Raw genomic sequence first — 224,718 nt, forward strand, 5'->3', positions numbered from 1 at the left:
GCTGATCACGGCCCCCGCGCCGGGGGCGAAAGCCATACCGGCCGAGCACATCACCGTCGCGGCCGCCGCGAGCGCACCATATCGGCGCTGCCGGGCCCGGCGGTCGTGGCCCGACACCGCAGGGCCAGCGGACATGGCGCTCATCGAGTCGTCGGCCGGCAGTACATCGGCGGTCGTGGCTCGCGAGGTCTCTCGCATGGTGTCCGCTGCGCGGCCGGCAGCCGCGACGGGCGCGGTGGAACGGGTCGAGATCCGGCGGGAAGTCGGGAACGCTCTCATGGGTCTCGACGCTAGGAATCGGGCGCCGACCGGGGCCTCAGCCTGCGGGGCGGTTCCGCGGTGGGCGAGGCGGGGGAGGCGTGCCGACGTCTCGTACCCGGGTAGGGGGTGGGAGATCACTCAGGGGTATGAGGTCGGGGCGGCGCGGAGTCTCTACGGTCGAGGGCATGGTCGGAAATATGTCTGGGCAGGCCCGTGTCGCACGGGCACGGCAGGTGTTCGACGGGTTCACCGTCCTGCTCGCGATCGTCTTCATCGCGGTGGCCTGGCCGACGCTGCATCTGACGCACAAGGTTCCGGCGGCGGCCGCGCCGTTCATCGCGGGCTTCGCCGCGTTCCCGATTCTGCTGCTGCGGGTGAATCCGCCACTGGGATGGGCGGTTTCGGCCGGTTCGGCGCTGATGATCGCGCTCGCGGTGCCGCATCAGCCGGGCAATTCGATCCCGTTCCAGGTGGTGCACATCCTGGTGCTGTTCGCCCTGGTGTTCGCGGTGGCCGTGCGCGCCCCCATCCGGATCGTGGCCGTGGTGTGGGTGGCGACCTCGCTGCTGTTCGCCACCGCCATGGCCCAGACCGGAGACAGCTTTGCCGAATCCGGGTTCGGCTGGCCGCTGGCCATCACCGGCCTGGTGGTGTTCGGCCTGCTCATCCGGTGGGTGGTGCTGTCGCGGCAGGCGCTGCTCAAGTCGGAGGAGGAGACCGAGCTGGAGCGGGCCCGCCGCGCCATCCTGGAGGAGAAGGCGCGCATCGCCCGCGACCTGCACGATGTGGTGGCGCACCACATGTCGATGGTGGTGGTGCAGGCGCAGACCGCGCCGTATCGGATCAGCGGGCTGTCGGCCGATGCCCGAGCCGAATTCGAGTCCATCGGCGCCGGCGCGCGGGCGGCGCTCAACGAGATCCGCGGCATGCTCGGCGTCCTGCGCAGTGACGGGCAGCTGCCCGAGCACGCGCCGCAGCCCTCGGCCGCCGACGTCCCGGGTCTGCTCGAGGGCGCGCAGCGCGCCGGGGTGCCGCTCACCTGGACCGTCGACGGCAGTCTCGACGCCGTGCCCGAGACTACTGGCCTGGCGCTCTACCGGATCGTGCAGGAGTCGCTGGCCAATGCGTCCCGGCACGCGCCCGGGGCGGCGGTGCGCGTGGACCTCGTCTGCGCGGGCGAGCTGACCCTGATCGTCGCCAATGATCGGCCGATCGCGGTGCGGCCGGGTGATCATTCGGGTACGTCCGGCAGCGGTATCGCCGGCATGCAGACCCGTGCGGCCGCGGTCGGCGGCGTGCTCACCGCCGGGCCCCGGCCGGACGGCGGGTTCGAGGTGCAGGCCCGGCTGCCGCTGGCGCCCGCGCTGAGTGCCGCGGGTCTCGCGGAGGCGCAGGGCTCCGGCCACTGAGTCCCGGGTTCGGGTCACCGAGCGGGGTCCGGCCGGGCCGTGCGATGGCCGGGGTGCGAAGTCGTCGTCACGCGGGCCGTTCCGGTCGGGGCATGGCAAACTCGGTGTCGTGCGTGAGGTGGGACTGTGGCGATAACCGTGTTGATCGCCGACGATCAGGCGATGGTGCGGCAGGGGTTCGGGGCGTTGCTCGCGGCGCAGCCCGACATCAGCGTGGTCGGGGACGCGGCGGACGGGAAAATCGCTGTGGCCGAGGCGAAACGGCTGCGCCCCGACGTGGTGCTGATGGATGTGCGCATGCCGGAGATGAACGGGCTCGACGCCGCCCGCTCGATTCTCTCCGCCGGGTTCGAACCGCCGGTGCGGGTGCTCATGCTCACCACCTTCGATATCGACGACTATGTGTACGAGGCCCTGGGCATCGGGGCCAGCGGGTTCCTGCTCAAGGACGCGCCCGCCGAGGAACTGGTGCGCGCGGTACGGGTGGTGGCCGCCGGCGACGCGCTGCTCGCGCCGACCGTGACGCGTCGGCTCATCGCCGATGTCACGCGTCGCCGGGCCCGGCGCGCGCCCGCGCCGCAGCTGTCGGTGCTCACCCCGCGGGAACGTGAGGTGCTGGAGCTGGTGGCGCGCGGCATGTCCAATGCCGAGATCGCCGAAAGCCTTTTTGTCGCAGAACAAACGGTGAAGACGCACGTGTCGAAGGTCTTCACCAAACTGAATCTGCGCGATCGGGCGCAGGCGGTGGTGCTGGCCTACGAATCCGGACTGGTGACCCCGGGCTGACCTGCCCGGACAGGGTCTCGACGGGTAGGCTCACGGACTTGTACGTCACCGGAAGGGGGTCGTAGCCAGTGCTGAATAGCGGTGACGTGTTCGCCGGGTTCACCATCGAACGACTGCTCGGACAGGGCGGGATGGGCTCGGTCTATCTCGCCCGGCATCCCCGCCTGGGCAAGTTGACGGCACTGAAGCTGCTGAACCGGGAACTGTACGCGGACAGGGAGATTCGCGCCCGGTTCGAGCGCGAGGCGGATCTGGTCGCGCGGCTGGACCACCCCAATATCGTCGAGGTGTACGACCGCGGCACCGAGGACGAGATGCTGTGGATCTCCATGCAGTACGTGGACGGGGTGGACGCCGCCGGCATCAATGTCGCCACGTTGCCGCCCGAGCGGGCCGTACAGGTGATCGAAGGGGTGGCCAGCGCCCTCGACTACGCGCACGGCATGGGGGTGCTGCACCGGGATGTGAAGCCCGCCAACATCATTCTGGCCCGAGCCGTCGCCGGTCACGGTGAGCGCGTCTTCCTCACCGACTTCGGCATCGCCCGCCTGCGCGAGGACTCCACCCACCTCACCCAGGCCGGCATGTTCACCGCCACCCTCGCCTACGCCTCGCCCGAGCAGATGACCGGCGCCCACCTGGACCCCACCACCGACCAGTACTCCCTGGCCTGCGCCCTCTACTGGCTCCTGATCGGCGCCGGCCCCTACGACTCACCCCACCCCGCCGAACTCATCCGCGGCCACCTCCAGCTCCTCCCGCCTCCCGTCTCCCTGCGCCGCCCCGGCCTCTCGCCCGCCATGGACGCCGTCCTCACCAAGGCCATGGCCAAACGCCCCGCCGACCGCTTCCCCACCTGCACCGATTTCGCCAAGGCCGCCCGCCGCGCCCTGTCCGGCCCCCCGGCCCAGCACCCCGTCCACCAGCACCCCACCTACTCCAATCTCCCCGCCCCCCAACCCAACTACGCCGCCCCCCAGCCCTACCCCGCCCCGGCGTACCCCGTTCCACCCCCGGCCTACCCGGCCACCGTCATCCCGCCCGGGTCCTACCCTCCACCCCCACCCGCGCCCAATTACCCCGCGCCGCAACCACAGTCCGGGCCCTCAGGCAGCCAGCAGCCCGCCGCCCCTGCCTACCCGGCGCTCCCGCAGCAGCCCGCCGCACCGTCCGGCTATCCCGCGCCGCCGCAACCCCGGCCCGCCGACGGCTCCGGTTACCCGAATCCGCAACCAGGCGCCGCCATGCCGCCGTCACCACAGGACACTGATCGGGTCGGCTCCGGACCAACCGCGCGCCCCTATGCCCCGACCCAGGAATCCGCGCCTGCGGGTTACTCCGCACCACCGCAGCAGCCGAACCCGATGGGGCATGTCGGCTCCGGACCGGTCGTTCGCGAGTTTCCGCAGGCAGGCCAATCCGTGGCGGGCGCCGGCTACCCTGCGCCGCAAGGGCAGCCGACGGCGCCGGACGATGTGTCGCAGCGGCCGACGGATATCGTGCCGCAGCCTGTGGTTTCGGCGCCGCAGCCGGATGAATCCTCGACCGAGGACACCGATGGGCGCGAGTCCGGGCACGAGGTATCGGGTCCAGACCTGCCGGAGTCTGCGGGATCGTCAGTGGCGGCGGAGGATTCGTCGAACTCGGCCGGACTCGTTTCGCCAGGGGAGCCGGATTCCGGCGAGGCGGACATCGCGAAGCCGGGTGCCGGCGGGACTTCCGGGGCGCTCGGCGTCGAGGAGATCATCGCCGAGCCGGTGACGGCGCTTGCGCGTCCGGTCGCGGCGCCGCCGGCTACGCCCGGTGGGTCGGCAGCCGAGTCGACAGCGGTTGTGGCGGAAGAGGAGTCGGGCTCGGCGCGAGCGGAACCCGGTGCTGATGAGAGCCTGCGGTCGGATGCCACTGCTGCGGTGGAGTCCAGCGCCTCCGGCGCAGAGGCGGAGTCCGGTGCTGCCCCCGCGGTGGCGGATTCTGGTGGTGCCGAGGATGAATCGGGTGGGGTGTCGCGGCATCCGGATTCGGGGGCGTTCGTGCCCGGTGGGACCGAGCTCGCCGGTGGGCCGGATGGCCTTGGCGGGCTGACATTCGAGTCGGCTGCGCCGGATTTCGCTGTGTCCGAGCCGGTTTCGGGAGGAATGGCTGAAATGCCTGGTTCCGGGGCGCCAATGACCGGGATGCCGGGGTATGCGAGTTATGGGGGCGTGGCGCCGGGCGGGCCTGGGTATGGTGGACCGCCCTATCCGGGGAATCCGGTGCAGCCCGGGCTGATTCCGGCGTCGCAGCGAGCGGAGTCATCGCAGCTCACCGCAATGGTGGTGCTGGGGCTGGCGGTGGTGGCGCTGGTGCTGCTGGTGGTTGTCGCGGTACTGGTGGTATCGGGCTAGGCGCCGGGGTACGGGTTGGCTCGGGGGCCGAGGACCATTTGGCCCTTGTCGACCAGGATTTGGCGGGCGCGGCGGCGCACAAGGCAGTTGTCCACGGTGCAGAACTTGTGGATCTGCATGGCTTGATGGGCCTGGGTCAGGGCCAGGTCGCCGGGGTCCATCGTGCAGTCGAACAGATACATCATGGTGTCCACCGGAGGGCAGCGCAGGGGACTGGACAGTTCACGGTCCGGCGCTGGTGCTCGGCATGCGGCGCATCCGCGCCGGGCCCCGTCAAGCCTATCGAGATTCATGGGGCGCCACGCCGCATTCGATCGCTTGTCACGCATGGTCATGCCGAGCGACCGCGGAGCGGTCGGGGAGGGATCGGGTGCGCCCGGCTCGGGGACGAGTGGGTCCAGAGATATCAGGGCTCCGGTTTCTCACCGGGCGCGACTCCAGTCCAGCACCGTTTCGGCGAACCGACAATCGCGGCCCCGGCGTGATGGGAAACTTTCCTGAAGCGCCAGGTCAGCATTCATATCGCGTGGGAGCATCATTCGCAGTGACCGAAAACCGTCTTCGTGGGGGAGGACTCGATGTCGGAGCATGGTTCGACTCTGCCGCGTCGTCAACTGGGGCGATACCTGCGGGAGGGCCGGATGCAGTGCAATATGACGATCGCCGAGGCGGCGGCGCTGATGGAGTGGAGCGAATCGAAGCTGCAGCGGCTGGAAACCGGTAATGCCGAGAAGATTCGGGTCCTCGATGTCCGGGAACTGTGCCGAATCTACGACTTCGACGACGAGTTCGGCTCGGCTCTCACCGGCCTCGCGCAACAGGCCGGCGTCAAGTCCTGGTGGCACGAATACGACGATCTGATTCCTGAGGGTTTCAATATGTATGTGGGCCTGGAGGCTTCGGCCCGCGCCCTCATCTGCTATCAGCCGGAGATCATCCCGGGACTGTTCCAGACCGCCGAGTACGCACGGGTTCTCATCAATGATTACTGGCCGGATGCTGCACACGCCGAACTGGACCGTCGCGTGCAGTTGAAGACGCGCCGTCAAAGCCTTTTGACGCGCAAGCGAAGTCCGGCCTCCTTCGATGTCGTGGTGCACGAAACCGCATTACGTCGCGTTGTCGGCGGCCCGCACGTGATGGCCGCTCAACTGCGGCGCGTCGCGGACATGTCGACATTGCCGACGATCGCGGTTCGTGTACTACCTTTCTCGGCGGGCGTACCGATCGGCCATACCGTCGGCCCGTTCGTGATCCTGGATTTCGGCCGGGACGCGGGCAACAGGCCTGTCGAACCTACGGTCGTCTATCTGGAGAACTTCCTCGGCGACCTCTACCTGGAGAAGCAGGCCGCGGTCGACCGATACCGCGAGGCATACCAAGCGATCCAGCGCGCCGCGTTGGACGAGACGACCAGCAGAGACCTGCTACGGAGGGCAGCGAAGGAGTATGTGGCGTGAGCGTGGAACCCGGCGTCCGGTGGTTCAAGAGCGCCCGCAGCACCAGCGCGAAGGAATGCGTGGAAGTCGCCTTCCTCTCCGGTGGCGTCGGGGTCCGGGACAGTAAGAACCCCGGTGGTCCGGCGTTGATCTTCCCGCCGGCGGACTGGGATCGATTCACCGCCGCCCTGGCCGCCGGGCGGTTCGACGACTGAACCTCGGCCCGGCGGAATCCGGTGGCGGCACCTGGAATCAGGCCGTGTGGGCGGTGGCGGCACGGGCGGAGTTGAGGGTGATCGCGGCGGCGTTCCAGATGGCGTAGGCGCTCACCGAGTAGGGCACCCAGGTCGGGTGGTGGATGACGAGCAGCACGATGGTGGCGACGGCCAGCGCCACCGCGCGGATGACGATGCCGTTGTGGAGCAGGCTGCGCAGCACCTGCGCGTCGACGAGGCTGGTGGTCTTGACGGCGTTCATGATTCCGACCTTAAGGATTCGCGCGGGGTCCCCGAGGGGGCCGATCGCGCCAGGAATGGGACAGATTACGCGGCGGGCCAGTCGTTTTCGGTCTCGCCGACCTTGTTGACGTAGTTGGTCAGGGTCTGCAGGGCGACCAGGGCGACGATTTCGAGCACCTGCTCCTGCGTCCACCCCGCGGCCAGTGCGGCGGCCGGATCGGCCTTGCCCCGGCTCTCGGTCAGTTCGCGGGCGAAGGCAACGGCCGCAGCCTCTTTCGGGTCCGCGGAGGTGCCGCCCTTGGCCGCCTCCACCTCGGCGTCGCTCAGCTTGGCGACCCGCTTGCCGGTGAAGGTGTGCGCCGCGACGCAGTAACCGCAGTCGTTGGCCGCGCCGACGGTGAGCGCGATGCGCTCGGAGGTCGGGGCCGGCAGCGCGCCCTTCTTCAGCGCGCCGGACAGCCCGAGGTAACCCTCCAGTACCACGGGCGCGTTGGCCATCACCTTGGTCATGTTCGGCACCCGGCCCATCCGCTTCTTGACCTCGTCCAGCAGGGGTGCGTTGTCGATCGGGGAGATCATGGCGTCCTCATCTTTCTAACGGAAGATCGTGCTTTCACACGTTAGAACATCATGGAATGAAAGCGCAATACCCGTTAGAATGTGGACATGGTCGATCCCTTGGCACTCCGTTTGGCGAACACCATCCGCGCCACCAGCCGTGGCCTCACGGACGCCTTCGGTACCCCCGAATCCACCCGTGAGTGGCTGGTCGCCAATGCCGCGAATGTCGGTGTGTACCTGGACCTCGAGGCGTACCTGCCCACCGAGGACGAGCGCGCCGCCCTGGTGGACCTGCGGCAGAACGTGCGCGCGCTGTTCGCGGAATACGTTGCGCCGCAGCCGCCCAGCTCCGCCGACGCCGCGGTGCTGCCGGCCTTCCCGGACGCGCTGGCCGCCATCAATCGCGCGGCCGCCCCCGCGCTACAGCTGCTGGCGTGGGACGACACGGGACCGCACACCGAGCACCGGCTGCTGACCTCGGACGACCTGGCCACCGTCATGGCCGGACTGGCCGACGCCACCATCGAGTTCTTCTCCGGCGCCCAGGCCGCCCAGATCCGCGCCTGCCCGGCCCCGCGCTGCGTGCGCTATTTCCTGAAATCGCATCCGCGCCAGGAGTGGTGCTCGGTGGCATGCGGCAACCGCGCCCGCGCCGCCCGCCACTACGCCCAGCACCGCGATTGAGCCGAGCGTCGCGACCGAGCCGAGCGCCACGGCCGAGTTCAGCGCCGCGACCGAGGCCAGCGCCGCTGCTGGGTCGAGTGCCGCGACCGAGTCCGGGGCCGCGGTTGATCCGTCTCCCGCAACGTGAAACGGCCCTCGCGCCGACAGGTGCGAGGGCCGTATGCCGCAGTGTGTTTCGACTCGGAGCGAGTCGGCTCAGCCGAAGAAGGCGGCCGCCTCCCGGTACCGTTCCTGCGGCACCAGCTTGAGCTGCTTGGTGGCCTCCGACAGCGGCACCAGTTCGACTTCGGTGCCGCGCAGGGCCACCATCTGCCCGAATTGCCCGGCGTGCACGGCTTCCGCGGCGTGCACGCCGAAACGTGTTGCCAGCACGCGGTCGTACGCGGTCGGGGTGCCGCCGCGCTGCACGTGCCCGAGCACCGTCACCCGGACCTCCTTGCCGATGCGCCGCTCGATCTCCGGCGCCAGCTGCTGGGCCACGCCGGTGAACCGCACATGCCCGAATTCGTCGATGCCGCCGTCGCGCAGGGTCATGGACGTGGGGTCGGGGTGCGCGCCCTCGGCCACCACGCAGATGAAGTGCGAATCCCCGCGCTGGAAGCGGCGTTTCACCATGGCGCAGACCTCGTCCACATCGAACGGCACCTCGGGCACCAGCGTCAGGTGCGCGCCGGAGGCGATGCCGGAGTTGATGGCGATCCAGCCGGCGTGCCGCCCCATCACCTCGACCAGCATGACGCGCTGGTGGGATTCGGCGGTGGTGTGGATCCGGTCGATGGCTTCGGTGGCGATGGAGACGGCGGTGTCGTGGCCGAAGGTGGTGTCGGTGCAGTCGATGTCGTTGTCGATGGTCTTGGGGACGCCCACCACGGGCACGCCCTCGTCGGCCAGCCAGGAGGCGGCGGTCAGCGTGCCCTCGCCGCCGATCGGGATGAGCGCGTCGATCCCGTTGTCGTCGAGGGTCTGCTTGATGCGGGGGAGTCCGGCGTGCAGTACGTCCGGATTGGTGCGCGCGGTGCCCAGAATGGTGCCGCCCTTGGTGAGCAGCCGATCGGTGCGGTCATTGTTGAGGATCTGGATCTTGCGATCCTCGAGTAGGCCACGCCAGCCGTCCTGGAAGCCGACGATCGCATCCCCCCAGCGGCCATTCGCGGTACGAACGACAGCACGGATCACGGCATTCAGGCCTGGGCAGTCTCCGCCTCCGGTCAAGACTCCGATGCGCATGGTCCCCATCTTGCCCTGAGATCGGCGGTCTGTGATCCCCGCCCCCGTGAACCGCGGGTTACGGTTTCCGCTACCCGGCGGTGCAGGTACCGCCCTTGAGTTCGTCGAGGTGCTTGCCGATCAGGGTGGCGACCTTGGTGAGGATGGCGGTGCCCTCCTCGAAGGAGCCGGAATTGGGCTGGGTGGCAACCGCGATGGCGATCTGGCCGCCGTCCACGGGGATCAGCCCGAATTGCCGGACCAGGTAGTTACCGCTGGGATCGGGTCCCCAGCCGCCCTTGAAGATCGCGCCGTCCAGATTGCCCAGTCCCCAGCGCTGGGTGGAGCTGATCTTGCCCATCAGCGAGGTGACATCGTCGGATTGCGCCAGGCAGGGGAGTTTGGCGGCGAATTTCAGCTGATTCGCCAGCGACCATTCGGCCTGGCCGAAGGCGGAGTAGTCGGCCCGGGCGCGGGCGGCGGGCACCGTGGTCTCGGTGTCACCACCCTCGCGTAGCACGTCCTGGACGGTCTGGGCCGCGACCTCGGGGGTCCCCAGCGCCTGCCAGAGGGTGTCGGCGGCGCTGTTGTCGGAGTATTCGATGGCGTTGACCGCCGCCACCTGATTGCCCGAACTCTTGCGCAGCGCCGCCAGGGTCAGCGGGACCTTCATGGTCGACCAGCCGGGCCCGGAGCTCCAATCGCCCAGAGCCAGCACACGATCGGTGCCCACCGGCATCACGGCCAGCCCTACCTTACCGGCCAGCGACGGCTTCAGGTCATTGGTGAAATCCCAGGCCAACGAGCCCGGCATCGCCATGACGGTGGTGGAGCCCGCGGCGCTGGGCGCGGCCGCTGCCACGGTGGTCTTGTCCGGGACCAGCACCGGCTTGCTGCTGCACGCGGTCAGGGCCCCGACCAGCACGGCCAGCGCTCCGCATCCCCGCGCGAGCCGCCGTCCGCGCCAACGGGATCCGTACCCCGTATCGCGTGTGCTGTCCAGTGCGTCGCGCTGGTCAGCGTTCCGCGAATACGGTGCGTGCACCCCGTAACCTCCATCTGCCCCGGTGTCCGGTGCGTTCCCTGTTCCTAGCGGACGCACCTGGACCCGTCAATCGCAAGGATTGTTGTGGTTCGGGACACCGGCGGTCAAACGCGGTGGGTATGGACGTTTTTCACCGGCTCACGCCCGATTCGGGGTGCACGCTGGGCATTTTGAAACGGATACGCACCGAATGTGTTAGCGCGAGCAGAGTCCGCCGTGCAGGTCGGGCAGATGGTCGCCGACCAGCAGCGCGAGCTTGTCCATCATGTCCGTGGCGTCGTCGAAACTGCCCGAGGTGGGCTCGGCCGCCAGCGCCACCGCCACCGGCCCGTTCAGCGTCGGGACCAGCCCGAACTGGCGGACGGTGTACTTGCCGGTGTCGTCGTCGGGACCCCAGCCGCCCTTGAACTCCGCGCCGATGAGCCGGCCCAGGCCCCAGCTCTGGCTGGGGGTGATCTCACTCATGAGCGAGACCACGGAATTGGCGCGCGGCAGGCAGGGCAGCCGGGAGGCGAAGTGCACCTGATCGGCCAGCGACCAGTCGGTGGCGCCGAAGGCGAGCAGATCGTCGGACTCCAGCGCGGCCAGCTTGGTGTGGCGCGCGGCGACGTCGGTGGTGGCGTCGCCGGCTTCGCGCAGCACCGCCTCGACCGCGTCCGCCGCCTCGCTGCCGGTGCCCAGGGAGTTCCAGAGGGTCTGTGCCGCATCGTTGTCGGAGAAGGTGATGGCGGCCTCGGCGGTGGAGCGCATGCCCACCGGATCGTGGCGCAGCGCGGCGAGCGCCAGCGGCACCTTGATGGTGGACCAGGCGATGCCGGTGCTCCACTCACCCAGCTGGATCATGTCGCCGCCGCCGACGGGCATGACCGCCACGCCGACCCGGCCGTCCAGGGTGGCCTTCAGGTCATTGAAATCCGCTGCCAAGGCGACGGATTTCGGCAGCCCGAACAGCTCCGGCAAATCCGGTCCGATCATGCTCGGGACCGGTAACGCGGAACTGTCGCCGACCGGTTTGATCTCATCCGACTGCGCCGAATGACGCTGTACAGCACCGAGACTCGGGCTACAAGCGGAGACGGCCAGGGCAGCCGCCAGTGCCAGCCCGCGCACAAACCCCTTGCGACAGGCCGGAATTGGATCAATAGACATACACCACCGCGTTCTCACCACCGACGCAGGTCACCAATTTGCCTGCGGCCGTGCAGTTCATCGTGTAAGACCGGCCGGTCACCGGGCTCACTGCCACCACACTAACTGCCGAAGCCGGCCGACCAGAAGCGGCGTCGGCATAGGCTCGCCGCACCTCCTCCGCGAAAGGGCAGGTCGTGACCGTGTTTCCGATCGCGGAAGTGGCGTAACCGCCGAGCGCCGCATACACCGGTGGACACGACGTCGCTCCCGCCGGCAGTTGCACAGTGGTGGGAGCCGAGGTCGTCGCCGCCGGGCCCGGCTGCTGCGAGCGCGGGGCGGTGGTGCCCGGAACACCCTGTGCTGCCGTCGTTATGGGTGCTTCGTTGCCGGGGCGGTCCAGGACTTGCCAGCCCACCGCACCGGCAACGGCGGCCACCGCGACCACCAGCACACCGATCGACAGCGGCGCCGCGATCGACTTGCCCTTGCTCCGTTTTCCGGGCTCGCGGGGCGGCGGCTGGACGATGGGGTGATCCGCGGTGGGGTACAGCGAGGGATCGGGCGCCGGCGCGTACGGGAAGTCCCGCTGCTGCGCCTGGGCATGGCCCCAGATCGCCTGCTGCTGGGCGTCGGCCGGCAGCGGCGTGTAGTGGAAATCGCTGACCCGCACCCGGGTCGGATCCGACGGCAGGACGACCGGCAGATCCCCTGTGGGCGAAGGTTCCTCGGCGGCCGGGAAGGATCCGGTGATGTAGGCCGGGATCGCCCCGGTATTCAGCCCGAGTCCGGAACCGGGTTGCCGCACAGTGGGATCGGATTGCCGCACAGTGGGATCGGCATTCCGGCCTGTCGGCCGGCCCGCGGCGGGCGTCCCGCCCGGCATGACCGTGGTCGGCGGTCCGGCGGGAGCGCCGGTCGGCAGCACCGTCGTCGGTGGTGGGCCGACCGGCGGACCCGGCGGCACGGTCCGGCCCGGCGCCGGCTGCCCGGCGGGCGCGGGCACCGGCTGACCACCGGCCAGCGCCGCCCGCGCGGCCCGGGCGAATTCGCCCGCGGTGAAGAACCGGTCGTTCGGGTCCTTGGCCAGCGCCTTGGCCACCACGGCATCCAGCGCGGGCGGAATCCCGCTGCGCAGCATGCTCGTCAGCGGTGGCGGCTCAGACAGATGCGCGCGGATCAGCACGCTCATGTTGTGCGCCGGGAAGGGCTTGTCGCCGGTGAGGCACTCGTGCAGCACACAGCCCAGCGAGTAGATGTCGGCGCGCCCGGAGTCCGGCCCGGCGTCGAAGCGCTCGGGGGCCATGTAGGCGTAGGAGCCCACGGCCGTGCCGGTCATGGTGATGGTGGAATCGCCCTCGGCGCGCGCGATGCCGAAATCCGCGAGATATGCGAAATCTGCATCAGTCACAAGGATGTTCGCGGGTTTGACGTCCCGGTGCACCAGCCCCGAGTAGTGCGCGGCGTCCAGCGCCGCCGCGATCTGCTCGATGATCCCGATGACCCGCAGCGGCGGCAGCGCGCCGTACTGGTCCAGCAGCGATCGCAGGTCCTGTCCGCGCACCAGCCGCATATCGATGTAGAGCACACCGTCGATCTCGCCCCAGTCGTGGATGGGGATGATGTGCGGCTCCGCCAGCCGTGCCGCCGCCTGGGATTCCCGGCGGAAACGCTCCTGGTACGAGGGGTCCTTCGCGAGTTCTTCCGGTAGCAGCTTGAGGGCGACGACCCGATCCTTCGAGGTGTCGTAGGCCTCGTAGACCTCTCCCATACCGCCCCTGCCCAGCAGCGAGCGCAACTCGTACGGCCCGAATCTGCTTCCGGCCCGCGATGGCGGTGTATCCACCCCGTCCAACCTCCAACTCTCGGGAGGGAAGCAGACGAGGACCCGCGACCCACCCCTCTAGGAGGTGGATTCTCCAGGTGCCACTACGCCGTGGTCAAACGCAAAGACGATGGCCGCCGCCCGGTCGCGTAACCCGAGCTTCCCGAAGATATGTCCCACGTGGCTCTTCACCGTTACCTCCGAGATACCGAGTGTGCGCGCGATCTCAGCATTGAGGCGGCCGCGGCCGATGAGCTCGAGCACCTCGAGTTCGCGAACGGTCAGCTCGGACAGGCGATCGCCGCCGGGTGCCGGCGTGGGACGGGCCGAGCGATAGGTGGTCAGCACTCGCGGCGTGACCGTCGGGTCCAGCCAGGAGCCGCCGGTGGCGACGGTCCGCACCGCGCGGATCAGATCCTCGGCGGGGGAGTCCTTGAGGATGAACCCGGCCGCGCCCGCCCGTAGCGCGCCCGACAGCAGCTGGTCGTCGTCGAAGGTGGTGAGCACCAGCACCGGCGGCGCGTCCACGACCATCCGCAGCGTCCGGGTGGCCTCGATGCCGCCGATCCGCTTCATGCGCAGATCCATCAGCACCACGTCCGGGCGGTGCGCGGTGACGGCCGCGGGCACCTCGTCCCCGTCCGCGCACTCGCTCACCGTGAAACCGTCGCGGCGGCGCAGGATTCGGCGCAGCCCGCCGCGCACCAGCTCCTGATCGTCGACGACGAGCACGCCGATCGGCTCGTCGTCGGATCGGTCGATCACATGCCCTCCTGCGGGGTCCTCTGGGTCATGGACAGTAGTACGGACCGCAGGTTCTGCTCCGCCGCGGCGATACAGGGCATGTGCCCGGTCGTCGGGATCCGCGCGGACACCTGCCAGCCGTCGTCGTGGGGTCCCGCGGTCAGGGTGCCGCCGAGGACGGCCAGGCGCTGGCGCATGCCCGAGATGCCCATGCCGCGACCGGGCCGCAGCAGTGCCCCAGGGGGCAGGGTATTCGTGATGGTGACATCAATATGTCTGGCGCAGACCATGATTCGAACCTGAGCCTGTGCGCCCGGGGCGTGCTTGGCGATATTGGCGAGGGATTCCTGGCAGATCCGGTACAGCGCCAGCCCCAGGGCGGCCGAGACCTGCCCGCGATCGCCTTCCGAGCGGAAGTCGATCGCCATGCCCGCGCGGAGGAAGTCCGACACCAGATCCTCGATGTCATCGAGGCCGGGTTCGGGTGTCTGGGGCGCATGGTGCCCGTCCAGCAGCCCGACCGTCCGGCGGATGTCGGCCATCGCCTGCCTGCCCAGCCGCTCGGCGTCGGCGAGCGCGTCGATCGCCTCGTCCACATCGCGATCGGTCTGCAGCGCGTGCCGGGCGGCGGTCACGTGTAGCAGCGTGACGCTCAGTGAGTGCGCGATGACATCGTGCACCTCACGGGCGATGCGCCGGCGCTCCTCGCCGGCGGCCTGCAGAGCGCGGACCTCCTGATAATCGCGTTCCTGGTACAGGTAGCGACGCTGGTAGTTCAGCAGCTGTCCGGTGAACCAGCCGAAGAGGATGCCGAGCGTGAACCAGGTCAGTCCGTCGATGTGCCCCACGTATCCGAAGAACATGATCTCCGCGATCATGCCCAGGCCGATGACCGCGCTCACGGACGTCCGGGTGATGGCCGCGACCTCGCCGGTCACGACGATCAGGATGAGCGGTGCGACATCCAGCGGCACCGGCTGCATCAGGAACAGGGCTACCCCGGCCATGGTCAGCGAAGCGAGCAGGACCGGGCGCGGCGGGAGGTTGAGTACCACGCACGGCGGCCCGGTCAGATAGATGATGAGCAGCGCGGCCAGGGCGAGGAAGCCGGGGAAATAGCCCGCTGCCACTCGCTGGGCGAAGGCGATCGTGCTGAACGTGTACAGCATCACGTCCACCAGCACGACCATCGAGACCGGGTAGTCGAAACCGGTCTCCTCCACCCAGCGCCGGTATTCGCGGACCGGGTTGCGCACGAACCGCCGGGACCGGACACCGGCTTCGTGCAGCCACTCCCGTAACTGCTGCAACGCCTGCCCGACCGCCTCGGGGGTGGCGCTGGTCACGTTCATTCTGCAAGGCTATCCGTCTGAGCAGACCGCGTACATCGTCCGGCGGCAGGGGCACGTCTCCTACCGGAGTAGGAGGTCAAGTCGCGTCCGCGGCACGAAGACAGGGGTATCGGAGCGATCGTAGTTTTGGGGCAACGGCACACGCGCCCGCCCACAGAAGCCCGGGTGCACACAACGCTGTAACCCAGTTCAACGAAAGGTTGGCGCCATGTCCTGGGCAGACGTCCACGCTCGTACCGACATTCTGCACACCGTTCTCGATCGGGCGGCGCGAAATCCCGCTGATCCCAAGCTGTTCGACAATCTCCCGGAGCTGAAGCGCCTGTTCGGCGACCCTGACGGAGTGCTGCTCGCGCTGCGCAATCGCTGGGAGAACCATATGACCGTGAAGATGGAAAACGCAATGGAGAAGGGCGTTTTGGCGATCGAGGTGTACGCGGAGCTGTGCGCCGAACAGCCGGCCCTGCGCGCGATCCTCGACACCTACGACACCGATCGGCTGTATTTCGGCCGTCCGCGTGCGCGAGCGCTGGCCAGCTGATAGACACCGGCTGGTATTGATCTGCAGAGGGGAACGACCAATGCTGGAATTGACCGACGTCACCAAGGAATACCGGGTGGGCGAGCAGACCGTGCGCGCGCTGGACGGGATCAGCCTGCGGATCGATGCGGGGGAGTTCACCGCCATCGTCGGTCCCTCCGGTTCGGGCAAGAGCACCCTGCTGCACCTGCTCGGCGCGCTGGACTCCCCGGACACCGGGTCGATTCGATTCCAGGACAAGGAGATCGGCGACCTGGACGACGACCGTCAGTCCGAATTCCGCAGGCACCGCGTCGGTTTCGTCTTCCAGTTCTTCAACCTGCTGCCCACGCTGACCGCCTGGGAGAACGTCGCCATCCCGAAGCTGCTGGACGGCACCGGATTGCGCAAGGCCAAGCCGCGCGCGCTGGAGTTGCTCGACCTGGTCGGGCTCAGCGAGCGCGCCGAGCACCGGCCGGCCGAACTGTCCGGCGGCCAGATGCAGCGGGTCGCGGTGGCGCGGGCGCTCATCATGGATCCGCCGCTGATCCTGGCCGACGAACCGACCGGCAACCTGGACTCCAAGACCGGCGCCTCGATCCTGCAGCTGCTCGCCGACATCACCAAGGAGGGCAACTCCGTGGTCATGGTGACCCACGACATGGGTGCGGTGCGCTACTGCGACCGGGTGATCAACCTGCGCGACGGGCAGATCGGGTCCATCGACCGGGTCGAGCGCGGCGATGACGGCGAGGTGCGGAACGTTCCCGAGCCGGGCCGCAACGGTTCGGCGCCCGCCGCCGGCGGTGACGTCCCCGCCGACGACGCCGGGGCGGTGCACGCATGATCCGCGCCGCGCTGGATCGGCTACGTCTGTTCAATATCGGTGAGCTCTTCGCCCACCGCGGCCGCACCACCATGGCCATGGTGGTGATGGGAGTGTCCGCGGGACTACTGGTTTCGGTGTTCAGCATCTCCGGCTCCATCACCGGCTCGGTGGACAAGCTCACCCACAGCCTGGGCGGCAAGGCGGTGCTGGAGGTCAGCGGCATCACCGACGCGGGCTTCGATCAGCAACTGCTGCAACAGATCCGGTCCGTGCCCGGGGTCGGCACGGCGGTGCCGATGGTGCGGCAGTCCATCGGGGCCGACGACAAACGGGCCCTGCTGGTCGGCGCGGACCCCTCCGCCGCCCAGCTGGGCAGCGACCTCGGCGGCACGGTGACCGCTCAGGCGAGCAAACTGCTCACGGTCGGCAACGGTGTCCTGGTCGGCTCGGCCATGGGCTATCAGGAGGGCGACAAGTTCCAGCTCGGCGCCGTGACGGCCACCGTCGCGGGCGTCATCGACGACTCCACCGCTGCCAAGATCAATGGCGGCCACATCGCGATCGCGCTGCTGCCGGTGGCGCAGAAGATCACCGGGCGGGAGGGCCGGCTGGACTCGGTCCAGATCATCGCCGCACCGAATACCGATGTGGGCCAACTGCGTTCGGACCTCACCGAGGCGATCGCCGGCCGGGCCGTGGTCGCCGATCCGGATCTGCGGACCGCGCAGGCCGGCGGCGCGGTGATGCTGGTGCGCTACTCGACGCTGGCCTCCTCGGCCTCGGCGCTCATCGTGTCCTCGTTCCTCATCTACAACGCCATGAGTATGGCCGTGGCGCAACGCCGCCCGACTCTCTCGCTGCTGCGTGCCATGGGCGGCAAGCGCGGCCCCGTGGTGCGCGATCTGCTCGTCGAGGCCGCGATCCTCGGCCTGTTCGGCGCCATCAGCGGATCCATCATCGGAATCTTCATGGGCCGCACCGCCATCCGGCAGCTGCCCGCCGCCATCGTGAACTCCGTCGAGTCCCGCACCGAGTACGAGGTGCCCGGTTACGCGGTGCCGGTGGCGATTCTGGCCTGCGTGCTGGCCAGCGTCGCGGCGGCGGCGATCGCCGCGCGCCAGGTGTACAAGGTGGCGCCGATCGAGGCGCTGGCCCCCGTCGGCGTCGGCGCGGCCGACGCCGTGAAGCCGGTGATCCGCTGGGCCGCAGCGATTCTCGGTCTGATCATCGTGTCGGGCGCCGTGGTCGTGGCCGAGGCGGACCTGGGCCGGCTCTCGATCGGGGCGATCTCGCTGTCCATCGCCGGTGCGGTCGTGCTGTGCTTCGCCGCCACCGAGCCCATCGTGCGCGCGGTCGCCGCGGTGGCCCGGCTCTTCGGCGCGCCCGGCGCCCTGGGCGCGACCACCATCGAACGCGCGCCGCGCCGGGTCTGGGCCACCGTCATGACCGTCATGATCGGCGTGACCGCCATCGTCGCCATCGGCAATGCCAGCCGGAACATGGTCAGCGCCGCGACCGACAGTTTCGAGGGCCTGGCCCGCACCGACGTGTTCGTCAGCCCGACCGCCATGGAGCAGTTCCCCACCGGCCCGCTGCTGCCGTCGGACCTGAAACAGAAACTGAGCGCCATCCCCGGCGTCGGCGGAGTCGGTTCCGCCCAAATGGCTTTCGCGACCCTGGGCCGCGGCCGTGTCATGCTGCAGGCCTTCGAGGGCGGCGTGGCCCGGAGCTCCGTGCTGGACAGCGTGAGTGAGGCCGACCAGGCGCGCATGGCCGCCGGTGCGGGCGTCGTCATCTCCCGGGATGTGGCCCGCTCGCTCGGCGTGCACGAGGGGTCCGACCTGACCCTGCCCACCCCGACCGGTGAGCACCGGGTGCAGGTGCTGAAGGTGGTGCCCTACTTCTCCGCCATCGCGGGCGTGGTGGCGCTGGACCTGAACATCATGCGCGAGTGGTATCAGCGGCCGGGCGAGACCATCATCGGCATCGAGTTCGCGCCCGGCGCGGACCATGCCGCGGTGATGGCGGCCGTGCGCGCCGCCGTCCCGGCCGATATCCACGTCAGCACCGGACGCGATGCGGTGACCGCGATTTCGTCCAGTGTCCGGCAGGGCACCTCGATCAGCGCGGCCATCCTCTGGATCGTGGTCGTGGTCTCGGCGGTCGCGCTGCTCAATACGTTGATGCTGTCGGTGCTGGACCGCCGCCGTGAACTCGGGGTGCTGCGGGCCATGGGCACCAGCCGCCGCTTTCTGCTGCGCACCGTGCTCACCGAGGCCGCCGGTATCGGAGTGACGGGCGCGGCACTCGGATTGGCGGTGGGCTCGGCCGTGCACTACCTGGCCACCATCGCGCTCGGGCACGCCATCGCCATGGACATCCGCTATCAGGCCAGCCCACTGCTGGTGGCCTACGCCGTCATCGCGCTCGGACTGTCCCTGCTCGGGGCCATCCCGCCCGCCCTGCGCGCGGCGCGGCTGCCCATCGTGGAGGCCATCGCCGTGGACTGATCGGCGAGTAAATAGGATGGAGCGCATGAGCGCAGCGACCGTGGACTTGATGGACTACTCCGATGTCATCGACCGGTACGAACCGGTGCTCGGCATGGAGGTACACGTCGAGCTGGGCACCGCGACCAAGATGTTCTGCGGCTGCCCGACCGAATTCGGCGCCGAGCCCAACACCCAGGTGTGCCCCGTGTGCCTGGGCCTGCCGGGCTCGCTGCCGGTGGTGAACGAGAAGGCCGTCGAGTCCGCCATTCGCATCGGGCTGGCGCTGAACTGCTCCATCACCCCGTGGGGCCGGTTCGCGCGGAAGAACTACTTCTACCCGGACCAGCCCAAGAACTACCAGATCAGCCAGTACGACGAGCCGATCGCCACCAACGGCCACCTGGATGTGGTGCTCGATGACGGCTCGATCTTCCGGGTCGAGATCGAGCGGGCCCACATGGAGGAGGACACCGGCAAGTCGCTGCACGTCGGTGGCGCGACCGGCCGCATCCACGGCGCCTCGCACTCGCTGCTGGACTACAACCGCGCCGGTGTGCCGCTCATCGAGATCGTCACCAAGCCCATCGAGGGCGCGGGTGAACGTGCCCCCGAGGTGGCCCGCGCGTACGTGACGGCGCTGCGCGAGGTGCTCAAGTCCCTGGCCGTCTCGGACGTGAAGATGGAGCAGGGCTCGCTGCGCTGCGACGCCAACGTCTCTCTGATGCCCAAGGGCGCCAAGGAATTCGGCACCCGCACCGAGACCAAGAACGTGAACTCGCTCAAGAGCGTCGAGGTCGCGGTGCGCTTCGAGATGCGCCGCCAGGGCGCGGTGCTGGCCTCCGGCGCCTCGGTGCTGATGGAGACCCGCCACTTCCACGAGACCGACGGCACCACCTCGCCCGGCCGCATCAAGGAGACCGCCGAGGACTACCGCTACTTCCCGGAGCCGGACCTCGAGCCCATCGCACCCGACGCCGCCTGGGTCGAGGAGCTGCGCGGCACCATCCCGGAGTACCCGTGGCTGCGCCGCGCCCGCATCCAGTCCGACTGGGGCCTGTCCGCCGAGGTGTTCCGCGACCTGGTCAATGCCGGTGCGCTGGACCTGATCATCGCGACCGTCGACGCGGGCTCGTCCGTGGATGCCGCCCGTTCCTGGTGGGTCGCCTACCTCACCGAGAAGGCCAAGGAGCGCGAGGTCGCGCTCGAGGACCTGCCCATCACCCCGAAGCAGGTCGCCGAGGTGGCCGGGCTGGTCGAGGCCAAGACCATCAACAACAAGGTGGCCAAGCAGGTCGTCGACTTCGTCCTCGCCGGTGAGGGCGAGCCGGGTCAGATCGTCGAGGCCAAGGGCCTGGGCATGGTCTCCGACGACTCCGCGCTGCAGGCCGAGGTCGAGAAGGCCCTCGCCGCCAGCCCGGACATCGCGGAGAAGATCCGCTCCGGCAAGGTGCAGGCCGCGGGCAAGGTCGTCGGTGACGTCATGAAGGCCACCCGTGGTCAGGCCGACGCCGCCCGCGTCCGCGAACTGGTCCTCGCGGCCTGCGGCGTCGAAGGCTGACACACCCGAAACGCCCTGTGGCGCACGACCGATCTCGTGCACCACAGTTCTGACTCCCACCCACCACCTTCTCGAATCGGGGCGCGCGGCACCAGCCGCGCGCCCCGATCTCTCGAGTGATCATGGGCTTGACCCTCACACCGTGTGAGGTCCTAAACCTGGAGGGGTCATGTTCAGTATCGGAGACTTCGCCAGGTTCGGATCGGTGTCGGTGCGAATGCTGCGCCACTACGACGAGATCGGACTGCTGCCGCCGTCCGAGGTGGATCCGTGCAGCGGCTATCGGTTCTATTCGGCCGAACAGCTCGCACGGCTCAACCGGATCGTCGCGTTGAAGGAACTCGGCTTCACCCTGAACCAGGTGGCCGAGCTCCTCGACGGGCAGCTGTCCGCGGAGCGGTTGCACGGCATGCTGCAACTGCGTCGCGCACAGCTGGCCAATCAGGTGGCCGCGGACACCGCACGGCTCGCGAGCGTCGAGGCGAGGCTCCTGCGTATCGAGAAGGAGGGTGTCATGCCCGAGCAGGAAATCATCGTGAAACCGCTGTCCGCCACGCTCGTCGCCGAAATGAGCGAGGTTGCCGCCGAATCCGGGGAGGCCGCGGTCGGGCCCATCATCGAGCGGATCTACGCCCGGCTCGGGAAACTGATTCCGGAGGCCGGGCTCACCATCACCGGCGCGCCCGTCGTGTACTACGAAGAACTCGAAGAAGGTCTGCGCGTGCACGTCGCGCATCAGGTCGCGGGGACCGCCGCGCCGGGCAGCAGCCTCGACCTGCACCTGCTGCCGGAGATTCCACAGGCCGCGACCCTGGTTCATCGCGGGAAGCTGGCCGAACTGTGCGTGTCCTTCGAGGCCATGGGGCGCTGGGCCGACGAGAACCGTTACGCCCCCAATGCTCCCATCCGCGAGGTCTACCTCAACGCGCCCGAGGATCCGACCTCGGACGGGTGGGTCGTGGAACTGCAAATGCCGGTCACCCCTGCCGTGTGAACGGCTCGGCCCCGACCGGCATCCGGTGTCCTGTCGACTACGCTCTCCCCGAAAAACACTGCGGCGCACAACTGTTGCTGTGCGCCGCAGTGAAAGCCGGTGGCTAGTCCGGTCCGTTGCCCTGGCCCGCGGACGGCGGCGGGATCCGCACCACGCGGTCGTCGTACTGGTTGGGATTGCCGTCGGGCTTGTTCACGGTGCCGACCCAGATATTGCCGTCGCCGCCCAGCGTGGCGCCGTCGAGGCGGCCGTACTTGTCCTGGGCCAGCAGCGAGGGCGCCGCGGTGACGGCGTGCGTGTTCTTGTCGGCCGTGGCGAGAGCCAGGGCCCGCTGGTTGGTCAGCGAGATCGCGACCCCGTCCGAGGCGGCGGCACAGCCCGCCACGCCGGGGTGATCGGGCCAGGTCCAGGCCTTCACCGCGACACCGTCGGGGCCGACCCGCTGCAACCGGTCCTCGGTGGCGGTGCGGTCGGTGATCCAGATGGAATCCTTACCGTCCGAACACACCCCGCCCGCCACGCCGATACCGGTCACCACCACATCGGCGGAGGCGCCGGGTGCGGGGGAGCTGATGCTGAGCAGCTTGCCGGCCATCGAGTTGGTGTCGGCCGCCAGCGACGGGTTGCCGGCGTCACCGGTGAGCACCAGCATGCGGTTCTGCGAGGCGAAATCGATGGACCCGCGATTGCCGTTGACCCCCTTCGGAATTCCGGTCAGGATCGGCTTGGGCGCGCCGCCGTCGGTGGAGATGCGCACCACTCGGTTGTCGCCCCCGGTGGTCACGTACGCGTAGATCAGACCGTCCTCGGTGAAGGTGGGCGACAGCGCCAGGCCGGTGAGACCGCCGTCCCCGGCCGGATCCACATCCAGCCGGGCGATCTCGATGGGCGCGGGCGGTTCGCCCTCGTCGGTGGCGACCACCTTCAGAACGCGCCCCGTGGTCCGTTCGGCCACCAGCGCGCTCCCGCCGTCCGGCAGCGCGACCAGGCCGGCGGTGGTGTCCAGGCACGAGACCACCACGGCCAGATCAGGATCCACGCACGGTAGATCGGGGCGCTTGGCATTGGTCGGCGGCACCTTCGGCGTGGTGGTGCTGGGCTCGGCGTCCTGCCAGGTCGGCTCCGTGGTGAACGGGCTCGAGGCACGATCATCGAAGCGGGCGCAGCCGGACAGCAGCACGGCGCCGAGCGTCACGCCCAGCACAACTCTCCGCGCACCCACCCCGGCACGGCCAGCGGCAACCAAACTCATGGTTGAGACGTTACGGAAAACCTGCCGCCCACGCTCGGACGGGGTGTCCCATTCCCCGGCGTGGCGCGAATCGGACGGTGGACACGCCCGTGTTCTGCTGTGTGCCGAGCGGGTCCGGCTAATACTCTGACCCGGGTGACAGACAAGCCGAACGAGCCGTCCGCCGTGGCGGGCGACCTGCCGCCCGCTGCTCCGCGACCGGCCGGTGGACCGGTCCGCAGCCCCTTCGATTCGCCGACCGAACAGTTCCCCGCAATGTCCGGCGTCCAGACCACCGAGAAACTGCCCCGCACCGACGAGGAACTAGGTCTCGACCCCGAGGTCCCGCTCTACAACCAGGTCAAGAACGCCATCCCCGGCGCGGCCGACACCACCACCGAGCCGTCCCCGACCTACTCGTTCGCCAGCATCCCGCCGGCGCCGCCCAGCCCCGCCGACAGCAACGGCCGCGTCCGCCGCCGCGACGACCGCCGCGGCACCGTAGACCTCGGACTCCTGTTGCTGCGCTTGGTAATCGGCGGCACCTTCATCTACCACGGCCTGCAGAAGGCCGCGGGCTGGTTCCACGGCCCCGGATACGACGGCATCAAGACCTCCATGGAGAGCGGCGGCTGGAAACACGTCGACATCGCCGCCCCGCTCCTCATCACCGGCGAACTCGGCGGTGGCATCCTGGTCGTCCTCGGCGTTGCCACCCCCCTCGCCGCCGGAGCCCTGCTCGCCGTCATCCTCGACGCCTGGATGTGGAAACAGGGCATGGTCCCCGGCTTCCAATACTCCGCCAAGGGCAACTCGGTAGAACTCGATTCCGTACTGGTAGGAATCACCACAGCCCTCATCCTCACCGGCCCCGGCCGCCTCTCCTTCGACCGCGACCGCGGCTGGGCAACCAGACCCGCCTGGGGCTCTCTCGCCGCCTTCGCTGCCGCCATAGCCGCCGCCCTCCTCACCTACATCTATCTCCATGGCGGCAACCCCCTCACCGGCGTAGCCGGCTTCGCCTGACCCGCCCCACCCCGAACACAGAGCGGCCGGAGCGATCCCAACGGATCGATCCGGCCGCTTCGATATTCAGAATGTCCAGGGCCCTCGGAATCGGGCTGCACGGAAATTCCGCATGCATTCCTTCCGCGCGTGGTCGATGTTCTGCGGGACCTTCGGACGTGGGAATGGCCCGCGAGACCTTCAGGCGTGCGGGATGTCGTCCCGCGAGACCTTCGGATGTGCGGGATGTCCCGCGAGTCGCTTCGGGGGTGTGGGGCTTGCCCCCCACAAATCCTCTCCGGGGGTGGTGGGGGGTTTGCCCCCACCACCTTTCACCACTGACGCGTGGTCCAGGATTCCCATTCCTGGAAGGTCTCCTGGTGGAGCTGGAGGACCCGGCCGGACTTGATGTCGATCTCCTGGTGCAGCATCGCCCGGTGCTGGTTGATCCGCACCTGCTCGTCCGGCGTCGCCATGAACTCGGCGTGGTCGAGTTCCCGGACCTCGGCGGCCAGCTCCTCGGCCTCGGCGAGCAGCGCTTTGGCTTCGGCATTGCGGGCGTCCGAGCGCTGGAGCATGGCCGTGTAGTCGGCAAGCATGGAGTCGGCCTTGCCGATGTATTCGATTGTCATTCCCTTGCTTTCTTGATTACGGCACGCGCCGGACGGCACCCTTGTCGGCGGAGGTGGCGAGCGCGGCGTAGGCACGCAGTGCGGTCGTCACCGGGCGCTCGCGGTTCACGGGCTGCCAAGGCCGTTCGGACGCTTCCATTTTCACGCGGCGGTCCGCGAGGACGTCTTCGGGGACCAGCAATTCGAGCGCGCGGGTGTGCACGTCGATGCGGATGCGGTCACCGTTCTCGATGAGGCCGATGGACCCGCCGCTGGCCGCCTCCGGGGAGATGTGGCCGATGGACAGGCCCGAGGTGCCGCCGGAGAAGCGGCCGTCGGTGATGAGCGCGCAGACCTTGCCCAGGCCGACGCCCTTCAGGAACGAGGTGGGGTGCAGCATCTCCTGCATGCCCGGGCCGCCGGAGGGACCCTCGTAGCGGACCACGACCACGTCGCCGGGCTGGATCTCCTTGCCCAGGATCTTCGAGACCGCCTCCTCCTGGGATTCGACCACCACGGCCGGGCCTTCGAAGGTGAACAGGTCCTCGTCGATACCGGCGGTCTTCAGGATCGCGCCGTCCGGGGCGATATTGCCGCGCAGCACGCACAGCCCGCCCTCGACGGTGTAGGCGTGCTCCTTGTCGCGGATGCAGCCGCCCTCGGCGTCGGTGTCGAGCGAGGACCAGCGGTTCTCGGTGGAGAACGGCACGGTGGTGCGCACCCCGCCGGGCGCGGCGTGGAACAGTTCGACGGCTTCCTCGGAAGCCTTGCCGGAGCGGATGTCCCAGGTGTCGAGCCACTCGTCGAAGGACACGGTGTGCACCGTGGTCACGTCGGTCTCGAGCAGGTCGGCGCGGCGCAGCTCGCCCAGGATGGCGGGGATGCCACCGGCGCGGTGGACGTCCTCCATGTGGTAGTCGGAGTTCGGCGACACCTTCGACAGGCAGGGCACGCGACGCGAGATCTCGTCGATGGTCTGCAGATCGAACTCGATCTCACCCTCCTGCGCGGCGGCGAGGGTGTGCAGCACGGTGTTGGTGGAACCGCCCATGGCCACATCGAGCGCCATGGCATTGCGGAAGGCCTTGGCATTGGCCACGTTCCGCGGCAGCACCGAGGCGTCATCGTCGCGGTACCAGCGGGTGGCGATATCGACGATGACCCGCCCGGCCTTCTCGAACAACGCCCGGCGCGCGGCGTGGGTGGCCAGCGTGGAGCCGTTGCCCGGCAGCGCCAGGCCCAGCGCCTCGGTGAGGCAGTTCATGGAGTTGGCGGTGAACATGCCCGAGCAGGAGCCGCAGGTCGGGCAGGCGGAGCGCTCGACCTCGGTGAGCCCGTCCTCGGTGACGTTCGGCGAGGCGCTGGCGGAGATGGCGGTGATCAGGTCGGTCGGGGCCTGGGCCACGCCGCCGACGACCACGGCCTTACCGGCCTCCATCGGACCGCCGGAGACGAACACGGCCGGGATGTTGAGCCGCATGGCGGCGTTCAGCATGCCGGGAGTGATCTTGTCGCAGTTGGAGATACACACGAGCGCGTCCGCGGTGTGCGCGTTGGCCATGTATTCCACGGAGTCCGCGATGATCTCGCGCGAGGGCAGCGAGTACAGCATGCCGCCGTGACCCATGGCGATGCCGTCGTCCACGGCAATGGTGTGGAATTCGCGCGGCACGCCGCCGGCCGCCCGGACCGCCTCGGCCACGATCTCGCCGACGTCCTTCAGGTGCACGTGGCCGGGGACGAACTGGGTGTAGGAGTTCGCGATGGCGACGATCGGCTTCCCGAAGTCGGAGTCGGTGAGACCGGTCGCGCGCCAGAGGGCGCGAGCGCCCGCGGCATTGCGGCCGGCGGTGGTGGTGCGTGAGCGAAGCGGTGGCATTGGTCAGGTCCTCGGGTCGTGTCGCAGTGGGCTGTTGAGCGACTCTCCAGAAGTACGTCTCGCGACGTTCTCCGGCGGGCCTCAACGTTACTCCCGCGCCATGACCTCGATCACCGCCGGTAAGAACTCTGCAACCCCGAAACGCCTACGACTTGCCGGAATCGGCCTCGTGCTCGGTGGATTCGGCCGCCGGCTCGTTGGGTTCGGCCTCGCGCGCCGTGGTTTCGGACACAGCCTCGCTGGATTCGGACCCAGCCTCGGTGGTTTCGGCCGCAGCTTCACCGGCTTTGTCCTCTTCCTCCTCTTCCTCGGGCTCCACGAATTCCTCGGGCTCCACGAACGGATCCGGGATGCGTCCACCCGAGGCGGCGACGAGATCCGCCAGCCGGTTGTACCCCACCGCGGGCAGCGTCACATCGGAGTCGTCGGCCAGATGCAGCTGTAGATACCCCCGCTTGGGGATGCGCAGCCCGCGCACGTCGGCCCAGTCGATGTGCCGCCCGCCGAACAGGGTGCGCGTGTCGACGCCATTGTCCGAGACGGTCGTTCGGGTCCGCTCGATCCACACCACCACGGCGGCCGGGATGGCGAACAGGATCCACAGCACCTGCGGCCACCCGAAGAACGCGAAGGCCACGCAGAACAGCAGGATGAACACCCCGAGGTGAGCGAGCCGGGGGATGCGGATCACGCGACCCGCATCCGATTCGGACTCGGGCGTGTGGGACGATCGAGCAGGTGGCACGGACTGATGCTGTGAGGACACACCCCCATCCTTGCATCACGGAGAACGGACCCGATCAACCGCACTGTCTCACATAATGAGACCCAATAGGTCAGCTGTTTGACCGGACGACTCACGCGCGCATACCGTCGAGCGCGTGAATCGAACCGAGTTGCTCGTAATCGGCCGGCGCGTCCAGCGCTGAGCCGACGACTGTAGGTCATTTACGTCAGCTCGCAGCTGCGACGCGCCACCCTCGAACAGCCACTGGCTGTCGGGGGCTTTTTTGTGTTCAGGCAAGTCCCACGGACTGGAACTACAAGTAAGGAACCAAGACGGTGAGCGCACCTACCGCCCGGCCCGGGCCCTCGGCCCGCAGGCCCGCGCCTTCGGCCACTCAGCCGACCGCGGCTCCGGCCGCAACCCCGAACCGCCGCCAGGTCCCGCCCGAGCGGGTCACCGGCGCGCAGTCGGTCGTCCGTTCCCTCGAGGAGCTCGGCGTCGACACGGTATTCGGAATTCCGGGCGGTGCGATTCTTCCTGTCTACGACCCGCTGTTCGATTCCACCAAGGTCCGCCACGTGCTGGTCCGCCACGAGCAGGGCGCGGGTCACGCCGCGACCGGCTACGCGCAGGCGACCGGCAAGGTGGGTGTGTGCATGGCCACGTCCGGTCCGGGCGCGACCAACCTGGTCACCCCGATCGCGGACGCGCAGATGGACTCGGTGCCGCTGGTGGCCATCACCGGTCAGGTCGGCCGCTCGCTGATCGGCACCGATGCCTTCCAGGAAGCCGACATCTCCGGCATCACCATGGCGTGCACCAAGCACAACTTCCTGGTCACCGACCCGATCGACATCCCGCGGATGATCGCCGAGGCGTTCCACCTGGCCTCCACCGGCCGCCCGGGCGCGGTGCTGGTCGACATCCCGAAGGATGTGCTGCAGGCGCAGACCACCTTCTCCTGGCCGCCGGAGATGAAGCTGCCCGGCTACCGTCCGGTCACCAAGCCGCACGGCAAGCAGGTGCGCGAGGCCGCCCGGATGATCATGGATGCCAAGGCTCCGGTGCTGTACGTCGGCGGCGGCGTCATCAAGGCCGACGCCAACGAGGAACTGCTGGAACTGGCCGAGCTGACCGGCATTCCGGTGGTCACCACCCTGATGGCGCGCGGCGCGTTCCCCGACACCCACACCCTGAACATGGGCATGCCGGGTATGCACGGCACCGTGGGAGCCGTTGCGGCACTGCAGCGTTCGGATCTGCTGATCACCCTGGGCGCGCGTTTCGACGACCGCGTCACCGGCCAGCTGGACTCGTTCGCGCCGAACGCCAAGGTGATCCACGCCGACATCGACCCGGCCGAGATCGGTAAGAACCGCCACGCCGACGTGCCGATCGTGGGCGACTGCCGCGAGGTCATCACCGAGCTGATCGAGACCCTCAAGGCCGACCCGGCCGCCGCGGGCAAGGCTCCGCTGCTGGATCTGACCGAGTGGTGGAACTACCTGAGCGGTGTCCGCGACAGCTACCCGCTGGGCTGGAAGACCCCGTCCGACGGTTCGCTGTCGCCGGAGTTCGTGATCGAGAAGCTGGGCCAGATGGCCGGTCCCGACGCCATCTACTGTGCCGGCGTCGGCCAGCACCAGATGTGGGCCGCGCAGTTCATCAAGTACGAGAAGCCGCGCACCTGGCTGAACTCCGGTGGTCTGGGCACCATGGGTTACGCCGTGCCGGCCGCCATGGGCGCCAAGATGGGCATGCCGGACCGCGAGGTCTGGGCCATCGACGGTGACGGCTGCTTCCAGATGACCAATCAGGAGCTGGCCACCTGTGCCGTCGAGGGCGTGCCGATCAAGGTAGCGCTGATCAACAACGGCAACCTGGGCATGGTCCGGCAGTGGCAGACCCTGTTCTACGAGCAGCGCTACTCCAACACCGACCTGGGCACCCACACCCTGCGCATCCCCGACTTCGTGAAGCTGGCGGAAGCCCTGGGCTGCCACGGCATTCGCGTGGAGAAGGAAGAGGACGTGGAGGCCGCGATCCGCGAGGCGCAGTCGATCAACGACCGGCCCGTGGTGATCGACTTCATCGTCGGCAAGGACGCGCAGGTGTGGCCGATGGTCGCCGCCGGCACCTCCAACGACGAAATCATGGCCGCGCGCGGTATCCGCCCGCTGTTCGACGACGACGAGTCGGCGTCCGAGCCCGCCGTGATCCACGAGGCGATGTCACACGAGAAGGCTTCGCTGGCCGCCCATGAGCGTGCCTCCCAGAAGGGGACCGAGGAATGACCACCACCCACACCCTGTCCGTGCTGGTGGAGGACAAGCCGGGCGTGCTGGCCCGTGTGGCCAGCCTGTTCTCCCGGCGTGGCTTCAATATCCAGTCGCTCGCGGTGGGCGGCACCGAGATCCCGGAGATCTCGCGCATGACCATCGTCGTCACGGTCGAGGATCTGCCGCTGGAGCAGGTCACCAAGCAGCTGAACAAGCTGGTCAATGTCATCAAGATCGTCGAGCAGGACACGGACAGCTCCGTGGCCCGCGAGCTGATCCTGGTGAAGGTGCGCGCCGACGCCAGCGTGCGCACCCAGGTGATCGAGGCCGTCAACCTGTTCCGCGCGAAGGTGATCGACGTGTCGCCCGACGCGCTGACCATCGAGGCCACCGGCACCCGCTCCAAGCTCGACGCGCTGCTGCGCATGATGGAGCCCTACGGGATCCGTGAGATCGTGCAGTCCGGAGTTGTCGCGGTGGGTCGAGGACCCAAGTCCATCACCGCGACTCGCTAGTAACCGGCCGCCGCGGCGGCCATCCGCCCGCCATCCCGGCATGCTTTCGGCCGGGATCCACCACGCTTAATCACAGAATCCAAGAAGGAGCACCCAAAGTGGCAGTCGAGATGTTCTACGACGACGATGCCGATCTGTCGATCATCCAGGGCAAGAAGGTCGCGGTCATCGGCTACGGCAGCCAGGGCCACGCCCACTCGCTGAGCCTGCGCGACTCCGGCGTCGACGTGCGCATCGGCCTCAAGGAGGGCTCGAAGTCCCGTGCCAAGGCCGAAGAGGCCGGCCTGACCGTCGGCACCCCGGCCGAGGTCGCCGAGTGGGCCGACGTGATCATGGTTCTCGCGCCCGACACCGCGCAGGCCTCGATCTTCACCAACGACATCGAGCCGCACCTGAAGGATGGCGACGCGCTGTTCTTCGGCCACGGCCTGAACATCCACTTCGGTCTGATCAAGGCTCCGGCCAACGTCACCGTCGGCATGGTCGCCCCGAAGGGCCCGGGCCACCTGGTGCGTCGTCAGTTCGTCGACGGCAAGGGCGTTCCGGCCCTGATCGCCATCGACCAGGACCCGACCGGCACCGGCCAGGCGCTGGCGCTGTCCTACGCCAAGGGCATCGGCGGCACCCGCGCGGGCGTCATCAAGACCACCTTCAAGGAAGAGACCGAGACCGACCTCTTCGGTGAGCAGGCCGTGCTCTGCGGTGGCACCGAGGAACTGGTCAAGACCGGTTTCGAGGTCATGGTCGAGGCCGGCTACGCGCCGGAGATGGCCTACTTCGAGGTCCTGCACGAGCTCAAGCTGATCGTCGACCTGATGTACGAGGGCGGCATCGCCCGCATGAACTACTCGGTCTCCGACACCGCCGAGTTCGGTGGCTACCTGTCGGGTCCACGCGTCATCGACGCCGGCACCAAGGAGCGCATGAAGGCGATCCTGACCGACATCCAGGACGGCACCTTCGTCAAGCGCCTGGTCGCCAACGTCGAGGGCGGCAACAAGGAGCTCGAGGCCCTGCGCAAGGCCAACGCCGAGCACCCCATCGAGGTCACCGGCGCCAAGCTCCGCGGCCTGATGAGCTGGGTCGACCGCCCGATCACCGAAACCGCCTAAGGGTTTCGCGACTTCGGACGACCCGCCGGACCCCGTGTCCGGCGGGTCGTTTCATGTCACCAGGTCGTTGGCGTGCAGCGGACTACGACGGCGATGTCCTCGGTATTCATTGGCTTGATCTGAGAGGTGCCGGTGACCGTATCGCCCGCAGATGAGAGCCGGTATCTGACGGCCGAGGAGTTTCTCGCCGCCGAACCGGATGCGTTCGGCGAGACCGCCGGTGACATCGAGATCGTGGACGGTCGGCTCGTCAGACCGATGTCCCAGAGTGGCGCGCACAGCCGAGTGGTGCGTCGACTGGCATCTACGATCGAAGCCGCGCGACACCCGTCCGGACCGTGCCTCGTGGTGGATTCCGATGTCGCGGTTCGACTTCCGGACTCCGAAGATCAGCGTGCCGAACGTCGGCTGAATGTCCGGTACCCCGACATGATGGTCTGTGACTGCGAGCCATACGACGTCAACACCGTGCGAGAACACATCCAGCTCGTGATCGAGGTGGCCTCGAAGGACACCGTCGATACGGATATCGGCATCAAACGAAGGCCCGCCAGGATTCCTTCTGGCGGGCCTTCGCTGTTCGCGCGTGAGGGGGGACCGCGCGAGGTGTCGTCGTGTCTCGGGTTTACCAGCTGCCGAAGCTGTCCGGCAGCGCATTGCGCCACCACCAGCCATCGTTGTCGTGACGCCAGCCCCGGTTCCAGTCGTCGCGGTCGTGGTCCCAGTCGTCACGGTCGTGGCGGTGGCGCCAATCGTCGCGATCCCACCAGCCGTCCTGGTGGTGCGGCCACGCCACATCGCTGGGCGCGTTGTCCAGGGGAACGTCCGCCGAGGCCGGAATGGTCACTGCTGCAAGGGGAACCAAGGCGATTGCACCGGCGACAGCCACGCGGGCTGCGATCCGGTGCAGAGATGTCGACTTCATGGTCAGCAACTGTGCCCGAATCGTGCCTGTTTGTGAATCCGAATCCCTGTGAATTCAGGGCCGAATGGTCCTCATGTATGACACGAGACCCTGAGCGACCCCGAAACCCGGTGCACGGCAACGGCCCCGCAGGAATTCTCCCGCAGGGCCGTTCGCAACTGCGATTCGATTCGATTCTGTGGGTGTCGAACCGAGTGCTGAAAGGTCAGTAGTGCGTGCCGCCGTCGATCCGAATTTCGGTGCCGGTAATGAACGCGCCGTCATCCGACGCCAGCATCGCGACCACGCCCGCCACGGTATCCGGCGAGGCGAAGCCCTGCCCGATACCCGGCGCAAGCTTCATGAACAGGCTCAGATCGGCATCCGCCGGCAGACCCGGGCCACGCCCGGAGGTCATATCACTCGAAATCGACCCCGGCGCAACGGCAACCACGCGCAGACCCTGCTTGGAGTACTCCGCGGCGAGCGCGTGCGTCATGGACATGATGCCGCCCTTGGACGCGGCATACGCGGACATGTACGGGTGCGCGAAGAACGCGGAAGTCGAAGTGAAGTTGACGATCACGCCCTTGTCCGAGGCAAGCAGCTGCGGCAGCGCCTCCCGAATCATCAGGAACGTACCGGTCAGGTTGATAGCAATGATCTTGTTGAAATCAGCCAGCGGCATCTCATGCGTATGCGCCGACCGCAGAATCCCCGCCGCATTGATCAGCGCATCGATCCCACCCAGCGCCTCGACCGCGTTCGCAACCCCAGCCTTCACCGACGCCTCATCGGCGATATCCACCACCAGCGTGGTCAGCCGATCCCCATTCCCGTTCTCCGCCGCCTGCTTGGCAGTCTCCGCCAGCCCGGCCTCGTTCACATCAGCCCCGACAACCTGCCCACCCTCGGCCAGGATCCGATGCACAGTAGCCCGCCCAATCCCCGACCCCGCCCCGGTGATCACTACTCGACGGCCGTCAAAACGCTCCATTGCGGTTCTCCTTACGTAGGTTCTCAGCCTCCACTGACACGCTACGCCTGTGTGGCACGTCATGCCATCGTGGCATCCCGTCAACTAGGATTGTCCCAACGAGCCCGCCCGAAGGAGGTGAAAATGTCCGCCCAACCCCTCCCGCGCCCCACCCTCGCGGAACGCCGCAAACAAGAAACCCGCATGGACATAGCCCGAACCGCAGCCCGCTTGTTCGCAGCTCACGGCACCTCCGAGGTAACCGCCGACCAAATAGCCTCCGAATCCGGCGTAGCCCTCCGCACCTTCTACCGCTACTCGCGGACCAAGGAAGAAGCAGTCGAGCCGATGCTCGCGGCGGGCGCCCAACGGTGGTTGGAGATCGTCGCCTCGGGCCCGCGACGTCTGCCCACCCTGCCGGAACTCGAGGCGGCGGCCCGATCGTCCCTGACGTTCGAAGGTGCTCCCGAAGACCTCGAAATCACGCGCGGACTCATCCACGCAATGGATGACGACCCGACTCTCCGCACGGTTTGGCACCGCATCAACCTCGAAGGCGAACGCGAATTGCTCCGTGTGCTGACCGATCTGGCAGACGGTGAAGCAGATCCTTTGCGCCTCCGCCTTCTTGCCGCGGCCGCCGCCGGTGCGATCCGAATCGCGATCGAGCAGTGGGCATCCGATAATGGACCGACCAGTGGGGATGGATCCCCCGCCGACCTCGCCGTCCATGCGCTCCACGCCCTCGCCGGCGGAATCGGTCACTGAATCGGTCACTCTCGGTCGATCCGTAACGCTCCCGGGCCCTCCGCGAATCTCTGGCTAGAGTTCTCGTCGGCGTTCTCGAGCAGGGGTGATCATGGCGGAAGAGTGGAAGTTCGATGTCCCCACCGCTGGGACGAAGCATCTTCCGCCGGACCCCCGCTACATGGAGGCCCTCACCAGCCAGGGTTACGGATTCGAGGCTGCCGTAGCCGATTTGGTCGACAACTCGATCGACGCCGGTGCCAGTGATGTTGTCATCCACTTCCTGCGAGACGGCGATCGCCTGACCAGTCTGCTGATCATCGACAACGGCAGCGGGATGACCGAGAGCGAGCTCGATGTCGCAATGACGGTGGGCGGCCGCCGAAACTATCGCCAGGGCGCGCTCGGCATGTTCGGGACCGGCTTGAAGTCGGCCTCGCTCAGCCACGCTGCCGCGGTGACGGTGGTCAGTCGCACCAAGACGAGCCGTCCGGCCGGTCGACGCTGGATGATGGAGCATGCGAAAGACGGCTTTCAATGCGACATTGTGGAACCCGGGTACGCCCAGTCGCTCATCGACCGTTATTCCGGTGGTCAGCCGATCGAATGGAATGGCACCGTAGTTCGCTGGGACGGGGTCAAGGATTTCCCACGCAACGGCGGACCTGAACAGACCGAACGCTACCTCGCTCGCACCGTCAGCAAGCTGGGTATGCATCTGGGTTTGCAGTTGCACCGGTTCCTGGCGCGCGGTGATTTCAACATCACCATCGCAGTCGAGGACATCGCCACCGGCATGGTGGTGATGAATTATGGTGTGCTGCCGGTGGACCCGTTCGGTTACCCGGTGACGGGCAACCCCGAGTACCCGCGCACCTTCAAGGTCGAGGTGCCGTCGGTAGGCGTCGTGCCGCTCCAGACGCATATCTGGCCACCCAAGTCCACCGTGGCCCAGTTCCGCGGAATCGGATCATTGCTGGATACCCAGGGTTTCTACCTGTATCGCAACGATCGCCTCGTGCAGGCGGGCGGCTGGAACAATTTCCGTCAGCCCGAACAGCATCTGGCCTTGGCGCGTGTGGCGGTGGAACTGCCCCCGGTGTCCAGTGACGTATTCCGACTCACCGTCAAGAAGGACGGCGTCGATATCTCGCCGGAGTTCATTGCGGCACTGGAGAATACGACCGACGACACTGGTCGCACCTTCGCCGGCTACCTGACTGCCGCGGACAACACCTACCGGGAGGCGCGGCGCCGCACGGGCGTCGAGCGCAAGCCTGTGATTCCGGCGGGGAAGGGTCTCGATCCCACTGTGCGGGAGGTACTTTCGGAGGAACTACCGACCTTGCCGGGGGAGGACCCCATCAGCATCCGCTGGGACGTGGTCGAGGGTGACACCTTTTTCGAACTGGATCGCGAAGGTCGCCGAATCCTGTTGAACCAGCGCTATCGCCCGGCTGTTCTGGGCGGGCGCCGCGGCGGGGTGAACGACGCCCCGATGATCAAATCGATGCTCTACCTGATGGTCAACGAGGTGTTCCAACGGGAACGAATCGGCCCTCGGGACAGGGACAAACTGCAGCTGTGGCAGTCGGTATTGGTGGTCGCTGCGCGGGCGGAAATGGATAGCCTCAGCGATCGGGATGGGGAATGACCGTGCATACACCGGATGCCGCGCCGCGTATCGCCCTACACCATGCAGTGCTCGCCGACCTTTCAGGCAGTAAGCCGAAGCGGCTGGTGCGTGCGATGGAATATCAAGCTGAAGACCTTTCGGGCACCGCACAGTATGCCTTCGAGGCGGACTTCCAGCAGGCGCTGCGTGCCGCGGAGGCCGGTGATCAGCTGGTTGAAATGTGGCGAAAGCAGTTGGTGCAGTGGGATTTCACGGAGAACCCACTGTGGTCGGCTGCTTCGCCCCGGACAGAAGAACGACGCGCCGACATCTACCGTGAGCTTGCCGTCGAGGAAGAGACGGCAAAGCTGCTGGACACCGTCTGCCCGGTGCCCCTGGTCCCCGGGCCGGTCGTGATCAGCAAAGACTTCAAGGCTTGGCGCACAGTCGAATCCAAGCACGGGCGGGAATGGTATTGGCCGCGGTACAGCGCACTGTTGTCGAAGAAGGGCTGGTCGGAGGAAGCAGTCGCCGGCGTCGATCTCGCCGCCGATAGTGTGGTCGAGCGACTTGCCGATCCCACCCGCCCGGACGCCTATCAGTCGAAGGGGTTGGTTGTCGGCTACGTCCAATCCGGCAAGACCGCCAACTTCACCGGCGTTATCGCAAAAGCGATGGATGCTGGTTACCGCCTGATCATCGTGCTCGGCGGAACGCTGAACCTCTTGCGCGACCAGACCCAACGTCGCCTCGACAAGGAGTTGGTGGGGCGCGAGAACATCATGGGCGGCGGCAGCGAATACGACTCCGACTACTACGACGACCCAGAGTGGCTGCAGCGCAAGTTCGTCGAATTCGGCGACCGTCCATCGGCTCTGGGCGGCTTCGACATCGTGCGCCTGACCACCCGTCACGATGACTACAAGGCGTTGTTGCAAGGCATCACTGCGCTGGAGTTCGAGAAGCAGGAACCGGCGGTCCCGCTCTACGACGCCCGCAACCTGCACCGGTCCGCCGCACGGTTGATGGTGGTGAAGAAGAACAAGTCCGTGCTCGGCAAACTGGTCAAGGATCTCAAGAAGATTCGCACGCCATTGTCGGAGATCCCGGTCCTCATCATCGATGACGAATCCGACGAAGCCTCGGTCAATACCTCCCGCCCGAAGCCCGACGCCGACCGCACAGCGATCAATCAAAAGATCTCCGAACTTCTCACCCTGCTCCCGCGGGCCCAGTACGTCGGCTACACGGCCACCCCGTACGCCAACGTCTTCATCGACCCCAGCGACACCGCCGATATCTTCCCCAAAGACTTCATCATCTCCCTACCCCGACCCGAGGGGTACATGGGCGCCAGCGACTTCCACGACTTCGATTCCGACGACCCGGATGAGCAGCGCACCTATGCGACCTCCAACGAGATGGCCCATGTCCGGGACGTCGTGGTCAGCGATGAGGACGACACCGAGCCACTCGAGCGCGCGATCGACATGTACGTCCTGACCGCGGCGATGAAACTCTTCCGCCGGGACCGAGATGTATTGGGCGAAGACTACTTCCGCCACCACACCATGCTCATCCACGAATCCAACTGGGTCGAGTCCCATCGCGAACTCCTCAGCCGTATCACCAAATTGTGGTGGCAGGCAGGCTATTCCAGCTCCCCGGGGCACGCTCGCCTCCGCACACTCTTCGAATCGGACATCGCTCCGGTCTCCGCGGTTCGCGCCGCCGGCTATGGAATACCCGACACTTATGACCAGCTGATGCCCTACGTGGGCCCCGCTGTCATGAACATCAGCGCGGATCAGAAGCCCATCATCGTTGTGAACGGCGACAAGGACATCGAAACCGGCGAAGCCGACTTCGACCGCCGTCCGATCTGGAAGATCCTGATCGGCGGCCAGAAACTCTCCCGCGGCTTCACCGTCGAGGGCCTGACGGTCTCCTACTTCCGCCGCCGTTCGACCAATGCCTCGGCATTGATGCAGATGGGCCGCTGGTTCGGCTTCCGCGAGGGCTATCGAGATCTGGTACGGCTGTATATCGGCCGCGAAGAGGAGCACGGCAAGCAGGACATCGACCTGTACAAAGCCTTCGAGTCCGTATGCATGGATGAGGAATCGTTCCGCCGCGAGCTCGAGCAGTACGCGGTCATGGTCGACGGCGTTCCACAGGTCACCCCTGCCCAGGTGCCGCCTTTGGTCTCTCAACACCTACCTCTGCTGAAACCGACCAGCGCGAACAAGATGTACAACGCCCGACTCGTTGAAATCCGCTCTCCCGGACTATGGCGTGAACCGTTCGGCTACCCGAGCCGATCCGTTGATCTCCGACACAACACCAACCTCTGGAGCCCAATCTTCGATCGACTATCCACTGCCACAACCGATTACGCATACCACTTTCCAGAGAAGGGCATCGTCCACCGAGTCACCGCCCTGACCGGCCGGCTCGAACCCGCGGAGTTTCTCGACATCATCCGAGAGATGCGCTGGCTCACCCTGGGACAATTCGACCCTCACATCGAGTACCTCACTGCCATCACCCGCGGCCCCGCAGCCGCTGTCGACGAGTGGATCGTCCTGGCCCCGCAAACAATGCGCGGCGCAACTAGAGAGGTTGCCCTCGGCGCCACCGGCCGCAGCTTCACCCGCTGGGAACGAGTCCGCCGCCGCGACCCTCTCTTCGGCGCCATCAGTACCAGCCGCCATCGCAGCATCGCGATGCGTGTAGCAGGCGGTCTCCCGGACTCCGGCGACCTCAACACTGAATCCCTGGCAGCCGACGGCCGCGGCACTGTCATGCTCTACCCGGTAGTCGAACCACGCTACAGCGCAGACATTTCCCCCGAGGGCCACATCGACCCGGGCAAGCTGGTCATTGGCTTCGGCTTCGTCGCGCCCGCATCAGCCCGCGGCTACGACGATCGCATAATTCGGTTCAGGACCATCGACTCCACGGACGCGGTCATTGTCGATGTTCCTCACGACGAGAATGATTGAACACGGATTAGTCGCCCCGTCGTCACCGCGTGAGTGCGGAGGCCGCTCGAACTGTCCATGGACACGATCGGCGCTGCCTTCCGGGTCATAGCTCCGTACTCTCAACGCTAGCGAACCGCGGCTAGCTTGCGGCCTCGAATTCTGCGAACCTGACAGCCAGGCGGTCGGAACTGGGTTTGTCCTTGCCTCTCGCTGGCGTAAACAGCTGTCGGCCGTTCATTTCTTGTAGGCCATGACGGAGCATCGGACCGTCGATCTCGTCCATGAGAGATTGGTTGATACGTATCTGGTAACCAGGTGTAATCCCGAGGAAGTTCTCGTCATATGCCGCGTGGTGGATCTTGCACAGACTCAATCCGTTGTCGACGGTCGGGGTGCCGTTCGGCTTGCCGTCGGCGATGATGTGGGCGGCATCGAGGAGCTTGGCGTGCTTGAGATGGCAGACGGCGCAGCGGCATTCGTAGGCGCGGAGGACTCGGCCTCGGAACTCGGGTTGGTGCAGTCGCTGTTTGGTCACCCGTTCGACGTATTCGCGTTCCAGGGGCTGGAGTTCGAGAGGGTTCTCGACCAAGCGGAGGCTGTCATGAAGGGCGATCAGAAACTGTCGGTTCTCCTGGTCGTCGGCGACGACGTATACACGCGGCACGGGGACGAAGACGCCGTCGGCGATCTTCCGGAGTAGTAGGAGCGGTAGGTCGAGGTCTAGAGCAGCCCGGAGTTTCTTGTTGTCGCCGTTCACGCTGCCCTCGCGGTAGGCGTAGGCGAAGAGTGAGTCTTGTAGTTCTTCGTCGGCATACTTGCCCTTGGGATCGGACAGGATCGACAAAGTGGCCAGCATGTCCTTTGGGTTGCGGATGCCGCGGTTGCGGTCGATGAGGCGGTGAGTCGCACCGTTCAGAGTGAAGTCCCACAGTTGTTCGCGGGTAACGACTCCGGTGTCACCGACCAACTCCTCCAGGTGTAGGAAGATCTCCTCGCGGAGGATGGCCTCGGCATCCCTGTCCATGGAGAAAGTCTGTCATGGACTGAACCCGAAGAGATGATCTTCAACGGATGCGTTTCAGTGCGCCGTGTCTGCTGTGCTGGCTGAGATCCTGGCCAGGGCTTGCGTGCCGTGGTGAAGGATCGTGGCGAGAGTCGCTGCGTCCAGGCAGATCTCGAACTCTCGGTGGGTGTCGCCGAGGATGAGGGTGACGCGGTGGTCTTGGGGGTTGAGGACGAAACGGACTGGGCAGTCGGCGGTGGTGATTACCCAGGCTCCGATGGTGAGTTGGTCGAACATGGTGGGCTCCTTGGTGTTGGGATGGGTTATGTAGAAAGTGCATCACTCGAGTGGGTGGGTGGTTACCCTGAACTGGGTAAACCAGTGACTTCTTGTCGAAAGCCCTGGACCGCTGGCAGTTTGGGCGTCCGCGTCACCCAGTACGGGTGCATGTTTATGAGGAAGCACGGCATGTCGGAGACTGGCTCGACCTTGCCCAGGCGGCAGCTCGGGCGGTTTTTGCGGGAGGCGCGGAGCGCGCTGGGGATGTCGCAGGATCGGGTGGCGAAGGCTGCGGATGTCAGTACCTCGGTGTTGCAGCGACTGGAGAGCGGGATACCTACCAGGCTGAAAGTTCGTGATCTGCAAGCAATTTGCGAAGTTCTGGAGATAGCCGGCGACACCGCAGAGGCCATGGTCGGGTTGCTTCGTCAGGCGGCGGAGACCAGTTGGTGGCATGAGTACGGCAGCGTGATACCGGCCAACTTCGACGTGTATGTCGGACTCGAGACCGCGGCTCGGAAGTTGACGACCTACCAGCCGGCGCTTGTTCCTGGGCTGCTGCAGATCCCCGAGTACGCTCGCGCGCTCATTCGAGCTGTGAAGCCCGATGAGACGGCTGTGGAGCATGAGCGTCGAGTCGAGCTACGGATGCGGCGGCAGGCGACGGTATCTCGGAGGTATCAGCCCTTATCGCTCGACGTCGTTCTCCACGAGGCAGCGCTGCGGTGCAACGTGGGCGGTCCGGTGGTGATGGCTGCTCAATTGAGGCGTCTCGCCGAGATTGGCAAGTTGCCGAGCGTTTCGGTCCGAGTGCTGTCGTTCAAGGCAGGAGCGCCGGTCGGTGATCCCGTGGGGCAGTTCGCGATTCTCGAGTTCGAAGAAGATGGCGGAGGCGAACGCGTATGGCCTCCCGTGGTGTATCTGGAGACCTTCATCGGGTGTATGTACCTGGAGAAGGACGGCGATGTGCGGCGGTACTATCGGGTTCTCGATAGCCTGCAACAGGCAGCGCTGGACGAGGCGGCCAGTCGTAACCTGCTGCGGCAGGTGGCAAAGGAGTTTTCAGCGTGACTGACGACCTTTCCGGGGCCGAATGGATCAAGAGCAGCTATAGCGGCGACAAGGCTGACTGTGTCGAGACAGCACATCTGCGAGACGGTTCGGTCGGGGTTCGTGATTCGAAGAACGCCAGCGGTCCCGCGCTGATCTTCACACCGGGGCAGTGGGACGCGTTTGTTGCAGGTGTCGTGCGCGGAAAGCTGACTTTGAAGCAGGCTTAGGTCGACTTCCACGATTTGGCGCGCCGGGCGCGTTAGCGTGGGCTATGGCTGCTGATCAGGATCCGCCCGTTATCCCTGGTGTTCGTCGGAGCTTTGTCGAGGCTCGGGGGGTTCGATTCCATGTGACGGAGGCGGGGGAGGGGGTGCCTGTGCTGGCGTTGCATGGGTGGCCGCAGCATCACTACACGTATCGGGATCTGCTGGCCGATCCGCCGGAGGGCTTGCGGATCATTGCGCCGGATCTGCCGGGGTATGGGTGGTCGGGGGCGGCGCCGCATCGGTGGGCCAAGGATGATGTTGCCTCTGATCTCCTTGCGCTGATGGACGCGATGGGCCTCGACAAGGACGTGCTGTTGGTAGGGCATGACTGGGGTGGGTTTGTCGGGTATCGGATGGTGCTTCGGGAGCCTGAGAGGTTCAGGGGATTTCTGGTGCTGAACATGGCGCATCCTTGGGCGCCGAAACGGGATGTGGCTCGGCAGGCTTGGCGGTTGTTGGCTTATCAGCCGTTGATGGCGAGTGTGGGGGTGCCGTTGCAGCGGCGGACTCGGTTCCTGGAGTGGCTGTTCGGGGCTGCCACCTCGGAGGGGCATGCGATGGATGCGGGCACCATCAAGGTCTTCGCGGACAGGTACCGGGATCCGGTGGTGGCTCGGACTGCTACTGACACCTATCGGACGTTCCTGCTGAAGGAGGTGCCGGCGTCGGTGCGGAATCCGGAGACTCGGCGGGCCACTGTGCCGGTTCGGGCGCTGTTCGGGAAGGACGACTCGGCGGTGCACTACTCGCTCGCCGCGGCGGAGACGGCTCGGGCGGATGACTACACGCTGGAGTTGGTCGAGGGGTGTGGGCATTTCATCGTTGATGAGCGGCCTGAATTGGTGCGGGCGCGGTTGATCGGGTTGGCGGGGGAGACCGGGTAGGTGCGGGGACTGGCATGAGCTCGCACAAGTGGGTGGAATTCGATCGGAATGATGGTGTGTGGTGGGGAAAGTGCGGGGTTATGCCGGATCAGTGTCTGCGTCGTTTGATCACGGCTGCCGCCTCGTTCGCACAGCTGTCGACGGATTGATACACATCCGCGGCCGCGTACCTCAGCACCAGCCATCCTCCGAGCAGCAGTTCGTTCTGGCGACGGCGGTCTCTGCGGAATGCGCTCGACTCGCTGTGGAACTCGCGACCGTCGATCTCGATGACGGTATGCGAGCGTTCGTCGACGAAGTCGCAGCGGTAGGGGCCGATCGGGTGGTTGCAGAGTAGGCGGATGCCTCGGCGGTTCATGGCTCGCGCGAACAGGCGTTCCGGTTCCGAAGCCGCGTGGATCGCGGCTTCGCGCAGTTGTTTACGGATGGTCGCGGAACCGCGGAGGTGGGATTCGCACAGGTCGAGCAAGGCCTGTCCGGCCACCCGGCGTCCCACCTACAGGTCGATCAGCGCATCGGCCTCCGGCTCGGGAAGGACAGAGGCGCAGTCGAACACGGTCAAGGCCGCGGTTGTGAGTGGGAGGTCGTAGCGTTCGTCGATCCAGTCGGGGCGGAGTTGCCGGCGGTAGAGCCGCAGCCATGCGGGGGTGGTGCGGTCGGCGCCTCTCGGGATGGTCGCCTCGACGCTGGCCGGCTCATCAGGGAGGAATCCGTGCAGCCAGGCCGCGGTTCGGTGGCTGAGGACCGCGCGGGGCTGCCACCTGACCACGGCATGGCATCGGTCGAGAGTCGTTGGAGTGCCGAGGGAATACACGCCCGGGAGCAGTCGCGTGTAGACGCCGCGTCGGGATCGGTCGTTGATCGTGCTGGCGGGGACGCCTTCCGCGAGGAGTTCAGCGTGCGAACGAATCATCCAGTAAGGATGCCGAGTAGCCGGGACCGCGCCGTGTGGTCGAGCTGGGGATATGCCGAGTCTGTGGATGCCTGCCAGGCTGTGGAGAATCAGCACGTCCCTGCGGCGGTGGTCGGGAACGCTGCGGCAGGCGACCGCGAGAACACAGTGGAGTGGGTGGAAGGGGCTGTGTTGGTTCGGGAGCGGTGATCGCGCCGGATCGGGGAGACCCGCCGAGGTTTCAACCGCGCAAACTCTTTGGGCGGGCCCGCTGACGCCGCGGGTTGCTGGGGGTGAAGAAAACGAGGGTGACCTGGGGATATCGGTGTGTGCGGCAAGCGAGATGCCACAGGTGGCGATAGGGTGGCGGGCGCGGGTCGGCCCCAATGGCTAGAAATTGGTCAAGTGACCGACTAGTCTGCGGGAAACCTGAAATGGAACAGGTTCACTCTTTGGCGGGTGCGGGCTGGTTCGCATTGTCGCGGGTGTGGAAGTGAGGATGCGATGACTCTGTCCCGGCGGGCTGTGCTGGTGGGTGCTGCGGTGGGCGGCGTGGGGGCCAGTGCGGCTTTTGGTGCGAATATGGTTGGGGCGCAACCTGTTCGGCATCGGGATGCGGGGCAGGGTTATCTTGTCGGCGTTGGGATCGCGGACATCACCGGGGCCCCGGCGGGGCAGGGGATGATGGGGTACTCCGAGGCTGATCAGGTTACGACGGGGCTGCTGTCGCGGTGCTATGCGCGGGCCTACATCGTGGTGGATCAGGCTACGGGGGATCGGGTTGCGTTCGTGAATACGGACAACGCCTGCTTGTTCCAGTCGGTGCATCTGGTGGTGATGCAGCAACTCCAGCAGCGGTTCGGAGATCTGTATACCGAGCGGAACGTCAATCTCAATGCGACGCACAACCACAACTCGTGTGGTGGGACCGCGCGGGAGTATGCGTATTCGCTTGCGGCCATGGGGTTTCAGCAGAACTCGCATGATGCCGAGGTGAACGGGATCGTGAAGGCGATCGTCGCGGCGCACGCGAATCTCGGGCCGGGGTCGATCATGCTCGGGCGGGGGGAGTTGCACGACGCCAGTGTGAATCGATCGCGGGTGGCGTTCGAGGCCAATCCGGACGAGGACAAGGCGGCGTTCCCGGACGCCATCGATCCGCAGGTCACGGTGCTGCGATTCCGGCAGGGCGGCAAGGACGTCGGGGCGATCACCTGGTTCGCCACGCACGGCACCTCGCTGACCGACCGCAACACCCTCATCTCTGCGGACAACAAGGGCTACGCCAGCTACCGCTGGGAGCACGACGAGATGGGGGTGCGGCACCTGGACGGCGCGCCGTCGTTCGTGGCCGCCTTCCCGCAGACCAATGCGGGCGACATGACGCCCAACCTGTGGATCCGGCCCATGCATCCGTCGGGGCCCACCGAGGACAATCGCACCAACTGCGCCATCATCGGCGAGCGCCAATATCAGGCGGGCCGAAAGGCTTTCGACGCCGCGGCGGCCATGGGCAGCACGGGCGTGGACTCGGTGCTGCACTACGTGAACCTGTCCGATGTCGCCATCGACGGCGACTACACGCCGGACGGCAAGCCGGCCCGCACCTCTCCCGCCATGATGGGCGCCGCGGCCATGGCGACCAGCACCGAGGACAACTGGAACTCGCAGCTGTCGTTCCTGCAGGAGGGTGACTCCAACCCGATGGTGGCCGCGCTCGGCGGCATCAATTCGCCGATCGAGCAGTGGATGCGAGATGTGCAGGCGCCCAAGATGATTCTGGCACCGCTCGGGATTCTGCCGCCCCGGCCGTGGTGTCCGCAGATCGTGCCGCTGCAGCTGATGCGGATCGGCGATCTGGTGCTGGCCTCGGGGCCGTCGGAGTACACGGTGGTGTCGGGGCTGCGGATTCGGAGACTGGTGGCGCGGGCGCTGAACGTGCCGATGGAGAACGTGCTGCTGCAGGGTTATGCCAATGGCTACTGCGGATATGTCACCACTCCCGAGGAGTACGTCACTCAGCAGTACGAAGGTGGTGAAACCCTGTACGGACGTTGGACGCTCTCCGCCCACATGCAGGAATTCGACCGGCTGGCAAAGGCTTTGGCGGCGCGCATCGACCTCGGTCGCGGCCCCGCCCCGCTCGACTGGGCCTTCGGATTTCAGCCGAATCTGCTGCCGCCGGTCCCGGCCGACCTGCCGCACGCCGGTCGCGCCTACGGTGATGTCCTCACCCAGCCGGACGCGAACTACGGTGCGGGACAGACTGTCTCGGTGGAGTTCGTCGGAGCCCACCCCAACAACAACTTCCGCCTGGACGGCACCTACTTCGAGGTCCAGCAGGGCTCCGGCGCCGACTGGCAGCGCGTCTACGACGACAACGACTGGTGCACCGAACTGCACTGGGCTCGTCCGGACGGGCAGCCCGCCGCCTCCACCATCACCATCCAGTGGACGGTGCCGGACAGTGCGCCCTCGGGCCGGTATCGAATCCAGTACACCGGCGACAGTCGCGACGGCGCCGGAACGATCAACGAATTCACTGGAACATCAGCGGAATTCGTGATCGGCTGAGGCCATGGTGTTTGTCCGGCCGGCCGACCTGTCCGACGAGAAGTTCCTGTGGGCCATGCTGTTCGAGGCGTCGCACGCCCGTGACCGTGGCCTGACCTCGCCCGAACAGCTGATGGATCAGTCGAACGTGGCGCGCTACGTCCAAGGCTGGGGCGTTGCAGGCGATCTCGGTATGGTCGGCGGGACCGACGGGGTGCTGTTGGGCGCGGCCTGGCTGCGCAGGTTCGCCGCCGAGAACGCCGCCTTCGGCTATGTCGATGACGACACTCCGGAGCTGGCAATCGGTGTCGCGCCCGAGAGCCGTGGCACAGGACTCGGGACGAAGCTGATGACCGCGCTCCTCGATGCGGCCCGTGAGCAGTACGACGCCGTGAGTCTGAGTGTCCGCTTGGAGAATCCGGCCCGGCGGCTCTACGAACGCCTCGGGTTCGTCGACGTTCCGGGATCGGGGCAGACCAATCCGGCCGGAACCACCAGCATCACAATGCTCCTCCGCTTCCGCTGATTCCCCCGCTCCTCACGCGGTGTGCCAGGTGACCACCTGATCGAGCGCGGCGCGAGTTGTCCGGAAACTGTTGGCGGCGTGCTCGGTATCCGGGTACCCGAACGACACCCCGGCGATCACTTGGCGATTCGCCGGCAGGTCGAAGTACTCCCGCAGGAACGGCGAGTAGGTCGCGAGCGCGGCCTGCGGCGCCGTCGCCACTCCGAGGCTCTGCGCCGCCAGCAGGAACGACGTCAGATACAGCCCGCAGTCGACCGCGCCGTAGGTGCCGAGATCCGCCTCGGTGGTCAGGATCGCGACGTGCGGTGCGTCGAAAAGTTCGTAATTGCGGAGCATTTGGCGCATGCTGCCCGTGTGGTCGCCGCGTGCGACGCCGACCGCGGTGTAGAGCGCCCCGCCGCACTCCCGGCGGCGGTCGCGGTAGACACCGTGATAGCCCGCCGGGAACGGGATGTCGGTCGCGATCGGCGCGCCGTCGATGTGATCGACCAGCGCCTTGCGGAATCGGTCGGTGGCGGCTGGATCGTCGGTGATGACCAGCTGCCAGGGCTGGGTATTGCACCAGGACGGTGTGCGCTGGGCCAGGCGCAGGATCGATTCGATATCGGCGCGCGGGACCGGGTCGGGGCGGAAGGCCCGGCAGGTATGGCGGTCGGCCAGCAGTGATTCCAGAGCGGAGTAGCGATCGGGCATGGGTCACCTTTCGTATTTGGTTCCATTTCGAGACCAGTTCAAGGCAGTCTCATATTAGGACCAGATAGGTAGGATTGGAAGATGCGGTACGAGGAACTGGCCGAAGAGCCCTGCTCGATCACGCGGTCGCTGGTCGTCTTCGGCGACCGGTGGACGCTGCTGATCCTCAAGGCGGCCTTCTCCGGGGTACGCCGGTTCAATGGCTTCCAGGCATACCTGGGCATCTCCCGGGGACGGCTGCAGGATCGGCTGGACCGCCTGGTGGAACACGGGATCCTGGAGAAGCAGCCGACGGAGACCGGAACCTACGAGGAATACCGGCTCACCACCAAGGGGCACGACGTGTACCCGATCCTCATGGCATTCCGCGACTGGGGCGACACGCACATGGCTCCCGCCGGTCCGCCGGTGTACTACCGGCATGGCGACTGCTCGGGGGAGGCCCACGTGCATCTCGAATGTGATTCGTGCGGAAAGGAACTCACCGCGCGCGATGTCGCTCCCGAAGCCGGACCGGGAATGACGGCCTGACCCGGTTCGGCGGTCGGCCGCCGAATCCGATTGCGGCGATCAGGATTTCGCGAGGTCGAAGGCGAGCCGCCCCGGCGCGAGGTAATCGTCGCGGTCCAGCAGCATCCGCACCTCCGGCCGCTCGCCCTCGGGGATGCGGGCCAGCTCCTCGTGCAGCGGCGTCCGGAACGCCTCGCCCCGGGCGGTGATCAACGGCAGCCAGTTGTCGTGATGGTTGGGCACGAACACCTTCGGCCGCAGCGCCTCGATATAGCTGCGCGGGTCACGCAGGCCGTTGGTGAACTGGTTGTAGCCCTGCACCGCGCCGATATGCACGTCCGAGGCGGGCAGCGTGCGCAGCACATCCAGGACATGCGGTGCCTTGTCCAGCAGCGGGCCGGAGGAATCGTGCCAGGTGAGCACGAAATCGCCCAGCCTGAACTGATACAGCAGCACGCCACCTTCCGGCGCGAGCAGATTGCGCGCCAGATGGCCGGCATCGGCCAGTCCCGGTGGGTAGGTGCGGATATCGCACAGACAGGGCTTGGGCCGCACCGGCTCGGACGCATCCGGCCCTTCGTGCCGCGGAGTCCGCGCCGAATGCAGGTGGCGCACCGCGGTCACCGAAAGCCCCGGCGCGAGCTCGAAGTCGTAGCGGTCGCCCGGCGCCGACCTGCTGGAACCCAGTTCCTGGCAGGCCAATTCGGCCCCGCCGACCTGCTTGCGCGCCGTCGCGCAATGCTCGGCGGTCCCGTGCACCACCGCCCCGCTCGACCGCGCGATGGCCCCCGCATCGGCCGCGTGATCGAAATGCCCGTGCCCGATGAAGATCGCCGCCGGATCCAGCGCCGCGACCTCCGCCGGCCCGGTCGGCACATATCCGGAGGTCGCCCCGCGCGGTACCCACGCGTCCAGCAGAAACACCACGCCGCCCATGGCCACCGCGAAACTGGCGCACCCGAACCAGGACACCAGCACCTGATCCTCCCGCACCGACCCGCTGACCGGATCCACCGCCTCGATGCCGAAGAACCGCTGACGTGCGGCAATGGTCTTACTATTCGGCACCCGGAACCCCTTTGTCTCGCGTCGCGGCGGCATCGCCCGCCCGCATTCTGCCCGGATCCGCCCGCACTGTCACCCGCCGGCGAGCGATGCCCGGCCCGCCGGCCACACGTGACCGGTCACGCTGCCGACTGTCGGCCCGGCCTCGCGGTGGCCCGATCGCAGAGCCAGGACACGCCACGCTCCAGGGGACCACGGCCGGCAGCGAGCACCCACAGCACCGACATCGCCACGGTGATCGCGAGGAACACCGCCAGCAGGGTATTACCGGGCGTCTCGGTGACATGGTTGTCGAGCAGCCATATCGCCACGATGTGTGCCGAATACACCGTCAGCGGCAAGGCGCCAACGGCGGCGAGCGGGAAAAGTAAGGGGTGGAATCGATCTGCGATCAGCAGGAAGAGTGCGATCACCGTCACCGCGAATCCCAGCGATCCGGCGATCTCGAATGTGCTGCCGGAGTGCGGTTCCGCCGTGCGGAGCTGGGTCCAATCCGACACGGCCGAGCCGCCCATCCGGCTCAGCAACCACGCGCCGCCGTATCCGAGCACCATCAGCGGCACTCCCGCGGTCAGCATCCGCGTCCGGGTCGCGGCGGCCCCCAGATCGCAGCGCCCCAGCGCGAGTCCGGTGAGCGCGAAGGTGATCCAGACCAGGCCCGGATAGGTGCCGGTCACCGCCAGATCGGTGAGCTGCGCCCCCGAACAGTCGTCGGCCGCGCAGCTCGGCGCAATCAGGTGCGAGAGCCACACCGTCAGCGGCGGGGCGGCCACCGCCCACCCGGTGGCCGATATCAGCAGCCGACGTGGTGACCAGCTGAGGAAGGGCAGGCAGCACGCGAACAGCAGTGCATAGGTTTGCAGGATTACCGGGATCCCGGTGTCCAGCATGGTCAGCACGCTGCCGAGCGCGAACAACACCAAGGCCCGCACCAGGATTCGCAGGCGCACGGCCACCAGCTCCGGACCGCTCGGCGGTCGCTGCCGTCCACTGAGCAGCGCGATGGACAGCCCGGCGAGCGTCGCGAACAGAATCGAGGAGCGGCCCGACGCGACTGCCGGCCAGGTCCCCGGGTCGTGCCATGCGGGCGAGCGCAGCACGCCGACGTGCGCGGTGATCATGCCCAGCACCGCGATGCCGCGCGCGGCGTCGATCGCCTGAATTCGGGAACCGGGCGCGCGCGGGATCGCCGGCGCCGCGGTAGGTGCGGTCGTCATGGTCGTATGGTGCCGACGCGATCATGAGGACATCGTGAGGCTGTGCGAGAAGGCGCCCCGCGGCGGGATACCAAACGGCGCTTGCACACTCGCGGAGGTAACCGAGACCTTGCCGTTGCCGTGGGCTATCGGTTGGTGAATCCTGGAATCACACCGTGACTAAGCGGTCGGTAAATGTTCAGCCTGCTGTTAATCAATCGGCGTTGCATCGAATTCAGAGGTAGCTGAACGAAGGCTGCCGATAGGGCAATGGGGGCCTTGACATGTATCCGGAAGTGCGTGTGGGTGCGCATGATCGCGACGACCACAAGTACACGATGCGCATCAGCCGGCTGGCGATCGACAAACTCGGTATCCGGCTCTACGACAGGGTCTCGGCGGTTCTGGCCGAACTCATCGCCAATTCCTACGATGCCGACGCCACCGAGGTCGAGGTCGTGCTGCCGTGGGGTGCGATGCTGGCCGGAACCATCAGGGCCGCAGACGAACCGGCATACGAGATCGTGGTCTCGGACAACGGGCACGGGATGACCGCCGAGGAGATCAACGAGCACTACCTGATGGTCGGGTCCGACCGGCGCGTGCGGACCGGGTCCGATCTGTCCCGGGAGCGACGGCGACCGGTCATGGGGCGCAAGGGAATCGGCAAGCTGGCCGCCTTCGGCATCTGCCGCACCATCGAGGTGATCACGGCCGGCAGCCAGGACGAGGACCGAACACCTCTGGGCTGGATCGTCTCCCACATCGTGATGGACCTCGACGACATGCTCTCCGACACCGAGAGCGATTACTTCCCCCGCCCGGGCCGCCTGGACGGCACCTTCACCTCCCAACGGGGCACCACCATCATCCTGCGGAATTTCTTTCGCAAGCGCGTGAATTCGGGGACGGAGCTGAACCGGCAGCTGGCGGCCCGTTTCGGCATCGAGCGCACGGACTGGCGCGTGGAGGTGCGCAATGCCATCGGCCCGGAGAGCTTCATTCTCAGCCAGCTGCCGATAGACGTCATGGAGGAGACCCGGATCGACGCCGGCCGGGTGCCGGTGCGATTCGGGCGGCACTTCCTGCCGGTGACGGGCTGGATCGCCTACTCGAAACAGCCGTACCGCGACGAGGCGATGGCCGGGGTCCGCATTTACGCGCGCGGCAAAATCGTCGCGCAGACACGAGATTTCGGTATCTCCTCCGGATTCACCGGCGAATTCAAACTGCGCTCCTATCTGGTCGGCGCCATCCACGTCGACTGGCTCGACGATGACGACGATCTCGTCCGCTCCGACCGCCAGGACATCATGTGGAACTCCCCGCGCGGCGAGGCGCTCGCGCAGTGGGGCCGGGCGCTGATCAAGGAGATCGGCAGGCTCGGCGAGAAATCCATCCGCCGCCGGGTCTGGGAGGAGTTCGTCGAGCGCTCCCGCATCCACGAGACCCTCGACGCCATCGCGCCCGGCGACCGCGTGTTCCGCGACTCCATCCTCGATGCGGCGCGAATCCTGGTGGCGCACAAGGATCGTGCCTCGATGGACGATCCCGCGCACATCGAGAACATGCTGCGGCTGGCGCTGTCGCTGGGCCCGCAGCGCAGCCTGCTCGACACCCTCAAGGAGATCGCCGAGGACGCCGACCCCGCACTGGACGTGGTGGTCGCGCTGTTCGAGCGGGCCCGGGTGGCCGAGATCTACTCGCTGGGCCAGATCGCCAGTGAGCGTGTCGCCGTGGTGAACCGGCTGCGCTCGCTCATCGACGACCGCCGCTCCCTGGAACGACCCTTCCAGGAGCTCATCGAATCCGCCCCCTGGCTGCTCGCCCCCGAGTGGACCCCGCTGGGCATGAACGAATCCCTCAAACGCGTGCGCGCCAGCTTCGAACGCTGGTACGCACAGAAATTCGGCACCCCGCTGGTGACCACGTCCATCGGCAGCGAGAAGCGCGAGCCCGACTTCGTCCTGCTGCACGACTCCGGCGAACTCTGGATCGTCGAGATCAAGCGCATGGACTACCACCTCACCGACGAGGAGTACAACCGCGCCGTCAACTATCTCTACGAGCTCGACCACTTCCTCGACGAGAACCCCCGCATCGGCGCCCAATTCCCGCGCCGACGACTCACTTTCATCGTCGACCACATCGACAGGCTCGGCCCCGCGTCCCTCTCCTCCCTGGTCAGCGACCAGCGAGTGGACCGCCGCACCTGGCGCGAACTCCTCGACGCCACCCTCCGAGCCCACCGCGACTTCCTCGAACGCGTCTACGCCATGCGAGATCCCGAAGCCGACGAGGACACCCCACCCCGAAACATGCGCGCCGGCTGAGGAAACCAAGATCAGGGAGCCCTCCTCGAGGAGATTCGCCCGGATCACCTCCAGCAGAGGTCCCTGATCTCCAGCGACCCCGGGGTGGGGCCACCCGCGCCGCATCGTCAGCGCCGGGCCGGAGGGGCACGGCCCGCGTGACGCGGCAATGCGTGACGCGGGGGCGCGGTGCCCGGGCCGAAGAAGGGCCGGCCCGGGCACCTGCGGCGAGTCCTGGTTGGGAAGTGGCTGCGGTGGTGTGCGGATTCGAGGTGAAACGGGATGCGCGGGAACGTTGTTGGCCAGGGGGCTCGGCGCAGAGAGAAGCGGCGGGTGAGTGATACATGGGGGCAGGGAAATTCGATGGGGGAGGTAGGGCCGTGCGGGCTGGTCGTGGCTGCGGCGGGCGTGGCGGCCGACCGTGTGGGCCGCAGGCGTGACACCATGGACGCGGCACGCGCGGGGGCGTGGGAGTCCGGTCGGATCGAGAAGGTTTGGTAATGGTGCACGGCACGGTGAAGTGGTTCGACAGCGAAAAGGGGTTCGGGTTCCTGAGCCCGGACGGTGGCGGGCCGGACGTGTTCGTGGAGTACACCGCGGTGGAGGGCGAGGGCTTCCGGTCGCTCGTGGAGGGGCAGCGGGTCGAGTTCGAGGTGCGGCGCACCAAGCCGGGGCCCGAGGCGCTGGTCGTGCGGGTCATCGCGGGAGCCGACTACTGAGACGCGGCCTCACGCCGAACACGTATCGCGGCGGCCGTCCCGAGGTGATCGGGGCGGCCGCCGCTGTGTGATGCTCGGGATTCCTTCAGCCGTGCAGCCGACGCCGGAAGAATTCCGCGGACAGAGCCTGTGCATGTTTCCGGTGGGCCGGGTCGTCCCCGGCGAATTCCGCGGCGGCTCGCTCGAACTCGGCGGAGATGAACGTCGTGATCGGTTCGGGCACGCTACCGGTGCCCATTTCCCGGGTGCGGGATTTCAATTCCGTCAGTTCTTTCACCGCTGTAGTGAAATCGTCGGGTAGATCGCATTCGTCGAGCAGGGTCGGCAAATGCATCGGCGCCACCGCTCTATCCGGATATTCGTGCAGCCAGCGCAATGCCATGGCCGGACGAAGCGAATAGAACACCTTTTTCAACGAACGATTCGTGTCGAAGAGACGCCATTGCCTGCGGCCGAGATGCAGGTAGTGCCGGGCCACCCGGTTGCGGTCGGCGACTTCGTCGGCCAGTGCGCGCAATTCGTCCCGGAATTGCGTATCACCGCGGTAGGCGATCGGCGACATCAGCCATTCGATGAGGACCGCGTTCCCGTTCACCAGCAGCCGCAGCGCCTTCACGAGATCCCAGCCGTTGACATCGAGTAAGCCCACCAAAGGGGTCTCGATGACGTCGCGACCGGGCCAGGGGGTGAGGTAGTCGTCCAGCGGCCGGAGGTAGACGAAGCGGCAGTCGTAGTCCGAGTCGGGCGACGGGAAGCCCCAGGCGCGGCTGCCACTCTCGATGGCGAGCAGCACGTCGACGCGGTGTTCGCGCACGATTCGGTCCAGTTCGCCGTCGATCGTGGCGACCACCGCCGGGTCCATGGAAGCGGGGATCGAGCGCAGGGTCATGGCGGTCGACGTTAGCGCTCCGGGATCCCGCTGGTCCACGCGTTTTCCGTGCGCCGATGCCCCCGGAAATAGGGGCGTGATATCCACGTTATATGGCGGGAATTCGACACTCATATGAATGGGGCCACAGAATACGGATTGCGTGACGCCGGTCACACAACGTAAATCCCCCGTAACGGGCCGTGAAACCGCCCCGATAGGCTCCACGTCAGAAAGTTCGTACGGAATTCAGAAGAGGTATTTTCATGATCCCCGTTATCATCGACACCGGTTCCGCTGCTCTCAATGGCCTGCTCGACACCGGTTCGGCCGCGCTGCACGGCATCCTTTCCACCCTGTGGACCGGCTCCTTCGGCCGCTAGGAACTGCTGACGTCGATTACTCGACTTTCGAAAGCCCGGCCTTGGACTCCGTAGCTCCGAAGCCGGGCTTTCGGCTATCCGTGAAGGGTGTCTCGACGCCCTGAATTGTGCCTCCAGAGCGCGCGAGTCCGTCGAAGTCAGCCGAAAGTCGAGGTCGCACTTTCGCTGAGACGCCTTCCCGGCAATGCCCTACCTTCGGCTATGCCGTGGCCGACATCACGATCGCCGCCGCGGACCGGGCCGCCGACACTCCGGCCTGCTGGGACGCCGACCTACCGGCCGCCGGGGGAACCCGCAGGCGAGAACCGACGCACCGGAAAGATCCACGCGAGAAGCGGTATCGGGGCTGCCACTGTGAATATCGAAGCGCTGCAGTCACTGGCGCAGATCTGGACCGCGGCCGACGGCGCGGTGGCGGATCCGATGCTGACGGCCGAAGTTGCCGCCCGAGTCGTGCTCCCGGAGGCCGGTTCCGGGCTCTCCGACACGCACTTCGGGTAAACCTGCAGTTCACAGCTTTGATGGCAGTTGCCTACCAGGCGGTAAAACCCCCCGGATCCCAGCCGATTAAGCTGACGCCCGTAAATCCCGGAACCCTTCCTCAGGAGTACCCCACCGTGAGCCAAGCAGGCCGTCCTGTTGTTCTGATCGCCGACAAGCTCGCCCAGTCGACCGTCGACGCGCTCGGCGACGGTGTCGAGGTGCGCTGGGTCGATGGCCCCAACCGCCCCGAGCTGCTCGCGGCCGTGCCGGAAGCCGATGCGCTGCTGGTCCGTTCGGCCACCACCGTCGATGCCGAGGTGCTCGAGGCCGGCAAGAACCTCAAGATCGTCGCCCGCGCCGGCGTCGGCCTCGACAATGTCGACGTGCCCGCGGCCACCGAGCGCGGCGTCATGGTCGTCAACGCGCCGACCTCCAACATCCACACCGCCGCCGAGCACGCCGTCACCCTGCTGCTCTCGGCCGCCCGCCAGATCCCGGCCGCCGACGCCACCCTGCGCGAGCACACCTGGCAGCGCAGCAAGTTCAACGGTGTCGAGATCTTCGGCAAGACCGTCGGCGTCATCGGCCTGGGCCGCATCGGCCAGCTGTTCGCGCAGCGTCTCGCCGCCTTCGAGACCAAGGTCGTCGCGTACGACCCCTACACCTCCCCGGCCCGCGCCGCCCAGCTGGGCATCGAGCTGCTGACCCTGGACGAGGTGCTCGAGCGCGCCGACTTCATCTCCATTCACCTGCCCAAGACTCCTGAGACCAAGGGCATGCTGAACAAGGAGACGCTCGCCAAGACCAAGAAGGGCGTCATCATCGTGAACGCCGCCCGCGGTGGTCTGATCGACGAGCAGGCCCTGGCCGACGCCATCACCTCCGGCCACGTGCGCGCCGCCGGTATCGACGTCTTCGAGACCGAGCCGTCCACCGACAGCCCGCTGTTCAATCTGCCGCAGGTCGTGGTGACCCCGCACCTGGGCGCCTCCACCGCCGAGGCCCAGGACCGCGCCGGCACCGATGTCGCCAAGTCCGTGCAGCTCGCCCTCGCCGGCGAGTTCGTGCCCGGCGCGGTGAACGTCACCGGTGGCGCGGTCAACGAGATCGTCGCCCCGTGGCTGGACATCGTCCGCAAGCAGGGCGCGCTGCTGGGCGCCCTTGCCGACGAGCTGCCGGTCTCCATCGAGGTCCAGGTGCGCGGCGAGCTGTCCTCGGAAGACGTTGCGGTGTTCGAGCTCTCGGCTCTGCGCGGCGTGTTCTCGGCCCTCATCGAGGACTCGGTGACCTTCGTCAACGCCCCGTCGCTGGCCAAGGAGCGCGGCCTCGAGGCCTCGGTCACCACCCACAGCGAGAGCCCGACCCACCGCAGCCTGGTCGACCTGCGCGCCGTGTTCGGCGACGGCCGCACCCTGAACGTGGCCGGCACCCTGACCGAGCCCGCCCAGGTCGAGAAGATCGTCAACATCAACGGCCGCAACTACGACATGCGCGCCGAGGGCCTGAACCTGGCCGTCCTCGCCTACGAGGACAAGCCCGGTCAGCTCGGCCGCCTGGCCACCAAGCTCGGCGACGCGGGCATCGACATCCTCGCCGCCCAGCTCACCCAGGACCTCGACCAGGAGGGCGCCACCGTCGTCCTCCGCGTCAACAAGGAGGTCCCGGCCGACGTTCAGACCGCGATCGCCGAGGCCGTCGGCGCGGCCAAGGTCGCCCTGGTCAGCCTGGACTGAGATAGCTCTCGCGCAACGCGACAAGGGCCCCTGCCACGGACAGTGGAAGGGGCCCGATGCGTTCGAGGGGAAGTATTCAGCGACCGGTCCGACGATCCCGGGCTTCGACCGCGTCCCGTGCCTCGGCCAGGTCGGCGGTCGGGTCCAGGTCCCGGTACAGCTTGATGGCCTGGATCTTCTTGCCGCGCTGCAGGAGATCGTCGATCGCGCTGTAGTCGACGATGCTGCCCGGATCGTCGATACCCAGGTGCTCGATGATGAGATCGATCTTGCGTTCCAAGCGATGAAGTTTGCGCTCGAGTCGGAGATTGTCGAACATCCACCGAACACTACCGACGCCGCCATGATTGACGAATGCGAGGAAAGACGCCGCCGACGGAGCCGTTGTCCGCGCGGGAACGGCGGAATCTGGTGATCGGGAGCATCGCCGTGGTCGCGCTGCTTGTGATCGGGGTGGTGGCGTGGGCGGTGTTCGATCATCGGCCGGATTACTCTCGCTCCGAGAATGGTTGTGTCGCAGTGCTTTCCGCCGGGACAATGGGTGGTCAGCAGCAGCGGGCGTGTGGCACGCAGGCGCAGGAGTGGTGCCGGACGGTGGCGGGGCAGCAGGACGATCTCTCCCTGCGCGTGCAGCAGGAGTGCCGCCGCGCGGGAATCGGGCCCTAGCCCGCGTGCCGCCGTAGCCTGCCGGCGTGACCCGGTGCGAGCGGCCGGTGATCCCACTGGTTGGGAGCGATTCGCCCTGGTGAAAGGGGTTGCGGGCGTACCCGCTATGGTGGCCGGTGACTCTCCTGCCAGCGCGGAGAGGATCACCCGCGCCTTATCGAACGGAGCATGGATTTCATGAAACTGGCTGTCATTCCGGGCGACGGTATCGGTCCCGAGGTCATCGCCGAAGCCCTCAAGGTGCTCGACGTGGTGGTGCCCGGTGTCGAGAAGACCGAATACGACCTGGGAGCCAAGCGGTTCCATGCCACTGGAGAGATCCTTCCGGACAATGTCATCCCGGAGCTCAAGCAGCACGACGCCATCCTGCTGGGCGCCATCGGCGACCCGTCGGTGCAGAGCGGCCTGCTCGAGCGCGGCCTGCTGCTGCGCACCCGGTTCGAGCTGGACCACCACGTGAACCTGCGCCCGTCCAAGCTGTACCCGGGCGTCACCAGTCCGCTTGCGGCCAACCCGGACATCGACTTCGTGGTCGTGCGCGAGGGCACCGAGGGCCCCTACACCGGCACCGGCGGCGCGATCCGCGTCAACACCCCGCACGAGGTGGCCACCGAGGTCTCCACCAACACCCGCTTCGGCGTCGAGCGCGTGGTCCGTTACGCCTTCGAGACCGCCCGCAAGCGCCGCAAGCACCTGACCCTGGTGCACAAGAACAATGTGCTGGCCTTCGCCGGTTCGCTGTGGTCGCGCACGGTCGCCGAGGTCGGCGCGGAGTACCCGGACATCGAAACCGCCTACCAGCACATCGATGCCGCCACCATCCACATGGTCACCGACCCGGGCCGCTTCGACGTGATCGTCACCGACAACCTGTTCGGCGACATCATCACCGACCTGGCCGCCGCCGTCTCCGGCGGCATCGGCCTGGCCGCCTCCGGCAATATCGACGCCTCGGGCACCAACCCGTCCATGTTCGAGCCGGTGCACGGTTCGGCCCCGGACATCGCGGGCCAGTCCAAGGCCGACCCGACCGCCGCGATCCTCTCGGTGTCCCTGCTGTTGAACCACCTCGGCAAGGCCGAGGAGGCCGCCCGCATCGAGGCCGCCGTCGCCAAGGATCTGGCGTCGCGCTCGGGTGCCGCCTCGACCGTCGAGGTCGGCGACCGGATCGCCGCCTCGCTCTAGCGTTCCACGGTCGAGCCCCCGTTCCCGCGACCGCGGGAACGGGGGCTTTTCCTTGTTCATGGCCGGATATCGAGCCCGGCAAGGTGATTCGCTGGTCCGTACCACCCGGCGAATCGTCGAAAGCCGACTACTTCACACTGTTCGCCCGTTCCCTCTCCGTCGCCGAAATGCAATCCTGAGAGGGGTTTGGTTGAAACCTCCTGGGCCAGTGAGGCATATCGCACATTTTTATTCGGATGCGAAAACTTAACGGGCACAGCTCTTCCTGATTTGCCGGCGATCAGCCGGTCACCGGGAACCCCTGGGCACCAACGGGACTGCCGCCAGCGCCACCACCGCCGCCAGCAGGTAGGTGATCGGAAAACCGGCCGCGGTGATCAATGCGCCGAAGGCCGGGGCGATCACGGCCGCCGCCAGATTCTGGCCCGTGTTCTGGATACCCAGCCCGCGACCCGACCAATAAGGACCGGCGATCTCGGCCACCGCCGTGAAGGCCAGGCCGTTGTCGGCCACCGTGATGACCGAGGCCGCGACCAGAATCGGGACGGCCGCCCACCACTGGTGCGTCCAGGCCGCTACGGCCAAGGCGGACATGGAGATTACGGCCGCGATCGCCACCGTGCGCAGCGGCCGCAACCGGCTGCCCACCCGGTCCGACCAGATCCCCGCGCCGATTCGCCCTCCCGCGCCCAGGATTTGGGTGGCCGTGACCAGCGCGCCCGCCGCCGGCAGCGACATGCCGACATCCCGGTGCAGCCACAGCAGGCCGAAGGTCCAGATGGTGGCCTGCGGAATCACCAAAAGAATCGACACCCCGTGAATGCGCCACAGCGTGGAGTCGCCGCGGTACGGGTTGGCGGGACGCCCTGCGCCCCCGGCGGATTCGGGCCGCGGCGGATCCACAATCCCGAACAGGCAGCCGACCGCCGCCGCGCCCGCCATCACCGCGGGCACCAGCACCGCCGCCGAGAACCCGTGTGCCGCAGCGACGGCCGGAATGGTCAGCGCGCCGACCGCCACGCCCAGCGGCTGCGCCGTCTGCCGGATCCCCATGGCCAGCCCGCGCTGATCCGGCGGGAACCAGCCCACGATGACGCGGCCGCTGGCTCCATTGGTACTGCCCGCCCCGGCCCCGGCCAGGAACAACAAGGCCCCCAGCGCACTGTAGTTGGAGACGGCCGCCGCGGCCGCGCCCGCCACGAACATCAGCGCGGGACCGGCCACCAGCGCCTTGCGCTCGCCCACATGATCGACGATCCAGCCCCACGCGATCAGCGTGCAGACCAGCCCCACCATGGGCATCGCTACCAGCAGACCGGCCGTGGCCAGCGACAATCCGCGCTGGGTCAGCGCCGGCAGCAAGAAGGCGGTGCCGTGCACCAGGACCGCGCTCGAGCTCTGCGCGAAGACGCCGAGGGCCAGCATGGTCCACCGCCGAGTCGTCCTCATCTCTGTCACGGTGGCCATGACCTCACCTCATTTCTCACTATGTGGAATAGATATCTTACTCTGTGAACATCGAGCCTTACGGTACACCTGATGCGCAAGACGATTTCCGGGGCGAGCTGTCTGTTTGCTCACACGTGCGAGGTGATCTTGTGAGCTCACCGGCCGGACCCGAGTTCGCTTGCGTATAAGGGCTTTCCACATTCGGATCGGGGTGATGCGGGCCGGGATGCCACCGGCTCCCGCGGCCCCGGCGGACACCCCGCCCGCCGCCGGCCCGCGCTCCCGTCCCGCGCCGCGGTCGGGCGCGTTCGGGCAGGTCGAGGCCGGTCGATAGGATGCCAACCATGCGCCTAGGTCGAGTTGCCAGCCCAGATGGAGTCGCTTTCGTCAGCATCGAAGGGGACGGTTCCGACGCCGTCGTCCGGGAGATCGCCGAACACCCGTTCGGTACCCCGACCTTCACCGGTCGCAGCTGGCCGCTGGCCGACGTGCGCCTGCTGGCCCCGATCCTCGCCAGCAAGGTGATCTGCATCGGCAAGAACTACGCCGCGCACGCCGAGGAAATGGGCGGCCCGGCCCCGGCCGACCCGGTCATCTTCATGAAGCCGAGCACCTCGATCCAGAGCCCCAACGCCCCGATCATCCTGCCGCCCAGCTCTTCTCAGGTCGACTACGAGGGCGAACTGGCGATCGTCATCGGCCGCCCCTGCAAGGACGTGCCCGCCGCCCGCGCCAACGAGGTGATCCTGGGCTACACCGTCGCCAATGACGTCACCGCCCGCGACCAGCAGCGTCACGACGGCCAGTGGACCCGCGCCAAGGGCTACGACACCTTCTGCCCGCTCGGCCCGTGGATCGAGACCGCGCTGGACCCTTCGGATCTGGAGATCGTCACCGAGGTCGACGGCCAGGTGAAGCAGCGCAGCCGCACTTCACTTCTGCTGCACGATATTCCGAAGCTGATCGAGTGGGTCACCGCCGTAATGACCTTGCTCCCGGGCGATGTCATCCTCACCGGCACCCCGGAGGGCGTCGGCCCGCTGCAGGCCGGCCAGACCGTGTCGGTGACCGTCTCCGGCATCGGCACCCTGTCCAATCCCGTTGCCGCCAAACGCTGAACGAAAGAGAGCCATGACTGACGTCCGGGTTCGTTTCTGCCCGTCACCCACCGGCACACCGCATGTGGGTCTGGTCCGTACCGCCCTGTTCAACTGGGCCTACGCGCGCCACCACGGCGGCACCTTCGTCTTCCGCATCGAAGACACCGACGCCGCACGCGATTCCGAGGAGTCTTACAACGCCATCCTCGACGCCCTGCGCTGGCTCGGCCTCACCTGGGACGAGGGCCCCGAGGTCGGCGGCCCGTACGGCCCGTACCGGCAGTCGCAGCGGCGTGACATTCATCTCGATGTGGTGCAGCGCCTGCTGGCGGCGGGGGAGGCCTACGAATCCTTCTCCGCCCCTGAGGAAGTCGAGGCCCGGCACAAGGCCGCCGGTCGCGATCCCAAGCTCGGCTACGACAACTTCGACCGTGACCTGACCGCCGAGCAGATCGCCGCCTACAAGGCCGAGGGCCGCCCGGCGGTGGTCCGCCTGCGCATGCCCGACCAGGACCTCACCTGGAACGACCTGGTGCGCGGCGAGACCACCTTCCGTGCGGGCGTGGTCCCCGATTTCGCGCTCACCCGCGGTAATGGCGATCCGCTCTATACGCTGGTCAACCCGGTCGACGACGCCATGATGAAGATCACCCACGTTTTGCGCGGCGAGGATCTGCTGTCCTCCACACCGCGGCAGCTCGCGCTCTACGAGTCGCTGAAACGAATCGGCGTCGCGGAGTTCACCCCGGAGTTCGGTCACCTGCCCTTCGTGATGGGCCAGGGCAACAAGAAGTTGTCCAAGCGTGATCCGGAGTCGAATCTCTTCCATCACCGCGACCGCGGGTTCATTCCCGAAGGTTTGCTGAATTATCTGGCACTGCTCGGCTGGAGCATCGCCGATGATCATGACGTGTTCTCCATGGCAGAGATGGTGGAAGCCTTCGATATCTCGAAGGTGAATTCGAATCCGGCTCGATTCGACCAGAAGAAGGCCGATGCGCTGAACGCCGAACATATTCGGAAGCTGACGCCCGGTGATTTTGCTCACCGGCTGCGCGAGTTCCTTACCGGACACGGCCATATCGGCGCCGAGATCGACGAGAAGCTGTTCGAAACCGCAGCCGATCTGGTGCAGACCCGGATCAAGGTGCTCGGCGAGGCCTGGGATCTGCTGAAGTTCCTCTTCATCAAGCCCGAAGAGTTCGCCATCGACCCTGCCGCGGAGAAAAAGAATCTGGGCCCCGAGGCCGCTCCGGTGCTGCAGGCGGCGGTGAAAGCCCTCGAAGGCGTTTCGGAATGGAGCGTCGCGCCCCTGGAAGAGGCGCTCAAAGCCGCGCTCATCGACGAGCTGGGCCTCAAGCCGAACAAGGCTTTCGCGCCCGTGCGTGTCGCGGTGACCGGATCCCACATCAGCCCGCCGCTGTTCGAGTCGCTGGAACTGCTGGGCCGCGAGCTCACCATGAACCGCATGCGGTCCGCGCTCGCCGGGATCGCCTGAGATCGGTTCCGGGAAGGCCCCGAGTAATCCGAAAAGATGCACAAACCGGCCTCTGACCAGCCGGTTTGTGTATCTACCGGGGGATGCTGCTAATCTTCTTCTCGGCCGGAAAGCGGTCGGGAGCTTCCCCCGGGAGGGACCCGAAAGCCCAGGTCATTGGGGTATGGTGTAATTGGCAACACAGCTGATTCTGGTTCAGCCATTCTAGGTTCGAGTCCTGGTACCCCAGCTGCGAGAGCTTCGGCTCTCGAATTCGAGAAGCTTCGGCGGACCGTAAAGTCTGCCGAAATCTCATCCTGGTCCCGTCGTCTAGCGGCCTAGGACGCCGCCCTCTCAAGGCGGTAGCGCGGGTTCAAATCCCGTCGGGACTACAAGGCGAAGGCCCCCAGCCAACCGGCTGGGGGCCTTCGCTTTTCTGTATGACTGCGGTGCGACCCGCGGCGTCCATGGTCGCTGACCGGCGGTACCTATGGTCGCTGACCAGCGGTGCTGCCGCCCAGCGGCATGGCGGGCAGGCCGAGTTTGCGGTGATCCCAGCTGCGGGTGCGCTCGGGCACCACGCGTACGGCCACCCGCTTGTTCAGCATGGCCTCCACGAACGGCTTGGCCTCGTCGCTGTACGGCCCGGTGTAGCGCTCCCAGACGCTGATTCCCACCTTGAACAGCGCTTCGGGGTCGTCGATGACCTCCGCGCGGCCCTCGATGGAAATGCCGCGCAGCTGGTCGTAGGTGTCGCCGGCCTCGAGCATCACGGTGATGCGCGGATCGCGGCGCAGGTTCACCGTCTTCTGGGCCTTGGCCTTGGTCTCGAACCAGATCTCGCCGTCGATCACCGCGTACCACATGGCGACCAGATGCGGTGCGCCCGTGGCGCCCAGCGTGGCCATGGTGGCGATGCGGCTGCGCTCGATGAATTCGGTGATCTCCTGGTCGGACATCACGATCTGCGCGCGTTGATTAACTCCCATGGGCCGACTGTAATTTACGGCGTATGAGCGCAGTCACAGTGGCCATTTCCTGTCACCTCGCTCACAGCCGGAGCGGCCGATCCGGCCCTGGGAAGGGCGCATCCGGGCCCGGAGGCCAGCGCAGCCCCCGCCGGAATCCGGCGAGGGCTGCGGTCGGGAAGTCGAGCAACTGCGGTCGGGTGGCTGAGCGACCCGTGGGGCTGTCGTGACGGCAGTGGCCACCCCGGGGGTTGCCCCGGGCCCGCAAAGTCCGTCAGAGGCGCTTGTGGAGGGCGTCGGCGGCGGCCACCAGATCGGCGGCCCAGCGTGCGCCCGGCCGGCGGCCCATGCGGTCGATGGGTCCGGATACCGAGACGGCCGCGACCACACCGCCCGCGGCGTCGCGCACGGGCGCGGACACGCTGGCCACGCCGGCCGCGCGCTCGGCCGCGCTCTGCGCCCAGCCGCGGCGGCGCACCTCGGCCAGGGCCCGCTCGCCGAAGACGGCCTCGGGCAGGACCGTGCGCTGCATCTCGGGATCGGCCCAGGCCAGTAGCACTTTGGCGGCCGAGCCCGCGGTGAGCGGCAGGCGTGCCCCGATCGGCACGGTGTCGCGCAGGCCCGCGGCGGGTTCCATGGCGGCCACGCAGATGCGGGCATTGCCGTCGCGCCGGTAGAGCTGCACGCTCTCGCCGGTGATCTCCCGCAGGCGCGGCAGGATGGTGGCGGCGGCGTCGAGGAGCGGGTCGCTGGCGGTTGTCGCCAGCTCCGACAGGGCCGGGCCGGGCCGCCACAGACCCTGGCTGTCACGGGCCAGCATGCGGTGGGTTTCCAGGCCCACGGCCAGGCGGTGCGCGGTGGCGCGGGGCAGGCCGGTGCGGGCGCAGAGCTCGTTGAGGCCGCAGGGTTGCTCGGCTACGGCGTGCAGGACGGCCATCGCTTTGTCCAGAACCCCGATACCGCTATGCTGTCTCATAGAACGATATTAGCGTCTCGCATGTTGGGAAATGCAAACCAGCCGCTCCCAGCTCGGACGCCAGCCCCCGCGTCCCCAGCCCGGGCGTGGGTATGTCAATCGAGAGGTGAGCAGTTATGGCCGACCGGCCACGCACTCTGGCGGAGAAGGTCTGGGACCAGCACGTCGTCGTCCGCGGCGCGGGCGAGGGCGCGAATCGCGAACCCGACCTCATCTACATCGACCTGCACCTGGTGCACGAGGTCACCAGCCCGCAGGCGTTCGACGGACTGCGCGCCGCGGGTCGCCCGGTGCGCCGCCCGGATCTCACCATCGCCACCGAGGACCACAACGTCCCGACCATCGACATCGACAAGCCGATCGCGGATCCGGTGTCGCGCCTGCAGGTCGAGACGCTGCGCAAGAACTGCGAGGAATTCGGTGTGCGCCTGCATCCGATGGGCGATCTCGATCAGGGCATCGTCCACGTGGTGGGCCCGCAGCTGGGCCTGACCCAGCCGGGAACCACGGTGGTGTGCGGTGATTCGCACACCTCCACCCACGGTGCGTTCGGCGCGCTGGCCATGGGCATCGGCACCTCGGAAGTGGAACACGTGCTGGCGACGCAGACTTTGTCGCTGCGCCCGTTCAAGACCATGGCCATCAATATCGACGGGCAGCTGCCCGCGGGCGTCACCTCCAAGGACGTGATCCTGGCGGTCATCGCGCAGATCGGCACCGGCGGCGGCCAGGGCTACGTGCTGGAGTACCGCGGCGAGGCGGTGCGCGGCATGTCCATGGAGGCCCGGATGACCATGTGCAACATGTCGATCGAGGCCGGCGCCCGCGCGGGCATGGTCGCGCCCGACGAGGTCACCTACGAGTTCCTGAAGGGCCGCCCGCACGCCCCCGAGGGCGCGGACTGGGAGGCCGCCGTGGCCGCCTGGGACGCCCTGAAGACCGATGAGGGCGCGGTTTTCGACGCGGAGGTCCACATCGACGCGTCCGCGCTGACCCCCTTCGTCACCTGGGGCACCAACCCGGGACAGGGTGCGCCGCTGGGCGACTCGGTACCGGATCCGGAGCAGATCTTCGACGAGAACGAGCGCGCGGCCGCCGAGAAGGCGCTGCAGTACATGGACCTGCGGCCGGGCACTCCGCTGCGGGATGTCGCCGTGGACACGGTTTTCGTGGGTTCGTGCACCAATGGCCGGATCGAGGATTTGCGCGCGGTCGCAGACATTCTGACGGGCCGAAAGGTCGCGGACGGTGTACGCATGTTGATCGTGCCGGGCTCGATGCGGGTGCGGCTGCAGGCGGAAAAAGAGGGTCTGGGCGAGATTTTCACCGCCGCGGGCGCGGAATGGCGCCAGCCCGGATGCTCGATGTGCCTGGGTATGAACCCGGATCAGCTTTCCCCCGGTCAGCGCTGCGCCGCCACCTCGAACCGGAACTTCGAAGGGCGACAGGGCAAGGGCGGTCGCACGCACCTGGTCTCGCCGCTGGTCGCCGCGGCCACCGCAGTGCGCGGAACCCTGTCCTCACCTGCGGATCTGAACTGATCACATTCCGGTAGCGGCCCAGATACCGCTGCCCCCACAGACTCAGGAGAATCACCGATGGAAGCCTTCAAGGTCCACAAAGGGATCGGCGTTCCGTTGCGCCGATCCAATGTCGACACCGACCAGATCATCCCGGCGGTGTATCTGAAGCGCGTTACCCGAACGGGTTTCGAGGACGGCCTGTTCGCGGCATGGCGGGCGGATCCGGACTTCATTCTGAACACTGAACCCTTCAACCGGGGTAGTGTGCTGGTCGCTGGTCCGGATTTTGGTACCGGATCCTCACGTGAGCACGCCGTTTGGGCCTTGAAGGACTACGGGTTCCGGGTGGTGATCTCGTCTCGCTTCGCCGACATCTTCCGCGGGAACGCGGGCAAGGACGGGCTTCTGACGGCCCGGATGGCGCAGAGCGATGTGGAATTGCTCTGGAAGTTGCTCGAGGAACAGCCGGGTTTGGAATTGGCGGTGGACCTCGAGGCGCGAACCGTGTCGGCCGGAACGGTCGTGTTGCCGTTCGATATTGACGACTACACCCGGTGGCGTCTGCTGGAAGGGCTGGACGACATCGGCCTCACTCTGCGGCACAGTGATGAGATCGACCGGTTCGAAAACGCAAGGCCGACTTGGAAACCCGCAACCATTCCGGCCCGTATTTCGCAGACGTAATCATTGATGGGCGTTAGCTGAACCCCCTCAAACCAGGTAGCTGAGCGTGTGCCATGCGTCATGTATTTCCGCGTGGCACATAGACTCTTGCCCGGAAAGGGTTTACCGTGGTACCTAGTCGGTCCGACGACGGGCCATTAGTCTGCGGAGGATTCAATGAACAAGGCGGAACTGATCGATGTTCTGACCGAGAAGTTGGGTACTGACAGGCGCACCGCTACCGCTGCAGTCGAGCAGATGGTCGACACGATCGTGCGTGCTGTGAACAAAGGTCAGAGCGTCACCATCACCGGATTCGGTGTCTTCGAACAGCGTAAGCGGGCCGCCCGGGTCGCTCGTAACCCGCGCACCGGCGAAACCGTCAAGGTGAAGCCGACTTCGGTGCCGGCGTTCCGCCCCGGCGCTCAGTTCAAGGCGATCATTGCCGGCAAGCAGAAGATCGCTTCGAGCGGCCCGGCCGTGAAGCGCGGTGTGGCCGCCCCGGTTTCGGGCAAGGCGACCGCCAAGAAGACCACCGCCAAGAAGACGGCCAAGAAGGCCGCCACCAAGGCGCCGGCGAAGACCACGGCCAAGAAGGCCGCCTCGAAGGCGCCCGCCAAGAAGGCCACGGCCAAGAAGGTGGCGGCGAAGAAGACGGTCGCGAAGAAGACTGCGGTCAAGGCCACTGTTGCCAAGAAGACCGCGGTCGCCAAGAAGGCCACCAAGGCCACCGCTGCGAAGGCCACTGCCAAGAAGACGGCCAAGAAGGCTCCCGCCAAGAAGACCGCGGCAAAGCGCACCGCTCGCCGGTAGCAGGGCCACAACCCGTCGCTGACGGGGGTTTTCGAGCAGGACGACACGTGAAACGGCCCGGCATCGCCGGGCCGTTTCGCATGTGTGGGGGCGGGTTGTGTGGGGGTGGGTCGAGGGTTCGATCGGGGGCTGGAATCGGCAGTACACCCGGCGGAAATCGGCAGGGCGCCGGATGGATTCGGCCGGACAGGGGCCGGTACGGCGGCGTTCCAAGGGTTCTCGCCGGGCCGGGCCGTCGGCCGGCGGGGAAAAACGCCCGCCGACGGGCCGGAAAGCCGTCAGCCCCGGGGGAGATCGGTCGGGGTGAGAGCGCGGTCGAGATGGTCGGCCGCGATCAGCCGGCCGTCGTGGAAGGACAGCACCCAGACGCTGCCCTTGCGGTTGCGGGCCGGTGGCAGGCTGATTCCGTCGGTGGTGGCCCACCACTCCAGCAGATCCGGAATCACCTTGCCCTGACTGGAGATCACCCGCACAGTGTCGGCGGAGACCAGGTCGCGGGCGCGTTTGCGGGCGGCATCGGGTGCTGCCGCATAACCGGATTCGGAGAACAGCGGCTCGAGTTCCACGTCCACGCCCAGCTTTTCCGCCAGCGGGGTCACGGTTTGGACACAGCGGGCCGGTGGGGCGGAGAGGATTTCGGCCGCGCCGAAGGCGAGCAGGTTCGCCACCAGGGCGCGAGCCTGTGCGCGACCGGCCTTTTCGAGCGGCCGCAGATCGTCGTCACCGGCGAAACGGTCGCTGCGACCGGCCTTGGCGTGCCGCACCAGCAGCAGGGTGGCGGTTTCGGCGGGCTGGCGCAGGAAGTTCCGGACGATGCTGCGGTCCATGGGATAGGACAGGGCGTCCATCACGGTGTCGAGACGGCGCCAGTCCAGGGCGTCGACCTCGAGATTGGATTCGAACTCCCCGTCCAGGACCCGGGCGGCCCAGTAGTCCACCCGCTTGAGCTTGCGATGCCCGGTCACCGGATACGTCACGTGGCCCAGATAGCGGCCCAGGCGCGAATTCAGGCCCGTTTCCTCGGCCACCTCGCGCAGGGCCGTGACCACCGGCGTCTCGCCGGGATCCAATTTCCCCTTGGGCAACGACCAGTCGTCGTATTTGGGCCGGTGCACCAGGGCGATTTCGAGGGCGCCATCCGCCGCCGGCCGCCACAGCACCGCGCCGGCCGCCAGAATATTGGCGGCTACGCGGGGATCGGCGAAATCGGTGACAGGGTCGAAGCGGGCGGGGCTCACTGGTGCACCGGACGTCGCAGCCGCATCAGGTGCTCCTGGTGATCGCGGATCTGGTCGCCGGGGACATCGGGGCCGGGCTGGGCGGCCCAGCTGCCGTCGGCCTGCAGCACCCAGCAGCGGGTGGCCGGGTGCAGCGCGGAGTCGAACACCTGGCCCAGTTGCTCGGTCAGCTTCGGATCCTTCACCTGCGCCAGCACTTCCACGCGCCGGTCCAGGTTGCGGTGCATCATGTCGGCGCTGCCGATCCAGTACTCGTTCTGCGCCTGGAAGTGCAGAACACGTGAATGTTCCAGGAAGCGGCCGAGAATCGAGCGCACCCGGATGTTCTCGCTCATACCCGCCACCCCGGGCCGCAGCCCGCAGATGCCGCGCACCACGATGTCGACCGACACCCCCGCCTGGGAGGCGCGGTAGAGGGCGTCGATGATCTGCTCGTCGACGATGGCGTTGGCCTTCAGTCGGATTCGCGCCTGTTCGCCCTGGGCGGCCAGCTCGACCTCGCGCTCGATGCGTTCGATGATGCCGGCGCGCACGCCGGTCGGGGCGACCAGCAGGTTGCGGTAGTTGGCTTTTCGCGAGTAGCCGGTCAGCGAGTTGAACAGGTCGGTGAGGTCCGCGCCGATCTCCGGTGCGGCCGTGAGCAATCCGACGTCCTCGTACAGGCGTGCGGTCTTGGGATTGTAATTACCGGTGCCGATGTGGCAGTAGCGACGGATGGTGGCACCCTCGCGTCGCACCACCAGACAGGTCTTGCAGTGGGTCTTGAGCCCGACCAGGCCGTAGACCACGTGCACGCCGGCCTGCTCCAGCGCCCGCGCCCATTTGATATTGGCCTGCTCGTCGAAACGGGCCTTGATCTCGACCAGCGCGACCACCTGCTTGCCCGCCTCGGCCGCGTCTATGAGCGCGTTGACGATGGGGGAGTCACCCGAGGTGCGGTACAGGGTCTGCTTGATGGCCAGCACCTGCGGGTCGGCGGCGGCCTGCTCGATGAACCGCTGCACGCTGGTGGAGAAGGAGTCGTAGGGGTGGTGCACCAGCACGTCACTCTCGCGCAGGGCGGCGAAAACGTTTCGGGGCGTTTCACGTTCGCCGAACGCCGGCGGGGTGGCCGGGACGTAGGGGGCGTCCTTGAGGTTGGGGCGGTCCACACCGTAGACCTGCCACAGGCAGGACAGGTCGAGCAGGCCGGGCACCTGGATGACGTCGGCCGGGTCCACGTCGAGTTCGCGCAGCAGCAGATCGAGCATGTGCTCGGTCATGTCGTCGGAGACTTCCAGCCGCACCGGGGATCCGAAGCGGCGGCGGGCGAGTTCGCGCTCCAGAGCCTGCAGCAGGTCCTCGTCGCGGTCTTCCTCGACCTCCAGGTCGGCATTGCGGGTGATCCGGAACGAATGCTGTTCCACCACTTCCATTCCCGGGAACAGCTGATCCAGGTGCGCCGCGATCAGCTCCTCCATGGGGAGGAAGGCGGCCGTGGAGGAGCCTTGTGCCGCAGCGGAATCACGGCCCGGGGCGGCATTGCCGGCCGCGACCCGGCGGACCCGGACGAAGCGATCCACATTGTCGGGCACCTTGACCCGGGCGAAGTGCTCACCGCCGGTGATCGAATCCTTCACCGTCACGGCGAGATTCAGGCTCAGGCCACTGATGTAGGGGAACGGGTGGGCCGGGTCGACCGCCAGTGGGGTCAGCACCGGGAAGACCTGATCCTGGAAATATCCGGACAGGCGCTGCCGTTCGGTGTCCTCCAGGTCGGCCCAGCGGATGATGGCGATGCCCTCGGCGGTCAGCGCGGGCAGCACCTGGTCCAGGAAGACGCGGGCGTGGCGCTCGCCGATCTCCTGGGTGCGCACGGCGATCATCTCGAGCTGCTCGGTGGGGGACAGGCCGTCGGCGGACCGCACCGACAGTCCGGTTTCCGCGCGGCGCTTCAGACCGGCCACCCGGACCATGTAGAACTCGTCCAGATTCGACGCGAAAATGGCGAGGAATTTGGCGCGCTCGAGCAGCGGCTGGGATTGGTCCTCGGCGAGGGCGAGGACGCGGGCGTTGAAATCGAGCCAGCTGAGTTCCCGATTGACATACCGGTCCGCCGGGAGCGGCGCTATGACAGTGGGCGGTGGGGTTGCCGCGGGCGGCGCCGCCGGTAGTAGCGGCGATTGCTTGACGGTATCCGTATCGCTCACTCTCACGATCATTCCTTATGTCGCGGGTGGGGTGCCGAACTGACACCGTCCATTGCAGCGCAGATCACGCCGCGTCAGCACAGTGAGGACCCGGCTCGGTAGATATCTTCGATTCCTCGACACGCCTGCGACACGCCGATTTCACGCAGCAGCGTGCGGGTGGCTCGCCCGACCCCGAGCGCGGCGGCGCGTTCGAGATCCGCGGCGGTGTCGACGTCCTGCCGTAGTCCGGGCCACTTGCCCAGCAACTCCACTGCGCCGTCGGCGATGTGACGGCGGGCGGAGTCCGGACCGAAAAGCGGGTTCAGCGCGGCGGATCCGCCGCGCACCAGCAGGGCGACGGTGCCACTGCCCTCGTGATCGGCGACCACCGAGCGCTGATGCCCGGTGCTCGCCAGCATGTCGCACAGTTCGGCCGGGCTCAGCGCGGGCAGATCCGCTTGCAGGGCAAGCAGATCGACCGGGCCGTGGGCCTTCCGCACCGCGGCCGCGCCCGCGGCCAGGGCGGCGTTCAGTCCGCTGGTGTTCGGCGGGATCGAGGCGGGTTCGGGATGGACCGTCGCGCCCAGGCCGCGAACCAGATCGGCGACCGTCGGATCCGGGGTCACCACCGTCACCGAGGCCACCCCGCGGGCGGCGGCCGCGGCGGTGACGGTGTCCGACAGCATGGCCAGCACCAGGCGCGGCCGCTGATGCGCGGGCAGCCCATCGGACAACCGACTCTTGGCGAGTCCGAGACTCTTGACCGCGATGACCGCGTGCACGGACGGACGCATGTCCGAATCCTCCCACTCCTGGATGACGGCCGTGTGGCCGACCACCGATCGAGACAAATCCCGAGGGTTCGCGGCCGTCTCGATTCTGTACCGCGGCTTGACAGACCTCCGCCTGGGAGCGACGGAGCGAAGCGGAGGAGCCGAGGAGGCGAAGAATCGAGACGGCGAATAATTGAGACCTCGGGGCCGCGAACCCTGCCGGGAGCGAAGCGAAGGGCGAATTATATTTGTCTGATGGTAAGGGCAGCGGTGTTGGGCGCGGGGTCGTGGGGGACCGCGTTCGCGAAGGTGTTGGCGGAGGCGGGAACCGAGACCACCATGTGGGCTCGACGGCCGGAGGTGGCCAAAGTGCTTGCCACCGAGCATCGCAATCCCTGGTATCTGCCGGATGTGGCGTTGCCGCCGATGGCCGCGACCGATGATCCCGCGCTCGCGCTGGACGGTGCCGACATCGTGGTGCTGGCGGTGCCCTCGCAGTCGCTGCGTGCCAATCTCACGGCCTGGAAGGACCTGATTCCGGCCGATGCCACGCTGCTGAGTCTGGCCAAGGGCATCGAGACCGGGACCCTGTTGCGGATGAGCCAGGTCGTGGCGGAGGTCAGCGGCGCGGATCCGAACCGGATCGCGGTGCTGTCGGGCCCGAACCTGTCGCACGAGATCGCCGCCGGCCAGCCCGCCGCGACCGTGGTGGCCTGCCCGGACGTGGCGCGGGCCGAGGCGGTCCAGCACGCCTGTGCCACCGGCTATTTCCGGCCGTACACCAATTCCGACGTGATCGGCTGCGAGATCGGCGGCGCCTGCAAGAACGTCATCGCGCTGGCCTGCGGCATCGCCTCGGGGATGGGGTTGGGTGACAACTCGATCGCCACCCTCATCACCCGCGGGCTGGCCGAGATCATCCGGCTCGGGGTGGCCGTGGGCGCGGAGCCGGTCACCTTCGCGGGGCTGGCGGGTGTCGGCGATCTGGTGGCCACCTGCACCTCGCCGTTGTCGCGCAATCGCTCCTTCGGGCACGCGCTGGGTGCGGGCGGCACCATGGAGACGGCGCTGGACGCCACTCATGGCCAGGTCGTGGAGGGTGTGAAGTCCTGCACATCGGTGCGGGCGCTGGCCGCGGCGCACGGGGTGGAAATGCCGCTCACCAATGCCGTGCACCAGGTGTGCCACGAGGGGCTGTCGGCGGCCGAGGCGGTCGGGCAGTTGCAGGGTCGCCGCCTGAAATCGGAGTGACCTGCCCCTGGTCGGGACGACCGTGTAACACTGCCGCCATATTCGACCGGGTACGGTTCGGGGCATGACCAACAGGACCAGGGTGGCGGTGGTGTTCGGTGGCCGCAGCAACGAGCACGGGGTGTCGTGTGTCTCGGCACGCACCGTGCTGGCGAGCCTCGATCCCGATCGGTACGAGGCGGTTCCGATCGGCATCACGCGCGACGGCACCTGGGTGCTCGGCGACGCGGATCCGCGGGCGCTGTCCGCGCAGGATCGGGCGCTACCCGCGGTCGACGAGCAGGGCACCGCGCTGGCGCTGACCGCCGATCCCTCGCGCGGTGGCGCGCTGGTGCCGCTGGACGGCGCCGACACCGTGCTGGGTGCCGTGGATGTGGTGTTCCCGGTGCTGCACGGCGCCTTCGGTGAGGACGGCACCGTGCAGGGTCTGCTGGAGCTGGCCGAGCTGCCCTATGTGGGTCCGGGCGTACTGGCCAGCGCGGCCGGGATGGACAAGGAGTTCACCAAGAAACTCCTTGCGGCCGAAGGTCTTCCGATCGGTGTGCAGGTGGTGCTGCGGCCCGGCGTGGCGACGGTCGCCGCCGCCGACCGGGCCCGCCTGGCGCTGCCGGTCTTCGTGAAGCCCGCCCGCGGCGGGTCGTCCATCGGCATCACCAAGGTGGACAGCTGGGACGAGCTCGACGCCGCCATCGAGATCGCGCGCCGCCACGACCCGAAGGTGATCGTGGAGGCCGGCATCGTCGGCCGCGAAGTCGAGTGCGGTGTCCTGGAATTCCCGGACGGCCGAGTGGAAGCCAGTGTGGTGGCCGAGATCCGGATGCCCGAGGACGACGCCGAGGCGCCCGACTTCTACGACTTCGACACCAAGTACCTCGACGACGTCTGCGAGTTCGACGTCCCCGCCAAGCTGGACGACGATGTGTCCCAGCAGATCCGGGAGCTGGCGGTACAGGCCTTCCGGGCGCTGGACTGCCAGGGCCTGGCCCGCGTCGACTTCTTCGTGACCGCCGACGGGCCGGTCATCAACGAGATCAACACCATGCCCGGGTTCACCGCCATCTCCATGTACCCGCGCATGTGGGAGGCCACCGGCATCGACAATCGGACGCTGGTGAGCACCCTCATCGAGACGGCTCGCGCGCGCGGCACCGGCCTGCGCTGACCGCATCTGCGGCGGCCCGGTTCATCAATTCGGATGAGGAGCCGGGCCGTTCGCATGCGACCTGCGGGCGACGGCAGCCGCCTCGGGCCGGGCGTAGCCTCGATCAGGTGATCGTGGCTCTGACGATTCCCGGCCTGGCACTGCTGATCATCGCGGTGGCCTTCGCCGATGTGGCCTACCGCAGGGTGACCGGGCGGACCGCGCTGCCGTGGATGCGGGCCGAGGACGGTGACCGCAGCGCGGCGGCCATCGGCCTGGAGCAGTTCGACGCGGCATTCAACTCTGCCAAGCGGCACGAGATGGAGCAGCGGCAGTCGGTGCTCATGCACCGGGAGAACCCGGGCGACGGGGACGAGGGCGTGGGGATCGACCTCACGGCCGGGAAGGCCACGCTCCGCAAGCTCTGACGAAGAGCGCAGGCACCGACAGATATATGTCTGTCGGACCGGCTGCCGTCAGTTCGGGATCGGGTTCGGGTCGATCGGCTTCTGCGGGATCGTCTGCTGGATGGCCGCCGAAATGTCCTGCAGCGGAGCGGGTCCGGCATTGTCGGGCATGGTCAGCGCGATATAGACGCCACGGTCCACCGCCCAGTAGGTGCCGGAGGTGACACCGCTGGTCTGGTCACGCACCTCGAACCAGTTGACGCCCGAGTCTCCATTGACCGCTTTGCTGGTCTGGATCTGGTTCATGCTCGAGGACTTGACGAATTCCAGCGGCCGATCCAGGCCGCAGCGCACCACGATGGGGTCGCCGCCGTCCGGCAGCTGCCAGGCGTGTGTGGCGGGCGGTGCGGGCTGCACCAGCTCGGAGGTGGTGTAGTCACCGATCTTGTCGGGCAGCGCGGGCATCAGGGCGGCGCACTCCGGGCCGGACGCGGTGGGCGCGGGCACGGCCCCCAGAATCAGCGGGTCGCGGCTGTGATGACGGTTGGCCAGCACACCCATGACGAGCAGCCCGACGACCAGCGCGACCGGGAGGGCGACGGCGGTGGCGATGAGAGCCGGCGAGCGGCGGACCTCGTAGTCCTCGTCCGAGTCCTGGCTCGCGGCAGCCTCTTCAACGGTGTCCGAGTCCTTCGACTCCGCGGCGTCCGAGTCCTTCGACTCGGCGGCGTCCGAGTCCTTCGACTCGGCGGCGTCCGAGTCCTTCGACTTCGGGTCCTTCGACTCCAAGCCCTCCGACTTCGCGGCGTCTGCGGCCTCCGCCGCCGTGGCGTCGGCGGCCTTCGCCGCGTCGGCTTCGGTCGCGTCGGTGCGCTCCGGTGTGGTGTCCGGTTCGGTGCCGCGGGTGTCGTTGCTCATCCGGTCGTCGGTCCCCGATCGTGGCGTGCCGGGCACGCGTCCCGGCTGCTGGTCGTCGATTGCGGGTTCGAGGGTACCGTCGAGCGATCAGGCGTCCGCATCACACTCGTCCCGAAGGAGACCGCCATCACCACCAGCAGCAGGCCGCAGTCCGTTCCGGCCGCCCGCACCGTGGGCGAGCTCGGGGAATTCGGGCTCATCGCGCTGGTGAACCAGGGGCGGACGCAGACGCCGGGGGTGCTGCTCGGCCCGGGTGACGACGCGGCGGTGATCGCCGCGCCCGAGGGCCGGTTCGTGGTGACCACCGACATGCTCGTCCAGGACCGGCACTTCCGCACCGACTGGTCGAGCGCGCACGATATCGGCCGCAAGGCCATTGCCCAGAACGCCGCGGACGTGGTCGCCATGGGCGCGGTGCCCAGCGCCTTCGTGGTGGGCCTGGGCTGCCCGTCGGACACCCCGGTCGAATTCGTGCGCGCGCTGGCGGACGGCCTGTGGGCCGAGGCCGGCCGGGCCGGTGCCTCGATCGCGGGCGGCGACATGGTGCGCAGCCCGCTGCTGATCATTTCGGTGACGGCGTTCGGGGATCCACGCCACGCGCCCATCAAGCTGTCGGGGGCGCGGCCGGGCGACGTGGTGGCGGTGGCCGGGCGGCTGGGCTGGTCGGCCGCGGGGCTGGCGGTGCTGACGGCCGCGGTCGACGCTGCCGAGTTCGCGGAAGCTGTTGCCGCGCACCGGGTTCCGCAGCCGCTCTACGAGGCGGTGCTGGAGTTGCCGGACACCGCGGAGATCACCGCGCTGACCGATGTGTCGGACGGGCTGCTCGCCAATCTCGGGCATATCGCCGAATCCTCCGGTGTGGCCATCGATCTGGCGGCGGCGGCGCTGGCCGATCCCGGGCTGGAGGCGGTGGGGAAGGCGCTGGGCGTCAACCCCCTCGACTGGATTCTGGCGGGCGGCGAAGACCACGCATTCGCAGCGACTTTCGCCGATTCGGGCGATTTGCCGGAGGGCTGGGTGCGCATCGGACAGGTCCGCGCAGGCGCGGGCGTCACTGTCGACGGCGCCCTCCGGTCCGGACCGGCCGGTTGGGAATCCTTCGCATAGCCGGGTCCGGTACCGAGATGAAACTCGACACGATAAGTTTTCCCGACATGGGTGCGAAACCACTGTCGGAAGTCATCGATACGGGCTGGGCCGAGGCCCTCGAGCCGGTGACCGACCGCATTGCCGCGATGGGTGAATTCCTGCGAACCGAAAATGCCGAGGGGCGTGGCTATCTCCCGAAGGGAGAGAACGTGCTGCGGGCCTTCCAGCGGCCGTTCGACAAGGTGCGGGTCCTCATCGTCGGCCAGGATCCGTATCCGACCCCGGGCCATCCGGTGGGGCTGAGTTTCTCGGTGGCCCCGGATGTTTCGCCCATCCCGCGCAGCCTGTCGAACATCTACTCGGAGTACTCCAAGGATCTCGGCTTCCCGACGCCGTCCAACGGTGATCTGTCGCCGTGGTGCGATCAGGGCGTGCTGATGCTGAACCGAGTGCTGACGGTGCAGCCGGGCCAGCCGGCCTCGCATCGCGGCAAGGGCTGGGAAGCGGTGACCGAGCAGGCAATTCGGGCGCTCGTGGCCCGGGACCAGCCGCTGGTGGCGATTCTGTGGGGCCGCGACGCCTCGACGTTGAAGCCGATGCTGGGCAGCACTCCGTACATCGAATCGGCCCATCCCTCACCGCTGTCGGCTTCGCGAGGATTCTTCGGTTCTCGGCCTTTCTCCCGAACCAACGAATTGCTGGGTACCCTAGGGGCCGCGCCGGTGGACTGGCGTCTGCCGTAGCGCTGATCCGTTACCTGATTCAGGAGCATGTGTATGCAGAAGAAGACTGCCCGTGGTGTTTTCGTCGCGCTGGCGGCGGGTGCGGCGCTGGCCGCGGCCCCGGCCGCCGCGAACGCCGAGCCGTTGACGCTGGACCCGTACGTTCCCGACGCGAAGACCACCACGGTCACCCCGGTCGGCAGCCTGCTCGACACCAATAGCGTGAGCGGCCTGTCGTCGAACGTGACCTCGCGCCTGGCGTGCGTGGTGCAGTCGATCAGCCAGCAGGTGGACTGCATCAACGGCGCGGCGTGATCCCGGGCGTCGGGCGCCGGTCCTCGTCGCGCGGCGCCCGACGCACCATCCGCACTTGCATTGCGGGACTGAAGGCTTCGACTCGGCGTTCCCCGTCGAGTTCGAAGCCGTACTTCTTGTAGAAGGCGTGCGCGCGCGGGTTCTCCTCGAACACCCAGAGTGAGGTGTCGGCGTCGTCCGACAGCACCGTGCGCATCAGATCGTCGGCGAGGCCGGTGCCGTAGTAGGCGGCACGCACGTACAGGGCATTGAGTTCCCGTGGCGTGGGCGAGTTCTCCTCGGCCGCGGGGCCGGCGGCCGCGAATCCGACGACGGTGTCGTCGACGACGGCGACCCACACGTGCCCCGGATACTTCACCCGGACCCGGTCCCAGGCCGCGGCGCGCTGATCCACATCGAAGGCGTCCAGCACGTGCTCGGGGATCAGGCCCCGATACGCCTCACGCCAGCAGGCGACATGGCAGGCGCCGAGACTGTGGGCATGCTCGGCCCCGAGCGGGACCACCCGCCATTCGCTCATGCGTCCTCCCATTGCAAACAAAAGCCCCGGATCACCCAATTCTGGGTGCCGGGGCTTCTGTGGAAAAGCTGATTCAGCCGCGAACGACCTTGCCCGCCTTCAGGCAGGAGGTGCAGACGTTCATGCGGCGGGTGTTGCCGGGGGCAACCTGGGCGCGAACGGTCTGGATGTTCGGGTTCCAGCGACGGTTGGTGCGCCGGTGCGAGTGCGAAACCGACTTACCGAAGCCGGGGCCCTTGGCGCAGACGTCACAGACGGCAGCCATAGTCGCGAGCTCCTTCATGTCATAGAGGGACGCGCTGCACGGTGCACAGCGTGTCCGAAAGCCTAATGTCTTGGACGTACCTACCAGCGAATCGCTGGTGAACGCGGGCCGATACCTGAGAGGGCAGGACCGTGCCTGCGTGAGGCAACCGCACAAGAGTAGCCAACCCCGCCCGGGCGTGTCCAATCAGCCCCCGGGCACGGTTCCGTATGCGGCGTACGAATGCCAGGTGGCGGCGTGGTGTCGGTTGCCCCGACTAGGCTGGCGGCCGGGATTCCACGACGTGAGAGGACGGTGACGGTGCCCGGGGTAGCGGACGCGCTCGACGGTCACGAGGGCCTGGATGGAACCGCCCTGCTGTGCTGGGGCCGGCTCACCCTCGCCGCCCTGGAACGCCACCGGGACGAGATCAACGCCCTCAATGTCTTCCCCGTCGCCGACTCCGATACCGGCACCAACCTCCTCAGCACCATGCGGGCAGCCGTTCGCGGCGCGGAGACCGCCGCGGGAGAAGGGTCCGTCGTCACGGGTTCGGGACTGCCCGTCGTGGCCGACCTCGGACCGCACACGGACAGCAGCCGCGACCAGGTCGCTGCGGCTGGAGAGCCGGAAGGTCTCGACGCATCGGGTGTGGTGTCGCCGGCCGCCGCGATGGAGGCCCCGGACCGGGGACTGAATCGTGCGAGTGGGCCGAGTGCTCGGGAGGTCGGCGCCGCGATGGCGCGTGCCGCGACCATCGGGGCACGCGGGAATTCGGGGATCATCCTGTCGCAGGTGCTACGCGGGATAGCGGATGCGGTGACCGAGGGGCCGTTGACGGAGCAGGCGCTGCGGGTTGCGTTGCGGCGGGCCGCGCGGCTGGTGCGCGAGGCGCTGAGTTCGCCGGTCGAGGGGACCATGCTCACGGTGCTGGACCGAGCCGCCGAACGGGCGGCCGACTGTCCGGAGCGGGATCTGGTCGCGGTGGCGCTGGCGGCGGCCGATGGAGCGGCCAAGGCGTTGGGGGAGACGCCCACCCAACTGGGTGTGCTGCGCGAGGCCGGGGTGGTGGACGCCGGGGCGCGCGGTCTGCTGGTACTGCTGGACGAATTGGTGGCGGCGGCCGGGGGGAGCGCGCCGCCGCGACCGGCTTACCGGCGCGGCGCACCGGAACTGCACGGGGTGAGCGCCACGGGCGAACGCGGCGCGGACGCTGCGGGCGCGGGGCCGGGGACAGCTGCCGGATTGGCATCGAATCCGGTTGTCGCGGTAGCGAATTCGGCTACGAACGGATCGTTCGGCCGGGCGGGGGTGGCCGCGCCGCACTACGAGGTCATGTTCCTGGTGCGCGCGACCGACGAGGAGCGGATCGCCGCCCTACGGGATCGGCTCGGTGCGCTGGGGGATTCGGTGGTCGTCGTGGGGGACGGGTCGCAGACCTGGTCCGCGCACGTGCACTGCGCCGATGCGGGGGCGGCGGTCGAGGCCGGGCTCGAGACGGGGGCGCTGAGTGGGATTCGCATCGAGACGCTGACCATGTCCACCCACACTCACGGCGGGACGGACCGGGCGATTCTGGCGGTGGCGGCCGGGGCGGGCGCGGTGCGGCTGTTCGAGGACGCGGGCGCCGTGGTGCTCGAGGGCGAGGTGACGGCGGACGTGCTGCTCGAAGCGATTCGCGTGGTCCGGCAGCGGGAGGTACTGGTGCTGCCGAACGGGGCACTGCCCGCGCACGAGCTGGTGGCCGTGAGTGTGGCGGCGCGGGACGGGCAGCGGGAGGTGCTGATGCTGCCGTGCGGGTCCATGGTGCAGGGGCTGGCGGCGCTGGCCATGCACGATACGGGGCGGGCCGCGGCCGACGACGCCTTCGCCATGTCGGAGGCGGCGGCCGGGACACGGTGGGGGGCTTTGCGAATGGCGCCGGAGCGGGCGCTGACCATGGTGGGGATGTGCGAGGCGGGGGACGGGCTCGGGCTGGTGGGCCACGATGTGGTGGTGATCGATTCGGATGTCCGGGCGGCTGGGCGCACGTTGCTGGACCGGATGCTCGGGCTGGGAGGGGAATTGGTGACCATGCTCATCGGATGTGATGCGCCGGAAGGGCTTTCCGCTGATCTGGCCGGGCATGTGGCGGCGGGTTTCCCGGGTGTGGAAGTGGTGGTGTACCCGGGCGGGCAGGCCGGTGACCTGGTGCAGATCGGGGTGGAATAGATGGCGACACTGGCGGATCGGCTCGACCACGTGCTCGGGGTGAAGGCGGCCGAGGGGCTGCAGGAGCACTTCGACATGCAGACGGTGGAGGACCTGCTGCGGCACTATCCGCTGCGCTACGCCACCCAGGGGCAGCCGCTCACCGAGGAGGCGCCCGAGGAGGGCCAGCACATCACGGTGATGGGCCGGGTCACCAAGACCGAGCTGCGGCCCATGAAGAACCGGCGCGGCAGCCTGCTCAAGGTGAACCTGGACACCGGCGGCGCGCGCCCGGTGGAGATCACCTTCTTCAATGGCGACAAGGTGCGCTATCTGGTGAAAGAGGGTGTGCGGGCGATGATGTCGGGCACCGTGCACTGGTGGCGGCCCGACCGCTGGAACCTCTCGCATCCGGACTATCTGATCCTGCCGGAAAAGGGTGACGGATCGATCGAGAGCCTCACCACCGTGCGCGGCGGCGGCGCGCTGCGCGGCCTGGCGCAGAGCGCGAAAGGCGCGGGGGGAGTGGATGTCTCGTTCTTCGAGCGCGAGTTCATCCCGGTGTACCCGTCGACCGCCAAGGTGCAGAGCTGGGATCTGCTGCGCTGCATCCGCCAGGTGCTCGACCAGCTCGACCCCATCGACGATCCGCTGCCGGAAGCGCTGCGGACCGAGCACGCGCTGCTGCCGGTCTCCGACGCGCTGCGCCTGATCCACCTGCCCGAGCACAAGGCCGATATCGAAGCCGCCCGCGGCCGTTTGCGTTTCGACGAGGCCATGGCCCTGCAGCTGGTGCTGGCCGAGCGCCGCCATCAGGTGGAGGGCCGGGCGGCCAAGTCGTGCCCGCCGCGCACCGACGGCATCGCGGCCGCCTTCGACAAGCGGCTGCCGTTCGAGCTGACCGAGGGTCAGCGCACGGTCATCGACGAGATCTCCGCCGACCTGTCGCGCAGCCATCCCATGCACCGGCTACTACAGGGTGAGGTGGGCTCGGGCAAGACCATCGTCGCTCTGCACGCCATGCTGCAGGTGGTGGACAACGGCCAGCAGTGCGCACTGCTCGCACCGACGGAAGTTCTTGCGGCGCAGCACTATCGCTCCTTGACGAAGATGCTCGGCGATCTCGGTAACGCGGGGGAGCTGGGTGCGGCCGACCAGGCCACCAAGGTGGTGCTGGTGACCGGCTCCATGTCGGCGGGCCAGAAGAAGGCGGCCCTGCTGGACGCGGTCACCGGCGAGGCGGGCCTGGTGATCGGCACGCACGCCCTGATCCAGGACAATGTGGAGTTCTTCGATCTGGGCATGGTGGTCGTCGACGAGCAGCACCGCTTCGGCGTGGAGCAGCGGGATGCGTTGCGCGCCAAGGCCAAGGACACTGCCAGCCCGCACCTGCTGGTCATGACGGCGACCCCGATTCCGCGCACCATCGCCATGACCACGCTGGGCGATCTGGAAACCTCTGTGCTGACCCAGCTTCCGCGCGGCCGCTCCCCCATCACTTCGAAAGTCGTTCCCGCCAAGGTGAAACCGGCGTGGGTGGATCGGGCCTGGGAGCGCATCGGCGAGGAGGTGGCGCAGGGGCGTCAGGCCTATGTGGTGTGCTCGCGCATCGGCGACGAAGAGGAGAACGGAAAGGCCAAGGGCCGCAAGGCGAAAGCCGAGGAGGAGAAGGAGGGGCCCACTACCCACTCGGCGGTCGACATGTACGAGATGCTCGGCTCCGGGGCCTTCAAGGATCTGCGGGTGGGCCTGCTGCACGGTCGGCTGCCGGCCGATGAGAAGGACCGCGTCATGCGGGCCTTCAATGATGCCGAGATCGATGTGCTGGTGTGCACCACGGTGGTCGAGGTGGGTGTCGACGTCCCGAATGCCACGGTCATGGTGATCGTGGACGCGGATCGTTTCGGCGTGAGCCAGCTGCATCAGCTGCGCGGCCGCGTCGGCCGGGGCAAGCATGCGGGCCTGTGCCTGCTCATCACCGAGACAAATCCGATGGGAACGGCCATGGCCCGGTTGGAGGCGGTCGCGGGCACCACCGACGGTTTCGAACTGGCGGTGCTGGATCTGCGGCAGCGCCGCGAGGGCGATGTGCTGGGCTCGGCGCAGTCGGGCACGGCCCGCAGCCTGCGCCTGCTGTCGCTGCTCGACGACCTCGAAGTCATCACGGCCGCACAGCAGCTGGCGCGCGAGATCGTCGAGTCCGACCCGGGTCTGCGGAACCATCCCGGCCTGGCGAGCATGATGCGCGCGGCCGTGGCCGCCGAACGCCTGGAGTATCTGGCCAAGTCCTGACGGCTCAGCCGTCCGTGGGCTACGGGGTCAGCTGCGCCAGTTCGTTCCACCGGGCGAGTTCTTCGTCGTGCGAACCCGTGAGCGTGGCCTCGGTGACGTCGACCGCGGCCGCGTCATCGCTGTCGCCGTCGCGGGTGAGCAGCAGCAGCGGCCAGGTGGGCCGACCGGGTTCGGCCCCGTCGAACGGCTGCCAGGTCCAGGGTCCGCCGAAGCGCCACGCGCGCCCGCCGGCGTCGGCGACCTCGTCGCCGATCTCCAGGAATGCGTAGGGGCGGAACCGTAATTCGACGCGCCGGGGGATGTCGTCCTCGGGGTCGAACGCGGCGCCCTGATCGTCGAGCTCCGGATCGAAGGACTGTCCCGCGCGCAGGTAGACGACCTCCCTCCGTGGCCGCGGCAGCCACCCTGTCACGCGCGGCGGATCGAAGTGCCGCACGGCGACGACGTGGACGACGGTCAGCGGAATCCCGATGCGGCAGCCGGCCTCGGCGGTGAGTTCTGCGGCCGCGGGCTGAATCCGGAACACTTCCCGTTCCCACCCGGGCGTGGCCGGTCCGGCCGCCACCGCCACCACACCGTTCCACCGCAGTCCGTCACTCGCCGGATCCACGGCCCACCACGGCCATTCGACGAGGACTTCGTCCGCCGTCACCTCGGATACCCGCGCCTCGGTGAACGGACAGGACAGCTCGAGGATGTCGCCAACCCGGTATTCGAACGCCACAGCCACCGAACCTAACCCGTCCCCACCCCCGCCGTCGCATTCCGCGGGACCGGCCGGTCTCGAGTACCGATGGCGGACAGGTGGGTGCGGCGCGTCCGGAAAGTCAGCCGGCGGCCGGGAATTCGTCGGCCTTCACGCCCTGGATGAAGGCTTCCCACTCCCGGACCGTGAAGAGCAGCACCGCGCCGTTGCTGCCTTCCTTGCTGTGGGCGACCACGATGCCGCGGCCGGGCCAGTAGCCGACCTGGACGCAGCTGCCGTGGGGGCCGCCGGCCGCGCTCGTCCGCAGTTGAAGTCCTGCGGGCAGATCTGCCTGGGTGATCATGGGGGCGGTTCCTTTCGTCCTTTCACAGGTCGGGTCGGACGCGAGGCGAGGAAGAGCAGCCGGGGTCCACGATGCGGGACAGCGCCGTCTGGCATCGGCTGAACGAATGCGAACACGGCTCCGGAGACGGCCGGATGACCGATTGTTCGACGCTGTTCACACTACCGGGTAGCCGCTGGGTGCGCGCCCGATCGATTGCAAATCGGTGACCCGTCATGGGGATTCAAGATCGAAGGCTCACTACGGGCACGGACACGTTCGCCCGCACGGAATTCGGCGATGCCGTCCGTACTGGCGAACAGGGATGCTGCCGGGCGGTTTCTCACACTTCGACGTCCTCCTCGATGCCCTCGAGGCGGTGGCGGGCCATGGCCGGGTTGGCGCGGCCGCGGTCCAGCGCGAGATAGAGGAACAGGCCCTTGGATTTACGGCCGGTCATCGGCCGGATGACGTGGTGCTGGCCGCTGAGGGTGATGAGGATGTCCTCGATGTCCTCGTTGATGCCCAGCTGATCGATAGTGCGCATCTTGGCTCTGACCACCTCGGTATTGCCGGCCGCTGGCGACCTGGAATCTCAGCGGGGCATACGGGGATACGGCAGATCCGAACTGGTGTGCTCGCTGATCGCCAGCGGCCGTCCGATCTGCGGAAAGGCGCGCTGGGCGCAGCCGGGGCGCTCGCACACCTTGCAGCCCGCGCCGATGGGCGCGGCCGCGGCCGGATCGTCCAGCTCCAGGCTGCGCGAATACACCAGCCGGTCGGCGTATTCGATGTCGCAACCCAGCCCGATGGCGAATTCCTTTCCGGCCGTGCCGAATCCGGTCGGAGTGGGCGCGGTGGTGCGGGCCACCCACAGATAGCGCCGCCCGTCGGGCATGGCGGCGATCTGGGACAGCATGCGGCCGGGATGGTTGAACGCCTCGTGCACCACCCACAGCGGGCAGCTGCCACCCACCCGGGAGAAGTGGAAGGCGGTGGCGGACTGGCGTTTCGAGATATTGCCCGCGCGATCGGTGCGGATCAGGAAGAACGGCACCCCGCGCTGGCCCTGCCGCTGCAGGGTGCTGAGCCGATGGCAGACGGTTTCGAAGCCGACCTCGAAGCGCAGGCTCAGCAGGTCGATGTCGTAGTGCAGCTCCTCGGCCGAGCGCAGGAACTTGCTGTACGGCAGGACGAGCGCGCCGGCGAAGTAGTTGGCCAGCCCGATCCGGGCCAGGGTGCGGGATTCGCCGGTGAGCGCGGGACTTTCGTCGAGAACCTCGTCGAGCAGGCCGCCGTGCAGCAGGAAGGCCAGGGTGGTGGCGATCTGGAAGGCGCGCTGCCCGGGCCGCAGCCGCCGGGCCAGGGTGAGGGTGCGGGTCTCGGGCTCGTAGTGGCGCTTGGGGATGTTCGGATCGGCGCCGTCGCCGCGGACCAGGACGGTGACCCCGGCGCGTTCCTCGGCGACCCGGGCCAGCTGCCGGTCGAGGGAGCCGATGGTGAGCCCGCTCTCCTCGAACAGCCGCTCGGCCGCGAGATCCAGCTGGGCGATGTGATTGTGGTGATCGTAGAAGAAGTCGCGCACGTCCTCGTAGGGCATGGGGACGCCGGGCGCGCCGGTGGGGGTGGCCACCTTGGAGGACAAGAGGTCCAACTGGTCGGTCGCGGCACGTAGTCGGCGGTGCATGGCCACAACGATTTTCGCGACCTCGGGCATGCGGGTGGCCAGGTCCTCGACCTCGGCCACCGGCGCGGCATTGCCGCCGGCGGCCTCCACCAGGATCTCGTGCAGGTCCGAGACCAGCCGCGCGTCGGAATCCGCGGCGAAGAACTGCACATCGAGGTCGAAGGTGGAGTTCAGTTTCAGCAGCACGGGAATGGTGAGCGGCCGCTGATCACGCTCGAGCTGGTTGAGGTAGCTGGGAGACAGGTCCAGGGATTTGGCCAAGGCCGCCTGGGTCATCCGCCGTTCCTCGCGCAACCGCCGTAGTCGGGCGCCCGCATACATCTTGCGCACGTGCAGGATGGTACCGATTCGGCTTCGCAAACATCGCAATTTGAGGAGACTCGCCGCAACTTCGCCGACTCTGCGTGGCACTTCGCCATGGCGGACGACCTGCGTAGCATGCGAATTCGGTGCTACGTGTGGTTTTGCGCGCGAGTCCCCATCGTACGACCAACCCGACGCCGCCGAGGGTGAACGAGGTCCGGAATGTATGCCGAAATCAGCGGGCTCACCCCAAAATCAGGTGAACCTGGAGTTCGCCGACCAGAAACCCGAGCACCGCGCCGATGGCCACCAGCTTCCATTCGTCTTGTTTGAACGCCGGTCGCAGCAGACCCTCGTACTCGTCGTCGGTGAGTTGCTTCGTCTTCTCGATGACGAGGTTGCGCACATCCAGGGCCTCCATGGCGTGCTGATCGAAACCGGAGTGCGCGGCGGCCTTGACGTGATCGAGCACGAAGGTGACCGCATCGCGTTCCAGGGCGGTGTAGCTGTCGCGCGCGACCATCATCATGAGCGGGCGGGCCGGGCCGGTCTGCAGTTCGAGGAACTCGCTGACGTGCCGGCTCAGTAGAGATGCCAACCGGTCGGCACGCTCGCCATTGAGGACGGCCTCGAGAATGCGTGCGGGGGTGAGGATCTCGGTGGCGATGAGATCGCCGTAGTCGGTGCAGACCTGCTCCCGGCGCTTGTGGAACAGGCCCTGCCACTTGAACGGTCCGATACCGACCGGACGGATCGGACGGAAGATCATCTGCAGCGCCAGCCAGTCGGTGATCAACCCGGTGAAGCCGCCGAAGGCGGGCATGAGCAGCGGGGAGTGGGTGAGCGCCCAGGTGATCATCTGCACGAAGCCCAGCACCGTGCCGAAGATCAGGCCCGAGCGCACGATGAAGCGCAGCTCGTTGCGGCCCACCCGGCGCACCATCTCCACCAGCAGCGACTTGTCGTCCACCAGCGCGCTGATGGCCATGCCGCGCAGATCCATCACCTGGTCGATATTGGTGCGCAGGTCGTAGACGATGTCCTCGATCAGCTGCGGCAGATCCCGTTGCGCGCGTTCGATGATGGCGCGCTGGGCGGCATCGGGCATGTTCACCCAGAGCCGGGGCTGATGCTTCATCATCATGGCGCGGACCATGTAATCGACACCGGCGTCGAGGGGTTCGCGCAGCCGCGTGGTCAGCTCGGCGACATCGATGCGGGCGATGATGTCCTGCGGATCGATGAGCTTGCCGAACATGAGGTCCACCGCGATGGTGGCCATGCGCGGCGCGGAGCGTGGAATGACGCCCTGCCAGCCCAGCCACGGTGGGATGCCCTTGAATTCGAGCGGATACATCAGCATCTGCACGGCGACGATCTTGGTCACCCAGCCGATGAGGGCGGCGACGAGCGGGATGGAGCAGTACAGCAGCCAGTGGTCGGCGAAATCCGCGATCACGACCCGATCGGCCCCTGTGTCCCAGTGGTTGCCATGCCCTGCTCCTCGGTGCAATTATTCGTATTCAGCCGTGCGGCTATTTGTGCCGCGGCTCAGGCTAGGAGACCCGCGTGCCCACTGGCAAGACCGAGAGCTCACCGCCCACCCAGCGCGTGATCTCCATCGTGGAATTGCTCGCCGCGCAACGTGACTCGCTCACCTCGGCCGAGATCGCCGACAGCCTGGACCTGAACCGCTCCACCACCGGAGCGATCCTGGCCGCACTGGCCGAACGCGGCTGGGTACGCCGGCTCCCCGATCTGAGCTATGAACTCGGCGTGCGGCTCGCCGCCGTCGGGGCGCGGGCCGCCGCGGGCCAGCAGGATCGCGCCTGGCTGGACCGGGAATTGGCGCGGCTGGCCGATCGCGTCGACTGCGGCGCGGCGCTGACCGCGCTCAGCGGGGGTCACCTGAAGTTCGTCGCCGTCACCCGCGACCGCCTCACCGTGGGAATGGAGTCGGGGGTGCGGATTCCACTGCTCGCGCCGGCCGGGGCCGCGATCATCGCCCACACCGGCGCGGCCCGCCAACGGGATTGGCTCGACACCCGAGGGACCGAGCGGCGTGACGAATATCGCGCCGTCCTCGACACCCTGCGGACCGCCGGCTACTGCGCCTGGCGGCTGGAAGCCGACAGCCTGCCCGGTGTCCGGGTGCTCTCCGAGGTCGCCGACCACCTCGCCGAACATCCGGGGAGCAAGGACCTGCGGGGAAAGGTGCTGGCGCAGCTGGCGACCTTCGGCGGAAGCGCCTACGACCAACAGACATTCGACAGCGACGTCACACTGCCGCTGAGCTATATGAGCGCCCCGGTCTTCGATACCCGTGGCCGGGCGGTCATGGAATTGCAGATCGGCCCCCTGCGCGAGGACGTCACCCGCGCCGAACGCCGCCACTACCTCACGGAGTTGTCCGCCGCCGCGCGCCGCATCGGCGACGGACTGGAGTCCGTCAGCTCTCGCCCCACACCACCGCCTGCGCGGCGATGACGGAAGTGCCGTCGAACGTCACCGCGGGCGAGCCGTGCAGCCGGTAACCCTCGTCCAGCAGTGCACTGATCCGCTCGCAGAAGGTCGCGTCGTCGGGCCCGGTGATCAGTCGGTAGCGCAGTCGCGATTGCTCGGTCATGGCGTCAGCCCAGGGCGGCCGGCGCGATGACCCGACGATCGGGCACTCACTGCATCTCGCGGGTGATCGCGATGAGGAACTGGATGGTGTCCTGCACCTTCTGATCCGTCATCCGCAGCGGCACCGAACTCGTCGTGGCGATCTTGTCGTCGATGGCGAGCATGCCCTCCCAGGTGCCGACCCGGGTCAGGTAGCTGTCGTCGGGGGTCCGCCAGACGTCCTCGCCGAAGCCGTCCAGGCGCTGGTAGCGGTCACCGGTCGGGTCGGTGTGGTCGGGCTTGCGCATATTGCGCACCGTCAACCAGGCCACGTAGGGGGCGCGTCGCTGCAGGTTCAGATAGCAGGATCCGGTCGTGGCGATCGTCGCGTCGATCGTGCCCTGGCTGAGTTCGGCCACCTGTGCCTCGGGAACACCGAGCGTGTTGTGGAAGAAGTCGGTCATCCGCGTGCACAGGTCCCGATTCGAGCGCGCGGAAGTCGTTGCGCTGGAGCTTGTTTGGGATGTGGGGGGCGACCCGCATCCCGTGAGCGCCAGCACGGCCACGATCAGCAGGCATCGGAGCCCCCACTGCTTTCCGATCACCTCGACCTCCTGTTCCGGCGGAGCCTAACAGGACCGAAGTGTCCGGCCAACCGCCGTGGCGCAACTGCGCCGGGCCGCCCTTTCACCCCTGTGGCAGAACCGGTTTCGGCGCGGGTCGGCTCAGAGCACCTTCACGATTGCGGGCACGACCTTCTGGACCAGAACGTCGGGGGAGCGGTCGGTCCAGGTCTGGAAGGACTGGACGGTGGCGGGATCGTCGACGATCACCAGCCTGGCGTGGGAGAGGCTGGAGGAGAGGAAGCTGCTGGGCAGGCCGCGCAGGCCGCCGTTGCCCGCCTGCCGGTCGGTGCGCACGACGATCACGATGTCGACGTCGGGGATCGAGACGTCGGAGGGCGACAGTGGGCGCGGCGACGCCTCGTCGGGCTGGGCGCGGTAGTCGGTGCTGTAGCGAAAGCCGATGTCCACCAGGAACTTCGCCTGATCGCTGGTGTCCAGGTCAGCGGAGAGGCTGCCGTCGCCGAAGTTGAACGCGGCGACGGTCTTGTTCTGGAAGGTGGGATGGGCGGAGCGAACCTGATCCAGCGCATCGGTGTGCACGGTGGGGGTCGCGCCGGTCGAGCCGCCGGACTCGTGGTCGGTGGCCACGAAGGCGGTGATGACCGAAATACCGAGTAGCACAACGATTGCCGCGATGGCCGAAGCGAGCCACCGCCGTCGGCGCGGCTCGGCGACGACCGATGCGGCGGACGGCATCCGGCCCTGCAGTGCCAGCGCCGCGTCACGGGTGAAGTCGTGGCAGGTGGCGTAGCGGTGGTCCGGATCCTTGGCCAGCACCTTGGCGATGACCGCGTCCAGCGCCGGCGGCAGATCCGGGCGCAGCGGGCTCAGCGCGGGCGGCGGCTCCTGGAGGTGACCCAGGGTGGCCTGGGCCAGCGAGGTCACCGGGAACGGGGTGCGGCCGGTGAGCAGTTTCACGAACGCGCAGCCCAGGCTGTAGATGTCGCCGCGATGGTCGAGCGGCCCGGCGACCAGGCGTTCGGGCGGCGCGTAGGCCAGCGTCGCCATCAGGCTGTCGGTGGCGGTGAGCTCGCGGCCGTCGGTGATCGATTTGGCCACACCGAAATCGGTGAGCAGCACCCGCTCCTCGCTGCCGGGCTCGTCGTCCGGTTCACCCGGCGAGAGCAGGAAGTTCGCGGGCTTCACATCCCGGTGCAGCAGCCCGCGCCGGTGCGCGTGGTCGAGGGCCTTGCCGACCTCGGTGATGATGCGCAGCGCCCGCTGCGGTGTCATGCCGGCGGGGTTCTTCTTCAATTCCACGGCGGCGTCGGTGCCGGGCACGTACTGCATGGCGATCCACAGCCGGCCGTCCTCCTCGCCGCGCGCATAGACCGTGACGATATTCGGATGATCCAGTTCCGCCGCGAGATTCGCCTCGCGCTCGAACCGCGCCCGGTAGTGCTCGTCGTGGGACAGATCGGCGCTGAGCACCTTCAACGCGTCGAGCCGCCGCGGGAACATCGGATCCTGCACCAGATACACGGTGCCCATCCCGCCACTGCCGAGCACTCGGATCACCCGGTGGCCGCCCACGATCGTGCCGGGCCGCAACGGCATGGACATCCTCCCTCAGCACTGCCGGGATCCCTACATGCAACGAATGTAGCAACGATCGTCACACCCGGCCCGGCATCAGATGTGCCCGTAGGCCAGTAGCTCGTACTGTGCCGAAAGTCGTTGGCGCAGATCCTGGGACTGGTCGGCGAACACCTCGGCGACAAAGTGGTCGTAGGGCAGATAGCACATGAATTTCGCTCCGGCGGCGTTCTTCTCGTCCTTCAGCTGCAGGCACCGGGCGGTCGCCAGGCCGGGCGGCGGGTCGATGGGCTTGTACCGGTCGCCCAGCTCGTCTACGAAGGCGCCGGTGAGCCGTTGCGCGCCGGCCGCGTCCCGGGCCCGGTAGACGCCGGAGAGCGCATGTGCCACCAGGTCCACCCCGGCCTCGTCGAAGGCGCGCCGGGTGGCCGCCGGCCGATCGTCGAGGGTCAGGGCGGCGTGGGGACCGTACAGTCCCTCGGTCGCCCAGATCTGGCCTTTGCCCGGCGGCAGGGTGCGGCCGAGCAGATCCTCGGGATCGGCGGCCAGTCCGGCGAGCTGATCCAGCGGGGTGGGCCGGTAGTCCCGCATGGCCTCGATCGTCTTGTCCAGCACCAGTTTCGCCGTGTCCAGCAGCGCCTCCGGACCGTCGGGCACCGTGAGGTCGTCCTCGATATAGAGCCAGTAGAGGTAGTCGTCCTGCACGTAGGTGGCCTTCACCCATTCGAGCGAGGTCAGCGCCGCCTTGGCGGTGGGGTACCCGGGAAGCTGTAGCGGCCCCTTGTCCGGATTATCCGGACTGGCCAGTCCGACAAGGAAATTCCCGGCCGCAGCCGCCTGCTCGGGCTTCGCGAACCGCAGCACCGTGATGTCCACGTTCAGCCCGAGCGTGGTGTCGGACCGATGCCGCCCGCCCGACTCCCAGCCCGAGATCAGGCCCGGCGCTTTGTCATTGAAATTGTCGACGCTGATCGGCGGGTAGTCCGCCGTGATCGCGTGTGCGGAATTGTTGAACACCAGGCGGTTGTCGATATCCAGCGCCAGCGGCACGTGCTCGGCCATCCGGATCGACTCCTGCAGCAGATCGCCCACCGTGATGTCGGGCTTCTGGCTGGTGATCGTGCGCGGTACGACCGGGTAGTTGCCCGGATCCAGTTGGGAAGCATCGACGATCGCGGCCTTCGAGGCGGGTGCCGCGGGATCACGATGGTCCGAGCCGCACGACGCCACGAGGACGGCCGCCAACGCCAGCAGGGCCAGGCGGCCGGGCAGAGTGCTGGTGCGCGCGGTGGTCATGACTGTCCGCTCTTGGCCAGCATCGAATACTGCGCCGACACCCGTTGCGGGAACGAGGCCGGTGCGCCGCCGCTGAACCGCGCCTCCGCCCCGATCACCGCGACATACCGGCCGTACACGACCGCGCAGATGTAGGTGTACTGGCGAATCGGCTCGGGTTCATCGAGCTGGATGCAGTGCGCGTCGGTGATGCCGGGCGGATTGGGGAATTCGTCGTCGTCGCGGCCCAGGGTGGTGAGCGCGGCCTGTAAACCGAAGGCGGCCGCCAGGTCCCGGGTGCGGTAGACGGTCGCGGCATTGCGGGCGACCAGATCCACCCCGGCCGCGGCGAATGCCTTGCGGGCGGCGGCGCCGTCGCGTTCGTAGTGCAGGGCGGCCGCCGGGGTGTAGACCCCGCCGTAATTCCATCCGAACTGGTCGGCGTCGGAGGTGTCGTACTTGTTCGGCAGCGTCAGTCCCAGGATGTTGCCGGGGTTGATCGGCAGATCGGGGAGGTCCTCCAGCGGCGTCGGCGTCAGATCGGACATCCGGGCGAGCTGGGCCTGCACCATGGCCCGCAGTCGCACCCCCAGCGCGGCCGGATCGGCCTGCGGGATCACGGCGTGGCCGACGATCGCGTACACGCCGTGCACCGCGAAGACCTGGCCCTTGGCATCGCTGATCGACGAGGCCCGCGCGTCGACGCCGTCGATCGGAATCGGGTGCAGCCCAGGGGCGGCCAGCGCATCGGCGAACCCGTCGATCGCGGCCCGGGCGGCCGGCTCGGTCGGAAACCGCATGACCGCCAGCGTGATGTGCTTGCGTGCCCGGACACTGGTGTTGTTGCGCCAGATGTACGCGCCCGCGATCATTCGATTGCTCTGGGCGACCGCCTGCCATGCCTTGGGGAAGGGGCCGTCGGCGTCGTCGAAGTTCGCGTCGGAAGTGTCCAGCACCCGGGCCCCGCCCAGATACGTGACGTCGGGATCGATTTCGTCCGGACCGACCAGATAGGTCATCATGCGGCGCGACTCGATCTGGTACGCGTCGGTGGCGACCGAGTACGCCGGGGCGTACTCGATCGGGGCCGAAGGATACGGTCCGACAATGAGTTTCGAGAAGTCCGCCGGTGTCATGCCGGGGATCGGGCGACCCGGAACCGTCGACGACGCCACCGCGATGCCGAACGCCAGGACGGCCGTCACCACCATCACGATCGTCAGAACCATTCGCGGCCTGCGGAATTCGCGGATTCGCCTCATGCCGTCACCTGCTCGTCACCAGCACGTACTCGGCCGAGGTCTTCTGATACAGCTCCGGCACGTTCATGGCACCGACCTGCACGGTGTACCGGTCCACATGGAAGTTGCACTGGTTGGCGACCGCATTTCCGTGGTCCAGCACCGCGAAACAGCCGATGTCGCCGGGGAAACCCGGTGGCGGGGCGATGCTCCGGCGATCGCCGGAGGTGTCCGTGGACGGATTCCACCGTTCCCACAGCGCGCGGGCCGCCGTCCCGGTCCGGCTGTGGAACACCAGCGCGTCGCCGTAGCCGACCAGGTCGATGTCGCCGACCGTCAGGAAATCGAGGTCGTTGTCGGTCAGGCTCTGCAGCGCGCCGCGGCCCGTGTACACCCCGTCCGGATCCGGCCGCATGGGCTCTTCGGGATTCGTCGGCAGGGTGCGGCCGAGAATGCCGTCCGGATCGAGCGGCAGGTGCTCGAACCGGTCCGCAGGTGTGGGCTGGAACCGGTCCAGCAGCGGTAGCGCCACGTCCAGCATCCGTTCGGTGCGGGCGGTCAGGTCGGCCAGATCGGGTGCTGCGGCCAGCTCGTCGACCACCTTGATGAACACCACGTAGCGGTCGTGCACGGTCCAGGAACCGATCGAGGCCACGTTCGGACGCCAATGCGCCTTGCTGTCAGGGTATTTCGGCAGGGCGACGGCCCGGTTGTCGACGTTGTAGGTGAAGTCGTCGTGTTCGAGCGCGGGGCCGGCCGCCGCGGCGCGCCCGGCGTCCGGCAGCTCCAGCACCGCGATGCTCAGCCTGCGGTGCTTGTCGTCGGAATCGGATCCGGTGCACCAGGTATCGACCCAGCCGCCGCGCAGATCGTGGGCGACCTCGTCGAAGGTGTCGTTGATGAGGATGTCGCCCAGACCCTTGTGATTGGTGACGATGTGCGGGCGGACGTCATTGGAGCACTCGTAGGCGTAGTCCCGGTCGGCCTCGAACGGCAGCGCCACGTAGTCCGACAGCCGCTGTGACTCGCGGATGCGGGATTGCTTGTCGGTCTTGGCATTTCCCACCACGCGCGGTGCGATCTGATAGTTGCCGACCTCGAGGCCGGCCGGATCGGTCTGCTGCCGTACCGGTTGCCCGGAAACGCTGGTCGTACAGCCGGTCGCGGCGGCGAGCACGACCGCGACACCGCACAGCAGCGGCGCGCGCGACGTGAACGATCTCACCGTCCCCTCCTCGCGCCGGATGTTACCGGCGCGCAAGTCTTCTCGCGCGGCTTTGGCGGTCGGCGGTGTGGTCTCGGACACGATCGCGCGGCAATCCGGGCACCGGGATGTCTCGGCGCGCGCCCGCGCCGCGGCGGGCCGCGGGGGCGCAATCCTTAGCATGACGGCGAATTCAGTGGTCGGAGCGTCGCAACCCTCACCGACAGGGATGTATCGCGGTGATTAACACAAATTCGCAAGCGGGAGGTGCGTCCTGTGAAGATTGCACCGAACGGGACTTCGATGCCCGATCCGTATCCCCGGGCAGGTACCTTCTACCCATGTTCTCCAAAGTCCTGGTCGCCAACCGCGGCGAGATCGCCATTCGCGCCTTCCGCGCGGCCTACGAACTCGGCATCGGTACCGTCGCGGTTTTTCCGTACGAGGACCGCAACTCCGTGCACCGGCTCAAGGCCGACGAGGCCTACCAGATCGGTGAGCCCGGCCACCCCGTGCGGGCGTACCTGTCGATCGAGGAGATCATCAAGGCCGCCAAGAGCGCCGGTGCGGACGCCATCTACCCGGGCTACGGCTTCCTGTCGGAGAACCCGGACCTGGCGGCCGCCTGCGCCCGCGAGGGCATCACCTTCATCGGCCCGTCCGCGCAGGTCCTCGAACTGACCGGTAACAAGGCCCGCGCCATCGCCGCCGCCAAGGCCGCCGGACTGCCGGTGCTGCGCTCGAGTGAACCGTCCGCCGATGTGGACGCGCTCATGAAGGCCGCGGAGTCCATGGAGTTCCCGCTGTTCGTCAAGGCCGTGGCCGGGGGCGGCGGGCGCGGCATGCGCCGGGTCACCGATCCGGCCCAGCTGCGCGAATCCATCGAGGCCGCCGCGCGCGAGGCCGAATCCGCCTTCGGCGACGCGACCGTGTTCCTCGAGCAGGCGGTGGTCAACCCCCGCCACATCGAGGTGCAGATCCTGGCCGACCAGCAGGGCAATGTCATCCACCTCTTCGAGCGCGACTGCTCGCTGCAGCGCCGCCACCAGAAGGTGATCGAGCTCGCCCCCGCCCCGAATCTGGATCCCGAACTCCGCGACCGCATTTGCGCCGACGCGGTGGCCTTCGCCCGCCAGATCGGCTACTCCTGCGCGGGCACCGTGGAGTTCCTGCTCGACGAGCGCGGCAATCACGTGTTCATCGAGATGAACCCGCGAATCCAGGTGGAGCACACGGTGACCGAGGAGATCACCGATGTCGACCTGGTCCAGTCGCAGCTGCGCATCGCCGCCGGGGAGACCCTGGCGGACCTGGGCCTGAACCAGGACGGCATCCAGATCCGGGGCGCGGCGCTGCAGTGCCGCATCACCACCGAGGACCCGGCCAACGGCTTCCGGCCCGACACCGGCCGCATCACCGGCTACCGCTCGCCCGGCGGTGCGGGCGTCCGCCTGGACGGCGGCGCGAATGTCGGCGCGGAGGTCGGGGCCTACTTCGACTCCATGCTGGTCAAGCTCACCTGCCGCGGGCGCGATTTCGCCACCGCGGTGGCGCGCGCCCGGCGCGCGGTCGCCGAATTCCGCATCCGCGGCGTGACGACGAACATCCCGTTCCTGCTCGCGGTGCTGGACGATCCGGACTTCCGCGCGGGCCGGGTGACCACCTCGTTCATCGACGAGCGGCCGCAGCTGCTCACCCTCAAGAGCTCCGCCGACCGCGGCACCAAGATCCTGCAGTACCTGGCCGACGTCACCGTGAACAAGCCGCACGGCTCGCGGCCGACCAAGGTGTACCCGCACGACAAGCTGCCCGCCCTCGACATGACCGTGCCGCCCCCGCCCGGCACCCGGCAGCGGCTGCTCGAGCTGGGACCCGAGGGCTTCGCGCAGTGGCTGCGCAACCGCGAGGGGGTGGCCGTCACCGACACCACCTTCCGCGACGCGCACCAATCGCTGCTGGCCACCCGGGTCCGCACCAACGGCCTGCTCGATGTGGCCGGGCACGTGGCGCGCATGACTCCCGAGCTGCTGTCCATCGAATGCTGGGGCGGCGCAACCTATGACGTGGCGTTGCGCTTCCTCTACGAGGACCCGTGGGAGCGGCTCGCGGCGCTGCGCGAGGCGGTGCCGAACATCAACCTGCAGATGCTGCTGCGCGGCCGCAACACCGTCGGCTACACGCCGTACCCCGAAAAGGTCACGCGCGCTTTCGTTTCCGAGGCCACCGCCACCGGCATCGACATCTTCCGCATCTTCGACGCGCTCAACAATGTCGACCAGATGCGCCCGGCCATCGACGCCGTCCGCGAAACCGGCACGGCCCTGGCCGAAGTCGCGCTCAGCTACACCGGCGACCTGTCGAACCCGAGCGAGGACCTCTACACCCTCGACTACTACCTCAAGCTCGCCGAGCAGATCGTCGAGGCCGGGGCGCACGTCATCGGCATCAAGGACATGGCCGGACTGCTGCGCGCGCCCGCCGCGCACACCCTGGTCACCGCGCTGCGCCGGGAATTCGACCTGCCCGTGCACGTGCACACCCACGACACCCCGGGCGGCCAGCTGGCCACCTACCTGGCGGCCTGGCAGGCCGGCGCGGACGCCGTCGACGGCGCGTCGGCGCCCATGGCGGGCACCACGTCTCAGCCCGCGCTCTCGGCCATCGTTGCGGCAGCGGCGAATTCGCCCCACGACACCGGACTCGACCTGCAGAACGTGTGCGACCTGGAGCCGTACTGGGAGGCGCTGCGAAAGGTATACGCGCCCTTCGAATCCGGGCTGCCGGGGCCGACCGGCCGCGTCTACCACCACGAGATTCCCGGCGGTCAGCTGTCGAACCTGCGCCAGCAGGCCATCGCGCTCGGCCTGGGCGACCAGTTCGAGCAGGTCGAGGCCAAATACGCTGCGGCCGACCGGATGCTGGGCCGGCTGGTCAAGGTCACCCCGTCCTCCAAGGTGGTCGGCGATCTGGCGCTGGCACTGGTCGGCACCGGCGTCGACGTCGAGGACTTCGCCGCCGACCCGGGCCGCTACGACATCCCGGACTCGGTCATCGGCTTCCTGCGCGGCGAACTCGGCACCCCGGCCGGCGGCTGGCCCGAGCCCTTCCGCAGCCGCGCCCTCGTCGGCCGCGGCCCCGCCAAGCCGGAAACCCAGCTGACCGCGGCCGACGAGGCCGGGCTGAACGGGACCTCGGACGAGCGCCGGGCCACCCTCAACCGCCTGCTGTTCCCCGGCCCCACCGCCGAATTCGTCGCCCACCGCGAGAAGTTCGGCGACACCACCGGGCTGTCGGCCAACCAGTTCTTCTACGGCCTGCGCCACGACGAAGAACATCACGTCCAGCTCGACAAGGGCGTCACCCTGCTCATCGGCCTGGAGGCCATCTCCGAGCCCGACGAGCGCGGCATGCGCACGGTCATGTGCATCCTCAACGGGCAGCTGCGCCCCATCACGGTGCGCGACCGCTCCATCGCCAGCGAGATCCCCGCCGCCGAGAAGGCCGACAAGACCAATGCCGGCCACATCGCCGCGCCCTTCGCCGGCGTGGTGACCCTGGCTGTCTCCGAAGGCGATTCGGTCGCGGCGGGCGACACCATCGGCACCATCGAGGCCATGAAGATGGAGGCCGCCATCACCGCCCCGCGCGCCGGCGTGGTCCGCCGCGTGGCCATCGCCAAGGTGCAGCAGGTGGAGGGCGGCGACCTGCTCGTCGACGTGAACCTCACCGAGGCCGCCGCCGAATGACCCGCATCGTGGCGGGCACCGCCGGGGGCCGACGCCTGCGCGTTCCCCCGGCGGGTACCCGCCCCACCTCCGACCGCGTGCGCGAGGCGCTGTTCAGCCTCCTGCACGCCCGCTTGGATTTCGACGGCCTGCACGTCCTCGACCTCTACGCGGGCTCGGGGGCGCTGGCCCTGGAGGCGCTGTCCCGCGGCGCCTCCCACGCGCTGCTCATCGAAGCGGACCGCAAGGCCGCCGCCGTCATTCGCGGCAATATCGGCGACCTCGGACTGCCGGGCGCGGAGCTGCGCCAGAACTCGGTCACCAGCGTCCTGTCGGGTGCGCCGCCGGAACGCTACGACCTGGTCTTCTCCGACCCGCCCTACGACCTCGACGTCGCCGACGTGCAGGCCGACCTCCGCGCGCTTGCCGCCAACGGCTGGCTCCACGACGACGCCCTCATCGTCGTGGAACGCTCCACCCGCTCGCCCGAGGTGTCCTGGCCCGACGGCTACGCACCCCTGAAATCGCGCACCTACGGCGAGACGCGCATCGATCTCGCCGAATTCGAGGGCTGACACCCGACGGATTTCCCGGCTCCCGCCGGTCTGAATACCGACAGGAACAGACCGGAGTAGGGAGTACGTGATGTCGGATTCGATACGGACAGCCGTGGTCACCGGCGCGAGCCGGGGATTCGGGCGGGCGATCGCCGCCTCACTCGTCGCGTCGGGCGCGCGGGTGATCGGCGTGGCGCGGGACGAGCGGGCATTGCAGGACGTCCGTGCGGAGCTCGGGGAGAGGTTCGTGCCGGTGGCGGCCGACGCTACCGAGGAAGCCGTGGCGCAGGAGGTGATTCGCGGGTACCGGCCGGAGTTGCTGGTGCTCAATGCCGGGGCCACTCCGCCCCTGGCCCCCGTGCACGAGCAGACCTGGGAAACCTTCAGCCGCAACTGGGAGACCGATACCAAGCAGGCATTCGTCTGGATCGGGGCCGCCCTGCGGGAGCCACTGCCCCCGGGGAGCGCGGTGATCGCCATGTCGAGCGGGGCCGCACTGGCCGGGTCACCGCTCAGCGGGGGATACGCGGGAGCCAAGTCCACCATCCGGTTCATTCGGACATATGCCGCCGAGGAATCGGAGCGTGCCGGGCTCGGCATTCGGTTCGTGGCGCTGCTGCCCAGGCTGACACCGGCCACCGGGCTCGGTCAGCAGGCGGTCGCGGGGTATGCCGCCCGGCAGGGCATCGACGTGGAGACCTATCTCGCCGGGATGGCGCCGGTACTCACGCCCGAACAGGTCGGCAAGGCGGTCGTCGAACTCGCCGATGATGCCGGCAGTGCGGCGGAATACTTGGTGAGCGGCGCCGGGCTGAAGCAGATCGGCTGAGGGGTCGCGACCATGACGACCAGCGCACCTCCGGGAGTAGCGGCCATGCCCTCCGACACCGAACGGCCCGCGGTCACCACACCGCCCACCGAGCGCGAATTCGCTGCTCTCACACAGCAATTCCGGCCGGAGCTGCTCGCGCACTGCTATCGCATGCTGGGGTCGGTGCACGATGCCGAGGACCTGGTGCAGGAGACCTACCTGCGGGCCTGGCGGGGGTTCGGCGGGTTCGAAGGCCGGTCGTCGCTGCGGCACTGGCTGTACAAGATCGCAACCATGGCCTGCCTGACCGCGCTGGAAGGGCGTTCGCGCCGGCCGCTGCCGTCGGGGCTGGGTGCGCCGGAGGACGATCACCGGGTGGCGATGGCGGCCCGGGAGCCCGAGGCGGTGTGGTTGCAGCCCGCGCCGGACTCGCTGTTCGGGTTCGATGATCCGGCTGCCATCGTGGCCGGGCGGACGGGGGTGCGGCTGGCTTTCATCGCGGCACTGCAGCTGCTGCCCGCCCGGCAGCGCGCGGTGCTCACGCTGCGCGACGTGCTGGCCTTCCGGACCGCGGAGGTCGCCGCCATGCTGGACACCACGCCGACCGCCGTGGACAGTGCGCTGCGGCGGGCGCGGAGCCGATTGGCGCAGGCCGGGCCGGTGGAGGCGGACCTGGCCGAGCCGGACGAACTCGCCCAGCGGCGGCTGCTCGACGGCTATGTCGACGCGTTCACCCGCGCCGACCACGCCGCCCTTCTCGAACTCCTGCGTGCCGACGTGGAGATGGAAATGCCCCCCACGCCAACGTGGTTCACCGGACGCGATGCGGTCCTCGGGTTCCTGCGCAGCCGCATCCTGCGGCCGGGCCTGTGGCGTTTCACGCCGACCCGCGCGAATGGCCAGCCCGCCTTCATCGTTCACAAACGCATCGACGACCATCACTACGAGGCCTACGGGATTCACGTCCTGACGCTGATCGGGGCCAGGATCGGGCGCATCACCGCGTTCAACGACCCGTCCCTGGTCCGCACCTTCGGCGCGCAGGCCGCGCTCGAACTCTGAGGCCCGGCCCGTCGCGAGATCGGAAGCGGGAGAGGCGGATACGGCGATGCCCGCCGTGTGCGACACGGCGGGCATCGTCAGGAGTGTCCGAGAACGTCAGTTCTGGAACAGGTCCCGCAGCGATTCGGGAGCCTTGTACTGGCAGGTGTTGGCCAGGCAGCCCAGGTCCCACATCTGCTCGATGGCGGACAGCACCGAGTAGTGGTCGGCGAGGTCGGTGGACGTCTTGTGGTGCGGCTGGGGCTTGCCCTTCTCGCCCTGCTCCTTGTGCACCTTGTCGGAGTTGATCACCAGCAGCGGGGCGTCGCCGCCACCGAGCACGGTGCCATTGGCGCCGACCGGGCTGCCCGGGCCGCCGGAGAAGCCGGAGTAGTCGTTCTCGTCCCAGGCGATCACGATGCTGGAGCGGGTCTTCTTCCAGACGTCCGAGTTCGTGATCTTGGTGATGGTGTCCTTCAGGTAGTCGTCACCCAGGTGGATCGGGCCGTGCGCCACGCCGGAGGCCGGCTCTTCACAGGTCGGCTTGTTGATCAGCGTCGCGGCGGCGTGGGAGAGGCCGTGCATGTCCGAGCACTGGTCGGGGCTGATCCAGGTGAAGGCCGGCACGTTGCCGCTCTTCAGGTCGGCGTCGAAGTTGTTCTCGAACGGCACGACCTTCTGCAGGCGGGAGTTGCCGGGGGAGTTGACGTCCGAGAAGTACATGAACGGATTGTGCTTCTGGGCGTACAACTTGACCGTGGTGCCGTTGACGTTGCCCGGCGCGTACTCGCCCTGGAAGCCGGCCGAGGGCATGCCGCCCATGTAGGCCTTCCAGGACTTGCCCTTGCCCTCGAGCTCGTCGACCAGGTTCTTGCCGGCGAACATGTGCGGCTTGGCGGTCGCGCTGGCGATCTGCGCCGGGGTCAGCGCGGCGCCGGAAGTGCCGTCACCGGAGTTGGGAACGAATTCCTCAGGGGCGCAGGTGGAGTCGGCACCGGCCTTGCAGTCGTCCCAGATGCCCTGGAAATCACCCGAGAACATGGAGAGGTAATTGGGCAGCGACGGGTGGGTCACGCCGTGGAAGCCGGTGGACACGCCGTTGTCGTTCGCCAGCTGGTTGATGAAGGGCGCGTCGGCGGTATTGCCGAGGATGTCGTCGTCGCCCTGGTTCTCCATCATGATGTAGAAGATGTGCTCCGGGGCCGCCCCCTGGCCGTTACCCGGATCGGCGGACGCGGTCGCGCCCACCAGGCCGCCGAACGCGCTCACTGTCGCAGCCACGGTGACTGCGATCTTCCGACCCAACGATGCCCTTGCCATATGCCTGTACTACTTCCTCATCGAGCGTAATTGCCGATGCAGCTTCGCAATTGGCCGAGCAAACGATCAACGCGAGCAAACCGAACAGTACGCAAACAGGGGAAGGCCAGATTCTGGGTTGTAAAACCATAGCTGACCAGGCATGACCGATTTGCGAAGTTCGGGGCGCCGCCGGTCGGCGCCCCGCCATGCGGTAGCGTTCGGCCATGGCTGGAGCACTGTGCCCCGGGTCGTTCGACCCCGTGACCAATGGACATCTCGATGTGATCGCGCGCGCCGCCGAGCAATTCGACGAGGTCGTCGTGACCGTCGTGGTGAACCCCAACAAACAGGGCATGTTCACCGTCGAGGAGCGGATGGACCTGATCCGCGAGGTCACCGCCCACCTGCCCAATGTGCGGGTGGAATCCTGGCGCGGCCTGCTGGTCGACTTCGCCAAGCAGCAGGGCATCACTGCCATCGTCAAGGGCCTGCGCGATGCCACCGACTTCGGCTACGAGCTCCAGATGGCCCAGATGAACCGCAAGCTCACCGGTGTCGACACCTACTTCATCGCCACCAACCCGGCCTACGGCTTCGTCTCCAGCTCCCTGGTCAAGGAGGTCGCCGCCTATGGCGGTGACGTCGCCGACCTGCTCCCGCCGATCGTCCACAAGCGCCTGCTCGCCCGCATCGCCGAACGCCGGGCCTGATCACCGCCGCAGGGGCGCAACCACTTCCGCCCCTGCGGAATCCGGCCCGGTTCGGAGTGCGCGGATCGCGGTATCACAGTGCGCGGACCGTCAGGCCGCGCGGTTCGGGCGCCGGGGCCGGCTCGATCCGGCCGTCCGGGCGGCGTCGGCGGGTGGCCAGGGCGGACCGCAGGTGCCGGGCCGGCCGCCCCCTGACCAGGTCGTCCCACGTCCAGCGGACCACGTCGAAACCGAGGGCGCGCAGATAGGTTTCGCGGGTCCGCTCGCGCTGCACGGCGGCCGCGAGGTCCTGACCCGGCCGCAACAGCCGGCCGTACTCGGTGGGCCCGTCGAATTCGCAGAGGACACCGGCGGATTCGTAATAGAAGTCGACCCGGCCGACGAACCGGCCGTCCGGAGTCAGCACATTGCCCTGCGATCGGGGCAGAGGTAGCGCGTGCTGATGGATCATGGTGCGGCTGAGGGACTCGCCGATGCTCCGACTGCGGCCGTCGAGCATCGCGATCACCTGCTTCGCCTGCCCGATCCCGTAGCGGCCCTTGGCCCGGGCGAGCTCCTCGCCCAGTTCGGCCGCTTCCAGCCCGAACAGGCCCGCCAGCGCGTCGCCCGCCACGACGGCCGCGTCGAACGGCAGGGTCAGGGCCAGATCCACCACCGTCCGCGCCGGGGTGGTGACCAGCAGCCCGTCGAGCTCCGCCGCCGAATCCACCGGCGAACCATGGACTTTCGTGCAGGGCCTGGTCCGGCCGCCGCCGCGGCGGTTGCGGGTGACGCACACGCGGTCCAGGGGAGTGCGCCACAGCGTGGTGCCATAGAGCACGGCCGCCGACTGGTGACTCACCACGGTGTCCGCCGCCATGTCCGGCAGCACGGCCCGGATCAACTGCCGATGCTGTTCCCGCCGGTCCAGGGTCGGCGCGAGCCCGTGCTGCCCAGGTCCTCGCTGCTGTCCCAGGCTCCACTGCTGCCTGTGCGCCCGCTGCTGTCCGAGGCTCCGCTGTGCGCCGCACCCCTCGAGCAGCGCCTGCCGGAATCCGCCTGTCCCGCACCGCCGTCCGCCGCTCCCGGCCGTCCCCTCGGCGCTGGTGGCGATCGTCTCGGCCGTGGTGCCCGTCGCCGCGGCGGCAGCCGTGGTCCGGGTGGTCATTCGCCCTCCCGGCGGGGCGGCTGCGGGCGCCGGTGCCGCACGCACGACCCACGGACCCGCCCCGTCGGCCGCTGTGGTCGCGGCCCGGCCGTATCCCGCCGTCCCCCAAGGCATCCGCGCCAACGGTCCATGTCGGAACCCCTTTCGTCGTCGATGCTGTCTTGGACGCGGACGGGCCGAAAAGGGTTCCCGCACATGCGGAGAACAAGGAGTGGCTGGGGCTCAGAACACCCAGAGCCGCAGGGTGAGGAAGCGCATGGTGCCGACCGCGGCGGTGATACCCAGCACCGCAATGGCTTCGGTGAGGCCGCCGATGCCCGGCTCGGTGACCTCGAGAATGGCCAGCCCGCCCGAGGTGATGGCCAGTCCGGCAAGCGCGAGCGCGCCGCCCTCCAATTGCGCTGTGTACCAGCGCACCCGGTCGGCAGCCTGGAAGGTGAGTCGCCGGTGCATCTCGTTGGCCAGCGCGGTGCTCACGATGGAGCCGGTCAGATTGGCCAGCTGCGGGCCGCCGCCGTAGAACGCGAGGAACAGCAGGATGTAGCCGACATTGCTGAGGCCGCCCACCAGGGCGAAGCGAATCAACTGCGCGAAGACCGCGTCGCCGCGGAGCCATACCCCGAGCCGGCCCAGCCAGCGCGAGCCCGTCGCGTGCAGGGCTTCGGTGCCGTAGGCCAGGGCCTCGGTGCCGTAGGTATAGGTGTTCACCAGCCCGGTCACGGGCATCGTCGCCCGTTCCGGAATCTCGTGGACAGCCATCGTCTTCCCCATCCGAACACATCGGTGTCGGCCGGGCGGTCCGGAGTTCTTCCGGGCCGCTGCCATTGGCCGACACGTTCTCGCCCTTCCACGGTAACACCAAGTGGAGTGGTTTCCTCCACTTGTTTTTGTGGTCTGTGAAACAGGCCATGTTCCGGAAAACCAGCGACACGCCGTGTCGGACCTTGTTGACAGCGCTGAGATTGGCAGACTGGCTGCAGCGGAGAGTCTCGCCGTGAGTCCTGGCAGGAGAGTGGGGTAGCACATGTACCGGGTATTCGAAGCGCTCGACGAACTGGTGGCCATCATCGAAGAGGCCCGTGGCATCCCGCCGACCCGCAACTGCATCGTGCCGCGCGGTGAGGTGCTGGAACTTCTGGATGATGTCCGCGAGGCCCTGCCCGGCGAACTCGACGACGCCCAGGACGTGCTCGATCACCGCGACAAGATCGTCACCGACGCACGTACCGGCGCCGAGACCACGGTCAAGACCGCCAATGAGCAAGCGCACCACACGGTTACCTCCGCGCGCGACGAGGCCGACCGCATTCTCGCCGACGCCAAGGCGCACGCCGATCGCATGGTCGCCGAGGCCCGCGCCCACGCCGAGCACCTGGTCGGCTCGGCGGAGGAGGAGGCCGAGCGCACCGTCGCCGACGGCCAGAAGGAATACGACACCCTCACCGCCCGCGCCCGCGCCGAGGCCGACCGCCTGGCCGTCGCCGGTCAGGCCTCCTACGACCGCTCGGTCGCCGAGGGCAAGGCCGAGCAGGACCGCCTGGTCTCGCAGACCGAGGTGGTTCGCGCCGCCCACGCCGAATCCGCCCGGCTCATCGACACTGCCCAGGCCGACTCCGACCGCCTCCGCCAGGAATGCGACGACTACGTCGACGGCAAGCTCGCCGACTTCGAGGAAACCCTGCACAACACGCTGCGCATCCTCGGCCGCGGCCGCCACCAGGTCCGCCCGGGCAGCTCCGTCCCCGACTACGCCTCCGAGTTCCGCCGCTGAGCAGAATGCCGAAAGGTTCGCGGCCCGGCTCGATCCTGGACCGACGGAGCGGGGGAGCGAAGCGGAGGAGCGGAAGGATCGAGCTTGCAGGGCCGTGAACCCTGCCCGGAGCGAGGCGGAGGGCCAAAGGCCCTGTATTGTTGGGTGGTTGCCCATCCCACACCTAGCGTGAGTGAGTTCAGAGATGCCCGCCGATTCCGGTCATGCTTCGCGTCATCGTCACAAGACGACCGACGCGGGCTTCGTGCTGGACGTACGCAGTCTCGGACGCGCCCCCGGATCCATGCGCGAGCTGCATCGCACCCTGACGACCGCCGAGAAGCTCGGCCTCGATCTGATCGGCATTCCGGCCGGTGCGCAGGTCGAGCTGGATCTCACGCTGCAGTCGGTCTCCGAGGGTGTGCTCGTCACCGGCACGGTGTCCGCTCCCATCGAGGGTGAATGCTCGCGTTGCCTCGAATCGTTCACCGACGAAATCGAATTGCAGCTCACCGAACTGTTCGCCTACCCGGACAGCGCCACCGAGCAGACCACCGAGGAAGACGAGATCCCGCGCCTGGTCGACGATTTCATCGACCTGGAACCGGTGATCATCGACGCCGTCGGCCTGGAGCTGCCGCTGCAGCCGCTGTGCGAGCCGGACTGCGCCGGATTGTGCCCGGAATGCGGCGTCAAGATGGCGATTGCGGGTTCCGGCCACGGTCATGAGATACTTGACCCTCGCTGGGCCGGACTCGCCAAGTTCTCTGACAAAGAACACAGCAACGCTGAGTCCACCGACGCGGAGACCGTGTCGGACCCATCAACCGATTCCACCCTTGCGGGACACAACGGTGCCGCAAGTAAGAAGACAGAGGAGAGCTAGTCGTGGCCGTTCCGAAGCGCCGGATGTCCCGTGCCAACACCCACGCGCGTCGCAGCCAGTGGAAGGCCGCCGCGCCGACCCTGATCACCTGCCCGAACCGCGCCTGCGGCCAGAAGACCCTGCCGCACATCGCGTGCCCGAGCTGCGGCACCTACAAGGGCCGTCAGGTCACCTCCGCGATCTGATTCGCGTTCAGCCGACCGTGACCGCCAGCAAGGATGCGGCGGATATTCCCGCCGTAGGTGATGCAGCCGACCATGCCAGTCTGCTCGAGGCACTCGGCGTGGACGTACAACCGGAGCTTCTGCGCCTAGCGCTGACGCACCGGTCGTACGCCTACGAGAACGGTGGCTTGCCGACCAACGAGCGCCTGGAGTTCCTGGGCGATTCGGTGCTCGGCCTGAGCATTACCGAGCGCCTCTATCTGGAGCACCCGGACAAGTCCGAGGGCGAGCTGGCGAAGCTGCGCGCGAGCGTGGTGAACATGCACGCGCTGGCCGAGGTGGCCCGCTGTCTCGGTGAGGGCGGTCTCGGCCGCCATCTCCTCCTCGGTAAGGGCGAGGAGCTGACCGGTGGCCGCGACAAGCCGAGCATTCTGGCCGACGGCATGGAGTCGCTGCTGGGTGCGGTGCACCTGCAGCACGGCATCGATGTGGCACGCACCGTCGTGCTGCGGCTGTTCGCCGAACTGCTCGAGCGCGGTCCCCGCATGGGGGCCGGACTCGACTGGAAGACCAGCCTGCAGGAGCTGACCGCGGAGCGCGGCATCGGTGTGCCCAGTTACGAGATCACCTCCACCGGGCCCGACCACGACAAGGAGTTCACCGCCACCGCGGTGATCGGTGGTCAGGGTTACGGCCAGGGGGTGGGCCGCTCCAAGAAGGAAGCGGAACAGAAGGCCGCGGGCGCGGCCTACAAGGCGTTGAACGCCGAGAACGCGCCCGAGGGTTCGGCCGACGGCTCGCAGAGCTAGATGCCCGAACTTCCCGAGGTCGAAGTCGTCCGGCGCGGGCTCACCGAGCATGTGGTGGGCCGCGTCCTGGACCGGGTGACGGTCAAGCATCCGCGTTCGGTGCGCCGGCACGAGCTGGGCGGGGACGATCTCGCAGCCCGACTGACAGGTCTGCGCGTCGAGAACGCGCAGCGGCGGGGCAAATTCCTGTGGCTCACCTTCGATGAGCCGGACACTTCTCTGGTCGTGCATCTCGGCATGTCCGGGCAGATGCTGGTGCAGCCCGCGACCGCGCCGCTGGAGAAGCACGCGCACATCATCGCCGCCCTCGACGACGGGAACGAACTGCGGTTCGTGGACCAGCGCACCTTCGGCGGCTGGATGCTCTCGGATCTGGTCGAGGTGGACGGGACCTGGGTGCCCGAGTCCGCCGCGCACATCGCGCGCGACCCGCTGGATCCGCTCTTCGACGCCGATGCCGTGGTGAAGACCCTGCGCGGCAAGCAGTCCGAGATCAAACGGCTGCTGCTGGATCAGACCGTGGTGTCCGGGGTCGGCAATATCTATGCCGACGAGGCGCTCTGGCGGGCCAAGATCCACGGTGAGCGCTCGGCGGCCAAACTGAGCGGGCCCGCGCTGCACACCCTGCTCGGCGAGACCCGGAACGTCATGGACGAGGCGCTGGGGGCCGGGGGCACCTCCTTCGACGCCCTCTACGTGAACGTCAACGGCCAGTCCGGGTACTTCGAGCGGTCGCTCAATGCCTATGGGCGCGAGGACGAGCCGTGCCGTCGCTGCGGTGCGATCATGCGCCGGGAGAAGTTCATGAACCGTTCGTCTTTCTCCTGCCCCCGCTGCCAACCCCGCCCGCGCGGCTGAGACCAGCGGGTATTCTTCGCTTCAAGGTCATTCCAGTGTGGCCGAGCCTCCCTGTCCCGTCTGTCGAGGCGCTACCTTTTTCACTAGCGGCATGCCTTGTGCCGGCTGGAGGAAACAAATGCGCAAACTGACCTATTACGTCGCGGCCACCATCGACGGATTCATCGCCACCGATGCGGGCTCGGTCGACTTCTTCCCGGTCGGGGGTGACCACGGCCCGGCGATCATCGCGCAGTATCCCGAGACCCTCCCGACCAAGGTTCGTCAGGTGCTGGGCGTCGACAAACCCTGCCAGAACTTCGACACCGTGATCATGGGCCGCAAGACGCACGATTTCGGCGTCCGGACCGGCACTTCCAGCCCGTACGCCCATCTGCGGCAGTTCGTGGTGTCCAGCACGCTGCCGGAGAATCCCGCCCCCGATGTGGAGTTGATCGCCGAGAACCCGATCGAGCGGGTGCGCGAACTCAAGCGCGAGAAGGGGCTCGGCATCTGGCTGTGCGGCGGCGGTGAGCTCGCCCAGACCCTGCTGCCCGAGATCGACCAGGTGTTCCTGAAGCTCTATCCGATGGTGCTGGGCCACGGCCGCCCGCTCTTCGGCACGGCCGGTCACCTGCCCGAACCCGCCCGGTTCCGGGTGCTCACCAGCCGCATCTTCGAGGACGGCGTGGCCTTCATCAAGTACAGCCGGGTGCGCTGACCGGCCGCTATGCCAGGTCGTGGTCGAGCGCGTAGATCGCGGCCTGGGTCCGATCCCGGACGCCCAGCCGGGTCAGGATGTTCGAGACGTGGTTCTTCACCGTGCCCTCGCTGACATACAGGGCGCGAGCGATCTCGCGGTTGGACGCGCCGGTCGCCAGCAGGCGCAGGATCTCCGACTCCCGTCTGGTCAGGTCGGCGGCGGGTCGCGGGCCGGTGCCGCGGCCCGGGTCGCGCAGCATGCCGAGCACGCGGGCGGACACGGTCGCCGAGTACTGATCGACACCGGCGTGCACGAGTCGCACCGCCGCGGCGAGATCGGCCGCCGGGAGATCCTTGAGCAGGTAGCCGCGCGCGCCCGCACGCAGGGCCCGGATGACGTACTCGTCGTCGTCGAAGGTGGTGAGCATGAGGACCTTCGTGCGGTCGCGCAGTGCCGCCGCCGCGGCCAGGCCGTCCAGCACCGGCATCCGGACGTCCATCAGCACCACGTCGGGTTCGCGTTCGAGGGCGAGATCGACCGCGGCCGAACCGTTCTCGGCGGTGCCGACCACCCGCACCCCGGCCTGGAGCGCCAGCAGGGAGGCGATGCCCTCGCGGACCAGCGGTTGATCGTCGGCGATGAGGACGGTGGTCGCGGTGGTCATCGCGAACCCCGGGGGAGTCGCGCCCGCAGTCGGGTACCGTGCGGCCCGGTATCCACCCGGAGTTCTCCGCCCAGGAGTGCGAGCCGTTCGCGCATGCCGGTCAGGCCGTGGCCCTCCACCGCGCCCGGATCGAAACCCCTTCCACCGTCGGAGATTTCGAGGAGGCTGTGCGCGGTCCGGTGCTCCACGCGAACCGTCGCGGTCGGCGCCCCGGAATGGCGGAACGCATTGGTGAGACCCTCCTGCGCGGCCAGATACAGGGCGAACGCCGTGGATTCGCCGGGCTCGTCGGCGCCGTCGATGTCGACCCGCACCGGAAATCCGCTGCCGTCCAAGCGGTTCGCCAGCGTCGTCAGTGCGGCGGCGAGCGTGAAGCCGCCGGTGTCGGCGCGCAGGGTTCCCACGGCGGTGCGGACCTGATCCAGTGCGGCACGTGCGGAATTGCGCGCGTCGGCGAGGGCCTGATCCGAGGCGGCGGCATCCCGGCTCCGGTACGCGGCCGCCTTTTCCAGCTGGATCGCGACCACCGCCAAGTGGTGTCCTGCGGTGTCGTGGATATCGCGCGCCACCCGCGCGCGCTCGGCGGCAGCGGCCAGCGACGCCGCCTGATCGGCGTACTCCCGCAGGCGCGCATGTGATTCCGACAACTCCGCCAGCAACCGCTCGGCCCGCCGCTGGCCGTTCTCGGCCCGCACCGCCAGCGCCCCGAGAGCCACGGCGAACACCACCCCGATCGAGAACATCACGAACTCGGCCGGCCGCGCGGTGCCGGTGTGGTTGTGAGCTCGCAGCGCGACGGCGGTGGCCACCACGCCGAGGATCGTCCCCGCCACCCCGATCGCGGCCCGGCGGCCCAGCGTCACAAAGGCTTCGAACGGCAACAGCACGAACAAGACCTTGGCATTGCCCGAAACGTCGGCCGCCGCTGCCACCGCGAACATCACAGCATGCCCGCTGACCCCCACCACGGCCATGATCCACCCGGCCCGCCACGGCTCCGGCGCTGCGGTCACACCCGGTGCCCCGGAAGGAACCGCTGCGCAGGCTGATTCGGCCGCGTCTGCGCTTTCGCGCCGGTTCGGCTCGTCCGGCGGGCACGAGGTGATCCTCGGGATCGAATCGGGAGTCCATCGGCGGCGTCGTGGCGCGGGCCACTCCGGGGCGGCCGCCAGGTGCCGGGAGGTGGCCGCGGTCCGGCTGGTGACCCGGGAGGACCGGTCGGAGCGCAGGTCCAGGGCCACGAGTGCGAGCAGGGTGAGGGTGAGGGTGGTGAGGCGGAGCGGAGTGGCGGGGGTGGTGGCGGAGAGGGCCGCGAACCAGGCGGCGCCCAGGACCGAGGCGTAGGTGAAGCACGTTACCCAGGTGAGTGCGCGCGGCCGGGACATGCGATCAAGCGTAGGGAGGCGGTACGAGCGGGGCGAGGGACCGGGGCGGAAATAGGTCGAAGGTCATGGTTTCGTCACCGGTCACCGTGCCACGGGTCATCGGCCGCGCGGCACTTATCCGCCGGAGTGCCGGTTCGTACCGTTCGGGAGGTACGACTTCGTCTGCCCCGGAAGGGAATTGCGTAATGAACGGTCGATTGTTGTTCCGGCTAGCCGCCGTCGCCGGTGTGGTGTGCGGTGCGGCCACCGCCCTCGCTGGTGTCCTGGAAACCATTGCCGGGCAGAAGTTTCCGGTGACCGAGGTGCTCAATGGCGGGGCGGTGCCGTTCGGGATCGCGTTCGCGGCGGGGCTCTATCTGGCGCAGTACGAGCGGATGGGGCGGTTCGGCGGATTGGCGTTCGCCGTGCACTTCCTGAGCTTCGGATACTTCGCGGGCATCGCGTACACCATGAACTTCGTTCTGGTGCACCTGGATCCGGCGGTGGTCGACCACTTGCTCGAGGGGCCCGCGCGCTGGGCGTTTCTCGCGACAGCGGCGCTCACCCTGCTCGGGACCTGGCTGTTCTCGGCGGCACTGTGGCGTGCGCGCGTGGTGCCGCCCGCGGCCGTCGGGTGCTACGTCGCCGGACTGACGGCGCTGTCGCTGACGTTCCTGCTGCCCGCGCCGATCGTGCGGGTGGGCCACGTGTTCGTGGGCGCCGGCATGATATGGCTGGCCACGTGGCTGTGGGCGGCGGCCGGGCGCGCCGCCGACCGGCTGCCGCAGTACAGCTAGCCGGGCCTCAGAGAATGGCGACCGCCACCACCAGGCCGATGGCGATGTGCGCGGCGGACACCACCACGGACTCGGTCCTGAACTCCGGATTCTTCAGCACCGCACCGATATCGATGCCGAGCACGTACTCCAGGCTGCGCATGGCGATCACCTGGGCCACGATGCCGACCAGTCCGTAGATCGTGGTGGCGATCAGGCCCTCGGCGAGCTTGCCCGCCTGCGCGTAGATGGCCAGCACCACGATGAACGCGGTGCTGAGCATGGCCGCGGAGCTGACGGTCACGGCGTTCGGCAACCCGCGCGCCACCATGGAGCGCAGGGGGCCCGGGGTGGTCCAGTCCACGGCCTGGAAGCCGATGAGCAGCAGTGCCAGGCCCAGCAGGGCGTAGCACAGGATCGCGCCGACGCCGCGGCCCAGGGAGTGCCAGTACCCGGCTTCGAGTGCGAGAGCGGTGGTCATCGGGATCCTCCGGGTCGGGGTGAATCGGGCGGTGGCTACTGCGGTGTGTGGTGGTTACTGCGGTATGCGGTGCGGGACGAAGGTGGAGCTGTCGTCGGTGATCAGGCCGACAGTCTCCCGGATACCCAGTCCCGCGGAGGTGTCGCCCACGATCCAAGCACCCAGCACCGGTCGCATGCCGTCGAATTCGGGGAGCGGGTCCAGCATTTGGTAGACGTACCCCTCGGCCCCGTAGACGCCGCCGGTGGCGGTTTCCAGGCCCGCTCCGACGATGGTCATGTTCGCGCCCTCGCGGCCCAGCTTCGGCTTGCGGATGTACTCGGTGAGTTCGTGCGGGTCGTCGAGGTAGGCGGGTAGCAGGTTGGGGTGGCCAGGGTACATCTCCCACAGCACCGCCAGGATCGCCTTGTTGGACAGCAGGGACTTCCAGAGCGGTTCGATCCACATGGTTTCCGGCAGGGACTCCACCACGCGGCGGCCGAAATCGTCGTCGAGGGCCCATTCCCACGGGTAGAGCTTGAAGATGGCCTCGATGGGGGCCTCGGCCAGATCCACGAAACGGTGCAGCTCCGTGTCGAATCCGACGTCCTCGATGGGCAGGGCGACGGTGTCGAATCCGGCCTCGGCGGCGGTCTCCTGCATGTAGGCGGTGGTGACATTGTCCTCGCCGGAGGAGTCCGCGCCCGACCAGCTGAAGTGCAGCTGCGAGCCCGGCAGGGTCTCGCGCATCTCACCCCAGCGCTCGACCAGCTTCTCGTGCAGCGAATTCCACTGGTCGTCGTCCGGGTGGGTGTCGGTGAGCCAGTGCCACTGCACGATTGCCGCCTCCAGCAGGGAGGTGGGCGTATCGGCGTTGTACTCCAGCAGTTTCGCCGGACCGCGGCCGTCGTAGCGCATGTCGAAGCGGCCGTAGATGTGCGGGTCGGAACGGTGCCAGGACTTGGTGATGGGTTCCCAACTCCATTGCGGCAGACCGAAATCGGCGAATCGGTCGGTCAGCACCACCTGTTCGACGGCATGCAGGCACATGGAGTGCAGCACCTCGACCTGCGCCTCCATGGCCAGGATCTCGTCCATGTCGAACTCGTAGTGCACCGACTCGTCCCAGTAGGGCCGGGGTTGCCCGTTCGGGTATTGCCCCGGAGAGCCGTAGACCAGACCCTGACCTTCGATGATCCGCTGCCAGCCCGGCCGCGGAGTGCTGCGTACCCGCCGCACTAGGAACCTCCACCGTGGATCTTCGCGCCGAGTCCGCCGCGTTGAATCGTGCTGCCGCTCTTGGTCTTCACCGTCGAACCCTTCGGGGCCGTCGTGCTGCCGCCCGAAGGCGCGTGCCCGATGGTGCCGCTGCCGCCGTAGTAGTAGCGGTAGGAGTGCCCCGCCAGGAAGAAGAAGCCGGGGTTGATCCCGCCGTTCCCATGATCCTGCGCATCGGAGCAGTAGTTGTCGGGAACGACGATCTCCTGATTGTCCTGTGTCGCAGTGACACTTTGCCCCTGCCCGATGGGCACGGTCTCGCCCTTGTTGGCCACCACCGTGCAATAGGCGGTCACCTCGGGTCCGTTCCACGCCGACGCCACCAGATACCCGCCGCCGACCAGTGCCGCGATCCCCACCACGGCCGCACCGCCGATGAGTAGTCGCTTCTTCTTGCGCTGCTTGGCTTCCGCGGCCTCTGCCTCGGCCCGCTCCTGCGCCTCGGCTCGCTTCCTGGCCTTCTCCCGCGCCCGCGCCTCCGCGACCGTGGGCGGCCGCGGCTGGGTGATCCCCGCCTCCTGGGTGGTGATGCTGCCACGTCGCGGCGCCGCGGCCGGCTCGTCGACCGTTGCCGGCAAGGCCGGCTCCTCCGGCTCCAGCACCGGCCCGGGCAGGACGAACCCGGCGTTGCCCAGCAGCGGCCCCGGCGCGGCGGTCGGGCCACCGGCCCCCGGCCGTCCGAAAGCTCCGGGCCCGCCATGGAATTCCCCCGCGAGGTGATGCGGCCCGTGCTGCTCGCCGCCGTGCTCCGCCCCGAAATCCGCCGGCATCGGCAGCGTCGGCTGATTCCCGGCCGGTCGATCAGCACCGGGCTCGCCGAAACCGCCCGAGCCGCTCCGAGATTCACCGAATCCGGATTCATTCGGCAGCGCGAGCGTCGGCTCGTAGCCGCCCGGGCGGCCCGGGCCCGGCTCGCCGGATTGTTCGGACTTGCCGCCCGCACCTTCTGCGCCGGATTCGGCGGGCAGCGCGAGAGTTGGCTCCTCGCCGCGTGGTCGACCCGGTGCGGGTACTCCGGGCGAACCAGGTGCGGAGTCCGAACCCCGCGCGGTCTCCGGTGTGAATCGGACGGTCGGGTCGGTGCGGCCGGTGGGCGCGCCCTGGTCGGCGTCCGGGTCGGCGGGGAGCGGGTAGTGCTCGTGGCCGGGGTGGGCGGGATCGGCTGGGGCGGTATGGGATTCGGCGGGGTGTGCGGGGTCGGGGGTGGGGCGGTCCGGGGTTTCCGGACTACCGGGACGGTCTGTGGACATTGGTCGACTCCGTGGGCTTGCCGCTCGCTAGCGTTCTTCGAATCCTGTCATGTCGCCCGCGGCGGCACTCCAGTCTTCCACCACCAGGTTTACCCGACCCGGTGTAGTACCGGAACGTAGCAGGTCGAGCAGGGTTTCGCAGCGATCGCGGGGCCCTTCGGCCACGACGTGCACGCGGCCGTCGCGGTGATTGCGGGCGTAGCCGGTCAGGCCCAGTTCCAGGGCGCGCGAGCGCGTCCACCAGCGGAAGCCGACTCCCTGGACCAGACCGTGTACCCAGGCGCTGAGGCGGACCGACTCACCGCTCATTCGTCGACGCGGAAGGTCAGGTTGACTGTGGTGCCCGCCTTGAGGGTGCGGCCGACCGTGCAGACCTTGTCGACGGCGCGCTGCGCGGCGACCAGCAGGCGCTCGCGGGTTTCGGCGTCGAGTTCGCTGAGGTCGAGCTCGAACTCCTCGTTGAGCTCCGGGTACACCTCGTTCTCGCGGTCGGCGTCGCCGGAGACGTGCACGGTGGCGTCGAACGTCTCGCCCAGCCGGCGCGCGAGGGTGAAGTCGGCGCTCAGGCCGGTGCAGCCCGCCAGCGCGATCTTCAGCAGCTCACCCGGGGTGAACGCGCCCGGCACGCCCGCGGACGCGATGAGCACCTCGCCACCGCGGTTGTTGCGGCCGGTGTAGGCGCGGGTGCCGGTGCGTTCGGCCCACAGCTTGACCGGCTCGGCGGCCGGGTCGGTGGTGGCGGTCTGCGGTGCGGCGGTCTGTTCGGACATAAGGAAGATCCTCCCATTGGGTCACCCGGGACAACCATCTGGTTGCCGCTCGTTCGGAACGCCGAGGTGGTCAGCGGAATTCCGCCATCAGCTCCGGGGTGAGCTCTTTCAAGCTGTCCGCGACGTATGCCGCCAGCGCGATGGCGTCCACGGCGGGCGGGTACTTGGGATGCGGAACGGCGATGACCGTCATGCCCGCGGCATGGGCGGCGCGCAGGCCGTTGCTGGAGTCCTCGATGGCCACACATGCGTCGGGGGCGATGCCCAGCCGCGCGGCGGCCTCCAGGTAGCCGTCGGGCGCGGGCTTGCCGCGCGCCACCTCCTCGGTCGACACGGTGGCGGCGAACAGGTCGGAGACGCCCATGTGATCGAGCACCACGTCGATCAGCCGGCGCGGGGACGAGCTGGCCAACCCGAGGGTGCAGATCTCGGCCAGCCGGCGCACGGTGTCGACCGCGTCCGGCATGAGCGGCAGGTGGTCGGCGTAGCGGGCGGCCATCCGGGCGATGACGTCCTCGGCGACCTCGTCGGGCGTGCGGCGGCCGTCGAACAGCTCCTCGCTCAGGTACCGCGACCATTCGGCCGTGCTCATTCCCATGAGCCGGTCCTGGGTGTCGGGCAGCCAGCGGCCGCGCATCTCCTCGACGTACGCGCGCCGCACTTCCTCCCAGATGGGTTCGGTGTCGATGAGCACACCGTCCATGTCGAACACGATCGCAACAGACATGTCCTCCATGGTGGTTCATCACTGTCCGGGTACCCGGCATCGGGGGCGCATGCGGCGCGTCCACTGACTGGGATCGCGGTGCGGAACCGCGCCGCCCGCTCGCACGCGGCGTTAGCGTCCGAAGCGAAAGACGCATACCCGCAAGCGAATACCGAGGTGGGCCGTGGGCACGGTCATGGACATCTACGATCCGGAGCTCTATGTGTCCGGGCCGATCCACGAGATCTTCGCCGATCTGCGGCGCACGGACCCGGTGCACTGGCAGGAGATGCCGGGCGAACCCGGCTACTGGGCGATCCTCAAGCACGCGGACGTGGCGCACGTGGCCCGTAATCCGGAACTGTTCTCCGCCGAGCGGGAGGGCGTGATCCTGGAGAACCAGCCGCCCGAACGCCTCGAGCAGACCCGCAACATGCTGCTCATGATGGATCCGCCGCGGCACACCGACTATCGCAGGCCGCTGGCCGAGCACTTCAAGGCGCGGGTCATCGGCGAGCTGGAGGACCGGGTCCGCGAGCTGACCCGGAACCTGCTCGAAAGCGTCGACGGCGATGTCGAATTCGTGCACGACGTGGCGGGCGTGCTGCCCAGCCAGGTGGTGGGCGGTCTGTTCGGGATTCCGGTCGCGGACTGGCCGAGCATCCGGCACTGGGCCGAACAGTCCACCAGCCAGCAGGATCCGGACCTGGTCGGTGATTTCGACGTGACGGCCGAGCTCACCAATATGGCCATCTACGCCATCCAGTTCTCCATGGCGCGGCGGGCCGAGCCGCCGCGGGCGGATCTGACCTCGCTCATCCTCGGCGGGTCCTACGGTGGAAACCCCATGTCGGACCTGGAGTTCGGCAGCTTCTTCACCCAGCTGGTGACCGCGGGCAACGACACCACCAAGACCATGCTGTCCTCGGGTCTGGAACTGCTGCTGCGGCATCCCGAGCAACTAGCGGCACTGCGCGCGGATCCGGCGCTGATTCCCGGTGCGGTGGAGGAGATCCTGCGATACGCCAACCCGCTGCACTACTTCCGGCGCACCGCCACCGCCGACACCGAGATCCGCGGGGTTCCCATCAAGGCCGGGGACAAGGTGGCCATGTGGTACACCTCGGCCAATCGGGACGAGGACGTCTTCGACGACGCGCAGGGCTTCGACATCCGCCGAAATCCCAACCCGCACCTGTCCTTCGGGCTGGCCCAGCACTTCTGCCTGGGCGTGCACCTGGCCCGGCTGGAGGGGCGGGTGTTCTTCGAGGAGCTGCTGACCCGCTTCCCGACAGTCGAGCAGATCGGCGAATCCCGGCGGATCCGTTCGAACCTGAACAACGGCCTCAAGTCGCTGCCGCTCCGCCTGACGCGGTAAGTTCGCGCGTCCCTCACCGCGGCGACGCCCGGCCGTTACCCGCACCCGCGACTCTGTCGGAATCTCGGCGCACCCGTTCGGGTGACCGGAGGTGAGGAGACGGAATTGAGTCAGGTGCGTGGACTGGGCTACCGGCTGGCGGCGGCCGGGGCGTGCGGGGTGCTGGGGCTGACGGTCGCCGGGTGCGGGAGCGACGGGGACTCGGCGCGGCACGATCAGCATGTGCTGCTGCTGTCGATCGACGGCATGCACCAGTCGGATCTCGCCGGGTATGTTGCGGCACATCAGGATTCGGCGCTGGCCAAGCTGGTCGCCCGCGGCGCGCAGTACACCGGCGCGCAGGTCCTGGCCCCGGCCGACTCCTTCCCGGGCACCTTGGCGATGATCACCGGCGGCAGCCCGAGGACCACGGGCGTCTACTACGACGACACCTGGGCCCGGGACCTGTTCCCCGCCGGCACCAAGGACTGCGCCACCGCCAAGAAGGGTGCGCAGGTCCCGCTGACCGAGGAGATCGACAAGAACACCGACGAGCTCGACGGCGGCCAGGGCCTGACCGGTCTGCCGGACGGCATCACGGCCATGACCGGCGACCCGGTCTCGGTGCTGGATCCGGCCAGGCTGCCGGTGGATCCGGCTACCTGCAAGCCGATTTCACCGTCGGACTATCTGAAGGTGAACACCGTCTTCTCGGTGGTGCACGATGCCGGGCGGCGCACCGCCTGGTCGGACAAGCACCCCGCGTACCAGATCATGAACGGCAAGGGTGGCCGCTCGATCGACGACCTGTTCACCCCGGAGATCGACAGCAAGTCCCCGAAAGGTGATCCCTGGACCAAGGACTCGGACCAGACCAGGCGTTACGACACCTACAAGGCCGACGCGGTCGTCAACGAGATCAATGGCAAGGACCACTCCGGTGCCCAGCAGGCCGGTGTGCCCGCGGTGTTCGGCATGAACTTCCAGGCGGTGTCGGTCACCCAGAAGCTGCCCGCGTCGAAGGGCTACTCCGCCGACGGGAAACCCGGTGCGCTGCTGTCGGCTTCGCTCGATTTCGTGGACCAGCAGATCGGCCGGTTCGTCGCCGCCCTGGACAAGGCGGGTCTGACCGGCAAGACCACCATCGTGCTGACCGCCAAGCACGGGCAGTCGCCGATCGATCCGAACGCGCTGACCCGGGTCGACGACAAGCCGATCATCGATGCGGTGAACAAGGAGTGGGCGGCCACCCACCCGGAGACCCCGAAGCTGATCGTGCACTCCATCGACGACGCCGCCATCCTCTGGTGGCTGGCCGACCGGTCACCCGAGGCCACCGCCTTCGCGAAGCGAAAGCTGCTGGAGGCCAACGGAACCGGCACCGACATCAACGGCAACCCGAAGCCGTTCACCGCGTCGGGCGTGGACACCGGCCAGGTGTACGCCGGAGCGGACGCCGTCAAGTACTTCGGCGCGGACGCCGATGACACCCGCGTGCCCGACCTCTTCGCCGGCACCAACGGCACGGTCTACACCGCCGGCAAGTCCAAGATCGCCGAGCACGGTGGCACCAGCCCCGACGACCGCCACGTCCCGCTGGTGGTCGTGGGCTCGGGCATCTCGAAACACGATGTCCCCGAACAGGTTTCCCTCACCCAGGTCGCTCCCACCATCCTGGCCCGCCTCGGCCTGGACCCCCGTGGACTCGACGCCGTGAAATCCGAACACACGGCGACCCTGCCGAGCTAGGGGGGTCCATACGAGATCAGGGAGCTCTCAGCGCGGAATTCTGTCCGATACCGCGCGGTGAGAGCTCCCTGATCGCTGTCCGGGGGGATTTACGACTGGAAGCGGTAGCCCATGCCCGCCTCGGTGAGGAGGTGTTTGGGCTGGGAGGGGTCGTCCTCGAGTTTGCGGCGCAGCTGGGCGAGATAGACACGCAGGTAATGGGTTTCGGTCGCGTAGGACGGGCCCCAAACCTCGCGCAGGAGCTCGCGACGGCCGACGAGCTTGCCGCGATTGCGGACCAGCATCTCCAGCACGCCCCACTCGGTGGGGGTCAGGTGCACGTCATGGCCGTGGCGGGTCACCTTCTTGGCCGCGAGATCGACGGTGAAGGAGGCAGTTTCGATGACCGGCTCGGCGGTGTCGGCGGTACTGGCCGAGCGGCGGACGGCGGCGCGCAGGCGCGCCAGCAGTTCGTCCATGCCGAAGGGCTTGGTGACGTAGTCGTCGGCGCCGGCGTCGAGGGCCTCCACCTTGTCGGAGGAGTCGGTGCGGGCGGAGAGCACGATGACCGGGGCGGTCGACCAGCCGCGCAGGCCGGCCAGCACCTCGATGCCGTCCATATCGGGCAGGCCGAGGTCGAGAATTATGACGTCAGGGTGCTTCTCGGCGGCCGCGCGCAGGGCCGCGGCCCCATTGGACGCGGTGGTCACCTCGTAGCCGCGGACCGACAGATTGATGCGCAGGGCACGCAGGATCTGTGGTTCGTCGTCGACCACGAGCACTTTGATCGGCGCTGCCGCCGCCGCGTTCGTCACCCGTTCTCCTCTTCGGTGTTCGCGGGGTCGTCCCCCGCGGGCAGATCGATCACCATGGTCAAACCGCCGCCCGGGGTGGGCTCCGCGTGCACGGTGCCGCCCATGGCGTCCACGAAACCGCGCACCACCGACAGGCCCAGGCCCACACCGGTGGAGGTGTCGCGGTCGCCGAGCCGCTGGAAGGGCTCGAACAGCTGGTCCTCCAGGCCGGTCGGGACACCCGGACCGGTATCGACCACCGTAACGGCCACCCGCTTCCCGACCTGCTCTGCCGCCACCCGCACCATCGAATCCCTAGGGGTGTAGCGGGCGGCATTGTCGATCAGATTGGCCAGGACCCGTTCCAGCAGACCGGGATCGGCGCGCACCGAGACGGTGTCGACGTCCACCTTCACCCGGTCCATGGTTGCGCGGCGCATGCCGCGGGTGCCCATGCCCATGAGCGCGTGATGCACCACCTCGTCGAGGTAGACCTTGCGCACCTGCGGCTTGATCACGCCGACCGCCAGACGCGAGGAGTCCAGCAGGTTGCCGACCAGTGCGGTCAGCTGATCCACGGATTCCTCGATGGTCTCCAGCAGTTCGGCGGTGTCCTCGGGGGAGAACTCCACATCGTCACTGCGCAGGCTCGACACCGCCGCCTTGGCCGCGGCCAGCGGGGTGCGCAGGTCGTGGCTGACCGCCGACAGCAGGGCGCGGCGCAGCTTGTCGGCCTCCATCACCGCCTGCGCGGCGCTGGCCTCCTCCTGCAGCTGCTTCTGTTGCACCAGTCCCGCCGCCTGATTCGCGACCGCGCCCAGCACCAGGCGGTCCCTGGAGGTCACGGGACGTCCTCGCAACAGCAGCCAGTGCATGTCATCGCCTGCCTCCAGAGCGGTTTCGGCATCGCTGACCTTCGTCGGCGGCTTCTCGCCCACCGACGCGATGACCTCGTCGTCGGTCACCAGGCTGACGGCGTCCTGGCCGTAGGTCTCGCGGGCGCGTTCGAGCAGATCCTGGAGATCCGCTCCGTGCAGCACCGAGCCCGCGAACAGCGTCAGCAGCTCGGCCTGGCGAGAGGCCTTGCGCGCCTCCAGGGTTCGCTTGGCGGCCACATCCACCAGCGCCGCGACCGCGACCGCCACGAACAGCAGCACCACGATGGTGAGGAAGTTGTCGAGCTGGTCGATGGTGAGGCTGTAGCGGGGTTCGGTGAAGAACCAGTTCAGCAGCACGCCCGACAGCAGCGCCGACAGCGCCGCCGGGGCCACACCGCCGAGCAGTGCGACCGCGATGACGCCGATGAAGAACAGGGCGCTCTCACCGCTGAGGTCCAGCAGCCGATCGAGCCAGAAGTAGATGACCGCGCAGATCACCGAGGGCACGATGAACGCGGCCGACCAGGAGCCGACCTTGCGCTCGCGCCGGGTCAGCGAGGACCAGCGGAAGCCGCCCTTGTTGGATTCCTCGTGGGTCACCATGTGTACGTCGATCTTGCCCGACTCCTGGACCACCGTGGCGCCGATACCCTCGTCGAGCATGCGCGCCCAGCGGGAGCGGCGGGAGGTGCCCAGCACCAGCTGCGTCGCGTTGACCTGACGCGCGAAATCCAGCAGCGCCGTGGGCACGTCCTCGCCGGTGACGGTGTGCAGGCTGGCGTCGAGACTCGTGGCCAGGTCGCGCAGGCGCTCGAGCCGCTTCGCCGACACGCCGGCCAGGCCGTCACCGCGCACGATGTGCACCACGATCAGCTCGGCGCTGGACTTGGCGGCGATGCGGCTGGCACGCCGCACGATGGTCTCCGATTCCGGGCCGCCGGTCACGGCCACCACGACGCGTTCGCGCGCCTCCCAGGTGGTGGTGATCTTGTGGTCGGCACGGTATTTGGCGAGCGCGGCATCGACCTGATCGGCCAGCCACAGCAGCGCCAGCTCGCGCAGCGCGGTCAGATTGCCCGGGCGGAAGTAGTTGCGCAGGGCCGCGTCGACCTTCTCGGCGGCGTAGACATTGCCGTGGGACATGCGGCGGCGCAGGGCTTCCGGCGTGATGTCCACCAGCTCCACCTGGTCGGCGGAGCGAACCACCCAGTCCGGCACGGTTTCCCGCTGCACCACGCCCGTGATCTGCTCGACCACGTCGTTGAGGCTCTCCAGGTGCTGCACGTTCACCGTGGACACCACGTCGATGCCCGCGTTCAGCAGGTCCTGTACGTCCTGCCAGCGCTTCTCGTGCTTGCTGCCCGGGACATTGGTGTGCGCCAGCTCGTCGACCAGCACCACCGCCGGGTGCCGGCGCAGCACGGCGTCCACATCCAGTTCGGGCATGGTGGTTCCCCGGTACTCGATCATCTTCGGTGGGATGCGCTCGATTCCGGCCAGCAACTCTGCGGTCTTGCTGCGGCCGTGGGTCTCGACGACGGCGGCCACCACATCGCGCCCACGCTCGAGCCGCCGATGCGCTTCGGCGAGCATCGAGAAGGTCTTGCCTACGCCGGGGGCCGCGCCCAGGTAGATACGTAGTTGGCCGCGTTTCAACGTAAAACAACCTTTCGTGTCGCTCGTGACGGTCCGCGCAGTGATCTACCTCCGAGTCAGTTTGGACACGTCCGGCGCAGGTCTGGCAGTCGAACGCCAGCTCGAGCACTGTAAGTGAATCGCTGCGGCTCGGGACTGGTCCATATGTGAAATTTATACGGAAAAGCCGGTCTCGGCCTTCGCCAAGGCTGAGAAACGCCCAGCGTATGACCGTATGGTCGAGGACTATCGCGTCGGCCGTTTTAACGCTCTCATTACGTGGGACCTCGACAGACTGACCCGTCGGCCCCGCCGGCTCGAGGACCGGATCGACGCCGCCGAGGTTGAAGGGCTGCGCCGTGCTCGGCCGTGCGCCACCGCTGCTCATCCCTCTGCTTGTGCCGCCCATGCGCTCGTTTCGGAGCGATACCCTTGAGCAGGAGGTCTGGTGGAGAGGAGATGATGTGGGGCAACTACGGTACGAGGTCGCATCGCGCGTAGCCGCCGTGTGATCGCCCGGGGCTGATCTCGAGCTGCCGATGCACGAGCCGATCGATCTGGTCGATTCAGCTGAACGAACCCGCACAGCGCTTGCCACTGTCGTGGCACTGTTTTCAGAGGCTTGGGCGACCGGGTTCCCACCCGACCTGTCGGCATACCTACCCTGTGAACCGGTTGATCGGCGGACGATATTGATCGAACTGATCAAGATCGACCTCGAATACCGCTGGCTTCGTCATCACTTTCCCAAACGACTGACCGAATATCGTGCGGAATTCGCAGAGCTGCAGAATGGTCCGCTGCCGGCCGAGCTGGTCTACGAGGAATACCACGCCATGCGCCGCGGTTGCCCCGCCGCCGATGCGGCTGCCACGTTTGCTGAGGCCGCTTCCACGGCCGGCCCTGAACCGGCATGGCTCAACAGTGATTACCGCAGCACGATGATTGCTCGTCCCCGTGCCCAAGTCGTTCTCGACGCCATCGATGTCGGCGACCATATCGACGATTTCGATCTCCTGATGAGGATCGGATCCGGTGCCTTCGCCCAGGTGTATCTCGCTCGGCAGCAATCGATGCAGCGACTGGTCGCGGTCAAGATTTCCCACAACCACGGCATCGAGCCGCAGACCCTCGCCCAGCTGGACCACGACTACATCGTGCGCATCTACGACCAGCGACTCATCGCCGATGGCGAGCTGAAGCTGCTCTACATGCAGTACCTACCCGGAGGAACACTGCTCGATGTGCTGCGCTCACAGCGCGCTACGCCCGCGGAACACCGCAGTGGGCAATTGCTGCTCGATGCCATCGACGAGGTACTCGCGGAGAAGGGCGAGGTTCGGCCCACCGAATCTGCGGTCCGGAGCCGGACCGCCGCGCTGACGTGGCCGGAGACCGTCGCCTGGCTGGGCCGCCGACTCGCGGACGCGCTTCAGCATGCGGCCGAACGAGGGGTGTTGCATCGAGACATCAAACCCGCGAACGTGCTGCTGAGCGCCGAGGGAATCCCCAAGTTGGCCGACTTCAACGTCAGCTCCAGCAACCGCATCAAGGGCACGAGCCCTCTGGCGTACTTCGGCGGTTCACTGGCGTACATGTCGCCCGAACAGCTCGAGGCCTGCCATCCGGACTTGCCGACGACCGCCGCCGACCTCGACACTCGAAGCGACATCTTCGCGCTGGGTGTCATGCTGTGGGAGCTTCTCACGGGCCGCCGCCCATTCGCGGACGAAGTGTCCGCCGGCGAGTCGGAGACGTCGCTGGCCCGCATGCTCGAGCTGCGGCGCAGACCGATCGAGCCGGAGTTCCTGTCGGAGCTTCCGCCGGATTGCCCGATGGCGCTGCGCCGAGTGCTGTTGAAGTGTCTGTCGCCCAACCGCGAAGACCGCTACTCGTGCGGCACGGAATTGGCTCAGCAGCTCGACTTGTGCCTCGAGGACAGGGCCCGTGACCTGGTCTACCCGCCGCCGAACAGTTGGCGGGCACGACTTTCACGACGGCCCACCCTCATCCTGTGGTCGTCTTCGCTGGTCGGTGTCGGCCTAGCTCATATCTACGGGGGCGTACACATGCGGGGACTGCTCGCCGACCGCCTGACCGATGCCACCATCCTGCAGCTCCTCAGGGGCGTCATCGTTTTCGAGCTCTGTGCCTTGCCCTTGTCCGTCCTCGTCTACGCATACATGTCGCGCGATTTGCTCGCGGTTCCGCGCGGCTTGCGCCATGGCAGACGCTACGACGAGGTAAAGCTCGCGCGGGTGCGGTCGCGAACACTATTTTGGGGCGACTTGTGTGCGATGAACACTCTTCTGTTCGCGGTTCTCGGGACCGTGACAGGGGTGATGCTGCTTGTCCGGTTTACCGACCTCCCGGCGCGGATGGTGGTCCATGCGGTAACGACCGTTCTGGTGATGGGCACCGTCTCGGTTGCCTACACCTTCTTCCTTTCGACGTTCTACGTCGTCCGCTGTGTCTATCCCATCTATTTGCGCCACGGCCGCACCACTGCGGACGACTCTGCCGATCTTCGCGCTCTGCGTCGCAGAACCACGGTCTTTCTCGCGGTAACGGCGTCAGTGCCGCTGGTCGGGGTGCTGGCCGGATTCACGACCCTCGAACCCGAGGAGCTTCCGCTCGTGCGCGATTCGGTTCTGGGGTTGTGCGCGGCCTCCGGGCTCGCATTCGTTGCCGTCTACTGGTTGTTCCGCAAGCTGGACGCAGACCTGCGCGCGCTCGAGCGGGTGGTCTAGCAAATCAGCCGCGGCCTGCCCGCTTCTACCTGCGCCGCCTCCTCCACACTCCATCGGCAGAAGCATCGCGCTATCCGGGACTCATCTCACAAGGAGGTGCTCGGCGTTGAAGCTACGCCGCGTTTCATTCGTCGCTCATCGCGCGGGGTGCGCGGAAGCCCGGCTGTGCCGTGCGGATGGATTCGCGAGTGCCTTCGGTGGCGGCCAGGACACGCAGTATCAGCGCGCAACCGAGGAACCCGAAGATCACCATCAGGGTGACGGCGATGTGCGGCACGGCTTCTCCTTTATGTCGGGGGTTTGCGCCCGGCGCGCGTGCGCGCGTACGGGTTCCCACTTCATACCTCCGATGCTGGTCAGGTCGCTGATCCTGACGGTTTCTTTACGGTGGTGTCTCGCGTCGTTGACAGGATCCGAGCGGGCTCGGAAAGGCCGACCGGTACGAGATCGAGCTGGATGCCGCGTCCGGGAGTCGCTCGGCGAAGCACCGCACCGATGGCAACAAGTTGGCAAACACTGTGCCGGCGTCGAAGTCGGAGCCTCTCCGCATGATGTGCGGTTTGCCGGTGGTGCGATGTGACCTATGGCCAAATGATGTGGTTTGCGACACACTTTTCTGCATCACGCAGTTACTGTGTAGCTATCATTCTTGACGTACGTGTCCGATAACCAGCGGTCAGGGGAGCTGTTCCAAGTCGAATCCAGCGAGAGGGCGGTCGCATGACACGTCGGTGTGGAGAATCCAAGACCAGCGCGTCGCGACGCGCCCTGCTGCCGATCGTCGGCGCGATACCACTGGCCGTCGCAGTGACCTGCTCCATCGCCACGGGCGATGCCGCGGCGCAGGCCGGCGTCCCGGCTCCCGCGGCTGTCGAGCAGCTCGGGACGAGTCCGGCACAGCCCGGTGCGTTCGGCATCCCGGCACTGCAGAGCGTCCCCGACTCCATGCTCGATCAAGCGAAAAACGCTGCAGCCGCTGCCAATGCCGCCATCGGCGGCGGGCTGCACTCGGTCGACAACAACTACCAGGACAGAGTCACCAACCTGAACGTGGGAAGCGGCGCCGCCGGGCTCGCCATCGGCGCGGTTGTGGGGGCTGTACCGACCGCAGTGATCGGAGCCGTGCCGGGAGCGGTTATCGGGGGTGCGGTCGGTGCGATTGCCGGCGGGATCGCGGGCGGCCTCGTCATGGCCATTCCGACTGTGGGGGTGGGCGCGCCCTTGGGAGCCGCAGGCGGCGCTCTCGCGGGGGCCGTGGTAGGTGCTGTGGTAGGTGCAGTGGTCTCCGGGGTGATAGCCGGTGTCACCGGTGGCATCGTGGGCGCAGCCGTCGGTTACGAGCTCGGCGCGGCCACCGGGACCGGCAACGGTTTGCAGGGCACTTAGCCTGAATTCGCCGGGCTCGAAAAGACTGACCGGCACTAGATCTCGCGTGGGCAGTGTGGGAACCCTAAGCTGTCGTCCGTGGATTCCGGGCGGGCAATGGTCGACGGGCGTTTCGAGTTGATCGAACCACTCGGCAGCGGTGGCATGGGCACGGTGTGGCGCGCATACGACATCGCGCTGCACCGTGAGGTGGCGTTGAAAGAGGTGCGGGCCGAAGGCGACGCGGGCTCGGCGGAGGTGCAGCGGGAACGGGTGCTGCGCGAGGCACGCGCGCTGGCGCGCATCACGCACCCGAATGTGGTTGCCATCCACCACATCGTGGACACACCGGCCGAGAAGCATCCGTGGATCGTGATGGAACTGGTCGCGTGCGGCTCGCTCGCGGACCGGCTGGACGAGGGGCCGATGTCGCCGGGCCAGGCCGCCTGGGTCGGTCGCGGCATTCTGGCCGGCCTCCGCGCCGCGCATGCGGTGGGCGTCCTGCACCGCGATGTGAAACCCCCGAATGTGTTGCTGCGCACCGACGGTTCGCCCGTCCTCACCGATTTCGGCATCGCCGCAGTGAACGACCTCACCGGTCTCACCTCCACCGGCAGCGTCGTCGGCTCCCTTCCGTACGTCGCCCCCGAACGCCTCCAGGGCCACGAGGGCAACCCCGCCTCCGACCTCTGGTCCCTCGGCCTGGTCCTGTTCGCCGCCGTCGAGGGCTACCAGCCCATGCGCCGCGACACCGACGTGGCCACCCTCGCCGCCGTCCTGATGGGCGCGGTCCCGCCCCCGCGCCAGGCGGGCCAGCTGACCCCGGTCCTGCAAGCCCTCCTGGTCCCCAACCCCGGCCACCGGCCGCCGGCCGACCAGGTCGACCAGATGCTCGCCCAGGTCACCCAGGACTTCACGCCGCCGTCGCAGAGTTTCGCGCCGTCGTCCCAGGGTGTCGCGCCGTCGTCCCAGGGTTTCGCGCCGCCGTCCGATGGCTTCACGCCGTCGCCCCAGGGCTTCTCGACGGCGTCCGGACCCCAGGACGCGCCGTTGTCACAGGGCTTCCCGGCAACGCCCCCGCCTCGAGGGTTTTCGACCGCACCGCAGCAGCAGGGCTTCCCGACCTCGCCACCGCCGACGGGATATCCGACAGTCCAGCAGCCTCACGGATTCACCGCATCCCACCCGTTCCCACCAGGCTCGCCGAACCCTGTCCACACTGCGCCGCAACGCAATTCGCGCCCTGTGATCCTCGCCGGCGTCGGTGTCGTCCTGGCTGTCGCCGCGGTGGCCGCCATCGCCCTGTGGCCCTCCTCCTCCGGCGGCGGCCAAGGCCAATCGGGTCAGCCGAACGTCCCCACCCAACCCACGGGCATCCCCCTGAGCGGCATCATCCCGCCCACCGTGATCGCCCCCACCACCGCCAAGGGCGACGCGACCACCGATCTGCTCACCCCGGACGGCGTCCGCAAGGCTGTCGCTGTCCTCGAAAAGGTCACGGGCGGTAAGCAATTCACCGAAACCACGATCTACCCGACCTACATCAGCACGGGCGCCCCGGTCCAGGGCCAGCCCAAGCTCTACGACCAGTTCTCCTACCGCAACGGCACCGCCAAACGCGACGGCCCCGGCAGTGAGCTGACCGAGCCCACCATCGACCTCGGCTCCATCAACTGGGACCTCCTCCCCACCCTCCTCACAGCCGCCGCCCAGCAACTCAACGTCCCCAAACCCACCAGTCGCTACATCATCGTCAATCCCGCCTGGACCTTCAACGACGACCAGCCCAGCCTGCTGGTCTACCTCTCGGACGACTACGGCGGCGCCTACCTGGCAGCCGGCCTCGACGGCACCATCGTCAAGACCTACCCCCGCAAGTAACCCCGCCGTTCAAGCCACGGTCGAGGACGGCACGGTCGGCTGGTGGGCATGGGTGTCGCCAATGCCTGTCGCTCGCGGCCACTGCCACCGATCGGCTGCCGATGCATCAGGCGGGGGTCGGCGCGGGCATCTACAACACCGCCCCGCAGGTGGGCCTGGTGCTCGGTCGTGCCGGGATCGGCGCGCTGATTCCGGCTCGGCTCGCCACGCACGGCATTCCGTCGGTCGGCGAGGGCTCCAGCGGACCACAGCGCAATCCGCGTTCAGCGTCGCGCCGGCGCGGTCGATGCAGGCCCGGAGAGCATCGCTCTCCGGGGCTTCTCCGCGTCCGGATTCGGCCGAAGTGCCAGGTCCTGACGGTTTCTTGATGGAAATGGGCGGTATGTCGACGACATCTCTGCGACACGCGGCGCGACCCTGTAAGCGGAGCGTCAATCCGACCCGCTGGGACGCTAAGAAGGCGTAAAGGACCTCGAAGTTGGGCTATCCGGGCGCTTGACTCACTCCGGCGCGTCTCAGGACGTGCCCGTAAGCAGAGAGGTTTCGAGACATGTCTGTCGTGGTGTTCACGGTGCTGACGGTGGCGATCTTCGCCCTGTTCGGCTTGATCCAACGCGGGGTGGAACGGCTGTGACGCAGAACATTATCGGTCTGGTCCTGGCCGTCGGTATCGCCATCTATCTGGTGGCGGCGCTGCTGTATCCGGAGAGGTTCTGAGTGAGCACGACAACAGCGGGGATCCTGTTCGCGGTATCCCTGGTCATCGCGCTGGCCGCGGTGCATGTGCCCCTGGGCGACTACATGTATCGGGTTTACAGCAGCGACAAGCATTCTCGGGCCGAGAAGGGCATCTATCGACTGATCGGCGTGCAGCCGGGCGTCGAGATGACCTGGGCCGTCTACGCGCGCAGCGTGCTGGCCTTCTCGGCCATCAGCGTGCTGCTCCTGTTCTTCCTGCAGCTGATTCAGGGCAAACTGCCGTTGCACCTGTGCGATCCGGGCACCAAGATGACCGCGGATCTGGCGTGGAACACCGCCATCAGCTTCGTCACGAACACGAACTGGCAGAACTATGCCGGTGAATCGACGATGGGTCACGTCGTTCAGGCCGTGGGCCTGAGCGTGCAGAACTTCGTCTCGGCGGCCGTCGGTATGGCCGTGGCGGTCGCGCTGGTGCGCGGCTTCGCCCGCCGGCGGACCGGCGACCTCGGCAACTTCTGGGTGGATCTGGTGAGGGGAACCACCCGTATTCTGTTGCCGCTGGCCGTGTTCTTCGCCATCGTGCTCGTCGCGGGCGGCGTCATCCAGAACCTGCACGTGTACGACCAGATCGCCCAGACGGTGGGCAACACCGGTTCGCAAACCCTGCCGGGCGGACCTGTTGCCGGCCAGGAGGCGATCAAGCTGCTCGGCACCAACGGTGGCGGCTTCTTCAACGTGAACTCGGCGCACCCGTTCGAGAACCCGACCGCGTGGACCAACTGGGTCGAGATCTTCATGCTGCTGGTGATCAGCTTCTCGCTGCCGCGGACCTTCGGACGCATGATCGGTTCCAAGAAGCAGGGTGTGGCCATCGCCGCCGTCATGGCGACCCTGGCCATCCTCAGCGTCACCGCGATGAATCTCTTCCAGCTGCAGCACCACGGCACGGTGCCGTCCGCCATCGGCGCGTCCATGGAGGGTGTGGAAACCCGTTTCGGCGTCTCGAATTCGGCGACCTTCGCCACCGCGACCACGCTCACCTCGACCGGTGCGGTGGACTCGGCGCACGACTCCTACACCAGCCTCGGCGGCATGATGACCATGTTCAATATGCAGCTCGGTGAGGTCGCGCCCGGTGGTACCGGTTCGGGTCTGTACGGCATGCTCATCCTCGCGGTGATCACCGTGTTCGTCGCCGGTCTGATGGTCGGCCGCACCCCGGAGTACCTGGGCAAGAAGATCACCCCGAAGGAGATCAAGCTCGCCGCTTCGTATTTCCTCGTCACCCCGCTGATCGTGCTGACCGGCACCGCCGTCGCCATGGCCCTGCCGGGCGAGCGCGCGGGCATGGCCAACTCGGGTCCGCACGGGCTCTCGGAGGTGTTGTACGCCTTCACATCCGCGGCCAACAACAATGGTTCGGCCTTCGCCGGTCTGTCCGGCAACACGGTGTGGTGGAACACCGCACTCGGTCTCGCCATGGTCTTCGGCCGCTTCATTCCCATGATCTTCGTGCTGGCACTGGCCGGTTCGCTGGCGGCGCAGGGTCACACCCCCGCCTCCGAGGGCACGCTGCCCACGCATCGGCCGCAGTTCGTCGGCATGGTCGCGGGCGTCACCGTCATCCTGGTCGCGCTCACCTTCCTGCCGATGCTGGCGCTCGGCCCGCTCGCTGAAGGAATCCACTCATGAGCACTCCCACCCTCGATTCCGCGCCGGCGGAACAGGCGCACGGCAAGCCGAAACGCGGTGTCTCGGCGGGGTTGTTCGACCCCAAGATGCTGGTGAAGTCCCTGCCGGACGCGGTCAAGAAGCTGGATCCGCGCATCATGTGGCGCAATCCGGTGATGCTGATCGTCGAGATCGGCGCGGTCTGGTCCACCATTCTCGCGCTGGTACATCCGACGTTCTTCGCCTGGGCGATCGTCGTATGGCTCTGGTTGACAGTGATTTTCGCCAACCTGGCCGAGGCCGTCGCCGAGGGCCGCGGCAAGGCACAGGCCGACACCCTGCGAAAGGCCAAGACCGACACCATCGCTCGCCGCCTGGTCGACTGGTCCCCGGGCGCGCGGGTGGTCGAGGAGAAGGTCGCGGCCCCCGAACTGCAGCGTGGCGACTATGTGGTCGTCGAGGCCGGCCAGGTCATTCCGGGTGACGGCGATGTCGTGGAAGGCATTGCCTCCGTGGACGAGTCGGCCATCACCGGTGAGTCCGCGCCGGTGATCCGCGAGTCCGGCGGTGACCGCTCCGCGGTCACCGGCGGCACCACGGTGCTGTCGGACCGGATCGTCGTCAAGATCACCCAGGAGCCGGGCGGCTCGTTCATCGACAAGATGATCGCGCTCGTCGAGGGCGCCTCGCGGCAGAAGACGCCGAACGAGATCGCGCTGAACATCCTGCTGGCCGCGCTGACCATCATCTTCGTGTTCGCGGTGGCGACCCTGCAGCCGCCGGCCATCTTCTCCAAGGCCAACAACCCTGGTGTGCCGGACAATCTGGCGCTGGACCTCAACGGTGTCACCGGCATCGTGATGGTCTCGCTGCTGGTGTGTCTCATCCCGACCACCATCGGCGCGCTGCTGTCGGCCATCGGCATCGCCGGCATGGACCGGCTGGTGCAGCGCAATGTGCTGGCCATGTCCGGGCGCGCCGTCGAGGCTGCCGGTGACGTGAACACGCTGCTGCTGGACAAGACCGGCACCATCACCCTGGGCAACCGCCAGGCTTCGGACTTCGTGCCGATGCCGGGCATCACCGCCGACGAATTGGCAGACGCCGCACAGCTTTCCAGCCTCGCGGACGAGACCCCGGAGGGCCGCTCGATCGTGGTGTACGCCAAGCAGGCGTACAACAAGCGCGAGCGCACCCCCGGTGAGCTGACCGGCGCCCACTGGGCGGAGTTCACCGCCCAGACCCGCATGTCGGGTGTGGACCTGGCCGACGGCCACCAGCTGCGCAAGGGCGCGGCCAGCGCCGTCACCGAATGGGTCCGCTCCCACGGCGGTCAGGTGCCGAACGAGGTCGGCGTGACCGTCGACGGCATCTCGGCGTCCGGCGGTACCCCGCTGGTGGTGGCCGAGATCAAGAAGGGCACCGCCACGCTGCTCGGCGTCATCCACCTCAAGGACGTGGTGAAGCAGGGCATGCGGGAGCGCTTCGACGAGATGCGCCGCATGGGCATCCGCACCGTCATGATCACCGGCGACAATCCGTTGACCGCCAAGGCCATTGCCGACGAGGCGGGCGTGGACGACTTCCTGGCGGAGGCGACTCCGGAGGACAAGCTCGCGCTCATCAAGAAGGAGCAGGCCGGTGGCCGCATGGTCGCCATGACCGGTGACGGCACCAATGACGCGCCCGCGCTCGCGCAGGCCGACGTGGGTGTCGCCATGAACACCGGAACGTCGGCGGCCAAGGAAGCCGGCAATATGGTCGACCTGGATTCCGACCCGACCAAGCTGATCGAGATCGTGGAGATCGGCAAGCAGTTGCTGATCACCCGTGGTGCGCTCACCACGTTCTCGATCGCCAACGACATCGCCAAGTACTTCGCGATCATTCCCGCGATGTTCGTGGTGCTGTTCCCGGGCCTGGACGTCCTGAACATCATGCGGCTGCACTCGCCGCAGTCGGCGATCCTGTCGGCGGTCATCTTCAACGCGCTCGTGATCGTGGGCCTGATCCCGCTGGCGCTGCGCGGTGTGAACTACCGGCCGTCGAGCGCGTCGAAACTGCTGAGCCGCAACCTGTACATCTACGGCCTCGGTGGCATCATCGCGCCGTTCATCGGGATCAAGCTCATCGACCTTGTCATTCAATTCTTCCCGGGGATGTCCTAATGCGTATGTCAGCCTGGATCCGGCAACACATCGCGGCGCTGCGCGCGCTGCTGGTGCTCACGGTGATCACCGGGATCATCTATCCCGCAGTGGTGCTGGGTATCTCGCAGATACCCGGCCTGAAGGACAAGGCGGACGGGTCGCTGATCACCAAGGACGGAAAGCTGGTGGGCTCCAGCCTGATCGGGCAGGCGTTCACCGACGGCAAGGGCAACGCGCTGGTGCAGTACTTCCAGACGCGGCCGTCCAACTCCGCCCCGACCGACGGCAGCATTCCCGACGGCTACGACCCGACCAACACCGCGTTCGGCAATATGGGTCCGGAGTCGGTGGTCGACACCCTCGACGCCGACCCGAAGAAGGACAAGCTGAGCCTGCTCAGCACCGTGTGCTCGCGTAGCGCGGCGGTCGGCCGGCTGGAGGGTGTGGATGGCAGCCGTCCGTACTGCACCTCCGGTGGCGTCGGCTCGGTGCTGGCGGTCATGGGTGACCGTGACTCGCACGGTCTGGTCACCCACCCGACCCAGGTGATCAGCGTCAACGAGGTCTGCTCGACCGATCCGAAGAACCCGACGACGCCGTTCATGCAGGCGTACGAGGGCGTCGAGGTGGAGTGCGCCAAGCGTGGCGAGGACTACTCGGCCGGTCGGATCGTGCCGATCCGCGGTGACGCGTCCTCCGACACCCCGGTGCCGACCGACGCGGTCACCGCCTCCGGCTCCGGCCTCGACCCGCAGATCTCCCCGGAATACGCCGCCATCCAGGTGGCAAGGGTTGCCAAGGCGCGCCACGTCTCCGAGGATCAGATCAAGGCCCTCGTCGATGCCCACAGGAGCGGCCGGGCCCTGGGCTTCATGGGTGAGCCCACGGTCAATGTCGTCGAGCTGAACTACGACCTGGACAGCAGGTACCCGTCCAAGGGCTGATCAGCCGACCCCTGGGGTCCGGTCGCTTCGCTCACGAAGGCGACCGGGCCCCTTCGCCATGTCGGCTAGCGGTCCGGTGAACACGTGGTGGGGTTGGGCAGCTCACCGCACGGCGTGTTGCCGTAGGACCGCAGCACATCCTTGCCGGTCCCGCCGGTGAGGAAGCGCAGGAACGCCGCGGCGAGTGAGTCGGCGGGGAGTTCGCCGTTGCTGTAGGCGTATTCGACGCTCCAGAACGGATAGGTGTGGTCGAGCACCTGGTCGCGGGTGGGGGAGTGACCGTCGATGGTCAGCATCTTCACGCCGGAAGTTTGTGCGGCGTCGGAGAATTCGCTGTAGCCGATCGAACCCGGCAGGTCGGCAATGGTTTTCAGCATGTCGGTGGTGACCGGGACCTCGCAGAAAGCGGGGCTCGGCGGGTTGGTGACCGCGACGGTGCGGCAGGACGTGGCGGCCGGCGTCGGCGCCTGGTCGTCGCCGAGCACATGCTTGCGGAACGCCTCCCGGCTGCCCGAGCCCAGCACCCGATTCACCACGCGCACCGGCAGATCCGGGCCGCCGACCTGCTGCCAGTTGTTCACGCGCCCGGCGTAGATGTCGCGGATCTGCTGTGTGGACAGATCGCGCACGCCGACCGGCGGGTTGACGATCATCGTGAACAGCGACATCACCAGCGAACGCGGGACCAGGCTCGGATAGCCGACCCCCTTCGGCCCGTCACTGATGGCGAGCAGCCCGGGATTGTTCCTGCCCTCCTCATCCACCCGGCTCAAACCCCGGTCGCTGCTGTCGAATTCGAAATCGAACTGCGCCGTCGAACAGTGCTCGGCGTAGGCGGTCGCGGCATTGCGCATGGCGGGCTCGAAGGCGGTGGAGCCGGCCAGCGTCAGTCTTCCCGAAATACAGTCCGCCGCATCGTTGTTCGGCTTGCTGTCACCCATGCCCATGACGAACTGCACGGCAATGACGGCGACCAGGAAACCGATGAGCGCCAGCAGTCTCGGCGACGCGCCTACGCGGCTGCGGGTCTCCGACACCCGCCCGCCCTTGAGCTTGGCTCGCACCACCGGCGGCGGATACTCGCCCGCCCCGGCCGTCCGCTGCAGGATGGCGAGGATCTTGTAGTGGTCGCCCCGGTCCATCGGCACCTTGGGCAGGTCGATGATGCCGACCCGATGCTGGGTGTCCTCGCGGCTGCCGATCCCGGTGTCCGGTTTCAGGCTGTCGCCCATGGCGTCATCGGACAATTCAGTCACGGCCATGCCGATCACGCGGCGGTGCGGAAAGTGGATGTGCAGCCCGACGCGATCGCTCTGCGGCGACGCGTAATCCGTGCTGTCCACATCGGTGATGCCGTTGTTCTCGATCCGGACCAGCACCACCGACAAATCCTGCAGATCCGGTGCGGCTCCATCACCCTCCGGCCGCAATTGGGGTAGCACTCCCGGAAAGACGGACTCGATCTCACCGGTGACGGGCGTGTCCATCTGCACCCGGTACCCCAGCCGCTTCCGCCCCACCAGCACGAATTCCCAGACGAAGGCCACGATCGGCACCGCGATACCGATGATGGCCAGCACGATGTCGAGCGGAAAACCGTTCACCGCAACCCCGAATTCTGTTGTCCTCCAGCCTTGCCGGTAGACAGTAGAGCTGTAAATGATCGATAAAGAAGCCGGGGCGTTGCGAACAGGTGCCGTCAAGATCGGCGGTCCAGTACGAACCGCGCTCTAACGTCGATCCCATGAACGACCGGGCGGATGAGCTGTCCGTATTGCGCCATGTGGTGAACCATCGGGGCGCGGTGGAACTATTGGATCTCCTCGCGCAGCAGCCGTGCACGGTGCGCGAGTTGCGCGCCGCGCTGGGCCTGCGCCGACCCGGGGTCTCCAGGGTGCTGCGCGTGGTCGTGGCCTACGGCCTGGTGACTGCCGAAGGAGTCGGCAGCTGGGATGACGCAATCACCGGCCTCATCGCGTTGACCGGACGCGGCTGGCGCACAGTCGAATTGCTGTCCAGCTTCGCGGTCTGGGAAGCCCTCTACGAGCACCCGGATTCAATACGTCACCACTGATCCCCACCGTGGGCCGACACGGCGACCGTGTGGCCCATGTGAAGTAGCGAATCGATGCATGTGCGGTGTTGGGGCCTACTGAACCGAGGCCGGTTCGACCGCCGGCGGATCGTGGGCTGGGGCTACCACCAGTCCAGGATGGGCTCGAGTTCGCGGGCGAGTTCGGAGGCCATGGACCGTGAATAGCTTGCGGTCAAATGGTGTTCGTCGTGGTAGATGAGGATGTTGCCCTCCACGACCGGGCAGATGTCGGGTTCGCAGAGCGCGTCGTTGGGGTCGATGAGGTGCATGTTCGGGAAGGCGGCGGCGGGCGCGGCGGCCGGGTTCTCCGTGCTGAGGGCCTCGGCGCGCGGGATGCCGCAGCTGAGGCGATCGCCGCCGCCGGCCAGGCAGTCGATGGCGCGGTAGCGAATGCCGTTGCGGCGCAGCCACGGAGTGTCACGGATGCCGATGAGCTGGAGGCCGCGGTCGGAGAGCGCCGACCAGACGTCGACGTAGTCCTGCGGGGTCTCGTCGCCGCCATTGTCGCTGGGGCGGGTGGCGGTGGTGAAGACGTAGTCGGGGCGCTCCACGCCGAGCCGGTCGATCACCTCGGACGACCAGTCGCGGCAGTCCGGATTCTGCTGGCCCTTGTACACGGGGTCCTCGGCGACCGTGAGCGGGCAGCCCATCTTCAGGTAGACGACGACCCGGAAACGATACTGCTCGCCCAGAATCTGCAAGGCCGGAATCCAGTGCTCGGCATGCGAATTGCCCACCACCGCCAGGGTGCGGTGCGCGTCGCGATCACCGTAGGTGCAGGTGGTGACCGCGCGGGTGTCGAAGTCGGAGATGCAGCCGTCGCGCGTGGGGTAGGGGATATCGGCGGGGGCTTCCTCGGTGGTGGGGCGCATCGGGGCGCGTGGCACCAGCGCGTGATCGGTGAGGGCCTCCGCGCCCGGATATTTGGCGGGATCCAGCTCGCCGACCGCGTGCGCCTTCGCACCCATGCTCCACTGCCAGGTGAGGGTCGAGCCGACCAGCAGCACCCCGACCGTGGAGACCGCCACCCCGGCGAGAACACGGCCGTACGCGGGGGTCGCGGCGGGCCGCGAGCGCAGCCGCAGCGGCTCCTCGACCAGATGATGGGTCACGAAGGCCAGCAGCAGCGAGATCAGGATGATGACCAGTCCACCCAGCCACCCGGCCCGGCGCTGATGCAGTTCACCCAGATAGAAGATGAGCATCGGCCAGTGCCACAGATACAGCGCGTAGGCGAACCCGCCGAGCTGCACCGCCGGTCCGGTGGCCAGCAGGCGATTCACCAGCGGCTGATCGGCGGTGTCGCGGCCCGCGCCCGCGAGAATCAGCGCGGCCGTGGCCAGGACCGGAATCAGTGCGGCCGGGCCGGGGAAGACCAGGGAGCCGTTCACCATCCAGCCACAGCAGGCGATGGCCGCGATTCCGGTCCAGGCGAACACTTCCCGCGTCGGTCTGGGCAGCCGGATCAGCGGCGCGGCCAGGGCGAGCAGACCGCCCACGAGCGGTTCCCAGGCGCGAGCGAAGGTGTCGTAATAGTTCCAGCCCTGCTGGGTCGAAACGCCCTCACCGGCATAGCGGAACGAGATGATGGCGGCGGCGGCGAATATCACCGCGAGCGCCAGCCGCAACACGCCGTCCTGTCCGGCGCGGCGCACCAGCGGGTACTCGACGGCCAGTTTCCACGCCCCCGCCCGGACCACGCGACGCAACACCCAGGCCACAGCGGCGACCGTCAGCAGCAGCGCCATATACATCTGCCCCTGTACCGACATCGACCACAGATGCTGCAGCGGGCTCACCGAGGGATCCGCGGCCAGATAGTCCGACCAGGACAGCGCTAGGTACCAGTTCTGGTAGTAGAACAGCGAGGCCAGCGTCTGGCCCGCGATATTCGACCAGCGTGTGTGGGGGAGCAGCACCACCGTGGCGGCGACGACCGCCGCCAGCACCACCACCATGGCGGGCAGCAGCCGGCGCAGCGTGCGCCGGATGGTGGTCATCACCCCCACCGATCCGCCGCCGGCGCGGCGCACCAGCATGCCGGTGAAGAAGAAGCCGGACAGTACCAGGAACACGTCCACACCGCCGGATACGCGTCCGGCCCAGATGTGGAAGGCGACCACCAGCGCGATAGCTACGCCACGCAATCCGTCCAGATCGCGTCGGTAGGCCCCGGGCCTGGTGGGGGCGGCCGGTGCGTCCTGTCGGTCGCTGCCCGGCGCGGTCGGGTGATCGGTGCTGGATATGGACATGGCGGCTGCCATTGTCGGTCAGGGGTCGCGGAAATTACCAATCGCCACACAGAAGAGGTCCGTGTTGGGCCGTTTGTCGCTGGTCAGGCAAATGCGAAATAGCGTAGCCACAGATATGGCGCGGCCACTGCAATCGTGACCGCAGTCACCGGAATGCCCTTCCGGGTGAATTCCCAGAACGAGATCGGATGGTCCGAGCGGCGTGCGATGCCGAGCATCACCACATTCGCGCTGGCCCCGACTGCTGTGAGATTGCCACCGAAATCCGCGCCCAGTGCCAGCGCCCACCACAGGGCGTTCGCCTGGGCCGGGTGATCGACGTGCTCCACCAGCTGGGCCACCAGTGGACTCATGGTCGCCACGTACGGGATGTTGTCGATGACCCCCGACAGCACCGCCGAGACCACGAGTATCAGCATGGTTGCCACGAGCGCGTCACCGCCGGTGAGTTCGGTCGCGGATTTCGCCAGACGGGCGATCACACCGGTTTTCACCAGCGCCCCGATCATCACGAACAGACCGGCGAAGAACAGCAGCGTTTCCCATTCCACCGCGGACAGGTAATCCCGTTGTGGCAGACCGGAAATCAGCACCAGTGCGCCCGCGCCGAGCAATGCCACCAACGAGGGTTGGAGGTGGAAGATCGGGTGGCCGAAGAATCCCGCGAACACGGCGGCGAGCACAATTCCGCACTTGATCAGCAGCTTCGGATCGCGAATCGCCTCGCGCTCGTTCAGCTGCATGATGTCGGCGGCGCGTTCGGGATCGACATCGAACGAGCCCTTGAACAGGCGCGGCAGCAGCAGGGTGAACACGGCCAGCGTGATCAGCACGATCGGTGTCAGATTCAGGAAGAAGTCGTTGAACGACAGCCCCGCCCGGCTGCCGATGATGATGTTGGGCGGGTCGCCGACGAGGGTCGCGGCGCCGCCGATATTGGAGGCCAGCACCTCGGCGATGAGGAACGGCGCCGGCGGCACCTCGAGGCGCTCGCACACCAGCAGGGTGACCGGGGCGATGAGCAGCACGGTGGTGACATTGTCCAGGAAGCCGGACGCGGTGGCGGTGATGAACACCAGCAGGATCATCACCCGCAGCGCGGATCCCTTGGCGCGCTTGGCCGCCCAGATCGCGACGTACTCGAAGATGCCGGTCTGCCGCAGTACCCCGACGATGATCATCATGCCGAGCAGCAGGTAGATGACGTTCCAGTCGATGCCGGTCTCGTGCGAGTAGAAGACGTCGTCGGAGTCGAGGATGCCGATGCCGATGACCACGCCCCCACCGACCAGTGCCGCGATGGTCTTGTGCACCCGCTCCGAGGCGATGAGAACGTAGGCGACGACAAAAACGGCGATGGCGACAGCGGTCACGACGGCCGTCCCGGCGGGCTCAGTTCGCCAGCGCCACCTCGAGCAGCCGCGAGGACGTGATCACGCCGAGCAGCGTCTCGCCGTCCTGCACCGCCACCAGCGGCGACTTGTACTTCGCCATCAGCGCGGCCACCTCGACGATATTGTCGTCGGCCTTCGCGGCCGGAATCTTGGTGAGCCGCTCCGGAATCACATCCCGAACCTTCTTGCCCCGCAGCCGCTTCACCACCTGTCCGCACATGGACTCGTTCAGCACCCCCGCCAGCGACGGATCGTCCTGCACGTACTTCGGCACGATGAACAGCACCACCTGCGACGCCGGCAACACCGAATGCGGCGCCCCCTTGGCATCGGTCACCAGAATCCCGGGTAGTCGATGCTCGGCCAGCAACTTCGCCGCGTCGATCGCGTCGGAGTCCAGATCGATCACGGGATAGTCCTCGGCCATCTGAGCGGCATGCATATGTGCAGGATACGACGAATAGCCGAGCGTTCACGGCAGCAGAATACGTCAAGATCGAAAACGGATACCGCATCGAAACTCCCAGGTCGGACCGTGCGGCCCGAGGTTTCGGACCGGCCGACCAGACTTCCCGGCACGCCGTCTGTAGAGATTTCGTCAACGGTACCGCGAACGGGTTTACCTGTCGCCCGGGTGGCTCAGCTCATACACCCGGCAGGCGGCCCGGATGACCGGATGGGAGACGTTGCGGACCTCGACACCGCCAGCGGTGCGGCCGAATTCGGTGCCGCCGTGGGCGTGGCCGTGGATGGCGAGGGCGGCGCCGGCCGCGTCCACCGCCTCGGCGAGATCGTGACAGCCCAGGCCCGGGTAGATCTTCGGGGGCTCACCGGCCAGGGTGTCGACGACGGGGGAGAAGTGCATGAGGGCGATGCGGAGGTCGGTGTCGAGGGACTCCAGGGCGGCGCGCAGGCGAGTGGCGTCGGCGGGGCCGCGGCGGAACCGGGCGCGGTGTTCGACACTGCCCTCGGCGGGATTGCCCGGGTGGCCGGGGAAGCCGCCGCTGCCGCCCATCACCCCGGCGATGCCCAGGCGAATCCCGTTGACGGGCAGGGTGATCGCGGTTCCATCGAGCATGTGGACGCCGATCTCGCTGAGCCGCACCGAGATCCGGAAGCCGAGCCGGCGGTCGTGATCGTGATTGCCCAGGACGGCGACGACCGGGACCGGCAGCTCCTCGATCTCGGCGCACAGCGCGTCGGTGTCGCGCAGGGTGCCGCCGTTGGTCAGATCACCGGCCAGCAGCAGCACATCCGCGCGTTCACCCAGTTCCACCAGGGCGGGCCGGAATCGGCCGCGCATGCTCTCGCGCATGTGCAGATCGCCCACTGCCGCGATCCGGACGCGTCCGGAATCGCTCTCACCACCGCCCATACCGTCAGCCAGCCACAGAACCTTCTCGGCTGTCAACGCTATTCGGGCTGTGGCCGATGCGGGCCTACTCGCCCAGGGGCTCCAGCCGCAGCGGGACGCCGATCCGGTTCCACAGATTGATCTGCGCGGTCACCGCGACCAGACCCGCCCGCTGGCCCTCGTCGAAGTGCTTCTCCACGCCCGCCCAGATCTCGTCGCTCACCCCGTGCGAGCCGAGTTGCGTCGCGGCCTCGGCGTATTCCAGCGCGGCCTGCTCGGCCGGGGTGAAGAGCTCCGACTCCCGCCAGGCGTTGAGGTGCCACAGCCGCCGCTCGGTCTCGCCCTCCTTGCGGGCCTCGGTGGAGTGCATGTCGATGCAGAACAGGCAGCCGTTGATCTGTGAGACCCGGATCTTGACCAGTTCCCGCACGGTGGCGTCGAGGGGTCCGCGACGGATCGCGGTCTCGGCGGCGATCCAGGCCTTGTAGACCTCGGGGGCTGCCTGCTGCATGTTCAATCGCGACATGGTGTCGTCCTTCCTCCGGTTCGTTTCCACACCAAGGACGAGACAGGGCCCGCGGACGTGACGGGTGGGCTGCTGTGGCCTCGATCACACCGGAATGGCGCTGGTCGCGGCCGCAATTGCCGCCGGGTTCCCGGACCAGGTTCCAGGTGGACCGGTCGGCTCGTTCGGTCCGGAGGGTGGCGTTTGCCGTAATTGTGCGAAATGCGGCGCGGCGGACAATAATCCGCACGTGGGAACAGTTCTGCTGATCGCGCTGGGTCTGCTGTGCTTCGTCACCGGACCCGCATTGGCGCTGGTTGTCGTGCTCGCCGTGCGAGGGTCGGCGCGGGCCGCCGCCGCGCCCCGGTCCGGACGCCGTGATGCCGGACGGATACCCGTCGGCGTCGGCCAGGGCAATCGCCGGTAGCCACGGGATCGCCTGCGCGACGGCCGGGTTCCGGTGGATCCCCCCGGCGATCCACCGGAACCCGGCCGGACACCGGATCACCCCTGAACCGGTGCGCGGGAACCGCTACGGCCGCGTCATTGCGGCATAGCGGGCGATGTGCTGGTCGGTGGTGCCGAACTCGTACTGCACGGCGGTCAGGCGCTTGAAGAAGTGGCCGATGGCCAGCTCCTCGGTCATGCCCATGGCGCCGTGCAGCTGCACCGACTCCTGGCCGATGCGCCGGGCGGCGCGGCCGATGGTGGCCTTGGCGGCCGAGGCCGCGCGGGCCCGCTCCGGTGCGGGGGCGTCCAGCTTCAGCGTCACCAGATACGTTGCGGCCACGGCCTGTTCGAGCTCCAGCAGCATGTCCACCATGCGGTGCTGCAGCGCCTGGAAACTGGCGATCGGGACGCCGAACTGCTGGCGCTGCTTGGTGTAGGCGACGGTGTCGGCGACGACCTTGCGCATGGCTCCGACCGCCTCCGCGCACACCGCCGCGATGGCCTCGTCCAGGGTGGCGGCAATGGCCTCGCCCGCGTCCGCGAGCACCAGGGCGTCGGCGGGCACGCGCAGGGCCTCGAAGGTCAGGTCCGCGGCCTGACGTTCGTCGATGGTGCGGTACGGGCGTGCGGTGAGCCCGGCGGGCGGATGGGCGGCGTCGAAATCGACCACGAACAGCGCGATGCCGCCGTCCAGTCGCGCGGTCACCAGCAGGTGGGTGGCCAGCGGTGCGGCGGTCACCACCGTCTTCTCACCGGTCAGCACCCAGTCGTCACCGTTGCGGACCGCGGTGGTCGCGACAGCGGTGTAGTCGTAGCCGGATTGCGGTTCCAGCGCGGCGAATCCGGTGACCACGTCGCCGGCGGCGATGCCGGTCAGCAGATCCTCGGCCCGCTTGCCGTCGGCGCGCCGCAGCAGGCCGCCGCCGACCACCACGGTGTCCACGTACGGCTCCAGCACGAGTGCCGCGCCCAGCGCCTCGGCGATGATCATGGTCTCTACCGGGCCGCCCCCGATGCCGCCCACCGACTCCGGCAGGCTCGCCCCGAGAATCCCGACCTCCTCGGCCAGCCCGCGCCACACCTCCGGTTGCCAGCCCGCCCCGGTGCGCGCCGCCGCGCGGCTGGGCTCGAGCGGATAGCGCGCCGCGAGGAACTCGGTGACGGTGTCGCGGAGCAGTTCTTGTTCGGCGGTGAAGGAGAAGTCCATGGCTACAGTCCCAGGGTGGCTTTGGCGATGATGTTGCGCTGAATCTCGTTGCTGCCGGCATAGATCGAGCCGGCGCGGTCGTTGAAGTACCGCAGCGGGGCGACCGCCTGCCAGTCCGCGCCGACGACGAAACCGTCGGCGGGCGGGGTGAAATCGGCGATCGGGCCGCCCGGCATGGTGGCGTGCGGCTGATAGGCGCGACCGCGCGGACCCGCAGCCTCCAGCGCGAGCTCGGTGAGCGCCTGACTCAGCTCGGTGCCGAGGATCTTGATGGTGGACGCGGCGGGGCCCGGATCCTTGCCGCTGGAAACCAGTGCGAGGGTGCGGTATTCGAGGATCTCCAGCACGTCCGCGCGCAGGCGGGCATCGGCCAGCTTGGCGGCGAAGGCGGGGTCGTCGATGAGCGCGCCGCCGCTCGGGGCGACCTGCTGCGTGGCCGCCTGGGCGAGCTCCTCGGCCATGACCTGCAGGGCCGGGGCCGCCGCGCCGCCGCCGCGCTCGAAGTTGAGCAGGTACTTGGCGACGGTCCAGCCGTCGTCGATGGCGCCCAGCACGTTCGCCTGCGGCACCCGCACCTGGTCGAAGAACACCTGGTTCTGCACCTGCTCGCCGGAGGTCATGACCAGCGGGCGGATCTCGATGCCCGGGGTGCGCATATCGATGAGCACGAAGGTGATGCCCTGCTGCTTCTTGGCCTGCCGGGAGGTGCGGACCAGGGCGAAGATCCAGTTGGCCTCGGTGGCGTGCGTGGTCCAGATCTTCGAGCCGGTGACGACCAGGTCCTCGCCGTCGGGCACCGCGGCCATGGTCAGCGAGGCCAGGTCCGAGCCCGCTTCGGGCTCCGAATAGCCCTGGCAGAAGAAGACCTCGCCGGTGAGGATGCGGGGCAGGAAGAAGTCCTTCTGCTCCGGGGTGCCGAAGGCCATGATGGCGTGCGCGACCATGCGAATTCCCATGGGGGACAGGTTCGGTGCGCCGGCCAGGGTGCATTCGCGGCCGAAGATGTAGTGCTGGGTCAGGCTCCAGTCGCAGCCGCCGTACTTCACCGGCCATGCCGGGGCGGCCCAGCCGCGCTCGTGCAGGATGGCCTGCCATTGCATGCTGGCCTCGTGGTCCGGGTAGACGCTCGTCGCCAACCGTCCCGCACGGCGAAGATCGTTGGTTAACTTTTCGTCGAGGAAGCTGCGCACTTCATCACGAAATGCCAGATCGGCAGGCGACCAGTCGAGGTCCACGATGACTCCTTGTCCGAGAACTAGCACTAACCATCTCATCGCATCACCCGTGCTGGCAAATGTGCTGGCACCTGCCCTCACTTCAATCCCTTGACATTCCATTGTGGAGGTTTATCCTTGATTTATGTTCCACTGTGGAACATATGAAGCGTCCGACCGAGAGGATCGACATGGACATCACCACCGGCACCCGCGCCTCCGACGCCGAGCGCGCCCAGATCGCCGACCTTCTCGGCCGCCACGTCTCCGACGGCCGCCTCGACCTGGCCGAATACAACGAGCGCCTCACCCGGGTCTACGCCACGGCCACCCGCGAGGACCTCCAACTGGTCCTCCAGGACCTCCCCAAACTGCCAAAGACCGTTGCGCCGCAGTCCATCTCCCGCACCCGATTCCCCATCTGGCAGCAGATCGAAGGCAGCGCCTGGCTCGGCGCCAGCCTCCTCTGCCTCGTCATCTGGGCCGCAATCTCCCTCACCGCAGGCGAATTCACCTACCCCTGGCCGGTCTGGGTCATCGTCCCCTGGGGAGCGGTCCTCGTCTTCCGTGTCGTCATGGGCTGGGAATCCGCCGCCTGGAACCGCTACCGCACCCGCTGACCCCGCCGCTCACCCAGCGTGCCGCACCTCCGATGCAGGAGTGCGGCATGCTATTCGGCTGTGGGCGTCGGCAGTCGCTTCAGCGCTGAGTGATTCGGGCGCGGAGGGCTGAGGCGAACCAGTCGAAAGTGGGGCCGAGGTCGGGGAGCGCGGGCCAGGCGTTGATGGTGGCCACCAGTCGCCAATAGCGTTCTACACGTGGGTCGTTGGCGATTTCCAGGCGGTTCAGGATCCATGCTCGGAGATTGCGGTCGTCCGGCTTGGCGAAGGTTTCGGCGTAGCGGGCTGTCAGGGTGTCGAGGACAGGTGCTGCGGCGGGGCTTTCGGGGGCGATGCCATCGGTCAGGGCTCGGCCGACTTCGATGCGGACGGCCTCGGTGAGATCGTGGTGGAGGCCAGTGTCGTCGCCGGCGGCGCGTTCCTCGGCCTGGTAGTCCGCCATGCGGCGGACGGCGGCTCGAAATTCCTTGTCCCGCACCAGTTCCACCAGGTCCATCCAGGCGCCGACCTGGTCGGGGGTGGGGTCGTCGGGGAGTTCCGGCGTGGTCGAGCGGAGCAGCTCCAGGACGGCGGGGTTGCCGTCCACGGCGCCGAAGGTGTCGTCGACGAAGTCGTGAATGATGCGGGCGCGTTCGGCTTCGGACAATTGCACCAGTTTGTGCATGAATCCCATCTCCTTGTCATCCGATCCCCGGTTGGCCACCGCGCGGAGCACTGCGCGCCGGAGCCGCAGTACGCGGATCTGTACGTCCACCGCCTCGGCGTGCGCGGTCGCGACCTCGGTCAGGGAGGTTTCGCGGGACAGCACGCGCCGCACGGTCGCCAGGTCCATGCCCAGTTCGCGCAGGGTGCGTACCAGTTCCAGGCGTGCCACGGCCTCGATGTCGTACAGCCGGTAACCGCCGGGGCTGTACATGGTCGCCGGAACGATCCCCTTGTCGGAGTAGAACCGAATGGTCTTGACCGTCAGGCCGGTGCGTTCGGCCAGCGCCCCGATCGTGTAGAGCGTTTCGTCGTCCATGCGTCAACCCTGGTGCTTCCCCTTGGTGGAGACTCAAGTCCTCGTGTTCGGCATACTCGGGGCAATCCTGGCGGAGCGGGTAGTCTGAGCCGCTGTGCACCTGAAGAGTCTGACGCTGAAGGGGTTCAAGTCCTTCGCGTCCGCGACGACGTTGCGATTCGAACCGGGGATCACCTGCGTGGTCGGGCCCAACGGGTCGGGGAAATCGAACGTCGTCGACGCGCTCACCTGGGTGATGGGTGAGCAGGGCGCCAAAGCGCTGCGAGGCGGGAAGATGCAGGACGTCATCTTCGCCGGCACCGCGGGCCGCGCCCCGCTGGGTCGTGCCGAAGTCACGCTGACCATCGACAACTCCGACGGCGTGCTGCCCATCGAGTACTCCGAAGTGTCCATTACCCGCCGCATGTTCCGCGACGGCGCGGGCGAGTACGAGATCAATGGAAACTCCTGCCGGCTCATGGATGTCCAGGAGCTGCTCAGCGACTCCGGCATCGGCCGGGAAATGCACGTCATCGTCGGCCAGGGCCAGCTGTCGGCGATTCTGGAATCGCGGCCGGAGGACCGGCGGGCCTTCATCGAGGAGGCCGCGGGCGTGCTCAAGCACCGGCGGCGCAAGGAGAAGGCCGTCCGCAAGCTGGACGCCATGCAGGCCAACCTGGCCCGTCTCACCGACCTCACCACCGAATTGCGCAGGCAGTTGAAGCCGCTGGGCCGGCAGGCCGAGGTGGCCCGCCGCGCCGCGACCGTACAGTCCGAACTCCGCGACGCCCGCTTGCGCCTGGCCGCCGACGATCTGGTGAGCCGCCGCCGCGAACTGGAAAGCCAGCAGAGCAAGGAGGCCTACGCCCGCGAGCAGCAGGTCAATATGCAGGCCGAGCTGGACGCCGCCAATGCCGCCCTGGCCCAGCAGGAATTCGAGCTGTCCAAGCTCACCCCCAGCGCCGAGGCCGCCGCCCAGACCTGGTTCCAGCTCTCCGCCCTCACCGAACGCGTCAATGCCACTATCCGCATTGCCCGTGATCGCGCCCGCAACCTCACCATCGAGCAACCCGCCGGCGCCGGCCGCGACCCCGAACAGCTGGAGCGCGAGGCGGATCGGGTCGAGGCCGAAGAGGCCGAACTGCGCGAAGCGGTCGAAATCGCCACCGAGACGCTGGAATCCGCCCGCGAACAACTCTACGAACGCGAACAGGCCGCCAAGGCCGCCGAACAGGCCCACCTCGCCGCCGTCCGCGCCATCGCCGACCGCCGCGAGGGCCTGGCCCGCCTGTCCGGCCAGGTCGATACCCTGCGCATCCGGGCCCAGTCGGTGGACAGCGAGATCGCCCGCATGTCCACCGGCATCGCCGAGGCCCGCCGCCGCGGCGAGGACGCCAATGTCGAATTCGAGGCCGTCCAGAGCGAATTGAGCGAACTCGACGCCGGCGAGGAGGGCCTGGACCACGCCTACGAGCACGCCGCCCAGGCCCTGGCCCTGGCCGACCAGCGCGTCACCGAACTGCGCGAGAAGGACCGCGAGGCCGGTAAGCGCGTCGCCTCGCTGAGCGCCCGCATCGAGGCCCTCACCATGGGCCTGCGCCGCAAGGACGGCGCGGCCTGGCTGCTCGAGCACCGCACCGACGGCCTGCTCGGCCCGCTGTCCGGCCTGATCCGAGTGCTCGGCGGATTCGAATCCGCGGTCGCCGCCGCCCTGGGCCCGCTGGCCGACGCCGTCGCCGCCGACACCGGTCCCGCCGCGCACGCCGCCGTGCGCGCCCTCAAGGAATCCGACGGCGGCCGCGCCGCCCTCGTCTACGCCGCCGATCACCCTGTGGCACAGGCAGATTCGCGACTACCGGTCGGTGCGCGCTGGCTCATCGAGGTGGTGGACTGCCCCGCCGATCTACGCGGTGCCATCGCCGCCCTCACCATCGGCATCGCGGTCACCGACGATCTCGCCACGGCCGCCCGGGTCATCGCCGAACGCCCGGAACTGCGCGTGGTCACCCGCGACGGCGACCTCACCGGCAGCGGCTGGCTGCTCGGCGGCTCCGACCGCGCCCCCAGCCAGCTCGAGGTGCAGGCCGACATCGATGCCGCCCAGGACGAATTGGTGTCCTGGCAGCGTCAGGCCGAGGAACTCGAGGCGGCGCTCGCGGGCGCGCTGGCCGAACAGTCCGACCGCAAGGAGGCGGTCGACCATGCGCTGCTCGCCCTGCACGAATCCGATCAGGCTCTCGTCGCCATCTACGAACGCCTGGGCCGCCTCGGCCACGCCGCCCGCACCGCCCAGGGCGAATGCGACCGCCTGCTGGCCCAGCGCGACGACGCCGAAGCCGGCCGCGAGGACACGCTTTCCAAACTGGCCGAACTCGAGGATCGGCTGCGCAACGCCGAACTCGAACAGGCCGAGATGGATCCGGAGGCCGCCGGCACCGAGACCGCCGGCTACGCCCGCGAGGAGGCCGCCGCCGCCCTCGCGGAGGCCCGCACCATGGAGGTCGAGGCCCGCCTGGCCGTCCGCACCGCCGAGGAACGCGCGGAATCGGTGCGCGGCAAAGCGGATTCGCTGCGCCGCGCCGCCCGCGCCGAGCGCGAGACCCGCGCCCGCGCCGAACGCGCCCAGGCCGCCCGCCGCCGGGCCGCCGCCGTCGCCGCCGTGGTCGCCGAGTCCGCGGAACGGGTGGCCGCCGAACTCGAGCAGGTGGTCGGCCAGGCCGCCACCCGCCGTGACGAATTGGTGCGCCGCCGTAGCGAATTCGCGGCCCAGGTGGAGCAGACCAAGGAACGCTGCCGGGCCCTCACCACCCAGCTCACCCAGCTCACCGACGCCGTGCACCGCGACGAGGTCGCCCGTGCCCAGGCCGCGCTGCGCATCGAACAGGTCGAGACCACCATCTCCGAACAGTTCGGCATCAGCCTCGACGACCTCATCGCCGAATACGGCCCGGACGTCCCCATGCCGCCCACCGCGCTGGAGGTGATGGAGTACGAGCAGGCCCGCGACCGCGGCGAAGCCGTCAGCGCACCCCAGCCCATGCCCTACGATCGCGCCACCCAGGAGCGCCGTGCCAAGCGCGCCGAGAAGGACCTCACCACCCTCGGCAAGGTGAATCCCCTGGCGCTGGAGGAGTTCGCGGCCCTCGAGGAGCGCTACACCTTCCTCAACACCCAGCTCGAGGACGTCAAGAAGGCCCGCCAGGATCTGCTCGACGTGGTCGCCGAGGTGGATGAGCGCATCCTGCAGGTCTTCACCGAGGCCTACGAGGACGTCGAACGCGAATTCACCGGCGTCTTCGGTCGCCTGTTCCCCGGCGGTGAGGGGCGGCTGCTGCTCACCGATCCCAGCGACATGCTCGCCACCGGCGTCGAGGTCGAGGCCCGCCCGCCGGGCAAGAAGGTCAAGCGGCTGTCGCTGCTCTCCGGCGGCGAGAAGTCCCTTGCGGCAGTGGCTTTCCTGGTGTCGATCTTCCGGGCCCGCCCCTCCCCGTTCTATGTCATGGACGAGGTCGAGGCGGCGCTGGACGACACCAACCTGCGCCGGCTCATCGGCCTGTTCGAGCAGCTGCGCGAGAAGAGCCAGCTCATCGTCATCACCCACCAGAAGCCGACCATGGAGATCGCCGACGCGCTGTACGGCGTCAGCATGCGCGGCGACGGCATCACGCAGGTGATCTCGCAGCGCATGCGCGGGGAGAATTTGGTCGGCGCGACACCGTGACCCGGTGACGAGCCCGGCGCCGTCGTCCCGGTGAGCGGGATTGCGGTGCGGGGCAAAGTGAAACGCCTGCGCGTCGCACGGGCGAGGCGTTAGCGTCCGGCCCCATGAGACGCTCCATCGCAGTACTGGCCGCCGGCATCGCCGCCGGCCTGGTCGCCCCGCTCCCGGTCGCCCTGGCCGACTCCGGATCCTCCGCACTCGGATCCGGATCGGCCTCGGGCTCGGGCACCGGCTCTCTGTCCGGTTCCGGCGGCAGCAACAGCAACCTGCCGCCCTACAGCCAGTGGATCGGCGACATCACCCCGATCGCCGCCGACGCGCAGACCTACCTCACCACCGCGCTGCCCGGAACCACCAAGCCCGCCATCGTCTTCGACGTCGACAACACCGTGCTCGAGACTACCTACCATCCGGGCCCGATCACTGCGGCCATCCAGCCGATCCTGAAGCTGGCGCAGTGGGCGAAAAGCCAAGGCGCGTCCATCATCTTCGTCACCGGCCGGCCCGCGCTCATGAACGTCTACACCCAGATCAACCTGACCACCGTCGGCTACCCGGTGGACGGGCTCTACGGCGGCGGCCTCACCACCGGATCCAGCGGCGCGGGCGCCCTCGCCGACTACAAGACCGCCACTCGCGCCTCCATCGAGGCCCAGGGCTACACCATCGTCGCCAATATCGGCAACAGCGCCTCCGACCTGTCCGGCGGCCACGCCCTGAAGACCTTCAAGCTGCCGGACTACAACGGCGCCCTGCAGTGACCTACCGAGTCCCCTGACCGCGGGCGAGGAGGCTCCGGTCCTCCTCGCCCGCGGTTCTCACCCGTCCAGCAGCGACTTCAGCCGTGCCGCACCGGTTTCGGCCAGCCACATGTCGAAAGTCCGCAAGCCGGGATGGATTTCGCGCAGCGCGGGAATGTCGGCGTGCCAGCCCTGGCCCTGCCGCGACAGGCGCCAGACCGCTCCGACCTCGGGTCCCATGGCCTCGGCCTCGGCCTCGGTGCCCTCCAGGTAGCGCACCGCGTGCCCGGTGGCGGCCGTGATGGCAGCGGCCGCGGCGGGCATGGTCGGATCGTCACCGGCCAATTCCAGGACCTGGCCGTGGAATCGGGCCGGATCCTCGAAGGCCAGCTGGGCGAACACGGCGATATCGTCGAGGGCGATGGACTGCACCGGCCGGTCCGCCGGGAACAGATGCTTGTGTACACCATCGTTGATGCCGTCCACCGGGAAGCCCTGCATGAGGTAGTTCTCCATGAAGCGGGCCGGGCGCAGGATCGTCCAGTGCAGACCACTGGACTGCAACGCCTCCTCCACCCGCCGCTTGCCCTGCGCACCCCACCTGCCGTCCTCGGTGTAGGAGGCGACAGTGGTGAACACGATGAACTCCACCCCGGCGGCGCGTGCCGCCGCGATGAACCGCGTGCCGCGCTCGACCTCCAATTCGGTGTCCCAGCCGTTCGGGCCGAAGGTCGCGGGCGGCACCAGGAAGGCCGCGCCCACGCCGGACAGCGCCGGGGCGAGGGACTCGGGAGCGTCGAAGTCCCCGACGGCCAGTTGTGCGCCCGCCACCGCGAGTTCCTGTGCCGCAGGCGATTCCGGATCACGCACCAGTACCCGGACCGCCCGGCCGGAGGCGAGCAGCCGGCGCGTGGTGGCCCCGCCCTGCTTGCCGGTCGCCCCGGTCACCAGCACCAGATCATTACGAGAAGACATGGTCACCCGTTCGTTCGGTAGTATTCGGGTCGGTCGACCCGAATACGGACGCTAGGACCGCCCGTTTCCATTGACCACCACCGGAAAGGACCCGCGTAACGAAATGTCCGCGCCCACCCTGTCCTACACAGAGCCGGCCCTGCCTCGCGACAAGCCCGCCCTGAACACCCGGTCGGACGCGCGCCGCAATCGCGCCCTGGTGCTGGCCGCGGCGCAGCGGGCCCTCGCCGAGGGCGGCGTCGCGGTGTCGCTGGCCGAGGTGGCCCGCCGCGCGGGCGTCGGCGCGGGCACCGTCTACCGGCATTTCCCCACCAAAACCGCACTGCTGGAAGCGGTCATGCAGCAGCGCATCGACCGCCTCACCGCTCTCGCGCACCGCCTGCGGGACGCGCCCGAACCGGGCCGGGCCTTCTTCTCCTTCTGTACCGAGGTCATCGTCTCGTCCCATCGCAACCAGGCCGTCTGTGACCTGGCCGGCAATGACGGCTGGCCCCGCGAACTGGTGCAGGACGCGGGCGCCCGCTTCCACACCGCCCTCGACGATCTGCTGGTCGCCGCGCAGCGCGCGGGTGCGGTCCGCCCGGACCTCGCGCTCTCCGACGTGCTGGCGCTGTTCACGGGATGTGTTGCCATCCAACGCCTCAGCCCGGGTCGCGAACTGTCCCGCCCCGCCGCCCTGGTCCTGGACTCCATGCGTGCCCGGCCCGTGTCGGGCACCGTAGCGAAACTCCGGAACCCGCCCGCGCAGCGTGACGAAACCATGGCGCGTGACGAAACACCCCACTGCCCGATCTGCGCGGCCCCGATTCACCCGCCCGGCACCGGCCGCCCGGCCCGATACTGCTCCGCCGCCTGCCGTCAGAAGGCGCATCGCCGCCGCCACGCCACCCCCCAATGAGCCCTGATCGACCCCTCCCCGAAAGCCGTTGGGGCACTTCGTGACCTGGGTGTGTCCGAACGGATGCGAAGGTGTGACGAGACGGGTGTGGAGGCGAAAAATACTGGTAGAAGGCCATATTTGGCCTCTTCGTATGGACCCCCAACGGGCCGATGGAGCAGTACGCTCCCTGCGTGGTTTGGGTGTCGGCCGCGACGTTCGGTGTCGCATGGTGGCTCGGTTTGTATCTACTGGCGCGGGATCCGCGAAAGCCGTTGTTACGCAGGGCTGCCATCGGGTTGCTGGCATTCGCCGCGGCCGTGGTGGCGGATCGGATGGCCGGCGGCAACTCCTGGTTCGACGGTCCCCGGATCGTGCTGGTGTGCGCGCCGGTGCTGGCCTTCAGTGGAGTCTTCGTGCGGCTGCTGCCCCTCGGCGCAGTCGAGCGCGTGGACCGCTGGTGGCGGCTCGGGCTGCTGCCGCTGTGCGCCATGCTGGCCATGCCCGCCGCGGGCGGCTTCCTGCCCGCCGGGTACCTGCTCGGCGCGCTCACCCTGCTGGCGCTGCTCGGCACCATGCTCGGGATGCTGGGGCAGCACGCCGAATGGTCCGAGGATTCGCGGCGGTCGGCGGCGGGCCTGCTCACCATCGGCGCGCTGCTGCTCGGGCTCAGCGCGGCCCTGATCCTGTTGGGGCTCAACGTCCTGCCGCGCACGGCCATGCTGTCGGTGATCGCGGCCGACCTGGTGGTGCTCGGCCTGGGCATCGCCGTGGTGGACGCCTACGACGAGGGCGAGGCGCTGCGCGCCGACATGACCCACTCGCTGGTGCTCTCGGCCGCCACCGCGGCCGTGTTCGGCGGTCAGGCCGCGCTCGCCCTCACCCTGGCCGGTGAGCGTCCCGCCCTGATCGCCCTGTTCTTCGGCGCCGTCGCCGGCTCCATCACCCTGCAGGTCCTCCATGGCCCCCTGCAGGCCGGCGCCGACCGCGTGGCCTTCGCCTCCGACCCGCAGCTGTGCGCGGCCCGCGTCGAATTGCGCAGCGCCACAGAGGCATTGCTGCGCAGGGGTAGCGACAACGGGCTGCACACCGGCGGATGAGCCGACTGCGGCAGGGTCTCAGAGCAGGTCGCTGACGTCGTCGGGGACGTCGACGGCGTACTTGCGCAGGGTTTCCATGGGCACCACCTCGAGGGCATTCTCGTGGGTGGCCGCCAGCACCACCGGCGCGGCCACCCCGTCCTCGTGGGCGTGCAGCCAGCGCACGGCCACCACGCACCACCTGTCGCCCGGTTGCAGGCCCGGGAAGTTGTTCTCGGGCCGCGGAGTGACGAGGTCGTTGCCGATCGACTTCTGGTGCTCTAGGAATTCCGCCGTCACCACGGTGCAGACGGTGTGGCTGCCCAAATCCTCGGGACCGGTGCTGCAGCATCCGTCCCGGTAGAAGCCGGTGAGAGGATCGGTGCCACACTCCTCCAGCGGTCCCCCAAGCACATTTCGATCGGTCACGTCGCCGATCCTATTGTCTCGGTGTCGCATTCGCCGCTCCTTCCGCACTGTGGCACGTTCTCGAGCAGACCGGTTGGTAGTTGCTGGGATTTCCAGGCCCCACCCCGGCGTGTCTCCGCATCGCACGGCACAGCTGTGTGATAGACGACACTGCCCTCCGACGCGTCGGTAGGTAGGTGAATCCGGCAATGCAAGTGCCTCTGAAAGGATGGGGGCGTGACGACTGCTGAACTGTGGATTCTCATCGCCGCGATCGCGGTGGTGCTGCTCGTGGCGCTGGTTGCCGGCTACGCCCTGAACAAGCGCCGCCGGATCTCGCTGACCCCGGAGGTCACCGAGACCAAGGAGGTGACCGACCGGTCGGGCGGATATCAGGCCTCGAGCGGATTCAACTTCAGCCAGGGCAGCGGCACCGCCGAGCGCGAGCAGGCGCCCGCCGCCAAACCCAAGCCGCTGCCGCTCCCGCCCGAGCGCACCGACGACGAGGGTCAGCCGCACGTCGGCGACGACGCCGCCGTCCCGCGCGACGCCGCCAGGCGCAGCATCACCAATGTCCGCCTCCCCGAACCGGTCCAGGGCCCCGAGCTCGCTCCGGCCGCCGAGCCCGTCACGCCCACTGAGCCCGTCACGCCCGCCGAGCCCGTCACGCCCGCCGAGCCCGTCGCCACCGAATCCGCCCTGGCCGCCGAGGCTGCCGACGCGGCTGCACAGTCGCCCGAGAACGCCGAGGACAGCGCCCGAGCCGCGGCTGTCGAGGCCGCCGAGCAGGCCGGTGAGACCGCGGCCGGCACCGCCGCCGGGGATGTCGTCGAGCACCCAGCCTCGGAAGAGGCCGCCGCCGAAGAGGCCGCCGAGGCCGCCGTCGCCGCCGCGGAGGTGGCCGCTGCCGCCGAGGCCGCCATCGCGGCGCACGCGGGCGCGCCTGCCGCACCCGAAACCGCGCCCCCCGCCGAGGCCGCCGCCCCGGCGATCGCCGAGATCGAGCCCACCGCGGGCCGGCTGACCCGGCTGCGCGGTCGCCTTTCCCGCTCCCAGAACGCGGTCGGCAAGTCGCTGCTCGGCCTGCTGGGCGGTGGTGATCTGGACGAGGACTCCTGGGAGGAGATCGAGGACACCCTGGTCATGGCCGACCTGGGCACCGCAAGTACCGCCGCCATCGTGGATCGGCTGCGCCAGGAGATGGCCGCCCGCAGCATCCGCACCGCCGGCGATGCGCGCGCCCTGCTGCGCGAGGTGCTCGTCGACGCGCTGCGACCCGAGCTGGATCGCTCCATCCGTGCCCTACCGCACGCCGATCACCCGTCGATCCTGCTGGTGGTGGGTGTGAACGGCACCGGAAAGACCACCACCACCGGCAAACTGGCGCGCGTGCTGGTGGCCGACGGCCGTCGCGTGCTGCTGGGCGCGGCCGACACTTTCCGCGCCGCGGCCGCCGATCAGCTGCAGACCTGGGGTGAGCGCGTGGGCGCGGAGACCGTGCGCGGCAAGGAGGGCGCGGATCCCGCGGCCGTCGCTTTCGACGCGGTGTCGGCCGGTATCGATCGCGGTGTGGACGTGGTGCTCATCGACACCGCCGGTCGCCTGCACACCAAGACCGGCCTGATGGACGAGCTGGGCAAGGTCAAGCGGGTGGTGGAGAAGAAGGCCGCGGTGGACGAGGTCATCCTGGTGCTCGACTCCACGGTCGGCCAGAACGGCCTGATGCAGGCGCGGGTCTTCGCCGACGTCGTGGACATCACCGGTGTCGCGCTGACCAAGCTGGACGGAACCGCCAAGGGCGGCATCGTCTTCCAGGTGCAGCATGAGCTGGGCGTTCCAGTCAAACTGGTCGGTTTGGGAGAGGGTGCCGACGACCTCGCGCCCTTCGAACCGGGCGCCTTCGTCGACGCCCTGCTCGGTTAACCGCTACTGAACTGCATCGATATCGAAATCAACATCATCCTCACCCGGTCGCCGTAACAGCGGTGCGGTTTCGGAAACGCGACCGCAACACTGCAAGCTCACCCGTTCACCTAGGCGAAACGCCGCAGGATCACGGCTGAAACACCGACTGGTGAATCTCATTGCAGGCTTATTCGCAGGTTGCTGCGGGGCCAGAGATGAGGAGGACAAAGGTGGCGTACCCCATCGTTGATTTGCCGAACACCGGCGACACAGCCTGGATGTTGGCGAGTTCGGCATTGGTGCTTTTGATGACCCCGGGGCTCGCGTTCTTCTACGGCGGCATGGTCCGTAGCAAGAACGTGCTCAACATGATCATGATGAGCATCAGTGCCATGGGCATCGTCGGCGTGCTATGGGCAATCTTCGGATTCTCGGCATCGTTCGGCAACAACAAGTTCGGACTGATCGGCAATCCGAAGCAGTTCTTCGGGCTCAAGGGCCTGATCGGTCCCGACTCGGTCGCGGATTCCGATCCGACCAAGGTCGTCGGGATCCCGCTGGCCGGTAACACCCACATTCCGATGACCGTGTTCGTGGCGTTCCAGCTGATGTTCGCGATCATTACCGTCGCCCTGATCTCGGGCGCGGTCGCGGACCGCCTGAAGTTCGGCGCCTGGGCGCTGTTCGCCGCGGTCTGGGCCACGATCGTCTACTTCCCGGTCGCGCACTGGGTCTTCGACTTCAACGCCACCGACTCCGACGGCAATGTCATTCACGAGGGCGGCTGGATCGCCAACAAGCTGCACGTGATCGACTTCGCCGGTGGTACCGCGGTCCACATCAACGCCGGTGCCGCGGGCCTGGCCCTCTGCCTCGTCCTGGGCAAGCGCAAGGGCTGGCCGAAGACCCCGATGCGTCCGCACAACCTGCCCTTCGTCATGCTCGGCGCCGGTCTGCTGTGGTTCGGCTGGTTCGGATTCAACGCCGGTTCGGCGCTGTCCTCCAACGGCACCGCGGGTTCCACCTTCCTGACCACCACCTTCGCCACCTGCTCCGCCATGCTCGGCTGGCTGCTCGTGGAGAAGCTGCGTGACGGTCACGCCACCTCGCTGGGCGCCGCGTCCGGCATCGTCGCGGGTCTGGTCGCCATCACCCCGTCCTGCTCCTCGGTGAACGTCCTGGGCGCGCTGGCCATCGGCGCGGTCGCCGGCGTGGCCTGTGCCCTGGCCGTCGGCCTCAAGTTCAAGCTGGGCTTCGACGACTCGCTCGACGTGGTGGGCGTCCACCTGGTCGGCGGTATCATCGGCACCCTGATGGTCGGCCTGGTGGCCACCAAGGAGGCGCCGGCCGGTGTCACGGGTCTGTTCTACGGCGGCGGTTTCAACCAGCTGTGGCGTCAGGCCGTGGGAGCCGGTGTGGTGCTTGCCTTCTCGTTCATCGTGACGCTGATCATCGCGTTCGCCATCAAGTTCACGATCGGCCTCCGCGCTACGGAGGAAGACGAGTTCGTGGGCATGGACGAGTCGGATCACGCTGAAACGGCATACGATTTCGCTGCTGTGGGTGGTGCGGCGCGCACCGCCGCCGTCAAGGAGGCATGACGAAAATGAAACTGATCACTGCGATCGTGAAGCCGTTCACCCTGGAGGACGTGAAGACCGGCCTGGAGCAGGCGGGCGTGCTCGGCATGACCGTCAGCGAGGTTCAGGGTTACGGCCGTCAGAAGGGCCACACCGAGGTCTACCGCGGTGCCGAGTACTCCGTCGACTTCGTCCCGAAGGTTCGGGTCGAGGTGGTCGTGGACGACGCCTCCGTCGACAAGGTCGTCGAGGTCATCGTGGAGGCGGCCCGCACCGGCAAGATCGGTGACGGCAAGGTCTGGGTGACCCCGGTCGACGCCATCATCCGGGTGCGCACCGGCGAACGCGGTTCCGACGCTCTGTAAGCGGTAACCCGAGCAGCGGAACCAGTGGCGGCCCCGGCCACCGTCGGTGTCGAACCGGCGGCGGCGGGGCCGCCCCCATGTGCGGCGACAAACTGAATTCAGAGGGGTTGGTTGGTGTGGGTTTCCAGCAGGAACGCGACGACAAGACCGAGGGTGAGAAGGTTTCCGACGGAGCCTCGGACCTGGTCCGGGCCCGCAACCAACTGCTCGCGGAGCACAGCGCCAACGGCCGCTCGGCCCGTCTGGACCCCGAGGCGCTGCGGGAAGCGCTGGTGGATCTCTACGAGCTGTGGCTGACCACCAAGGGCCACGAGGTCGGCATCACCGCCGACAGCGGGCTCGCCCTCGTCGCCGTGGGCGGACTGGGCCGCCGGGAAATGCTGCCCTACTCCGATCTGGATCTGGTGCTGCTCTACGACGACGTCGACCCGCAGCGGGTCGCCGAGGTCGCCGATCAGCTCTGGTATCCGCTGTGGGACGCCCACATCAAGCTCGATCACAGCGTGCGCACCGTCCCGCAGGCGCTGCGCGTGGCCGCCGACGATCTCACCGCCGCCCTCGGCATGCTCGAGGCCCGGCACATCGTGGGCGACGACGGTCTGAGCAACCTGCTCATCAGCGGCGTGCGCCGGGACTGGCGCGCCGGAATCCGGTCCCGCTTCGACGCCCTGATCGAACAGGCCCAAACCCGCTGGCGCAGAAGCGGAGACGTCGCGCACCGCGCCGAGCCCGATATCAAGAACGGGCGCGGCGGGCTGCGGGATATCCAGCTGCTGGACGCACTCGCCATCGCACAACTGACCGACGCCATGCCGGGGCTCGGTCCGGATGTGCCCGGTGGCGGGTTGCAGCAGGCGCATCGCCGCCTGCTGGATGTCCGCACCGAGCTGCACCGGGTGGCGGGCCGGGCCCGCGACCAGTTGCGGGCCCAGGACGCCGACGAGATCGGGGCGGCCCTGCGCATCGGGGATCGCTTCGATCTGGCCCGCACGCTCAGTGATGCGGCCCGCACGGTGAGCTACTCCACCGACGTCGGGCTGCGGACCGCGGGGAACGCGCTGCCTCGGCGCGGGCTCGCGCGCTTGCGTCGCGCCCCGGTGCGCCGACCACTCGATGAGGGGGTGGTCGAACACTCCGGGGAGGTGGTGCTCGCCCGCGATGCCCGGCCGCAGCGCGATCCCGGGCTGATCCTGCGGGTGGCCGCGGCCTCGGCGCAGACCGGGCTGCCGATGTCGGCGACCACGCTCAACCGGCTCGGCGAGGACGCGCCCGAGCTACGCGAGCCGTGGCCCAAGGAAGCCCTCAACGACCTACTGGTCCTGCTGGGCACGGGCCGCGGCGCCGTCGACGCCGTGGAGGCGCTGGACCGGACGGGCCTGTGGGGCAGGCTCTTTCCGGAATGGGGCGTGGTGCGCGACCTGCCGCCGCGCGATGCCATGCACACCTGGACCGTGGACCGTCACCTCATGGAGACCGTCGCCCGGGCCGGGGCGCTGTCCACCCGGGTCGCCCGCCCGGACCTGCTGCTGCTGGGCGCGCTGCTGCACGATATCGGCAAGGGCCGCACCGAGGATCACAGCGTGGTCGGTGCGGAGCTGGCCGTCTCCATCGGAAATCGCCTGGGGCTGTGGCCTTCCGACGTGCAGACGCTCGCGGGTGTGGTGCGCCACCACCTGCTGCTGCCCGACACGGCCACGCGGCGCGACATCACCGATTCCGACACCGTGAAGATGGTGATCGACGCCCTCGACGGTGACCCGCAGCTGCTGGAGCTGCTGCACGCCCTGGCCGAGGCCGACGCGCTGGCCACCGGGCCCGGCGTGTGGAACGACTGGAAGGCCTCGCTCATCGGCGATCTCGTGCGCAACTGCCGCACGGCCATGGCGGGCGACGCCCTGCCCGAGCCCACCCCGATTCCCGACGAGCTGCGCGCCCGCGCGGAATCCGGTGGCGTGCACGTGGATCTGAAGCCGGGGGAGGGCCGCTTCCACCATGTGGTCACCGTGGTCGCGCCCGACAATCCGGGTCTGCTCTCCGATGCGGCGGGCGTGCTGGCAGTGCACTCGCTGCGGGTGCTGTCGGCCGAACTCGCCAGTGTGGGCGCCTCGGCCATCGATACCTTCGTCGTGGCACCGCGTTTCGGTGATCCGCCGGACCCGGGCCTGCTGCGTCAGGAACTGATTCGCGCCATCAACGGCGATCTGGATCTTGCCTCGGTGCTGGCCCGCAAGGAGCGCGATGCGGGCGGCGCCCAGCCGAGGCCGTTCGCGCAGGCACGGCCGCGGGTGTTCTGGCACGAGACCGCCGATCCGGGCCGGGTGCTGCTGGAATTGCGTGCCGAGGATCGTATCGGGTTGCTGAGCCGGTTGGCCGCGGCGCTGGCCGAGGCCGGGGTGAATGTCTGCTGGGCGAAGGTGGTGACCATGGGTTCGGCGGTCATCGACTCGTTCTGCCTGGATCTGGGCGATACCGACACGCCGGGGCGGCGCGCGGATATCGAGGCGGCGGTGCTGGCGGTGGTGCCGCCGCAACAACCGAAGAAACCTCTCGAATCGGACAGCTGAATCGGATCTTCCAGCCGTTTCCCCATTATTCGCCAGGAACCGGGATCAACTGGCAAACCGCATGTCTGCCGGTTAATCAGAATGTTGCAGGAGATTTGCTGTAATACCGATCGAGTGATCGGAGTCACACCCTAATATTCGCGTGCAAGGTCGATCCGGAGATCCCAAGCTGTCGCGAGCATGAGGGGAGCAGGTCGGTGGCAATCGAAGTCGTATCCGCGTCGATGATGACCAGCGATTTGACCGCACACATCGCCCGCTGCGTCGGCGGTGATCGCTGGGTGGTCTCCTGGCTGCCGGGGCGCACCCTGAGCGGCCAGCAGGCGGTGACCGCGATGACCATCGCGTCCACCGTCGCCGACCAGGGGCCCTCCGACGCCGAATGGGCGTTGCTCGACGGGCTGGCCCTCGAACTGGGCCTCACCGCCCGCGAGGCGGTCGGCATGGTCGCCATCGAGAACCACGATCTGCGCCGGCCCGGCCCGCGCCCACGGTCGCTGGAATAGCCCCTGGAACCGCTTGGTGCGCCGCCTCGTTCGCGCAGGTCCGAGCCTGGCGCAACGGCATCACGCGGATCCCACTACCCTGGTATCTCGAGTGACGTCCCTCGAGATCAGGAGCATCGGTGTTCGAATCCCTTTCCGACCGGTTGGCCGGTGCCCTCAAGGATCTGCGTGGCAAGGGACGCCTGTCGCCGGCGGACATCGACGCGACCGCCCGTGAGATCCGGCTGGCGCTGCTCGAAGCCGACGTGGCGCTGCCCGTGGTCCGCGGCTTCATCGCCAAGATCAAGGAGCGGGCCAAGGGCTCCGAGGTCTCCGCCGCCCTGAATCCGGCGCAGCAGGTCGTCAAGATCGTCAACGAGGAACTCATCAATATCCTCGGCGGCGAGACCCGGCGGGTGCGGCTGGCCAAGAACCCGCCGACCGTCATCATGCTGGCCGGTCTGCAGGGTGCCGGTAAGACCACCCTCGCGGGCAAGCTCGCCAAATGGCTGAAGGGACAGGGACATACGCCGCTGCTGGTGGCCTGTGACCTCCAGCGTCCCGGCGCGGTCACCCAGCTGCAGGTGGTCGGCGAGCGGGCCGGGGTGCCGGTCTTCGCGCCGCATCCCGGCACCTCCATCGGCGGCGGCGAGAACCCGCTGGGCGTCTCGGCCTCCGACCCGATCGATGTGGCGCGCGCCGGTATCGAAGAGGCGAAGGCCAAGCAGTACGACGTGGTCATCGTCGACACCGCCGGTCGCCTCGGCATCGACGAGGAGCTCATGCGGCAGGCCGCGGGCATCCGCGACGCCGTCAACCCCGACGAGACCCTGTTCGTCCTCGACGCCATGATCGGTCAGGACGCGGTCGCCACAGCCGAGGCGTTCCGCGACGGCGTCGGCTTCACCGGTGTCGTGCTCACCAAGCTCGACGGCGACGCCCGTGGTGGTGCGGCGCTGTCGGTGCGTGAAATCACCGGCCAGCCCATCCTTTTCGCCTCCACCGGCGAGAAGCTCGAGGACTTCGACGTCTTCCACCCCGACCGCATGGCCAGCCGCATCCTCGGCATGGGTGACCTGCTCACCCTGATCGAGCAGGCCGAACAGGTCTACGACGCCAAGCAGGCCGAGGAGGCCGCCCGCAAGATCGGCTCGGGTGAGCTCACCCTCGAGGACTTCCTCGAGCAGATGCTGGCCATCCGCAAGATGGGCCCGATCGGCAACCTGCTGGGCATGCTGCCCGGCGCGGGGCAGATGAAGGACGTGCTGGCCCAGGTCGACGACAAGCAGCTCGACCGGGTGCAGGCCATCATCCGCGGCATGACCCCCGCCGAGCGCGCCAACCCCAAGATCATCAACGCCTCCCGCCGCCTGCGCATCGCCAACGGCTCGGGCGTCTCGGTATCCGACGTCAATCAGCTGGTCGACCGGTTCTTCGAGGCCAGGAAGATGATGGGCGCGATGTCCCGGCAGTTCGGCCTGCCCGGCGCGGGCCGTGGCGGCAAGAACGTCAAGAAGGGCAAGAAGGGCAAGAAGGGCGGGCGCGGCCCGACCCCGCCGAAGGTGCGCGGCGGCTTCCCCGGCATGCCCGGGCTCCCGGGCGGTATGCCCGCCGGTATGCCCGACCTCTCCAACCTCCCCGCCGGTCTCAACGAACTCCCGCCGGGCCTGGACGGTTTCGACCTCTCGAAGCTGAAGTTCCCCAAGAACTGATCCGCGCGAACCTGATTCGGCCCCGCCCCACCCGGGCGGGGCCGAATTGCGTTCCGGGCCAATGGTCATCGTGCTTTCCCGGCCCGGGGTGATGCGGGTGGGTGCTCAGTCGTGCGTGGGATCGGGTCCGAGGGCTCGGGTCACGTATCGGGCCAGACGGTCGAGGTAGTCGGCGTCGGCGGGTTCGCGGGTGAGCATGGCGCGGAAGTGGATCGGTGCGATGAGCAGTTCGAGGGCCATGCGCGCGTCGGTGCCGGGCGGGAGTTCGCCGCGCTCGGCGGCGCGGGCGAGGATCGGTTCCACGAGGCGATAGCGCTCGGCCCAGAAGGCGTGTCGCGCCTCGGTGATGGATTCGGTGTCGGTGACATACGCCAGGGCCCGGGCCACGCCGTGGCCCAGGGGAGTGGCGAGGTAGGCGGCCAGTTCGGTGGCGAAGGCCGTCAGGTCGCCGCGCAGGGTGCCGGTGTCGGGGGTCGGCAGGACCTGCTCGCTGTAGCCGAGCAGGGCGTCCAGGACGAGGTTTTCGCGCGTGCCCCAGCGGCGGTAGAGGGAGCTGTCGCGGACTCCGGCGCGGCGGGCGATGTCGGGGATGCCGATCTGGTCGACCCCGTGTTCGGCGACCGCGTCGAGGACGGCCCGGTGGACGGCCTCCTTCACCCGTGCCGAGCGCCCGCCCGGTCGGCGCTGTGGCGCGTCGGCTGTCGTGTCGCGGTCCTCGTTGCTGGTCGTCACTCCAACATGCTAAAGCAGAAGTTATTGCTTTTGTGATGCCGGTCTCTCTATCCTCTACTAAGGCAGATATTTCTGCGTTACCAAGGCAGCTGGATGGAAGGCTCTCCAATGACGTCGTTGCCGGAACTCGCCGAGCGGATCTTCATCAGCGCATGCGCGCTCACCCACACCACCGAACGGATGACCCGCCGATTCGGTCCCGCCCCATTTCTTCCCGCGCTGTTCGCCGACCGGTTCACCCATCTGGGCGGGATGCCGGGCGCGGAATTCCGCGCCCAGCTGGCCGGATGTCGCTCCTTCGAGGACGGTCGCTGGGCCGGTTACTGGCAGAGCTTCGCCCGGCAGCACCTGGAGCGCGCCGATACCGCGCTCGCCCGCCTCGGCGGCCCCGCGACCCCGGAACTGTTCGATCCCACCGCCACGGTCGCCTCGGATGAACTCGGCAAGCTGCTGGCACCGGCCGTGACGATTCTCGCCGACCGCGGTCCGATCGCGAATCCCGATGCGGTGCACCATTTCCGCACCGCCAACCCCGAGGCCGCCGACGCCGCGATCGCACTGGACGCTCTGATCAAGGCGATGGTGTACGAGTTCGTCGCCGCCTGGCCGGGCTGGAGCCCGCGTCGGCTGGAAGCCTACGAACGGTCGCACCGGCTGACCGAAATCCTGCTCACCGCACTGGCTCCCACGATGGGGGTGACCATCGAATCGGTGCGGATCCCGCTCGGCGACGGGGACGCGGTGCGCGGTTACCTCATCCTCCCGCAGGGTGTCACGACCGTGCCGCTGGTGCTCGTCGCCAATGGGCTCGAGGGCACGCTGGCGGAGGTGACGCTCCCGCTGCTGGCGAATCGCCATGCGGGTGTGGGGTTCTTCATCATGGAGATGCCCGGCACGTACTCCTACCGCGAACCCTTGTCCCCGGCCGCGGAGCGCGTCTACTCGACCGTGCTCGACGTGCTGGCCGCCGATCCGCGGGTGGACGCCGATCGAATCGGCATGCTGGGCTTCAGCTTCGGGGCGTACTGGGCGACGCGGATGGCGGCGGTCGAGCCCCGGCTGCGGGTGGCGGTCGCCAATGGCGCTCCGGCTCACCACTCCTTCGGCCCGGGCGGCTCCCTCGGCGTGCCGGAGGTCATCGTGTCCACGCTGCGCCATGCCACCGGCGCGACCAATCTCGCGGATCTGTCCCGCAGGTTGCGCGGCATGTCCCTGGAAAACCACTACCGGCGCATCGAGATTCCGCTGCTGGTGGTCAACGGCGCCAACGACACCCTGATCAGCACCCGGGATTCGATCGACATCGCCATCGGTGCCCCCAATGCCCAACTGGTCCTGTACGCGAACGACGACCACTGCGCCATGGGTCATGCCGTGCAGTGGTCGGAATTATCGGTACGGTTCCTGCGTGACCACTTGGTGTCCTCCGACGCGGCAGAACCGGTGATGCGATGACCGAACCCACTCCGTTCCCGCGCCTGCGCCGCACCCTCGACCGCGGCCGTCGGCGTATCCTCCGCCAGGTCGACACCGGTGGCGGGTGGACGACGGTCGGCGAATCCGATGGCGGTGCGGCCGATCTCGTGCCGTCGGCCTGGACCGAGGAGTTCGAGCTGGCCCGCTACGAGCGCCTGGACCTCGCCGACGGGGCCACGGTACTGCCGGTGTGCCCGGCCTCGTTCCGGGACTTCATGCTCTACGAGAAGCATGCCGTCGACGCCGCGCGCGGGATGGCCCGCCGGTTCCTGCCCGCCGGATACCGGCTCGGGCAGGCGTTCGAGACGCTGACCCGCCGGACGTTCCCGGCCTACCGGCCGCACCGGCTCTGGTACGCCCAGCCCATCTACTACCTGTCCAATGCGTTGACCATCGTGCCCTCGGGTGTCCCGATCGCGCCGCCCGCCTACAGTCGCGCACTGGATTTCGAGCTCGAACTCGGGGTGGTGCTGGGCGCTCCGCTGCGCGACGCCTCGCCGGAGCAGGCACTGGCCGCGATCGCGGCGGTGGTGGTCGTCAACGACTTCTCGGCGCGGGATGTGCAATTGGCCGAAATGCGGTCGGGTTTCGGCCCGCAGAAGTCCAAACATTTCGTCAGCTCGATGTCCGGAACGGCGGTCGCCGGTGCGGCGGTGGCCGACCGCCTCGATCGGCTCACGGCCACGGTGGCGATCAATGGGGAAACGGTGTCCCGCACCGGGACCGGGGGGATGCGCTTCTCGCTCGGTGAGGCCATCGCGCATGTCTCGCGCTCCGAGCAGCTGTATCCCGGTGAGCTGCTGGCCACCGGCACCCTGCCCGGGGGCAGCGGTATGGAAGTGGGCCGATGGCTGGCTCCCGGCGACGAACTGCGCCTGGAGATCGACGGCATCGGCGTGATCGACCACCGAATCCAGCCGTGATCGACCACCGAATCCAACACTGAGGACAGGTACGTGAAAATCGACCAGGTTTCCGATTCCGTCTACGTCGTCGCGGGCACGAACGTCAACTGGGCGTTGGTCAGTGACGAGCGCGGTGTGACCGTCGTGGACGCCGGATATCCCGCCGACACCGGGTCGCTGCTGAGCTCGGTGCGCCAGATCGGGCACGAGCTCGGCGATATCGCCGCGGTCCTGCTGACGCATGCGCACCTCGATCACATCGGTGCGATTCCGACCCTGGTCGAACGCCTGGGCGTGCCGGTCTACACCGGCGCCGAGGAGGTCCGGCACGCCAAACGGGATTACCTGCAGCAGATCACGCCCGTGGACATGGTGCGGCAGTTGCGGACTCGGCGCGGGGCGGTCTGGGTGGCGCAGACCCTGCGCGCCTGCGTCGGTCACATCGGGATGACCGTACCGACGGCCCAAGCCGCCGACGCCGACACCCTGGCGGCGCTGCCCGGCGGTTTCGTGGAGGTGCCGACGCCCGGTCACACCAACGGTCACACCGCGTATCTGATGCCGTCCGAGGGGGTGCTGTTCTCCGGCGACGCCCTGGTCACCGGTCACCCCCTCGCGCTCGGGACCGGTCTGCAACTTCTTCCGAGCGTGTTCAACCACGATGAGGCGGGGACGCTCGCCAGCGCCCGCGCGCTCTGCACGCTGGAGGCCGGGATTCTGGTTCCCGGGCACGGGCTGCCGGTCCGGCACGACCTGTCGAGCCTGCTGGGTGATTTCGGCCGGCCGTGATCGGCGGGCCGGGCCGCCGCGGGCCACAGGTTCCGGCGGCGGCCAGGGACCGGCGGTGAGGTCAGATCGGCAGGCAGGGGTTGTCGTTGCCGGGCGTGACCTTGGTGCTGCCGGTGCTCAACCCGATACTGCAGAGGATCACGGCCACGATCGAGATGGGTGCCGCGGCCGAGGCGGTGATCATGCCCGGATCCCAATCGACTCCGAAGGCGCTGGACCCCGAACTGGTCGCTACAGGGGCGGCGGTGGTGTCCGGGGACGGCTGGTCGAGGGAGACGGGCGCGGCCTGTGCGGTGGCGCCGACCGCGGTGACGGTCGCACCGATCGCGAGCGCTGCGACCGTCAGGCGGATTCGATTGCGGGCGAACAACAATGACATGGATGGGCCTCCAGCGAAGTGATGTGTGACCCGATCGTAAACGGGTACTGAAACTCACGTTCTTCAAATTTTGAAGGCCGCGGGGACAGGTGCATGCGCAGGACGCCACAGGCGCAGCGGGTGTAGCTGACGATGCCCTCGGAGGTGCGGTGGCGCGAAAGGACTTGGAAGGGTTGGGCTGTGGGCCAGCCGCAGTGGTGACACTGTCGGTCCGATTCGGTCAGGGGGCCAGTCTTCGCGGGGGCGGTAGTCTCGGTCCATCGAAAGTTTTCGTAGCGAATCGTTCGGAATTGCCACATGATCGATCCTCGGTTGCAGACCCTGCGGGTATTGCGTGAGCACGGCACGGTGACCGCGGTCGCGGCGGCGCTGCATCTGACGCCGTCCACGGTGTCGCAGCAGCTGCGTGGTCTGGCCAGGGAGCTGGATGTCGAACTGCTCGAGCAGGTGGGGCGCAGGGTGCAGTTGACGGCGGCGGGCCACGCGCTGCTGCGGCACGCGGATCTGCTTGTGGCACAGGCGGAGAGCGCGCGGGCAGAGCTGGCGGCACACCGGGCGGGCATCGCGGGGGTGCTGCGGATCAGTGCGATGCCGACGGCCCTCGCGGCCCTGGTGGCGCCGGCCGCCGCCCGGCTGCGGGACGCGAATCCGGGGCTGACCGTGGAACTTATCGAGGACGAGAGCGCGCACTGCTTCGAAACCCTGCTGGTCGGCGACAGCGATATCGGGATAGTGCTGCCCGCGCCCGGCAGCCCCGCGCCGGACGACTTGCGTTTCGAACAACGCCCGCTACTGGCCGAGCCGTTGGATCTGCTTGTGCCCGTGGGCCATTCACTCGCCGGGCGCGACAGCGTCGCCCTGACCGAGGCGGCGACCGAGCCGTGGATCACCGGGCGTGCGCGCATCACCCATCGCCTGGTGGTGTCGGCTGCCTGCGCCGCCGCCGGGTTCACACCCCGGATCGCCGGGCAGGCGGTCGATTTCCCGGGCGTGGCGGCCATGGTGGCGCACGGGTTCGGGGTGAGTCTGGTGCCCCGGCTCGCGTTCCTGCCGCCGGAGCTGGCGGTGGTGCGCGTTCCGCTGCACGACGATCCGGTCCCGGTCCGCCGTCATCTGTCCGCGGTGCGGCGGGGCAGTGCCGAGCATCCGGTGATCGCGGCCGGGCTGGATGCCATTCGCGGGCTTTGCCGGGAGCGCACCGATATCACGGTGCTCGACGACTGATGCGATAGTGGTCCCGGATTCGTGTCGAGACATACGTCCCAGGCGAGGAGGTCGGCATGCGGTGGCATTTCCGCGGCGTGGTCCTACCCGATGACGAGGTCCGCGACCTCTGGGTGCGCGACGGCCGGATCTCCGCCGAGCCGATTCCCGACGCCGACACCGTGCACGCCTCCGGCTGGATCGTGCCCGGCCTGGTCGACGCCCACTGCCATGTCGGCATCAAATACGGTGGCGGACACGAGGATTCGGCGGGCGCGATCGCCCAGGCCGAGATCGAGCGTGACGCGGGTGCCTTGCTGCTGCGTGATGCGGGCTCGCCCATCGACACCCGTTTCATCGACGAGCGCGAGGATCTGCCGCGCATCATCCGCGCGGGCCGCCACATCGCCCGCCCTCGGCGCTACGTCCGTGAACTCGGCATCGAACTCGACGACGAGCGCGACCTGCCCGAGATCGTCGCCGAGCAGGCCCGCCGCGGCGACGGGTGGGTCAAGATCGTCGGCGATTGGATCGACCGCGCGATCGGCGACCTCGCCCCACTGTGGTCCGACGACATCCTGAAGGCCGCCATCGACGCCGCCCACAGCGAGGGCGCCCGCGTCACCGCCCACGTCTTCGGCGAGGACGCCCTGCCCGGCCTGCTGAACGCCGGCATCGACTGCATCGAGCACGGCACCGGGCTCACCGACGACACCATCGCCCTGATGGCCGCTCACGGCACCGCTCTCGTCCCCACCCTCGTCAATATCGACACCTTCCCCGGGATCGCCGACAGCGCAACCAAATTCCCCGTCTACGCCGCCCACATGCGAGACCTGCACCGCCGCTCGCGCGCCACCGTCGCCAAGGCCCACGAGGCCGGCGTCCCCATCTACACCGGCACCGACGCCGGCGGCTCCATCCGCCACGGCCGCATCGCCGACGAGATCGCCGCCCTCGCCGGCGCAGGCTTCACCCCCCACAACGCCCTCGGCGCCTCGTCCTGGCACGCCCGCACCTGGCTCGGCCGCCCGGGCATCGAACCCGGCGCCCCCGCCGATTTCGTTGTGTACCAGGAAGACCCACGCGAGAACCTGGCCGCGCTCACCACCCCCGCCTGGGTGGTATTACGCGGCCGCGTCTACGACCGCCGCGATCCGGTCACCAGCCACCGCTGAGCTCGAGGCGACCCGCCAAGTTCTGCGGCTACCGGTTGGGCGAATCCGGGTATCGCCGGGAGATCTATTCGGCGGCCGGGGAGACGGTGTCGCCTCCCTCCCCGGTCCCGGTCGAGGCGGCAACCGCCGAGCTGTGCCGAGGAAGACTCGCCCATTCCCTCGGAATCGGTAACCGTATCCGTCACTCCGGCGCCACGATCTGTATGCACCGCAGGTGAGGGCCCGGTCGAACGGGTCTGGCGATTCGGCTGCGCAACCAAAGTGAATCGGTCATGCTTCAGACGTTTGTTGTTCGACTCGATGAGGAGATGACCGTGGGGTCTATCGAAACCCTGGCCATTGGCGTGTTGGCCGGTTTGATCGTGAAGCTGCTGACGTCAGGGAGCTCCGGGCCCGGCCCGGTTCAGCCGTAGGCTCTTCGTGATACACAGCCCATCGGGGTCGTACCCGGTGGGCTGTGGTGTTTCCGGGGCCGGGTCGGGGCGATTTCTCCGGGCCGCCGGTGCTCTGGCAGAATGGACGACCGTCCTCATCGAGGACAGTGTCAGCCCGTCTCCGGTTCCGTACCGCGCGGCGGTCACAGCACTTGACGCAAAACCGGGTCCACCTCGTGTGGGCTGCTGAATTGCGACGTGACCAACCATTTGAAAGGCATCAGCTCATGGCTGTTCGTATCAAGCTGACCCGTATGGGCAAGATCCGCAACCCGCAGTACCGCGTCGTCATCGCCGACGCCCGTACTCGTCGTGACGGCCGCGCCATCGAGTCCATCGGCAAGTACCACCCGAAGGAAGAGCCGTCGCTCATCGAGATCGACTCGGAGCGCGCTCAGTACTGGCTGGGTGTCGGCGCGCAGCCGACCGAGCCGGTGAAGCGTCTGCTGGAGATCACCGGCGACTGGCAGAAGTTCAAGGGCCTGCCGGGCGCCGAGGGCACCCTGAAGACCAAGGCCCCGAAGCCGTCCAAGCTGGACCTGTTCAACGCCGCGCTGGCCGCCGCCGAGAACGAGCCGGTCGCCGAGGCCGTCACCCCGAAGAAGAAGGCCGCCAAGAAGGACGAGGCCGCCGAGGCCGAGGCCGAGGCCACCACCGAAGCCGCCGAGTAATGTCCGCCGTTGTCGCCGATGCCGTCGAGCACCTGGTGCGCGGCATCGTCGCCAATCCCGACGACGTCCACGTCGAGCTGATCACCAGCCGACGTGGCCGGACCGTCGAGGTGCATGTGCACCCGGATGATCTGGGCAAGGTGATCGGTCGTGGCGGTCGTACCGCGACCGCCCTGCGCACCCTGGTCGCCGGGATCGGCGGTAAGGGCATTCGCGTCGACGTGGTCGACACGGATCAGTAGATGGAACTGGTCGTCGGGCGGGTCGCCAAGTCACACGGTGTGCGTGGCGAACTCGTCGTAGAAGTCCGCACCGACGAGCCGGAACTGCGGTTCGCGCCCGGCAGCGTCCTGAAGGGGAAGCTGCCGCGCGCCGAGCGGACGCAGGAATTCGAAGTGGAGTCGGTCCGGGAGCACTCGGGCCGGCTTCTCCTGCGTCTGGACGGCGTCGCCGACCGCACGGCCGCGGATGCGTTGCGGGGCATGCTCTTCGTGGTGGACTCCGCGGATCTGCCGCCGTCGCAGGACCCGGACGAGTACTACGATCACGAACTCGAGGGCCTGCGCGTCGAACTCGGCGACGGCACCCAGGTCGGCACCGTCAACGAGGTGCTGCATTCCGCTGCGGGAGAACTGCTTTCGATCAAGGCCGGGGACGCGTTCCCGCCCGCGGGCCGGGAGATCCTGGTGCCGTTCGTGCTCGCCATGGTGCCCACGGTGTCGGTCGCCGACGGCCTGATCGTCATCGACCCGCCCGAGGGCCTGCTGGACCCGGAGTAGCGGCGTGCGAATCGACGTGGTCACGATCTTCCCCGAATACCTCGAGCCGATGCGAGCGGCCTTGCTGGGCAAGGCGATCGACAAGGGTCTGCTCCAGGTGGAGGTGCACGACCTGCGCCGCTGGACCCACGACGTCCACAAGTCGGTGGACGACACCCCCTACGGCGGTGGGCCGGGCATGGTCATGAAGCCGACCGTGTGGGGCGACGCCCTCGACGAGGTGTGCCCGGACGACGCGCTGCTGGTGGTGCCGACTCCGGCGGGCGTCCCGTTCACGCAGGAGACCGCGCAACGGTGGTCCGCCGAACAGCACATCGTGTTCGCCTGCGGTCGCTACGAGGGCATCGACCAGCGTGTCTTCGACGATGCCGCGCGCCGGGTGCGTGTCGAAGAGGTCAGCATCGGCGACTACGTGCTCATCGGCGGCGAGGCCGCCGTGCTGGTCATGACCGAGGCGTTCGTCCGGCTGATCCCGGGCGTCCTCGGCAATCAGCAATCCCACGAACAGGATTCGTTCTCCGACGGTCTCCTGGAAGGCCCCTCCTACACCCGGCCGGTGTCCTGGCGCGGCCTCGACGTCCCCGAAATCCTGTTGTCCGGAAACCATGCCAAGATCGCCGGGTGGCGGCACGAACAATCGCTGCGCCGCACGGCCGAACGCAGGCCCGACCTCCTACCGGATAACTTGGGCCATGCGTGAAGGAGAGTCGATCATGCGTGAAACCAGAGGATTTCTCAGCGCGGCGTTGGCCGGGCTGGCCCTGTTCGCCGCGATGTTCGGCGGCGGCAAGGCGGTCGCGGACAACCTCGATGTGCTCTTCCTGAGTCACCTGGGCGACCAGACGGTCGCCTCGCCCGGCTACGAGGACACCGAGGACGGGCAGCGCTTGATCGCCGAGGGCAAGGACATCTGCGCCCGCCTGCACGCGGGCACCCCGGTTGTAGCGACCGACCAGTGGGGATTCGGGGAAAGGCTCGCCCGCGCGGCCGTCTCGGTGTACTGCCCCGAATTCAAGGCGTCCCCAAGAGATTTCGGCTGATGATGAAATTCGGTACGTAACAACTGATTTCGCGCGGATCGGGGTGACTCCCCGGGTACGCCCGGACTTGTTTCGGCGCCCGGCACAGGCACGCATGCGTCACGGGTGACGGCTCTCAACGGGGGCGCTGAAGTCTCGGAGAGGCAGGGCCGTGACCGAATCCTGTGTGGGCCTTGCACGCACTGTCGGGTGGCGGCGGTAGTGTCTGCGGGCGTGACGACAGCCTCCGAAACCGTCAGCGCAGCATCCGCAGGTGCCGCATCCACGGGTGCAGCGAGCACCGAGAGCACCGTCCGCCTCGCCAGCGTCGGCCGGCGTATCGCCGACGAGCTGGGGGTGCGCGAGGAGCAGGTGCGCTCCGCCGTCGAACTACTGGACGCCGGGTCGACCGTTCCGTTCATCGCCCGCTATCGCAAGGAAGTCACCGGCGGGCTCGACGACGCCCAGCTACGCACCCTCGACGAGCGCCTGAGCTACCTGCGTGAACTCGACGAGCGCCGGGGCTCGATCATCGAATCCATTCGTGGCCAGGGCAAATTGGATGAGGCGCTGCACGCGCAGATCATGCTCGCCGACACCAAGGCCCGCCTCGAGGACATCTACCTGCCCTACAAGCCCAAGCGGCGCACCAAGGCCCAGATCGCGCGCGAGGCCGGGCACGAGCCCGTGGCCGACGCGCTACTGACCGACCCGACCACCGATCCCGCGCAGTACAACGCCGAACAGCTCGACGGCGCGCGGGCCATCCTGGTGGAGCGTTTCGCCGAGGACGCCGACCTGGTCGGTGAACTGCGCGAGCTCATGTGGGAGCGCGGACAGGTCACCTCGTCCGTGCGCGCCGGCAAGGAGGAGGCGGGCGCGAAGTTCGCCGACTACTTCGAATTCTCCGAGCCCTTCAGCAAGCTGCCCTCGCACCGCATCCTGGCGCTGCTGCGCGGCGAGAAGGAAGAAGTGCTCAACCTGCACCTCGAACCCGACACCGAGGAGCTCGAGGACGGGCAGCGCTCGATCTACGAGGGCCGCATCGCCGTCAAGTTCGGTATCGCCGATCAGGGCCGCGCCGCCGACTCCTGGCTGCTGGACACCGTACGCTGGGCGTGGCGGACCAAGCTGCAGGTCAGCATGGGCATCGATACCCGAATGCGGTTGCGGCAGTCCGCCGAACGCGATGCCGTCGACGTGTTCGCGGCCAATCTGCGCGACCTGCTGCTCGCGGCGCCCGCCGGCACCCGCTCGACCATGGGCCTGGACCCGGGCTACCGGACGGGTGTGAAGGTCGCCGTCGTGGACGCCACCGGCAAGGTGGTCGCCACCGAGGTCATCTACCCGCACAAGCCGCAGGGGCAGACCGAGAAGTCCCTGGCCGTGCTGGGCGCACTGGTCGCCCGCTTCAATGTCGAGCTCATCGCTATCGGCAACGGCACCGCCTCCCGCGAGACCGACGCCCTTGCCGCCGAACTGATCTCGCGCATCCCCGAGAACAGACCGACCAAGATCGTGGTCTCCGAGGCGGGCGCGTCGGTGTACTCGGCTTCCGCATACGCCTCGCAGGAACTGCCCGATATGGACGTGTCGCTGCGCGGCGCCGTCTCCATCGCCCGCCGGCTCCAGGATCCGCTGGCCGAATTGGTGAAGATCGACCCGAAGTCCATCGGCGTCGGCCAGTACCAGCACGACGTCTCCGAAACCCTGCTGGCCCGCTCGCTGGGCGCGGTCGTCGAGGACGCGGTGAACGCCGTCGGCGTCGACGTGAACATCGCCTCCGTCCCGCTCCTGTCCCGGGTCTCGGGCATCTCCAACTCGATCGCGGAAAGCATTGTGGCGCACCGCGATGCCAACGGCCCGTTCCGCAGTCGCGGCGCACTCAAGGATGTCCCGCGCCTGGGCCCCAAGGCGTTCGAACAGTGCGCGGGCTTCCTCCGCATCCGCGAGGGCGACGACCCGCTGGACACCTCCGGTGTGCACCCGGAGGCATACCCCGTGGTCCGGCGCATCCTCGATGCCAGCGGTAAGGGCGTGAAGGAGATCATCGGCAACACGTCCGCCCTGCGCGCCCTGCGGCCGGCCGACTTCACCGATGAGCGGTTCGGTGTCCCGACCGTCACCGACATCATCGCCGAACTCGAGAAGCCCGGCCGCGACCCTCGCCCCGAATTCAAGACCGCCGAATTCGCCGCCGGCATCGAGAAGGTCGCCGACCTGAAGCCCGGCATGGTGCTCGAGGGCGTAGTCACCAATGTGGCCGCGTTCGGCGCCTTCGTCGACATCGGCGTCCACCAGGACGGCCTGGTCCACGTCTCGGCCATGTCCCACAACTTCGTCAAGGACCCCCGCGAGGTCGTGAAGTCCGGTGACGTCGTGAAGGTCAAGGTCCTCGAGGTCGACGTCCAGCGTCAGCGCATCGGCCTGTCCCTGCGCCTCGACGACGAGCCCGGAAACGCCAAGCCCGACCGCGCCGACCGCGGCCCCCGCAACAACCAGGGCGGCGGTCAGCGCGGCGGCAACCGTGACAACCGCCAGGGCGGCCAAGGTGGCCAGCGCCAGGGCGGACAGCGTCAGGGCGGCGGCAACCGCAACCAGCCCGCCCCCAGCGGTTCGATGGCCGATGCCCTCCGCCGCGCCGGCTTCGGCCGCTGACCAGCTGGTTCCGAACCACCCGTCCGGCCGCACCCACATCCGGGTCCGGCCGGACGGCCGTTTCCGAACCCGGACCGACACGGCTAGCTCAGTGGGGAGCCGACCCGGTGCAGGGTGCCGTCGGGGTCGACGTAGCCGAATTCCCTCAGGCCGTAATCGGTGTCGACCGGGCTGGTGAGGCGCCCGGGCAGGTCTGCGGCGGCCCACTCCGCGTGCAGCGCGTCGGCGTCGGAGACGTAGAGGTAGACGGCTGCGGCGGTTCGTAACGAGTCGTGTTCGTCCCACTCGGTGAGGTGCAGGGATACGCGGCCGCGGTCGGCGAAGCCGTAGCGGGCGTCGCCCTCGTAGGCGTGGACGCTGAACCCGAGGCGGCGATAGCGGGCCAGGGCGGCGTCGAGGTCGAGGACCGGGATCACGGGGGCGACGCGATCGAAGGTGATGTCGTCCGGCATGGAAGCTCCGAAAATGAAGACGCCGAGGCGGTTCCGGTTCGGGGGCGCCTCGGCGGTTTCGTGGTGGGTTACTCGACGCCGAGGGAGACCTCGGTCGATTTGATGAGGACCTTGACGGGCTTGCCGTCGGCGAGACCCAGGTCGTCGGCAGCGTCGCGGGTGATGGAGGAGGTGATCTCGTCACCGCCCGCGAGGCGGACGCGTACCACCGCCATGGCCTCGCCGCGGGTGACCTGGGTGACTGTTCCATCGAGTTGGTTTCGTGTGCTCAGTCGCATGATGGTGAGCCTAGTCACCGGTGGCCGCCATTTCGATGTTGGCTGGACGGTTGCTATATCACGTCACAACCGCATGTGATCTTTCCGTCCGGGTCGGCGGCGCGGGTAGCGTGGCGGGGGTTGGCGTTCGCACGAGGGTTTCGGAGGCGACACGGGCATGCACGTGCACCGGTGGTGGGAAGATGTCGTGGTGGCACACGGCAGATTGCCATTGGCATGCCTGCTTCTGGGATTCATCGTGGGATTCCTGCTGATCCGAATCAGCGTGCGGCTCATCCGTAAACAGGTGCGCTGGTGGCCGGGCAATGTGCGGGCCGGGGACGTGCACATCCACCACATGGTGTTCGGGGTGATCCTGGTGCTCGGCTCCGGCGTCGGATTCGTGACGCTCTATCGGAGCGGCGTCGGCGTGATCAGCGCGCTGGCCGCGGTCTTCGGGCTCGGCGCGGCGCTGGTGCTCGACGAGTTCGCGCTCATCTACTACCTGCGCGACGTGTACTGGGAGGAGCAGGGCCGTACCTCGGTCGATGCGGTGTTCGTGGCCCTTGCCGTGACCGGGCTGCTGCTGCTCGGTTTCCATCCGCTGTGGTTGCTGGACATCGGCAATATCCGTGATCTCCGGACCGATCAGAATGTGCCCGAGCGGCTGTTCACGATCGGGTTCGCGTTCGGGAATCTGCTGCTGGCGGCCATTGTCATTGCCAAGGGCAAGATTTGGACAGGTCTGTTCGGAATGTTCTTCCCGCCGCTGCTGTTCATCGGCGCGCTGCGGCTGAGCCGCCCGGGCGCACCCTGGGCGCGCTGGCGCTACGCCTCCGGCTCGGGCCTCATGCGGCGTGCGGTGCGGCGCGAGCGCCGCTATCGCCGCCCGATGATCCGGGCCAAGATCTTCGTGCAGGACCTGCTGGCGGGCAAGCCCGATGCCGCGCACGTGCTCCGCGCAGCCGAGGAGGAGCTGGCTCGGACCGTGGTCCCGGCCCCGCCCGCGCCGCCCTCGGCCCACCCGCACCTCATGCACGGGCGCAAGCATGTGGATCGGCCCTTCGAGCCCGGGTCCGCGGAGCTTCCCCCGGAATCAGTCGATAGCCAATGAGTTGCTGACTGTCGGTCGGCGTGCCAGTGTTGAGCCATGGGCTACGTCGTCGGCGACTATCTGCTCGATCGGCTCCGGGAACTCGGCGTCACGGAAATCTTCGGCGTTCCCGGCGATTTCAATCTGCAGTTCCTCGACCATGTCATCGCCCACCCCGACATCCGCTGGATCGGCAGCGCCAACGAGCTGAACGCCGGCTACGCCGCCGACGGCTACGCCCGCCTGCGTGGCATCGGTGCGGTCGTCACCACCTACGGTGTGGGCGAGCTGAGCGCGGTCAACGCCATCGCGGGCAGCTACGCCGAGCATGTGCCCGTGGTGCACATCGTCGGCGTGCCCGCCAAGGACATCCAGGCCGGTCACCGCGTCATCCACCACACCCTCGGCGACGGCGACTTCCACCACTTCCGCCGGATCGCCGCCGAAGTCACCTGTGCGCAGGCCGATCTCGGCGCGGCCGACGCCTGCCAGGAGATCGACCGGGTGCTGAATTCGGTTCGCGTGCACCGCCGTCCGGGGTATCTCATGCTGGCCACCGATACCGCGCGGGTGGAGGTGTCCCCGCCCGCGACGCCGCTGGCGCCGCCCGCCGACTTCTCGAGTGCGGGCGCGCGGGCAGCCTTCGCAGAGGCGGCAGGTGAATTCCTCGGCGGCCGGCGGGTGACCGTCCTCGCCGACATCTTCGTCGACCGGGTCGGAGCGACCGACCGGTTGCGCACCCTGGTCGGCCCGACCCCGGGACTCCCGCACGCCACCCTGGCCTGGGGCAAGACCGTGGTCGACGAATCCGCCCCGAACTTCCTGGGCGTCTACACCGGCGCGGCCTCCCCGCCGCAGGTACGCGCCGCCGTCGAGGACGCCGAGCGCCTGGTGACCATCGGAGTCCAGTACACCGACAGCATCACCGCGGGATTCAGCCACCGCATCGACACGCACCGCACCCTCGATATCGGTCCCGAGCGCACGGTGATCGGGGGAGTCGACGCCTTCGCGCCGCTGTCGCTCACCGCGGCCCTGGAGATCCTCACCGAGCTCGCCCCCGAATTCGCCGCTCCCGCACCGACTCCCGCCCCGGCGGCCGCCGTACCGGACGCTCCGCCCGCCGTGGACGCACCACTCACCCAGGCCGCCCTCTGGCCCCTGGTGGCGGCAGCCCTGGGCAACAACAACATTGTCGTGGCCGACCAGGGCTCGGCCTTCTTCGGCCTGGCGACGCTGCGCATGCCGACCGGCATCACCTTTCTCGGCCAGCCGCTGTGGGGCTCGATCGGCTATGCCCTCCCGGCCGCCCTCGGCGCGGGCATCGCCTGCCCCGACCGTCGCGCGGTCCTCGTCATCGGCGATGGCGCGGCGCAGCTTTCGATCCAAGAGCTGGGCACTTGGATCCGCGAGCAGCTGAACGGCGTGATCATCCTGGTCGACAACAACGGCTATGCCATCGAACGCGCCATCCACGGTCCGGCCGCCCCTTACAACGACATCGCCCCGTGGCGCTGGCCCGAACTCCCGCACGCCTTCGGCGGCGATGCCGAGTCCGTCCTCACCCTCCGCGCGACCACGGTCGGCGAGCTGCAACACTGTCTGAAAACCGCGACGGACGAGCAGGACCGACTGGTTTTTCTGCATGTGATGACCGGTACCACCGACTACCCGCCGCTGGTCTCGGACATCGCCGCCGCCCTCACCCGCGCGAATACCCGCACGTAGGGGTCGATTAACCGCGCGATCCCGGCGTCTGGCACAATGCTCAGGTTGCTTTGGGTGCTCTGTGCCCGGGCACCGCCCAAATATCCGGAGCACGAACCGGTAGAGCATCCTCCCCGGGTAGCCGCCAGGTTCCTCTGTTCGCGCGAACTCCAATAAGGACGGACATGAACACCCTCGACTTCGTCGACGCAAGCTCGCTGCGCAGCGACATCCCGGACTTCCGCCCGGGTGACACGGTCAACGTGCACGTGAAGGTTATCGAAGGCAACAAGGAGCGCATCCAGGTCTTCAAGGGCGTCGTCATCCGCCGCCAGAACGGTGGCATCCGCGAGACCTTCACCGTGCGCAAGGTTTCGTTCGGTGTCGGCGTGGAGCGCACCTTCCCGGTGCACAGCCCCAACCTGGACAAGATCGAGGTCGTGACCCGCGGTGACGTGCGTCGCGCCAAGCTGTACTACCTGCGCGATCTGCGCGGCAAGGCCGCCAAGATCAAGGAAAAGCGCTGAAGTAGTCGCAGCTCCCGCTGAGCCCGTGATCGGCTCGGCGCATGATCGACAGTCGGCTCGCCGACAACGAGTAGCCCGGCACCGCATGGTTCTTCGCGGTGCCGGGCTACTCTGTTCCGGTGGCAGACGAGAGCGAGTCGGTGACGAAGTCCGGGTCGGGCAACCGCAATGGGGCGAAGACGCCCGAGGCGCCCGAGACACCCCAGCCGAAGTCGAAGAAGAAGCAGCGACCGTTCTGGCAGGAGCTGCCCATCCTGATCGGTTTCGCGGCGCTGATCGTGGCGCTGCTGGTGACCTTCATCGGCCGGCCCTATGTCATTCCCTCGCAGTCCATGGAACCCACTCTGCACGGCTGTGCGGGCTGCACCGGTGACCGCATCTATGTCGAGAAGCTGAGCTACTACTTCGGCGATCCCGAGCCGGGCGACGTGGTGGTGTTCGTCGGCCCGACCAGCTCGTGGAACAGCCACTACAAGTCGATCCGCTCGTCCAACACCGTGGTGCGCGGGGTGCAGAACTTCCTGTCCTTCTTCGGCCTGGTGCCGCCGGACGAGAACGATCTGGTGAAGCGGGTCATCGCCACGGGTGGGCAATCGGTCAAATGCTGTGACGCGCAAGGCCGGATCCTGGTCAAGGAGGACAGCCCCGGCGCCGACTGGAAGCCGCTCGACGAGCCGTACGTGAAGTTCAACAACCCCTTCGACCCCCAGCGCCCGGACGTCCAGTTCAACGCGGGCGGTCGCGCCTTCCCCGAGATCAAGGTGCCCGCCGGCAACCTGTGGGTGATGGGTGACAACCGCGCCGAGTCCGCCGACTCCCGCTACCACATGAAGGACGAGCTGCAGGGCACCGTTCCGGTGAAGGATGTGCGCGGCAAGGCCGTGTTCAAGATCTGGCCGCCGAGCCGGATGGGTCCGGTTCGGGCGCAGGACCCGCAGTAGAAGCGAGAATCGCGGGATAATCGACCGGTGGGGAAGATGGCGAGGGCCGCCGAGTCCGGCGTGCGCCGGAAGGCGAGCGGCGGCAAGAAGATTCAGCGGATCGACCGCGGTGACTGGCCGCCGCGCGTGGTCATGCGGCAGGCCGGCGGGCTACGCACCCTGGAAGCCGCGCTGATCCGCAGCGGCCTCGGGCCGGTCGCGGGTGTCGACGAGGCCGGGCGCGGCTGCGCTGCGGGCCCGCTGGTGGTGGCCTCCTGCCTGCTGCCACCCAAGGCCTACGCCTCCCTCGCCGGTCTCGACGACTCGAAGAAGCTCACCGAGAACGCCCGCGAACAGCTGTTCCCGATCATCAAGCGGCTCGCGCTGGCCTGGGAGGTGGTGGTCATCCCGGCCTGGGAGATCGACGCCATCGGCATCCACGTGGCCAATATCGAGGGCATGCGGCGTGCGGTGGCCGGGCTGGATCCGGTGCCCGGCTACGTGCTCACCGATGGCTTCCGGGTGCCGGGTATCCCGGTGCCGTCGCTGCCGGTGATCGGCGGTGACGCCTCGGCGGCCTGCATCGCCGCGGCCAGCGTGCTGGCCAAGGTGACCCGTGACCGCATGATGGTGGAGATGGACGAGCAATATCCGGGCTACGGGTTCGCCGCCCACAAGGGCTACAACACCCCCGAGCACAATGAGGCGCTGACCCGTCTCGGCATCACCCCCGAGCACCGCCGTTCGTGGCGAAACGTCCGGGAGACCGGCCGACTGGCTACCGACACGGCGTATGCGGGATGATGTCTCTACACCCAGTTGGGCGACAAGGAGGACGTTCCACCCGATGAGCGCCGAGGACCTCGAGAAGTACGAAACCGAGATGGAGCTATCCCTGTACCGCGAGTACAAGGACATCGTCGGGCAATTCTCGTACGTGGTGGAAACCGAACGTCGCTTCTACCTCGCCAATTCCGTCGAACTGCGGCCGCAGAACGCCGATGGCGAGGTGTACTTCGAGGTACGGATGTCGGATGCATGGGTGTGGGACATGTACCGGCCGGCGCGCTTCGTGAAGCACGTTCGCGTGATCACCTTCAAAGACGTGAATATCGAGGAGCTGGAGAAGACCGACCTGCGGCTTCCCGACTAGTCCACAGGCCGCAGGTTATCCACAGGCTCACTGTTTTCCCAGTTCGGCATGGCCGGGTCCGTCATGGGCCCGGCCATGCTGGCTGAATGGCACAGCATCTGGCGCTGGGAGCGCAGGGGGAGGAACTGGCGGCGCGGTACCTGGCCGAGGCCGGGATGGAAATTGTCGCCCGCAATTGGCGATGCCGCTTCGGCGAACTCGACGTCATCGCTCGTGAGGGCGAGGTGACCGCCTTCGTTGAGGTCAAAACCCGCCGCGGCCTTGCCTGCGGCCCACCCGAGGAGGCAGTCACCTACCTCAAACAGCAGCGCATCCGCGCCGTCGCGCAGCACTGGCTGCGTGAGCAGCGGGGGCCGTGGCAGCGCGTCCGCTTCGACGTCGTCGCTGTCCTCCTGCGCCCCGGCCGCCCTCCCGAAATCCGTCACCTCAAGGCGGTGTTCTGAAATGCCTTTGGGCAGAGCCTATTCCGTCGCGGTGAGCGGGGTAGAAGGTCAGCTTGTAGAGATTGAAGCCGACATTGGCCAGGGACTGCCCTCGGTTCAGCTGGTCGGCCACCCTGACGGCACTCTGCAGGAATCCAGGGATCGGGTCCGCGCCGCGGTCACCAATACAGGCGAGAAGTGGCCCGACGGCCGCGTCATCCTGGCCTTGTCCCCGGCCGCCCTGCCCAAGGCCGGAAGCATTTATGACCTGGCACTGGCCGCTGCCGTGCTGGACGCGGCGGGGGCAGTCCCATCGAACAGGCTCTCGGAGTCGGTGCTGCTGGGTGAACTGGCTCTCGACGGGCGTGTGCGCCGGGTTCGTGGCATTCTCCCGGCGGTACTGGCGGCGCGGAGCGCCGGTCGGCGCACCGTCGTCGTTCCGACCGCCGCGCTGCCGGAGGCGGGCCTGGTCGACGGCCTTTACGTCCTTGGGGCATCGACCCTGCTCGAATTGCTGGATTGGCTGCGAGGAGGAGGTGAGCTCACGCCGCCTGAACCAGTCCGGCCGGCGCCCGAGTCATCGATCGGGGACCTGCGCGAGGTGGTAGGGCAGGACGAGGCGCGCTGGGCACTGGAGGTGGCCGCGGCGGGTGGGCATCACCTGCTGCTCACCGGCCCGCCCGGCATCGGGAAAACCATGTTGGCGCAACGACTTCCCGGATTGCTGCCGCCACTGTGCGAACGGGATTCCCTGGAGGTGACCGCGATTCACTCGGTGGCGGGCACACTCTCCGATGATGCGCCGCTGATCACCGCACCGCCGTTCGTGGCGCCCCATCATTCGTCGTCGGTCACGGCGATGGTCGGTGGCGGTTCGGGTTCCGCGCGGCCCGGCGCGGTGAGTTGTGCTCATCGGGGCGTTCTGTTCCTGGACGAGTGTGCCGAGATCGGCACCAAGGTTCTCGAAGCACTGCGAACTCCCTTGGAAGAAGGCGAAGTTCGCATTGCGCGCCGGGACGGAGTGTCCCGTTTCCCGGCCCGCTTCCAACTCGTTCTGGGTTGTACATAGTCGGTCAGTGACCACAGAATCTCGCGGTGCCTGAATCACGTTGGTGGGTAAGGTTCGCGAGCGATCAGCTCGACCGCCCGAGCAATCCGTTGCCGTTCGTCGAGGAGTTACCGCAGTGGGAGCCCGGGTGGCTAGCGCGTGAGGGGGTAGCGGCGGGGACGCCGTTCCTGTTGTCGCCGGCGTTCGAGTACGACGTCGAGTTGAACGCGTATTTCACGAACTACCTGGTGACCAGCGCGGTGAAGACGCAGGAGGCCAGCGCGCGGGATCTGGCGGGGTTCTTGACGTTTCTGTGGCGGGCGCGGGAAGGGCGGTCGTGGCGGGACGCGACCGAGGACGATCACCGCGCCTATCTGGTCTGGCGGCGCCGCGATCCACGCGGCCCGCGGGTGTCGGGGGCGACGTGGGATCGTGAGGTGGCCACGGTCAACCAGTTCTATTGGTGGGCATTGCGAGCCGGATACGTTGTGTCACATCCGATTCCGCAGCGGATGAGCCGTCACCGGCCGGTCGGTGGCGATTGGAGTATGCGCCGAGCCCGCGACGAGTTGCGCCCGGCGACCTACTCACACGACGCCAATTCCGAGCGCATCGTCTGGCTGCCACCGGCGGCCTATCGACGCTGGCGTGATATCGGGATTCGCGGGTTCGGCGCGGATGACCTTCCCCGCGAAGGGTTTCGGGGCCGCTGGGCGGCCCGCAACGCCACCTACTGCGATCTGATGGTGCGCACCGGTTTGCGGGTGTCGGAGCAGTCGGCGTTGTCAGTGTTCGAGGTTCCCCGCGACCGCGGATTGGGCGGGTTCCGCCGGTTCTGGTTGCCGATGTCGATCGCCAAGGGCCGTTCGGCGCGATGGATTTACGTTCCGCCGTCGTTGCTGCCGGAGTTGAACGCCTACGCCGATTTCGACCGGCCGGAGGTGATCGAGGCGGCGCGCGCAGCGGGCCGCTACAGCTGGCGGCGGCCCTGGGTGGTGGAGGATCCGCAGGTCCCGACCGCGGTGATGCGCATCGATGGGCTGGTGCACACCGTCGAGGTCGCCGAGATGGACGCTGGTCAGCGGAAACAGCTGCTGGTCGAGAGCGCGGGCGGCGTCGAACCGGCCGCGTTCTGGCTCGGCGAAACCGGCATGCCGATGTCGGTGTCGGCCTGGAAACAGATCTTCCGCGACGCCAACACCCGCTGCCGCCACGCAGGAGTCGAGGTCACATGCCATCCGCATGCGCTGCGGCACACCTTCGCGGTCGTGACCCTGGAACAGCTCCAGCGCGGTCATATCGACGCGCTGGCCAGCCTCAATCCCGAGCAGCGCCGCCACTACACCCGCATCTTCGGTGATCCGCTGGACTGGGTCCGTCGCCGACTCGGACACCGTTCGGTGACCACGACGATGATCTATCTGCACGCCCTGGCCGAACTCGAGATGCACACGCGGATGAAGCTGGTCCCCGACGATTGGGACGATGTCCGCGCCGAGCTCGCCGAGGCCGAGGCGGTGGTCGAGTGAGCACCGATCGCCGGGGCAGCACGCATCCGGGTCGGCCGGCGCCATTGCCGGAAGGCTCGTATTCACCCTCAGATGACCCGCTGACCGTCGATCGCCTCGGCCCGGCGGGTCTGGTGATCGCGTTCCGAGGAGAGGACAGACGCGCGCGCTCGTTCGACATCGGTTCGCTGCCGCTGCCGGGCTGGCACGAACCTCTCGCGCAGGCATGGGCGACACGCATCGGCCCCGCCGGGTCGGTCCGGACCCTGGCGTCGGCCCTGCACCCCTGGGGCGTGGTGGTCCGGTTCATGCGTTTCCTCGACACCCGCCCGCGGCCGCCAGCGACGCCCGATCGTCTCACAGCGGCGGACGTCGAGGCGTTCTACAACTTCCTGGCCCAGCGCAGACGGCACGGCTGGAACGAGATTCGTTCACTGGCTTCGATTTTCGAGGTCTCGCCGCTTCGGGAGGTGATTGCTTCGGCGGTCACCGATTACATGCGCATGCCGACGCCGAGCACCCAGAATCGCGGCAAGCCCGGCTATTCCGATGGCGAGTTGCGGCGCATCGTGTCCGCGGCGCGCGCCGACGCGGCCGCGATCCGAGACCGGATCCGGCGCGGGCGCGCGCTGGTCGAGCGCTGGCACAGCGACCGCGATGGTTTGTCCGGCGCGGACGCTGTCCTGGCCGAACAACTGGCCGGGATCGCCGCGACCGGAGTGGTCCCGTCCGAGATGAAAATCGGGCTCGCACGGCTGTTCACGGCCCGGCTCGAGCTGGCCAGGCATTTGTTCGTGACCAAGCAGGACCTGACGCCGCTGATGCTGCTGGTCGTCGCGGTCACCGGCCTCAATGCCGAATCGGTCAAGGAGTTGCCCGCCGAGCACCGGGTGCTCGAGGGCCAGGCGGTCGAACTCCGGTCGGTCAAGCGTCGCGCTGGTCCTCATCGCTGGACCAGCGCGGTCAGCTGGGAGATCGGGCCGCCGGGGCGCGAATTGCACACGCCGGGAGGGCTTTATCTGCTGCTGCACGAGTTGATGGCGCACAGCCGGGCACTGAGTTCGTCGGAGACGTTGTGGTCGGTTTGGCGAAACGGCCACCGCGCCAAGGTTATCGGCGAGGTCGGTGAGCACTACAGCCCGTTCGCCACGGGCCTGCAAACCATGGTCGAGAAGCCGCAGCTCTGGGCGGCGCGGCGGGGACTCCTCGCGGACGGGGATCCACCGCGGCCGCTGGTGGTCACCATGCAGCGGTTGCGGACCACGATGGAGATCCGGCGGACCAAGCAGATGGGCGGGCACCTGCCCTCGGCGGCGCGGACCAACACCATCCACACCTTGTTCCAGGACTACCTGCGCGATGATCCGGTCGTTCTGGACTGGGCCGGTGATGTCGTCGCCGACGCGCTGGCCGAAGCCGAGCGGGCCGCGCTCGACGCGCACCGCCGCGCGCTGGTCGCGGCCGGTGGTGTTCTCGACGTCATCACCGAGGAGTCCACCGTCGTCGACGGTCAGGACACCGCCTGGAGCACCTGCAAGCAACCCGAGCGGCATCCGGTCACCGAAAAACCGTGTCGGGCCTCATTTCTGGACTGTTTCCATTGCCAGAACTGCCTGATCACCCCGGCGCACCTGCCGAGACTGCTGGCGCTGATGCAGGCGTTGGCACAGCGGCGCGAACTGCTCGACCAAGACCAATGGTGGTTGCGCTACGGCCACGCCTGGGCCGCGATCCGCAACGACGTCCTGTCCCGGTTCACCCCCGCTCAGATCGAAGCGGCGCGCGCCGATCAACCCGCCGACGCACTGCTCGATCTGGTCGAAGCACCCTGGGAGAAGCCATGATCGGCTCAGCCGCTACTACCGCAGCGCGGCGCGGCGACGACCTCGACGCCACGCTGGTTCTGCACGCTCGGCCGCTGCGCCCCGGCGTCGACCTCGCCGACACCTCGCGCTTCGGCGACGAGAATTGGATCCTCGGCCCGGCCCAGCTGCAAAGCCATATCCAGCAATTGAAGCTCAACTTCGCTGCCCTGCCCGAAGACTATCGGCTGCTGGCCAAGCACCTGTTCTACTCGATGCTGTCGGGCGAGCTGCCCCCGGGCGAGAAGCGGCCCAGCATCACCGCGATCCGGTCGACCATGATCGAGGTCAAGCGGTTGTTCTGCTGGCTGGCCGACCGCTCTGCCGAGCGCGGCGGTCAACCGCTGGCCCTGGCCGAGCTGACACCAGCCGACCTGGCCACCTATCGGGAATACCTGCACGCCACCGGAAGTCCGAGCCGCCGCAGCATCGCTTGCGCAGGCGTTCGCTGCTTCTGGCGATACCGTCGAGTCCTGCCCGACCACCTGAGTTTCGATCCGCTGCAGGAGGTCGACGACTGGTCCATCCCTCACCACGCCAGAGCGAACGAGAACAAGACCGACCGCATCCCCGAGCAGATCCTGGGCCCGCTGATCACCTGGGCCTTGCGGTTCATCGACGATTTCGCCCCCGACATCCTTGCCGCACAGCAGATATGGACGCTGGCCCGCGACCCGAACAGGATCAAGCCCGACCGCCACACCGAACCGACGGCGCTGTTCGACCTGCTCGACAGCTACATCCGCCGCGGCCGGCCGCTGCCGGGCTGGGGCGGAGCGGTCAACATCAAATTCCTCTCCGACCTCACCGGGATGAGCCGCACAAGGATCTATAACCACCGTCACCACGTCGACCGCGCCGCCGAGATCGTCGGCATCGCCGAGGACACCGATTACGACATCGACATCACCGGCCGCCTCGACGGCGAGCCATGGATCGAGGCCATCACCACCGACCACTACGCCTCCAACAGCCTGGCCGCGTTGACGCGGATGCTTCAAATCTCCTGCTACACAGTGATTTCCTTCTTCTCCGGAATGCGCGACAGCGAAGTCAAACATCTGCGCCGCGGATGCGTTCACGCCCAGCACGACGCCGACGGCATTCCCTATCGTTGGCGGATCACCAGCACGGCGTTCAAGGGCGAGAACGCCGAAGGCGTCACCGCCAACTGGGTCGTCTCACCGCCGGCCGCGCGAGCGGTCGCGGTCATAGAACAGCTGGCCACCATCGAAAACTGCTGGCTGTTCTCACGACTGCCGAACTCCCCCGGGGCAAAGCACAAGTCCGACGGCAAAGCGCAAACCACCAGCTCAACCAACACCCAGCTCAACGAGTTCCGCGATTGGATCAACGACTACTGCGCCAGTCGGTCGCGCAAGGATCCGATCCCGCTGGTCGACGGCCGCCCCTGGACGCTGAAGACCAGCCTGTTCCGGCGGACGCTGGCCTGGTTCATCGCCCGTCAGCCCGGCGGGTCGATCGCTGGCGCGATCCAATACCGTCACATGAGCATTCAAATGTTCGAGGGCTACGCCGGAACCTCGGATTCCGGATTTCGGGCCGAAGTCGAGGCCGAACGCGCGCTCGCCCGCGGCGAACATCTGCTCGCCACCATCGAGGCCCACCAGCACACCGACTACACCGGACCCGCCGCCGACGAAGCCGCCCGCAGACTCGACGACTTCGGCGACCACGCCGCATTCACCGGCACGGTCATCACCGACCCCCGCAGGCTCGCCCGCCTCATGAAAAAACATGATCCGGCCATCTATCCCGGCCGCTACGCCACCTGCGTCTTCAACCCGGACAAGGCGCTCTGCGCCCGCACCACTGATCTCAGCGGGGCATCGCGGCCCGCCCTCGGCGACTGCAAACCCCTCGACTGCAACAACGTTGCCCTCACCAGCGACAACCTCGCCGCGCTCGACGCCGAACGCGCAAGCCTGCTCGACCAACTCACCGCGCGGCCCGCTCTTCCCCCGATGCTGCACCAGCGGGTCACCGCCCGCGCCGAAACCATCGCCGACTACCTCACCCGTCACGACAACAGGAGCTGACCTTGGCCCGCCCCCAACCCGACCGGGCAACCGTCCTGGCCGAACTCACCGAACTGCGCGCCCACGCCCAGACCACCGGCACACGGATCTCGGTCCTGGCGCTCGCTCGGCGAGTTGGCCTGGCCAACACCACCTTCCGCCGTCGATTCCCCGACATCACCGCCGAACTCACCGCCGAGCAACAAGCGACACAGCCGCCGCCTCCGGCGGCGGCCACCGACGACACCACGAAGCTGAGACAGCGCAACCGAGACCTTCGGGAAAACCTCGACCTCGCGGTCGCACAGATTCAACGACTCACCTTGGAGAACAAGAGACTTCGCCAGGAACTGGAAACCGCTAGCTCGGTCACCCACCTCCGACCCCCGAAGACACCCACCCTCAGCCGGTCAACGGTCAGGAACTGAACCCTATCCATAACCTCGCGGCGAATCCGTGCCCGTGTGCCCCCGCCCGCGATATCGACTGCATCTGCGCGCCCCTGGCTCGCCGCCGCTACCTCGGCAAACTTTCCGGACCGCTGATGGATCGCATCGATCTCTCGGTGCAGATGCATGCCCAGGCCGCCGGAGCCTTCACCGGCGACGAGGTCGAGAGCAGTGAGGAGGTCCGCACCCGCGTGACGGCGGCGCGGAACGCGGCCGCCGACCGATGGGTCGAACTCGGTATGACCACCAATGCGGAGGTGCCCGGACACGTGCTCCGCCAACGCTTCCGGTTGCCCCGCGAGGCGCTCGCCCCGGTCGAGAACGCGCTACAGCACGGCCGCATGTCCGCCCGCGGCGCCGACCGCGCGATCAGAGTTGCCTGGACTGTCTGTGACTTGCGTGGTGGTGACGTGCCCAGCGCCCAGGACGTCCTGCAGGCATTGAGCTTTCGACAGCGAGGTGGAGCATGAGCGAGACGGACAACCACAGCTCGACTCGGCCGACCGGTGAGCGCCACGAATCCGCTTCGGCCTCAGCGGATGTGGCGACGAGTGGCCCGACGGTGTCGGTCGCGCGAAGCGCCGCAAGGGTAACCGACACCGTGCAGGTCGGCGAGCCTGGTTCTGCCGGCGCAACAGCGTCCGGGTCGCGCCGCCCCGCGCCCGATTGCGGCAGCGAGTTCGGGCGCGGCTCCGGGTGGACCGGAGCGATGCATGGGGTGAAGGCATCTGGCGGCGAAGCGATCGGGGGTGGGAGTGCGGATGAGCGGCGGTTGGCTTGGGTATATCTGTCCCGGGTGGTGGAGGGGCCCTGTGCGGCGTTGTCCGCGTTGATCGGGTCGGTGGGGGTGGTGGAGGCGGCGCGGGCGGTGCGGGAGTGCGCATTGCCCGAGGTGTTGCGGGGGCCTACCGAGCTGCGGCGGGGGATCGACCGGGCGGAAAGGGATTTGGCGCATATCGAGCGGCTGGGTGGGCGGGTGGTGACGCCGGATGATGCGGAGTGGCCGGCCTGGCGGATGCTCGGGCTGGGGCAGTTGGATCCGGCGCAGGATGCGGATGCGGCTGTGCCGCTGGTGTTGTGGGTGCGGGGGCCGCGGTCACTGCTGGAGACCACCGAGCGGGCGATCGCGGTGGTGGGGGCGCGGTGCAGCACCGGGTACGGGAATCATGCGACCGGCGAGATTGCCGGTGAGCTCGCGGCGCACGGGTGGACGATCGTGTCCGGTGCGGCATTCGGGATCGACGGGATGGCACACCGGGCCGCGCTGGCCGTGGGCGGCATGACGATCGCCGTGCTCGCCTGCGGTCCGGATCGGCCGTATCCGGTGCAGCACGATCAGCTGCTGGCCGAGATCGTCGATACGGGCCTGGTCGTCACCGAGTACCCACCCGGCACCTCGCCGCACAAACACCATTTTCTGGCCCGCAATCGGCTGATAGCGGCCTTCGCGGAGGGTGTCGTGGTGGTGGAGGCCGGAATGCGCAGCGGGGCGCGCAACACGGTGAAATGGTGCCGCCGGCTGGGCCGACCCGCGATGGCCGTTCCCGGCCCGGTCACCTCGGCCGCGTCGGTCGGCTGCCACCGCATGATCCGCGAGGGCGAAGCCTTCATCGTCACCCGCGCCGAGGACATCCTCGACGAAGCGGGCCCGCTGCGCCTGTCCCTGCCGGCCACGGTCCCACCCAGCCCGGAGGACAACCTCTCCGGCGATGAGGCCCTGGTCTTCGCCGCCCTCCCCGCCACCGGTTCCCGGCTGCCCCGCGGCGTGGCAACCGACACCGGCCTGCCCCTGCCCGCAGTCCGTGCAACCCTGTCCGCCTTGGAGATCGCGGGCTTGGTCGCCTGCGACGCCAACGGCTGGTACCGCATCACCACTCGCCCGACCTCGGCCACCGCCGCCATAGTCGCCGCCCACGAACGACATCGCTGACCAGCCTGCCCGCCGCCACCCGACTGCGGCAGACGGCCATTGCGGGGCACCGCATTACGACATGCCGCACTGGATTCCGGATACATCGATGCCGCCGAGTTCGATCGTATCGTCGATCCAGCGGCGGTGAACGGCACGACCGGCCGGCCGACCGCGCGCGTGGACGGTCATATCGAGCGGAGTTGAGGATAGGTCAGATCGGGCTATCGGGAGGTCTTCGTGGCATTGGTTGCTCGCGGTTTTGCCTGGGTCGGCCTGTATCTTGCGGTGGCCGCCGTTCCGCTGGTGTTCGCCGTCGTCGGTCTGAATTCGCCGGGTCGAGGGTTCTGGACGGAATTCTCGATCGCTCTGGGATTTGTCGGGATGTCGATGCTGGGAATGCAGTTCGCGCTGGTGGCACGATTTCAGGCGGTAGCCGCACCGTTCGGTGAGGACGCCCTGATTCAGTTCCACCGGCAGATTTCCTACGTGGCGCTCGTATTCATCCTCACGCACCCGATCCTGCTGCAACTGGCCGGCACCGACATTGTCGGTCTCCTCAATCTGGCCCAGGCACCTCTTCGTGCCCGCTTCGCGGTCGCTTCCACCGTGTTGCTGCTGGTCCTCGTCGCAACCTCGGTGTGGCGTCGTCGCCTGCGGATCAACTATGAGGTATGGCAGATCACCCACGGGCTACTCTCGGTTCTGGTTGTCGCGTTCGCCCTGGCCCACATGCTGCTGGTCGGGTACTACCTCGACCAATTCTGGAAAAAATGGCTGTGGGCGGTCATGACCGCCGCGCTGGTCGGGCTGCTTCTGTGGGTACGCGTGATCAAGCCGCTGATCCGGCTGCGACGGCCATGGCAGATCACCGAGGTCACGGCCGAACGCGGCCGTGCCTACACGTTGACCTTGCGGCCCGTCGGGCATTCCGGATTCAGCTTCGCACCGGGGCAGTTCGGATGGCTGGTCGTCGATCGATCGCCTTTCGCGATCACCTCGCACCCGTTCTCCTTTTCCTCCAGCGCCGAATACACCGACACCGTCCAGATGACGATCAGAGAACTCGGCGACTTCACCTCCCGAGTCGGCCAGATCCGGCCGGGCACCCGCGCCTACCTCGACGGGCCGCACGGAGTGTTCAGCCCGGATCGCAACGAAGGGCCCGGGTTCGTACTGATCGCCGGAGGCGTGGGAATCACACCCATGATCAGCATCCTGCGCACGATGGCCGACCGCGGCGATAGCAGACCGGTGCTCTTGCTGTACGCGAGCCACTCGCTCGCGGAGGCCACCTTCTACGACGAACTCGAAGACCTGGAACGCATGCTAGTGCTGACCACCGTTCTGATTCCCGAGAACGCTGATCCGGACTGGACCGGCGAGCGAGGATTCATCGACGCGCCCATGCTCTCCCGCCATCTGTCCGCGCAGTACGTGCGCCGGCAATACTTCATCTGCGGCCCTGCGCCGATGGTTGCCGCTGTGGAGGACGCGCTTGCGTCGGCGCGAGTACCGGCAGAGCGAATTCACACCGAGCGCTTCAACTTCGCCTGAGAGGCCGACATCATGCGCCACACCTACACCACACGCGGTGTTGTCGTGATCAGCCTGATCCTGCTCGCCGCGTGCACTTGGTTCGCTCTAGCGGTCGGCTAGCGTCGACTCGGCCGATCCAGCACCCCCGTCGACCGCAGGTCGGCCTGCCCGGGCCACTGCCGATCGCCCGCGAGGCGTTCGCGACGGAAGGTCGCACCGGCGTGCGCTTCAGCGCTGGTGAACCGATCAGCGCGGAGCGGCCGGCACCTGGTCGTGGTTGCAGTGGAACCGGCTGCTGGTTGCGCACATCCGCAACTCTTGGGCGAAGCTCCGGCACCAGCAGAAGACTGTGAAGCTCAGCATCACGACTGGACCTGACGTGGAAGAGGTGGGCAATCGCCGGCGGGCAGGTGTGACGAGCGCGGGCGTCGGGTGCTTGATATTCGGGGGGATTCGGGTGAGCGTGGACGAATGAGTGAGCTGCCCGAGGATTTGGAGGCGTTGCTGGCCGAGTATGGGCGGCACTTGCGGTTGGGGCGGAATCGGTCGGAGCATACGGCGCGGGCGTATGTGGGCGATGCGCGCGGATTGCTGGAGCATTTGCTGGGGCGGGCGGTGGATTCCGGTGTGGGGGAGGTGGATCTGGCGTTGCTGCGGTCGTGGCTGGCGGCGCAGGCGGCGGGGGGCGCGGCGCGGACCACCATGGCGCGGCGGGCCTCGTCGGCTCGGACGTTCACGGCTTGGCTGACGCACACGGGGCGGCTGGCGGTGGATCCGGGGCCGCGGCTGGGGTCGGCGCGGGCGCATCGGGTGCTGCCGTCGGTGCTGGGGCGCGAGCAGGCGCAGGCGGCCATGGCGGCGGCGGAATCGGGTGCGGCGCAGCATGATCCGATGGCCTTGCGGGATCGGCTGATTGTCGAGATGCTGTACGCGACCGGGATCCGGGTGAGCGAGCTGTGCGGGCTCGACATCGAGGACGTGGATCGGGAACGGCGGCTGGTGCGCGTGCTGGGCAAGGGGAACAAGGAGCGGGCGGTGCCGTTCGGCGTGCCCGCCGAGCAGGCTCTGGACGGCTGGCTGCGGTTCGGGCGGGCCGCCTTCGCCACCCCGGAGTCGGGGCGCGCGCTGCTGCTGGGCCGCCGGGGCCGACGCATCGATCAGCGGCAGGCCAGAACGGTTGTGCACGAGGTGGTTTCCGCCATTCCCGGCGCACCCGATATGGGCCCGCACGGTTTCCGTCACACTGCCGCGACCCATCTGCTCGAGGGCGGGGCCGATCTGCGGGTGGTGCAGGAGATCCTGGGTCACGCCAGCATGGCCACCACGCAGCTGTACACCCATGTGTCGATCGATCGGCTCAAGAAGGTGCACGACCAAGCCCACCCGCGCGCCTGACCGTCATGCGAATCCCCGACTCGGCCGAATTGCTGCCCGGTGCCGCCGATTCGCCTGTGGTGCTGCATATTCCGCACTCCGCGCGCACGATTCCCGCCGCTGTCCGTGCGGAACTGCTGCTCGATGACGGGGCGCTCGACCGTGAGCTCGACGCCATCACCGACGCCCATACCGCGCGGCTGGCCGACGCGGCCGCACGCCTGTCGCCCACCCGGCCATGGCAATTCGTGAACCGGCTGTCCCGGCTGGTCGTCGACCCGGAGCGCTTCCCGGACGAGCGGGAGGAGATGCTCGCCGTCGGCATGGGCGCGGTGTACACCGCCACCACGGACCGGATGCCGTTGCGGGCAGCCGATTTCGATCCCGCGCCGCTCCTGGACCGCTACTTCCACCCCTATGCGCAGGCCATGACGGACCTGGTTGCCGATCGCCTGTCGGCGACCGGCCGTGCGGTGATCATCGACGTCCACTCCTATCCGGCTCAGCCCCTGCCCTATGAGCTGCACGGTGACCTACCACGTCCGCCGATCTGCCTGGGCGCGGACGCCTTTCACACGCCGCACGAACTGCTCACCCGTGCGGCCGGGGCCTTCGTGGACTTCGGTGGCGTCGGCGTCAACAGCCCGTTCGCGGGAACCTATGTGCCACTGGACTTCTACGGCACCGAACCCCGCGTCACCGCGTTGATGGTGGAGATCCGCCGCGACCTGTACGTGTCCGAACCCGGCGGCCCGCCCGGCCCCGGGATCGATCGCCTGGCCGCCGCCCTGGCCGCGCTCATATCCGATATCCATTGAACAACGGCCTATCGAAATACTATCGACGACCTATCGGAATTCGTGCTAGCGTCACTTAGGTAATCCTAAGTATGGAGGTTTCCTTTGGCACGCACACGCATCACGCTGGTGGTCCAGAACACGATCCGACTGACCGATCACCTGATCCGGGTCCGGCTGGGCGGCCCCGGCTTCGCGTCCTTCCACCCCAACGACCGCACCGACGCCTACGTCAAACTGGTCTTCCCCGGTGCGGACGGTGACACCGTGCGCACCTACACCGTGCGCGAGGTGGATCGCGCTGCGCAGGAGCTCGCCATCGACTTCGTCTACCACGGTGACGAGGGCGTCGCCGGACCGTGGGCCGCCGCGGCCCAGCCGGGCGACACCATCGACCTGATGGGCCCGGGCGGCGCCTACGCTCCGCGTTCCGACGCCGATTGGCATCTGCTGGCCGGCGACGAATCCGCACTCCCCGCCATTGCCGCGGCCTGCGAGTCGCTGCCCGCCGATGCGGTCGGGCAAGTATTCGTGGAGGTCGCGGATCCCGCCGACGAACTCGCCTTCGCACACCCGGAGGGCGTGGAGCTGACCTGGATTCACCGCGGCGCGGACGAACCGGGAGAGCGCCTCGCCACCGCGGTCCGCTCCGCCCCCTGGCGCGACGGCCAAGTGCAGGTCTTCATCCACGGTGAAGCACAGGCCGTCATGCACGACCTCCGCCCCTACATCCGCAAGGACCGCGCCGTCCCCGCCGAATGGGCATCCATCTCCGGCTACTGGCGGCGCGGCCGCACCGAAGAGGGCTTCCGCCGCTGGAAGTCCGAACTCGCCGAACGCGAAAAGGCCACACCCGCAGCCATTTAGCCAGTCACTCCTCTCAGCCAGGTGCTCCCCGTGGCCCGCCGCATGCATCTGCGGCGGGCCCCTCGGGCCCATCCCGAGCGTTCCCCGCGGCACAAGATCGAGATCAGCAATGCCGCTGTCGCGAAACGCACAGCACGACGATGCATTGCTCGCTGCGGGAGGAGTCAGGCGAATCCAGCGTCGACGAGGTCGAATCCGTTGGGGCGGACCATATGGCGCTGCCCGGACCCGCCGATCCGGGTCGAATTCGCGTAATCGTCAGGCAGTTCGATCGATCGTGGAGGATGTCCGACCAGACTCGGCACCTGGTCCCAATCGCCGGCCCGGGCAGCATCGGCGATGGTGTCCGTATGCCCGATCACATCCTCGGACAGGCCTTTTCGGTCCCGGACCCCACCACTCCAAACCCCATACCCGAAACCCGAGCGGGTAGCGTCGATGATCATGACGAACCCATCCTCCCTGCGTGAACGTCTGCGTGCCGCGCTTCCTGTGGCGATGAAGGCCCGCGACCGGAGTGCCACCGCGGCGCTTCGTTCGGCTCTGGGCGCTATCGACAATGCCGAAGCTGTGGACGGTTCCGATGTTCGTGCCGGGGCCGTCGAATCCAGTGCCGTGGGGCTGGGTGCGGCTGAACGTGCCCGGCGCGACCTCACCGAGTCCGATATCGCCGGTATCGTGCGTGCCGAGATCGACGACCGTCTCAGTGCCGCAGCGGAATACGATGCGCTCTTCGGTGGGGCGGACCGCGCTGCCTCGCTCCGCGCCGAGGCCGCCGCTCTCTCCGCTCACCTCGCGGACGACTGAGGCCGCACGCCTCAGCGTGGCCGGATGGTTCCTATGTATCGGTGTGCGAACCAGCGCTGAATGAGCCGCACGATCGGTCCGCCGAGCCGCGTGTACCACGCGGCCGGTTTCGAGAACGCGGCAATGACCCCGTGGACCGAGCCGTCGGCGGGGTCGTATTCGACGCAGAACAACTCCTCACCGCTCTCGGGATGGCCGGGGAGCGTCCCGTAGGCGAACCCGCGCCGATCCGGCTCGTCGAGGACGTAGACGACCCGGCACGGCGCACTCACCCCGATCGGTCCCAGTCCGAGCCGCACCGTCAGCTCGGTCCCCGGCTCGGCTACCGGCGTGGTCGCATCCTGGAAGATCCCGGTGCCGCGCTGCATCCCGTACCCGAGAATGTGTTCCGCCGCCTGCTCGAACAGCGCTCGGCCCGAACCGATGTGCCTGCGTAGCCGGAAATGGTCGTAGCCAGGCGGGAATTCACCCGCGGTCGCGCCGACATCGGAGTAGGTGAAGGGTGCGGGTTTCGGCGACATGGTCACCATCCTCGCTCGGTTTCGAAGTTCACGCCCATGCGGCCGGGACGGACCGGGATGTCGCCGGTGAGGGGCTTGAGCCGGATCGGAGTGCGGTGGAGCAGCCCGAGCGGATCGACGTACTCGCCGTCCCGCCGCGCTCCCCAGTGCAGGCATGGAGAGCAGGGTGGGTGTCCGGCCTCCAACAGCCCGATCGGCGTGCCGCGAGTCAGCCTGCGGCCCACGGGAATTGCCGCGGTGACCGGCTCGTAGGTGGTCCGGAGCCCGCCCGGATGGTCGATGGAGACAACCGGTTTGTCGGCCACGATTCCCGCGAAGACGACGATGCCGTCCCCGGCCGCGAGCACCACCTGCCCCCGATCGCCCGCCAAATCCACCCCGCGATGCCCGGGCAGCCAATCGTGTTCGGGTTTGTCGAAGGCGCGCACCACCCCTGGCCGCGGCCGCAGCGGCCAGGCGAAATCGCCGCCGAGCGCTGGTGAACCGCCGGCAGCGGGCATGGCAGCGCACAGCCCGATCAGGCCCGCCGCGCACGTTCCGGCCAGGACCCGGACGACTGTGCCGCCGGAACCATGCCCACGCGACGCGAGGCGAAATCTGCTGTGCAGTTCTGGGGAAACGCCTACGCCCACGGCATTCGAAGCCGTCGTGGACGGCACGGCTGAGACGCCGGTGTGCCGGGCGGGAGGCAGTGGATCGTGTGGGGGTGAGGGCATGGGAATCAGCCTGCGCCGCGGCGGGACGGTGGGCGAGAGGGTGCGCGGCGAGTGTGGATGACACGACCGGTTGTGGACAGTGCGAATGTCAGTTGCTGGGTCGAGTCAGGGCGTAGTGGATCATCGGGCCGAGTACGCCCTGGACGGTCTCGTAGGGACGCATTCCCAGGCGCTCGACGACGGCTCGTGACGCGGTGTTGCCTTCGTCGATTTCGGCGACGACTCGATCCGATCCGAGCGTGTCGAAGGCGTAGTCCAGGACCGCGGCTACGGCCTCGCCTGCCAGGCCTCGACCCCGGCGGGCCGGGGCCAGGCTGTAGACGATTTCCAGGTCGGGGCCGCCGTCGAGCTCACGCAATCCAGCTGTGCCGAGTAGTGGCCCGCCGCTGCTTTCTCGGAGCGCCCAGAGCCCGAAATTCGCGGTCGCGAAACTTTTTTCGGAATTTGTGATGATCCGCGTGACCTCATCGAGGGAGAGCATTTCGCCGTCGAAGAGGAATTCGCGGACGAGCGGGTTGCGCCACAGCGCCACGAGCTCGTCGCGATCGCTCGCGCGCACCGGTGTGAGCGCCAGTCGCCCGGTTCGGAGCATTGCCCCACCGTAGGCTGCTGACCTGCGATTGCGCACCCGAGTAACGCACACCCCCCGGGCCCGATTTCGGTCTGGCGCCTTCGCTGCGTAAACTGGTCCAGCGGTTTGCGTGAACGCAGACCGACTTCGCGCGCCCACAGTGAGTGTCGCCGGCTGGTCCCCCTGATTCGTTTTCGGAGGGTTCCGGTGGCCGTGAGCGCCAGGGCAGGGATCGCCGATTCCTGTGTCAACCAGCAACGAGAGGAAGTTACGGAGCCATGGCTGTCGTAACAATGAAGCAGCTGCTCGATAGCGGCGCGCACTTCGGTCACCAGACCCGCCGGTGGAACCCGAAGATGAAGCGGTTCATCTTCACCGACCGCAACGGCATCTACATCATCGACCTGCAGCAGACGCTGACCTACATCGACAAGGCCTACGAGTTCGTCAAGGAGACCGTTGCCCACGGCGGCACCGTTCTCTTCGTCGGTACCAAGAAGCAGGCCCAGGAGTCGATCGCCTCCGAGGCGACCCGCGTCGGCATGCCCTACGTGAACCAGCGCTGGCTGGGCGGCATGCTCACCAACTTCTCGACCGTCCACAAGCGGCTGCAGCGCCTGAAGGAGCTGGAGTCGATGGAGCAGACCGGCGGTTTCGAGGGTCGCACCAAGAAGGAAATCCTCATGCTGACGCGTGAGAAGAACAAGCTGGAGCGCACCCTGGGCGGCATCCGGGACATGGCCAAGGTTCCCTCGGCCATCTGGGTTGTCGACACCAACAAGGAGCACATCGCCGTCGGTGAGGCTCGCAAGCTGAACATCCCGGTCATCGCGATCCTGGACACCAACTGCGACCCCGACCTGGTCGACTACCCGATCCCGGGCAACGACGACGCGATCCGCTCGGCCGCGCTGCTGACCAAGGTCGTCGCCTCCGCCGTCGCCGAGGGCGTGCAGGCTCGTGCCGCGCGTGCCACCGGCGATGCGAAGCCCGAGGCCGGCGCCGGCGAGCCGCTCGCCGAGTGGGAGCAGGAGCTGCTGGCTCAGGCCACCCCGGCCGCCGAGCCGGAGACCGCGGCCGAGGCCGAGGTGAAGGACGAGCCGGCCCCCAAGACCCCGGCCGACTTCTGATTTCCAGCCGCGAGGCATCTGTTCACCTTGCCGACCGCTCATGTTCCATGACGGTCGGCAAGGTGTGACCCCCACAGACTTTCACTCACAAAGGGAGGCTCGCCCGAGATGGCGAACTACACCGCCGCCGATGTGAAGCGGCTCCGCGAGCTCACCGGCTCCGGCATGATGGACTGCAAGAAGGCGCTCGAGGAGAACGCGGGCGACTTCGACAAGGCCGTCGAGTTCCTGCGTATCAAGGGTGCCAAGGATGTCGGCAAGCGCGCCGAGCGCGCCACCGCCGAGGGCCTGGTCGTCGCGCAGGACGGCGTCCTGATCGAGATCAACTCCGAGACCGACTTCGTGGCCAAGAACCAGGAGTTCCAGGACGTCGCGAACGCCATCGTGGCCGCCGCCGCGAAGGCCCGCCCGGCCGACCTGGACGCCCTGAAGGCCGTTGAGCTGGACGGCAAGACCGCCGACCAGGTGCTGCAGGAGCTGGCCGCCAAGATCGGCGAGAAGCTCGAGCTGCGCCGCGTCGCCACCTTCGACGGCACCACCACCGTCTACCTGCACAAGCGCGCCACCGACCTGCCGCCCGCCGTCGGCGTTCTGGTCGAGTACACCGGCACCGACGCCGACGCCGCCCGTGCGGCCGGCATGCAGGTCGCGGCCCTCAAGGCCAAGTACCTGACCCGCGAGGATGTCCCGGCCGAGCTCGTCGCCAAGGAGCGCGAGATCGCCGAGGCGACCGCCAAGGAGGAGGGCAAGCCGGAGGCCGCCCTGCCGAAGATCGTCGAGGGTCGCGTCAACGGCTTCTACAAGGACGTCGTCCTGCTGGATCAGGCGTCGGTCACCGACTCCAAGAAGACCGTCAAGCAGCAGCTGGACGACGCCGGTGTCACCATCACCCGCTTCGCCCGCTTCGAGGTCGGCCAGGCGTAATCGCCTGACACACTCGAAAAGGCCCTTCGCCCATCGTCATTCGATGAGCGAAGGGCCTTTCTCGTACCTGGATCCGAGGTCTGACGTCAGTGGGACTCGCACCACGGATTGCCGCTCGAGGGTGACGCGGGCATGCCGTTGTCGAGGCTGATGGGGTCGGCGGGTGCGAGGGGTACCTCGGCCGAGGCCTGGCCCGCGCCGCCGATGACGCCCATCGCGAGTGCGAGGGCCGCGAATCCTGTTCGGGCAGTACGGTTTCTGATCACGACGCGCACCCTGCGCCCATGTACCAGGTCCCGGTCGTCAGGCTCATCAGCAGCGCGACCGTGCTGGCGAGGACGCTGTTCGTGTGTGGGCTGGACAGGCTGGAGCACGGGACGTAGTCCAGGGCTTTCAGGATCGTCTCCGCGACCGTGCTGTTGCCCATCGGTGCCGAACTGAAGGGGTTGACGAGCTGCTGGCTTCCGGTCGCCGAACCGGAGGCCGAACCGGAACCGGCTCCGCCACCGGTGCCGTCCTCCCGCTGGGCGCTGCCCGATGCGGGGTTGCCGCTGCCGGTCGACGTACCGGCGATATCGGACGGGCTCGACGAGGAGGGCGGCACGAGGGGGATGTCGGCGGCAGCGGGGCCTGCGACGGTCGTGAGGGTGGCGGCGAGAGCGAGGGCGGCCAGTCCGGTCCGGAGCGTGCGGTTCTTGGTGTTCACGCGCCGAAGGTATGTGAAACATCTTTGTTTGAAACGGGATTGGGCGCCCCCTGTTTCCTGGGCAATGCTTCCCGGGGCCGGGGGCGTCAGGTGGGTCGGTTCTGTAGCGCCGTCAGCTGGTGGATGTCGTGCTTCAGCCGTAGCTCGGAGATAGCCTCCGTGGTTGCCGAACCGGACAGGAGCAGGTCGCTCAACTCGGCGAGGTACTTCTCGTGCCCGGCCGGGGTGACCATGAAAAGCATTCTGGCGGTGGTGGTTCCGGGGTTGTGAAAGGCATGCGGGCAGCCCGCGGGCACGTACATGAAGCTGCCCGGGCCGCCGCGGTAGACGGGCGTGCTGTCGGCGGCCTGCCAGGTGAGCCAGTCGCCCACGGCCTCGGCCTCGGGGTGGAAGGCCAGCAGGTCGAGTTCGCCGTCGACGATGTAGAAGATCTCCTCGGCGTGCCCGTGCCAGTGCGCGCCGACGTCGAAACCGGGCGGGACCTCGGCCTCGAAGGCGGACCAGGCATCGGAGTGGTCGGCCCCGACCTTGAGGGTCATGGTGGGCTGCACCTTCTCACCCACACCGGGTGGCAGCAGCAGGCCGTCGGCGGCCAGTAATCCGTCGGTCATGGTGTGCTCCTCAGAGGGGCCAGTCGGTGGCGGTCAGCCAGGCGTCGAGGGTCATCAGGTCGGGGAGGGCCGCGCGCAGGCCGGGCACGTCGATGGCCGGGGCGGGGCGGGAGTTGAAGAAGGCGAACATCTTTCCCACCTGCTCGTCGAAGGCACGGATCTGCTCGACGGGGACCTGGACGGCGCGCGGGAGCAATCCGGCTGCGCGCGCGAGGGTTTCGGCGATCCGCGTGGGCGTCGGGATGTCGCCGGCGAGGGCCAGGGTGCGGCCCAGGAACTCGTCGGGGCGGTCGAAGGCCAGGGCGGCGAAGCGGCCGATATCGCGGATCGCGATGAGCGGCATGGGCAGGTCCGGCGGCACCGGCAGGGCGAGGACCAGGTGATCTCCGTCGCGGGCCGGCCGGTTGTAGGTGGCGAAATTGTCCATGAACGACACCGGCCGCAGCACGGTCGCGGGCAGTCCGAGGGCACGGATGTGGTCCTCGATGTGCTCCTTGGCGTCGTAGTACTCGATGCCGGAGCCCGCTCCGACCCCGTGCAGCGAGCTGTAGACCAGGTGCGCGACGCCGGCCTTGGCGGCCAGGTCGGCCACCGCTTTCCCGCGCCGCTCCTCGTCGGCGACGGCGGCCAGGCTGATGTGGACGCCGTCCATCATGGTCAGCATGAGGAAGACGCCGTGCGCGCCGTCCATGGCCGTCCGCAGCGATTCCTCGCCGTCCAGGTCGCCGACGGTGAGCTCGGCCCCCGCATCCCGCAGCCGGCGGGCCTGCGGTGCGTCCGGATTCCGGACGAAGGCCCGGACCGATCGGCCCCGCTCCAGTAGTGCGGCGGCGGTGGCGGTGCCCTGCCGCCCGGTTGCTCCGATGACCAGTACCGGTCCGTTGTCCGCGCTCATCTCCAGCTCCCATCGCGTCGATCTCGATTCGACGGTAGGAAGCCGCGCGCGGGCCTGTCCTGGTGGCGATAATGCTAGGCAGGTCTCTGTACAGGGGGGCGGCCGAATGGTAAGCGGCAACGGCACTTCCGGCTCGCATCATGTCTCCGCCCGGCACGCGCAGCTCGGCGAGTTCCTGCGGGCTCAGCGGGCCCGTTTGCAGCCGGGGGACGTGGGCCTGGTGCCGTACGGCGATCCCGCGCGGCGGCGCACCCCCGGATTGCGGCGGGAGGAGGTCGCCGAGCTGTCGGGGGTGGGGGTGACCTGGTACACGTGGCTGGAGCAGGGGCGCGAGGTGGCGGCCAGTCGGCAGGTCATCGACGCCCTGGCCCGCACCCTCCGGCTGGATCCCGATCAGCATCGTCACCTGCGATTTCTGGCCGGTCTCGCGGAGCCGGAGGACACCGAGCCCGAGGCCGACCGGTCTCGGCTGCAGCGCCTGGTGGACGCCGTCATGCCCAGTCCGGCCAGCGTGTACGACGCCGGATTCGACTATCTGGTCTGGAATCGGGCCTATGTACTGGTCCGCGACGATCCCCTCGCCCTGCCGCCGGAACGCCGCAATCTGCTCTGGATGATGTTCACCGAGAACGCGAATCGCATGCGCATGGCCCATTGGGAGCGTGCGGCGCGCGCGGTGGTCAGTCAGGTGCGCGATGCCGTGGGCCGTCGCCCCGACGATCCCCGCCTGGCTGCCCTGGCGTCGGAATTGTCTGTTGTGAGCCCGGACTTCCGCCGCTGGTGGTCGGAGTATCCGGTGCGCCGATTCCGGCCCGCCACCATTACCGTGCGCCATCCGCGGGCCGGGCCGATCGAACTCGAAGTATTCCAATTGCGCCCGGTCGAGTACCCGAACCTGCTGATGGTGGTGCAGGCCGCCGCCACCGCGGTCGCCGCCGGGCGAATCGCCGAGGTCCTGGCGGCCGGGCAAATCGGGTAAATGTCTCGAATAGGGAGGCCGAATCGAGGGTCGGGTCACGCTCGCCGCTGGTCGTGAGGCAGGATGGATGGAGCTTTCAAGCCGTCCCGTGCAATTAGTCGGCCGGGATGGTCTTTTCATGTGCGTGCGCACGCTCGACCGCCGAGACAAGGAGACCGATGACGGACCCGGATACCGCCCCCGATCGCAAGGGCTACCGCCGAGTGCTCCTCAAGCTCGGTGGCGAGATGTTCGGCGGCGGTCGGGTGGGTCTCGATCCCGATGTGGTGCAGGCGGTCGCGGAGCAGATCGCCGAGGTCGTCGAGACCGGTGTCCAGGTGGCGGTCGTCATCGGCGGCGGCAACTTCTTCCGTGGCGCCGAGCTCGAGGAGCGCGGCATGGAGCGGGCCCGCTCGGACTACATGGGCATGCTCGGTACCGTCATGAATTCCCTTGCGCTGCAGGACTTCCTGCAGAAGCAGGGCATCGACACCCGGGTGCAGACCGCCATCACCATGGGTCAGGTCGCCGAGCCGTACCTGCCGCTGCGCGCCAAGCGGCACCTGGAGAAGGGCCGCGTCGTGATCTTCGGCGCGGGCATGGGCATGCCCTACTTCTCCACCGACACCACCGCCGCCCAGCGTGCGCTGGAGATCGGTGCCGAGGTGGTCCTGATGGCCAAGGCCGTGGACGGCGTCTTCACCGCGGATCCGCGGGAGGACCCCGACGCCACCATGTTCACCGAGATCACCCACAAGGAGGCGCTGGAACGCGGCCTGAAGGTCGCCGATGCCACCGCTTTCAGCCTGTGTATGGACAACCAGATGCCCATGCTGGTGTTCAATCTGTTGACCAAGGGAAATATCGCCCGCGCGGTCGCCGGTGAGAAGATCGGCACGCTGGTCCGGTCATGACCGAGACAAGAACGATGACGCAGTGGAGGAATCGCCGTGATTGAAGAAGCGCTCTTCGACGCCGAGGAAAAAATGGAGAAGGCCGTCTCGGTGGTGAAGGACGATCTGGGCTCCATTCGGACCGGACGTGCGAATCCCAGCATGTTCTCGCGAGTGGTGGTCGACTACTACGGTTCGCCGACGCCGATCACCCAGATGGCCTCCATCACGGTGCCCGAGCCGCGCATGCTCGTCATCAAGCCCTACGAGCAGTCCCAGCTGCAGCCGATCGAGACCGCGATCCGCAACTCGGACCTCGGGGTGAACCCGACCAACAATGGCGACATCATTCGCGTCAGCGTCCCGCAGCTCACCGAGGAGCGCCGCCGGGAAATGGTCAAGCAGGCCAAGTCCAAGGGCGAGGACGCCAAGATCTCGATCCGCAATGTCCGCCGCAAGGCGATGGACGAGCTCGGCCGCATCCAGAAGGACGGTGAGGCCGGCGAGGACGAGGTCGGCCGCGCCGAGAAGGAACTCGACAAGACCACGCAGAAGTACGTCGCGCACGTCGACGAACTGGTGAAGCACAAGGAAGCTGAGCTGCTCGAGGTCTAGGACGGCCGACGCCGGCCGGGGGCAGGGACGAACGGACGACAAGTGAGCGACGGGACAATCGTGGCCGAAGAGACTGCCGCCACCGGCGAGATGCCGGAGGACGCCGCCACACCGCCGGTGGCGGGCGCGGAGTCGGCAGGGCCGGGAAATGACGAGGGGAAGCCGCCCGCGTCGAAGGCGGGCCGCAACCTGCCGGCGGCGCTGGCGGTCGGATTCGGGCTGGGGTTGTCCCTCATCGCGATTCTGCTGTGGGCGCCCAAGGTGCTGATCGGCGTGATCGCGGTGGCGATCGCGGTGGCCACCTGGGAGGTGGCCAAGCGGCTGCGCGAGGCCGATGTGCTGGTGCCCCGGATTCCGCTGCTGGTCGGCGGGCAGGCGGTGGTGTGGCTGGCCTGGCCGTCCGGGCCGCAGGGGGTGCTGGGCGCGTTCGGCGCGACCGCGCTGACGATTATGGTGTGGCGGCTGTTCGACCACGGCCTGCGGGCCACGCCGCGAAACTACCTGCGCGACACCGCCATCGCGGTGTTCGTGCTGGCCTGGATTCCGCTGCTGGCGGCCTTCGCGGTGCTGATGCTGCAGGAGGACAACGGCAACCTGCGGGTGCTCACCTTCATGATCCTGGTGGTCTGCTCGGACGTGGGCGGCTATGTGGCCGGCGTGCTGTTCGGCAAGCACCCGATGGTGCCGCACATCAGCCCGAAGAAGTCCTGGGAGGGCTTCGGCGGATCGCTGGTGTTCTGCGTGATCGGCGGCCTGCTCACGGTGACGCTGCTGCTGCAGGCGAACTCGATGATCGGCGTGCTGCTCGGGGTGGGCCTGGTGCTGGTGGCGACCAGCGGGGACCTGATCGAATCGCAGGTCAAGCGGGAGCTCGGCATCAAGGACATGGGCACGCTGCTGCCCGGCCACGGCGGGATCATGGATCGCCTGGATTCCATGCTGCCGTCGGCCTTCGTGGCCTGGCTGGTGCTCACCGCGCTGCTCTGACGCGTTGAAACGGTTGCCGCTCAGAATGTTTCGGTGGTTCAATGCAGGGGCGCTGACGCGGCAGCGGTGACAGGGGGCGACATCAAGTAGATCGAGCTGCCCGACAGCACGGTCATCAACGCCCGGGTTCGCGGGCGAGCGTTTTCCCTTACCGCGCAAGCCCGCACGCCTTTCCGAGGTGATCCCGTGGAACGGTCCCGGGCATGTGCTGCTGACGTCGAACGCCCGCGATTGGGATGGAACCGCAGCCGATCACGGTGCCGCGCGGCAGCGCGAGCGGTATCCGGAGGAGCACGTGTGGTCCAGCGATCTGCTGGCCGCCTGCATGCGCACGTCGGGGGACTGGACCGGAGCGGTCGAGGTCAACGAGGAGTCGTTCCGGTGGGCGCGAGATCATCTGGGCGACAGTCATATCGAGACCATTCGCGCCGAGCACAATCTGGCCGTGGCCTACCGGATGGTCGGCCGCTTCGCCGATGCCATGGACGCCGATGTCGCGAACTACGACCGGTTCCGCAACGATCCGCTGCTGGCCTCGGAAGCGGTCCTGAAGTTGCACTGCGTCAACAATGTTGCGCGCAACCACCGCGAACTGGGTGACGTCGAGGCGTCCGTGGTGCTGCAGGAGCAGGTGCTGCGGGATTTCGTCGAGCTGTTCGAGAATCCGCGGCAGCAGCACATTCTGCGGGCTCGCAAGAATCTCGCCGTGTCCTACCGCAAGTCCGGGCGGTACGCGCAGGCGCTGGAGATGCGGCATTGGCCGACCATGTCGAGGTGTACGGGGAGGAGCATCCCGAATCCGTCGCCGCCCGAACGAATGTCGCCAATGACTACCGGATGACCGGGGATCTCGGTGCGGCGCTGCGGTATGCGGCCGCCGCGTACCGGATCTGCCGGGCGGTGCGGCCGGATCATCCGTACACCGCCGCGTGCGCGGTCAACCACGCAGCGGCGCTACGGGCGCTCGGGCGGCACGACGAAGCGCTGCAGGCGGATCTGGACGGGGTTCGCCTCTTCCAGGACCGGCTGGGACCCGATCATCCGTACACCCTCGCCGCCCAGACCGACGTGGCCTCGGATCTGGCCGGACTGGGACGCACGGCCGAGACCGCCGAACTCGGGGCCGACACCCTGGCCCGGCTGCGACGGGCGCGCGGCGGCTGACATCCCTACACCCTGCAGTGCGCGCTCAACCTCAGCCTGGATTGGCGCACGCTCGGTCGCATCGAGGCAGCCGACGACCTGGAACAGGACACCCTGGAGGCCTACGCGGCCACGCTCGGCCCCGATCATCCGGAATCGCAGGCGTCCGCCGCCCGGATGCGGGGCACCTGTGACGTGGAGCCGCCACCCATGTGACGGCGCTTACTGTGAGGAACGCGATTCCCCCGGGCGGCGTCGGCCCGCCGGGGGATGGGACACTGGAACGGTTATGACTACCCCCTTGCCCCTCGTTTTCGACGCCCCTCGTCGCGGTATGCCGCCGCGGCATCTCGCCGACCTCGATTCGCAGGAGCGCAAGACGGTGGTCGAGGAGCTCGGCCTGCCGAAGTTCCGCGCCGATCAGATCGCGCGCCAGTACTACGGACGGCTGGTCGCCGACCCGGCCCAGATGACCGACCTGCCGGAGGCCATGCGGTCCACCGTCGCCGAGGCGCTGTTCCCGCCGCTGCTCACCGAGGTCCGGCACATCGAATGTGACGACGGGACCACCCGGAAGTCTCTGTGGCGGGCGAACGACGGCACGCTGCTCGAGTCGGTGCTGATGCGCTATCCCGACCGCAACACCCTGTGCATCTCGTCGCAGGCGGGTTGCGGCATGGCCTGCCCCTTCTGCGCCACCGGCCAGGGCGGCCTGAACCGCAACCTGTCCACCGCCGAAATCGTCGACCAGGTCCGCGCCGCCGCTGCCGCCCTGCGCGACGGCGAGGTCGCCGGTGGCCCCGGCCGCCTGTCCAACATCGTGTTCATGGGCATGGGTGAGCCGCTGGCGAACTATAAGCGTGTGGTGAACGCGGTTCGCCGTATCACTTCTCCCGCGCCGGACGGCCTCGGCATTTCCCAGCGCAATGTGGTGGTCTCGACCGTCGGTCTGGCCCCGGCCATCCGCAAGCTCGCCGATGAGGATCTGTCGGTGACGTTGGCTGTTTCGCTGCATACCCCCGATGACGAACTGCGGGATACGTTGGTGCCGGTCAACAATCGCTGGTCGGTCGCTGAAGTTCTCGATGCCGCACGGTATTACGCGGACAAGTCGGGTCGGCGGGTGTCGATCGAGTACGCGTTGATCCGTGACGTGAATGATCAGCCCTGGCGTGCCGACATGCTCGGCAAGAAGCTGCACAGGGTGTTGGGTTCGCGTGTTCACGTGAACCTCATCCCGCTCAATCCGACCCCTGGCAGTAAGTGGGATGCGAGCCCCAAACCTGTTGAGCGCGAATTCGTTCGGCGCGTCGAGGCTCAGGGCGTCCCCTGCACCGTGCGCGACACCCGCGGCCAGGAGATCGCGGCGGCCTGCGGTCAGCTGGCCGCCGAAGGGCGAGCCCCTCGGCCTGTTCTTCCGGATCCCCGCGACGCCGACCACGTCGTTTCCGATGGCTCCGGCTCGGGTCGACCCGAAGAATAATTGCTGTATCCATGCTGGTTGCGGCGGCGTAGCGTCATGGGCGGGGCGGCTGATCGACAAAGGTGAGCGCCATGACGAAATTTGTACAAACGATCGAGTTCACGACCACGCGGCTCGACGAATTCAACAAGAATCTCGATGAGTGGCTCACGGCGACGCAGGGGAAGCGGGCCGCGACCCACAGCATGGAGACCCGGGATCGGGATCGGGACAATACGTATCTGCAGATCGTGGAGTTCCCGTCCTACGAACAGGCCATGGCGAACTCCGCCATGCCCGAGACCACCGGGTTCGCCGAATCGCTCGCCGAACTCTGCGACGGGCCCGCGCTGTTCCGCAACCTCGACCTGGTTCGCGAGGACGACATGCTCCCGCATGAAGAGTTGAGCTTGCAGGTCAGAAGCTTCGACTCACCTGACGAAACACGACTGTTCGAGTCGGGCGGCGGCCGATTCGAAGTCATCGAAGCAGGATCCGGATCGGTCGGCCGTGGTGTCTTCGAGCCCGGCTGGCGCTGGTCCACCCACGTCAAGCCGATCGCTGGCACGGACAGCTGCCAGGCGTCCCACGTCGGGTACTGCGTGTCCGGACGGATGCGCATCCGGATGGACGACGGCACCGAACGTGAGATCGGCGCGGGCGATTTCATGATCTGCCGACCCGGACACGACGCCTGGACCGTCGGTGATGAGCCATGCGTCCTCGTCGACTGGGCAGCAGCCGCAGACTACGCGCGCCATCACTGACCCACACATACCCGCCCCCGCTCGGCATTCCGGCGGGGGCGGAATCGCGGGCTGATCCGACGCAACGCGAAGGCCCGATGGCCGAGGGCATTCGGCACGAGCCCGGGAATTCCTCCGGATTGTCGCGGCGCCGATACGGCGACTCCGGATAGGTTGGCGCGGTGCGGAATTGGGGGGGTCGAACCACCGGGGGTGCGAAGTCGCCGAACCGCCGCGCTGCCGCATGGGCCGTCCCCACCATTGACGACCATGACAACGAAGCGGAATCGAAGTGCCTCGGCGGCAACGCCCTTGAAGCGCGCGGCCGCGGCCGCGCGGTTGAACATCGCGGTCGGGGACCTGCCGGAACTGGGTTGCGGCTGGACCGTCGGGGAGGTGCTGCGGCTGCGGCGGGAACGGCCCGACTGGCTGACCGATGCGCGGCGCAGATTCATGCGGCCCGAGATCGGCGCGCGGTGGCGGTGATCGGCTTATGCTCGGGGTGACTGGCTCGTTCTCGTATCGGGGTCGCTGTGCCGCATGTCGATCCGTTTTCCACGCGCCGCGAAGAGAACCTCGGGTTCGCGGCGGAACTGGCGGCTGCCGGGTTCGGGGACGCGCTCGAGGTGGGGCGCGGGGGATTCGGCGTGGTGTACCGCTGCTTTCAGCACGCGCTGGGGCGAACCGTCGCCATCAAGGTACTGACCGCGGATCTGGAATCCGACAGCCTGGAACGGTTTGTGCGCGAGCAGCTCGCCATGGGGAAGCTGTCGGGGCATCCGAACATCGTGACGGTGTTCGAGGTCGGGTCCACCGACACCGGGCGGCCGTACATCGTGATGCCGTTCCACGCGCACGGGTCGCTCGATACCCGGATACAGCAGGGCGGGCCGGTCGAGTGGCCGGAGGTGCTGCATCTCGGGGTGCGGCTGTCGGGGGCATTGGAGACTGCGCATCGGCGGGGACTGCTGCACCGGGATGTGAAGCCCGGGAACATCCTGCTCACCGAGTACGGGGAGCCGCAGCTGGCCGATTTCGGAATCGCGCGGCTGACAGGCGGATTCGAGACCGCGGCGGGCACGATCACCGGGTCGCCCGCCTACACCGCGCCGGAGGTGCTGCAGGGGCAGGCCCCGGATGTGACCGCCGATGTCTACAGTCTGGCGGCGACCCTGTTCTGCGCGGCCACCGGGCACGCGGTGTTCGAACGGCGCAGCGGGGAACAGCTGGTCGCGCAGTTCGTGCGGATCACCAGGCATCCGATGCCGGACCTGACCGGCGAGGGCCTGCCCGCCGACCTCACCGGGGCGATCGAGGCGGCCATGTCGCGCGAGCGCTCCCAACGCCCCGGCTCCGCCGCCGAATTCGGTGCGGCGCTGCGGGATATCCAGCAACGGCACGGGCTGCCACCCGACGACATACCGATTCCGGCGCCTGCCGCGGAACCGCCACCGCCGACGGACCGGGCCCGGGCCGTCGGCCGCACCACCCCGCCCCAGGCCGGGCGCCGGCGCTCCCGCACCACCACCGCCACGCCGCCGGTCCCGGCCACCCGGCTGCGCCCGCCCACCCTCACCCGGGCCCTGGTGCCCCGCCCGCGCCTGCTCGACGCGCTGCGCTCGGGTAGCGACCGCCGGCTCGCGGTCGTCCACGGCCCCACCGGTTTCGGTAAGACCACCCTCGCCGCGCAATGGTGCGCGGCGGTCACCGCGGCCGGGGGATCGGTGGCCTGGCTGACCGTCGACAGCGACGACGACAATGTGGTGTGGTTCCTCTCCCACCTGATCGAAGCGGTGCGCGCGGTCCGGCCGGCCCTGGCACGTGAACTGGGCGAACTGCTCGAGGAACACGGCGACGAGGCCGGGCGCTTCGTGCTGACCTCGCTCATCAACGACATCGACCAGCGCGGCGAGCCGCTGACCGTGGTCATCGACGACTGGCATCGCGTGAGCGACCCGAATACCCAGGCCGCGCTGCGCTTCCTGATCGAGAGCTGCAGTCCGGTGCTGCGCATGCTGGTGACCAGCCGCCACCAGACCGGCCTGCCCATGAGCGCCATGCGCGCCCGCGACGAACTGGTGGAAATCGACACCGCCGCACTGCGGTTCACCGCCGGCGAGGCCTATGCCCTGCTGGTCGAGCTGGGCGGGCTGGAACTGGACCGCGACGACGCGGCCGACCTCACCGAATCCACCGGCGGCTGGGTCGCGGCACTGCAACTGGCGGCGCTGTCGCTGCGCAGCAGTGACGATCCCGGGCAGCTGATCGGGCAACTCACCGGACGCCACCACGCCATCGGCGAATTCCTCGCCGAGAACGTGCTGGAAACCCTCGAACCCGGCGTGCTCGACTTCATGGTGGCGACCTCGGTCACCGAACGCACCTGCGGCGAGCTGGCCGCGGCGCTCACCGGCGTGCCCGACGTGCAGGCGCTGCTGGAACGGATCGAGCAGCAGGACCTGTTCCTGCGCCGCGTCGACGGCGGCCCGTGGTTCCGCTATCACCAGCTGTTCCAGGACTTTCTGCGGCAGCGGCTCGAACACGATCGGCCCGAGGAGATCGACCGCCTGCATCGCGCGGCCTCGGAGTGGTTCGCCGGGCACCGGCACGTGAGCGAGGCGGTCGACCACGCCCTGCTGGCCGGAGACGAGCAGCGCGCGGTCGAAATCGTGGAGAGCGACGGCATGTCGCTGCTCGAATACGGCCAGATGGCCAGCCTCATCGGCCTGGTGAACAAGCTCCCCCCGGTCGTCATCGAATCCCATCCGCGGCTGCAACTGGATCTGGCGTGGGCGAACATCCTGCTGCACCGGGCCGGTCCGGCCGAACGTGCGCTGTCCCTGGCGGAACAGACGCTCGAGCGCGGCGACCTCGACCCGCGGACCACGGCCCGGCTGTGTGCCGAAGCGGGTGTGGTGCACGCGGTGGTGACAGTCCGCGCGGATGTGCTGACCGGTGTGGAGGATTGGCTCGCACCGTGTTTCGCCATGGCCGACGAGCTCTCCCCGTACGTGGTGGCCATCGGCGCCAACTGTGCGAGTTTCGCCGCGGGCTACCGCTACGACTTCGAGGAGGCGACACGCATCCAGGAGTGGTCTGCCCCGTACATGCGCCGGAACAAGGGCTACTACAACAATGTTCACGGCCTGTGCTTCCTCGGCCTGGCCGCCAGCCTGCAACTCGACATCCCGCGCGCCGAGGAGTACTTCCGCAGCGCCCTGAAGATCGCCAAGCAATCCGGCGGCAGTCACTCCTACGGGGCCCGTCTGGCCGGATCGCTGCTCGGTGAACTGCTCTACGAGCGTGGCGAGGTCGCCGAGGCGGAGCGCCTGCTCGACGAGGGCTACAAACTCGGCGCCGACGCCGGCGTCGTCGACTTCAAACTGGCCCGCTACGTGGTCGGCGCCCGGGTGAAGGCGCTGCGCGGCGACCGCGCCGCCGCCATCCGCCGCCTGAACGAGGGTGCGCGCGTGGCCGATTCGATGTCGCTGCCCCGCCTGCGTGCCGAGGTCGAGAACGAGCGGCTGCGCCTGGGCCTGCCGCCGCACCCCGACTTCGGCCCGCTCGCGGTGGTCGACCACGCCCATCGCCGCACCCCGATCGACCCCATCGACGAATTCACGGTCCTCTACGAGGAATTCACCGCCATCCGCCTGCTGCTGACCGAATCCGCCACCGAATCCCGGGAACTGGCCCGCACCTGGGCCCAGGAATGGGTCGACGAGCTCGAAGCCGTCCGCCGCCCCCGCGAGCTCCTGAAGGCCCGCCGCCTGCTGGTCGCCTGCCTCGCCGCCACCGGCCGTACCGACGCCGCCAAGGCCCTGCTCGCCACCGTCACCGCCCAGTGCGCCGAACACGGCTCCGTCCGCTACATCCTCGACGGCGGCCCCCACGTCGTCGCGACCCTCGCCGTACTCGCCGCCGACCAGGCCGCCGGCCACTGGCGCCCCGACTGGCCCGAGGTCCCACCCGCCTTCCTCCGAGCCCTGGCGGAAGCCGATGCCGCCCAGACGATCTAGAGTGAATCCGCTGGATGTGGAGCTAGGCAGGGATTTACGGGTGTGACTGAACCTCTACACGAGGCGCACGAGCGGGCCAGTTGGGCCGAGTTGTTCTTCGATCTGGTGCTGGTGTTCGCGGTGACGCAGGCCGCGCACGTGGCGGTGGCGGGGCAGAGCTGGGGCGCGGTCGGGCAGACGGTGCTGCTGCTGGGAATCATGTGGTGGTCGTGGGTGGGGACCACGCTGGCCGTGCACGGGGTGGAGGATTCGAACCAGCAGCGGATATTCCTGTTCGCCGGCGGATTGTGCATGTTCGTCATCGCGATCACCGCGCCGCACGCGTTCACCGGGCACGCGCAGCCGCTGCTGCTGGCCGGCGCGCACCTGGCGCTGCGGCTGCTGCTGTGGGGCGAGATGCAGCACAAGCGGGCGTTCTCGTCGGCGGGGACCTTCGGGAACTGGCTCAATCCGTTCACGGTGACCCTGGCGGCGGCGGTGCTCCTGGTGGCGGCCGCGCTCGCGCCCGCGGGCGGAATGCGCAACGGGCTCTGGATCATCGCGGTGGCGCTGGCCTTCGGCGGTCCGGCGCTGCTGGCGCGGCGCCTGGAGAAGGTCCAGTTCGGTGCGACCCATCTGCCCGAACGCTTCGCCACCTTCGTCATCATCGCGCTCGGCGAGACCGTCGCCTCGGTGGGTTCCCAAGCGGCGGAAGCACACCTGGGCGTGGTGGCCTGGATCGCGGTGGTGCTGATCTTCGTGCTCGGTTGCGGCCTGTGGTGGCTGTACTTCGCCTACGGCTTCGCCGCGGTCGAGCATTCGCTGCGTACCAACCAGGTGCGCGGCACGGTCGTGCGGGATGTGCTCAGCTACGGGCACCTGCTGCTGGTGATCGGCCTGGTGCTGGTGGCGGTGGGCGCGCGCACCATGGTCGAGCATCCGATCGCGGTGGCGCACAGCGTGACCGGATATCTGCTGCCGCTGGGCGCCACCCTGTATGTGACCACCTTCCTGTTCACCCGCTGGCGCATGTTCGGTGCGGCCACCCTCGGCCGGTTCGTCACCGCGCTGGTGCTGGCGGTCCTGACCGCCGCGGCGACGCTGCTGCCGCAGATCGCGACCCTGGCGGCGGTGACCGCGATCCTGGCCGGCCTCAACGCTTTCGAGTACTGGGTGGTGTCGACGGGAAGGCCGCTGCTGCTCATGCGCCGCTCCCGGGTGAGCTAGCCGACCGGCACGATGGTGGCGTCGATGGCGTGGATGAGACCGTCGCGGATGACGAAGGTTTCGGTGATGTCCACCGTCACCAGCCGCACCCCCGCGACACCGGAATCCAACAGGTAGCGCGCCGTCACCACATCGCCCGACTCGGTGAAGCGCAGGTGGTAGAAGCGCTGGACCAGCGCATACTGCGGCCCGTGCTCGAGGTCGTCGGTGAGCTGCGGCCCCGAGAACCCGGTCTGCAGCCCGGCCTCGACCCGCGTCGCGTCCGGCGCGAACGGTACCGCCGACGCGTCGTGGCTGATCAGCGCGTCGAGGTAGGCCATCGCGATGGCAGTGTCGCGGGTGAGGAGCGGCGCCGCGCCCGCGGCACCGGACGCGATTCCGACCCCGGCCGCCGCCACTGCCGCCACCACCGCAACATGTCTCATTTTCATCTGCTGATGCTGGCTCGAGACGCGATGCCGCGCAAGCATTTCCAGCCGTTCGCCAGGCGATCGCGCAGCCCGTGCGGGAGGGGCGGCGCGCCGACCCAGTCGGCGATGTCGCTGATCACCGCCGGATCGACATGCTGCGGTCGCAGGTAGCTGCTCGGTGTCGACGGTCCGGTGCCGGAGAAGAGCATGTGGTCGACCGTGGGGTGGACACGAATGGTGACCCCGGGGCGTCCGGCCAGCCCGGCCTCCCAGAGCGGGAGATCCTCGTCGGCGGTGACCTGATAGTCGCGACCGCCCTGGAGGAGGAGTATCGGTCGGCCCAGTGCGGCCGCGGTGGCGACCTGGTCGTAGTCGCGCAGGTCCAGCCAGTACGACGCGGGCCAGCCGAACAACAGGTCCGCCGCCGGGGTTTCGATCGACAGCGTGGGACTTTCGGTCCGGGTCGCCCGCTCGCTCATGCTCTCCCTCAGCGCGCCGATGTCCTGATCGGGCTCGACCGCGGCGATGTGCCGCAGCGCGCGCAGGATCGAGCGCGGCAGCGGCACGGTATCACCGGCCAGTATCGCCACCCCGGCGATGCCCGGGTCGGCGGCCGCGATGCGCGGCGCCGCCTTGCCGCCGCCGCTGTGCCCGGCCACGAAGATCCGGTCCGGATCGACACCCGGCTCCCGGCGCAGCACTTCGACCGCTGCCAGGGCATGCGGCAGGTACTCATCGACCATGGTGAACCCCGCCGCACTCTCGAATACGCTGTGCGCGTTGGTGAGTTTGTCGAAACGCAACACCGCGACACCGCGGCCGGCGAGTCCCCACGCCAGGTCCTTGAACGGTTTGTTCGGACCGGTGGTGAGGTCGCGGTCGGCGGGCCCGGAGGCGACCAGCACGACAGCGGGCCGCGATCCCGTCCCGACCGGCAGGGTCAGCGTGGCCGCCACCGCTGCATCGCCCTCGCCGAGAGTGATGTCCCGTTCGGCGATCCGGTGTGGCATCGCGTAATCCGGTGGCGTCCAGCCGGATTCGGCCGGTGCGGCCAGCCGCAGCCCGTGCAGTCCGCCCGCCGCGTCTACCGCCAGATGCACCGCGAGCGCACCTCTTTCGCAGGTGACCGGCACCTGCACGGCCGTCAGCCCGTCGGCGGCGGGGTGGGCGCCCGCCGCGCCGACCGACCGGACGTCGCCGATTCTGGCGATCTCGCCGGTCCATGCGCCGCGGACGGTCTCCGCGGACACCACGGCCGCCAGTCGCGGCGCGAACAGGTCCGCCAGTTCGTCGAATCGTTCGTTCCGCAGCAGGTCGGCCACGGTGGCGGCCACGGTCTCGGGATCTATGTCGATGGTCATGTCCCGAACCTTTCTCAAGCGGTGAAACCATTCTTATGATTGAGAAAAGTAGCAGTCTATGAGAAGGTTGGGAAGTGGAAACCTTCGAGCTGCTGGCACATCCGGCCAGGCTGCGCATCGTGCACGCCCTGCGCGGCGACCGCACCCTGACCACCGGCGACCTCTGCGCCCGCCTGCCGGACACCTCGAAAGCGACTGTGTACCGCCACGTCGACGCCCTCACCGCCGCCGGCATTCTCGAGGTCGCCGAGGAGCGGCGGGTGCGCGGCGCGGTCGAGCGCCGCTACCGGCTGCGTCAGGAGAACGCGGCCATCAGCGCCGAGGCCGCCGCCGCACTCCCGGCCGATGGCTACCGTCCGGTCTTCGCCCTCGCGATGGCCGTGCTCGTCGCCGAATTCAACGCCTACCTCGACGGCGAGAACGCGGATCCGGTAGCCGATCTCGTCGGTTTCCGCCAGCACGCGCTCTGGCTCGACCGTGACGAACTCGAGCAGCTGATCGCGGAGCTGCGCGCGGTGATCCTGCCGCGCCTGGCCAACCAGCCCGCCGCCGGCCGCGACCAATACCTGTTGAGCCCCATCCTTTTTCCGATCGAACAGGCGCCGACCGACCCGGCCGGCTGAATCAGCCGCCGACCTCGCCGAGCCGGCGGCGCAGGTAGGCGCGTTCGGCGTCATTCACGGTGAGATCGAGCGCGGTCCGGTACTCGCGTGCCGCGGCATCATCGCGGCCCGAGCGGCGCAGCAGATCGGCGCGCGCGGCTGCGACCAGGCGGGCCAGGTCGGAACCGGGTGCGGCGGCCACCGTGTCGAGCAGTTCGAGCCCGGCGTCGGGGCCGGAGCGCATGCCGACGGCGATGGCACGGTTCAAAGCGACCGTGGGGGAGGGGGTTCGGAGCATCAGCGCGTCGTACAGCTCGGCAATGCGCGCCCAGTCCGTGTCCTCCGGTCCCGCCGCCGTCACATGGCACGCGACGATCATCGCTTGCAACTGGTACGGGCCCAGCCGATCCCGGCGGGCCGTGCGGCGCAGCTCGGCCAGCCCGGCCCCGATCAGCTGCCGATCCCAGCGGCCGCGCTCCTGCTCCTCGAGCGGAACCAGCGTCCCCCCGGCCCCGGTCCGCGCGGCCGCACGCGATTGCTGCAGCAGGACAAGGGCATTCAGCCCGCCCGCCTCCGGATCGTCGGGCATGAGCTCGACCACCAGCGCGGCCAGCCGCTGCGCCTCCGCGGCCAGATCGGGGCGTTGCAGATCGGGCCCCGCCCCGGCCAGATAGCCCTCGTTGAACAGCAGATAGATCACGCCCAGCACGGCGCGCGTGCGCTCCGGCAGCAGGTGCGCGGGCGGCACCCGATACGGAATCCCGGCAGCGCGGATCTTCTGTTTGGCCCGCACCAGCCGTTTGGCCATGGTCGGCTCGGGAACGCCGAAGGCCCGGGCGATCTCGGCGGTGGTGAGGCCGGTCAGCGTGCGCAACGCCAGCGTGACCTGCGCCTCGAAGGCCAGCGCGGGATGGCAGCAGGTGAAGATCAGCCGCAGCCGGTCGTCGGGAATGTCGGTGCCGGACACGGGTTCTCCGGAATCGGGGGTGTCGATGAGGGCCAGCGCACGCAGCTTCGCGGCCCCGACACGTTCGCGGCGCAGCCGGTCGACCGCGCGGCGGCGGGCAGCGGTGAGCAGCCACGCACCGGGCCGCTCGGGCACACCGTCCCGGGGCCAGGTACGCCAGGCCAGCGCGAACGCCTCCTGCGCGCACTCCTCGGCCAGATCCCAGTCGCCCAGCCCGCCGATGAGCGTGGCCACCAGCCGCGCCCACTCGGTGCGGAAGGCGGCGGTGAGGGCGGCGTCGACCGCGGTCACGGCGTCCGGACCGGGCGAATCTCGATCTGCCCGAAGCGACTCGCAGGATGTCCGGCCGCCACCTCGATGGCCGCGTCCAGATCCGCCACCTCGATGAGCGCGAAGCCGCCGATCTGATCCTTGGCCTCGATGAACGGCCCGTCGGTCAGCAGCACCTCGTCGCCGCGCACCCGGACGGTGGTGGCGGTGTGGCTGGGGTGCAGGCCCTCGTGGGCGGTGAGTATGCCGCGGGCGAGCAGATCGTCCAGCCACGCCCGGAACTCGCGCAGGCCGTCCTCGTCGACGACGTCGTCGACCCGGCTCTCATCGGCACTGATCAGCAAGAGGTATCGCATGGTCGTCACTCCCTATCTCCCGCACGACGGACGGGACTCATCTACCCGACGAACAGGACCGACGCGGATGGACACCACTATGCCGAGCCGGGGTGTCCAGAACCGGGATTCCCGTTCGTCGTCCCGGTATCGACCCCTGACCACGGAGAAGACCATGCCCAGAGTGATTTCTGCCGACGGCACCACGATCGCCTACCACCGCGCCGGTTCCGGCCCGGCCCTCGTCTTCCTGCCCGGCGCCTTCAACGACAGCGGCACCTGCGCGCCCCTGGCCGAGCAGCTGAGTGACCGCTACACGGTGGTCCGCCCGGACCGCCGCGGCCGGGGCGAGAGCACCGACGCCATCGCTCCGGCCGGCGCCCGGGCCTACGAGGTTCAGCGCGAGATCGAGGATCTCGACGCCGTCATTGCCGATATCGGCGGCGCCGCAGCGGTTTTCGGCTTCTCCTCCGGCGGCATCCTCGCCCTGCGGGCCGCGGTCGCCGGCTCGCGCATCACCCGCCTGGCCCTCTACGAACCGCCGTTCGCGCTGGGCGGCCTGTCCGGCCATACCCCGCAGCGACTGCCGGAACGCCTCGCCGACCTCATCGCCCGCGATGAACCCGGCGCGGCCGTGGAACTGATGCAGCTCGAGGGCATCGGCCTGTTGCCGGATGTGGTCGAGCAGGTGAAGCACTCACCGGTCTGGCCGCACCTGGAAGCCATCGCTCAGACCGTGGTCTACGACGCCGCCATCTGCCGCCCACCCAATCTGCCGACCCCCGCCATGGCCCGCCTCGACCTCGCGACCCTGGTGATCAGCAGCCCCGAATCCTGGCCCGGCGTTCGCTCCGCCTCCCGGGCGCTGCCCGCCGAACTCGCCCGGGCCCGCTATGTGGAGGTGCCGGGCGGTGCGGATCACGGCATCCCCGCCGAGGCCACCGCGAAGGTTCTCGACGCCTTCCTCGCCGAGGATCCGGCGAGCCGAGTGCGCTGACCCGCGCCGGCCGGAGCCGGTCACCGGCCTGTCCGAGTGCTCACACTGTGCTGCTATTGCAGTTATTACGCAATAACTTGGAGGGGTGGCTTCCGAAGAGCAGACCGAACTCGACTACCGATTCACCCTCGCGAACGAACGCACCTTCCTGGCCTGGATCCGCACCGCGCTGGGCCTGCTCGCGGGCGGCGTCGCCGTCCACACGCTGGTCGAAGGCTTCCGAATCCACGGCGTGCGCGCGGCGATCGCCATGTCGGCCATCGTGCTGGCGGTGGTGCTCGCGGTCGGGGCGTACGCGCAGTGGCGCAGGGTGGAACGGGCCATGCAGGCGGGCGAACGGCTGCCGGGCAATGTGCTGATCCCGGTACTCGCGGCCGGTGTCGCGGTGATCTCAGCGATCGCCGTGGTCGGCGTGCTCAGCCTGTGAGCGCGCCGGCTATCGCCCGCGACCCCGGACTGGCGACCGAGCGCACCGCGCTGGCCTGGCGGCGCACCGCCATCTCCGCCATCGCCAGTGCCACGCTCTTCACCAAGGTGGCCGCCGAGGGCGGGATCGGCTGGCGGCCGACCGGTCTGCTGCCGCTGGGCGCGGCCGTGCTCATGATGCTGGTGGCGGCAATCGCGTTGGCGCGCAGCCGAAGTCTGCACCGCGGCGCGCATCGCGGCACCGCGCCGCTGCTGCTCCTGGTGTCCGCGGGTGTGGCGGCGGTGGGGCTCGCCGCGATGGCGATGGTCCTCGTGCATCGAGCCTAGCGGGATTCGGCCATCGAAACCGGCTGAGCCAGGCATGCTCACCGGCCCGGAGTGAGCGAATCGCGGGTGAGGGAACGCGGCCGCCGACCTCCCGGATCGATAGCGTGATGATTGCTAATCTGGCGCCATGAGTGCTGGTCAGCGGCTGGACGGATCTCGGTCCACCGGATCCCGATGAGGATCCGGGGCGGCCGCGACGTCATCGATGCGGGCACCGCGTTCCTGGCGGCGCTCATCGCCGGGCTGTCGCTCATGGTGCCCATCGACTTCGCGTGGACCTCGCGCAGTTCGGCGCTGCACTTGGAACTGCTGGTCTTCAGCATGCCGCAGGCGATTGCGGCGGGGGCGCTGGTCGCGATCGTGATCGCGGTGATGTCCACCGCGCTGGGCGGGCAGAGCCTGCGCTGGGGTGTGGCGCTGGGCGGGGCGGCGCTGCTGTTCGTCGACCACCTGCTGGGGCGGCATGCCGTGCTCGGCACCTCGCTGGCCACCCTGAACTTCCTGGATTCCATTGCCGGCGGGCTCATTCTCGGCGGTTCGGGGGCCGGGGTACTGTCCCGCTCCCGCGTCGAATCCCGGTATACCTGGGCGACGTCGGCGTGGCTGCTGGGCGCGATCGGCGGCGTGGTCGCGCATGAATTCATCCCGGAAGCCCAGGCCAAGCTGGCCGATCCGCACTTCCCGCAGAACTGGCCCGCCATCGACGCGCCCCCGCTGTGGCTGATCGCGCTGGCCCTGCTCGTCATCGGACTCCGGTTCCTGCGCGAGCCGGGCGGGCATCCAGTGGAAACACCTACGACCCAGCTGCCCATCGTCCCGATCATCGCGGGCGCGTTCATGATCGGCGTCAGCCTGGTCGGGTGTGGGGTGCTGGCCCGCCACGGCGACAGCCCGCTCGCGATCGCGGTAACGGCCGCGGCCACGGCGGCCGGGGCCCTGCTCACCGCGTTCATGCTGCCCAGGCGGGACGGCGTCCAGGTGCTGCTCGCGGTGGCGCTCGTCGGGGCGGGCAGCGCTGTCCTCGTGGCAAGCCTTCGGGGATGGTCGATCCCGGGCCTCGTGGTGCTGGTCGCCGGCGGGCTGGTCGCGGGGATCCGCTGGCCCGGTGCGCGGGTCGCCGCGGTCGGCATCATCGGCCTGTCCGGCTACGCGGTGCTGACGGTCGCGGTCGGGCATCCCGTCGCCCTCACCGTGCTCGGACACGCGCTGCTCGCCCTGCTGACCGGCTACTGCTTCGGCGCGGTCACCCCGCGCTACGCCTCCACCCGGGTGCTGGGCATCGCCCTGATCTACGTGCCCTCACCGGTGCTCGCGCTGCGCGACTACACCCGGCGCGGGCACTGCCTGCTGATCGACCCCGGAAAGCCGTGCACCATCGCCGATTTCACCTCGTTCGCACCCGGCTGGGCAGCCCTCGCGCTCGCGGTGGGCTGCGCGCTGGGCCTGTGGGCCCTGCTGCGGCGGCGACCCGAGCAGGCCCGGGCGGCGGCACCCGCGAGCTGAGCGTCCCGAGCACCCGGGTCGAGCGCCCTGGGTACCGTGGCGGACATGAACTCGCTGCTGCACCGGATATTGGATATCGCGCCGATCTGGGTGTACCTGGTCGTCACCCTGCTGGTGTTCGCCGAGGACGCGATCTTCGTCGGCTTCGTGATCCCCGGTGAGACGGCGGCGGTGCTCGGCGGTGTGGCGGCCAGTCAGGGGCATGTGCTGCTGTGGCTGATGATCCTGCTGGTGGTGGCCGCCGCCATCCTCGGCGACAGCGTCGGCTACGAGGTAGGCAAGCACGTGGGCCCGCGGCTGCTGCAGGCCTCGATGCTGGACCGGCATCGCGGCCGCCTCGACCGCGCCCAGGACTATCTGGCCCGGCGTGGCGGCTGGGCGGTGTTCCTCGGCCGGTTCACCGCGTTCTTCCGGGCCATGATGCCGGCGCTGGCGGGCACCTCGCGCATGCCCTATCGGCGCTTCCTGCTGTTCAATGCCGCCGGTGGAATCGTCTGGGGCACCACGTTCGTGGTGCTCGGCTTCGTGGCCGGGCAGTCCTACGAGGTGGTGGCCAAGACGGTCGGCCGGGATCTGGCCATCGGTGTCGTCGTCATCGTCGTGGTCGCGCTGATCGTGTGGAAGCTGCGCGAACGTCGCCGCGAGCGGGCCTTCGAGACCGAGTACGAGGCGACCCACCAGGGACTGTTGACGCCCGAAACCGATTGAGCCCAACCGGTTTCGGGCGCCGCCCGGCTCAGACCGAGGCCAATTCGCGCTGCGGCTGCGGCTCGCTGTCCTCCTGCGGCCCTTCGATATTCAGCGTCGGCAGCACCCGATCGAGGCGGCGCGGCAGCCACCACGCACGGCGGCCGAGCAGGGCCAGGACGGCGGGGACCAGTGTCAGCCGGACGGCGAACGCGTCCACCAGCACACCCACCGCCAGGGCGAAGGCGATCGGCTTGATCATGGCGTCGTCGGTGGGGACGAAGGAGGCGAAGACCGCCACCATGATCGTCGCCGCGGCCGTCACCACCCGGGCGTTGTGGCGGGTGCCCTCGATGATCGACGCCCCGGCGTCGCGGCGGTGCAGCCACTGTTCGCGAATCCCGGACACCAGGAACACCTCGTAGTCCATGGCCAGCCCGAACAGCACGCCCACCAGGATGATCGGCAGGAAGCTCACCACCGGCCCGACCTTCGAGACGCCGAGGAGGTCCGCGGCCCAACCCCATTGGAAGACCGCGACCGTGGTGCCCAGCGCCGCCGCGACCGACAGCAGGAAGGTGACTGCCGCCTTCACCGGTACCGCGATCGACCGGAACACCAGGACCAGCAGCACCAGGCTCAGGCCGACCACGATGCCCAGGAAGGGCACCAGGGACGCGGAAAGCCGTTGCGAGACATCGATGGTGACCGCGGTATCGCCGGTGACGGCCACGTCGGCCCCGGGGACCGCACCGGGCGCCCGATCGCGGATGGCGTGGACCAGATCGGTGGTCTGCTGCGACTCCGGCGCGCTGGCCGGAATCACCATGATCAGCGACTGGCCTGTCCGCTGGGTGGGCTGCGGCGGTGCGACATACGCGACGTCGGGCAGTCCGCGCACCGTGTCGGCGACCGTCGCGGCGGCCCGGGTGTCGCCGTTCGGCCCGTCCACGACCACCACCAGCGGGCCGTTGACGCCGGGGCCGAACTTCTCGGCAATGGTGTCGTAGGCCTGCCGCTGACCCGTCGCCGCGGCGGCGGAACCATTGTCGGGCAGGGCCATTCGGAGCGAGGCGGCGGGCAGGGCCAGCAGGATCAGCGCCCCGGCCACGGCCACCACGGTGACGAGCGGCCGCGCGGTGACCAGCCGTGCCCAGCGCGCGCCCATGCTGTCGGCTCCGGTTGCGGTGGCCCGCCGGTGGGCGCGCGAGCCCGCCCGCGGCGTCAGCCGGGCGCCGGCGAATCCGGCCAGCGCGGGCAGCAGCGTGAGCGCCACTGCCACCGCGATCAGTACCGCGCCGGAGGCGGCCAGCCCCATGACGGTCAGGAACGGAATGCCGATCACGCTCAGCGCGGCCAGCGCGATGATCACCGTCGTGCCCGCGAAAACGACTGCGCTGCCCGCGGTCTCATTGGCCCGTCGCGCCGATTCCCGTGGCGTCAGCCCGGCGGCCAGCTGGGACCGGTGCCGGGACAGGATGAACAGCGCGTAGTCGATCCCGACCGCCAGGCCCAGCATGAGCGCCAGCGTCAGGGCGGTCGACGACACCGGCACCGCCGCGCTCAGGGCCGACAGTCCGCCCACCGTGACCGCGATGCCGAAAACCGCTGACAGGATCGGCATTCCGGCCGCCACCAGCGATCCGAACGTGATCAGCAGGACCAGCACCGCCACTGCGAGCCCGAGGATTTCGGTGACGCCCGGCTTCATCTGCCCGGCCCCGTACGCGGAGCCGCCGACCGACACGTCCAGCCCGGCCTCGCGCGCGATGTCGCCGGACCGTTCGACCGCGTCCCTCGCGGCGCTGGTCACCTTGGACCGGTCGCCGGCGAAGTGCACGACGCCGATTGCGGTGCGCTGGTCCCCGGAGACGGCTCCCGCCTGCTGGGGCGTGGTCACCCCTATCGCTCCCGGCGCGGTTCCGGCGACCTCGAGGGTGTGCTGGATCGCCGTGCGATAGGGCGCCTCGGTGACGAGGTGGCCCTCGGGTGCGGTGAAGACCAGTTGCGCGTTGGCTCCCGCCGCGTCGGGCGCGGTCTCGGACAGGGTGTCCAGCGCCCGCTGGGACTCGGCCCCGGGCACGGTGAAGCGGTCGTCGAGGCGGCCGCCCGCGAGCGCGGCGCCGCCGACGACGGCGATCAGCAGGATGGCCCAGATCGAGACGACCAGGCCACGGCGCCGGAAGGCGAAGTCTCCGATCCGGCCCAGTAATGCGCTCATCGGTGATTCCTCTCGGAGGCGTGCGGATTGATGTTGACGGGCGTGAACTTTATGGGTGTTAACTTGCCTCGCGATCTGTACAGGTGTCAACATCAATGTCGTGGACATCACCGACGATGTGGCGAAGAAGCCCGCACGCGAGGGTCCCTACCACCACGGGGACCTGCGCAATGCCCTGGTGAGCGCCTCCGCGCAGCTGGCCGAGATCGGCGGGCCCGCCGCGGTCACCGTCCGTGCCGCCGCGCGTGCGGTCGGCGTCACCGCCACCGCCGCCTACCGCCACTTCAACGGTCACGAGGAACTGCTCGCCGCGGTGCGCGAGCAGGCCGAGGAAGCCCTGTTCGAGGCCCTCGACGGCGCGATGAAAAACGTTCCGGCGCAAGCTGATCCGACCGCGACCGCGATCGCCCGGCTGGCCACCGCCGGGCGCGCGTACATCGAATACGCCGAGCGGGAGCGCGGCCTGTTCCGGACCGCGTTCTGCGGCGCCGATGTCGATGTCCACAAAGAGGTGCTCGAGGACCCCATCTTCCATCTCATCGGGACCGGAATCGACGCCCTGGTCGCGGCGGGATTCATGGATCCGCGTCAGCGTCCCGGCGCGGAGTTCACCGCGTGGGCGGCCGTACACGGGCTGGCGAGCCTGATCGTCGACGGCCCGTTGGCCGACGCCGAGCCCGCCGATCGCGAGGCGGCCATCGACCACGCCGTCGCCACCGTGCTGCGCGGCTTCGCCACCGGCACGCGCGCCGAGCCGTACCGCTCGACCGACCCGCACATCGCGCTGCCCGCCTGATTCGGACGATTCGCCGCGCGAATTGTGCTGTGTTCACCGCCATGTCGCGAGTCCGTAAGCTTGCGGCGTTTTGATGACCGCGCAAACGGACTCACGGTGACAAGGTTTTCTCGATGCTGAATCCCCTCGGTACGGTGCCCCGCACGGGCATTCCGGCACAGCTCGCCGCGCAGATGACGATGGACGAGCAATTCGATTGGCACCGTTCGTATCTGAAACGGCATCGGGTGAGCAGGCGCAGCTTCCTGCGGGGCAGCGCCGCCGCGGCCATGGCCGCCGGACTCGGCTCCGCCTTCGGCGGCCGCGGGGTCGCCTACGCCGACGACGCCCCGCTGACCGTCGGCGGCCGCCGCGTCGGGTACGGCCCGGACGCGGCCGGCCAGCTCCGCTTCTCCGCCCAGCTGTCGCGAAACCCGGGCGCCACCAAGGTCTTCCTCGATCACGGCCCGACCCCGGCACTGGGCGGCACACTCGAGGCCGAGGTCCGCAACCTGGTCACCCAGCTCCCGCGCACCGACGGGGGAGTGCTGTCGGCCGAACAGTTCTATGTTCACGCCCCCGTCGACGGACTGCCCGGCCGCCTGCCGCACTTCTACCGCTGGCGCACCGCCGACGGCTACAGCAGCGACGTGCTCTCCGCGAGCACCGCCATGCCGAGCTCGCGCGCGGCGCTGCTGCCGTTCCGCTTCACCATGATGGGCGACCAGGGCGTCGACGACACCCCGGCACTGCCCGCGGGCATGCCGGCGGGCGCCTACCGCAACAAGTACGGCGAGGGTGACGCTCCCAGCTCCCGCAATGCCGAGAACATCCAGCGCCAGATCGTCGCCAGCAACCCGGAATTCCACATTCTGGCCGGCGACATCTGCTACGCCGACACCTCCCACGGTGGCGGTCCGGACTGGTTCGTGCCCAACGGCAAGGCCGACACCGACGCCATCGACGCCTACAACCCATTCGTGTGGGACACCTACCTGCAGGCCATCGAGAGCAGCGCCGGCCGCGTGCCCTGGATGTTCGCCACCGGCAACCACGACATGGAAGCCGTCTACGGCAATCACGGCTACGGCGGCCTGATGGCGCGCATGGACTTTCCGGACAACGGGCCCGCGGGCTGCCCGTCGGTGTACTCCTTCACCTACGGCAATGTGGCGGTGCTGTCGCTGGACGCCAACGAGGTGAGCTGGCAGGTCCGCGCCAATCTCGGCTATTCCGGTGGCGCACAGAACAGTTGGGTGGAATCCACCCTGGCCGGTTACCGCGCGAACCCGAGCATCGACTTCATCGTCTGCTTCTTCCACGAGTGCGCCTACGCCACCGGTATCGGCGGCGCCAGCGACGGCGGCGTGCGCGGGGCCTGGGCCGACCTGTTCGACAAGTACCGGGTCGATCTGGTGTTGCAGGGCCACAATCACAA

General features: G+C 68.2%; 214 protein-coding genes, 2 tRNA genes and 5 pseudogenes (2 of these 221 running past the window's edge). 133 read left to right on the forward strand and 88 right to left on the reverse strand.

The window, feature by feature from the left end; genetic code table 11:
• Positions 1-279: the beginning of a hypothetical protein gene (locus ACQP1O_RS09200; protein WP_433565410.1), read on the reverse strand. It extends 618 nt beyond the left edge of the window; 279 of the gene's 897 nt are visible here — the first part of the coding sequence; it begins with the start codon at positions 277-279; its stop codon lies off the left edge, out of view.
• 179 nt (positions 280-458) lie between these two features.
• Here ACQP1O_RS09200 and ACQP1O_RS09205 point away from each other — a divergent pair, with 179 nt between their 5' ends.
• The 3 genes from ACQP1O_RS09205 (at position 459) to ACQP1O_RS09215 (ending at position 4,840) form a co-directional block, all read left to right on the forward strand.
• The gene (locus ACQP1O_RS09205) at positions 459-1,670 is read left to right on the forward strand and encodes a sensor histidine kinase (protein WP_433565411.1); all 1,212 of its coding nucleotides are present in this window, start codon (positions 459-461) and stop codon (positions 1,668-1,670) included.
• Positions 1,671-1,796: 126 nt separating this feature from the next.
• Positions 1,797-2,456: a response regulator gene (locus ACQP1O_RS09210; RefSeq protein ID WP_379402413.1), complete on the forward strand. Its 660-nt coding sequence runs from the start codon at positions 1,797-1,799 to the stop codon at positions 2,454-2,456.
• 68 nt (positions 2,457-2,524) lie between these two features.
• Positions 2,525-4,840, forward strand: a complete 2,316-nt coding sequence (locus ACQP1O_RS09215; RefSeq protein WP_433565412.1) for a protein kinase domain-containing protein — start codon at positions 2,525-2,527, stop codon at positions 4,838-4,840.
• Here the strand turns inward: ACQP1O_RS09215 and ACQP1O_RS09220 are convergent.
• Complete coding sequence (locus ACQP1O_RS09220; protein WP_433565413.1) at positions 4,837-5,025, reverse strand: hypothetical protein; 189 nt, start codon at positions 5,023-5,025, stop codon at positions 4,837-4,839. The two genes, ACQP1O_RS09215 and ACQP1O_RS09220, sit on opposite strands and share 4 nt — an antisense overlap.
• A gap of 393 nt (positions 5,026-5,418) precedes the next feature.
• On the opposite strand from ACQP1O_RS09220, the gene ACQP1O_RS09225 reads away from it, so the two are divergent.
• A complete protein-coding gene (locus tag ACQP1O_RS09225) occupies positions 5,419-6,300 on the forward strand; it encodes a helix-turn-helix domain-containing protein (RefSeq protein WP_433565414.1) in 882 nt (293 codons plus the stop codon).
• A complete protein-coding gene (locus ACQP1O_RS09230) occupies positions 6,297-6,494 on the forward strand; it encodes a DUF397 domain-containing protein (protein WP_433565415.1) in 198 nt (65 codons plus the stop codon). The genes ACQP1O_RS09225 and ACQP1O_RS09230 overlap by 4 nt, the downstream gene beginning before the upstream one ends.
• Before the next feature lie 37 nt (positions 6,495-6,531).
• Here the strand turns inward: ACQP1O_RS09230 and ACQP1O_RS09235 are convergent, their stop codons facing one another.
• Entirely contained in the window at positions 6,532-6,756 is a 225-nt protein-coding gene (locus ACQP1O_RS09235; RefSeq protein ID WP_433565416.1) for a hypothetical protein, read from the reverse strand.
• 65 nt (positions 6,757-6,821) lie between these two features.
• The gene (locus ACQP1O_RS09240) at positions 6,822-7,316 is read right to left on the reverse strand and encodes a carboxymuconolactone decarboxylase family protein (protein WP_433565417.1); all 495 of its coding nucleotides are present in this window, start codon (positions 7,314-7,316) and stop codon (positions 6,822-6,824) included.
• Positions 7,317-7,403: 87 nt separating this feature from the next.
• On the opposite strand from ACQP1O_RS09240, the gene ACQP1O_RS09245 reads away from it, so the two are divergent.
• Positions 7,404-7,982, forward strand: a complete 579-nt coding sequence (locus ACQP1O_RS09245; protein WP_433565418.1) for a CGNR zinc finger domain-containing protein — start codon at positions 7,404-7,406, stop codon at positions 7,980-7,982.
• A gap of 195 nt (positions 7,983-8,177) precedes the next feature.
• Here ACQP1O_RS09245 and ACQP1O_RS09250 read toward each other — a convergent pair whose 3' ends face one another.
• The 6 genes from ACQP1O_RS09250 to ACQP1O_RS09275 all read right to left on the reverse strand — a co-directional run bounded on the left by ACQP1O_RS09250 (position 8,178) and on the right by ACQP1O_RS09275 (position 15,282).
• Positions 8,178-9,209: an ATP-dependent 6-phosphofructokinase gene (locus ACQP1O_RS09250; protein ID WP_433565419.1), complete on the reverse strand. Its 1,032-nt coding sequence runs from the start codon at positions 9,207-9,209 to the stop codon at positions 8,178-8,180.
• 70 nt (positions 9,210-9,279) lie between these two features.
• The gene (locus ACQP1O_RS09255) at positions 9,280-10,113 is read right to left on the reverse strand and encodes a hypothetical protein (RefSeq protein WP_433565420.1); all 834 of its coding nucleotides are present in this window, start codon (positions 10,111-10,113) and stop codon (positions 9,280-9,282) included.
• 315 nt (positions 10,114-10,428) lie between these two features.
• Positions 10,429-11,208 (reverse strand): hypothetical protein, encoded by a 780-nt coding sequence (locus ACQP1O_RS09260; RefSeq protein ID WP_433565421.1) that lies wholly within the window; start codon positions 11,206-11,208, stop codon positions 10,429-10,431.
• A gap of 163 nt (positions 11,209-11,371) precedes the next feature.
• Positions 11,372-13,207 (reverse strand): protein kinase domain-containing protein, encoded by a 1,836-nt coding sequence (locus ACQP1O_RS09265; protein WP_433565422.1) that lies wholly within the window; start codon positions 13,205-13,207, stop codon positions 11,372-11,374.
• A 57-nt stretch (positions 13,208-13,264) separates the two neighbouring features.
• The gene (locus tag ACQP1O_RS09270) at positions 13,265-13,918 is read right to left on the reverse strand and encodes a response regulator (RefSeq protein ID WP_433567630.1); all 654 of its coding nucleotides are present in this window, start codon (positions 13,916-13,918) and stop codon (positions 13,265-13,267) included.
• A 29-nt stretch (positions 13,919-13,947) separates the two neighbouring features.
• Positions 13,948-15,282: a sensor histidine kinase gene (locus tag ACQP1O_RS09275; RefSeq protein ID WP_433565423.1), complete on the reverse strand. Its 1,335-nt coding sequence runs from the start codon at positions 15,280-15,282 to the stop codon at positions 13,948-13,950.
• A 208-nt stretch (positions 15,283-15,490) separates the two neighbouring features.
• On the opposite strand from ACQP1O_RS09275, the gene ACQP1O_RS09280 reads away from it, so the two are divergent.
• The 5 genes from ACQP1O_RS09280 (at position 15,491) to ACQP1O_RS09300 (ending at position 21,675) form a co-directional block, all read left to right on the forward strand.
• Positions 15,491-15,823, forward strand: a complete 333-nt coding sequence (locus ACQP1O_RS09280; protein ID WP_433565424.1) for a hypothetical protein — start codon at positions 15,491-15,493, stop codon at positions 15,821-15,823.
• Between the two features lie 40 nt (positions 15,824-15,863).
• The gene (locus ACQP1O_RS09285) at positions 15,864-16,649 is read left to right on the forward strand and encodes an ABC transporter ATP-binding protein (protein WP_433565425.1); all 786 of its coding nucleotides are present in this window, start codon (positions 15,864-15,866) and stop codon (positions 16,647-16,649) included.
• The gene (locus ACQP1O_RS09290; protein WP_433565426.1) at positions 16,646-19,141 is read left to right on the forward strand and encodes an FtsX-like permease family protein; all 2,496 of its coding nucleotides are present in this window, start codon (positions 16,646-16,648) and stop codon (positions 19,139-19,141) included. The genes ACQP1O_RS09285 and ACQP1O_RS09290 overlap by 4 nt, the downstream gene beginning before the upstream one ends.
• A gap of 25 nt (positions 19,142-19,166) precedes the next feature.
• Positions 19,167-20,681, forward strand: coding sequence for an Asp-tRNA(Asn)/Glu-tRNA(Gln) amidotransferase subunit GatB (gene gatB / locus ACQP1O_RS09295; protein WP_433565427.1), 1,515 nt, complete (start codon positions 19,167-19,169; stop codon positions 20,679-20,681).
• Positions 20,682-20,850: 169 nt separating this feature from the next.
• Positions 20,851-21,675 carry a MerR family transcriptional regulator gene (locus ACQP1O_RS09300; protein WP_433565428.1) on the forward strand — a complete coding sequence of 275 codons (825 nt, stop codon included), beginning with the start codon at positions 20,851-20,853 and terminating at the stop codon, positions 21,673-21,675.
• Positions 21,676-21,778: 103 nt separating this feature from the next.
• On the opposite strand, the gene ACQP1O_RS09305 is transcribed toward ACQP1O_RS09300, so the two are convergent.
• Complete coding sequence (locus ACQP1O_RS09305) at positions 21,779-22,927, reverse strand: PQQ-dependent sugar dehydrogenase (protein WP_433565429.1); 1,149 nt, start codon at positions 22,925-22,927, stop codon at positions 21,779-21,781.
• A 135-nt stretch (positions 22,928-23,062) separates the two neighbouring features.
• Between ACQP1O_RS09305 and ACQP1O_RS09310 the strand changes: the two genes are divergently transcribed.
• A complete protein-coding gene (locus ACQP1O_RS09310; protein WP_433565430.1) occupies positions 23,063-23,932 on the forward strand; it encodes a DoxX family protein in 870 nt (289 codons plus the stop codon).
• 311 nt (positions 23,933-24,243) lie between these two features.
• On the opposite strand, the gene ACQP1O_RS09315 is transcribed toward ACQP1O_RS09310, so the two are convergent.
• The 3 genes from ACQP1O_RS09315 to ACQP1O_RS09325 all read right to left on the reverse strand — a co-directional run bounded on the left by ACQP1O_RS09315 (position 24,244) and on the right by ACQP1O_RS09325 (position 27,092).
• Positions 24,244-24,543, reverse strand: a complete 300-nt coding sequence (locus ACQP1O_RS09315; protein WP_433565431.1) for a hypothetical protein — start codon at positions 24,541-24,543, stop codon at positions 24,244-24,246.
• A 16-nt stretch (positions 24,544-24,559) separates the two neighbouring features.
• Entirely contained in the window at positions 24,560-26,401 is a 1,842-nt protein-coding gene (gene ilvD / locus ACQP1O_RS09320; protein ID WP_433565432.1) for a dihydroxy-acid dehydratase, read from the reverse strand.
• A 145-nt stretch (positions 26,402-26,546) separates the two neighbouring features.
• Positions 26,547-27,092, reverse strand: a complete 546-nt coding sequence (locus tag ACQP1O_RS09325; protein WP_433565433.1) for a PH domain-containing protein — start codon at positions 27,090-27,092, stop codon at positions 26,547-26,549.
• 371 nt (positions 27,093-27,463) lie between these two features.
• Here ACQP1O_RS09325 and ACQP1O_RS09330 point away from each other — a divergent pair, with 371 nt between their 5' ends.
• The 4 genes and pseudogenes from ACQP1O_RS09330 to ACQP1O_RS09345 all read left to right on the forward strand — a co-directional run.
• A complete protein-coding gene (locus tag ACQP1O_RS09330; RefSeq protein ID WP_433565434.1) occupies positions 27,464-29,422 on the forward strand; it encodes an acetolactate synthase large subunit in 1,959 nt (652 codons plus the stop codon).
• Positions 29,419-29,922 (forward strand): acetolactate synthase small subunit, encoded by a 504-nt coding sequence (ilvN, locus tag ACQP1O_RS09335; protein ID WP_040860049.1) that lies wholly within the window; start codon positions 29,419-29,421, stop codon positions 29,920-29,922. The genes ACQP1O_RS09330 and ilvN overlap by 4 nt, the downstream gene beginning before the upstream one ends.
• A 110-nt stretch (positions 29,923-30,032) precedes the next feature.
• Positions 30,033-31,034 carry a ketol-acid reductoisomerase gene (ilvC, locus tag ACQP1O_RS09340; protein WP_354837986.1) on the forward strand — a complete coding sequence of 334 codons (1,002 nt, stop codon included), beginning with the start codon at positions 30,033-30,035 and terminating at the stop codon, positions 31,032-31,034.
• Positions 31,035-31,268: 234 nt separating this feature from the next.
• Positions 31,269-31,520: pseudogene (locus ACQP1O_RS09345) on the forward strand (Uma2 family endonuclease); the annotation flags it as partial.
• A gap of 139 nt (positions 31,521-31,659) precedes the next feature.
• Here ACQP1O_RS09345 and ACQP1O_RS09350 read toward each other — a convergent pair.
• The gene (locus tag ACQP1O_RS09350; protein ID WP_433568025.1) at positions 31,660-31,959 is read right to left on the reverse strand and encodes a hypothetical protein; all 300 of its coding nucleotides are present in this window, start codon (positions 31,957-31,959) and stop codon (positions 31,660-31,662) included.
• A 205-nt stretch (positions 31,960-32,164) separates the two neighbouring features.
• Entirely contained in the window at positions 32,165-32,935 is a 771-nt protein-coding gene (locus ACQP1O_RS09355) for an SDR family NAD(P)-dependent oxidoreductase (RefSeq protein ID WP_433565435.1), read from the reverse strand.
• A gap of 51 nt (positions 32,936-32,986) precedes the next feature.
• On the opposite strand from ACQP1O_RS09355, the gene ACQP1O_RS09360 reads away from it, so the two are divergent.
• The 3 genes from ACQP1O_RS09360 (at position 32,987) to ACQP1O_RS09370 (ending at position 38,281) form a co-directional block, all read left to right on the forward strand.
• A complete protein-coding gene (locus tag ACQP1O_RS09360) occupies positions 32,987-33,682 on the forward strand; it encodes a TetR/AcrR family transcriptional regulator (protein WP_433565436.1) in 696 nt (231 codons plus the stop codon).
• 91 nt (positions 33,683-33,773) lie between these two features.
• Positions 33,774-35,315, forward strand: a complete 1,542-nt coding sequence (locus ACQP1O_RS09365) for an ATP-binding protein (protein ID WP_433565437.1) — start codon at positions 33,774-33,776, stop codon at positions 35,313-35,315.
• Positions 35,312-38,281, forward strand: coding sequence for a Z1 domain-containing protein (locus ACQP1O_RS09370; RefSeq protein ID WP_433565438.1), 2,970 nt, complete (start codon positions 35,312-35,314; stop codon positions 38,279-38,281). The genes ACQP1O_RS09365 and ACQP1O_RS09370 overlap by 4 nt, the downstream gene beginning before the upstream one ends.
• Positions 38,282-38,402: 121 nt before the next feature.
• Here the strand turns inward: ACQP1O_RS09370 and ACQP1O_RS09375 are convergent, their stop codons facing one another.
• Positions 38,403-39,287, reverse strand: a complete 885-nt coding sequence (locus tag ACQP1O_RS09375; RefSeq protein WP_433565439.1) for an HNH endonuclease — start codon at positions 39,285-39,287, stop codon at positions 38,403-38,405.
• 54 nt (positions 39,288-39,341) lie between these two features.
• Positions 39,342-39,563, reverse strand: coding sequence for a hypothetical protein (locus ACQP1O_RS09380; protein WP_433565440.1), 222 nt, complete (start codon positions 39,561-39,563; stop codon positions 39,342-39,344).
• A gap of 171 nt (positions 39,564-39,734) precedes the next feature.
• On the opposite strand from ACQP1O_RS09380, the gene ACQP1O_RS09385 reads away from it, so the two are divergent.
• Genes ACQP1O_RS09385 through ACQP1O_RS09395 form a run of 3 tightly spaced genes read left to right on the forward strand, consistent with a single transcriptional unit; the run spans position 39,735 to position 41,748 of the window.
• Positions 39,735-40,616 carry a helix-turn-helix domain-containing protein gene (locus tag ACQP1O_RS09385; protein WP_433565441.1) on the forward strand — a complete coding sequence of 294 codons (882 nt, stop codon included), beginning with the start codon at positions 39,735-39,737 and terminating at the stop codon, positions 40,614-40,616.
• A complete protein-coding gene (locus tag ACQP1O_RS09390) occupies positions 40,613-40,825 on the forward strand; it encodes a DUF397 domain-containing protein (protein WP_433565442.1) in 213 nt (70 codons plus the stop codon). Before ACQP1O_RS09385 ends, ACQP1O_RS09390 begins: the two co-directional genes overlap by 4 nt.
• A gap of 44 nt (positions 40,826-40,869) precedes the next feature.
• On the forward strand, positions 40,870-41,748 hold the full coding sequence (locus ACQP1O_RS09395) for an alpha/beta fold hydrolase (protein WP_433565443.1): 879 nt from the start codon (positions 40,870-40,872) through the stop codon (positions 41,746-41,748).
• 88 nt (positions 41,749-41,836) lie between these two features.
• Here the strand turns inward: ACQP1O_RS09395 and ACQP1O_RS09400 are convergent, their stop codons facing one another.
• Together ACQP1O_RS09400 and ACQP1O_RS09405 are read right to left on the reverse strand one after the other, a co-directional pair.
• Positions 41,837-42,232 carry an endonuclease domain-containing protein gene (locus tag ACQP1O_RS09400; protein WP_433565444.1) on the reverse strand — a complete coding sequence of 132 codons (396 nt, stop codon included), beginning with the start codon at positions 42,230-42,232 and terminating at the stop codon, positions 41,837-41,839.
• 12 nt (positions 42,233-42,244) lie between these two features.
• A complete protein-coding gene (locus ACQP1O_RS09405) occupies positions 42,245-42,661 on the reverse strand; it encodes a hypothetical protein (RefSeq protein ID WP_433565445.1) in 417 nt (138 codons plus the stop codon).
• 483 nt (positions 42,662-43,144) lie between these two features.
• On the opposite strand from ACQP1O_RS09405, the gene ACQP1O_RS09410 reads away from it, so the two are divergent.
• Both ACQP1O_RS09410 and ACQP1O_RS09415 read left to right on the forward strand, forming a co-directional pair.
• Positions 43,145-45,214, forward strand: a complete 2,070-nt coding sequence (locus tag ACQP1O_RS09410) for a neutral/alkaline ceramidase (protein WP_433565446.1) — start codon at positions 43,145-43,147, stop codon at positions 45,212-45,214.
• Positions 45,215-45,218: 4 nt separating this feature from the next.
• Positions 45,219-45,719, forward strand: coding sequence for an N-acetyltransferase family protein (locus ACQP1O_RS09415; RefSeq protein ID WP_433565447.1), 501 nt, complete (start codon positions 45,219-45,221; stop codon positions 45,717-45,719).
• A gap of 12 nt (positions 45,720-45,731) precedes the next feature.
• On the opposite strand, the gene ACQP1O_RS09420 is transcribed toward ACQP1O_RS09415, so the two are convergent.
• Positions 45,732-46,412, reverse strand: coding sequence for a nitroreductase (locus ACQP1O_RS09420; RefSeq protein WP_433565448.1), 681 nt, complete (start codon positions 46,410-46,412; stop codon positions 45,732-45,734).
• A gap of 81 nt (positions 46,413-46,493) precedes the next feature.
• On the opposite strand from ACQP1O_RS09420, the gene ACQP1O_RS09425 reads away from it, so the two are divergent.
• Positions 46,494-46,943 (forward strand): winged helix-turn-helix transcriptional regulator, encoded by a 450-nt coding sequence (locus ACQP1O_RS09425; RefSeq protein ID WP_433565449.1) that lies wholly within the window; start codon positions 46,494-46,496, stop codon positions 46,941-46,943.
• A gap of 39 nt (positions 46,944-46,982) precedes the next feature.
• Here ACQP1O_RS09425 and ACQP1O_RS09430 read toward each other — a convergent pair whose 3' ends face one another.
• Together ACQP1O_RS09430 and ACQP1O_RS09435 are read right to left on the reverse strand one after the other, a co-directional pair.
• A complete protein-coding gene (locus ACQP1O_RS09430) occupies positions 46,983-47,990 on the reverse strand; it encodes an MBL fold metallo-hydrolase (RefSeq protein WP_433565450.1) in 1,008 nt (335 codons plus the stop codon).
• Between the two features lie 116 nt (positions 47,991-48,106).
• Positions 48,107-49,204: a heparan-alpha-glucosaminide N-acetyltransferase domain-containing protein gene (locus tag ACQP1O_RS09435; RefSeq protein ID WP_433565451.1), complete on the reverse strand. Its 1,098-nt coding sequence runs from the start codon at positions 49,202-49,204 to the stop codon at positions 48,107-48,109.
• A gap of 281 nt (positions 49,205-49,485) precedes the next feature.
• Between ACQP1O_RS09435 and ACQP1O_RS09440 the strand changes: the two genes are divergently transcribed.
• Both ACQP1O_RS09440 and ACQP1O_RS09445 read left to right on the forward strand, forming a co-directional pair.
• Entirely contained in the window at positions 49,486-51,516 is a 2,031-nt protein-coding gene (locus tag ACQP1O_RS09440) for an ATP-binding protein (protein WP_433565452.1), read from the forward strand.
• A gap of 479 nt (positions 51,517-51,995) precedes the next feature.
• Positions 51,996-52,214: a cold-shock protein gene (locus tag ACQP1O_RS09445; protein WP_433565453.1), complete on the forward strand. Its 219-nt coding sequence runs from the start codon at positions 51,996-51,998 to the stop codon at positions 52,212-52,214.
• A gap of 85 nt (positions 52,215-52,299) precedes the next feature.
• On the opposite strand, the gene ACQP1O_RS09450 is transcribed toward ACQP1O_RS09445, so the two are convergent.
• Complete coding sequence (locus ACQP1O_RS09450; RefSeq protein WP_433565454.1) at positions 52,300-53,103, reverse strand: nucleotidyltransferase domain-containing protein; 804 nt, start codon at positions 53,101-53,103, stop codon at positions 52,300-52,302.
• Positions 53,104-53,819: 716 nt separating this feature from the next.
• Here ACQP1O_RS09450 and ACQP1O_RS09455 point away from each other — a divergent pair.
• Together ACQP1O_RS09455 and serA are read left to right on the forward strand one after the other, a co-directional pair.
• Complete coding sequence (locus ACQP1O_RS09455; RefSeq protein ID WP_433565455.1) at positions 53,820-53,966, forward strand: hypothetical protein; 147 nt, start codon at positions 53,820-53,822, stop codon at positions 53,964-53,966.
• 116 nt (positions 53,967-54,082) lie between these two features.
• Entirely contained in the window at positions 54,083-55,681 is a 1,599-nt protein-coding gene (serA, locus tag ACQP1O_RS09460) for a phosphoglycerate dehydrogenase (protein WP_433565456.1), read from the forward strand.
• 76 nt (positions 55,682-55,757) lie between these two features.
• Here serA and ACQP1O_RS09465 read toward each other — a convergent pair whose 3' ends face one another.
• Positions 55,758-56,000 carry a hypothetical protein gene (locus ACQP1O_RS09465; protein ID WP_433565457.1) on the reverse strand — a complete coding sequence of 81 codons (243 nt, stop codon included), beginning with the start codon at positions 55,998-56,000 and terminating at the stop codon, positions 55,758-55,760.
• 35 nt (positions 56,001-56,035) lie between these two features.
• Between ACQP1O_RS09465 and ACQP1O_RS09470 the strand changes: the two genes are divergently transcribed.
• Positions 56,036-56,347, forward strand: a complete 312-nt coding sequence (locus tag ACQP1O_RS09470; protein ID WP_433565458.1) for a hypothetical protein — start codon at positions 56,036-56,038, stop codon at positions 56,345-56,347.
• 177 nt (positions 56,348-56,524) lie between these two features.
• Positions 56,525-57,532 (forward strand): 3-isopropylmalate dehydrogenase, encoded by a 1,008-nt coding sequence (locus tag ACQP1O_RS09475; protein ID WP_379463545.1) that lies wholly within the window; start codon positions 56,525-56,527, stop codon positions 57,530-57,532.
• Positions 57,533-57,820: 288 nt separating this feature from the next.
• Here ACQP1O_RS09475 and ACQP1O_RS09480 read toward each other — a convergent pair whose 3' ends face one another.
• Positions 57,821-58,999, reverse strand: coding sequence for an MFS transporter (locus tag ACQP1O_RS09480; RefSeq protein ID WP_433565459.1), 1,179 nt, complete (start codon positions 58,997-58,999; stop codon positions 57,821-57,823).
• Between the two features lie 326 nt (positions 59,000-59,325).
• On the opposite strand from ACQP1O_RS09480, the gene ACQP1O_RS09485 reads away from it, so the two are divergent.
• The 4 genes from ACQP1O_RS09485 (at position 59,326) to ACQP1O_RS09500 (ending at position 61,950) form a co-directional block, all read left to right on the forward strand.
• The gene (locus ACQP1O_RS09485) at positions 59,326-60,099 is read left to right on the forward strand and encodes a fumarylacetoacetate hydrolase family protein (RefSeq protein WP_354837894.1); all 774 of its coding nucleotides are present in this window, start codon (positions 59,326-59,328) and stop codon (positions 60,097-60,099) included.
• A 13-nt stretch (positions 60,100-60,112) separates the two neighbouring features.
• A complete protein-coding gene (gene gltX / locus ACQP1O_RS09490; protein WP_433565460.1) occupies positions 60,113-61,579 on the forward strand; it encodes a glutamate--tRNA ligase in 1,467 nt (488 codons plus the stop codon).
• Between the two features lie 157 nt (positions 61,580-61,736).
• Positions 61,737-61,808 (forward strand) — tRNA-Gln (locus tag ACQP1O_RS09495).
• Between the two features lie 69 nt (positions 61,809-61,877).
• Positions 61,878-61,950: transfer RNA gene (locus ACQP1O_RS09500), tRNA-Glu, on the forward strand.
• 96 nt (positions 61,951-62,046) lie between these two features.
• On the opposite strand, the gene ACQP1O_RS09505 is transcribed toward ACQP1O_RS09500, so the two are convergent.
• Complete coding sequence (locus ACQP1O_RS09505) at positions 62,047-62,547, reverse strand: pyridoxamine 5'-phosphate oxidase family protein (protein ID WP_433565461.1); 501 nt, start codon at positions 62,545-62,547, stop codon at positions 62,047-62,049.
• A gap of 253 nt (positions 62,548-62,800) precedes the next feature.
• Positions 62,801-63,502: an IclR family transcriptional regulator gene (locus ACQP1O_RS09510; RefSeq protein WP_433565462.1), complete on the reverse strand. Its 702-nt coding sequence runs from the start codon at positions 63,500-63,502 to the stop codon at positions 62,801-62,803.
• A 116-nt stretch (positions 63,503-63,618) separates the two neighbouring features.
• Between ACQP1O_RS09510 and leuC the strand changes: the two genes are divergently transcribed.
• From leuC to ACQP1O_RS09525, 3 genes are all read left to right on the forward strand, one after another.
• Positions 63,619-65,043 carry a 3-isopropylmalate dehydratase large subunit gene (leuC, locus tag ACQP1O_RS09515; protein WP_433565463.1) on the forward strand — a complete coding sequence of 475 codons (1,425 nt, stop codon included), beginning with the start codon at positions 63,619-63,621 and terminating at the stop codon, positions 65,041-65,043.
• A 57-nt stretch (positions 65,044-65,100) separates the two neighbouring features.
• Positions 65,101-65,709, forward strand: a complete 609-nt coding sequence (leuD, locus tag ACQP1O_RS09520; protein WP_433565464.1) for a 3-isopropylmalate dehydratase small subunit — start codon at positions 65,101-65,103, stop codon at positions 65,707-65,709.
• Between the two features lie 156 nt (positions 65,710-65,865).
• On the forward strand, positions 65,866-66,501 hold the full coding sequence (locus ACQP1O_RS09525; protein ID WP_433565465.1) for an HU family DNA-binding protein: 636 nt from the start codon (positions 65,866-65,868) through the stop codon (positions 66,499-66,501).
• Positions 66,502-66,779: 278 nt separating this feature from the next.
• Here ACQP1O_RS09525 and ACQP1O_RS09530 read toward each other — a convergent pair whose 3' ends face one another.
• From ACQP1O_RS09530 to cofC, 3 genes are all read right to left on the reverse strand, one after another.
• A complete protein-coding gene (locus ACQP1O_RS09530) occupies positions 66,780-67,739 on the reverse strand; it encodes an NUDIX hydrolase (RefSeq protein WP_433565466.1) in 960 nt (319 codons plus the stop codon).
• Complete coding sequence (locus ACQP1O_RS09535) at positions 67,736-69,940, reverse strand: RNA degradosome polyphosphate kinase (RefSeq protein WP_433565467.1); 2,205 nt, start codon at positions 69,938-69,940, stop codon at positions 67,736-67,738. The genes ACQP1O_RS09530 and ACQP1O_RS09535 overlap by 4 nt, the downstream gene beginning before the upstream one ends.
• 62 nt (positions 69,941-70,002) lie before the next feature.
• Entirely contained in the window at positions 70,003-70,704 is a 702-nt protein-coding gene (gene cofC / locus ACQP1O_RS09540) for a 2-phospho-L-lactate guanylyltransferase (RefSeq protein WP_433567631.1), read from the reverse strand.
• A gap of 234 nt (positions 70,705-70,938) precedes the next feature.
• On the opposite strand from cofC, the gene ACQP1O_RS09545 reads away from it, so the two are divergent.
• The 3 genes from ACQP1O_RS09545 (at position 70,939) to ACQP1O_RS09555 (ending at position 73,503) form a co-directional block, all read left to right on the forward strand.
• Positions 70,939-71,934, forward strand: a complete 996-nt coding sequence (locus tag ACQP1O_RS09545; protein ID WP_433565468.1) for an NAD(P)H-dependent glycerol-3-phosphate dehydrogenase — start codon at positions 70,939-70,941, stop codon at positions 71,932-71,934.
• Positions 71,935-71,998: 64 nt separating this feature from the next.
• A complete protein-coding gene (locus ACQP1O_RS09550) occupies positions 71,999-73,096 on the forward strand; it encodes a D-alanine--D-alanine ligase family protein (RefSeq protein WP_433565469.1) in 1,098 nt (365 codons plus the stop codon).
• Positions 73,097-73,203: 107 nt separating this feature from the next.
• The gene (locus tag ACQP1O_RS09555) at positions 73,204-73,503 is read left to right on the forward strand and encodes a DUF6191 domain-containing protein (protein WP_433565470.1); all 300 of its coding nucleotides are present in this window, start codon (positions 73,204-73,206) and stop codon (positions 73,501-73,503) included.
• A 48-nt stretch (positions 73,504-73,551) separates the two neighbouring features.
• Here ACQP1O_RS09555 and ACQP1O_RS09560 read toward each other — a convergent pair whose 3' ends face one another.
• Positions 73,552-74,400 (reverse strand): DUF3515 domain-containing protein, encoded by an 849-nt coding sequence (locus ACQP1O_RS09560; protein ID WP_433565471.1) that lies wholly within the window; start codon positions 74,398-74,400, stop codon positions 73,552-73,554.
• 171 nt (positions 74,401-74,571) lie between these two features.
• Between ACQP1O_RS09560 and ACQP1O_RS09565 the strand changes: the two genes are divergently transcribed.
• The 3 genes from ACQP1O_RS09565 to ACQP1O_RS09575 are packed head-to-tail and all read left to right on the forward strand — an operon-like array spanning position 74,572 to position 76,526.
• Complete coding sequence (locus ACQP1O_RS09565) at positions 74,572-75,507, forward strand: thiamine-phosphate kinase (RefSeq protein ID WP_433565472.1); 936 nt, start codon at positions 74,572-74,574, stop codon at positions 75,505-75,507.
• 47 nt (positions 75,508-75,554) lie between these two features.
• Positions 75,555-76,232 (forward strand): uracil-DNA glycosylase, encoded by a 678-nt coding sequence (locus tag ACQP1O_RS09570; RefSeq protein WP_354837984.1) that lies wholly within the window; start codon positions 75,555-75,557, stop codon positions 76,230-76,232.
• 33 nt (positions 76,233-76,265) lie between these two features.
• Positions 76,266-76,526, forward strand: a complete 261-nt coding sequence (locus ACQP1O_RS09575) for a hypothetical protein (protein ID WP_356997644.1) — start codon at positions 76,266-76,268, stop codon at positions 76,524-76,526.
• Here ACQP1O_RS09575 and ACQP1O_RS09580 read toward each other — a convergent pair.
• Entirely contained in the window at positions 76,510-77,046 is a 537-nt protein-coding gene (locus ACQP1O_RS09580; RefSeq protein WP_433565473.1) for an N-acetyltransferase family protein, read from the reverse strand. The two genes, ACQP1O_RS09575 and ACQP1O_RS09580, sit on opposite strands and share 17 nt — an antisense overlap.
• A 73-nt stretch (positions 77,047-77,119) precedes the next feature.
• Positions 77,120-77,311, reverse strand: coding sequence for a 50S ribosomal protein L28 (gene rpmB / locus ACQP1O_RS09585; protein ID WP_011210730.1), 192 nt, complete (start codon positions 77,309-77,311; stop codon positions 77,120-77,122).
• Between the two features lie 300 nt (positions 77,312-77,611).
• Here rpmB and ACQP1O_RS09590 point away from each other — a divergent pair, with 300 nt between their 5' ends.
• Together ACQP1O_RS09590 and recG are read left to right on the forward strand one after the other, a co-directional pair.
• A complete protein-coding gene (locus ACQP1O_RS09590; RefSeq protein WP_433565474.1) occupies positions 77,612-79,501 on the forward strand; it encodes a DAK2 domain-containing protein in 1,890 nt (629 codons plus the stop codon).
• Positions 79,502-81,772 (forward strand): ATP-dependent DNA helicase RecG, encoded by a 2,271-nt coding sequence (recG, locus tag ACQP1O_RS09595; RefSeq protein ID WP_433565475.1) that lies wholly within the window; start codon positions 79,502-79,504, stop codon positions 81,770-81,772.
• 19 nt (positions 81,773-81,791) lie between these two features.
• Here recG and ACQP1O_RS09600 read toward each other — a convergent pair whose 3' ends face one another.
• The 5 genes and pseudogenes from ACQP1O_RS09600 to ACQP1O_RS09620 form a co-directional block, all read right to left on the reverse strand.
• Positions 81,792-82,496, reverse strand: coding sequence for a hypothetical protein (locus ACQP1O_RS09600; protein ID WP_433565476.1), 705 nt, complete (start codon positions 82,494-82,496; stop codon positions 81,792-81,794).
• 103 nt (positions 82,497-82,599) lie between these two features.
• Positions 82,600-82,821 carry a DUF397 domain-containing protein gene (locus tag ACQP1O_RS09605; RefSeq protein WP_379386818.1) on the reverse strand — a complete coding sequence of 74 codons (222 nt, stop codon included), beginning with the start codon at positions 82,819-82,821 and terminating at the stop codon, positions 82,600-82,602.
• A gap of 322 nt (positions 82,822-83,143) precedes the next feature.
• Positions 83,144-83,395, reverse strand: a pseudogene (locus ACQP1O_RS09610) (hypothetical protein); the annotation flags it as partial.
• Positions 83,396-84,817 (reverse strand): short-chain fatty acyl-CoA regulator family protein, encoded by a 1,422-nt coding sequence (locus ACQP1O_RS09615; RefSeq protein ID WP_433565477.1) that lies wholly within the window; start codon positions 84,815-84,817, stop codon positions 83,396-83,398.
• Between the two features lie 217 nt (positions 84,818-85,034).
• A complete protein-coding gene (locus ACQP1O_RS09620; protein ID WP_433565478.1) occupies positions 85,035-86,249 on the reverse strand; it encodes a DUF445 domain-containing protein in 1,215 nt (404 codons plus the stop codon).
• A 110-nt stretch (positions 86,250-86,359) separates the two neighbouring features.
• Between ACQP1O_RS09620 and ACQP1O_RS09625 the strand changes: the two genes are divergently transcribed.
• The gene (locus ACQP1O_RS09625; RefSeq protein ID WP_433565479.1) at positions 86,360-87,277 is read left to right on the forward strand and encodes a helix-turn-helix domain-containing protein; all 918 of its coding nucleotides are present in this window, start codon (positions 86,360-86,362) and stop codon (positions 87,275-87,277) included.
• Here the strand turns inward: ACQP1O_RS09625 and ACQP1O_RS09630 are convergent.
• The 6 genes from ACQP1O_RS09630 to ACQP1O_RS09655 all read right to left on the reverse strand — a co-directional run bounded on the left by ACQP1O_RS09630 (position 87,240) and on the right by ACQP1O_RS09655 (position 93,297).
• Complete coding sequence (locus ACQP1O_RS09630; RefSeq protein WP_433565480.1) at positions 87,240-87,416, reverse strand: DUF1737 domain-containing protein; 177 nt, start codon at positions 87,414-87,416, stop codon at positions 87,240-87,242. The genes ACQP1O_RS09625 and ACQP1O_RS09630 overlap by 38 nt on opposite strands.
• 46 nt (positions 87,417-87,462) lie before the next feature.
• Positions 87,463-87,999, reverse strand: a complete 537-nt coding sequence (locus ACQP1O_RS09635) for a hypothetical protein (protein ID WP_433565481.1) — start codon at positions 87,997-87,999, stop codon at positions 87,463-87,465.
• 120 nt (positions 88,000-88,119) lie between these two features.
• Positions 88,120-89,577, reverse strand: a complete 1,458-nt coding sequence (locus ACQP1O_RS09640; protein ID WP_433565482.1) for a serine/threonine-protein kinase — start codon at positions 89,575-89,577, stop codon at positions 88,120-88,122.
• A gap of 75 nt (positions 89,578-89,652) precedes the next feature.
• Positions 89,653-90,852, reverse strand: a complete 1,200-nt coding sequence (locus ACQP1O_RS09645; protein ID WP_433565483.1) for a DUF7373 family lipoprotein — start codon at positions 90,850-90,852, stop codon at positions 89,653-89,655.
• A complete protein-coding gene (locus ACQP1O_RS09650; protein WP_433565484.1) occupies positions 90,849-92,060 on the reverse strand; it encodes a DUF7373 family lipoprotein in 1,212 nt (403 codons plus the stop codon). Before ACQP1O_RS09650 ends, ACQP1O_RS09645 begins: the two co-directional genes overlap by 4 nt.
• A 37-nt stretch (positions 92,061-92,097) precedes the next feature.
• Positions 92,098-93,297: a DUF7373 family lipoprotein gene (locus tag ACQP1O_RS09655; RefSeq protein ID WP_433565485.1), complete on the reverse strand. Its 1,200-nt coding sequence runs from the start codon at positions 93,295-93,297 to the stop codon at positions 92,098-92,100.
• A 320-nt stretch (positions 93,298-93,617) separates the two neighbouring features.
• On the opposite strand from ACQP1O_RS09655, the gene ACQP1O_RS09660 reads away from it, so the two are divergent.
• The 4 genes from ACQP1O_RS09660 to ACQP1O_RS09675 all read left to right on the forward strand — a co-directional run bounded on the left by ACQP1O_RS09660 (position 93,618) and on the right by ACQP1O_RS09675 (position 99,431).
• Positions 93,618-97,022, forward strand: coding sequence for a pyruvate carboxylase (locus ACQP1O_RS09660; RefSeq protein ID WP_433565486.1), 3,405 nt, complete (start codon positions 93,618-93,620; stop codon positions 97,020-97,022).
• A complete protein-coding gene (rsmD, locus tag ACQP1O_RS09665) occupies positions 97,019-97,576 on the forward strand; it encodes a 16S rRNA (guanine(966)-N(2))-methyltransferase RsmD (protein ID WP_433565487.1) in 558 nt (185 codons plus the stop codon). Before ACQP1O_RS09660 ends, rsmD begins: the two co-directional genes overlap by 4 nt.
• Before the next feature lie 70 nt (positions 97,577-97,646).
• Positions 97,647-98,387 (forward strand): SDR family oxidoreductase, encoded by a 741-nt coding sequence (locus ACQP1O_RS09670; RefSeq protein ID WP_433565488.1) that lies wholly within the window; start codon positions 97,647-97,649, stop codon positions 98,385-98,387.
• Positions 98,388-98,432: 45 nt separating this feature from the next.
• Positions 98,433-99,431 (forward strand): sigma-70 family RNA polymerase sigma factor, encoded by a 999-nt coding sequence (locus tag ACQP1O_RS09675; protein WP_433567632.1) that lies wholly within the window; start codon positions 98,433-98,435, stop codon positions 99,429-99,431.
• A 96-nt stretch (positions 99,432-99,527) separates the two neighbouring features.
• Here the strand turns inward: ACQP1O_RS09675 and ACQP1O_RS09680 are convergent, their stop codons facing one another.
• A complete protein-coding gene (locus ACQP1O_RS09680) occupies positions 99,528-100,691 on the reverse strand; it encodes an alkaline phosphatase family protein (protein WP_433565489.1) in 1,164 nt (387 codons plus the stop codon).
• Between the two features lie 245 nt (positions 100,692-100,936).
• Between ACQP1O_RS09680 and coaD the strand changes: the two genes are divergently transcribed.
• Positions 100,937-101,422, forward strand: a complete 486-nt coding sequence (gene coaD / locus ACQP1O_RS09685; protein WP_433565490.1) for a pantetheine-phosphate adenylyltransferase — start codon at positions 100,937-100,939, stop codon at positions 101,420-101,422.
• Between the two features lie 73 nt (positions 101,423-101,495).
• On the opposite strand, the gene ACQP1O_RS09690 is transcribed toward coaD, so the two are convergent.
• Together ACQP1O_RS09690 and ACQP1O_RS09695 are read right to left on the reverse strand one after the other, a co-directional pair.
• Positions 101,496-102,569: a hypothetical protein gene (locus ACQP1O_RS09690; protein ID WP_433565491.1), complete on the reverse strand. Its 1,074-nt coding sequence runs from the start codon at positions 102,567-102,569 to the stop codon at positions 101,496-101,498.
• Between the two features lie 222 nt (positions 102,570-102,791).
• On the reverse strand, positions 102,792-103,340 hold the full coding sequence (locus tag ACQP1O_RS09695; RefSeq protein WP_433565492.1) for a GtrA family protein: 549 nt from the start codon (positions 103,338-103,340) through the stop codon (positions 102,792-102,794).
• Between the two features lie 253 nt (positions 103,341-103,593).
• On the opposite strand from ACQP1O_RS09695, the gene ACQP1O_RS09700 reads away from it, so the two are divergent.
• The 6 genes from ACQP1O_RS09700 (at position 103,594) to ACQP1O_RS09725 (ending at position 107,736) form a co-directional block, all read left to right on the forward strand.
• Positions 103,594-104,340: a DivIVA domain-containing protein gene (locus tag ACQP1O_RS09700; RefSeq protein ID WP_433565493.1), complete on the forward strand. Its 747-nt coding sequence runs from the start codon at positions 103,594-103,596 to the stop codon at positions 104,338-104,340.
• Between the two features lie 184 nt (positions 104,341-104,524).
• Positions 104,525-105,205 (forward strand): YceD family protein, encoded by a 681-nt coding sequence (locus ACQP1O_RS09705; RefSeq protein WP_433565494.1) that lies wholly within the window; start codon positions 104,525-104,527, stop codon positions 105,203-105,205.
• A gap of 2 nt (positions 105,206-105,207) precedes the next feature.
• On the forward strand, positions 105,208-105,390 hold the full coding sequence (rpmF, locus tag ACQP1O_RS09710) for a 50S ribosomal protein L32 (RefSeq protein WP_040859971.1): 183 nt from the start codon (positions 105,208-105,210) through the stop codon (positions 105,388-105,390).
• A 17-nt stretch (positions 105,391-105,407) separates the two neighbouring features.
• Entirely contained in the window at positions 105,408-106,178 is a 771-nt protein-coding gene (rnc, locus tag ACQP1O_RS09715) for a ribonuclease III (protein WP_433565495.1), read from the forward strand.
• A complete protein-coding gene (mutM, locus tag ACQP1O_RS09720; RefSeq protein WP_433565496.1) occupies positions 106,179-107,036 on the forward strand; it encodes a bifunctional DNA-formamidopyrimidine glycosylase/DNA-(apurinic or apyrimidinic site) lyase in 858 nt (285 codons plus the stop codon).
• Between the two features lie 118 nt (positions 107,037-107,154).
• Positions 107,155-107,736 (forward strand): dihydrofolate reductase family protein, encoded by a 582-nt coding sequence (locus ACQP1O_RS09725; protein WP_433565497.1) that lies wholly within the window; start codon positions 107,155-107,157, stop codon positions 107,734-107,736.
• A 7-nt stretch (positions 107,737-107,743) separates the two neighbouring features.
• Here ACQP1O_RS09725 and ACQP1O_RS09730 read toward each other — a convergent pair whose 3' ends face one another.
• Together ACQP1O_RS09730 and ACQP1O_RS09735 are read right to left on the reverse strand one after the other, a co-directional pair.
• Complete coding sequence (locus ACQP1O_RS09730) at positions 107,744-108,382, reverse strand: response regulator (protein ID WP_433565498.1); 639 nt, start codon at positions 108,380-108,382, stop codon at positions 107,744-107,746.
• Entirely contained in the window at positions 108,379-109,767 is a 1,389-nt protein-coding gene (locus tag ACQP1O_RS09735) for a sensor histidine kinase (RefSeq protein WP_433565499.1), read from the reverse strand. Before ACQP1O_RS09735 ends, ACQP1O_RS09730 begins: the two co-directional genes overlap by 4 nt.
• A gap of 185 nt (positions 109,768-109,952) precedes the next feature.
• On the opposite strand from ACQP1O_RS09735, the gene ACQP1O_RS09740 reads away from it, so the two are divergent.
• A complete protein-coding gene (locus ACQP1O_RS09740; RefSeq protein WP_433565500.1) occupies positions 109,953-110,543 on the forward strand; it encodes a hypothetical protein in 591 nt (196 codons plus the stop codon).
• A gap of 7 nt (positions 110,544-110,550) precedes the next feature.
• On the opposite strand, the gene ACQP1O_RS09745 is transcribed toward ACQP1O_RS09740, so the two are convergent.
• From ACQP1O_RS09745 to ACQP1O_RS09770, 6 genes are all read right to left on the reverse strand, one after another.
• Complete coding sequence (locus tag ACQP1O_RS09745; protein ID WP_433565501.1) at positions 110,551-111,003, reverse strand: DUF350 domain-containing protein; 453 nt, start codon at positions 111,001-111,003, stop codon at positions 110,551-110,553.
• Between the two features lie 54 nt (positions 111,004-111,057).
• The gene (locus tag ACQP1O_RS09750) at positions 111,058-112,221 is read right to left on the reverse strand and encodes a glutathionylspermidine synthase family protein (RefSeq protein ID WP_433565502.1); all 1,164 of its coding nucleotides are present in this window, start codon (positions 112,219-112,221) and stop codon (positions 111,058-111,060) included.
• Entirely contained in the window at positions 112,221-113,510 is a 1,290-nt protein-coding gene (locus tag ACQP1O_RS09755; RefSeq protein ID WP_433565503.1) for a hypothetical protein, read from the reverse strand. Before ACQP1O_RS09755 ends, ACQP1O_RS09750 begins: the two co-directional genes overlap by 1 nt.
• Before the next feature lie 27 nt (positions 113,511-113,537).
• Positions 113,538-113,819 carry an acylphosphatase gene (locus ACQP1O_RS09760; protein ID WP_433565504.1) on the reverse strand — a complete coding sequence of 94 codons (282 nt, stop codon included), beginning with the start codon at positions 113,817-113,819 and terminating at the stop codon, positions 113,538-113,540.
• Positions 113,816-114,280 (reverse strand): OsmC family protein, encoded by a 465-nt coding sequence (locus tag ACQP1O_RS09765; protein ID WP_433565505.1) that lies wholly within the window; start codon positions 114,278-114,280, stop codon positions 113,816-113,818. The genes ACQP1O_RS09760 and ACQP1O_RS09765 overlap by 4 nt, the downstream gene beginning before the upstream one ends.
• Before the next feature lie 70 nt (positions 114,281-114,350).
• Complete coding sequence (locus ACQP1O_RS09770; RefSeq protein WP_433565506.1) at positions 114,351-115,007, reverse strand: HAD family hydrolase; 657 nt, start codon at positions 115,005-115,007, stop codon at positions 114,351-114,353.
• A gap of 163 nt (positions 115,008-115,170) precedes the next feature.
• Between ACQP1O_RS09770 and ACQP1O_RS09775 the strand changes: the two genes are divergently transcribed.
• Together ACQP1O_RS09775 and ACQP1O_RS09780 are read left to right on the forward strand one after the other, a co-directional pair.
• The gene (locus ACQP1O_RS09775; RefSeq protein ID WP_433565507.1) at positions 115,171-116,364 is read left to right on the forward strand and encodes a cytochrome P450; all 1,194 of its coding nucleotides are present in this window, start codon (positions 115,171-115,173) and stop codon (positions 116,362-116,364) included.
• A gap of 114 nt (positions 116,365-116,478) precedes the next feature.
• Positions 116,479-118,092 (forward strand): alkaline phosphatase family protein, encoded by a 1,614-nt coding sequence (locus ACQP1O_RS09780; protein ID WP_433567633.1) that lies wholly within the window; start codon positions 116,479-116,481, stop codon positions 118,090-118,092.
• Positions 118,093-118,181: 89 nt separating this feature from the next.
• Here the strand turns inward: ACQP1O_RS09780 and ACQP1O_RS09785 are convergent, their stop codons facing one another.
• Complete coding sequence (locus ACQP1O_RS09785; protein ID WP_433565508.1) at positions 118,182-118,886, reverse strand: response regulator; 705 nt, start codon at positions 118,884-118,886, stop codon at positions 118,182-118,184.
• Positions 118,883-121,399 carry an ATP-binding protein gene (locus ACQP1O_RS09790; protein ID WP_433565509.1) on the reverse strand — a complete coding sequence of 839 codons (2,517 nt, stop codon included), beginning with the start codon at positions 121,397-121,399 and terminating at the stop codon, positions 118,883-118,885. Before ACQP1O_RS09790 ends, ACQP1O_RS09785 begins: the two co-directional genes overlap by 4 nt.
• 118 nt (positions 121,400-121,517) lie before the next feature.
• Between ACQP1O_RS09790 and ACQP1O_RS09795 the strand changes: the two genes are divergently transcribed.
• Both ACQP1O_RS09795 and ACQP1O_RS09800 read left to right on the forward strand, forming a co-directional pair.
• Positions 121,518-121,814 carry a recombinase family protein gene (locus ACQP1O_RS09795; RefSeq protein ID WP_433567634.1) on the forward strand — a complete coding sequence of 99 codons (297 nt, stop codon included), beginning with the start codon at positions 121,518-121,520 and terminating at the stop codon, positions 121,812-121,814.
• 103 nt (positions 121,815-121,917) lie between these two features.
• Positions 121,918-124,128, forward strand: coding sequence for a serine/threonine-protein kinase (locus ACQP1O_RS09800; RefSeq protein ID WP_433565510.1), 2,211 nt, complete (start codon positions 121,918-121,920; stop codon positions 124,126-124,128).
• A 124-nt stretch (positions 124,129-124,252) separates the two neighbouring features.
• Here the strand turns inward: ACQP1O_RS09800 and ACQP1O_RS09805 are convergent, their stop codons facing one another.
• Positions 124,253-124,405 (reverse strand): hypothetical protein, encoded by a 153-nt coding sequence (locus tag ACQP1O_RS09805; RefSeq protein WP_433565511.1) that lies wholly within the window; start codon positions 124,403-124,405, stop codon positions 124,253-124,255.
• Between the two features lie 443 nt (positions 124,406-124,848).
• Here ACQP1O_RS09805 and ACQP1O_RS09810 point away from each other — a divergent pair, with 443 nt between their 5' ends.
• The 6 genes from ACQP1O_RS09810 to ACQP1O_RS09835 all read left to right on the forward strand — a co-directional run bounded on the left by ACQP1O_RS09810 (position 124,849) and on the right by ACQP1O_RS09835 (position 132,841).
• A complete protein-coding gene (locus ACQP1O_RS09810; RefSeq protein ID WP_433565512.1) occupies positions 124,849-125,514 on the forward strand; it encodes a hypothetical protein in 666 nt (221 codons plus the stop codon).
• Positions 125,515-125,592: 78 nt separating this feature from the next.
• A complete protein-coding gene (locus ACQP1O_RS09815; protein WP_433565513.1) occupies positions 125,593-127,374 on the forward strand; it encodes a protein kinase domain-containing protein in 1,782 nt (593 codons plus the stop codon).
• A 630-nt stretch (positions 127,375-128,004) separates the two neighbouring features.
• On the forward strand, positions 128,005-128,091 hold the full coding sequence (gene kdpF / locus ACQP1O_RS09820; RefSeq protein ID WP_120737472.1) for a K(+)-transporting ATPase subunit F: 87 nt from the start codon (positions 128,005-128,007) through the stop codon (positions 128,089-128,091).
• Positions 128,092-129,768, forward strand: coding sequence for a potassium-transporting ATPase subunit KdpA (kdpA, locus tag ACQP1O_RS09825; protein WP_433565514.1), 1,677 nt, complete (start codon positions 128,092-128,094; stop codon positions 129,766-129,768). It abuts the gene before it with no gap.
• Entirely contained in the window at positions 129,765-131,915 is a 2,151-nt protein-coding gene (gene kdpB, locus ACQP1O_RS09830) for a potassium-transporting ATPase subunit KdpB (RefSeq protein ID WP_433565515.1), read from the forward strand. The genes kdpA and kdpB overlap by 4 nt, the downstream gene beginning before the upstream one ends.
• Entirely contained in the window at positions 131,915-132,841 is a 927-nt protein-coding gene (locus tag ACQP1O_RS09835) for a potassium-transporting ATPase subunit C (protein WP_433565516.1), read from the forward strand. Before kdpB ends, ACQP1O_RS09835 begins: the two co-directional genes overlap by 1 nt.
• A gap of 65 nt (positions 132,842-132,906) precedes the next feature.
• On the opposite strand, the gene ACQP1O_RS09840 is transcribed toward ACQP1O_RS09835, so the two are convergent.
• The gene (locus ACQP1O_RS09840) at positions 132,907-134,445 is read right to left on the reverse strand and encodes a substrate-binding domain-containing protein (RefSeq protein WP_433565517.1); all 1,539 of its coding nucleotides are present in this window, start codon (positions 134,443-134,445) and stop codon (positions 132,907-132,909) included.
• Between the two features lie 140 nt (positions 134,446-134,585).
• On the opposite strand from ACQP1O_RS09840, the gene ACQP1O_RS09845 reads away from it, so the two are divergent.
• Complete coding sequence (locus tag ACQP1O_RS09845) at positions 134,586-134,915, forward strand: ArsR/SmtB family transcription factor (RefSeq protein WP_433565518.1); 330 nt, start codon at positions 134,586-134,588, stop codon at positions 134,913-134,915.
• Positions 134,916-135,037: 122 nt separating this feature from the next.
• Here ACQP1O_RS09845 and ACQP1O_RS09850 read toward each other — a convergent pair whose 3' ends face one another.
• The 5 genes from ACQP1O_RS09850 to ACQP1O_RS09870 all read right to left on the reverse strand — a co-directional run bounded on the left by ACQP1O_RS09850 (position 135,038) and on the right by ACQP1O_RS09870 (position 140,462).
• Positions 135,038-137,188, reverse strand: a complete 2,151-nt coding sequence (locus ACQP1O_RS09850) for an acyltransferase family protein (RefSeq protein ID WP_433565519.1) — start codon at positions 137,186-137,188, stop codon at positions 135,038-135,040.
• 83 nt (positions 137,189-137,271) lie between these two features.
• A complete protein-coding gene (locus tag ACQP1O_RS09855) occupies positions 137,272-138,561 on the reverse strand; it encodes an ArsB/NhaD family transporter (protein ID WP_433565520.1) in 1,290 nt (429 codons plus the stop codon).
• A 19-nt stretch (positions 138,562-138,580) separates the two neighbouring features.
• On the reverse strand, positions 138,581-139,024 hold the full coding sequence (locus tag ACQP1O_RS09860) for a CBS domain-containing protein (protein WP_433565521.1): 444 nt from the start codon (positions 139,022-139,024) through the stop codon (positions 138,581-138,583).
• A gap of 177 nt (positions 139,025-139,201) precedes the next feature.
• Complete coding sequence (locus ACQP1O_RS09865) at positions 139,202-139,912, reverse strand: metallophosphoesterase family protein (RefSeq protein WP_433565522.1); 711 nt, start codon at positions 139,910-139,912, stop codon at positions 139,202-139,204.
• 109 nt (positions 139,913-140,021) lie between these two features.
• Entirely contained in the window at positions 140,022-140,462 is a 441-nt protein-coding gene (locus tag ACQP1O_RS09870) for a carboxymuconolactone decarboxylase family protein (protein ID WP_433565523.1), read from the reverse strand.
• 229 nt (positions 140,463-140,691) lie between these two features.
• Between ACQP1O_RS09870 and ACQP1O_RS09875 the strand changes: the two genes are divergently transcribed.
• Complete coding sequence (locus ACQP1O_RS09875; RefSeq protein ID WP_433565524.1) at positions 140,692-140,868, forward strand: hypothetical protein; 177 nt, start codon at positions 140,692-140,694, stop codon at positions 140,866-140,868.
• A 105-nt stretch (positions 140,869-140,973) separates the two neighbouring features.
• Here the strand turns inward: ACQP1O_RS09875 and ACQP1O_RS09880 are convergent, their stop codons facing one another.
• Together ACQP1O_RS09880 and ACQP1O_RS09885 are read right to left on the reverse strand one after the other, a co-directional pair.
• Positions 140,974-142,098, reverse strand: a complete 1,125-nt coding sequence (locus ACQP1O_RS09880; protein WP_433565525.1) for an acyl-CoA dehydrogenase family protein — start codon at positions 142,096-142,098, stop codon at positions 140,974-140,976.
• Between the two features lie 2 nt (positions 142,099-142,100).
• Positions 142,101-143,333 (reverse strand): acyl-CoA dehydrogenase family protein, encoded by a 1,233-nt coding sequence (locus tag ACQP1O_RS09885; RefSeq protein ID WP_433565526.1) that lies wholly within the window; start codon positions 143,331-143,333, stop codon positions 142,101-142,103.
• A gap of 143 nt (positions 143,334-143,476) precedes the next feature.
• Between ACQP1O_RS09885 and ACQP1O_RS09890 the strand changes: the two genes are divergently transcribed.
• Positions 143,477-143,932, forward strand: a complete 456-nt coding sequence (locus tag ACQP1O_RS09890) for a DUF1707 SHOCT-like domain-containing protein (protein WP_433565527.1) — start codon at positions 143,477-143,479, stop codon at positions 143,930-143,932.
• A 79-nt stretch (positions 143,933-144,011) separates the two neighbouring features.
• Here ACQP1O_RS09890 and ACQP1O_RS09895 read toward each other — a convergent pair whose 3' ends face one another.
• Positions 144,012-144,953 carry a MerR family transcriptional regulator gene (locus ACQP1O_RS09895; RefSeq protein WP_433565528.1) on the reverse strand — a complete coding sequence of 314 codons (942 nt, stop codon included), beginning with the start codon at positions 144,951-144,953 and terminating at the stop codon, positions 144,012-144,014.
• A 94-nt stretch (positions 144,954-145,047) separates the two neighbouring features.
• Between ACQP1O_RS09895 and smc the strand changes: the two genes are divergently transcribed.
• Both smc and ACQP1O_RS09905 read left to right on the forward strand, forming a co-directional pair.
• Positions 145,048-148,653, forward strand: coding sequence for a chromosome segregation protein SMC (gene smc, locus ACQP1O_RS09900; RefSeq protein WP_433565529.1), 3,606 nt, complete (start codon positions 145,048-145,050; stop codon positions 148,651-148,653).
• A 104-nt stretch (positions 148,654-148,757) separates the two neighbouring features.
• A complete protein-coding gene (locus ACQP1O_RS09905) occupies positions 148,758-149,414 on the forward strand; it encodes an HAD family acid phosphatase (RefSeq protein ID WP_433565530.1) in 657 nt (218 codons plus the stop codon).
• Positions 149,415-149,471: 57 nt separating this feature from the next.
• On the opposite strand, the gene ACQP1O_RS09910 is transcribed toward ACQP1O_RS09905, so the two are convergent.
• A complete protein-coding gene (locus ACQP1O_RS09910) occupies positions 149,472-150,368 on the reverse strand; it encodes an NmrA/HSCARG family protein (RefSeq protein WP_433565531.1) in 897 nt (298 codons plus the stop codon).
• A 103-nt stretch (positions 150,369-150,471) separates the two neighbouring features.
• Between ACQP1O_RS09910 and ACQP1O_RS09915 the strand changes: the two genes are divergently transcribed.
• The gene (locus tag ACQP1O_RS09915) at positions 150,472-151,266 is read left to right on the forward strand and encodes a TetR/AcrR family transcriptional regulator (protein WP_433565532.1); all 795 of its coding nucleotides are present in this window, start codon (positions 150,472-150,474) and stop codon (positions 151,264-151,266) included.
• A 173-nt stretch (positions 151,267-151,439) separates the two neighbouring features.
• On the forward strand, positions 151,440-152,345 hold the full coding sequence (locus tag ACQP1O_RS09920) for a hypothetical protein (protein ID WP_433565533.1): 906 nt from the start codon (positions 151,440-151,442) through the stop codon (positions 152,343-152,345).
• A gap of 18 nt (positions 152,346-152,363) precedes the next feature.
• On the opposite strand, the gene ACQP1O_RS09925 is transcribed toward ACQP1O_RS09920, so the two are convergent.
• On the reverse strand, positions 152,364-152,753 hold the full coding sequence (locus tag ACQP1O_RS09925; RefSeq protein ID WP_326357779.1) for a DUF2237 family protein: 390 nt from the start codon (positions 152,751-152,753) through the stop codon (positions 152,364-152,366).
• Between the two features lie 216 nt (positions 152,754-152,969).
• Between ACQP1O_RS09925 and ftsY the strand changes: the two genes are divergently transcribed.
• The 6 genes from ftsY to ffh all read left to right on the forward strand — a co-directional run bounded on the left by ftsY (position 152,970) and on the right by ffh (position 161,343).
• Positions 152,970-154,655 carry a signal recognition particle-docking protein FtsY gene (gene ftsY, locus ACQP1O_RS09930; protein ID WP_433565534.1) on the forward strand — a complete coding sequence of 562 codons (1,686 nt, stop codon included), beginning with the start codon at positions 152,970-152,972 and terminating at the stop codon, positions 154,653-154,655.
• Positions 154,656-154,852: 197 nt separating this feature from the next.
• Positions 154,853-156,238 (forward strand): ammonium transporter, encoded by a 1,386-nt coding sequence (locus ACQP1O_RS09935; protein ID WP_433565535.1) that lies wholly within the window; start codon positions 154,853-154,855, stop codon positions 156,236-156,238.
• Between the two features lie 5 nt (positions 156,239-156,243).
• Complete coding sequence (locus ACQP1O_RS09940; RefSeq protein ID WP_364630550.1) at positions 156,244-156,582, forward strand: P-II family nitrogen regulator; 339 nt, start codon at positions 156,244-156,246, stop codon at positions 156,580-156,582.
• 77 nt (positions 156,583-156,659) lie between these two features.
• Positions 156,660-159,146, forward strand: coding sequence for a [protein-PII] uridylyltransferase (locus ACQP1O_RS09945; protein ID WP_433565536.1), 2,487 nt, complete (start codon positions 156,660-156,662; stop codon positions 159,144-159,146).
• Positions 159,147-159,343: 197 nt separating this feature from the next.
• The gene (locus ACQP1O_RS09950; RefSeq protein WP_433565537.1) at positions 159,344-159,652 is read left to right on the forward strand and encodes a hypothetical protein; all 309 of its coding nucleotides are present in this window, start codon (positions 159,344-159,346) and stop codon (positions 159,650-159,652) included.
• Positions 159,653-159,771: 119 nt separating this feature from the next.
• The gene (gene ffh, locus ACQP1O_RS09955) at positions 159,772-161,343 is read left to right on the forward strand and encodes a signal recognition particle protein (protein ID WP_433565538.1); all 1,572 of its coding nucleotides are present in this window, start codon (positions 159,772-159,774) and stop codon (positions 161,341-161,343) included.
• Between the two features lie 105 nt (positions 161,344-161,448).
• Here ffh and ACQP1O_RS09960 read toward each other — a convergent pair whose 3' ends face one another.
• Positions 161,449-162,075 (reverse strand): TetR/AcrR family transcriptional regulator, encoded by a 627-nt coding sequence (locus ACQP1O_RS09960; protein WP_433565539.1) that lies wholly within the window; start codon positions 162,073-162,075, stop codon positions 161,449-161,451.
• Positions 162,076-162,183: 108 nt separating this feature from the next.
• Here ACQP1O_RS09960 and ACQP1O_RS09965 point away from each other — a divergent pair, with 108 nt between their 5' ends.
• The 3 genes from ACQP1O_RS09965 to ACQP1O_RS09975 are packed head-to-tail and all read left to right on the forward strand — an operon-like array spanning position 162,184 to position 165,245.
• Entirely contained in the window at positions 162,184-163,530 is a 1,347-nt protein-coding gene (locus tag ACQP1O_RS09965; protein ID WP_433565540.1) for an alpha/beta hydrolase family protein, read from the forward strand.
• A complete protein-coding gene (locus tag ACQP1O_RS09970) occupies positions 163,527-164,474 on the forward strand; it encodes a fumarylacetoacetate hydrolase family protein (RefSeq protein ID WP_433565541.1) in 948 nt (315 codons plus the stop codon). Before ACQP1O_RS09965 ends, ACQP1O_RS09970 begins: the two co-directional genes overlap by 4 nt.
• A gap of 33 nt (positions 164,475-164,507) precedes the next feature.
• Entirely contained in the window at positions 164,508-165,245 is a 738-nt protein-coding gene (locus ACQP1O_RS09975) for an MBL fold metallo-hydrolase (RefSeq protein ID WP_433565542.1), read from the forward strand.
• Between the two features lie 61 nt (positions 165,246-165,306).
• Here ACQP1O_RS09975 and ACQP1O_RS09980 read toward each other — a convergent pair whose 3' ends face one another.
• Positions 165,307-165,624, reverse strand: a complete 318-nt coding sequence (locus ACQP1O_RS09980) for a hypothetical protein (RefSeq protein ID WP_433565543.1) — start codon at positions 165,622-165,624, stop codon at positions 165,307-165,309.
• Between the two features lie 297 nt (positions 165,625-165,921).
• Between ACQP1O_RS09980 and ACQP1O_RS09985 the strand changes: the two genes are divergently transcribed.
• From ACQP1O_RS09985 to ACQP1O_RS10020, 8 genes are all read left to right on the forward strand, one after another.
• Positions 165,922-166,848 (forward strand): LysR family transcriptional regulator, encoded by a 927-nt coding sequence (locus ACQP1O_RS09985; RefSeq protein WP_433565544.1) that lies wholly within the window; start codon positions 165,922-165,924, stop codon positions 166,846-166,848.
• 56 nt (positions 166,849-166,904) lie between these two features.
• Entirely contained in the window at positions 166,905-168,005 is a 1,101-nt protein-coding gene (locus tag ACQP1O_RS09990) for an amidohydrolase family protein (RefSeq protein WP_433565545.1), read from the forward strand.
• A 661-nt stretch (positions 168,006-168,666) separates the two neighbouring features.
• Positions 168,667-169,110: a 30S ribosomal protein S16 gene (gene rpsP, locus ACQP1O_RS09995; protein ID WP_433565546.1), complete on the forward strand. Its 444-nt coding sequence runs from the start codon at positions 168,667-168,669 to the stop codon at positions 169,108-169,110.
• Positions 169,110-169,352, forward strand: coding sequence for an RNA-binding protein (locus tag ACQP1O_RS10000; RefSeq protein WP_029930032.1), 243 nt, complete (start codon positions 169,110-169,112; stop codon positions 169,350-169,352). Before rpsP ends, ACQP1O_RS10000 begins: the two co-directional genes overlap by 1 nt.
• Positions 169,353-169,889: a ribosome maturation factor RimM gene (rimM, locus tag ACQP1O_RS10005; protein ID WP_433565547.1), complete on the forward strand. Its 537-nt coding sequence runs from the start codon at positions 169,353-169,355 to the stop codon at positions 169,887-169,889.
• A gap of 4 nt (positions 169,890-169,893) precedes the next feature.
• Positions 169,894-170,589, forward strand: a complete 696-nt coding sequence (gene trmD / locus ACQP1O_RS10010) for a tRNA (guanosine(37)-N1)-methyltransferase TrmD (protein WP_433565548.1) — start codon at positions 169,894-169,896, stop codon at positions 170,587-170,589.
• 13 nt (positions 170,590-170,602) lie between these two features.
• Entirely contained in the window at positions 170,603-170,929 is a 327-nt protein-coding gene (locus ACQP1O_RS10015; protein WP_433565549.1) for a DUF732 domain-containing protein, read from the forward strand.
• 318 nt (positions 170,930-171,247) lie between these two features.
• Positions 171,248-173,566 carry a Tex family protein gene (locus tag ACQP1O_RS10020; protein ID WP_433567635.1) on the forward strand — a complete coding sequence of 773 codons (2,319 nt, stop codon included), beginning with the start codon at positions 171,248-171,250 and terminating at the stop codon, positions 173,564-173,566.
• Positions 173,567-173,649: 83 nt separating this feature from the next.
• On the opposite strand, the gene ACQP1O_RS10025 is transcribed toward ACQP1O_RS10020, so the two are convergent.
• On the reverse strand, positions 173,650-174,018 hold the full coding sequence (locus ACQP1O_RS10025) for a bleomycin resistance protein (RefSeq protein WP_433565550.1): 369 nt from the start codon (positions 174,016-174,018) through the stop codon (positions 173,650-173,652).
• A gap of 68 nt (positions 174,019-174,086) precedes the next feature.
• Positions 174,087-174,296 carry a TOBE domain-containing protein gene (locus tag ACQP1O_RS10030; RefSeq protein ID WP_433565551.1) on the reverse strand — a complete coding sequence of 70 codons (210 nt, stop codon included), beginning with the start codon at positions 174,294-174,296 and terminating at the stop codon, positions 174,087-174,089.
• Between the two features lie 157 nt (positions 174,297-174,453).
• Between ACQP1O_RS10030 and ACQP1O_RS10035 the strand changes: the two genes are divergently transcribed.
• From ACQP1O_RS10035 to dprA, 13 genes and pseudogenes are all read left to right on the forward strand, one after another.
• Positions 174,454-175,389, forward strand: a complete 936-nt coding sequence (locus tag ACQP1O_RS10035; RefSeq protein WP_433565552.1) for a hypothetical protein — start codon at positions 174,454-174,456, stop codon at positions 175,387-175,389.
• Between the two features lie 36 nt (positions 175,390-175,425).
• Positions 175,426-177,096: an alpha-keto acid decarboxylase family protein gene (locus tag ACQP1O_RS10040; RefSeq protein WP_433565553.1), complete on the forward strand. Its 1,671-nt coding sequence runs from the start codon at positions 175,426-175,428 to the stop codon at positions 177,094-177,096.
• A gap of 164 nt (positions 177,097-177,260) precedes the next feature.
• Positions 177,261-177,602: a 50S ribosomal protein L19 gene (rplS, locus tag ACQP1O_RS10045; protein ID WP_033086110.1), complete on the forward strand. Its 342-nt coding sequence runs from the start codon at positions 177,261-177,263 to the stop codon at positions 177,600-177,602.
• Positions 177,603-177,721: 119 nt separating this feature from the next.
• Complete coding sequence (gene lepB, locus ACQP1O_RS10050) at positions 177,722-178,543, forward strand: signal peptidase I (RefSeq protein WP_433565554.1); 822 nt, start codon at positions 177,722-177,724, stop codon at positions 178,541-178,543.
• A 27-nt stretch (positions 178,544-178,570) separates the two neighbouring features.
• Positions 178,571-179,326, forward strand: a complete 756-nt coding sequence (locus ACQP1O_RS10055) for a ribonuclease HII (RefSeq protein ID WP_433565555.1) — start codon at positions 178,571-178,573, stop codon at positions 179,324-179,326.
• A 43-nt stretch (positions 179,327-179,369) separates the two neighbouring features.
• Entirely contained in the window at positions 179,370-179,675 is a 306-nt protein-coding gene (locus ACQP1O_RS10060) for a DUF2469 domain-containing protein (protein ID WP_040859817.1), read from the forward strand.
• Positions 179,676-179,761: 86 nt separating this feature from the next.
• Positions 179,762-180,118, forward strand: a complete 357-nt coding sequence (locus ACQP1O_RS10065) for a YraN family protein (protein WP_433565556.1) — start codon at positions 179,762-179,764, stop codon at positions 180,116-180,118.
• A 1-nt stretch (position 180,119) separates the two neighbouring features.
• Positions 180,120-181,154: pseudogene (locus tag ACQP1O_RS10070) on the forward strand (YifB family Mg chelatase-like AAA ATPase); the annotation flags it as partial.
• Between the two features lie 38 nt (positions 181,155-181,192).
• Entirely contained in the window at positions 181,193-182,674 is a 1,482-nt protein-coding gene (locus ACQP1O_RS10075) for a tyrosine-type recombinase/integrase (RefSeq protein ID WP_433565557.1), read from the forward strand.
• 1,549 nt (positions 182,675-184,223) lie between these two features.
• Complete coding sequence (locus ACQP1O_RS10080) at positions 184,224-186,575, forward strand: hypothetical protein (protein ID WP_433565558.1); 2,352 nt, start codon at positions 184,224-184,226, stop codon at positions 186,573-186,575.
• Between the two features lie 2 nt (positions 186,576-186,577).
• Entirely contained in the window at positions 186,578-186,982 is a 405-nt protein-coding gene (locus ACQP1O_RS10085) for a hypothetical protein (protein ID WP_433565559.1), read from the forward strand.
• Between the two features lie 14 nt (positions 186,983-186,996).
• Positions 186,997-187,473: pseudogene (locus tag ACQP1O_RS10090) on the forward strand (ATP-binding protein); the annotation flags it as partial.
• A gap of 239 nt (positions 187,474-187,712) precedes the next feature.
• Positions 187,713-188,933, forward strand: coding sequence for a DNA-processing protein DprA (gene dprA / locus ACQP1O_RS10095; RefSeq protein ID WP_433565560.1), 1,221 nt, complete (start codon positions 187,713-187,715; stop codon positions 188,931-188,933).
• 54 nt (positions 188,934-188,987) lie between these two features.
• Here dprA and ACQP1O_RS10100 read toward each other — a convergent pair whose 3' ends face one another.
• Positions 188,988-189,428, reverse strand: a complete 441-nt coding sequence (locus ACQP1O_RS10100) for a hypothetical protein (protein ID WP_433568026.1) — start codon at positions 189,426-189,428, stop codon at positions 188,988-188,990.
• Between ACQP1O_RS10100 and ACQP1O_RS10105 the strand changes: the two genes are divergently transcribed.
• The 4 genes from ACQP1O_RS10105 (at position 189,312) to ACQP1O_RS10120 (ending at position 193,489) form a co-directional block, all read left to right on the forward strand.
• The gene (locus ACQP1O_RS10105) at positions 189,312-190,469 is read left to right on the forward strand and encodes a ferredoxin reductase family protein (RefSeq protein WP_433567636.1); all 1,158 of its coding nucleotides are present in this window, start codon (positions 189,312-189,314) and stop codon (positions 190,467-190,469) included. The two genes, ACQP1O_RS10100 and ACQP1O_RS10105, sit on opposite strands and share 117 nt — an antisense overlap.
• Positions 190,470-190,922: 453 nt before the next feature.
• Positions 190,923-191,846 (forward strand): tyrosine recombinase XerC, encoded by a 924-nt coding sequence (locus ACQP1O_RS10110; protein WP_433565561.1) that lies wholly within the window; start codon positions 190,923-190,925, stop codon positions 191,844-191,846.
• Between the two features lie 5 nt (positions 191,847-191,851).
• Positions 191,852-192,643, forward strand: a complete 792-nt coding sequence (locus tag ACQP1O_RS10115; RefSeq protein ID WP_433565562.1) for an N-formylglutamate amidohydrolase — start codon at positions 191,852-191,854, stop codon at positions 192,641-192,643.
• Between the two features lie 84 nt (positions 192,644-192,727).
• Positions 192,728-193,489: a siderophore-interacting protein gene (locus ACQP1O_RS10120; protein WP_433565563.1), complete on the forward strand. Its 762-nt coding sequence runs from the start codon at positions 192,728-192,730 to the stop codon at positions 193,487-193,489.
• A 164-nt stretch (positions 193,490-193,653) separates the two neighbouring features.
• Here ACQP1O_RS10120 and ACQP1O_RS10125 read toward each other — a convergent pair whose 3' ends face one another.
• Positions 193,654-193,935: a hypothetical protein gene (locus ACQP1O_RS10125; RefSeq protein WP_433565564.1), complete on the reverse strand. Its 282-nt coding sequence runs from the start codon at positions 193,933-193,935 to the stop codon at positions 193,654-193,656.
• Here ACQP1O_RS10125 and ACQP1O_RS10130 point away from each other — a divergent pair.
• Positions 193,934-194,296, forward strand: a complete 363-nt coding sequence (locus tag ACQP1O_RS10130) for a hypothetical protein (RefSeq protein ID WP_433565565.1) — start codon at positions 193,934-193,936, stop codon at positions 194,294-194,296. The genes ACQP1O_RS10125 and ACQP1O_RS10130 overlap by 2 nt on opposite strands.
• 11 nt (positions 194,297-194,307) lie before the next feature.
• Here the strand turns inward: ACQP1O_RS10130 and ACQP1O_RS10135 are convergent, their stop codons facing one another.
• The 3 genes from ACQP1O_RS10135 to ACQP1O_RS10145 all read right to left on the reverse strand — a co-directional run bounded on the left by ACQP1O_RS10135 (position 194,308) and on the right by ACQP1O_RS10145 (position 196,125).
• Positions 194,308-194,817, reverse strand: coding sequence for a DUF1990 family protein (locus tag ACQP1O_RS10135; RefSeq protein WP_433565566.1), 510 nt, complete (start codon positions 194,815-194,817; stop codon positions 194,308-194,310).
• A 2-nt stretch (positions 194,818-194,819) separates the two neighbouring features.
• Positions 194,820-195,317, reverse strand: coding sequence for a M23 family metallopeptidase (locus ACQP1O_RS10140; RefSeq protein WP_433567637.1), 498 nt, complete (start codon positions 195,315-195,317; stop codon positions 194,820-194,822).
• A 304-nt stretch (positions 195,318-195,621) separates the two neighbouring features.
• The gene (locus ACQP1O_RS10145; RefSeq protein ID WP_433565567.1) at positions 195,622-196,125 is read right to left on the reverse strand and encodes a GNAT family N-acetyltransferase; all 504 of its coding nucleotides are present in this window, start codon (positions 196,123-196,125) and stop codon (positions 195,622-195,624) included.
• Between the two features lie 257 nt (positions 196,126-196,382).
• Between ACQP1O_RS10145 and rpsB the strand changes: the two genes are divergently transcribed.
• Positions 196,383-197,234 (forward strand): 30S ribosomal protein S2, encoded by an 852-nt coding sequence (gene rpsB, locus ACQP1O_RS10150; RefSeq protein WP_364613906.1) that lies wholly within the window; start codon positions 196,383-196,385, stop codon positions 197,232-197,234.
• 108 nt (positions 197,235-197,342) lie between these two features.
• Entirely contained in the window at positions 197,343-198,158 is an 816-nt protein-coding gene (tsf, locus tag ACQP1O_RS10155; protein ID WP_433565568.1) for a translation elongation factor Ts, read from the forward strand.
• An 86-nt stretch (positions 198,159-198,244) separates the two neighbouring features.
• On the opposite strand, the gene ACQP1O_RS10160 is transcribed toward tsf, so the two are convergent.
• The 4 genes from ACQP1O_RS10160 to ACQP1O_RS10175 form a co-directional block, all read right to left on the reverse strand.
• Positions 198,245-198,424 carry a hypothetical protein gene (locus ACQP1O_RS10160; protein WP_433565569.1) on the reverse strand — a complete coding sequence of 60 codons (180 nt, stop codon included), beginning with the start codon at positions 198,422-198,424 and terminating at the stop codon, positions 198,245-198,247.
• On the reverse strand, positions 198,421-198,864 hold the full coding sequence (locus ACQP1O_RS10165; protein WP_433565570.1) for a hypothetical protein: 444 nt from the start codon (positions 198,862-198,864) through the stop codon (positions 198,421-198,423). Before ACQP1O_RS10165 ends, ACQP1O_RS10160 begins: the two co-directional genes overlap by 4 nt.
• 86 nt (positions 198,865-198,950) lie before the next feature.
• Positions 198,951-199,475 (reverse strand): cupin domain-containing protein, encoded by a 525-nt coding sequence (locus ACQP1O_RS10170; protein WP_433565571.1) that lies wholly within the window; start codon positions 199,473-199,475, stop codon positions 198,951-198,953.
• A gap of 10 nt (positions 199,476-199,485) precedes the next feature.
• Positions 199,486-200,370: an NmrA/HSCARG family protein gene (locus tag ACQP1O_RS10175; protein WP_433565572.1), complete on the reverse strand. Its 885-nt coding sequence runs from the start codon at positions 200,368-200,370 to the stop codon at positions 199,486-199,488.
• A 106-nt stretch (positions 200,371-200,476) separates the two neighbouring features.
• Here ACQP1O_RS10175 and ACQP1O_RS10180 point away from each other — a divergent pair, with 106 nt between their 5' ends.
• The 12 genes and pseudogenes from ACQP1O_RS10180 (at position 200,477) to ACQP1O_RS10235 (ending at position 212,399) form a co-directional block, all read left to right on the forward strand.
• Positions 200,477-201,349 (forward strand): helix-turn-helix transcriptional regulator, encoded by an 873-nt coding sequence (locus ACQP1O_RS10180; RefSeq protein WP_433565573.1) that lies wholly within the window; start codon positions 200,477-200,479, stop codon positions 201,347-201,349.
• A 158-nt stretch (positions 201,350-201,507) separates the two neighbouring features.
• Positions 201,508-202,242, forward strand: a complete 735-nt coding sequence (gene pyrH, locus ACQP1O_RS10185; protein ID WP_040859803.1) for a UMP kinase — start codon at positions 201,508-201,510, stop codon at positions 202,240-202,242.
• Between the two features lie 36 nt (positions 202,243-202,278).
• Positions 202,279-202,836 carry a ribosome recycling factor gene (frr, locus tag ACQP1O_RS10190; RefSeq protein WP_364613922.1) on the forward strand — a complete coding sequence of 186 codons (558 nt, stop codon included), beginning with the start codon at positions 202,279-202,281 and terminating at the stop codon, positions 202,834-202,836.
• Between the two features lie 90 nt (positions 202,837-202,926).
• Complete coding sequence (locus ACQP1O_RS10195) at positions 202,927-203,823, forward strand: phosphatidate cytidylyltransferase (RefSeq protein WP_433567638.1); 897 nt, start codon at positions 202,927-202,929, stop codon at positions 203,821-203,823.
• Between the two features lie 205 nt (positions 203,824-204,028).
• Entirely contained in the window at positions 204,029-204,664 is a 636-nt protein-coding gene (locus ACQP1O_RS10200; RefSeq protein WP_433565574.1) for a tetratricopeptide repeat protein, read from the forward strand.
• Positions 204,661-204,987: a tetratricopeptide repeat protein gene (locus tag ACQP1O_RS10205; RefSeq protein ID WP_433565575.1), complete on the forward strand. Its 327-nt coding sequence runs from the start codon at positions 204,661-204,663 to the stop codon at positions 204,985-204,987. The genes ACQP1O_RS10200 and ACQP1O_RS10205 overlap by 4 nt, the downstream gene beginning before the upstream one ends.
• Before the next feature lie 60 nt (positions 204,988-205,047).
• Positions 205,048-205,182 carry a hypothetical protein gene (locus ACQP1O_RS10210; protein WP_433567639.1) on the forward strand — a complete coding sequence of 45 codons (135 nt, stop codon included), beginning with the start codon at positions 205,048-205,050 and terminating at the stop codon, positions 205,180-205,182.
• A gap of 73 nt (positions 205,183-205,255) precedes the next feature.
• A pseudogene (gene rlmN / locus ACQP1O_RS10215) lies at positions 205,256-206,359 on the forward strand (23S rRNA (adenine(2503)-C(2))-methyltransferase RlmN); the annotation flags it as partial.
• Between the two features lie 161 nt (positions 206,360-206,520).
• Complete coding sequence (locus ACQP1O_RS10220; RefSeq protein ID WP_433565576.1) at positions 206,521-207,195, forward strand: cupin domain-containing protein; 675 nt, start codon at positions 206,521-206,523, stop codon at positions 207,193-207,195.
• A 249-nt stretch (positions 207,196-207,444) separates the two neighbouring features.
• Complete coding sequence (locus tag ACQP1O_RS10225; RefSeq protein ID WP_433565577.1) at positions 207,445-207,660, forward strand: hypothetical protein; 216 nt, start codon at positions 207,445-207,447, stop codon at positions 207,658-207,660.
• 47 nt (positions 207,661-207,707) lie between these two features.
• Positions 207,708-211,193, forward strand: a complete 3,486-nt coding sequence (locus ACQP1O_RS10230) for a protein kinase domain-containing protein (protein WP_433565578.1) — start codon at positions 207,708-207,710, stop codon at positions 211,191-211,193.
• A 42-nt stretch (positions 211,194-211,235) separates the two neighbouring features.
• Positions 211,236-212,399 carry a low temperature requirement protein A gene (locus tag ACQP1O_RS10235; RefSeq protein ID WP_433565579.1) on the forward strand — a complete coding sequence of 388 codons (1,164 nt, stop codon included), beginning with the start codon at positions 211,236-211,238 and terminating at the stop codon, positions 212,397-212,399.
• Here the strand turns inward: ACQP1O_RS10235 and ACQP1O_RS10240 are convergent.
• Both ACQP1O_RS10240 and ACQP1O_RS10245 read right to left on the reverse strand, forming a co-directional pair.
• Complete coding sequence (locus tag ACQP1O_RS10240; RefSeq protein ID WP_433565580.1) at positions 212,396-212,830, reverse strand: hypothetical protein; 435 nt, start codon at positions 212,828-212,830, stop codon at positions 212,396-212,398. The genes ACQP1O_RS10235 and ACQP1O_RS10240 overlap by 4 nt on opposite strands.
• A complete protein-coding gene (locus ACQP1O_RS10245) occupies positions 212,827-214,170 on the reverse strand; it encodes a hypothetical protein (RefSeq protein ID WP_433565581.1) in 1,344 nt (447 codons plus the stop codon). The genes ACQP1O_RS10240 and ACQP1O_RS10245 overlap by 4 nt, the downstream gene beginning before the upstream one ends.
• A 74-nt stretch (positions 214,171-214,244) precedes the next feature.
• Here ACQP1O_RS10245 and ACQP1O_RS10250 point away from each other — a divergent pair, with 74 nt between their 5' ends.
• A complete protein-coding gene (locus ACQP1O_RS10250) occupies positions 214,245-214,793 on the forward strand; it encodes a helix-turn-helix domain-containing protein (protein ID WP_433565582.1) in 549 nt (182 codons plus the stop codon).
• A 1-nt stretch (position 214,794) separates the two neighbouring features.
• Here the strand turns inward: ACQP1O_RS10250 and ACQP1O_RS10255 are convergent, their stop codons facing one another.
• Together ACQP1O_RS10255 and ACQP1O_RS10260 are read right to left on the reverse strand one after the other, a co-directional pair.
• The gene (locus ACQP1O_RS10255; protein ID WP_433565583.1) at positions 214,795-216,030 is read right to left on the reverse strand and encodes an RNA polymerase sigma factor; all 1,236 of its coding nucleotides are present in this window, start codon (positions 216,028-216,030) and stop codon (positions 214,795-214,797) included.
• Entirely contained in the window at positions 216,027-216,365 is a 339-nt protein-coding gene (locus ACQP1O_RS10260; protein ID WP_433565584.1) for a YciI family protein, read from the reverse strand. Before ACQP1O_RS10260 ends, ACQP1O_RS10255 begins: the two co-directional genes overlap by 4 nt.
• Positions 216,366-216,519: 154 nt before the next feature.
• Here ACQP1O_RS10260 and ACQP1O_RS10265 point away from each other — a divergent pair, with 154 nt between their 5' ends.
• The 5 genes from ACQP1O_RS10265 to ACQP1O_RS10285 all read left to right on the forward strand — a co-directional run bounded on the left by ACQP1O_RS10265 (position 216,520) and on the right by ACQP1O_RS10285 (position 220,305).
• Entirely contained in the window at positions 216,520-217,341 is an 822-nt protein-coding gene (locus ACQP1O_RS10265; protein WP_433565585.1) for an alpha/beta fold hydrolase, read from the forward strand.
• Positions 217,342-217,426: 85 nt separating this feature from the next.
• Entirely contained in the window at positions 217,427-217,768 is a 342-nt protein-coding gene (locus tag ACQP1O_RS10270; RefSeq protein WP_433565586.1) for a YidH family protein, read from the forward strand.
• Complete coding sequence (locus tag ACQP1O_RS10275) at positions 217,765-218,094, forward strand: DUF202 domain-containing protein (RefSeq protein ID WP_433565587.1); 330 nt, start codon at positions 217,765-217,767, stop codon at positions 218,092-218,094. Before ACQP1O_RS10270 ends, ACQP1O_RS10275 begins: the two co-directional genes overlap by 4 nt.
• Positions 218,095-218,268: 174 nt before the next feature.
• Positions 218,269-219,597 carry a hypothetical protein gene (locus tag ACQP1O_RS10280; protein ID WP_433565588.1) on the forward strand — a complete coding sequence of 443 codons (1,329 nt, stop codon included), beginning with the start codon at positions 218,269-218,271 and terminating at the stop codon, positions 219,595-219,597.
• A gap of 45 nt (positions 219,598-219,642) precedes the next feature.
• The gene (locus ACQP1O_RS10285) at positions 219,643-220,305 is read left to right on the forward strand and encodes a DedA family protein (RefSeq protein ID WP_433565589.1); all 663 of its coding nucleotides are present in this window, start codon (positions 219,643-219,645) and stop codon (positions 220,303-220,305) included.
• A gap of 28 nt (positions 220,306-220,333) precedes the next feature.
• Here ACQP1O_RS10285 and ACQP1O_RS10290 read toward each other — a convergent pair whose 3' ends face one another.
• Positions 220,334-222,505, reverse strand: a complete 2,172-nt coding sequence (locus tag ACQP1O_RS10290; RefSeq protein WP_433565590.1) for an MMPL family transporter — start codon at positions 222,503-222,505, stop codon at positions 220,334-220,336.
• Positions 222,506-222,605: 100 nt separating this feature from the next.
• On the opposite strand from ACQP1O_RS10290, the gene ACQP1O_RS10295 reads away from it, so the two are divergent.
• Both ACQP1O_RS10295 and ACQP1O_RS10300 read left to right on the forward strand, forming a co-directional pair.
• Entirely contained in the window at positions 222,606-223,301 is a 696-nt protein-coding gene (locus tag ACQP1O_RS10295) for a TetR/AcrR family transcriptional regulator (protein ID WP_433565591.1), read from the forward strand.
• A gap of 113 nt (positions 223,302-223,414) precedes the next feature.
• On the forward strand, positions 223,415-224,718 hold the 5' portion of the coding sequence (locus ACQP1O_RS10300) for a metallophosphoesterase (RefSeq protein WP_433565592.1). Its footprint extends 382 nt past the window's final position; the window shows 1,304 of its 1,686 coding nt (coding positions 1-1,304); the start codon lies at positions 223,415-223,417; the stop codon falls past the right edge of the window.

This window comes from Nocardia sp. CA-151230 (assembly GCF_050942175.1).
Classification (GTDB): Bacteria; Actinomycetota; Actinomycetes; order Mycobacteriales; family Mycobacteriaceae; genus Nocardia.

What these genes read in the sequence shown, in the direction of transcription:
- ACQP1O_RS09605 (WP_379386818.1), bottom strand. Translation starts at nt 82,821, where the DNA reads ATGATCACCCAGGCAGATCTGCCCGCAGGACTTCAACTGCGGACGAGC.
- ACQP1O_RS09650 (WP_433565484.1), bottom strand. Translation starts at nt 92,060, where the DNA reads ATGGTTCTGACGATCGTGATGGTGGTGACGGCCGTCCTGGCGTTCGGC.
- leuC (WP_433565463.1), top strand. Translation starts at nt 63,619, where the DNA reads ATGGCCGACCGGCCACGCACTCTGGCGGAGAAGGTCTGGGACCAGCAC.
- ilvD (WP_433565432.1), bottom strand. Translation starts at nt 26,401, where the DNA reads ATGCCACCGCTTCGCTCACGCACCACCACCGCCGGCCGCAATGCCGCG.
- ACQP1O_RS09645 (WP_433565483.1), bottom strand. Translation starts at nt 90,852, where the DNA reads ATGACCACCGCGCGCACCAGCACTCTGCCCGGCCGCCTGGCCCTGCTG.
- ACQP1O_RS10025 (WP_433565550.1), bottom strand. Translation starts at nt 174,018, where the DNA reads ATGCCGGACGACATCACCTTCGATCGCGTCGCCCCCGTGATCCCGGTC.
- ACQP1O_RS10115 (WP_433565562.1), top strand. Translation starts at nt 191,852, where the DNA reads ATGCGAATCCCCGACTCGGCCGAATTGCTGCCCGGTGCCGCCGATTCG.
- ACQP1O_RS10245 (WP_433565581.1), bottom strand. Translation starts at nt 214,170, where the DNA reads ATGACCATCGACATAGATCCCGAGACCGTGGCCGCCACCGTGGCCGAC.
- ACQP1O_RS09765 (WP_433565505.1), bottom strand. Translation starts at nt 114,280, where the DNA reads ATGTCCGAACAGACCGCCGCACCGCAGACCGCCACCACCGACCCGGCC.
- ACQP1O_RS09305 (WP_433565429.1), bottom strand. Translation starts at nt 22,927, where the DNA reads ATGAGTTTGGTTGCCGCTGGCCGTGCCGGGGTGGGTGCGCGGAGAGTT.
- ACQP1O_RS09380 (WP_433565440.1), bottom strand. Translation starts at nt 39,563, where the DNA reads ATGTTCGACCAACTCACCATCGGAGCCTGGGTAATCACCACCGCCGAC.
- ACQP1O_RS09755 (WP_433565503.1), bottom strand. Translation starts at nt 113,510, where the DNA reads ATGTCCACAGACCGTCCCGGTAGTCCGGAAACCCCGGACCGCCCCACC.
- ACQP1O_RS10140 (WP_433567637.1), bottom strand. Translation starts at nt 195,317, where the DNA reads ATGCCCGCTGCCGGCGGTTCACCAGCGCTCGGCGGCGATTTCGCCTGG.
- ACQP1O_RS09385 (WP_433565441.1), top strand. Translation starts at nt 39,735, where the DNA reads ATGTCGGAGACTGGCTCGACCTTGCCCAGGCGGCAGCTCGGGCGGTTT.
- ACQP1O_RS09945 (WP_433565536.1), top strand. Translation starts at nt 156,660, where the DNA reads ATGTGCGGCGACAAACTGAATTCAGAGGGGTTGGTTGGTGTGGGTTTC.
- ACQP1O_RS09580 (WP_433565473.1), bottom strand. Translation starts at nt 77,046, where the DNA reads ATGAGCGAATGGCGGGTGGTCCCGCTCGGGGCCGAGCATGCCCACAGT.
- ACQP1O_RS10175 (WP_433565572.1), bottom strand. Translation starts at nt 200,370, where the DNA reads ATGAGCGCGGACAACGGACCGGTACTGGTCATCGGAGCAACCGGGCGG.
- ACQP1O_RS10135 (WP_433565566.1), bottom strand. Translation starts at nt 194,817, where the DNA reads ATGTCGCCGAAACCCGCACCCTTCACCTACTCCGATGTCGGCGCGACC.
- ACQP1O_RS09250 (WP_433565419.1), bottom strand. Translation starts at nt 9,209, where the DNA reads ATGCGCATCGGAGTCTTGACCGGAGGCGGAGACTGCCCAGGCCTGAAT.
- ACQP1O_RS09415 (WP_433565447.1), top strand. Translation starts at nt 45,219, where the DNA reads ATGGTGTTTGTCCGGCCGGCCGACCTGTCCGACGAGAAGTTCCTGTGG.
- ACQP1O_RS09350 (WP_433568025.1), bottom strand. Translation starts at nt 31,959, where the DNA reads ATGAAGTCGACATCTCTGCACCGGATCGCAGCCCGCGTGGCTGTCGCC.
- ACQP1O_RS09940 (WP_364630550.1), top strand. Translation starts at nt 156,244, where the DNA reads ATGAAACTGATCACTGCGATCGTGAAGCCGTTCACCCTGGAGGACGTG.
- ACQP1O_RS09850 (WP_433565519.1), bottom strand. Translation starts at nt 137,188, where the DNA reads ATGTCCATATCCAGCACCGATCACCCGACCGCGCCGGGCAGCGACCGA.
- ACQP1O_RS10125 (WP_433565564.1), bottom strand. Translation starts at nt 193,935, where the DNA reads ATGATCATCGACGCTACCCGCTCGGGTTTCGGGTATGGGGTTTGGAGT.
- ACQP1O_RS09365 (WP_433565437.1), top strand. Translation starts at nt 33,774, where the DNA reads ATGGCGGAAGAGTGGAAGTTCGATGTCCCCACCGCTGGGACGAAGCAT.
- ACQP1O_RS09220 (WP_433565413.1), bottom strand. Translation starts at nt 5,025, where the DNA reads ATGATGTATCTGTTCGACTGCACGATGGACCCCGGCGACCTGGCCCTG.
- ACQP1O_RS10065 (WP_433565556.1), top strand. Translation starts at nt 179,762, where the DNA reads ATGGCACAGCATCTGGCGCTGGGAGCGCAGGGGGAGGAACTGGCGGCG.
- cofC (WP_433567631.1), bottom strand. Translation starts at nt 70,704, where the DNA reads ATGCGTCCGTCCGTGCACGCGGTCATCGCGGTCAAGAGTCTCGGACTC.
- ACQP1O_RS09435 (WP_433565451.1), bottom strand. Translation starts at nt 49,204, where the DNA reads ATGACGACCGCACCTACCGCGGCGCCGGCGATCCCGCGCGCGCCCGGT.
- ACQP1O_RS09745 (WP_433565501.1), bottom strand. Translation starts at nt 111,003, where the DNA reads ATGACCACCGCTCTCGCACTCGAAGCCGGGTACTGGCACTCCCTGGGC.
- tsf (WP_433565568.1), top strand. Translation starts at nt 197,343, where the DNA reads ATGGCGAACTACACCGCCGCCGATGTGAAGCGGCTCCGCGAGCTCACC.
- ACQP1O_RS09505 (WP_433565461.1), bottom strand. Translation starts at nt 62,547, where the DNA reads ATGGGAGTTAATCAACGCGCGCAGATCGTGATGTCCGACCAGGAGATC.
- ACQP1O_RS09405 (WP_433565445.1), bottom strand. Translation starts at nt 42,661, where the DNA reads ATGATTCGTTCGCACGCTGAACTCCTCGCGGAAGGCGTCCCCGCCAGC.
- ACQP1O_RS10040 (WP_433565553.1), top strand. Translation starts at nt 175,426, where the DNA reads ATGGGCTACGTCGTCGGCGACTATCTGCTCGATCGGCTCCGGGAACTC.
- ACQP1O_RS09695 (WP_433565492.1), bottom strand. Translation starts at nt 103,340, where the DNA reads ATGGGGAAGACGATGGCTGTCCACGAGATTCCGGAACGGGCGACGATG.
- ACQP1O_RS10285 (WP_433565589.1), top strand. Translation starts at nt 219,643, where the DNA reads ATGAACTCGCTGCTGCACCGGATATTGGATATCGCGCCGATCTGGGTG.
- ACQP1O_RS09835 (WP_433565516.1), top strand. Translation starts at nt 131,915, where the DNA reads ATGCGTATGTCAGCCTGGATCCGGCAACACATCGCGGCGCTGCGCGCG.
- ACQP1O_RS09670 (WP_433565488.1), top strand. Translation starts at nt 97,647, where the DNA reads ATGTCGGATTCGATACGGACAGCCGTGGTCACCGGCGCGAGCCGGGGA.
- ACQP1O_RS09545 (WP_433565468.1), top strand. Translation starts at nt 70,939, where the DNA reads ATGGTAAGGGCAGCGGTGTTGGGCGCGGGGTCGTGGGGGACCGCGTTC.
- ACQP1O_RS09470 (WP_433565458.1), top strand. Translation starts at nt 56,036, where the DNA reads ATGCGAGGAAAGACGCCGCCGACGGAGCCGTTGTCCGCGCGGGAACGG.
- ACQP1O_RS09985 (WP_433565544.1), top strand. Translation starts at nt 165,922, where the DNA reads ATGATCGATCCTCGGTTGCAGACCCTGCGGGTATTGCGTGAGCACGGC.
- ACQP1O_RS10170 (WP_433565571.1), bottom strand. Translation starts at nt 199,475, where the DNA reads ATGACCGACGGATTACTGGCCGCCGACGGCCTGCTGCTGCCACCCGGT.
- ACQP1O_RS09890 (WP_433565527.1), top strand. Translation starts at nt 143,477, where the DNA reads ATGAAGCGTCCGACCGAGAGGATCGACATGGACATCACCACCGGCACC.
- ACQP1O_RS09275 (WP_433565423.1), bottom strand. Translation starts at nt 15,282, where the DNA reads ATGAACGTGACCAGCGCCACCCCCGAGGCGGTCGGGCAGGCGTTGCAG.
- ACQP1O_RS10145 (WP_433565567.1), bottom strand. Translation starts at nt 196,125, where the DNA reads ATGCTCCGAACCGGGCGACTGGCGCTCACACCGGTGCGCGCGAGCGAT.
- ACQP1O_RS10030 (WP_433565551.1), bottom strand. Translation starts at nt 174,296, where the DNA reads ATGCGACTGAGCACACGAAACCAACTCGATGGAACAGTCACCCAGGTC.
- ACQP1O_RS09480 (WP_433565459.1), bottom strand. Translation starts at nt 58,999, where the DNA reads ATGGCCACCGTGACAGAGATGAGGACGACTCGGCGGTGGACCATGCTG.
- ACQP1O_RS09395 (WP_433565443.1), top strand. Translation starts at nt 40,870, where the DNA reads ATGGCTGCTGATCAGGATCCGCCCGTTATCCCTGGTGTTCGTCGGAGC.
- ACQP1O_RS10060 (WP_040859817.1), top strand. Translation starts at nt 179,370, where the DNA reads ATGAGCGCCGAGGACCTCGAGAAGTACGAAACCGAGATGGAGCTATCC.
- ACQP1O_RS09465 (WP_433565457.1), bottom strand. Translation starts at nt 56,000, where the DNA reads ATGTTCGACAATCTCCGACTCGAGCGCAAACTTCATCGCTTGGAACGC.
- ACQP1O_RS09690 (WP_433565491.1), bottom strand. Translation starts at nt 102,569, where the DNA reads ATGACCACCCGGACCACGGCTGCCGCCGCGGCGACGGGCACCACGGCC.
- ACQP1O_RS09970 (WP_433565541.1), top strand. Translation starts at nt 163,527, where the DNA reads ATGACCGAACCCACTCCGTTCCCGCGCCTGCGCCGCACCCTCGACCGC.
- gltX (WP_433565460.1), top strand. Translation starts at nt 60,113, where the DNA reads ATGACTGACGTCCGGGTTCGTTTCTGCCCGTCACCCACCGGCACACCG.
- ACQP1O_RS09260 (WP_433565421.1), bottom strand. Translation starts at nt 11,208, where the DNA reads ATGATCGGACCGGATTTGCCGGAGCTGTTCGGGCTGCCGAAATCCGTC.
- ACQP1O_RS09965 (WP_433565540.1), top strand. Translation starts at nt 162,184, where the DNA reads ATGACGTCGTTGCCGGAACTCGCCGAGCGGATCTTCATCAGCGCATGC.
- ACQP1O_RS09245 (WP_433565418.1), top strand. Translation starts at nt 7,404, where the DNA reads ATGGTCGATCCCTTGGCACTCCGTTTGGCGAACACCATCCGCGCCACC.
- ACQP1O_RS09730 (WP_433565498.1), bottom strand. Translation starts at nt 108,382, where the DNA reads ATGACCACCGCGACCACCGTCCTCATCGCCGACGATCAACCGCTGGTC.
- ACQP1O_RS09870 (WP_433565523.1), bottom strand. Translation starts at nt 140,462, where the DNA reads ATGTCGCGATTGAACATGCAGCAGGCAGCCCCCGAGGTCTACAAGGCC.
- kdpB (WP_433565515.1), top strand. Translation starts at nt 129,765, where the DNA reads ATGAGCACTCCCACCCTCGATTCCGCGCCGGCGGAACAGGCGCACGGC.
- ACQP1O_RS10015 (WP_433565549.1), top strand. Translation starts at nt 170,603, where the DNA reads ATGCGTGAAACCAGAGGATTTCTCAGCGCGGCGTTGGCCGGGCTGGCC.
- ACQP1O_RS09550 (WP_433565469.1), top strand. Translation starts at nt 71,999, where the DNA reads ATGACCAACAGGACCAGGGTGGCGGTGGTGTTCGGTGGCCGCAGCAAC.
- ACQP1O_RS10195 (WP_433567638.1), top strand. Translation starts at nt 202,927, where the DNA reads ATGCCGGAGGACGCCGCCACACCGCCGGTGGCGGGCGCGGAGTCGGCA.
- rplS (WP_033086110.1), top strand. Translation starts at nt 177,261, where the DNA reads ATGAACACCCTCGACTTCGTCGACGCAAGCTCGCTGCGCAGCGACATC.
- ACQP1O_RS09770 (WP_433565506.1), bottom strand. Translation starts at nt 115,007, where the DNA reads ATGTCTGTTGCGATCGTGTTCGACATGGACGGTGTGCTCATCGACACC.
- ACQP1O_RS09205 (WP_433565411.1), top strand. Translation starts at nt 459, where the DNA reads ATGTCTGGGCAGGCCCGTGTCGCACGGGCACGGCAGGTGTTCGACGGG.
- ACQP1O_RS09570 (WP_354837984.1), top strand. Translation starts at nt 75,555, where the DNA reads ATGGGTGCGAAACCACTGTCGGAAGTCATCGATACGGGCTGGGCCGAG.
- ACQP1O_RS09725 (WP_433565497.1), top strand. Translation starts at nt 107,155, where the DNA reads ATGCGCAAACTGACCTATTACGTCGCGGCCACCATCGACGGATTCATC.
- ACQP1O_RS09450 (WP_433565454.1), bottom strand. Translation starts at nt 53,103, where the DNA reads ATGACCCTGCGCTCGATCCCCGCTTCCATGGACCCGGCGGTGGTCGCC.
- ACQP1O_RS09355 (WP_433565435.1), bottom strand. Translation starts at nt 32,935, where the DNA reads ATGGAGCGTTTTGACGGCCGTCGAGTAGTGATCACCGGGGCGGGGTCG.
- coaD (WP_433565490.1), top strand. Translation starts at nt 100,937, where the DNA reads ATGGCTGGAGCACTGTGCCCCGGGTCGTTCGACCCCGTGACCAATGGA.
- ACQP1O_RS09935 (WP_433565535.1), top strand. Translation starts at nt 154,853, where the DNA reads ATGAGGAGGACAAAGGTGGCGTACCCCATCGTTGATTTGCCGAACACC.
- ACQP1O_RS09375 (WP_433565439.1), bottom strand. Translation starts at nt 39,287, where the DNA reads ATGGACAGGGATGCCGAGGCCATCCTCCGCGAGGAGATCTTCCTACAC.
- ACQP1O_RS10265 (WP_433565585.1), top strand. Translation starts at nt 216,520, where the DNA reads ATGCCCAGAGTGATTTCTGCCGACGGCACCACGATCGCCTACCACCGC.
- ACQP1O_RS09905 (WP_433565530.1), top strand. Translation starts at nt 148,758, where the DNA reads ATGAGACGCTCCATCGCAGTACTGGCCGCCGGCATCGCCGCCGGCCTG.
- ACQP1O_RS09420 (WP_433565448.1), bottom strand. Translation starts at nt 46,412, where the DNA reads ATGCCCGATCGCTACTCCGCTCTGGAATCACTGCTGGCCGACCGCCAT.
- ACQP1O_RS10225 (WP_433565577.1), top strand. Translation starts at nt 207,445, where the DNA reads ATGACAACGAAGCGGAATCGAAGTGCCTCGGCGGCAACGCCCTTGAAG.
- ACQP1O_RS09425 (WP_433565449.1), top strand. Translation starts at nt 46,494, where the DNA reads ATGCGGTACGAGGAACTGGCCGAAGAGCCCTGCTCGATCACGCGGTCG.
- ACQP1O_RS09660 (WP_433565486.1), top strand. Translation starts at nt 93,618, where the DNA reads ATGTTCTCCAAAGTCCTGGTCGCCAACCGCGGCGAGATCGCCATTCGC.
- ACQP1O_RS09990 (WP_433565545.1), top strand. Translation starts at nt 166,905, where the DNA reads ATGCGGTGGCATTTCCGCGGCGTGGTCCTACCCGATGACGAGGTCCGC.
- ACQP1O_RS09315 (WP_433565431.1), bottom strand. Translation starts at nt 24,543, where the DNA reads ATGACAATCGAATACATCGGCAAGGCCGACTCCATGCTTGCCGACTAC.
- ACQP1O_RS09640 (WP_433565482.1), bottom strand. Translation starts at nt 89,577, where the DNA reads ATGCCGTTGCGGCCCGGCACGATCGTGGGCGGCCACCGGGTGATCCGA.
- ilvC (WP_354837986.1), top strand. Translation starts at nt 30,033, where the DNA reads ATGTTCTACGACGACGATGCCGATCTGTCGATCATCCAGGGCAAGAAG.
- ACQP1O_RS09445 (WP_433565453.1), top strand. Translation starts at nt 51,996, where the DNA reads ATGGTGCACGGCACGGTGAAGTGGTTCGACAGCGAAAAGGGGTTCGGG.
- rpmB (WP_011210730.1), bottom strand. Translation starts at nt 77,311, where the DNA reads ATGGCTGCCGTCTGTGACGTCTGCGCCAAGGGCCCCGGCTTCGGTAAG.
- ACQP1O_RS09845 (WP_433565518.1), top strand. Translation starts at nt 134,586, where the DNA reads ATGAACGACCGGGCGGATGAGCTGTCCGTATTGCGCCATGTGGTGAAC.
- ACQP1O_RS09510 (WP_433565462.1), bottom strand. Translation starts at nt 63,502, where the DNA reads ATGAGACAGCATAGCGGTATCGGGGTTCTGGACAAAGCGATGGCCGTC.
- ACQP1O_RS10180 (WP_433565573.1), top strand. Translation starts at nt 200,477, where the DNA reads ATGGTAAGCGGCAACGGCACTTCCGGCTCGCATCATGTCTCCGCCCGG.
- ACQP1O_RS09225 (WP_433565414.1), top strand. Translation starts at nt 5,419, where the DNA reads ATGTCGGAGCATGGTTCGACTCTGCCGCGTCGTCAACTGGGGCGATAC.
- ACQP1O_RS09475 (WP_379463545.1), top strand. Translation starts at nt 56,525, where the DNA reads ATGAAACTGGCTGTCATTCCGGGCGACGGTATCGGTCCCGAGGTCATC.
- ACQP1O_RS09285 (WP_433565425.1), top strand. Translation starts at nt 15,864, where the DNA reads ATGCTGGAATTGACCGACGTCACCAAGGAATACCGGGTGGGCGAGCAG.
- ACQP1O_RS09290 (WP_433565426.1), top strand. Translation starts at nt 16,646, where the DNA reads ATGATCCGCGCCGCGCTGGATCGGCTACGTCTGTTCAATATCGGTGAG.
- ACQP1O_RS09860 (WP_433565521.1), bottom strand. Translation starts at nt 139,024, where the DNA reads ATGCATGCCGCTCAGATGGCCGAGGACTATCCCGTGATCGATCTGGAC.
- ACQP1O_RS09705 (WP_433565494.1), top strand. Translation starts at nt 104,525, where the DNA reads ATGCCCGCCGATTCCGGTCATGCTTCGCGTCATCGTCACAAGACGACC.
- ACQP1O_RS09735 (WP_433565499.1), bottom strand. Translation starts at nt 109,767, where the DNA reads ATGTCCCGGCCGCGCGCACTCACCTGGGTAACGTGCTTCACCTACGCC.
- ACQP1O_RS10240 (WP_433565580.1), bottom strand. Translation starts at nt 212,830, where the DNA reads ATGAAAATGAGACATGTTGCGGTGGTGGCGGCAGTGGCGGCGGCCGGG.
- ACQP1O_RS09485 (WP_354837894.1), top strand. Translation starts at nt 59,326, where the DNA reads ATGCGCCTAGGTCGAGTTGCCAGCCCAGATGGAGTCGCTTTCGTCAGC.
- ACQP1O_RS10105 (WP_433567636.1), top strand. Translation starts at nt 189,312, where the DNA reads ATGCAGTTCGCGCTGGTGGCACGATTTCAGGCGGTAGCCGCACCGTTC.
- ACQP1O_RS09560 (WP_433565471.1), bottom strand. Translation starts at nt 74,400, where the DNA reads ATGAGCAACGACACCCGCGGCACCGAACCGGACACCACACCGGAGCGC.
- ACQP1O_RS09240 (WP_433565417.1), bottom strand. Translation starts at nt 7,316, where the DNA reads ATGATCTCCCCGATCGACAACGCACCCCTGCTGGACGAGGTCAAGAAG.
- ACQP1O_RS09525 (WP_433565465.1), top strand. Translation starts at nt 65,866, where the DNA reads ATGAACAAGGCGGAACTGATCGATGTTCTGACCGAGAAGTTGGGTACT.
- rsmD (WP_433565487.1), top strand. Translation starts at nt 97,019, where the DNA reads ATGACCCGCATCGTGGCGGGCACCGCCGGGGGCCGACGCCTGCGCGTT.
- ACQP1O_RS09910 (WP_433565531.1), bottom strand. Translation starts at nt 150,368, where the DNA reads ATGTCTTCTCGTAATGATCTGGTGCTGGTGACCGGGGCGACCGGCAAG.
- rimM (WP_433565547.1), top strand. Translation starts at nt 169,353, where the DNA reads ATGGAACTGGTCGTCGGGCGGGTCGCCAAGTCACACGGTGTGCGTGGC.
- mutM (WP_433565496.1), top strand. Translation starts at nt 106,179, where the DNA reads ATGCCCGAACTTCCCGAGGTCGAAGTCGTCCGGCGCGGGCTCACCGAG.
- ACQP1O_RS09675 (WP_433567632.1), top strand. Translation starts at nt 98,433, where the DNA reads ATGCCCTCCGACACCGAACGGCCCGCGGTCACCACACCGCCCACCGAG.
- ACQP1O_RS09895 (WP_433565528.1), bottom strand. Translation starts at nt 144,953, where the DNA reads ATGGACGACGAAACGCTCTACACGATCGGGGCGCTGGCCGAACGCACC.
- ACQP1O_RS09740 (WP_433565500.1), top strand. Translation starts at nt 109,953, where the DNA reads ATGAACGGTCGATTGTTGTTCCGGCTAGCCGCCGTCGCCGGTGTGGTG.
- ACQP1O_RS09880 (WP_433565525.1), bottom strand. Translation starts at nt 142,098, where the DNA reads ATGGACTTCTCCTTCACCGCCGAACAAGAACTGCTCCGCGACACCGTC.
- ACQP1O_RS10280 (WP_433565588.1), top strand. Translation starts at nt 218,269, where the DNA reads ATGAGGATCCGGGGCGGCCGCGACGTCATCGATGCGGGCACCGCGTTC.
- ACQP1O_RS09915 (WP_433565532.1), top strand. Translation starts at nt 150,472, where the DNA reads ATGTCCGCGCCCACCCTGTCCTACACAGAGCCGGCCCTGCCTCGCGAC.
- ACQP1O_RS09700 (WP_433565493.1), top strand. Translation starts at nt 103,594, where the DNA reads ATGTACCGGGTATTCGAAGCGCTCGACGAACTGGTGGCCATCATCGAA.
- ACQP1O_RS10205 (WP_433565575.1), top strand. Translation starts at nt 204,661, where the DNA reads ATGACCGGGGATCTCGGTGCGGCGCTGCGGTATGCGGCCGCCGCGTAC.
- ACQP1O_RS09280 (WP_433565424.1), top strand. Translation starts at nt 15,491, where the DNA reads ATGTCCTGGGCAGACGTCCACGCTCGTACCGACATTCTGCACACCGTT.
- rpsP (WP_433565546.1), top strand. Translation starts at nt 168,667, where the DNA reads ATGGCTGTTCGTATCAAGCTGACCCGTATGGGCAAGATCCGCAACCCG.
- ACQP1O_RS10035 (WP_433565552.1), top strand. Translation starts at nt 174,454, where the DNA reads ATGCACGTGCACCGGTGGTGGGAAGATGTCGTGGTGGCACACGGCAGA.
- ACQP1O_RS09370 (WP_433565438.1), top strand. Translation starts at nt 35,312, where the DNA reads ATGACCGTGCATACACCGGATGCCGCGCCGCGTATCGCCCTACACCAT.
- ACQP1O_RS10130 (WP_433565565.1), top strand. Translation starts at nt 193,934, where the DNA reads ATGACGAACCCATCCTCCCTGCGTGAACGTCTGCGTGCCGCGCTTCCT.
- rpsB (WP_364613906.1), top strand. Translation starts at nt 196,383, where the DNA reads ATGGCTGTCGTAACAATGAAGCAGCTGCTCGATAGCGGCGCGCACTTC.
- ACQP1O_RS09410 (WP_433565446.1), top strand. Translation starts at nt 43,145, where the DNA reads ATGACTCTGTCCCGGCGGGCTGTGCTGGTGGGTGCTGCGGTGGGCGGC.
- ACQP1O_RS10000 (WP_029930032.1), top strand. Translation starts at nt 169,110, where the DNA reads ATGTCCGCCGTTGTCGCCGATGCCGTCGAGCACCTGGTGCGCGGCATC.
- ACQP1O_RS09760 (WP_433565504.1), bottom strand. Translation starts at nt 113,819, where the DNA reads ATGAGCGGTGAGTCGGTCCGCCTCAGCGCCTGGGTACACGGTCTGGTC.
- ACQP1O_RS09800 (WP_433565510.1), top strand. Translation starts at nt 121,918, where the DNA reads ATGCACGAGCCGATCGATCTGGTCGATTCAGCTGAACGAACCCGCACA.
- ACQP1O_RS10260 (WP_433565584.1), bottom strand. Translation starts at nt 216,365, where the DNA reads ATGCGATACCTCTTGCTGATCAGTGCCGATGAGAGCCGGGTCGACGAC.
- ACQP1O_RS10110 (WP_433565561.1), top strand. Translation starts at nt 190,923, where the DNA reads ATGAGTGAGCTGCCCGAGGATTTGGAGGCGTTGCTGGCCGAGTATGGG.
- ACQP1O_RS10290 (WP_433565590.1), bottom strand. Translation starts at nt 222,505, where the DNA reads ATGAGCGCATTACTGGGCCGGATCGGAGACTTCGCCTTCCGGCGCCGT.
- ACQP1O_RS10220 (WP_433565576.1), top strand. Translation starts at nt 206,521, where the DNA reads ATGACGAAATTTGTACAAACGATCGAGTTCACGACCACGCGGCTCGAC.
- ACQP1O_RS09980 (WP_433565543.1), bottom strand. Translation starts at nt 165,624, where the DNA reads ATGTCATTGTTGTTCGCCCGCAATCGAATCCGCCTGACGGTCGCAGCG.
- recG (WP_433565475.1), top strand. Translation starts at nt 79,502, where the DNA reads ATGGCGACACTGGCGGATCGGCTCGACCACGTGCTCGGGGTGAAGGCG.
- ACQP1O_RS09235 (WP_433565416.1), bottom strand. Translation starts at nt 6,756, where the DNA reads ATGAACGCCGTCAAGACCACCAGCCTCGTCGACGCGCAGGTGCTGCGC.
- ilvN (WP_040860049.1), top strand. Translation starts at nt 29,419, where the DNA reads ATGACCACCACCCACACCCTGTCCGTGCTGGTGGAGGACAAGCCGGGC.
- dprA (WP_433565560.1), top strand. Translation starts at nt 187,713, where the DNA reads ATGCATGGGGTGAAGGCATCTGGCGGCGAAGCGATCGGGGGTGGGAGT.
- ACQP1O_RS09575 (WP_356997644.1), top strand. Translation starts at nt 76,266, where the DNA reads ATGCAGAAGAAGACTGCCCGTGGTGTTTTCGTCGCGCTGGCGGCGGGT.
- leuD (WP_433565464.1), top strand. Translation starts at nt 65,101, where the DNA reads ATGGAAGCCTTCAAGGTCCACAAAGGGATCGGCGTTCCGTTGCGCCGA.
- ACQP1O_RS09300 (WP_433565428.1), top strand. Translation starts at nt 20,851, where the DNA reads ATGTTCAGTATCGGAGACTTCGCCAGGTTCGGATCGGTGTCGGTGCGA.
- gatB (WP_433565427.1), top strand. Translation starts at nt 19,167, where the DNA reads ATGAGCGCAGCGACCGTGGACTTGATGGACTACTCCGATGTCATCGAC.
- ACQP1O_RS09810 (WP_433565512.1), top strand. Translation starts at nt 124,849, where the DNA reads ATGACACGTCGGTGTGGAGAATCCAAGACCAGCGCGTCGCGACGCGCC.
- pyrH (WP_040859803.1), top strand. Translation starts at nt 201,508, where the DNA reads ATGACGGACCCGGATACCGCCCCCGATCGCAAGGGCTACCGCCGAGTG.
- ACQP1O_RS09630 (WP_433565480.1), bottom strand. Translation starts at nt 87,416, where the DNA reads ATGACCGAGCAATCGCGACTGCGCTACCGACTGATCACCGGGCCCGAC.
- ACQP1O_RS09535 (WP_433565467.1), bottom strand. Translation starts at nt 69,940, where the DNA reads ATGATCGTGAGAGTGAGCGATACGGATACCGTCAAGCAATCGCCGCTA.